The organism is Runella sp. SP2, assembly GCF_003711225.1.
Classification (GTDB): Bacteria; Bacteroidota; Bacteroidia; order Cytophagales; family Spirosomataceae; genus Runella.
Map to the genome: position 1 here is coordinate 749,728 of NZ_CP031030.1, position 230,686 is coordinate 980,413.

A 230,686-nucleotide genomic window follows, 5' to 3' on the forward strand; every position below is an offset into this window, starting at 1 on the left:
TTCTACGCCATGGAAAACCATATTATTCACCACCGTGGACAAGCAATTTGTTACTTACGTCTGAAAGGTATTACTCCTGAAGGATACGTAGGTTGGTAGGTGTAATCTTGGTATGTTAAACCTAGTAAATTGATTTTTAGTAGGTTTAATTATGAGTTTTTAGTATAGTATGTATATATGTATAGTATTTTTATTTAACAATTAATTACCCATGAACCAAAGTTTATTAAAGTTTCGCCAAAGAATAAAGCTAACCGTTGCGTTGGTTTTTTACGTTCAATTCGTGTTTTCCCAAAACCTAGTGGTTTGGGAATTATCAGGAGCGACGGGGAGTCAAACAAGTAATACCCCTTCAACCCTTACAACTGGGATAAATTCGGGTCTCTTAAACCGTGGAGCAGGTATCACAGCCGTTACAAATTCGGGGTCTATCAATGCCAATGGCTGGTTTAGTTCTACTGCGCCAACCACACTGACCGATGCAATAACCAACAACGATTATTACCAATTTAGCCTCACCATTGCAGACGGTTATAAAGCAAAACTGACGGGGGTTGGGCTTGTACTTCGCTCATCGAATACGGGACCAAACAAGGTAACTTTACGAAGTAGTATTGATAATTTTGCGACGGATTTGGGAAGTGCAATAGTGACCACCGACGCTCTTTGGGAAACAATCACATTTGCCAACGCGTTGACCAACGTTGAAGGTACGATTACCTTTCGACTATATGGTTATGGTTCGGCAGCTAATGCGGGCTCAAATCCTGGATTAACAGGAACGCTACGAATTGGTGCAGGGGCAATTGCGGCTGATAATGATTTGATAATCGTAGGAACGGTTGCCCCAACCGTAAGCCTGGCAGCCAGTAGCACTTCGGGAAGTGAAGCGGATAAAACTGAAATAACCTTGACGGCAACAACCACCTCTAATGTAGCAGGTGACCAAACGGTGGAAGTAGCTGTTTCGGGAACGGGAGTTACAACGGGCGACTACACTTTATCGGCGGCCAAAATAACGATTCTGAATGGTACAAACTCAGGAAGTATCACCTTCAAAGTTGTCGATGACTTTATTGCAGAAAATACCGAAATAGCCACCCTTACTGCCATCAATCCTTCTTCGGGGATTAGTTTGGGTGAAACTACTTCGCAAATGATTACGATTACTGACAATGATGTTTCAGGTATTAATTTGACAGAATCGGGAGGTTCTACGAAGGTAAAAGAGGGGGCAGAAATGGATAGCTATACAATTGTACTCAAAAGTGAACCTATGGCGAATGTTACGATTAACATCACTTCGGGAGGACAAACTACTACGAACCCAACCAATGTTGTTTTTACGCCTGCCAACTGGAATGTTGCTCAAACAGTGACAGTTACGGCGGTGGACGATGCCCTGATTGAAGGTAATCATACGGAAACAATTATACAGACAACGAGCAGTGAAGATGCAAATTATAACGGAGTTGTTATGCCATCAATGACGGTGACAATTGCAGACAACGATGAAGCGTTTGATTGTCCAACATTAATTGCTACAAGCAGTAAAAATGTAGAAATATGTTCAGGTGACAATTCGACGGATATTTCCTTGACTTCTACTCGAAATGATTTGGAGGTAAAACTTGTCTATTTTACCTCGGCTCAGACAGGTACAGCCATGTATTCGGGAGGTACTTCGCTCGGGAGTTCGTTGACGCCTACGGGGGCAAGTTCTCCCTATCTTCTCAGTTTTAATGACTTGACTTTTCCACTCAACACGACAGGAGAAGCGATTAACTATTACGTGTATGCCATTCTTGACGTAGCAGATGCCCAATTGACCGAAATGACATGCCGACCTTACCTTTCTTTTGAAGTAACAATCAAGCCTCTGGTGACAACTTCGGTGGTAATTTCATCAGATGATTCAGACAATAACATCATTGTGGGAACAACTGTAAACTTTACGGCAGTAGCAACCAATGGAGGCGATGCGCCGAGTTTTCAATGGAAGAAAAACAACCAAAACGTAGGTACCTCTAATTCTACTTATACGGATGCTCAACTGGTAGATGGTGATGTGATTAGCTGCGTTTTGACAAGCAATGCCACCTGCCCCGCTTCTACGACGGCGACCAGTAATGAAATAAGCATAAAAGTGACTCCCGCTGAGGTGGAATGTGGACTCCCAACGGTTTTTGAAGTAACAGGCGGTGGAAGTTTTTGCGCTGGTGGAGATGGTGTAGAAATAGGGTTAGCTAGTTCTGAAACGGGAGTAAAATACCAATTAAAAAAAGGAGATGACAATGTAAACGCCCCCATTGAAGGCACGGGAAGTGCAATTTCGTTTGGAAAAATAGCGATTGCAGGAACGTACACCGTTGTCGCAACGCGCACAATTGAAGCATCCTTGGGCAATTGTAACATTGGTATGGAAGGCAGTGCGGCTATCGCGTTCAATGAGCCCATCAATGCGAGTATTTCGGGAAACAGTGAAGTTTGTAAAAATTCACCGTCACCATCGGTAACGTTTTCGGCGACGGGTGGAACGAGCCCATATACTTTTGTTTACTCGCTCAATGGAGAACCAAACCAAACAACCACAACTTCAACGATATCAGTCCCAACAAGCACTACAGGGGTATTTACCTATACGTTGGTAAGTGTGACGGATGCCAATGGTTGCACTGGAACAGTGAGTAATACAACTGCCAAAATTTCGGTGGTGGGTGCCCCTCGCATAACTCTTTCTGTGCTACAAACGACTGTTAACGAAGGAACTTCTCAAGTTTTTTGTGATACCGATTCGAATCCTGTGAACCTTTTACAGTTTACGGTTTCGGGTTTGTGCGTTTCGGGTTCGCTTGTTGTTTGGCGTGTGCAAGTTGGCAATGGCGCTTGGAGCGATTGGTCAGGCACCTCACCAGTTTCCCAATTGTCTAATAACCAACCTTACCGTTACCAAGCCGCGTGTGATATTAATTGTCCTGCTACATTTACAAGTCCAATGGAGGTTACAATCAACCAGCGTGCTTCTGTTCCTCAAGCGGTTTCTCTAACGGCAGATGGGGTCAACGTTGCGGCTGGTGAAACCAAGGAAGTGTGTAGCTCGGCCAGCCAAGGGCTATTATTTCATGCCACTTGTGCGGTTGGAGAGGTGATTCTGTACTCAGTTGATGGGGGTGAGTATAGCGCCACAATCCCAATGGCTTTGATAGACAATCAGTTTCACAATTACCGTGTGCGTTGCCGAAAATCGGATGGAACGGCTTCGTGCGTTGAAAGTGAGTCGGGGGTGATGCGCTTAAAATTGGTAGCGATGCCTGCGGCACCAACAGCGGCATTATCATCCACTGTAAGCTGCCAAGCGGGAGCAAATTTTAGTGGACAAGCCTCTTGTGGAAACCTGAAAACGGTATGGTACAATGCCCTCACGGAGGCTGCACTGCCTAATCTTCCTGCCACAGTTCCAGCGGTAACTACTTCGTATTATGTGCGTTGTCAGACTGAAAATGGGTGCTTGAGTGGAAAAAGTAACGTCGTAACATTCACCGTAAACCCAGTTCATATTGCTCCAGTCGTAACGGTAAGTCAAGCCTCGGTTTGCATGGGGACTACCGTGACAGTCTCGGCCAACTGCCCCGCTGGCAGTAGTACTTTTTGGAATACAGGCGTGACATCGCCAAGTTTTGAGGTATCGTTTAATAACGTAACAAAGCAGTCTTATTGGGCCAAGTGCATTTTTGAAGGAGGCTGCCAAAGTTTGGAAAGTGCGCATCAGGACATACGCTGGAATGCTTTTGTGTTGACGCTGATTAACCTAGGTCAAAGTCAGTCGGCAGTTAAGCCAACAAACAACCGCGATGACTGGAAAAATAACTTCATTGGCCGCGATGGAGGTGCAGAATTGGAGCAAAGTACGCAGCAAAATCCGACGTTGTATTTTGTAGAAAATACCAATAAAACCGCTCCTCGTTACTGGACAATTAATGTGGATGCTTGTGGCTTAGGTACAGGAGGCTCATTGACTTTTGACTTGTTGGCAACGCCAGAGATGGGCGTCATTCGTTCTTACAACACCCATGAAAACAATGCGCCTTATTTCATGTATGCCAACCGCGAAGGTTGGACTGAGCTTTACGGGCCAAATCATCCCGCTTATGGTTTTTATGAAGACAATGGAAGTGGTGGGAACATTTATGACGCTGGGCTACCGAAAGGTTTGTATAAATTGGGTGTGCGTTATTGGGATATGAAAGGCTGGGGAAGCATTTATCCTGCTACGCGTAAGCCACAAGGGAACGTATTGGCGTATCAAGAATACTGGTTCAGAATTCAGTCTAAAGATGGAGTCGGTGTGGGAGGAGCGAGAGAAGAGGCAAATGGCAAGGAGCAAGGGTCGGACCGTCGCACGGCAATTATTCCCCCATTGGGACGGTACGCCGCGCGGGGCAGGGGGCTGACAGTTCTCCCCAATCCAGTCACAAACATCCTCCGTCTTCAGGTGCAAGACAGCAAGGGGCAGTTGGTGCAAACAACACTGACCGACGTTTCGGGTCGTGAAATTTTGAGTCGCCTATTTGTGCCCGAAACCAACAAGCACCATGAAGAAATAGCCACTGAGGGACTTGAATCTGGGGTTTATTTCTTAAAAGTTGCTGTCAATAATCAACAAACTACCCTAAAAGTGGTGAAGGTGCAGTAAAAGAGTTGGAGTTTACCAAAATGAATTAACAAGGCCCGCTACGGCGGGTCTTGTTGTTATAAAAGCTCGGTAGGGTCGATGAGCCTGTGTTTGATGGCAAAAAGAACCAATCCTGCTGAGTTGCGAGCACCCGTTTTTTCGAGTAGATTGTTTCGGTGACCATCGACAGTACGAACGCTAATAAAAAGTTGGTCGGCAATTTCTTGGGCAGTTCGTTGTTTACAGATGAGGCTAAGCACTTCAATCTCCCGCGAAGTGAGGGTAGAAGGGATGTTGTCGGTGAGCGTAATTTTTTGACGCTTGTTCGTCAGCCGATTTTTCATGGCGTTCAGAAACGCCTCATTGAAGTAAAAATCTTTGTCGATAACTGTCCGAATGGCGCGTTCTACTTCTTCGGGCTCAACGTTTTTGAAAAGATAGGCATTTACCCCTAGTTCCATCAAATGAGTCACGAAACGGTCTTCGCCATAGACCGAAAGAATAATTATTTTGATAGAAGGATAGTGTGCGTGAAGGAGCTTGGTGGTTTCAATTCCATTCAACTCAGGCATCGACAAATCAAGCAAAACTACGTCGGGAATAGGTTCAAAGTTTTGAAGCGAATCAAGCAAAATACGGCCGTTATCAGCCTCTAACACAATCGAAATATTCTCAAATGTATTGATAATTGACGCCATTCCGCGCCGAAAAAGTACTTGGTCGTCGGTAATGGCTACGCGGATGTTTGCCATAAAATTATGATGCTGAAAGAGGAACGTTAACGGTAACTTTGGTCCCTTGATTGGGTTGGGTAATAAACTGCAATGTACCATCAAACATACGGGCACGAGTTTCGATATTTTTAAGACCTAAGCTTTTTTTGCGATAAGCCTCGTCAAAATCAAAACCGCGCCCGTTGTCGATGTAAAGTAGGGTAAGTTGGGTGTTTTGCTTTTGAACTGTAATCTGAATTTGAGTCGCTTGGGCGTATTTAATGGTATTATTGAGCAATTCTTGCACAAGTCGGTACAGCATCAAGTTGAGCGAAACGCTGGCTTCGGGAATGTCCTCAATTTGCCAGTCGATGTCGGCTTCAGTCAGTTCAAGCGATTTTTCGCACAACCCTTCGATGGCATAACTCAATCCAAACTCTTCTAATCCGCTGGGGAGTAGGTCGTTAGAAATACGTCGAACGCTATCAATGGTTGCGTCAATCAGTTCTTTGTATTTTTTGGTTAAGGAAACGATTTCGGGCGAAATTTTTGACTCAGCAGGCATTTGGCCTACCAACAAGCGCATGGCCGAGAGTGCAGCCCCAATTTCGTCGTGCAAATCACGGGCAAGCCGTTTTCGCTCCGACTCAATCCCCTCCAACGTACTGTTGATGAGTTCTTGTTGGTATTTGAGTTCCATTTTTCTATAGTTTAGTTCTTGACGAAAAAGGCGGCGTTGATAAAGTACAATAAACCCTACCACGCAACCTACCAGTAAAATCATCACAAACGACCCACCGAAAATAGCAAGGTATAAATCTACTTCTGATGAGGACTGTTCCATAAACCTATTCCAATTAAGATGTACAAGAGGGCTATCAGGCACGAATGTAACCCCCATGACATATAATTGAAAGCTTTATTTTCTTTTAAAATGACATTGCTTAGGATGAACAACACAAGGTTGCCAGCAAAGTAGAGCAAGAAACCCGTGTTTATCCAGAAAATAGGTTGTTGAGTGGGGTTTTTAGTACTAAGTTCAATCAATAATTTGTAAAAACATAAAAGCGAAAAAATAACCACCAAAATGGCTTCTAAGCCCCGAGAATAGGTGTTGAACTCCGTGATTTTTTGAATAAACAAGGAGTTCAACACGGCAAATCCCGTAAAGAAAACCATCAAACTGGGTACTAAACGACGACTATAGAAATAGCCGAAAAAACTAAAATAAAATAACGCAATGAGGTTAAATTCTAACACTGTATATAAATGAAGTATGGGTAAATTGGTACCCATGAGCTTACTGAGCCACGTAGCTACTATTTCGGTGCCTAAGCAAAGCCCCAAAAATGCAACAATGTATCTATATTCTTTGCGAATAAAGCGAGCTCTGTATAATGTTATGCTCGCTGGAAATGCTAAAAAATAGGCACCGTGATAAAGCATCCATGTTAAAAAACCTTGTATCATTCGCGTTTTTAATCAGATTAATTACTAGCAACTAGACCCATCGGGTGCTGCAATGAAAAGTGGACTTTCTGGGTCACAAATGGGAGGGCATGGGCGAGTGACGTCAAATACTTGATAGTCGCCCTTAACCTCTTTCCCAGTGGCTATATCATAAACTGTTTGCTCTCCAATCAAATCAATGATGTCATCTTTGTCATCGCCATCATAGTCTTTAATGGTTGTCCCTTTTACCGCTGCACTTGCAATAACGAGGCAAGGTTCATAACCAAGTTTTGTATCAGGATTAGGTTTAAGACCAATGTAGAGGCGAGCAAATTCAGAATCAGGTTGTGCAAGCATCTCAACAAAATCAGCGCGGCGAACTACAAATGCGCGTATGTCTGAAGGTTTAAAATCAGGGTCATTGGCAGGGTTAGCATTAATCCAGTTTGATACCCACGACTGAGCGTCGGCTAGGGGTACTGCTACTGATTGCCACTCGTTTTCTTGGTCTTTGGTTACGTGCGTACTCATGAGTCTTTTTTTAAGTTGAGGGATGATTGATTGAAAAATCTAAATATAAAGAAAACGTACAAATCTAGGGGCTTTCTCTGCTAGAAAAATAGGTAAAAATGCCTGTTTTGGGCATATAGGTAAAATTACGGGGTTGGTATAGGTTAAAATGCCTGTTTTAAAAAAAGGGTATTTTAACGGATAGGGAGGCGGCAGATGTTCTTCAATTTTGTATCGGCTTAAACAACTAAGTCATGGTTAATTGCTCAACATAATTTTACCCAACGTTATGAAAAACTCTTCAAAATTTTAAACTATTAACTTTTCACGTTATGAACTACACATTTAACAAGACCACTTTTCGGTCGTTCTATCCTGATTGCGAAGAAACCAAGGATGGCACAGCAATTGAGTACAAAGTGGAGGACTCAAACTACCGGGTTTATTACCCAACCAATGTCGTTAAAACGTCAACGACGATGCAAATGACGGTTCAGCTTGACCATATCAGGGGAGGGGCAACCGATGACCACGTGATACTTGTTCTCAATTACGACGACAAAGCCCATTTGTCGAGCGTAAGTTATACGTGGGAAGCTGGAAATGACGGGTACCAAATTCCAGAAACACTCATCAAGGCCGTCGATATTGCCTTCGACGTAGCGGGTTTACTGGGTGCTTTTGAAACAGCAGGAATTTCGGAAGAAGTAGCCGAAGGAACAAAAGAAGTATTCGACGTATGTTGCAAAGCGTACAATGATATTTCCAAAATTGTGGTGAAATGGAGTGACAACGGAGGACGTATGTACTTCATCCCCGTGGTTTGTCACAGTATCATTCGCCTTACCAATTCGGTATCTGTTTAATTCACCCTTAACTTCCTATTTGTCATGAACTTCAACTATGATACTTTTAGCTCGACTTTAGATACCTACGATGACGTAGATGTAAAACATAGCAGCACAAACCATGGCTGGTTTTACAAAGATTCAAAAGATGATTCTGATTTTAACTTGGTGGTAGAATACTCGTACGATGATGATCACAACTACCGTACGTGGCGCCAAGAACTGACCAAGATGGAAGGCAATTCTGGCCTGTTGGTTTCTACTAAAATCGACCATATTCGCGGAGATAACCAAGACGACCATTTGATTTTGATGGCCTGCTACAACGCCGTCGGGGTGATTTGTTATGCCCAGGCGTTTGTGCAAATGAAAAACGAAGACCCCATACAAACCGATATTATCACAACAGGCGACATTCCTGATCAAATTCACGACCAAATACAGGCGCATATCAAAGACGATTATGGTATTAATGGAAGTACCGATGGTCGCAAAAAAATTCCACACATAGCCAAAGTGAATCTTTACAGCATGGCGGCGGCAGTTAGTGTTTAATTATCAATTGGTTTCATTTTTATCTTTACTCAACGTTATGGCAAGTTTACAAGACAGTACCCCGTTTCAAAACGTGGTGTTTAAAGCATCGCACAATTCGTACGATCGGAAGGAAAGCCTTTCAGAACAACTCACTTTGAAATCTCCCATCTACCAATGTGGATGCAGAGGGATAGAACTCGACATTTGGCGACATTCAAGCGATTCGATGAATGATGGTTATTTTACCGTGAATCATGCGACGAATGGAGGGCCAAAATTATCTGTGTATTTGGATCAATTATCAGATTGGCATACCAAAAACCCTGGCCACGATGTAATTTGGGTTATGTTGGACATCAAAAGTGACCAAGGTGATGAAGGGCTATTTCCAGATGAAATAGATAACTATCTGACAACCTATTTTGGTCGTGAATTGATAAAAACACCACATGATCTTTTTCCAGGTTTAACAGATTCCAACAAACTCTCAGATGTAGTTCAGGCACAAGGCTGGCCCACCCTTGGCTCGTTAAAAAATCATTTTATCTTTTGTTTGAGTGGCAACGAAGATTGGAAGAAAGTGTATTATCGAAACAACCGTTCGCAGCGTATCTGTTTTGCCGATTGTGACAATGCAGATCAGCTGACTGTTCCAAATTCAAGGGTTGTCTATAACGTAAAGTCAGGCAGTGGAAAACAAGCTGATTTTAATGATTTGATGCAGAAAAAAATCTTGATTCGCGTCTATGACGTGGACAGTGAGGGAGACTGGGACAAGGCAATGGGCATGGGAGCGAATATTTTAGCCACCGACAAAGTGTCAGATAACGCTTGGGCGGAAGTATCACCACGGGATTTATATGCGGCACAAACGCATTTGTAGAAATAGTTAACCGTTTGCAAAAAGCGACTTGGAGAGATTTCAAGTCGCTTTTTGCGTTTATTGACGTCCAGTACTTATTTCAAAGGGCGTAGGTAATAGTATTTTCGCAGATTGATTGTGATGTAAAATATAAAATAGTACAGTTTTTGAAAGAAATTCCAGTTAAAACAACGTCGATAAACAGTTGCCCAATGGTACTGCGCTACTTTCCATTTATTCCATGATTTGTTGTAGGGATGTAAACGATAGAAAGCCAAGGGGATGTCGATGCCATAAAAATGATACTTTGTTTGTTGCAAAGTTTTGGTCCATAGTACATAGTCTTCCTGAAAAAAAAGATCGGTTGGAAAAAATAAGTTACCTACTTTGTTTCTGTCGTACATGACTGTCAGACAGCCGATGGGGTTAGAGTAAAAAAAATCGCGGTACTTTACTATTGGTTTAACTTTCAGAATATAAGGATGAACTTTGCCTTCGTGGTTAAAAGTTTGGTAAGAAGTGAAGCTCAAGGCATGGTTATTTTTTTGCATGAACTCGTACTGGATTTTCAATTTTTGCGGCAACCAGCAGTCGTCAGCATCTAAAAAAGCAATATAGGTACCAGTGGCATGTTGGGTACCCAAGTTACGCGCTCCAGCTGAGTATAATTTCTGATGACTACAAATAAGCCTGATTCGGGGGTCACTTTGGGCGTATTTTTGGGCAATTTCAGTTGTACGGTCGGTCGATACGTCATCGACAATCAACATTTCCCAATCTTGGAATGTTTGAGCAATGACGGATTCAATGGCTTGTCCTAAGTATTTTTCGCAGTTGTAAGCTGCCGTAATGATAGAAATCATTGGTCAAGAGGTAGGGTAGGGTTGTTATGGATTACAGCTTCAAAATCATCAAAATATAAATAAGGTGTAACAACAAATACTAGAATGACGATGAAGTTGAAGTAGCTACACATATACGTACTAATCATTGTATAAATAAAGCAAAGGCATAATCCACGGTAGGTAGGATTATTAAATTCTTTTTGAAAATGGTTAATTTTATTGAAAGTAGAAACATAAAACCACATAAATAACAAAAATCCCCAAATCCCGAACTCGGAAGCAATCTTGGCGGGTAAAAATTTAACAGTAAAATGGGCATCTAACTGCATCCTTTCAGATAATAGTGGATTGGTGAGCATATTGGGGAAGTAGTCGGACATCAGTTGAGGGAAAATGTAATAGAAACTTTCTCCGCCAATTCCCAAAAAAGAAGAATCATAAAGTGATAGAAAACCCAGTAGCGGAGTGCCAAAACGTTCGAGAAAAGAATAATCTTCTTGTAGCCAATAAGTGAGCCTATCTGCACTAAAGCTGCTTAGCAAATCACCTACGATGCTGAGGTGATGAACCGTGTATTCGATGAGGAAATAATCCCTAAGTGAATAGGCTAACCCAATAAAAACAAGACCAACGCCTACGTTAGAAAATAACCTCCGAAAATTGACTTTTGTACAAAATAGCCAGTAAATAAATAAGCTACCAATAAACGCTACGTATCCAATGGAGGAACTTATCAATAAAAATAATACGAATAAAACGGTTAGATAGATACGTCGAAAGGCGGGGTTATCGTGATAAAACGAATAAACCCAAAAGAGTACAATTAGCACATAAGTGGCCGCGTGGGAGGCTTCGGTAGTGGTAAGTTGCGGACGGTCGAGTAAGGGGCGATAGCTGAATAAACTGGTAAAAAAATTGGCAATGGGCATGGGTAATAGCCCTTGAATTGCAAAAAACTGAACGTAACCAATGCCAATTGGAAGAACAGAAGATAAAATGAGGCTGTAGGTCAGGAGTCGAATGACTTCAGTGGTAGAAAAACGTTCGAGCAAACCTTTCAGAAAATGGCGGCAAGTAGCAATGGTAATCACCGATAATGTGCCCGTGATACAAAACTTGAAGAGTCCCCGAAAATCGTGGTAAACTAAGTAGGCTTTAGCAAAAGTGAATAGCAATAGTAGCAAGAACCCAAGCCATAAACGAATTTCAAAGACGGAAATGCTTCTGGATTTTAATTTTTGCAAAGTCCAGTAAACCAGTAAAATAACGGTAGATAAAGGTCTATTTTCGTTGTTGAGAGGTAAGAGAGGAAAGCCATCGACTGAAACGAAGAGAATTGCCCACACAAATAGTTTTTCTAATTGTGTCAGTTGCGTCCGTAAATAAGTTAGTTGGTAAAGCAGTTCTCTCATTAACAGCAGTTTAACTAGTCACAGCTTTCAACGTTCGGACCATAATGGCGGCCATAGTAGTCAAACGTAGATACCATGATTCTTTCCATGAAAAGTACCGTTCTATTACTTCCCAACGTTCAATGTTACTTTTCCGTATCCCCTTGGTGGTAAAACCCTCGAACATAAAGTTGGCTAAGTATTGTGGAGTACGGACAAACACGCTTGGGGTGATGGTCCATACTCTTAGGTAAAATTCATAGTCGGCCACGTAACGATAGGACGTATCGTAGCCCCCAAAAGTACTGTAAATCTTTCGGCCAATGAGCGTTCCTTGGTGACAAATACCATTTTTTCGGTTAAAATTAAATTCCGCTTGGCGGTATATCTTTTTGGTGGAATTTAAAAAAAATACGACCCAATCGCAGCAAATGATTTTGTTATGTACGTTTCCCTGAGCCCTTTGCACCATTTCTTCAATGGCATTGGGTTGAAGAAAATCCCCAGCATTTAATAGCAAGATGGCATCACCCGTACTCATTTGTATGCCTTTGTTCATCGCATCATAAATTCCCTTGTCTTTTTCGCTGACCCATTTTGTGATGTCTTTTTCGTACTTTTTGAGTATATCCAAGGTCCCATCGGTCGATTGTCCATCAATGATGATATACTCAATGTTTGAGTAGGTTTGATTAACGACACTCCGAATGGTGGTCGTTAAATGTGCCGCCGCGTTGAGGCAAACGGTGACAATACTTATGCGTGGATTAATGGCTTGGTTAGGAAAACTCATATTTTGCTTACTTTATGGCTGTAGCTCATATACCGTTAGTTGTTCTGTTTTGGGTTTTTTATTGGGAGTTCGGTATGTAGAAATGACAGATGTTGGATTTTGGTATATGATTTTGCCAGTGCGGTAGTTGCTATGTTGTATCGAAAGTGGAAATGACAATGGGCTATTTTTAAATTCTAGTGCATAAACTGATGGGCAATCGCAGACATCAAGGCTATCGCGAAAAATACGACGAGGGGCGTGGACAAGATTTATCCTTTCTTGGGTGTATAGACACGCATTTTTAGGAAGGATGTTATCAAGTGTCCGAAAGTCGTCATATAAGGGCAAAAAACGACGGTAAAAATGTGTACGCTGAGTTATGGTAAATGGAAAAGGTCGTAAATTGTACAAATACAAGTATGTTATACCAAGATAGGGAAGTACAGTGACAAGAATCAAACCCGCTTTGAGATAAAAATTTGTTGGTTTTGTAGCCCATTTCGGCAAAGAAAGTAAGGTGGCTATGAAAAAACTCAACGGTAAATTCCCCCAGAAACGCGGGCTGTAAAGTAAGTCAAATTTGTATAAAATCAATAAAAAGATAATAGCAATGAGGTACATTTTGATTTTATCACGCAAAGGGTAATCGCTCCAACCAAACACAACAAACGCGCCCAAAACAAGGTATGGAAAGTGCAGCAGCGCGGTTTGGGTATGTTCTAGAAAAGTAGGAGTATTGACAATCTCCGCTTGCAGGGTTGAAGCAAGTAAGTGTTTGTCTATGAGTGTAGTATCAAAGTGCTGAGATAAGATTAAACCAAACGGTGAATGGGTTTGTGCGTAAGTCCAGGCGACGATAGGCAGGTAAAATACCAGTGTTGGCCAAAGGAGTAACAAAAGATTCCGAACAGAAAATTGTTTTTGTTGATACAATTCAAAAATTGCGGCTAAACCAACCAATGCAGCATAAGGTGCAAGCGACATTTTGGCTCCCAAAATAGCGGGTAAAAGTAAACCAATTCCGCTCAGCAGACTTTTAACCGACCGCGTTTGGGAAAGCCGCGTAAAATTAAGGCTAAGATAAAAGGCAGTAAATGCGGCTAAATCTCCAAAATGGTGGCTTCCTGCGGAGGTAAAAACCAAGCGATACATGCCTAAGCATGACAAAGATAAACCTACGCTTATCCAAAATACAGGTGTTCCTGCTTGATGCATCCATTGGTATATTGACCAGAGAAATAATCCCAAGAAGCAAAAACTTACCACATTGGGGGCATCAGTAAACCCAAGACTGACAAGCGGAACTTGCGAAAAATTGTAAATAAGATGCGGCGGAATAGCGGCTTCCCAAGGTTGGCGATAAAAAATAAGCCCACCATCCATAAAAATTCGTTGCGCAACCAACTGATGATAAAACAGTTCATCAATTTTGGTAGAAGGCAACAAGGCATATATGAAAATGGGCGCTATACAAATGAAAACAACGCCAACAAAGATTAATTGCGGGGTTGAAAAGGTAATTTTTGGCGTTTTAAAATGAAAAAAGAAGCGGCTTACTGAATAGGCAAGACCTGCCGCGAGCATTCCATACAGCACGTTGATTGCCAGAGGAGTTAGCCAAAAACCAAAGGCGAGTAACTGAACAGTAAGACTTACGGCTAAAACCCCCAAAATAACCGCAATGATTTGTTTTAAGGGAGTGGGTAAGTGAAATCCAAACAAATCTAAAAAGGCTAAACCACAGCCATAAACCGCCCAGAAAAATGTCAGCCCAACCAAAAAGTTGCTCAAAAAAAAGTAATGCTCAAGGTACAGAAAGGAGGGCATAGAGGATTTATTCTTTTCGCGCGATGAAACTGTACAATTTACCTGACAAGTGCTCTTGTCGGAACATCAGTGCTTGCCAACCAATATCGACAAGCCATTGCTGACTAGCAAAAGTACGACCTATTTTGTTGCCAATGAGGTCAGAGAGGCGCTTTTTATTCCAGGGGTCATAGTTGATGACCGATTGGGAGGGACTCAAATCTTCCAAAATGTGCATGGATGCTTTGGTAAAAGCATCACGATATTCGGTCAGACGGAAAGCATTTTCTCCTCCGTAAAAACGGTGCAAAGGGTGTTTTTTTAAAAATTTTTGCTTGTCTTTTTCGCCTTTGATGACGTGGTCGCGTGTTGTAAAAAGTAGCCCTTTTGGTAGAAGTACCCGAGCGGCTTCTGCCAAAAATTTGGGTAAGTGATGGGCATGGTGCATGACTTGACGACCATAAACGATGTCAAATGTTTGATTCTCAAATGGTAATTCTTCGCCAAAAGCTTCGATAATTTGGACATTTGATAATTCATATATACCAACCAACGTTTTGATAGCCCCACTTCCTACCATTGGACTTGGGTCAGGCTCAAGGGCAACGACCCGAAACCCTTCGAGCGCAAAAGCAATACTCGCAATGCCATTACCCGCGCCGATGTCTAAAAGATACGGGTTAGGAAGGTGACAATAGTGCCGAATTAAACGCAAAGTTTCTTGGAATTCAGCACTTTGACGAAACCGTTCTACATTGACGCCCAAATCGGGAAGAATGTAGGTATTGGCTACAATCTCGGTAAACTGTGGGTCGCTTTGGATGTATTCGATGGTTTCGTGCCAAGTCATGCGTCGTTACAAAAATTTGATTTTATTGAGGGCAAAAAATGTCATTTTGAGCAACAGCCACCCGTGTTTGAAGCGAGAAATGTTGGTTTCGCCGTAAGTTCGGGCACGATAACGGATGGGGACTTCAATAAATTTAAGGTTGAGTTTTGCCGCCCCGAAAATAAGGTCAAAGTCGCCAAACGGGTCAAAGTCACCAAAATAAGAACGGTTGGCCGCAAGTTTGAGGTAATTTTCACGCGTCATTACCTTCGTTCCGCAGAGCGTATCTTTTAAACGTTGACCCAATAACCAAGAAAAAGCAATGCTAAAAAACTTGTTGCCCAGTAGGTTGAGGGTTCGCATGGCTTCTTTTTCCATCGGATACACAAGCCGCGTTCCGTTGATATATTCTCCTTTGCCCGTCGCAATGGCCTCAAAAAATTTGGGTAAATCTTCGGGGGGAACGGTCATATCGGCATCCAAAATCATCAGAACGTCGCCCGTAGCTATGCTGTATCCTTTCCGAACGGCATCCCCTTTTCCTTTGCCGTCTTGCTGAATCCACTTTAAAGGTACTTGCCCCTGGTATTTTTGGCAAATACGTTGAATTTCACCCCAAGTATCGTCGGTCGAATTGCCTTCCACAAAAATTATTTCGGTTTCTTTTCCCATTTTAGGAGTGCGTTGCACGAGCGCTTCGATGTTACCCTTTTCATTTCGGGCAGGAATCACCACGCTCACAGTCAGGTCTTCTGCTGCTTTAAATGGTTTTTTGACACTTCTTGCGACCAAAAATGTGACCAATCCAAAGAAGTTAAACAAGGGCAAATTGCCAACGTATTTGTTCAAAAACCACGATACCAAAGGAATATACCGAGGGAAAATAATTTTTTTTGTTTGCCGAACCACGTCAAAATCCGCTAATGTCAACAAGTTGGCTATGTCGCTAATATCAAGCCAATTCTGGCGTTTTTGGGGCATTTTGAGGCCAATAATTTCGGCAAAACGTAACAACGGCAACCAAAAAAAATTGGTATAACTAATGATAACTCGGGTTTGGGGAGAGCATACTTTTTGGACTTCTTGGAAGACTTTTTGAACATCGCCAAAATACCCAATCGTGTCGCTAATAATCACATAGTCAAAGGTTTCGTTCAGTTCGAGTGCTTCGGCATCCATGTGAAAATAGTCGTACTGTCCACGGTGTTGGCGGGCGTACTCAATCATATCTTTCGATGAGTCAATACCAACGCCACGGCTTGGTTGGAGCTTTTCGAGCAAATACCCCGTGCCACAGCCTATTTCTAAAATAGAGGCATTGGAAGGAATGACAAACCGAAGATATTGAATGAGGCAGGTATAATAGTAACGATTTTGTCGTATCCACTTCTCGCGTTCTTCGCCACTCATTTGTAGTGTTGATTGTACCATACAGCGTCTGCTAAAATCAAAAATTGAGGGTGCGGTACGGTTGTATAACCCTCCTTTTTGGGGAAAATATATTTTTTGTTCGTTTTAAGGTCTTTTTTCTCGTAAATATACAAATATGGCCGCGTCAAAATGCGCAAATCATAACTCCATTCGTTGGCATATACATTCTGAAAAATTCCTACGTACTCAGCGGGGCATACGATTTCACAGCCTTTGGGGAGTTTTTGTGCCAATTCGTACAGCACCTTTGCGGGGCTTTGCGCATAGGGTTTTGTACCGAGTCGATTGTTATGAATAAACAAGAAATTCTTTTTGATACTAAACATTTGACCGTGAATCGAGGAGGCGTTACTCACTGCCATGGGAGTGATAAAAAACTGAAAAAGCCCCGCCCAAAGCAGCCATTCGCGCTGATTGGAATGGGGTTGGAGCTTGGCTTCGACCAGCCGAATGGTCATAAAAACGTAACAACTCATCATAAATGCCCACCAGCTTCCGACGCGTGCAGGGTAGCGAATACTCATGTTGGGTTCGGGAAAATACAACATGCCTTCCACAAAAAAAACGGTAAGTAACACAAAGCAAAACCCTAAAAAAACGCCGATGATGACTTTCGGTTGGGGAATAACCCGCCACCAAGGAATAAAAAGCAAACAAGCCGCAGCCAAAGATACACTTGAAAAAAAAGCAACTAAACCAATGTAAACAACCGTCATGGAGATAGATGCTTTTTTCTGAATGAGCAAAACAGCTTGGCCCAATCGACTAGGGTGGGGGCCATTGAGGTACGACAACCACCACATTCCTGCAACAAAAACAACGATTGAAATTCCAACGATGAGGTAGTTGTTTCGGTTGAAAAAATAACGAGGCCATTTTTGGGTCGGATGTTGAAGGAGATTTGATAATACCGAAGCGAATAACGCAACCCCACAAAGCAAAACCACCGCAGTTTCTTTGATAGAAAGTGTCAATAATCCCCAAAAAGCGACTTCTAGCCATTTGCGTCGGGCCAAACTGAGTGAAAAAAGACCCAAAAGGGGCAAAAAATATTGTTCAGGATGCCAACCATAATTGTCCAAATAGACGTGATAAGCAAGTGGGCCTACGCCAAAAAGAATAACAATAAACCAGTCATTAAGCCAGTTTCTTGTGCGAATACTACGGTAAAATTTGAGAAAAAAAGTACCTAAAAGTCCCAAGTAGATAAGAAATAAGCCGTAAAGCCCCGTAAACTTGGTGACAAAGCCCGTCAACAGTATAAAATAATAATTGTGGTGAAGCCAGTGAGAACCGTAGTAGGTATCAAACAAAATGGGGCGTCCTTCCAACCAGCCACGGCTCAATTGGAGGGCTATCAGTCCATCAACGAAATTTTCATTTAGGTACTGAAATTGATACACCTTTAAATAAAACCAGCCCAAAAGTATCGCAAACGGAAAGCCAACAATGAGGTAGTTGAGAAGTTTACGAAAATTGGATAACGGCATTGATACAAGAGCTTAGGCGATAAAAAAGCGAATCTAAGGGTTAATCTTGAAAGATTTTTACAAAGGTATTCGCAAATGTTGAAATACGTTGCTCAAAATCATCAAAGGTAGGTTTTGGCGCAATGGTATTGTCCAAAAACCCTTCCATTAATGTGATTAATCCGTCAACATCATCGGGAGAAAAATAAAAGCCACGGTCTTGCATTTGTTCTTGGTGAACATCAATGTCCGACAAAATTAACTGAACTTGTAGCGTTTTGGCATCTTCCACAACGGTACTCCAACCTTCAAATTTACTTGGCTGAACGACTGCAATGGACTGACTCATTAAGTAAAGCTGATGCGTCCGAGGAATAACTCCAAGAAAACGAACGTAGTCTGATAGCCCTTTTTCGGTAACAAAATCTTTGAGCCCTTGTACAAAATTGGTGACTTTATAATCTTCTTCTTTGCCTGTAAAAACAACAATAAAATCATTTCGACGTTGCTTGAGCTGCTCAAGAGCTTTCAGTACAACCCAATGATTTTTATGGATATAAAACTGATTAGAAACAATAAAATAGCGTTTGGGAACTTGGTAAAGCTCCGTAATTTCGTCAAATGACAAATGCTGCGGACGCTCAACCTGCGAAACAAAACGCAATATATGAACGGGTAAGCTGGCGGGAACGTCGTAAAATCGTTTGAGGTGGTTGTAAGCGTCTTGGCTCGACAATACCAACGCATGAGTGCGTTGTAACAAGCGTTTTACGCGGAGTTCGCGAAAAAAAATATTGATTTTGGAAAAATACTCGGGATAAAATCGGTGTTGAAAGTCAGGGAACCATGAAACTACTTTACTCGAAATGGCGGGCTTCCCCAGTGGAAAATCCATGAGTGGATAGATACCTTTGAGCTTATATTTTTCAATAATATCTCCAATGAAAAAATTTTTACGCGAAAGCCATGATTTTAAGTAATTAAGATAATTGTTAGCGGGAGCTTTATGATAAACGTAGGTAACGTAAGGGTAGGAGATAAGTGCGAGAGAACTTTCGACTTTGTGATCATAAAAGACAAAAATGTGAGGGCGACGCGCGTCGGGGAGGCTGTTTAACGAATTGATGATGTTGATAAGGTAATAATGACCTCCAATCCAGTCGGCAGCAAAGTAAGTAAATAGTATTCCGATGCGTGTTCGATTCGCTAACTCCATTCTATCTTTATTTTGACGACTAGGTTTGGAAGTCGTACATTTTTGCCAAAATATCTTTCAGCGCATCTTCGATGGTGAAAAATAATTGGGTATTAAACTCCGTCAATACTTTTTGATTATTGCCAATTTGGCTAATTCGGTCGTATTTTCTAATCTTCTCTGGGTCAATCTCAATAGAAATAGGTTTGTTCATCAACACCCCAATTTTCTGAACAATTTCCTCGACAGAATATTCGACTGATGTACAAACGTTATAGGCTTTTAGCCCTTTTTTGGGGGGAGAGGTGGCCATCAGCATAAGTAAATTGGCCGTATCTTCTACGTGAATATAGTCCCGACGGCTTTTTATATTTCCAAGCTTGACAATCGCATGGCTTTCTTCGGGGTCAATTTGCCGTAAAATATCAGGAATCAGATGGGCATTAGGGTCATTGGCTCCGATGGTGTTAAACAAACGTGCAATACACACGTCGGCTTCTGTTCGCTGTTGATAAAAGCGAATCTGTTTCTCATTTGTAAATTTCGATAAAGAGTAATTATCAAACGGATCAACGGGCGTTTCATCCTCATTCAAGATTGGAAAATCGGGTGAATATACCGCACCTGTGGACGCAAAGATCAATTTAGAAACCTTATATTTTTCCATGCTAAGCAGGAGGTTCTCAGTGCCGATGACGTTGACCTCAAGCGCATAATTACGTTCAATTTCACAAGTGGGAACGTGGTGAATGGCTGCCAGATGCACAATACAGTAGGGTTTGTACGTCCCAATTATTTCATCTAATGCCGAGGCATCCCTGACGTCAAGGTTATAATTGGTAACATTCGGTAACTGGACAAATGGAAGATTACTGGTCAAGTTATCAATCACAACGACCTGAAAGCCATTTTCAGACAGCATTCTTACCAACCGACTCCCGATAAACCCTGCCCCTCCAGTAACCAGTATTGTGTGCTTCATTAGAAGATATTAAAGTATCGCATGTACTAACCTATGTTCATCAGGGTTGGCCAAAAGCTAAGAATTGGTGGATAACCGCTTTAAATTTTGAATAATGTCCTGAGTGTAGGTCAACTGATTTGCAAATTTAGCAGTTGAATTGGATAAAATCGTCTTTTGGAGGGTTTGATTGTTGAGGACGCTAGATTTTTTTAGAATAGAGTGTTATAAATATTATTTACAACATTATTTTTTCTTTGAATTGGAGAGAATCAAAAGAGTATTCTAAGTCTATGCCATTTCTGTACTTAATCAAAAAGTAAATTGAAGTAATTAACTTATATGGAAAAGCGATGGAAGTGATAATAACCCCACGAATATCACTTTTTTGATTGCTAAATGTTAATAATAAAATGATAATTAATGAGTAAAAGTTTGGATAAGTGGGTAAAGTGTATGTTAATAAAGAAATAAGAATTGATTTTATGTATTTTTTTTGAATGACTGAATAGTTTAGAAAGTACCCCTCTTTAATACTTTTAAAGAGGGAGAGTAAATAGCCCATTTTAACATAAGGCTGTAAATAAGATAATAATCGTTGGCCTGAAAGATTCCTATTTAAGTGCTTAAAGCCATGATATGGTACTTCATAAAAAGAAACGGTGCTGCGTATTTTTGCATAAAAGTCGCACTCTTCTTCTTCTCGTAGGAAAGGTGAGAAATTTGCAGATGGAGTTTGAGAATTATTGAAATATATAAAACCACCTATTTTGGGCGCCTTTTGAAAGTTCGTATAGTTATAAAAGTGGGGTATTTCTTTAATAATAGTATCGTTTTTAATTAAGATTTCGTAACGATCTCCAACTATCCCAAGGTGTGTATCTATGAGGGTATTTGTTTTAGAAAACCAGTCTTTTTCTAAAACCATATCACCATCAATAAAAAGTAGTTTATTGTATTTCGCATGCCTAATTCCTAAAAACCTTCCAAGAGATGCTGTCGTAAATGAAGATATAATATTGATAATTTTAACATTATTTGCTTGAGCAATTTTAATAGAATCATCTAAAGAGTTTGAATCTACATAGATAATTTCACTCAAATTAATATATGAATCGAAGCTTATTGCAGTTTTAATACTAGATATGCACTCATAAAGAGTTTTTGAAACATTCTTTCCGATTATTATGACTGAGACATTGTACATTTTTAGAGGCTCTCCCATATTATTTTATTTTTAGCAAATTGTGCATTTCAATCTACTGAATTTGTATTTTTTTAATTAGAAAAATTAGAAAAAACGAAGAAATAATAAAAAGTCTCCAGTTATCTAAAAACTCTCCAGTCCATAAAAATAAAAAAATAGGAATAGAAGTTCTAAATAATCTCATTAGTTTATAATAATTTCTAGTTTCGTGGTATAAAAAATAAGTATATATAACTAATATTGAAAATAAACCGATAAAACCATACCTTAATAAAATTATCATATAATAATTGTCGGTAATTGGAATTGGTGTATATCCTACACCAAAGAAAGGGTTTTTAAATATAGAAACTGTTGCATCTTTAATGATTGTAACCCTTTCAAAATACGATTCATCAGCTTTTTGTAAAGCACTTAGGTCATCAAAGCTAAGGAGTATCTCTGGATTAGATACTAGAAATCCAAATCTAGAATTTTCTAAAAAAAGTACGATAAAAGGCAAAGAGCTAAATAAAATTCCAAATGATTTAAGAGGGTGGTAACATATTACTGTTACTAAAAAGCAAATTAAAGCAGTTCTGGATCCTGTTGAATAAATCAAAAATGTGCATATAAAAGTAAATAAAATCGATTGATACCTTTTTTGGAAAACTCCAAGTTCAAATTGTATAATGAGTAATAATATTGAAAAATATCCTAAGTAATTAGGATTTTCGAATGTTCCTACAAGCCGAAGCCTGTCCGAGGTAAAGGGAATCCCAATTTCATTTTTCTTGAGATTAAACCAGAACTTTAGTATAGAAATTAATGGAGTATAATACAATATACAGAAAAACAATTGTGAAACTAAGCACACAATTAAAATTTCTTTTAAATTTATATCTTCAGATTCGAATGTTTGACTGTATTTGTAAATAGCTATAAATAGAACAAAGCAACTAAAATACCGTATTAACTCAGAAATAACATCGTAATACCCATTAAAAGGTATGTGAGGGATATTTAAAGAAATAGAGAGTAAAATAATGCTATAAAAAAAAGTAAATAATTTTGTTATAAATAAAGGAAACGTTTTTTGTTTTATCAAATAAACGAGTGACACACTTAGACTTACAATCCAAAAAGTTTTTTGTTGTATAAAATCATTTAATGGAGTTGGGAACGGGAATAATAGAAGAAATAAAAATATTCTTCTTAGTCCATTATTGTTAGTCTTTGATATGTCTAGTAAATTATCCAAATGTTACTTTTTTTTACTTGTGTATTTTAAGTATTGCCTAAATAAATTCAACGTATTTAAAATCCATTTGATAGAATATTTTTTATAAAAAGAGTTTATAATAGTCATCCTTTCATTCAGAACTACATTTAAGTTTGTATCTGAAAGTCCTCCTGATAAATAGTAACAAATTGGTATATCTGTTTTTTTGATTTTTTTCTTTGAATAATTTTTTTCAATTTTTAACAAGGTTTCTAAATCAGAACAATACTTTAAATTTTTACTATAAAAAAGTAGTTCTTTGTTGATTTTTGTACTGAAGAATACTGCTTGATGACAAACACCAACTATTATGCCTGCAAGATTTGTAATATGTCTCTGAGGAACATATGTAGTGCTATTATCTAAATTAGCTAAAATAATATCCCCAAATACAAGTATGAAATCATCATTCAGTTGAGAGGCAACTTTACTTAGAGTTGTTGAATCGAAAAAAATATCTCCAGAGTTTAGAAAAAATAACCAATCGCCAGTTGCGATTTTGATGCCTTTGTTCATAGCATCATAAATTCCGCTATCAGGCTCAGAAACTACTCTAGTTATCTTATCTTTATATTGTTCAATAATATTTTGAGTTCCATCAACGCTACTGCCATCAATAATAATATATTCAATATTTTTATAATCTTGATTTATGACTGATTTTATGGTTTTTTCGATTGTACTTGCACTATTATAGCAAACCGTTATTATACTTATTTGTACAGATGACGATAGATTAATCATAGTGATGGAGAACATTTAATCTTAGTGCTTATCCTATTCACGAATAAAAAAGCCTTCTACTTCGAACATTTGACCTGTATCATAATTGCGGAATCCGCTCATAATTGAATAAAGTGTAAACCCAAAAGTGCGTAACTCCGCAATAATTTCTTCTAAGTAAGGACTTTGTTCGTAAGACGGAATAACTGCAAGTTCGATTTGGACAATCCGCGCAATTTTTAACGTTTCACTAGCTCCGCGAATAACTTCACGCTCAAAACCTTGCACATCAATTTTTAGCCAAATGTCTTTTTCCCATTTTACTTGCTTTAACAAGTTATCTAAAGTGTTTATTGGAACCGTCTCAGTTTTTAAAATTGCGGTCCCTGATTCCGCTTCAATTGTATGAGATTTTACCTTACGTAGTGAGCTACTGACGGAGTTGAGCGAAATATTTATTGGTAAAGTTCCCTCTATGTCACCGACAGCACTATTGATAGCTATCCATTCTGGTTTTATTTTACTATTTTCTAATAATGATTGATAAGCACTTGAAACAGGCTCAAAAGATATAATCTTATTATTGTAATTGTTGTTATCGATAAGTTTGAGAGCAAATTGACCTTCATTTGCGCCAATATCAATAATTGTTTTTATATCGTATTTATTCAATAAATAACTAATAAGTGCTGTTTCTGAATTAGAAGGGTTATAATATTGAAGATATAAACCCATTTTTTGAAAAAAAGACTTAATAATATTTTTTGCAAAATTGCGTAAATTACTCAGTAGGCCAACCATAAAATTGTTTAATGTTTTATTTGATACGGAAATTGATAAATCGAAGGCGTATTTCGTTAATAAATGGAATATTTTTGATAATCCATATTAACCAAATAAAATATACAATCGTGTAGGCACACAGAGCAAGCCCCCAGTTTGTAGAATTTGTTGAAATGATATAATTAGAGACACAAGATATCAAGATTAAGATAATCAATGAGGAAAGATAACCAAAGTCTCCCTTAAATCTCAGAATTTGAAAATTTAATTGATTTTTTTGATGATAAAGGTAAATCAGAATACCAGAGCTAATTATTAAACTTAATGACCATGCACTTACGACCCCATAGCCTTGGAACATATATCCCCCTATAATTCCTAAAAGTACATTGAGTAGTGCGGTCGATAAATGTTGAATAATATTGTGTCTAAGTTGACCAATACCCATATTACTCAGATATGCAGGAACACTAAGAGTATTTAAATACCATCCAATGACTAAGGTATAAATACTCAAAACAAAAAAAGTTTCAATTTTTCCAATCCATACTAATGAGATAAATGGTGCGAAGAAAAAGAATAAGAATAGAAGTGGAGTACTAATAATTGTTAAAAGCCTGAACATCATTGTATATAAACGCTGAAAATTATTAGTTGCGGTGATTGACGTTTCAACTATCTTCGGTACCATTACTTGATTTGCAGTAACAATTACGCTTCTAATTTGAGTTACGAGTCTATTAGCCATTTCGTAAAATCCTACGGAGTCTAACGAACTGTACTTTGCTAAGAAAAATTTTGTTATTGGGTCATAAAGTAAAGTTGTAAATGATGCTATTTGAGATTTAATTGAATATTTAAAGAAATCTAAAAATAATTTTTTTTCAAAATTGAAACTAAATATTAGAGGGCTTTTGAAATAGTAAAATACCGTAAAAATACTCCCTAGAAACATAAATATTGTATAAACAATATGTGCTAATGCGATTCCCCATAACCCTTTAGGGAGCAAAAAGTATGCTGAGATAAATAGGGTTAAACTTGCCGCAATATTTAAGAAGGAGCGCAGGTAATTCGCCTGAAAACCATCCAATGTAAACATAAATACATTGGCAATGTTCAATAACCAAAATGCAGATAAAGCAAACGGGAATATTTCTTTGGCAGAAGCTACCTCAGAGGGTGAGGTGATTAGAAAATTAAATAACCAGGATGAATTACAATAAAGTAGAATACAAATAAATAGGTTCAATATTGCAGTAATTCCAACAGACATGGTAATAATAGAGCGTGCTTGTATCATGTCTTTTTTAACATGGGCCTCTGCAATAAACTTGACAATCCCAACAGGAACTCCACTATTTGCCATTGCTGCAAAATAGGTTGTTGTCCAAACAATCGACCAAACTCCTAATTGTTTTGCCCCTAATTCACGTATCCATATTCCATATAGAAAAAAATAGGTAAGACCAGTAACGACGACTTGCCCGACTGTAGAAATGGCATTGATTATGAGCCGGTTATGCATAAACGAATTTGTTTACCCCAATTTTTAAAGCATTTTTTTTAAAATACTAATGGCTACACCAATAATTAATCCGATGACGCCGAATCCAATTACAATTAGAGTACGTTTAGGTTCGCTTCTTTTCAGTGGTATTGTTGCAGGTTCTAAAGTTTTAAATACAGGTGTTTCTTCTTCTACTCGAATCTTTGCTTGTTCATATTGTTGCGATAAATTATTAAATAGATTTTGAGCAAGAATATAGTCGGCCTGAAGTCGTTGTTCTTCAATTTTAGCCGTTTGAAGTGCTAAAAAACGATTTTGATCTCTAAAATTTGCTAGGCGTGCTTCAGCATTTTGGTACCTTTTTTTTGCTTCGGATACTTGTGTACCTAAAAATTTGACCTGATTTCTCGCCTTATCCGTTCTATAACTCGTTACGTATTCCTTTAAATATTCAACTGACTTTTGTGCGACTGTTGCTGCAACGACGGGATCTGGCATTTTCGCATTGATTACGATTACACCTGTTTTACGATCAAATGTTATGATAACCCTTTTTTGTAGTTCACTGATTAAATCTTGCTGTTTCTTAGTAAGTTCAAAAGCATTGCTTGACTTTTTAGGGTCAAGAAGTAAAGTTTGTTGAGGTGGTTTATTAGGAACGATTGTTGACATCCATGATTGCCCTTTTTCATCAAGAAAACTTTCTAGGGTCATCGTTTTTTGGTTTTCTGCAACGTAAACAGGTTGTTTTAAAAGGTACAAACCAAAAGGCAAGCTTTGTAATATGTTAGGATATAAATCTGGACGAACTGCATCAGTTGTATTCATCTGATTAAGGTCAATACCAGCTAAGCCCGCTAAAGCACTAAGACCTCCCATTTTTCCCAATGCACTACTTGACTGGAGTTCAGGCATGAGCTGGGTGGAAGATTCAAACTCTTTTTGGGCAATAAGAGCATATATTACCCCTGCAATTGCTAAGGCTCCTCCCCAAATAGTTATCCTTTTTCTATTTGATTTTAGAAAAGATATAATATCTGAAACGCTGATTTCAATGTCAGCCGTTGATTGAATATTTTGACGTTCAGTGCTATTCATTAATATAAATGAAACGGTTTAACTTAGCCCTTTTAATTTCGCAGAATAGTTGCCAAAGCGATAATTAGCGTACTTGTAAATGACAAGATTACTGGAGCTGTAATGTCCGATTTTTTGTTGTCAACAGGCTGGAAAGGTACATAAATAGTAGATCCAGGTTCTACTTTAGGGTAAATTCTAAAAAATAGAAATCTACGTGTACGTTGGGTGAATCCGTTGGCATAAGTAATAAAACCGCGGCCTCTTTGGGCTAATTCTTGATACCCCCCAGCTTGTGAAAGATAATCTCTGAAGTCATACCCTTTTGTAAAGTTAATGGAAGAAGGGTTAAGAACCGCCCCTCCAATACTTACGATTTCAGAGCGTTTTGGAACAATCAGCGTATCTCCGTCTTCGAGTGTAATATTTCCTTCTACAGAGGGGTTATTCATAATTTGAGCGATATCAATCCCGATTCGAGCCCCTTTGCGTTGAAATAATGCTCCTGGAAGATAACCAGTGGCTTTTATTCCTCCCGTCCGTTCGAGAAGATTGGAAATTTTTTCATCCGTATTGACAATAGCATACGTACCAGGGTAATTAACTTCTCCCATCACGTGTACACTTCGTTGCTCTTCATAATTAGGAGCTTTTCGGATATACACAATATCGAACGGTTGCAATTTGAATTTGGAGTCTTCGGGAGATAAATTCAGCTTGGGGTCAATATCTAATCGTATAATTTCAACCTTATATACTCGGTCTGAGCTTAATTCTTTTACCCGCCGTGCGATTTCAATACGGGAACCAATAGCCCCCTCAGTAAATCCACCTCCAATTAGTACTAAATCTGCTACTGTCATTCCTTCTGCGTAAGGAGCATCTCCTTCACTATTGGCTTCTCCTAAAAGGGTTACAAAAGCTTCTTCACGTAGCTCTTTGATGGTTTTGATGACAATACTATCTTGGCGTTGTAACTCAATATCAGGAATTTCTCCTTTTAGTACCTTGTTAATATCAACAGAAACTACTTGTGGTTCTCCGTTCTCTTTTTCACGAAAAATAACAGCTCGGTTTTTAAAAGCATTTTCTTTGAGCCCATCCGCTTTTTTTAGGAGTTGCCCAAACGTTTTGGTTTCTGGAGTAAGGGCATAATCGCCAGGGCGAAATACGGCTCCTTGAATTTGAACGCGATTTTGATAACGATCGAGAAGAATTTTTCCCACTTCAATTCTATCGCCATTTTGAAGTTTAAAGTTTTTTAGGTCACTTTGAGGAATGTTTAAAACTTCGATTTCACGATCAGTCGGCCTACGACCTGTCACGTAGGCTCTGTAAGCCATACTTGTAAAGCCGCCAGAAAATTGAAGTAATTGTTCAAGAGATTCGTTTTCTTTAATTTCGTAGATTGCAGGGCGTTTAATTTCACCATCCAATTCAATTCGATTGGTAAAAAACGGGACTTGAATAATGTCTTGGTCTTGCAATAAAATATTGTCAGCCTGCTCGCCTGTTAACAAAAATTGATAAAGATCAATCGTTCGGACTACTTTGTTGTTTCTTAAAACTCGGATATTTCGATAAGTCCCCATGCTATCTGGTCCGCCACATAGATACAAGGCATTGAAAGCGGTTGCCAAAGAAGAAACGGTATAGGAGCCAGGCTTTACAACTTCACCGATAATACTCACTCGAATGCTTCGAATATTGCCCAAGTTTACAACGGCATAAGTGCCTCCCCCCGAATTTAAACCCGAATAAGCTTGACGTAGGCGAGAGACAAGACGTTCCTTCGCCTCTTCAATAGTCAGTCCACTAACATATACGGGTGCGAGATTTAAAACTTTTACTGTACCTTCTGGACTAACTTTTAAACGATAACTGTCAGAGGCATTGCCAAAAATATCTATAACAAGTTCGTCATCAGGGCCAAGTTGGTAGTTCTTGGGAGTGGCGATACGTAAGTTGGGTTCAAATGTAAGGTCAGTGCTTTGAAAAAGTTTACTACCAAAAATTTCAAGCTTTTTTGGCTTAACTTGCTTCAAAGTATCTTCATCTTCCTTTTTCTTTTTAAGGATTTCTCGTTTACTCAAATCACCTAATTGTTTTCTACCATTAACTTTGTTAGTTGAGTCTGAAAGGTCTCTTTTATCAGTTAGAGATTTTTTGTTCTGAACCTCTGAAATTCGCTGCCGCATTCGTGCAATATCGGAGAGGGTATAGCCACGTTCAAGGGCAGCTTGTTCAATTTGCATTTCAGACAGGCCGCTTGCTTGCGCTTTTTTGTAAAATTCTAAGACTTGGTCGTCTGAGAGTTGATTAACACTGGTCGAAGTCGATTTTTGACTTTGAGCAAGAAGGGAAAAACCAGTGAAGAGAAGGCAAATAGAGAGTAGCCAAATCCTCTCAGTCACTTTCATTAAATACATATTAACTTGTAGTTTGGACATTCATCTCAGGAAGAAGAATAGGGAAAACTTCCGAGGTTCAAAATTAGACAAGTCTTGGCGGATTGCCAAACATCTACACAAGATTTTGGATTTTGCCAAGTTGTAAAAACAATATCATACGCTATTTTTGGGGGAAAATAGGTTATTACCAAGCATTTTTACAGTCTAAAAATATGACAGAGCAAGTAGGGTAAAAATTTGCGAACTGTATTTTTTAATTGAAAAGCTTTCAAAAGTTGAAATAAAATATGAGAATTATACAAGTAATCACTCTTGGTAATGAGCTATATGGAGCACAAAGGCATGTACTCGATTTGAGTGAAAGCCTTAAAGCTCAAGGTCATGAAGTGATACTTCTTCTGGGTACTTCAGGGAAGACTGAAAATGCAGCGCGTTCTATTGGATTGCAAACCTACATACTTAACCATCTTAAAAGGCCAATTCAACCTATACATGATATATTGGGGATTATTGAACTAATAAAGCTTTTCAAAGAGCTTAAGCCAGATATTGTGGCTTCTCATTCTAGCAAAGCTGGTATCTTAGTGAGAATTGCAGCTTGGTGGTTAGGAATTCCAAACACATTTACAGTCCATGGTTGGTCTTTTGCTGAAGGAAGTGCCTTTTTGTCAAGAAAGTTTTTTCAAGTAATTGAAAAAATGATTGGTTGGATTTCGTGCAAAGTAATAGTAATTGCAGAGTCAGATCGCCAGTATGCACTTCAATTGGGAATACTTAAGTCGTCTCAAATGAAATTGATTTATCACGGGATACGCCTTCCAAAAGTTGATGATAACTTATTGTTGAAAAAAAATGACAAATTTACGATGGTGATGGCGGCGCGATTTCAGGCCCAAAAGGACCATGAAACACTTATTGCTGCTCTAGTACCGTTGAAAAAGAGCCCATGGCAGCTTTTTTTGTTAGGTGATGGGGAGTTAATGACAGATATAAAGAATAAAGTTAAAGAAGAGGGGCTCAATGATAAAATCTATTTTGAAGGGGCAGTCGATAACGTTTCAGATTATTTGACAAGGGCCGATGTTTTTTTGTTAATCACAAATTGGGAAGGGCTACCTATATCTATTTTAGAAGCGATGTCATACAGTCTCCCCGTTATTGCTTCTAACGTAGCGGGAGTTAAGGAAGAGATTGAACATTTTACTAATGGTATTTTAGTACCTAGGAAAGGTGTAAAAGAAGTTACGGATGCGATTAATTTATTATATAGTGATGAAGAGCTAAGAAGAGGTATGGGGAAAAAATCGAAAGAGATATTTGATCAAAAATTTCGGATCGATGTAATGACAAAAGAAACATTACAGTTGTATGAAGAACTAAAAAATGAAAATCTTTTTTAACTACTAATCAATTTTGAGTAAAAATTTTCATAATCTTTTAGTGTGATAGCTAAATTAAACTTTGAGTCAAAGAGTTGCTTTGAAGCTAAAGAAAGATGGGGGTGGTTTTGAAGCGTATTTTTTATGGCTTGAGCAATGTCAGCGAGTGAGTTGTGTACTAGCGAACCATTATTTGAAATTAATTCATTACAACCACCTACATCACTTAAGATTAATGGAAGCCCACAAGACATGGCTTCAATGGCAGACATAGGCATACCTTCGCTGTCGGAAATTAAGCAAAAAACCTTGTATTGATTAAAATCAGCAAAACCAGGTTTTTCCCCCACAAATCGAATATTTGTTGATTGATTTGAGGCAGCCAAGCTTTGCAATTCCAAGAATAGAGGGCCATCGCCAATAATGTCAAGGGTATATTCCGGCAAAAGAAACATCGCTTGAATGAGGAGATCTACCCTTTTAGGAGAACTTAGTCGGCAAACAGTTACCACATCAGCTTGATAATTTATATATTCAACTTTAGGAGGTAGGATAGAATTAGGAATTACTTTGAGCTTTGATGGGTGGATTTTGATTATTTCTATTGCTTTTAATCTGTCAGTGTCAGAAATACATAAAATTGAGCTTGAAATATAACTTAGTATGCGTTCAGAAAAATTAAAAAAAGATTTTAATTTTCCCCCGTTGTAAATAGAAGACCACCCATGCGATACGTAAATAACTTTCGTATGGGTTAGTAAACCTGCAATTCTTCCATAAACTCCAGCATTTGCAGAATTAGCAATTATCAAATCAGGATTCACCTTCAAAATGAATTTAACAAGCACTAAGAGGTAGTAAAAACTATAAAATTTTTCAAGTTTTTCATTAACAAGTAAGTCTGATTCATTAACAAACGGTTGAACGGTTTCTGTCAGCCACCCTTCTTTATTGGTGGCTAGTAAACACTGCCATTTACCAGTACTACTAAGTGCTTGAATTTGCTCAGAAACAAACTTTTGTGCACCTCCCGTTTCGCTCTTAGTTATAATAAATAACACTGTTTTCTTCATTGCTTTTCATCGGTTTGAGGTATCCTTCATAATAGATTAAGCAAAGTCCAATCACAAAAAACATTTCACCAGGTAGCTTATACCGTATTAAAGTACCAAAGTTAAAGGAACTAATGCTAATACCAATAAGAAAAAGTGTAGAGAAAATTAAACAAAAGAGAATATTGGGAGATTTGAATATTGTCCGTAGAAATTTTAAAATTCCAATTTTATATATTAAATATACGATTATGGTAAATAAAATGACACCTTCAATTGAACTAAGTAAATTAATCGGCTTTCTTATTTCCCATATAAATGGCCTAAAAAGAGCAGTAATTAAACCCTCTGGAATAATTTTAAGCATACCAAAGATAGTTGGCTCAAAATCACTGAGTTTGTAGCTAAATCCATTCATTGATTCACTTAATTCATAAACTTGATTCCCATATGTTAATGCCTCTTCAATAATTGTATTTACCGCAAATGAGCTCATAAAATTACCAACTCCTAATAAGCTTCCTGTAAAAAATAAAAATAAAATAGTTGATAATGTGTAGAGAATTGTTTTTTTTGGAACTACATTGTAATATTTATAAAAGCCTACAAGTAACTTCCAAGTTAATAATGATGGGAATATACAGAAAAAAATATAACTTTTAATTGAAAAAATAAGATAGGAACCGAATATAATAGCAAAAATGTATTTTATTGACTTTTTTCGCTCAATTATAAAATAGTAAAATCCCCAAAATAATAGCCCTAAGCCTGTTAAGTATAAGGATTCTTTAGAAATTCCATTTCCCCAAATAATCGTATTTGGTAGTAAGAGAACAGTAATATATAAAAATTGTTGAATGTCAGGATAAATACGCCTGTAAATACTGTATATTAGCCATAGTGAGCTATAAGCAAATGTGGTTAAAATTAATGAAAGTGACAAGTAACTTCCAAAAGTGAAAATAAGTCCTAATGAGACTATTTTTATTACAAAGTAGTTTGATGTATTTTCAAATAAAAGTAAATCTGGTAACATTGAATAAAAATAATAACTTTTCTGAGAAAGATAAGATATGTTTTTTGAAAAATATATCTCAAAAAAAGCATTTGGATGTGCTAAAAAGTATTTTTGTAGTTGTTTTCCGTAACTGAAATAATTAAAAGTATCTCCCCATCCGTAGTAAAAATAAAATAGGGAAAAAAACAATAAAGTCCCAATAAACCAACAGAATAATCCGTTTTCATAAAGTTTAAAATCACTACCTAAAAATTGCCTAATATGTTTTCTAAAAATTACATATAGTAAAATATAAATAGATAGTGAAAAAGAATCAGCAATCCCGATAATTGGGTAATTTGGCATGTGTTTTTAATCTATAATTATACAAAATTTGCATTACGTATATCTTGAACATATTCTAATAACTGCTGTGTTTTTTGTTCCCACAATAAACCCTGTTGCTTGTTTTTTAAAGATTCTTGCATAGAAATATACATTTCACTATTTGATAATAAAGTGGATATTGCTTTTTTTAATTCCTCTTTATTAGGGTTAATGAAATAACATTCACTAGAATTGAGCTGTTCAGATATGCCTCCTACATTAGTACAAATAATAGGTTTTTCGGCTAATATAGCGAGAAGTACAACCCCTGATTGAGATGCTTCAAGATAAGGTAGTACGATTATGTCAGCGCCATTTAAAAGGTCAGACATTTCCTCTTCTGCTAGATATTTTTCAATAAGTTTAATTTTAGGATTTTCTTCTGGTAAGATAACTTTGTAAATGGGCATACCAGCTATTGTGAGTGAATCATATGCATTATCTGGTAACTCGTTTACAGCCTCAATCAACAATTCGACTCCTTTGTACTTTGAAATTCGACCTAGAAATAAAATGTTTTTTCCCTTGATGCCTCTTGAAGTTTTTATGTTAGGAAGCGGCAATAGTCCCTGAGCTATGATTTTGTATGGGGCTTTTAAGTTGAATCTACTGTAAGCAGTTTGTCTAACATATTCAGTTAAAAACAACAAATGGCTAGTAAAAACCATCGAATATTTTAGACTCAATTGTAAGAGAAAATTTTCTTCTCCTGGGTGCAAAACTGCATCATGAATCGTCAAAATGGTTTTATTTCCTAAAGCTCTCCAAACTAAAATTATTAATGTGTTCCAAGGATGAACGGTCGGGAAATAAATTATATCATATGATTTTCTTAAAGTTGTTAACTTTAAAAGTAATAAAGGTAATACAAAAATTGTATTAATAATAAAAGTTAAAGACGATTGATAAGTCTTAGTTTTAAAAATAATGTTCGGAACTTTGTAGTCTGTTTCAGAATACTTTGAACATATTAAATCAAACTCATTACCACTTAAATGAGCAATCATGTTTTTTGTATGCTCCTCAAGTGCTTTTCTTCCTAATGAAACAACTAGTATTTTTCTTTTAGACATTATTAAAGGGCTCTACTTTAATTATTCTTAGTTTGTAGCGTGAATGTCACACCATAATACATTTATACCTCTATTGTGCATTTGCTGTCCAAAAGAAATAATAATCTGTTTAGCTTCATCAAAATCCACCCATTCTCCTGCAAGGGATTCCCCAAACGGCCCAGAGCAATCACTAAAGTAGCCCTTGTTGAGTGCTGGTTTGAAACTAAAACAAGTCCAAATTCTATTCAACCTGTTTTTAATTCTTGAGATGAGACTACCATTTTGGAAGAATACATTTCTCTGGAGCATTTGACGTGATAATACTCTTAAAGAAGCTTGCTCTACAATTTTGAATTTTGAGTAACCTAACGTTTTTAATTTTTCTAAAATTAAAAACCAAATTGGGTATAATTGATCAATATTAGTAATTTCTTCACTTACTTGACCGCCATCTATGGATACATTATTTAATTCTGCGGATATAAATTGAGGACGATTATCTGAACCGATAAGCGAATCCAGTGCAATATAATCATATCCCTCAATATCTATTTTACAATAGTAGGGAGTGCCAAATTCTTCAAATAAACTTGATAAAGTACGTGTTCTTATGTCTATCTTTGTTACTTCTCCTTTCCTCTCCGCCATAATCTTTTGCAATGAACTTCTTTCACTACCTGTTTGGCTTATGTAAAATGGGACAATACCACTATCGGTATTTGCAACTGCAACATTCAGTAATGTAAGTTTATTTTCTTTTATATACCTAGAAAACTGACCATTTATTAAGTTGGTCAAATTTGGGTTAGCTTCGATAGCAACTACTTTATAGCCTTTACTTAAATAAAGTTTGGTATCATACCCTAGATGTAAACCAACATCATACACGAGTTTATTATTAATCATGCTTAAATAAAATGTTTATTTTTTAAAATCGAAATGGAAAAAATTTTCAAGTTTTTCATCGATTAAAACAAAAACCTGATAAAAAATCGTTAGTGTCATGAAAATGTCAATCACAAGAAGCCCTAATGAAACAGATGTTAATTTTAGGTTTTCTATTGATAATATTATTATAGTATAGCCCAGAAAACTAGCTAATATAAAATGGTAAGCAAGTTTTATATGATTGTTACTTCCTACTAGAACCGCGCTACTTGCATGCCAAATTGACTGTAAAAGCAGAGCTACTAAACACACTATAAAAAAAGGTGTATCAATGATTAGGGAATTATTTTGTAGCAACATTTTAATAACAAAATCAGAAAAAAAGAAGATAAATAAAGTTGCAACAATTGCTAAAATAAAAGTAAGCCTCAGAGCAACTCGGTGCATTTGTCTAGCTAATTCTAAGTTTTTTGATTCAATTAAACGTGCATATTCAGGATAAAGAGGTAATGTAATTAAATAGGGAACTTGTTTTGCTGCTCTAATAATCGTAATTATGGCATAGTATTGCGGTACGTAGGAATTGCCTAGTAAATTACTTACAAGTATAACTGGCCCATTGTAGTATAATAAATATCCTAAATTCAGAAACATATTTGCAAAGGCAGGCTTAATAATAGCTCTTATTGTGCTAATTTGAATAGAATTAACATCTAATTTTATCCAATGAAACCTTTTTTTTACGTCATAAATTATAAAAATAAAAATAAAAATTCGAAATAAAATAAGTAACGCAGATGTTAATATAACTTTTCCTCCAAGATTTAACGAAATTAAAATTGCAATAAAATCAAATAACTTTGCAAAAGTATCAATGTTTTTTTGCCTTGTAAATTGAAGCGATGCAGAATAAATCCCACTTAATAAACTGCTTTGAATATAGATAAATAAGTAGTTTGACAATAGAGAAAGGAATATATATAATTCATTTTTACTAATGTGCTTAATGTTGCTTTTTTGAAAAAATAATATTATAAAAAAGATTATTAAGAAGAAAATAAGAGAAAAGAAAGTTGATATAATCCAGCCATTAATAAACCACTTGCTCGCTTCTTCGGTTTTTTTCGATTCAATAAATGAGGCAATTTTATTGCTAAGTGTGGCACTTACCCCAACATCTCCCATTGTTAAATATTGACAGTAGGAGTAAATTAAAATCCATTCTGCATAATACATCTCTCCCCAAAAAGATATAAAAATGCCAATGGAAAAAAATTGATTTGCTAGTGAAGTAAGTTGATTTATAAAAGTTGCACCTACGCCACTAAAAAATCGTTTTAAAAATGACGCATTTTTGAAGGAAGTAACTTGTAGCAAAATATCTCTTGATTTTATTCTTATTAAAATGCAAAGTTACGAATAATGTTTAATAATTTGAAATGAACAGATGTTCGTTGAAGCTTAAATAAAAATGCCCAATCAAACCATGGTTTGATTGGGCATTTTTATTTAAGCTTCTTTATTTATTGTCAATCTTTTGAATAAGTGCTTTATTCTCGGATTGTAGGGCCTTAACTTGTTTATTAAGCTCAATTACATACAGAGTCAATTCTTCAATTTTCTCCATTAATTTTGCTGAAGTTTTAGAAACATCTAGACCTTTGTTGGCCATTTCATCAGCAGATGGAACGTTTGGTAGGTGATTATTTGCCTTAATAAATGTTTCTACCTCTTCCAAAGGGGCAAGTTTATAATCAGGAGCAAAAACATAATCAGCCCAATCAGATGAATTACGAAGAGCTACTTTGAGCTTTTCTGTTAGAATTCCATCTTGTACATACAAACGATATGCACCGGCAGTGAAACTACTTGGTAAGCCTAGGCCACCAGCGCCCGCACCTGCAGGTGCTGTATCAAAGTCGCCAATTGCTAGATAACCAGTAGTTGTAGGAGTAGGTGAGCCAGGAGCGGCTTTCACGTTAAACTTAACCCATGGAGCTGTGGCATGAAAGCTACCTTTTATAAGCGGATTGCTTGTGCCAGTGTTAGAAATGTATAGTGTGTTGCTACCTGTTTCGCTTTGTCCAGCATTGAATCCTAGAAATAGGTTTCCAGAACCCGTGTTGGCCTGACCTGCATAAGAACCAATTGCAACGTTACTATTTCCATTCGTTGAAAAAAGAGCCCCTGCTCCAATCGCAACGTTGCCAATACCGCTATTATCATTACCAGATAGTGAAAAAAGGGTGTTTTCACCAATTGCCATGTTTTGATAACCGTTTGCGTTAGAAGTCATCGCTTGATTACCAATGGCTACGTTACCAAACCCAGCATTGTTTGATAGTAGGGTATTTGTACCGATAGCCAAGTTGTTATTACCGCTTTGATTATTTTTTAAGGCATTAGCGCCTAGAGCAACATTCCCAAATGAAGAATTTGTGGAATACTGTAGTGCACCATTGCCTAACGCGGTGTTATTAACTCCGTTGTTATTTGCGCCAGCTGAATTACCAAAAAATGTGTTTGAAGCACCAATTCGGCCACCTTGAATATTATTACGTTTGAAAACAACATCAAAATCATTCGTACTTCCAATGAAGTCTGTTCCGTCAATGACGTTTCCTTGTTTGTCCCACGCTCCTACTGAACTAGTCTCTCCTAGACGTGCGCTGGTAGGTAACCAAGTCGTACCATTGTATAGATAGGTGCCAATCGCTTTGTCGGTTTGAAATACAATCAAACCTGCTACTGGGTTTTTAATGGCGTCACGTTGAGACTGAGTCATACGAGGTAACAAAAGACCTTTAGTGGTTGAACTCAAGTCAAGGATAGCTGATGGGTCTGGACTTTTTGTACCAATACCAACATTTCCCGATTGCTGGGCCAAAGCTCCCAATGAGCCCATCGCCAATGCTAGAGTAAGCAGTCTTTTCATATAATGTTTGCAGTTAATTGGATAGATTTCTGTTTTTCGAGACGAAAGTTAGAACATTGTGAGCTAATTAAAAAGGTGTTTGCACAAAAATTATCTAACGGTACTTTTTGTGCCCTATATAATTGGTAATTTTGATTAAAATCTTAGGATAATTTTCTTTCTAGAAATGACCGTTAGATAATTTTTGGCAAACTCTGTAGGTAACCTCAAAAATCTAACTTATTTTTGGCTAATTGATGTATCAGTTAAACGCTTGAAACCGATTATGAAAAGATTTTCTATAGCAGTTGCAGGATGCTTGGTGACGTTGGCGGCACAGGCACAGATGGTTTCGTCAACAGATGTCACCGTCACATCTGGGGTGATAATGACAGTCAACGAGGAACTAACCAATACGGGTACGTTTCAACTTGAGGGTGATTTGCACCTTCGTAAAGGGGTGATGAACCAAGGGCAGATGGTTCTTAATGGCCAAGTCGTACTTAATGGAAACGGTACTCAGTCGCTTCAAAGTATGACCCCACTTCAGATGAACGCGCTTGTATTAGGTCAAACTGGCAAAGTTCTTTTGAAAAGTCCGCTGCAGGTGAACAATCAGTTGGTACTTGGAGATGGTATTTTAGAAAACTCTGAGTCGGCGCTATTGATGTTAGGCTCGACTGCAAAAGTGCTTGGCGGCTCAAACAATTCCCATATAAAAGGATATATGGTTAAACAAGGTGCTGAGGCGTTTCGTTTTCCTGTTGGTGACGGAAGTCGCCTGCAAGCTTTTTCAATTTCTAAACCAGCATCATACGAAGAAATTCAAGTAGGATATGTTCGCCAACGTCCAGAACGTTTATCAACAAAGCTCTCATCAGAAGTAGAGGAGTTGGGTAGTGATAGTTATTGGTCGGTTAAAAATGCAAATGAAACCAATGTTCAAGTAACTGTACCAGCCGATGATAGCCGTTTGCAGTTGTTGCAGATGAAGAACAATCAGTGGGCTTTGAATCCTAGCACACTTTCTACAAATGCAGTTTCTTCGGAAGCCGTTTTGAAAGGCACAAGCTATTTTACTGTAGGTACCCAGCGGACTGAGTTGGCTGGCAAACCAGAAGTTGGCGTTTTTCCAAACCCTAGCAATGGTGTGTTTGAGGTAAAATTGAAAGGTTTTGGTGCAGACGAGACAGTTGCCTTGGACATCGTTGATATTACTGGTAAAACCATTGTAAAACAAGAAGGCCAAGTGAAAAGCCTGAAAACCAACTATTCATTGGATAAAGATGCCGCAGGTACTGGTAATTATTTCTTGCGCGTTGTAAGACCTGAAAAAAATCAAGTATTTAACGAGAAAGTTTCCATCAATCGCTAAGTAGATACTTTTGTGAAATTTTGTTGAAAGGGCTTCATACGTAACAGGTATGAAGCCCTTTTTTATGATAATCTCCCACTAGCGTGGTATTTTTCGTTAGTTTTGGGGCAAAATTTTGTGATTACCCATGCCCCTGACACTTCCCATTTTTTTAATCATGGCCCTTTCCTCGGTAGTAGTAGGGGTCTATTTAGAACGTAAAATATCAGCATTTATCCAAGACCGCATGGGGCCTATGGAGGTAGGGAAGTGGGGCTTGTTGCAGCTTATCGCTGACTTGATGAAGCTCCTTCAAAAAGAAGATATTGTTCCTGCTGCTGCTGATCGTAAGCTGTTTTTGTTGGCTCCTTTAGTGATATTTACGGCTATTTTTGCAGGATATGCGGTGCTGCCTCTAACCCCTGACTTGCAAGGGTCACGGACTGCCATTGGCCTTTTCTTTCTTATGACTATCATTTCGGTGGATGTGATTGGTATCTTAATGGCAGGGTGGGGGTCAAATAATAAATTTGCTCTCTTTGGGGCGATGCGTTCTGTAGCGCAAATTGTCTCTTACGAAATCCCGCTTGGTTTGGTTATTTTATGTGTAGTCATGACTGCACAAACGCTCGATTTACAGGCGATTAGCTACCAGCAAGGTGTGTATTCCGACGAGTCTGTTTATTTGTTTGGGCTGAAATCTTTAGGAATTGATATTTCTCAAGTTGGGGGTTTTTTAAGTTGGAATATTTTTCGTAACCCGTTTCTATTTTTAGCGTATATCGTTTTTTTTATCACCACATTGGCTGAATGTAATCGAGCGCCTTTTGATATACCAGAAGGAGAGTCTGAGCTAGTTGGTGGTTTTCATACGGAGTATTCGGGGATGCGCTGGGCATTGCTGTTTTTGTCTGAATATGCCATGATGCTCTTGGTATCGCTTTTGGGGGCAATTTTGTTTTTAGGTAGTTGGAATACTCCTTTACCCAATATTGGACCAGTACGACTGGCAGACTGGACAAGCGGAGCACCTGGAACTATTTGGGGGAATTTAACAGCGGGGTTTTGGTTGATACTTAAAGCTGGTTTTGCGATTTTACTGCAAATGTGGGTACGCTGGACGTTTCCCCGATTACGTGTCGATCAGCTTATGTTTTTGTGTTGGAAGGTGTTAACTCCCGTCGCGCTTGTGCTCTTCTTTATTTGTGGCGTATGGCGCCTAATGATGGTGTAGTGGTGTTGGCTGCTCGCAACCAACACACACGTATGGTCAAACAAGGATTATTCTTCCCAATCAAAAGAACGTTCAACTGCTTTTTTCCAACCTTTATAGAGTTTAGACCTGCGGTCTTCGGTCATTTGAGGATTCCAAGTTTGGGCTATGCCCCAGTTTTGACGTAAATCATCAAAGTTTTGCCAGTATCCAACGGCTAAACCTGCCGCATAGGCAGCGCCCAACGCCGTTGTTTCGGTAACTGCTGGACAAACCACAGGAACACTCAGCATATCAGCTTGGAATTGCATTAAGGTCTGATTTGCTACCATTCCACCATCGACCCGAAGGGATTTTAGCTCAATACTTGCATCTCTTTCCATGGCTTCCATCACATCTAAAGTTTGGTAGGCAGTTGCTTCTAAGACAGCCCTTGCAATGTGATTTTTATTTACGTAGCGTGTCAAGCCTGCGATGACACCGCGCGCGTCAGCTTTCCAGTAGGGAGCATATAGCCCAGAAAAAGCAGGTACAATATAAGCCCCTCCGTTGTCTTCAACGGCTTTGGCAAGCTCTTCTACATCGCTACTTTTTTGAATCATACCTAGGTTATCGCGTAGCCACTGAACAAGTGCGCCTGCAATGGCCACACTGCCTTCAAGTGCATAACAAACAGGTTGATTTCCAAATTGATACGCCACGGTGGTCAGTAGCCCTTGGGTTGAAACTTTTAATTCGGTGCCTGTATTTAAAAGCATGAAACAGCCCGTTCCGTACGTATTTTTAGCCTGACCAGGTTCAAAACAGGTTTGACCTACCAATGCAGCATGTTGATCTCCGAGGTCACCTGCAATAGGAACATTGGGTAAAACATCCAAAACTACATTTCCATAGACCTCACTACTGCTTTTAATGGCAGGTAACATTGAGCGTGGTATCTCATAAACAGACAACAGTTCGTCATCCCATTGTAGTGTTTCGAGGTTCATCAACTGCGTTCGGCTGGCGTTGGTAACGTCCGTCACGTGGGTGCCTCCGTTGGCTCCCCCTGTAAGGTGCCAAATGAGGAACGTATCCATGTTTCCAAAAATGGCATCTCCGCGCTCTGCGTCTTCGCGTAGGCCAGCGACATTGTCTAGCAACCAACGAAGTTTTAAACCGCTAAAATAAGTTGCCAATGGAAGTCCAGTTTTGGTACGAAAACGGTCTTGGCCACCATTTTGGGCAAATTGGCTCACCAGTTCACCAGTACGGGTATCTTGCCAAACAAGCGCATTGTAGTAAGGTTTTCCTGTTCGGCGATTCCAAACGGCGGTAGTTTCGCGTTGGTTGGTAATGCCCACCGCAGCGATATCACTGGCTTGAATCGAAGCGCTTATGCGTGCCTGGGCAATAACTTCAAGCGTGTTTTTTCTGATTTCTTCTAGGTCGTGCTCTACCCAACCTGGTTGAGGATAAATCTGTTGATGTTCTTTTTGACCTACTGAAATGATATTTCCTTGGCGGTCAAAAATAATACAACGGGTACTGGTAGTACCCTGGTCAATTGCGGCTACGTATTTTGACATTTGGTTAAAGGTTTTACCCTATAAACTTATACAAACTTTCGATACCGAAATAGCAACAGTATAAAAAAGCTAGGCAAATGATTCCCAAACTACTCAGTTTGAAGAGAAGGGTGGAGCGGGATTGTAAATACGACAGCCCCGTATAGAGCATGGCTAAGAGGCTAAAAAATGACTGTAAAAATAACCGTCCATGAAAACAAGACCATGCGTCGTATTTGAAACCAGCAATCAGTACTAAAGCTACGCTTATCAATAATAAGGCCAACCAAGTGGTTTTTTCTAGGGCACTGATAGCCTCTTTGTCAGATAAGGATGGGAATGATTTTAAAAATTGAATTGATTGAACGATTAAACGCCATAAGCCAAGCAAAATAACTAGGGTAGGGACGAGTGCAACTAGGTAAATTAGACTCCCGATATATTTAAAATTTGTTTTTACTCCCAAGTCGTAGTCATTTTCAAGGTCGGCGTATTTGTACCAAAAAGTAGCATACATCACGATGGGGTACACGTGTATTAATTCAAAATCGCGGTTGTAAATCGTAGGGCTTTTCATCAATTTTGGTAAATTGAACGCATAAAAACTTTTTGGCCCTTGGTACGTTTTTTGGCTATTTAAGGGGAAAATATCCATATTGTGTACAACAGGGCGGCCTTCATAATACCAGTTTTCGGCAAATTTATACCCACCAATCGCGAGGGTGAGTATCCCAAAGATGATGAGACGAGCGACAATTTGCTTCCAATCTACCTTTAAAATATATAGAGTTAGGGCAATAACCCCAAAAACCACGGGAACAAATGCTAAAAATGTGCCTTTGGCTAAAAGCCCCAAACCAAGGGCAAACGCTAACCAATATTCTTTTTTCCTTGAAGGTGCTTGAAAGTATTTTGAGAGAAGCCAAAAGCACCATGTTCCAAGCAAAAACGAAAGGCTGTCGTTTGTGACATACAATGAAAAAGTAATGTAAGAATGAAGGAAAATGGCCAACAAAAAGCTGATGTTGAGGATTAGGGCATTTTTGAAATAGTGCTTACCTAGTAAATATAATAAGTAAAGATTGAGGCTTGAGAGACAAAGGGATAACAGCTGGGTTATTTTTTGGTTCGTTAGGCTATCAAATGCAAAGAAGGGTTGGGCCAATAGGTAATAGAGAGGAGGGTGCATGGCACAAAAAACCTCTCTGGTGATTGGAAGTCGATGATGGGTTGCAATGAAATTGATAATCTCTCCGTGGGCATCAGCACCATAGGGGGAAATCGTAAAATATAAAACGACTCTCAGGCCGATTCCAAACCAAAGCAGAGTTTTAAGTGTTTCAGCACGTTTAAAAAATGAAATTAGCATCCGAAATTTGGTAAAGTAATCATTAAGAGCTTACTTAGTTAGCATCTTTGAGTTTGTTGGGGTGCAAAAGTAAGGAATCATCTCAGGTATTTTGCACTTTTTTCTTGCAAAACCCGTTATTTTGGTAGAATTTCGCAGGCTTTTTGCACTTGTTTCACCAAACACCCTTTTTATGCTTCTAAGGCACGATGAAAAGCACTTACACAAACCTAATTGAGCAGACGTTTGAATTTCCTACGCTGGAGTTTAACGTCCAAAACGATGAGTTATCGTTTAATAATGTTCCCCTTATGGACATTATTCGCCAGTATGGTACTCCTCTAAAACTTACCTATCTGCCCAAAATTGGCGAACACATTGGTAACGCCAAACAGTTTTTTAAAAACGCTTTTAAACGTTTTAACTACAAAGGGTCATATACGTACTGTTATTGTACCAAGTCCTCCCATTTTAGTTTTGTGCTTGAAGAAGCCCTCCAGCATAACATTCATCTCGAAACTTCCTCGGCATTTGATATTCCGATTGTGCGCAATTTGTACAATACAGGAAAGATTGCCAAAAGTACGTACATTATTTGTAATGGGTACAAATTGCCAAATTATCAAAAGGCTATTACTGAGTTAATTAACGAGGGTTTTAACGTTATGCCTGTATTGGATAATTTGCGCGAAATTGACTACTACTCAAAACATGTAACAGCAGAGTCGGTGAATTTTGGGATTCGGATTGCGACGGATGAGGAGCCAAATTTTGCTTTTTATACTTCTCGATTGGGCGTTCGATATGCCGATATCAATGAGTTGTACAAGGAAAAAATTCAGCCGAATCCTAAATTTAAGCTGAAAATGTTACACTTCTTCATTAATACGGGTATGAAAGATACGGCCTATTATTGGAGCGAGTTGACGCGCTTTATGTTTAAATACTGTGAATTGAAGAAAATCTGTCCTGATTTAGATTCAATTGACATTGGTGGTGGTTTGCCAATCCAAACTTCATTGCAATTTAACTACGATTATCAGCAAATGATTGACGAAATCGTGGAAAATATTCAGTGGATTTGTAATAAAAACAATGTGCCTGTTCCGCACTTGTTTACGGAGTTTGGAAGCTACACGGTAGGCGAAAGTGGAGCCGTGATTTACCAAATCATTGACCAAAAACTTCAAAATGATAAGGAGATGTGGTATATGATTGACGGGTCGTTTATCACACATTTGCCCGATTCGTGGGGAATGAACCAAAAATATATCATGTTGGCGGTCAATAATTGGGATAATCCATACCAAAAAGTAAATATTGGAGGACTCACCTGCGATTCTCAGGATTTTTATAACACTGAAGCGCACAGCGCCGACTTGTATTTGCCCGTTTTTGACCTTGAAAAAGAAGAACAATTCGTAGGATTCTTTCATACGGGGGCTTATCAAGAATCATTGGGTGGATACGGTGGTATTCAACATTGCTTGATTCCTGCACCTAAACATGTGTTGGTTGATCGTGATGAGCAAGGTAATATCGTTACGCGCTTGTTTGCTGACCAGCAAGGAAGTGATAGCATGATGTCAACTTTGGGCTACGTTCGTAATGAGGAATCTGCGCCTCTTAATCCTGTTGAGATGGACATAGAAGCAGTGGAAGAGATGGCGCATAGTTGACAATAATTTCGGCACGATTTTCGTAATAAGCTACATAAAACACCAAGAGCAACTTATTAAATAAGTTGCTCTTGAATAATGAATTTAAAAATATCATGAAAAAATTACTTTCTTTCGCCTTAGTTATGCTTGTTTTGGGTGCATCAAGCTGCAATCGTAAGGGATATTGTCCTGCGTATGACAGTTCGGTAAAGGTTCAAAAAAAAGCTTAAGATTCTGAACGTAATACCAACTGAGTAGCGGCTAAGAAATTAGTGGCAAATTGGTCTCCTGCTGATTCTTGAGGATTCGTACCTAAATGAATGGTGCGAACTCCTGCGCGCTTGCCCGCTTGCATATCGCGCGGACGGTCCCCAACCATCCACGAATAGTTGGGGTCAATATCATATTTAGCCATTGCTTTTTCAAGCATCAATGAGCCAGGCTTTCGCATGAGCGAATGACTGTCAAAGTCGGGATGATGTGAGCAATAGTATAAGTCATCTAGTAAATGCCCACACTGTTGTTGAAAGTGGTTGTGGCATTGCCATACCGCTTCTTTAGTATATAGCCCTTTGGCTATACCAGCTTGGTTGGTAATGACAATCAACAGATAGCCAGCTTGTTTCATCTGTTGTAGTCCTTCGATTACTCCATCAGGAATAACCATCTCTTCTGGACGATATAAATAACCGTCTAAATCTTGGTTGAGCACTCCGTCTCTATCCAAAAAAATGCACTTCTGTTTCATAAATCTTACGGCGTATCAATGCTTAAAAATAATACTATTAGATGATTTATTTGTAAAATACGTAGTTATTTTTTTGTAAAAATTTATTAAACGGTTATTGATAATTTTATAAAAGTTGTTTTTTGTTTTGTTTTATAGAATAAAAATCCCTATTTTTTAGAAAATACTTCCGTAAAATCATTACATTTGCAGTATAATATTTGTTTGCCTGTTTTTAAAAATTAGCTTCACACATGAAATTAGACCAGATAGACCGCAAGGTTTTGGATATTTTGCAAGCGAATGCAAAAATTACCAATGCCCAACTTTCTAAGGAAATAGGTCTTTCCCCTGCGCCCACCCTTGAGCGTGTTAAAAAACTTGAACAACACGGGATTATCCAGAGCTATCACGCTCAATTGGATCGTGAAAAAGTTGGTCTTGGCGTAACTACGTTTATCCAAGTTACTTTGGTGGGCCATAAAAGAGATGTGACAGAGTCGTTTGTGAAGAGGGTAAATGAAATTCCAGAAATCATAGAATGTCACCACATTACGGGTTCGGGCGACTTTTTGTTGAAAGTAATTTCAAAGGACATTGCGTCGTACCAAAAACTGCTTCTTGAGTGTATCAATGAGATTGAAGAAGTAGCAAATACCCAAACAATGGTGATTTTATCGACATTCAAGGAAAGCAAAGTTTTGCCAATTCCGTACTAGTTTCTCTCTCTTTTAGAGGTATTTCAAGAAGCGTGGCTACCCGGTCACGCTTCTTGTGTTGGGTACTGTATGGTCTAAATAACTTATATGGCACTGAAAGATTTTAATGCGTTGCTTGTCAGGCTTTTTCTAGGGTATTTGTTTACTTCATCGGGTCTGTGTAAACTCACCGAAGGGCATTTTGGCCAATTGATTGGCCCACCATTGTTGATTCAGCAACTGACCCCGCACGGACTACGTACTTTTGGCTTTTTTATCGCAACTTCTCAGGTAATAGTGGGGGCGTTGGTCATGTCGCAGCGGTATTCGTTACTAGGGCTTATTATGCTTGTACCGATGAATTTGGGGATCTTGATGGTCACGATTTCACAAAATTGGCAAGGAACTCCCTACGTTGATGCAGTTTTTACATTGTTGAATCTAACGGCCTTGTTATATGAATGGCAAAGCCTGAAGTTTCTGTTGCTACCTGAGCAAACCTCGTTGTCGTTTCCTCCAAAAACAAATGTATTTTTCCCCGAATGGAAAATACCAACATTAGGCATTTTATTCTTCGTTGTTGCCTGTATTTCAAGTCGTTTTAATGTGGTAATGACAAGCATTGTGGCTACGGTTGCTTATGGCTTAATGTACGTAAATATGCTTGGAAATAAGGGAAATACAATGCTACAGCGTTGGACACTAGGAATGTCGTTTGTTGCGATAATGACATTTACATGGGTAGGGCTTTTTCATAAATCGCTGCCTTTTAATCCCATGATTGCCATTGGGTTTGCTGTGCTGGGGACGATGGTTTCGTACTTGATTTTGATTATTGGAACAATGGTAGGTAATTATAAAATGAGCCAAAAATAAATGCACGCGGAGTGCTTCAGCGTGCATTTAAGACTTATTTTCTTGAAGATGGAAGCAGTCTGACTATCGTCTGACTGCTGTTTGGCTATGCGTCAGACGGTAGTCAGACGCGTATTAATCTCGCTAATTCGGTCTGACTAGCGTCTGGCCTTTAACTGAGACGAGCCAATGCTTCTTGAATAGTGGCAATTTTAGCCTCGGCATCGGCTAGTTTTTGACGTTCTTTTTCAACGATGTCTGCTTTGGCATTTTGTACAAAGCGTTCGTTTGAAAGTTTCGCTTCAACCGATTTTTTGAAACCTAGCGTATATTCAAGCTCTTTTTGAAGATTTTCACGTTCGGCTTCTACGTCAAGTTCACCTTCCAAGTTGACAAAAAACTCGTCGGCTTTTACCAAGAACGACATACCTTCTGCTTTACCCGTGGTGTAACTAATGTCCGAAATGTTCGCTAACTTTACAAGCAGGCTTTCAAATGGTTGGTAAAGTGCTTGATTTTCAGTTTTGATGGTTAGCGGAAGTTCCGTTTTAGGGCTGATGTTTTTGGTGCTACGTAGGTTACGAACGTTGGTAACAACCTCAAAGAAAATCTCAAAATTAGCCAACATCGTTGCATCAAACGGCGCAACTTTGGGGAATTCGGCTACGCAAAGGCTCTCTTTTTCGCCGCGTGGGCGGATGTCTTGCCAAATTTCTTCCGTAATAAACGGCATGAACGGATGCGTCAATGCCATTAGTTTATCAAAAAAGCCGATGGTAGCATCAAACGTCGCTTGGTCGATAGGTTGTTCAAACCCAGGTTTAATCATTTCGAGGTACTGCGAGCAGAAGTCGTCCCAAATGAGTTTATAAATTACATTGAGGGCATCTGACAGACGGTATTTACTGAATAAATCATGTACTTCGGCGATAGTTTGGTTCAATTTTGCCTCAAACCATGCAATGGGGAGGGCGGCTACTTGACCTCCTTCATTGGAAGTAACTGTCCATCCTTTTACCAAACGGAAAGCGTTCCAAATTTTATTGCAGAAATTACGCCCTTGCTCACAAAGTTTTTCGTCAAAAAGAAGGTCGTTTCCTGCTGGCGAACTGAATAACATTCCCGTACGCACCCCATCCGCTCCGTATTTATCAATCAAATCCAACGGGTCAGGTGAGTTTCCCAATGACTTTGACATTTTACGTCCTTTGGCATCACGAACAATTCCTGTTAGATATACATTACGGAAAGGTAACTCTCCTTTAAACTCATACCCAGCGATAATCATACGTGCTACCCAGAAAAACAAAATCTCGGGCGCGGTCACGAGGTCATTGGTAGGGTAGTAGTAGTTAATGTCTTCGTTGTTAGGGTCTTTCAAGCCATCGAAAACGGTTATTGGCCACAACCATGAGCTAAACCACGTATCTACTACGTCGGGGTCTTGCGTCAAATCTTCTTCCGTGAGGGCAAACAACTGGTATTCGTGTTGTGCTTTGCGTAAAGCTTCGCGTTTGGTTTTAGCTACAATCACCGTTCCATCTTGGAGGTAATACGCAGGAATTTGTTGCCCCCACCACAACTGACGGCTGATGTTCCAGTCGCGAACGTTCTCCATCCACACGCGGTAGGTATTCTTAAACTTAGGCGGTACCAACTGAATATTGTCGTTCATTACGTTTTCGAGGGCTGGTTGGCAAAGCTCTTTCATCTTCACAAACCATTGCAACGACAAACGAGGCTCAATAACGGCGTTGGTACGTTCTGAATGGCCTACGTTACTTTTGTAGTCTTCGATTTTTTCAACAAAACCCGCTTCATCAAGAAGTTTAATGATTTTTTTACGTGCAATAAAACGGTCTTCACCTACTAAAATCTGCGCTTTTTCATTGAGTGTGCCGTCTTCGTTCAAAATATCAATGATGGGCAAGTTATGTTTAAGCCCCAATTCATAGTCATTTTGGTCGTGTGCAGGAGTCACTTTCAAACCACCCGTTCCGAAATCCATCGTAACGTACTCGTCGGTAATAATAGGAATTTCACGATTGATGAGCGGAATCAACGCTTTTTTGCCGTGCAGGTGCTTGTAGCGTTCATCGTCGGGGTGAACGCAAATGGCCGAGTCCGCCATGATGGTTTCTGGGCGAACTGTTGCGATGATGATATATTGCTCTTCTTCCGCTTCTACTAAGCCCCCATCGGGGGTTTGGGGGCTGATTTTATATTTCAAATAGCACAATTTGGTCATTACCTCCTTGGTCAATACCTCTTCGTCCGAAACGGTTGTTTTGGCTTGAGGGTCCCAGTTGACCATGCGGTGACCGCGGTAAATATATCCTTTATTATAAAGGTCGATAAACGTGTCAATAACGGCATCGTACAAAGAGGGTTCCATCGTAAAACGTGTACGATCCCAATCGCATGATGCCCCTAATTTACGCAACTGCTGAAGAATGATGCCACCGTACTTGTGTGTCCATTCCCAGGCATATTCGTAGAATTGGTCGCGAGTTAAGTCGCGTTTTTGAATCCCTTTTTCTTTGAGCATGGCAACTACTTTGGCTTCGGTCGCAATCGAAGCGTGGTCGGTGCCAGGAACCCAGCAAGCCTCTTTTCCTTCCATGCGCGCTTTGCGGACGAGAACATCCTGAATGGTGTTGTTGAGCATGTGCCCCATGTGTAAGACCCCCGTTACGTTGGGCGGAGGGATGACGATGGTATAAGGCTCTTTGTCAGGATTGGGCTTTGAATTGAAATAGCGGTTTTCAATCCAATAGCTGTACCATTTGTCTTCGATGTCGCGCGGATTGTAGGTTTTTGAAATCATGTTTGTTGGTTTATAAGTAACCCCACTTAAATCGTTTCTAAAAAAAGGGAGATTTTAGTAATGATAATAGTTAGTTTTAAAGCGTTTCTATTGTGGTAACAGGAAGCCCTGTTGCAATGGCAATTTGTTCGTTGGAAAGACCAAGGTTTTTAAGATTTCGAGCGGTTTGCAACACCAACTGTCTTTTCTCTTCTTCCGCCCTAGCTCGCTCTTCCGCAATTCCTTCGGCTCTGCCTTCAGCTCTGCCAATATCAATCCCATCCATGACTGCGGTGTCGATGACACTTCTTTCGATGCGTTTGTTTTCGATGTGTTTGAAATACGCATTCTGCTCGGCTTCGGGGAGGTTTTGTATTTTTAAATATTCTGCCACCTCTTTTAGTCCTTTTGCCTTAGAGTTATTGAGAACTTCGTCATTTTTAAGGTAATAAATCCATTCATCAAGGGTGTCTTTGGCCAAATCATTAAAATTGTTGATTTTAATGACGTAGAACTCTGGGAAAAGTTGATAAACCGCCTCTTTTTCAAATAATTCCTTTTGTTTGGCAGAAAGCTCCAGTAAGTCGCCTTGATGGATGCCCACAAAGTCAGTTTTTCCGTAATAGACGTAGTCCTTTCCTTGCCCTAAATCAAAATAGACGATATTGATTGAATATACTTTTTTGATTCGACTGTACCTTTCACCCAGTCCAAGGTACTCGGTGGTCACTTTAGAGACTCCGTAGAGCATTCGCTGGAAATAATCAACCTGCTTGTTGTTTTGGATTTCGAAAATGACTAACTCATTCTTACTGTTCAATGCCAAAATGTCCACCCGATTGAACTTGTCTTCGAAGCTCTCTTGATTTGACTCACTTTCGAGAATTTGTTCAATGATAATGTCCTCTTTGAGAAGTTCAGACAAAAATCCTTCCAAAATCACAAAATTGGATTTTTGACGAAGGAGGCGTTTCATGGCCCAGTCAAAACGAATCAGCGGCTTGGTTGTCATTCTATTTTTTTTGCAAAAGTACGGAAAAATCCCCTTATCCCTGCCAGCGCCTCAAACGCTGACAGGGTGCTTTTTAATCTTCTCGACCTTCTTTTCGGTTGGCATCGGCCATTCGGACGATTTTGGGACTGAATTTAGCCAAAACCTTCACCAAGTCTTGTTGGGCTGCAATCACCGTTTCGATGTTTTTATAAACCATCGGTGCTTCGTCTAAGTCCCCGCCAATCAATTGGATATTGGTCTCTTCTAAAATCTTATTGAGTTGATGACGAGTAATGTTCTCAAACGCTTTGGTTCGTGACATGACTCGCCCCGCTCCGTGAGAGGCCGAGTTGAGTGCCGTGTCGTGCCCTTTTCCTCGTACAACAAATCCTGGCTGCGTCATCGAACCTGGAATGATTCCGAGGTCGTTAGGACCTGCGGGCGTGGCTCCTTTTCGGTGAACCATCACCTCTTCGCCGTTGGAAAGGGTTTCTTTCCAAGCAAAATTATGGTGATTTTCGACCATTTTTAGGGGCTTTTCGCGCAATTCACGGGCGATTTTTGCGTGAATTTCGTGGTGATTGGCCGAAGCATATTCGCCCGCCAAATTCATCGCAATCCAGTACTCTTGTCCTTCTTCGGTGTTTAAGTCGAGCCATGCCAAATGCGCTGCTGATTTGGGCAAACGTGTTTTTTGCATGGCAAGTTTAGAATAGTAGCCTGCAACCGTTCCTCCGAAACCTCGCGAACCTGAGTGCGACAACAAAGCCAAATAGTTGCCAACGGGGAGGCCGAGGAGGTCGTCTTGTTCAAAGACTTCCACAACGCCCCACTCGACAAAGTGATTACCCGTACCCGACGTACCCAACTGACGGTAGGCTTTGTCTTTTAAGTCGCGGATAATTTTGGTCGCTCTCCATTCGGGCAAATCCATCACACTTTCGTCAAACTTTTTACCTGTCTCTCCACCGATTCCGAATTTGGTATTTTCGACCAATGTTCGTTTTAACAAATGAGGTTCTCGTTTAAAAAAATCGGCAGGTAAGTCGAAAATCGACATGCACATTCGGCAAGCAATGTCCACCCCAACCGCGTACGGAATGACCGTTTCTGGATGAGTAGCCAAAACACCGCCAATTGGCAAGCCGTAGCCTTGGTGGGCATCAGGCATGAGCGCCCCCGCGATAGAAATAGGCAGGCTTGCCGCCGTTTTCATTTGGTCTAATGCTCCTTGCTCGATATGCTCTCGTCCAAAAATGGCGTAAGGCAACGGTTCTTCACGCAAGTCGAACGCTGTAACTTCTTGTTTTTCAGAAGTATTTAATACAAACGCAGGCTCAGGTGGTGGAAAAAACGACTTCCCTGTTTCCGAAAGCGGAATAAACACTTTCTCTTTTTGTAAATCGTAAATAGCCTTGGCTAAATTGGTTACTTTGTTTTTGGAGTAGGCAAACTTTTTAGGGTTTTCCAACATCCGAGCAAAAAGTGCAAGTACCTTTTCTTTGGGATAGTCGGCGTGTTGGTGGAGCCCGTTGGCAACTCGCAAAAACGTAGTATGCAGTGAGGCTGGAATATCGGCCAGCACTAAGATTTCTTCGATGGTGAATAAACTGTTCATCTGAATCGTTTCGTCAAAATTTAAAATTTGTCTTGCCAGTTTCTCCAAACAGGAGAAGTAAAATTGTAGGGAAAAAATGGCACAAAAAAAGCCCGACTGGGAGGAGTCGGGCTGGGTATGTTAAAGGAGGAGTTTCACTCTAAAACACATACCTGCCGACTCGCATAGCATCGCTGACGCAGACATCTGCGACTTGGCTAATTGCTATATTTTGCGAATACCGTAGCATAGTTGTGTTGGTTTTAATTTCTGCTACAAAATTAGTGTAAACTAAATTGTATTTTCCAATGATTTGTTGGATTTATTTTTGAAATTACTTTTTTGTTTGTTGTAACTGTCAGAAAATCAGAGATTTTGTAGGTTGCTGAGATGGGATTCAGCTTGCTCCAAGATGGCCTGTTTTTCGGCGTTGGACATTTTATTGAGCAATTGGTATATCATTCCAATCCTCGGATTTTTCTCCAAAAGCGCCCGATTTCGCTCATAAAAATGCCAATAAAGGCTATTGAACGGACAGGCTTTTTCGCCAATTTTTGCTTTTTTATCGTAAAAACAGGTTCCGCAATAATTACTCATTTTATCGACGTAGTTAGCTGAAGAAACGTAGGGTTTGGAACCAACAATTCCCCCATCGGCATACTGGCTCATGCCTCGGGTGTTGGTGATTTCTACCCATTCGATGGCGTCGATGTAAATGCCCAAGTACCATTGATCTATTTCGTCGGGGTGGATACCTGCCAAAAGCGCAAAGTTGCCCGTAATCATCAGTCGCTGGATGTGGTGTGCGTAAGCATAATTGAGGCTTTGGCCGATGGCATGTTTGAGGCAATTCATCTTCGTTTCACCCGTCCAAAACCAATCGGGAAGCGGACGCTCGTGCCCAAAAAAATTGAGATGCTGGTAATCGGGCATTTTGGCCCAATAAATCCCGCGCATGTATTCGCGCCAACCCAAAATTTGGCGGACAAACCCCTCACATTGTTCAATGCTTACCCGCTCAGGGTGCTTTTCCCAGTACGCAACGGCGGCGTTGACTACTTCCGCAGGGCTAATCATTTTGGTGTTGAGCCCAAACGAAAGTTTTGAATGGAACAAAGACCAATGGCCCGTGTGCATGGCGTCTTGGTAATTTCCGAAATGGGCAAAAAGAAAGGCTAGAAAAAAATCGAGGACTTCGAGCGATTGTTTGCGGGTCGTAGGCCAAGGAAAGCGGTCGGCGAGGGGAGTGCCCAAATACCTAACTCCTGCGCGGTCAATTTCCTCCAAAATATCCCGATAATCATGCGAAAACTGATGGGTCGGAATCTGAACGGGGTTGCCCTTGAAAGGTTTACGGTTGTTGCTGTCGAAATTCCAACGCCCTCCAGCAGGCTCAGACCCCTCCATGAGCACTTTGTGTTTTTTGCGCATGGTTCGGTAAAAACTTTCCATAAGATACGTTTTCTTTGAACTAAAAAGCTGCGCTACTTCCTCGCGGGTGGTGTAAAAATGCTCGGTATCGTAGGCTTTACTCTGAATGTTAAGCTGCTGACAATAAGATGTTAACTGCTGGTCGAGGCGATATTCGTCGGGGAGTTGATATTCAAAACATTCAATGTTGTTTTGCTCAATAAGCCAATCAAGATTTTTGGTCAAATGCTGCGTATTGTCAGGGTCATTGATGCGCAGGTGAACAACACGGTGTCCTCGTTTTTGTAAGTAAGCCGCAAAATTGTACATAGCCGCAAAAAAGCCAATCACTTTTTGGACGTGATGTACGACATAATCAGTTTCTTGTCGTAGTTCCATCAACACATACAGGGTGTCAGGGGAAGTTTGGGTGTACCAACTGTGCTGATAATTGAGCTGGTCGCCTAAAATAAGTCTAAGGGTTTTCAATGGCTTTCTTGTTTCGTTGACTACGGCAGCGGTCGCTGCAATACTTGACCTCCTCCCATACTTTCTCCCATTTTTTGCGCCACGTAAAAGGCCGACCGCATACGAGGCAGGTTTTGGTGGGTAAGTGTTGTTTTTTCAAAGTGCAATTTGGTTTTTCAAAATTGAACTTTCAGTTGGAGAAAATGTTTGAAAGAACCCTAAAAAAGAACGGCAGGAGGAAAACCCCTGCCATTGCTCTGATCAATTAGACCGTAAGAACTTACTTTACCCACATTATACTTTCTCTCTTACGATAATAAGTCTATCGAATTTTTGCGTTAGGTTAGATGGTATTTTTACACACAAACACTTAAAAAAACCGACGCTCAACAAACGGACGTCGGTTTTATTTCTTTCAACTATTCTTACTGTATAAGAAAACCATTACACCACAAATGTACGGTGGCAATGCTTAAAAAGTCATTAAGAACTTACTAAATTGTCGTTAGTTTTTGAATAAGGAAGCACGATGGTAAAAATTGTCGTACGGGTAGCTTGGTCTGAGGACACGTGAAGCCAGCTTTCGTGCAATTTTATAATACGTTCTACCAATGATAGCCCTACGCCGTAGCCTTTGATGTGCGAGGCACCGTCTCGCCGATAAAAAGGTCGAAAAATAAGCTTCATTTCTTCTGAAGCGATTGTCTCACCAGTATTTTGAAATTCCAATTGAATACCTTCTTTGGTGAAAAATACGTGTACATTGACGTGGGAGTTGTCCGAAAACTTACAGCCATTTTCCATCAAATTCACAAAGGCAGTTTTGAGCAAATGCGGGTTGCCGTTGACCAATAACTGGTTTTCGCTATTGATATCTTCGTCAAATTGGACGGTAATTAGGTAGTTGGGTTCGGCAGACAACAAGAGACTGCGTGCGTCCCAAAGAACTTCATCTATGCGAACTTCTCCGTAGAATATACGCTGAGATTCGTCGTTTACTTTGGCTAGGTCGAGCAGGGTTTCGGCAAGGTGACTAAGTTCGCGGATGTCTTGTCGAACAGAGACGATAAGTGATTGATAATCAACGGTGCTCCTTTCCTTTAGCATAGCTACATCAAGCTGGGTTCCCATGCGCATGAGTGGGTTTTTTAACTCATGCGATACATTCGAAATGAAAAGATTTTGGAGCCTAAAGGCTTCGGACAAACGGCCTAATAAATCGTTGAAGGTGAGGGTCAGTTGCCCAATTTCATCTTGTGGATTTTCAACCGTCAGTGGGTGGTCAAGTTGGTTGGGAAATAGCTGTTTTACTTGGTTGATGATACGCGTAATGGGAGACATCGCCCTTCCCGAAAAGTACCATCCTGCAAAACCAAAAAGAATAACTTCGAGCAAATAAAGCCACACCAAGATTTGGCTAAGACTCTCTAAGTTTTCCCTACCCCACAAATCTTCTGCTCCAATGATGGTTGTTACGCCGCCGTACGAATCGGCAAAGAAAAGTCCTAATGCCAATTGATGATTTAGGGTAAGCCGAACCTTTTTTTCCTGACGAATGCGGTTTAATAATTCAGGGGTAATTTGGTAGGTAATCGTGTCGTTGTTGGTGTAAATTTCTTGGTTTTTGGCGTTGTAAACGACTAATTTTTCGTTAATAAATACGTCATAATTTGACTTGTCAATAATTCTGAGTAGGTCAGAGCTTACTTCGTTGACCTTCATTAAAAGTTCGGTCGTTGTTTGTGCTTTTTTTTCTAAGCGGTCAAAAAATTCTTCCTCTACGTATTCGACCCTTAAAAGATAAATAGTTAGGAAGGTAATGAGTAAAATACTTGATACCAGTACCGTGAACTGGACGGTAAGTCTTGTCCTTATGTTCATTATTGGTCAAGTTTTAAAACATACCCCACGCCGTAAACAGTGTGAATAAGTTTTTCCGAAAAATCTTTGTCAATTTTTTTTCGGAGCAATGTGATATATACCTCTATGACGTTGGTGCCTGTATCGAACCGAATGTCCCAAATTTTCTCAGCAATATCAACTTTCGTCAAGACCCGCCCCGTGTTTTTAAGCAAATATTCAAGTAAAGAGAATTCTTTGGCTGTGAGGTCGATGCGTTTTCCTTGTCTTTTGACAATTCGGGTATCAATATTCATTTCCAAATCATGGTATGACAGGGAGGTGGAAGATGTAATGGGAAACGAATCGGAAGTGCGGTTGAGCAAAGCACGAACGCGGGCCAATAATTCCGAAAAATCAAAGGGTTTTACCAAATAATCATCGGCACCTGCGTCAAACCCCATTAATTTTTCTTCAATTGCGCCCAAAGCAGTAAGCATCACAACTGGAGTACGAATCCCTTCTTGGCGAAGCAGCTTGCAAAATTCAACGCCGTTGAGTTCGGGTACGATGACATCCGTAATGATGAGGTCATAGCTTGACCGCTTGGCTAAAAGGTGGCCAATTTTGCCATCGTAGGCAATATCAACTTCATAGCCATTTTCTTCTAGTCCCTGACGGATAGATTGTACGGTTTTTACATCATCTTCAACAACTAATAGCTTCATACAGAGTTGAATGGGTGGTAAATTAGCCTGCAATTAAATAAAGAATGCTTAAAAAGTCATTAAATGATTACTTGACCTTCGGAGGGCTCTCCAATAATTTGGTGTTGATGATGGATAAAACGATAGCCAGAAAGCCACGCAAGCAGCGAGTCAAACTGGTGTTGGTGGCGTGGGTATTCGTTAAAATGCAGGTCGGGATACTTGGCAGTGAGCAAATTGCAAAGATTTGGGAAATCAATTTTAGACAATTTTTTGTGGTATTGATTTTTTAATTCAAGAAGAGCTATGGCTTTTGGATATACCTCATATACCGAAATGGCATGCTTTTGAGTAAGCGTTTGCCGTAGTTCCATGGCCCTTGCGGTAAGTCCACCCAAAAACATTGGAGACATGGCTTTGAGCGCTATATCGCACTGACGATAATGAAAATTGGTGCAGCCTTCTTGCTGAGAATAAACGCCTGGCAATGACAGAGGAGCGTCAATAAATACATGTTGGATGGAGGCTGATTGAACCTGTTCAATAAAGCGTATGATAAACGCATCGGCATCGCGGCGGTCGGCATCGTAAAACTGAAGTACCTGGCCATCGTGGTGACAAATGACAGTATTGCCCGAAGTTTTTGAGCCGTAATCAATTCCAATCCAATGAGTTAATGTCATCGTTTTGAAACTTTGTTAAGACTAATGCTACGCTGACGAGAACAATGGAAGCGGTCTATTTCGTCGGTGCGTAAGGATTGGTGTTTGGTGCTGCGGCCGTTCATTCGTTTTCGCCACATTTCAAAACTGCTGCGTTTCATGTGGGTACGCATGGTCGCAATTACTTCTTTTTCTTTCAGGCCAAATTGCGCTTCGATGGCTTCAAAGGGAGTACGGTCTTCCCAGGCCATCTGAATGATTCTATCAATATCTTGTTCGGTCAACATGCTTTTTTAGGAAAATAGCGAGCGAGGTTATACAAAGCAAAAACATAGTTTATGGATATTTTGTTTGAAAAAGCCGTTTCGGCGAGCCGCTATTAGTATAGCTCATTACTGGAATTTTGGCACGCTTGTTGAGGACACGCTAGGCACAGTTCGAAAAGTTGTAATCGAAAGCCAAAGCAGTCGAATGAAACATCATTTCTATAAAGCCATTGCGTTGATAGTTTGTTTGTTAGCTCTTTCAGTTAGAGGGGCTTATGCACAACTCGTCAATAGCTTCACGAGCGAAAGCCCCGCCATTACTTGCCAACCCAACGGTGCCGAAACCGTCGTCACCATTACCAATGGCAGTACAGCCCTGACCAACGCGACCATTACAATTCAGTTGGGTGTGGGCATTCAAATGATTCCAACTTCCACGCAGTCCTTGCAAGGCCCAGCGGTGGTCGGAACGGCAGTGAACCTAAACGCACCCAACTTTACGGTAGCTTCTTGGCCTGCCAATACGACCTTGAAATTTTCGTTTCGCAAAAAAGCGATATGTGCCGCCCGTGCCCAAAAAATCAGCGGCGGTGGTTTCCAAGACGTAATTTCCATTAAAAATAGCAGCGGAACAACCCTCTCCATTTTAGGGACAAAAACGGTTAATTATGACGTCATTTATGCGTCTTTGAGCATCACATCGGCCAGTACTTCGCCCGTTTCAATTAATCCTGGGCAAACCGCGACCCGCAGTATGACCATCAGCAACGGGTCATTTGGGCAGCTAGAGGAGTTCCTTTTTGCTGACATTACCAGCGCGGGCAAGTTTACTTACAGTGATTTTCGTATCAATCCTGCCAATACCAACATCAGTATTCCCGTGTCGGCCATCAGTACGTCGGGCGATTCGGTGAAAGTAGCTTTCAACAAGGCGTTGATTAAATTTATTGGCGACGGGGATGAAGCGTTTGAATTGAATGAAAATTTTGTTTTACAATATAAAATTACCGTAAACCCTTGCTGTCCAGCAAGTACAGTTACTTCCAAGCTCATTGCACAGTGGGGCTGCGACGGGCAAATTTGCCAAACGGCTACTGATAATACTCCCTCAGTTTCGGTAACAAGCGTACAGCCAACGTTGACATTTTCAACCCGAACGACCACGCCGCGCTGTTTTGATACCCCCGCCAAACAAACGATTGTGGTGGCTAATACGACAGCCTATGCCGCCACCAACGTAAAAGTGCAGTTTGGAACGGTAAACAGTACTCCTAATTTTGACAATACCCAGCAACTGTATTTAGCAGGGCCATATTCCTACCGAATCAAAAATTTTGGAACTCCCCAAACAACAACGCCTACCCAATTAGCCACGGCAACCAATGCCTGCGCACCCGCTAATTCCCCGTCACGAATGGAAATCACCATTCCGACAATAGCACCTGGCGATACGGCTTTCATTGATTTTTATACCATTTCTTGTTGTATTGCTACTTGTAACGCGGCTTACACGCCTCGCCGTTGGGGGTATTCGGGTACTTACAGTGGCGCTTGTGCGACCACAACTTACACCCGCACGATTCAGTCGGGGCAAAGTGAAACATATTCAGCCAATACTTTTACGTTAGATTCGCCTTTGCAAATCTATGACGGTCAAACGTTTACGATGGAGGTGCTTTCAAACAGCAGTAGTATTCCTTCAAACTACAACACCGCGCCTGCCTATTTGGAATACAAATACACGATTCCCGACGGTTTTCTGTTTTCGGGAAATGCCGCCGACTTTTCGTTCATTGATGCAGGAGGGGTGACCCGAACACCCAACTTTTTCAACTATACCGCGGGAGTGCTTACGGTGCGCTTCAATGCCCCCATTAGTTTTAGCCAAACCCGTTCCCGAACCCTCATTAAACTCACCGCTAAATGCGGAACAGCAGGAAATAAGACGATTAGTTTTCAATCTCAGTTTATCACCGACCCGAGTTGTACAACGGGCTGCGGGGCTTTGCCGCCGCAGTGTTCGAGCATTGTCACTGAATTGCTGTGTCCAGGCGGTGCTTGTACGCACGGAATGAATTGGGCATTGTATGATATTCGACGCATAACAACGGGTAGCCCCGATAACAATAACGACAGCAGTCCCGATGCCACAGGAAACCTTGATTTAGCAAAATTAGACCGTTTTGTGGTCGGCGACACCCTTCGTGCCATCTACGCGGGAAGGGTAAAAACGTCGGCAACCATCCCTAGTTTTACATACGGATACGCCACGGCTTCCATCACCAATGCCGACGAAATAGCCGACGCACGTTATACCGTCCAAATTATCCGAGGAGCCAATTCTTATACTTGTACGAACCTCGCGGCAACGGTAACAGGTACAACAACTAAAGTATTTACGTACGATTTTAGCACGACTACCTTGATTTCAAGGTCATGTTTGCCCGCAGGCTTTACATTTGCCAATGGTGATTCGGTGGTGGTAACGGCTAAATACATTGCCAATAACTTAACTGCCAATTCGTCGGTAGAAGAAGTGTTGGACATTACACCTGAGTTTTATGTAGCCAATGTTGTAGCTCCAACTGCTGCTCAAAAGTACCAATGCGGAACGCGAAAAGGGCGAATGAGACACTTTGATATTTTTAACAGCACGACGACTTCAAACACCAATTTGAACGGTTGTGGCAGTTTTACGTTGGTCAACAATTTCAATTTTAGCGTTGGAACTTCAACCAGCACCACTGCGGGAGCCAATATTTTTACCAACGAATACCGCATCTTCCAAGTACCTGCTAACTCCAAAACGCTGGCTTCGCCTGCCACTTATACCATTAATAAAGTCGATATATCGTTGACTCGCTCAGTAGGTTATAACACAACGACGACCAACATTACCATCCCAAGTTCGTATTATTTTTATTCGGGAGATACCCTGATTGTCAATCTTCAACAGCTTTTTGTAAATGGGTTGTTACCATATCCCGAAGAAGGTTATTCTTTCCGCGAAACCCTCACCCTTACGCCGATTGGGGCGGCGGGCTATGTAAACTCTTCTAGTTCGATTCGGACTTTTACGCAATACCGAAATCTGCCACCACTTTCGGCTTTGACTGGGGTAACAGTGAATAGTACGACACTCAACAGCACGGTGAGTTATAATGCCCCTCGTTTGCGGCTAAGTACTTCACAACCTACGGTCAACGCAACCTCAAGTACAGTTTCTTGGGATGTGGTGGTGAGCAATACCTCCACTTTGGCCGATGCGCCGTTTCCGTGGCTCACTGTCAAGAGCAATAATGGGACGTTTATACTGACACAAGTACAAGACATTACGGGGACAGCGGTTACTATTTCTCTCAATGCGGGCGGAATTTATCAAGGAAACTCAACTATATCGCGGAACGGAAGCAGAAGGTACCGTGTCACGGGAACTACCAATTTTTGCGGAAGAGATACCATACAAGTTTTTACAAGTTGGTCATGTTTAGGGCTTTCAAGTGGTACAACTTTAGGTACAGTCCCTTTTATTTCAGATTCCTTATCGCTTTTTTATGAAGTAAAACCTTCTCAAATTTCGGCCACCATTACCAAAGCCGCTGGGCCTTTCGACATGTGTCAGCCGTTTGAAGTAGAAGTGCGTATTGTGTCGGGTCAGCCTACTTCGGTCAATAGTATTTTAGCCAACTTGGAGTTGCCGACCAACAACGGAAAGATTGGGTTGGATTACATTGCGGGGTCAGGCACGATTGAGTACCCCAAAGGAACAACAAAACGTATTTTCAGTACGACAGGAGATAACTTGATTTTGGCGGCCCAAAGTGCCCAAAATTCAACACTACCGTTTGATTTGGGCGTCATTGACCCCACCAATTTTGGCACAGGAAAAAGCCTGTCGGGGGTTGGTTCTGCTCCCAACAACGAAGCCGTTATTCGCTTTAAACTTCAACCTAATTGTGACTTATTATCTGGACAACCGTTTGGATTGCGGGTTTATGGCAAAGACCCTTGTGGCAATGCTGCATTAGGTAATTCAGAATACGTTCAAGGATTTGCGGTCAATATTCGGGGGGCTAATACCCCTTACAAAACGCAGGTAAGCCTCTCATTACCTTCCATTAATGCCTGTGCCAATGTTAATTATCCGATTGGAGTAAGCGTTTTAAATTTGGGTTTGTCAGCCACCAACGACAGCGGTTTGGTAGAAGTGCAGCTTCCTGTGGGTTATTTGCCCGTAGCGGGATCGGTGGTATGTAGTTCTAGTTTTTGTCCACCCAATTTGAACAGTTACACGGTGGTAAATTTGCCCAACGGTGGTAAATCATTGACGTGGCGAGTGGCGGCTGGAATGCCCATTGGAGGTGCCATGAATTTTACGTTCCAAGTACAGGTAAACGCCTCAACCTCTTGCAACACCGAGCAAGTGGTTGCCCAAACTTCCTTGCCATTTGACGTATTTTGTGGAACTACGCTCTGCCCCGATTTTAGGGTACTAACGGGGCTTGTTTCGGATACGATTTCGGTCAAAAAGGCCAACTTTACCTACGTTTCTCACAGTATTGCCTTTACTTGTAGCAGCGCAACGGGGCAATTTAAGTTTAAAAATACGGGTGCTCCCGTAGCCGCTGGAAATGCCACGACTGTGGAGCTTTACCAAGACAAAGACAAGAGTGGCACTTATACGGCAGGCGACGTACTGCTGCAAACCTATTCGACGACGCAAGCCATTGCCACCAACGAGATCATTACTTTAAACGGCGCTATTCCTTATTCGGAACCCATTCCGTGCCCGTTGGTGGTGTTGGTAAAAGGTTGTGCCTGTACGACTTACCAAAAGAATTTAGGAGGCGATTTTAAATACGAAAATGCGGGTGCCGATGCCATTACTTGTAGCAATGCCCCCGCCCAACTTGGTTGTAGCGCAGGCTTGGTGGGCTATACGTACGAATGGACGCCCGTAGGTGCGGCATTGTTGAGTGAATTAAGCAGCACGACTGTGGCCAACCCAACGGTAACGGTGGTCAACAACGGTACGACGCCAATCGTTCGTAAATATTTACTAAGCACCACCCACGCGAGCGGTTGCGTTACGACCGATGAGGTGCAAATCACCATTAACCCCGCACCTGTTGCCTACGACGCGACGCTCGAAAAATGTGACGACGGCGACGGTCGAGTTGATTTTACTTTGACCAATGCCAACGCCATGGTAACGGGTGGCCAGGCCAACATGCAGGTAGCCTATTTTGCGACTCGCGCCAATGCCGTTGCCAACGTAAGTCCTTTGGGAAGTACGCGTTCGGCAGTGAATGGAGATTCGGTGTTTGTACGCGTTTCAAGACTTAACGAAAACTGTTTCAGCGTTGGAAAAGTAACGTTGGTGGTCAATCCTCTACCTGCTGCTTCGGCAGCGGCGACCAATGCTACTTGTTTTGGAACAGCTACGGGAAGTGTTAATTTAACCCCAACGGGTGGAACGCCCAATTATACCTTCCTGTGGTCAAACGGAGCTACTTCTGAGGATATTAGTAACGTCGCCGCAGGAAATTATTCGGTGGTCGTAACGGATGCCAAAGGATGTACTGCCTCGACGTCTGCCACCGTTGGGCAACCTTCTCAGTTGATAGCTTCAATCGCTCGAACACCCATTTCGTGTAATGGTTTAGCCAACGGTAGTCTCAATTTGACGGTAACGGGCGGAACGCCCAATTATACCTTTGCGTGGTCAAACGGCGCAACGACCGAGGACTTATCGGGTTTATCTACAGGTGTTTACAGTGTTACGGTGCGCGATGCCAACGGATGTACGGTGACCCAAAGCGATACCATTACGCAGCCAACCGTTCTGCAATTGTCAACGACGCAAGTAAACGTAAAATGCCACGGAGCTGCGACGGGACAAATTGATTTGACCGTCACGGGAGGAACTGCACCTTACACTTACCAATGGAGCAACAGTGCGACAACCCAAGACGTAACGGGTTTGTCAGTAGCTACTTACACCGTAACCGTAACCGATAAAAATGGTTGCCAGCAATCGACCCAAGTAAGTATCACCCAGCCTCCAGCTTTGGCAAGTAGTATGGCGGTGACCAACGTAAAATGTTACAACGAAAACACGGGTGCCATCGACCTGACCGTCACAGGAGGCACAGAACCTTATACCTATGTGTGGGATTCGGGGCAAACGTCGCAAGACATCATAAGCCTAAAAGCGGGTACGTACCGAGTGACCATTACGGACGCCAACGGATGCGTAAAACGTGATTCGGCCACTGTGACTCAAGCGCCCTCTTTCTTTATTTTTGGAAGCCAAACCAACGTAAAATGCTTCGGGGAAGCCACAGGAACCATTACGCTTGATGCTGTTGACGGCGCGACTCCGCCTTATACTTATTCGTGGAGCAATGGGGCTACAACGCGCAACTTGACCAATTTGGTAGCGGGAGAATACACTGTAACGGTGACCGATGCCAATGGTTGTACGGTCAAAGGAAGTAACCAAATAAGCCAACCAGCGGAGTTAGTGGTGGGGGTTACTTCCAACGATGTTACCTGTCCGAACGGTTCTTCAGGAACGCTTGTTTCGTCGGTATCGGGAGGGGTAAAGCCGTATCGATATGAATGGAAAGATGCCAGTAATGTGGTGATTGCAACCACACCAAACGTCTATGGTTTGCCCGTTGGAAGCTATACCCTTACGGTAATTGATTCAAATAATTGTGTAAAACAAACGGCCTCAACGACCATCAGTCAGCCACCATCTTTATCAGCCCAATACGAAACTACTCCTGTGTCGTGTTCCAATGGGAACAACGGTACCATTACTGTCAATGCCAGTGGCGGAACGGGCGCGCTTACTTACACGTGGTCAGACGGAGGAACAGGAGCAACCCGTATGGGCTTAGTGGCTGGAAAATACTCCGTAGAAATTTCGGATGCCAATGGCTGTAAAATAATGGTCACGGACATTGAGATTACCCAACCTTCGGTGCTTGCGGCGTCAGGCGTTGGCATTGCTACCAAATGTTACCAAGGTGCCGATGGACGCATTGACTTGACCGTCACGGGAGGAACGCAGCCTTATACTTTTGGGTGGTCAAATGGGAGTAGTATCGAAGACCCGCAAAACCTAGCTGCGGGAACTTACAATGTATTGGTACAAGACAACAAAGGTTGTACTGTAACGGCATCTGTGACGGTTTCGGAGCCTACACCTTTGGACGTCACGATTCTTCCCCAAAATGCTACTTGTGCGGGAAGCAGTACTGGACAAGCCAACCTAACCGTGACGGGCGGGACGGGGCCTTATACGTATTTGTGGTCAAACAATGCCACCACCGAAGACGTAACGGGCCTAGCAGCAGGCGTTTATACGGTAAATATAACCGATGCCAATGGCTGTAAAACCAACGGACAAACGACCATTGCACAATCTGATTCCCTCAAAGCGTTGGCCACGACCGAACGCGTAAGTTGTTACAATGGCAATGATGGCAAAGTGGATTTGACCGTTCAAGGTGGAACGTCGCCTTACACGTATCTTTGGTCGTCGGGTGCAACGTCGCAAGACTTGACGGGCGTAAAAGCAGGTTCGTATTTGGTGGTAGTGAAAGATGCCAACCAGTGCGAAACTACATTGTCGGTGTCGGTAACTCAGCCTGATTCGTTGCACATTTCGTTTACCAAAACGGATGCCCAGTGTCGCAGTAAAAACGACGGAAAAATTTCGGTGTCGGTGACAGGTGGCGTAGAGCCGTACCAATACGCGTGGTCAAACGGAGCGACAACTGCCCAAGTTCAAAACTTGGAAGCAGGTTCTTATACCGTTACTGTCACGGATTCTAATCTTTGCCAAAAACAACTGACTATTACCATCATTGAACCTGATTCGTTAAAAATTGAAACGCTGTTGACGGCGGTAAAATGTTACGGAGGAGCCGACGGCAAAATCGACGTGAGTGTCTTTGGAGGAACGCAACCTTACACTTATGCGTGGTCAAACGGAGCTACTTCTCAGGATATTTTGGCTACCAAAGCAGGAAATTATACCGTGACCGTCACCGATGCGCAAGGCTGTGAAAAAGGAGTAAATGTGACCCTGACGCAGCCCGATTCGTTACAAATTTCGGCAGTGGTGCAGAATGTTAATTGTAAAAATGGTACTGACGGTAAAATCAATTTGACCATTACGGGAGGCACGACGCCTTATCAATACATTTGGTCAAATGGAAAAACGACCAAAGACATCGAATCGCTGGCTGTGGGTACTTATTCGGTAACGGTGCAAGATGCCAACGGTTGCAGTGCCGTTTTCCAAACGACTTTAACCGAACCTGATTCCTTGATAGTGACTTACCAAGCCGCCCCAATTTTATGTAAAGGAGCGACCACCGACGTCAACGTAAGTGTGCGCGGAGGAAAAGCACCTTATACGTACCAATGGGCGCACGGAATGACGGTAGAAGACTTACTTGCGGCCAAAGCAGGAACGTATTCGCTGACGGTGACTGACTCCAATTTGTGCGTAAAAACGTTGGAGTTTGTTCTTATTGAACCCGATTCGCTCAAGTTATCGGCCACCGCCCAAAACGTAAATTGCAAAAGCGGCGCAACGGGAAGTATTGATTTGTCGGTGACGGGTGGCACGATGCCTTACAGTTATGAGTGGTCAAATGGGGCTGTAGTTCAAGACCTTGCTAACCTCAGCGCGGGCTCTTATAAAGTCAAAGTGAAAGATGCCAACGGTTGTTCGGACAGCCTGACAGTGGTTGTTTCGGAGCCTGACCCGTTAAAAGCAACCTATGCTTCCAGCGATGTCAAATGCAAAAGCGATAACACGGGGCGCATCGACGTTACGGTGACGGGCGGGACAGAACCGTACAGTTATGATTGGTCAAACGGAGCGGTGAGTCAGGACATTACGAGCCTTTCGGGGGGAGTTTATACCCTGACGGTTACTGATAAAAATGGTTGTAGTACCGACCTGCGCGTGGTGATTGGTGAGCCAGATTCGTTGAAGCTGTCGCTCTCTCCCGAAAATGTAACCTGCAAAGGGTTGAGTTCAGGGACAATTTTATCGACCGTTTCGGGCGGGACAAAACCCTATCAATATTCATGGTCAAATGGTTCTACCTTGCCCAACGTCTATGGACTGCCCGCAGGAACTTATACCTTGACCGTCGTGGATAGCAACAACTGCGTAGTTTCAGCGTCCGCAACTCTGGCCGAACCTGCCGAATTAGCTCCTAACGCCGAAATTAAGCAAGTTTCGTGTTTGGGCGGAAGCGATGGTAGCATTGATTTTAACGTTCAAGGAGGAACGGGAACTTATACCTATTCTTGGTCAAATGGGGCAACGACCCAAGACATTGCGAACTTGAAAGCGGGTGTTTATCGCCTAACGGTGAAAGACGAAAACAATTGCTCGATTGATATTGATTTCACCATCACCCAGCCTAATAATCCACTTTCGTTGACCTTAACACCTACTGCGCCTACCTGCCACGATGGCGAAAACGGTAAAGTAACGTTGACAATTGCGGGGGGAACCACTCCTTACAAGGTACGCTGGTCAAACGGTGCTGAAATGTGGGACATTGCGGATTTAAAGAGTGGTTGGTATAAAGTAGTGGTTTCGGACGCCAACGGATGTACGACCACCGACAGTGTTCAACTGGCAAATCCTGCTTTATTGTCGTTGGTGGCCAAAGGCGATACCGTTTGCGAAGGTGATACGGTGAAACTTTCGGCTACTTATGACCCAACGGCACAAATTAGCTGGACGGGCCCCGTGGGATATGCGTCGGGCAATCCTAACCCGATGATTATTAATTCGCAATTGTACCAAGCAGGAATTTATGTAGCAACCGTTACTAAAGGGGAATGTTTCCGTACTGATACGGTTCAAGTGGTAATTCACCAGCGCCCGTCGGTGATGGTGATTTATGCGGGCTGCATTCCCAATTCGTACGAAATACGGGTACAGGTTTCACCCAATACGCAATTCTCCTCCGACGAAGGAACGGTCACTTACGAGGGCGACAATAAATATTACATTCGTAACATTCCAAACAATAAAATAGCCACGTTTACGGCCACTAATCAGGCAGGATGTTCGATGTCTCAGAAAGTGGATCGTACCATTTGTGATGCTAATCAACCAAGTCCATGCACCAACAATCCTGCGGGACCTAACGCGGTTATTTGCGAACCCACCGAAACACATCCATTGCCAAAACCAACCAATAGCCGTTATTGGATTGCATCGGCGTCGAATCCAAGTTCGGCCTTTGCAGATACTACGGGCTTAGTGACGGGCATGACTGCCAATGGACTATATCGCTTTATTTTGGTTTCACCGCTAGATAACTGTACCGACACCGTAAGCATCACACGCAACGCATTACCTACGTACCAGTTGGTGGCCTCTTCGCCGCAATGTGCGGATGACAGTGTGGCAGCGAAAGGATTTATTCAGTTGAAAAACTTCGCAGCTACTTCGCAGTACGGGTTGACAGTTGGCAATGTATATGATGTCAACCAAACGCCTGCGCCAATCCCTGCCGATGGTTTGATATTGAAAAATGCGGGCAGCGCTACGACTGATATGACCTACACGCTGAGGGTTTATTCAGAAACGGGCTGTTTTGTAGAAGAAAAGATTGTATTGAAAAAAGCCCCCGAACCGTTGGTGTTGGTATTAACCCCGCAGACAGTAAACTGTACGACGCCTCAATCGGGAGCTATCAACTTAGAAGTGTCGGGTGGAACTTCACCGTATAGTTATGTATGGTCAAATGGCGCGATTACGCAAGATTTGGTTTCTATTGCCAAAGGAAAATACAGCGTAACAGTGACTGATGCCAACGGCTGTGTCGGAAAAGATAGCGTCGAGGTAACAGGCCCCTCGCTGCCGACGGTGGTTGCCGTAGGTGACAGTGTATGTGTGGGTGAAACCATTCAATTGCTGGCCACGGTGAGCGACGGTGCGGTTATCAGCTGGACAGGCCCTGCAAATTTTACGGCATCCATAGCAAACCCAACGCGCCTCAATGCGCAGCTAACGCAGGCAGGGAAATACATTGTCAAAGTAACGGATGGCTATTGTGAACAAAGCGATACGGTGGAGGTTGTGGTAAATGAATTGCCATCTTTGACGGTAGAATCGACGCAGTGTTCGTTGACGAGTTATTCGGTTCGGGTGAAAATAACTCCGCAAAGTACCTTACAATCGAGTTTGGGAACGGTGACTTCAGAAGGAAATAATACCTATTTGGTTTCTAACATTCCGATTGCTCAAACGGCGAGTTTGACGGTGAAATCGGCAAGCGGTTGTACGTTTGTCAAGCAAGTGGATCGTACTTTGTGCGATGCTAATCCACCGCAGCAATGCGTTGATAACCCAGCAGGCCCGAACGTGACGATGTGTGAGCCTACGTTGACCTACAATTTACCCAAAGCTACCAACGGCCGCGTGTGGAGTGTGGTGGGTGGTAATCCGTCGTTTACCACAATTGACAGCACTGGTTTGGTGAAAGGGTTGAACAAAACAGGTACGTACCGATTTGTCTTAACCTCAACGCTTGAAAATTGTGTGGATACGGTAAGCATCACGCGGTTGGCTGCGCCGACATTTGGTGTCTTGTTGTCTCCTCCGACTTGTGCGGGCGATAGCGCGAAAAAGGATGGCTATTTACAAATTACAGGCTTTGACCCAACGACTACGTTCGGACTTACAGTGGGTACAACCTACGACGAAACCGTTGTTCAGCAGCCGATTCCTGCGAACGGAAGGTTGATGGAAGCCATTGCCAATCCAACAGCGGCAGTGACTTACGTGATTCGAGTAATGACGACAAACGGCTGTTTCACTGAAAAGAAAGTAGTTTTGCAGCCAGTAAACTGTGAATGTCCTGAAATACCTTGCGTGCCGTTACAAATGCAACGGAAGCGGAGGAAATAAGCTACCTTCCCGAAAGTTTCTAAAATTTAACATCCCGAAAGTTTTAGAACTTTCGGGATGTTTTTTCGGGAGGTTGGTTGATTTACTTCTCAATTACAATATCATACTTCTCCAACAACCCCGCCACACCCAACAGCGAGAATTTCGCTTTTTTGATTTTGTTGGTTTCGGGGTTAATCACGTAGTTGTACGACGACCGAAAATCGGCTTTTTCAAGCAAAGTACGGTCAAAACTGGCAAGCTCAAGGTTGCAATTGTTGAAAACCGCCTGAGTCAAATCACATTCTACAAAATCAACCCCTTGGAGTTGGGTATCTTTAAAGTGCGTTTTTTTGATTTTTGTCCGAAAAAACGAGGAGTGATTGAGTTGGCAGCCTTCAAAAGAGAACGAAAGACCAAAGCCATTGCAATTGTCGAATCGTAGTCCCAAAAGTTTACAATCTTTAAAAATCACCCCATTCAAGGTCGTATTTTTCAGATTTACCATGCTCAAGTTGCAACCTCTAAATTCGCAGTCGATGAATTTTATACTTGATAAATCGCTGTCCGAAAAAAGGCAATTTTGAAACACACAGCTTTCGTATTCACCTTTGGGAAGGGGTGTTTCGGTGAAGTTTTGTTTATCAAACAATTGGTCTTGAACGTAACTTTCTTGCATAATGAGGCAGACTTTTCAAGTTTTTGCCCCAAAAATAGACTAAAATCGTGTGCCAAAACAATATTCTTATCTGTGACAGACATCCCTGTCAATCTGTGGGCAAAAGAAGTTGGAACTCAAATGGGAACTTTACTGCTTGTATCCAACTTAATTTAACATACGGTTCAACGTGTCAAAGCAGTGATGCAAAGAACCATCAAGAAACGTCCTTGCTAAACGTGAAAAATAATCTTTCTCCTTCTTCCTCAGGCTTACTTAGTATGTTGTTTGCGGCATTTTGCTTCTCGGTTTCGGGGGCTTGTACGCGGGTGTTAGGCAAACACATTAGCTCCGTCGAACTGGTTTTTTTTCGGAATATTATCGGCGTTCTTTTTGTGTTGTTTAGCGTTTTGCAACGGCCGTTGGTACAGACTGGAGGAAGGTTAGGATTGCTTGTTTTTAGAGGAATTATCGGAACCTTGGCACTCTATTTATTCTTCTTTGCCGTGACCAAAATCGGCTTGGCCGAAGCCATTACCTACCAGCAATCGTACCCCGTCTTTTTGGCGCTAATTGGCGTGTTGTTCTTAAAAGAAAAACTTTCAATACCCGTTTGGTGGGCTATTTTTATCGGATTTTCGGGTATTTGCTTCATTTTTTTGCCGCAGTTTCACACCGATTTTTTGAGCCTCAAACACCACGCCCTTGGCCTCACCAATGCCATCATGACGGCCTTGGCATACATGAGTATTGCGCAGTTGGCAGGGTATTACGACTCCCGCAGCATTGTGCTGTCGTTTATGCTTTCAGGGATTTTGATGCCGATGCTTTCACTCGGATTGGGTGAAATGGTGGATGCTCCCGAATGGTCGTTCCTCATTGCAAAATACGTGCAACCTGCGGGTACCGATTGGCTGTGGATTGCGTTGTTGGCGATTTCGGCTTTGTTGGGACAAATCTTTTTGACCAAAGCCTTTACGTATGGTAAATCGGCGGAAGTGGCAGCTATTGGTTATTCCAACATCGTTTTCTCGGTTATCTTCGGCATTTTTCTTGGCGACGCGCTACCTGCCACTCTGAGCTGGTTTGGGATTGTATTAATTATCGTTTCGGGGATATTGATTGCCTTTCAGAAAGGGAAAAAAGAGGCACGCTAAAATTTACCTCAGTAATGGTTTTGCTTGTAACGCCTGTACCAACGAAGCCACCGCAAGTAGCCCATACAACGCTGCGATAACGACTGTAGCTTTGGTGTTTTTGAGCAAATAAAAAGAAAGGATGGGAAGTACTTGCAAGGCGTGCATCCCAATAAAATGAGCAACGCGCAGGTCGCCGACGGTTTTACTCCACCCCAATACAAACAAATTGGAATTGTCGTTGTAAGCACCCACACTGTGGTTGAGGCGCGAACCCATTGCAAAGCCCTCAAACGCAAAAATCACAAACAAAAGAATCCCCAACCGAATGGCCCATAGATAGTGAAGTGGGAGGGTAGGAAACTCCTGCTGCAAGAATAACCACCCAATGTAAGCCGTGTAAACGGTGGTGGCACTGGCAGCGATGGCCATCAATCCGTACAGAAATGAATAAAACGGGCTGCTTACATTGTAATGCGACAACTGACCCTTGCTGGCCTGAAAGGCAATATAGAAGAGTTCAAAACCAAGCAATAAAACAGTAGTCCAGTTGAAAAGCGATAAGTTAAACTTCGGTAAATAGTAACAATACCAAGCCATCGTCCATGCGTACGCTCCAATGGATAATGCGAACTTCAAAGGTTTGTTCCAAGCGTTTACCTTAAAAACTTGCACCGTTGTCACTTGACTAAGGACCAAAAAAGCCAACGCCAGTAGGTTGCAGATTAAGCCAAAGTAAAAGAGCGTTTCGTTGCGAGATTTGAGTTCAGTAAGGAAGTTCATTGGATTGAAGATTGTGTTTCCAATGTCAAAAATACCGCATTTGCCAACTTTAGGGACGTCAATACGGGTTCAACCAGCAGATGCAGTCGGGGAAATGTATTTTTAGGCCGTTGAAACGTGGTTGCTTACGGGTGATTCGTCTCTTTTTTAATAGAAACGACGGGCAGATGAATACGGTATTTTTGGGCAATGATTCGGACAAAAATTACTACAACTGCGGCGATGAGTTGGGTAAAACTGGTAGAAAAACCCACTTGAAGTCCCGCATAATAGACCAATCCACCCGCAACGCAGGCCAAGGCGTAAATGTCTTTGCGCAGCAAAAGGGGCACTTCGTTGAGCAACACATCGCGAATAACGCCACCAATCGACCCCGTGACGGTTCCCATGACGATGCATACCCAAAATGGCAAGTCCATGGCAAGGCTTTTACTAATCCCCACCGTAGTAAACAGCCCCAAGCCAATGGCATCGAACAAAAACAATGCCCGTTGCCACTTGAAAATGCGGTCTTTGAACAAAAGTGCCGCCACCAACGCCACGCCTGTCATAATAAAATAGTGACTCTGCTGCATCCAAAATGGCCGAATGTCAAGCAACACATCCCTGACTGTACCACCCCCAATGGCTGTAACTAGCCCAATCAGGTACGCCCCAAACCAATCCACTTTTTTGTTGGAAGCAAGTTCGATGCCACTGAGGGCAAAAACAAACGTGCCAATAAGGTCGATGGAGGTGAGGAGAAGCGTGTTGGGGGGGAGCATTTTTTTAGTGTCGAGTGGTAGAGTGCAGAATGGCGTGTTGTGCTGAGGGTTGCTAAACTGTGTTGAGGGTTGCTCACAACCCGATTCGAGTTGTGCTGAGGGTTGCTCACAACCCGATTCTAACGCACTAAAGTATTCCTTTTTCTAACTCTCTCAAATAAATAAAATCGGGGGATTTTACGCCTGCTTCTTTTCGGATTTGTACCAATTTAGGCGATTCAAAAAAGGCTTTGGCGTTTTCTAGGCTATTCCAAACCGAGAAGTGGACGATTTTATTGGCGTCGTTTTCGTACTTTAAGACTTGGTACGATTGCTCGCCTGCTTCTTTTCGGATACCTGCGGCTTGGTCAAAAATGGCCTTCCAAGCATCGTAGTCGGCTACTTCGTGAATGATTAGAACGTATTCCATGAGGTTGCATTGGGTTGAGTCGATGTTCAAAAGTACGGCTGTTTTTTAGATAGATTGATTTTTTTGACAAAAAATCTACCGATTACTATCAAATCGAGACGGCTTGCGTCGATGCTACAAATGCTGGCTTCCAATAGGCCCATGTGTCGGCTTATTTTGCCTTCTTCCACCAAAAAATCGTTCTTGTTGAAATGCCGCAATTCAAAAGCTTTGAGAATTTTTTCAAGGTCTTCCCCCGAAAAACCAAGTGACTCGAAATAGAATTGTACTTTTCGCATAACTTAAATTTAATGGGGGAAGTGGTGAATCAGTATCCGTAATTTTCTTTTAATTTTCTCATCAAAAGCCGCACGCCTTGTTGGGTATCGGGGCTGAAAGAGTTGGTGAAAATAAGGTAAGCTTTGTTTTTTAGTCGGTCGATGTGGGCAATGGTATAGTACGTGCCGACCGTGCCCGAGTGGGTCGAAAGTTCGTGGCCGTTTTCGTAAATGTTGTACCAGCCGAGGGAGTAGTTTTTAATACCCTTGTGAATAAACTGATAGGTGGCAGGAGCGAGGTAGTTTTTTTGCTCACTTAGTCCTTGTAAATTGAGTTGGATAAACTTGACGTAATCGGTCAGACGCATATTGATGTCTCCCGCAGGTTCCGTATAGTCCAAATGGTAATCGAAAGTGGAGGGAATGGGCTGCAATTTGCCGTTTTCAAAACTATGTCCCCACGTATCTTTATGCTTCTGATTTTCGGGCCAAGACAATTGGACGTTTAGTTTGAGTTTTTTGTTCAACTCTTCCTCCACCAACTGCTCCCAACTTTTGGCGGTTACTTTCTCCAGCATCAGGGTCGCTAGGGTATAACCTGCATTGGAATAAATAAAGGGCGTTTTTTCGTCTATTTTGACGGGGTCGATGGTGAGTACAAACGCCCCAAACTGTTTCCTCTTCTGTGGATTTGTCCCCTTAAAAGCAGGGATTTCGGGGTCATTTTCCCCCTGAAAAGGCGCAACCCCTGCTTTGTGCGAAAGTAAATCCTGTAAAGTAATAGTGGCGTAGGCAGTTTTGCTTTTCTTTTTCCACTCGGGAAATACCTCAAAAAACTTCGTTGTCCATTTTAGCTTGCCTTTTTCTACATACTTGGCAATGATAAAAGCCGTCATGGCCTTGGTGTTGGAGCCAATATGGAAGCGGTCGTTGAGGGTGGCCGTGTCGGGTAGTGCGATGGAGTGCCTTCCCAAAGCCGCGATTTCTAAGGTAGAATTAGCATCGACGACCGCATAGTTAATTTCAGGAATGTGGTATGTTTTGCGGATTGAATCGGCAAAGGAAACCGTTTTTTGAGCCAAGCCACAAGTGGCATTTAGCAAAAAGAAGGCAGCGATTGCAATTTTCATTTTGGTTCTGTCGGCTATTTTCTGTTCCACATTGCAAGTTACGGACGAATGATTAAAAATTATACCCAAAATGAAACCCTGGTTCTCCCCAAACAAATTTCGACCATTTATCATCCAACTGTTTGAATCCATCAGGTAACGTTGTGTGATAAGCACGGTGGGTAATGGCAATGGAGGGTTGAATAAAAAACTTATCCTTGAAAAGTTTGATGTGATAACCAACGCGGTAGGTGTTGAAAATCTGAAAGCCATTGTCAATTTTTTTGCCGTCATTATTCACAAATTTTTGCAATGTTGGCATGACATTCAGTTCGGCGTATAACCCTTTCCAAAAAAAACGTTGGTAAGCCACCGAAACGCCATATTCACGGACATACCCTGGGAATTTTTCTTCTGGTTTTCCGTAGGCTTTGTTTAAAAAGGGGTGAATGCCATTCGGCCAAGCATATTTCCATGTTTTTGGTTCTAAGGTAATTACATCTTTTCCCGTAATACGATAACCAATGTTGAGTTGGGCAAAATTGGGAGGATTGGTCGTGGCTAAATTGCCCAATAAAAATACCGTACTACCAACAAACCACTTTTTATAGGTGTTTTCTTGGTTGGCATATTGTGCCTTTACCTGTGAACAAATTACCAGCACCAAAGCAAGCCCAATCCATAAATTTTTCTTTTGCATGTCTGTTTTCATTAATGTTAAACGATGCTGCAAAAGTAGATAGAGGGGTTGCCTAACCTCGTTCACTTAAGTTAAGAAACGTACCTTAGCTTTTGTCTTTTTCCGTAATTCTGGCTCGTAGTCTGCTCAACGATTGGGGTTTGATGCCCAAATAGCTGGCTAATTGGTGTTGGGGTACCCGCTGAATCAAATCGGGTCTTTTATGGAGTAAGTTCAGGTAGCGTTGTTCGGGGGAAGAAGTTTTGAACTCGTCAAAGTCTATACGTTGTTTCGCCAACAATTCTTCCGATAGCATCCGACACATGATTTCAAACTTGGGAAACTTGCTGTTGACTTCTACTTCCATGTCCGAATTTGAAACGGTAATTATACTGTCTTCTACGCAACTGACGTAATAGTCGGACGGCATTTTGTTTATCACACAAGGGGGCGTCAAGGCTTCCATTTCGGTGTAGAAAGCAGTGGTTTTTTCTTCCCCGTCCAAAATATAATAGCTTCTAATACAGCCTTTGAGTACGAAGTAGCTCTCTTTCGATTTTTGTCCTTCTTTGAGTAAAATCGTCCCTTTCTTAACGGTGCGAAATAGGTCTAATGAAAGCAGGATGTTCTTCTCATCTTCGGTCAGGGTGATGTATTTTGAAATGAAGTCAAAAAGGGTGTTTTTCATGGTTTTGCTGTTGCTATTGTTGGTTATGCTTGGTGCAAAGGCGTTGCATTTATCCATTCAGTGACAATCTCTATCAATTCTGATTTTCCATTTTCGATGTCCTCCAGGGTTTTGAAAGTGATAATTGCGCGGTCATTTCCTTTCCAAACCAACCTCTTACTTTTATTCGCAATTAGTTTGTCTTCGGGTTGCGCTTGTTTGCTTACACCTCTATGAAAAATCAATTGTACTTGTTTCGTGGGAGGTTGAATTTTCATTGTAATTCTATCCGCATTGCCAACGCAGTAGTTGGGGCCGTTCCATTTGATATTTTCTGTTAAATCTGGATTTGCAGATAAAAGGTAATTTCTTAATTCCTCTATTTCTTTTCTAAACGGATGATTTTGCTCGTCCAAGAACTTTGTTACCTCTGTATTTTTCATTTTTTAAAAGCCTTATCTCTTACAGAATACGCTAAGGTAGTTTAATTTCATTACTTTCCGATAGCGCGAGTGTTCCACTGGTGCTGACTATTCCAAGGCTTCGAGCCTAGGCTGACAATCGAAAGGTTTATAAAGGCCATGTGTGGGATGCACGCGGTATCGGAGGTTGGGGTCACTCACTGCCAAGCTGGCCGCTTCTTGCTCCAGAGGAGCTAAATCTTCGTAGAAATAAATAATTGTCCTTCCCTAAAGCCCCGTTGGGGCGGCCGACGTTCGGTGACCTCTTTCACCAAGCGTCGGCCACTTGGATAGGGCTTTAGGGGAGGGGTTTATTATTTTTCTACTACAAAGGTTTTGCCTCTCCGAGGCGTTTAACCTATTAAAATAGAAAACTTGCCATAAGTATCAAAAAAGCTTTGTAATGTATTTATAGTGAGATGTTTGTCGATTGAGAAGTAGCGACGAATAAACTCAAAATGCGTAGCCCTTCTCCCGCTCGCCCCAACCAGCAAGCTCTCCCTTTTAAGGTGTGCCCGCCCCGATAATCTGTCGGGGCGGACAAAGAAGAGTTATTGTTTTTTTCGTAGTGTATTCACTTGGATGTGTGGCCAGCGCGTAGTACCGCCGTCGGTTCCAAAATGAAATTCAAAAAACTGGATTTGCTCGTATTGTAATTGCAACACCTCCTCGCCGTTTTCAATAATCTTTTCAATCCACATACGAAAGTTCATTTCGGTGGTAGGAGTAAATCTGTTGATAAAAGGAGTATTGAGAATTCCGCCTTCAGGCCCACCCTGTTCTCTGGAAGTCAGTTCAATTAAACTGTATTCTTTGAATTTTTGTCCTTTGATGGCGTCGCGTAACCGTAAATCAGGCCGAACAGAATAGGGGTAAAATTCACTTGCCAATATACGTTGCGTGTAGGTTCGGTTTCCGCTAGGGTCTTGGTCTGGCATACTTGTGTCATGCACCCATGCAGGAGCAGGTTCATCAAGGTTAATGGGAGTGTCAGGCGTAGTTCCTGCACCACCCATACTTTGAGAAATGGCAAGGTGATTGAAGTCCCATGTTGCAGTACCTTCAGGAAAAACAGGAGATGTACCATCATAATTTTCGGAGTGGGTTCCTAATAATAAAATGGTACTTCCGTGCGGAATCGTTCCACTGCGAGAGATACTGTAGGCTGAGACGTAGTTGGGGCCTTCGGCTCCTGCCCCTGCGGCAAGTTCAGGAAAGCCAATGTCGGTCATAATAGATTCATTATCAGCTGGATGATTGTAAATGTCATTCAGACGAAGGTACATACCGTTTTCTTCGTGAAGCCCTTTTCCTGTCAAATCTTTGATGCTTTGTTCGTACTTGACTGCTGCGCAAAATTGTTCATTGGCTCCTCCTCGATTCCGAACCATGCCAGGCACCAACGTGAATGTAAGTTCTTCGGTGTACTCTTGGATTAGAAAATGAAACTTACCAGGAATCATTTCGGAGCTTGTACCAGGTGAGGGCATACATATTGTGAATAATCCCCATCCAGTGGTGTTGTTATCTGGATTGTGGTTGACCCATGTTCCTTCGAGTGCTTTAAGTACTCCATAATCGGCGTCTTCATCCACCACTTTTGGTGAAAATTTTTTGATGTCTGACATTTTTTTAGGGTTTAAGAAATATAAAATTGATTGAGTAAATTCCAGTGTGAGTTCCCTACCAATGCTACAGTTCGGGGCTAATAAACGGATATTGGGTATCGTCCACGATGGGATGAACATCAAAAAAGTCGTTCAGAACTGACTCCGCCGTGCAGTAGGCTCCCTCCACCCACGCTTGGTCGTTGGAGTAGGCTTCGCCAACGATGTAGATGTTCAAATCTTTGTTTACAAGTTGGGAGGGCTTACGGATTTTTCGTTGTACGTCATTGATGTCATAATGAGCCGCCCAGGCATGATAACCTGCGTTGAAAGGAGGAAGCGACCAGTCCATATAGCGTGCTTCCAAGGGCTCAGGGACAAGCGTGTAGTCTGAACCTGGGCCAAAATGTATCTCGGCGAGTTGCTTTCGAAGCATTGTAATCATGTTATTTGGGCATTTTTTAGGACCTTGAAGAGGCTGAATATTATCGATACTCGGGATAGTACGGTCTTCGTCGGTATTCAGTTCTAGTTCTTTCCAAAAATCAGTAAACATTTCGTCGTCATAGCTTGCCAAAATCCCATAGATTGGTTTTTGCGTTTTATCGAGGGCATTATTGCCAAAATAAACCACCATTCGTATCGGCGTATCTGTCACACTTGGGCCAATCGAATTAGGCTTGCCTTGTTGCTCTAGTCGTGGTTTGTATTTGGCATTCATCCACCATTCGCAGTCAAAAAATAACCCCACTTTGTAGGAAGGTTGTACAATGGCTGCTTCCAAGTAGTTTTGAACCGATGCTTGATTGAGCACGTCATAGGTACCTTTGGGGGCATGGTGGTAACGCGTAGCCTGAGCGACCAATTCGATGGAGTGGCGAGGCATGGCTAACCAAGCGGCATCTGTCTCTTCTACGGCATTTGAAAGCCAAGGCGATTCTCTTGACGCAATTTTAAATCGCACTTTGTTGGTGGTTTCGTCAGCCAAAATGGAATGGAGGCGCGTATTTGGTGTGTACCTAAAATCAATTCCTTTGTCGCGTGCCAGTTGGACAATCGAATTGAACAACGCATTGAACATCATCGAAAAACCGTGGGTTAACGTTTTGTATTCGGTGCCTGGCATAAATTCATCGTTGGCCTCAAAGGCGACGGAAGAATTCCAGTTAATGACGTTGGACGAATACCCGTTTCCATCTGCGGCATAATCATAGCCTTCGTTGGTTAGTTGGTCATACATGATATTCCAATAGCCGATGTTTCTGACTAAATCGCCATTCTTAAAAACCGAATTTGTATCGGTGTCGTACTTCAATCGTCCGTATTTGTTGAACTCAAGCCAATCGAGGCGAGTCTTTGGGTAATCTTGGGTAATGGCCAATTTCCCAACCTCGTTCATTCCGTAGAAAGGAGTTTGGGCAGCTCCACCATTAGGGATATTGTAAGGAGCAGGATTGCTTGCGCTAATCTCACTGCTGTACATGTTTTTGTGCCTGAGGTAATAAAGTGGGTCAGCAGATTCGTCGAACTCCACCGAATACTGGTCGAGGTTTAGCAGTTCAATTACCTTTGACACCACTTTATGGCCCGATTGTGTTGTTTCGTTCCACTGAGAATAGCGCATTCCTCCCAATTCTAAATAAGAGGCTTCGGGGTCGTTGTTGAAATGCCAAGTACAGATGCGAGCCCCTGCGGCTCTAGTGCCCCTGTGCTCATCATTGAAGTCATATTGCCCCCAATCATAAAGCTCCACCACATCTCCCTCGTGCAGTTGTTTTAATTTTCCTTTTTCTGTCGTTGTTTCACCGTTTAGCAAGCGCCAAATGGTGTAAAGGCCAGAGGCGCCCGCGCCAAAGATGGAGTACTTTTTCATGTGTGTTGGGTTTAGATGTTTTTGAGGTGTTTATCGGTTAATTTAAAGTGACTGATGTCGTATTCCGTTGTTTGGTTCAGCGTCAAATCGCTTAGTATTTTTCCCATCAGTGGAATAAATTTTCCTGCCCAACCCGTGGCATAAAGCACTATGTTTTGGTGGTTTGGAACGAAGCTGGGCGCAAAATCGACAATCAATTCTTTGGAGGCATTGTTGCTCAAGGCCATAAAACAAGTGGAGGTATGATACGGACGTGGGTCAATGCCTGTCATGTGGTTTTTAACCCACTCCGACGTTAAGGCCAACTCTTCTTTATTGGGAATAGAGGTTCGCTGAGAGGGGTCGGTGAGCGGATTAATGACAAAATCGGGGGCGACTCGGATGTAACCAGGGTAATCCCAATCTACCGCAGGAAATCCGTAAAACTCGTTTCCATCTTTTCCTTTGGGTGGTTGGAACACAAACCACGTAGGATAGTTGATAGAGGGATCCGTCAGTTTAAAATAAGCAGATGACATGTTCCAATAGGTCACATTCAAGTAAATGCGCAGGAGGCTCGTTACCTCATCGACGTATGGCCCAGGTACTAAAACCAGTTTCTTTGAAGTGTAGGTGGTGTTTCCTACGGTAACTTGAATGTCTTGGTTCGCTGATGAAGTGATTTTATCTACTTTTGAATGCTCTTTCAATGAGATAAATGGAGACGTAGCACACAAACTGTGAAGGGTTTCAACCGTATTTTTTAAATTAATACTAGCTCCATCTTTTTGAAATAATCCCTCGTACGTAGAAGGTAAATTCTTAAAGTGGTATTTGTTTTGAATGTCAGTAGCATTCAATTTAGTGTAAGGAATCTGTTGATTGGTTAAGGCTTGTTCTGCTAGTTTTATATTCCCTTCGGTGGTTTGTACATCGGGGTCTCCAAACCATAACGTCCCTACTTTTTTCATCAACTCCAATTTGGTTTGGCTCTGGAGGTCTTCCCAATAGGGTTCACTTTGAACCACCAATTTTACCATGTACTCTTCTGGGTAGGGTATTCTGAATTGCCGAGTAAACCCCGCAGAACTTCCCAGTTGGTTCTGAAAAGTAAACCGTTCAAGCACAAGTGTTTTTACCTTTTCTTTGCTTAATTGATAAGCCGTGGATAGCCCCATCGAACCTCCACCTACTATGATTACATCGTAGTTATTCATTGGAATAAATTGAAAAAAGATGATTGAAGAAACACTATTCAGGGCAACAAACTGTACCTCTGATTTCTCCGAAAACGCAGCTACCCTTTCCCCATGTTTTGCCTAATGACAAAGGAGTTGTTGTCGGGGTCGCAGAAGAAAAAGAAGAGGTCAATGAAGCCTTCGTCGGAAGTGTTGGAAATGATGTATTTGTCATCGCCTTCGCCACCGCCCATTGGCATCACTACCACGCCTTGCTGGAGTAAATCCTGTAAAGTCGCCTTTATATCGTCCACGATAAAACTGGGCACCGTGCCGTTGGCGGGCATGGATGGGTAGGGCGCGTCGATGTCTTTGTACAGCCCAATGGTGAACGTCCCACCCTGTGCGCAGGGAGCATTCATTTCGACATAGGAGTTGGTGCTGTAGGTGCCTCCGTCGCTGATGGTATAGCGTTCATCCACGGTAAATCCCAAAACATTCTCGTAAAATGCCCGTGAGCGCAGCACGTCGCTGACCGATAGCTTGGTGACTAATTGTTGTAATTGAAAGTTCATAGTTGGGTAGTGGGTTGAACAAATTCATACGACGGCCCAATGGTGTAGCCATCCTGCCCTGGGAAAGGCATTTCGGCGAGTTTTTGGCAAGCAAGCCTCAAATCAAACATCAGCCCGATGGTATTGTTCAGGTTATCAGGATGGCCGTTGAAGGTTTGGTGTAGCCCAAAAAGTAGGTTACTGTACGTCTGATTAAAGGAGTCCAACAACCGACGTTCTTCGGAGCCTTCGGGCAACATCTCCGCTTTGGTATTGGGGTACAGCGGAAGCACGTTAGAGGGATCAAACGGGATGACGGGACCCGTAAACGAATAGCCATTGGGGGCATTGGGATCTCTAACGAGTTCTCTGCCTTTGTACAATTCTTCAAACTTATAATAGTGGGCAAGTTCGTCGTCGGTACCCAACGGCGATACTTCGCTTCCTTCTCCTTGTTCTACAATGACGTTGATAGCATTGATGGCGTCCGTTTTGGTCAGGATGGGGTAGAGGAGGTCGGAAGAGAAAAAGCTGGAAGTTACCTGTTTGGCGGGATTGCCAGGCAATTCGTCGGGGGCGAGCTCGGCTATTTTGGCCTGCAATGCCCGATAAAAATCGCCGATGGTTTTGTAGGTAGCCTCGGTTGCTGCCAGTGCCATGGTTTTAAACTCGATGGGGTTTTCGGGTTCTTCAATTTCCATAAAAACGTTTTGTACCACATCGAGGGAGTATTTTTCGATGCCCACAATGAGCGAACCACCAATGCCCATGGGTAAATGCGTGGGGTAATTGGGGACAAAATCGGGGCGTGAAATGGCGGGGCATCCTCCCACGGCATTGAGGATGTTGGCGGCAATGGTCATGTGCAACATTTCTTCAATCACAATCGAGTGAATCACTTTTCGGGTGTCAGACTCGGTATTGGCTTTGAACGAAAACAACGCGGTTAGGTACGGAGGAATGGTGGAATGTTCCAACTCAATGGCATTTTGCAGCATCGGAAAAAGCTCCGCTAAGCTTTTTGCATTTTGTACCGCACTTACAAATTTTGGACTTATCTTGAGCATGATGGTTATTCAGGTTTAGAATTCAAACAGATTGGTTAATGCTGGGAAATTAATCAAAGAGCCATTTTTGGCTTTGGTGGCCTCGACCAACTTTTGTTGCTGCTCAGAAGGCGCTGCCGTGTCGAGCTCGGCGTTTGCGTCAACGCTTTTCAGTTTTATTCCTCTGGCGGCAGCGGTGGCTGGGTCATCGACGATGGGGTTGTCCAACCACTTCAAAATCGTGAGCCGCTTGGTTTCGGATAAGTCCCGCGTGGCGGGCATGTAAATGGGGTCGTGGATGTCGCGGGTAAAAGCAAATTTCAAGATGTCCTTTTTGGCAATCATTGCCTGTGGATCGGCAAAATTGATGAAGTACTTGCTCATAATGGGGTACAGGTTGGCAAACTGCGTCATCATGTCCGAAATATCGCTCCAAGTGGGGGTTTCGGGGATGGGGAAATCGTCCCGTAAATGGATAGAAATGGACATGGGCGCGGCTCCTGGAATGGCGCTGTCTGGTTGCTGATTGGCCAAAGTGTAATCCAACAGGTAGATTTGCCCGTCGATATAGACCCGTGGCGAATGGATGCTGTTGCCCGTGATTTCGATTTGGGCCATGCCTTGGGCGTTGGTTTGGCACGAAGGCGCAAAACTCAACCCGTCCTGAGGCTTGTTGTTGCCGTAGGTAATAGAAATCGGGGGCGAATTTTTGTCTTTGGGCGTATCTGGCGTGGGCGGCTCCATCGTAATCGTGATTTCGGTTTGCGGCAACGGCTGCCCGTACTGATACGCGTAGAGGTTGACCGTCACTTTTTGATTGGTGTCGATGCGCTGCACAAAATTGTCGGCGCGGCACACGATGCCGTCAATGGCCTCGCGGGCAATCAGCAAGTATTGGGTAGAACTGCTACCCGCTGCTACGAGAACCAACTGGCTGTTTTTCAAGTCATTCACCACGTCTGCCGACAGCATGTTAAAATCGACAATGCCGCAGGTGCTATTGAGCCAAGTGGAGCCTTGTTGGTACGGTACTTTGCCAATGATTTCGAGCTCGCTGCTGTCGATGAGTACGTTTCGGATGGCGGGTGGGTTGGTAAGCGGCTGTTTGCTGACCGCCAAGTAGAAATCATTGGTGGTATTGATGGTTCCGATGGAATCGGCAATGGGAAACGAACCGCCCAAGTCAATCGACAAGCGGGCGTTGTCAGCATCGAATATAAAATTGGAGCCGCCAAATACTTGGCCTCGTTGATAGACCCCGTACAATCTCCGTGCGGGGGCAAAAAGCTCAGGTTCGTTTTCAAACCACGGGCCGATGCAGCCCAGTATTTTTCCGAGCGAAAAGCGTCCGTCGGCGTGGGCGTAGTAGTAGCCAAAGCCGTTGAGGTTGATACTGATTTTGTTTTGTTGGGTTTTGGCCTTCAACGCCATTAAAATGGGCGATTTTTCGGCCAATTTTCCGTATTTAACATCCTCTAGTACCGACGTCCACGAGGCACCCATGGGTTGGCCGTTGGGTTGACCGCCGTTGGTTTGTCGGCGTTGCAAATCCCGAAAGCCCGTGGGCTTGATTCTTCCTTCGAGCAACAACTCATTGTGGGCCGAAAGGATGCGAAAGGTGACGCCCCAAAGCTCCGACACCATTTGTTGGTCGGGGTCTAAGTCCACCATTTTGCCCGAGTTTCGTCCTTCTGCACCCGTCACCAGCTGCCCAATGATGCCATCCAAGGCAGGGTCGGTAATGGTCGTGCCGTTTTCGTTGGTAGCTTGCTGAATCGTGCAGTTTTGAAAGCCAAAGGTAGCGCCGCCTTCGGGGTTCCACCAGCCGTTGGTTGCCCCTTGCCCAGGAAGCTGAAAGCTCGACTCAAACGTAGCGTTGTTGTAGTGCTGCGTGTCGTTGTTGACGGTGGAGACATCCGAGGAAAAGTCTCCAGAGAATACAATTCTGGGGAAATGTAAATAAGACATGTTGTTTTTGGTTACTGGTTACGGGAATTTGGAAGTATGAGAAGAGTCCATAGACCATGGTCGATAGTCCACGGTTTTAGTCCATAGTCGATAGACCATAGTCCACGGTTTTTGGTTGATAGCCCATAAGTTTTAGTCCACAGTTGATAGACCATAGTCCACGGACTATCGACCATGGACTATCGACTATCGACCATGGACTATTAAGGACTGGCAAAAAAGTTTGTTTGGGTTCTTTTTCATAAAACGTTGTTTAAATAAATTAAGGGAAAATGCCCGTGAGGGCGGGGAATGTGCACAGGCGTATGTAAGCCTAAGCGAGAGTAGTACGAGTTTTTTCTAACGTTGTTGTGTTGAGTTTTTTACAGTGCTAATGTAGAAAAACTTTTTGAATAAAAAAACATATAACTACAAAGAATTTGGTGCCAAGGTGGGAACGGGGATGGCTATTTCTTTCTACGAAGATACAGATGTTTTTTCGTCCGATATTTTCGGTATTCTTATGTTTTTTGGACTTATAATAATGTAATTTGTTTTCTTTCCGCTGTCTTCTGCTTTCAACATTTCTTTTGCGACCAAATCTTGCAAATCACGTAAAGCGGTGTCTGAGGAGCATTTGGTAAGTTTGGCGTAAGTGGATGTTCGTAAAAATCCCACTTCTTTGCCGTAATTGTCATACAGATAATTGATTACAAGTCGTTGTCTGTCGTTAATATTTGTTGACTTGTGTTTGTCCCAAAAGTGTGCTTTGTCCAAAATGATTTCCAAATTTTGCTCACTTGCCATTAACGCCCTTTCAAAACAACCGAGAAACCATTCTAAATATAGTGTGATGTCTGATGTTCCTTTTTGTGCTTTTTCAATAATGTTGTTATAGTGTTTATGTTCTTTGAAAATTTGGTTTGATAAGCTGTAAAAACGAATTTTACTATTATCGCTTTTTGCTAACCACATATCTAAAATGGCCCTCGCTATCCGTCCGTTGCCGTCATCAAAAGGGTGAATGGTGACAAACCAAAAGTGAGCAATGATAGATTTTAGAACCAAATCCAACCTTTTTTCACTATTCAACCAATTTAAAAATTGTTCCATTTCGTGTGGCACTCTGTCGGCTGATGGTGCTTCAAAATGTATTTTTTCTTTGCCAAAAATGCCCGAAACTACCTTCATACCCCCTGAACGATATTTGGCAACATCAATTTGCTGGTAACCGCTAAAACCTGTTTGAAAAAGTGAGTGATGCCAACCTAAAAGGCGTATTTGTGTGAGCGGTTTGTCGAAATTTTGGGTAGCATCCAAAATGACATCAACAATCCCTTCGATGTTTCGGGGTGTCTGTACAAAATCAGCATTTTCAATACCTAATTTTCGGGCAATTGACGAGCGAACAAGTTCAGGATTTATAAATTCACCTTCAATTCTTGATGTATCTACAACCTCTAAAATAAGCGATTCTAAAGTGGCACGTTCTATAAAATCGAATCCTAAACTTTCCATACGACCCAATAAACGTCCTTGTAAATGCCTTACAGAGGCCAAGACAGGCGATAACTTGTCGTTATCCCAAACAAAGTTTGTCCAATTTTCTCTTTCGTGTATGTACATAATTACCGCCGCAAAATATGCGGTGAAAATAAGGCTTTTACACCGCAAAACAATTTTTTGCTTCTAAAATGTTGAATTTAGCACTTCACTTTCATAGTAAAATTGAGCATGACAAAAAAGAATACTGATATGCTACAAGAAAATACGCTCATCCATCGCGCCATTGGATAAGTGCTTGATTTTAAAGGGATAGTGTTTTGTGCGTAGTGTTTCGATACTTGGCCGCAGCTCAAGTACGTTCAAAGGAAATTCCATACAACCGCTAGGCTGGCCGCCCGCCCGAGTTTCGTTCAAGACTGGGCGGTTTCGGGATTTCACGGCGTGGCTGAAAGCCACCACGAATGCTTAGTTATTGGGTACAGTGCCTTCTTACTTGTTCAGTAATTTTTCAACACCATGAATAATTCTATTTCTAACGTCCACCAACTTTCGTGAATTTGTTATAGTAATGGTTTCATCTCTTTTCAGAATCCAATTCATTGCTTCGCCAATAATTTCAACATTTCCATAATGGCATTCTAAATGTCGTAAAGCCACGCTTTTATGTCATTGTCCATAAATGAGTTGTCTTTGTTGGTTTACAGACTTCTTGAAATAGGGGTTTTTTATGGCTTTCTCTTCCAACAAATCTATAGGTCGATTTAAAAGGTCTTGAAGTGAAAATTTGAAGTCAAAATAATTGTCAGCATAGTCTTCGACCTCGATAGTTGAAAAATCCACAATTAAATCAATATCGCTTTCGCTGTTAAATCGGTCTGTTAAAACCGACCCAAACGCATAAAGACTTTTTACTTTATGATTTTCACAAAGTCTTTTTATCTCTGAAGTGTATCTTTCAAGCGTATTCATTTGTCCAAATTGATTAAGCCCAATTTACAATTTATTTCTTGATGTTCTACAAGTAGGTCGAATTTTGTACGTTCACTGGTTGCCTTATACACAACGTTTTGGGTATTGCCGAAGGCGGGGATTTTTAGCACAAAAGTTCAATAGAATTACTGCTGTTGAACTTTGCACAAAAGTTTCATAGAAGCACTTTAGCCCCGCTTTTGGCAATACCTTGTTATGCACAGTTTTTTAATTTTTAATGGCAGAATTACAATATGGATGTGTCAGTTGTGCATTGTCTGCATCTCCAAGTCCGCCATCTTCTTTTCTTTGTTTATGGTCAAACGAAATTGAATTAGTATGTATTCGTGCATTACAAATTTTACATCTTAATGCTTTTTCCAATGCTTCTGTAATAAATACTGAAGATTTAGTTTCGTCTGAAAAGTTGTTATTTGTTACTTCAAAATCTTCAGTATCATTCACTTTTATAAACTTAAAAACATCTTTTTGAAGTACATTTTTCACAGCCAATTCTTTGTCATTTGAATTCTTTAAAAGTTCTTCCATTAAATTTAGGTAGAATGATTTTATATGAGGTAATGCTTTTATAGAACCTCTGTAGTGTCTTAGTATCTGTTGAATAGCAAAGTCATATTCTATTAAAATATCTTCAAATGCTTCTCGGATTTTTATAAAGTCTTTAAATTTATTTTTCTCATCTAATTCCATTATAAAATCTGTAATTGCAAAAAACGAAGCTGTTTTGTGCCTTCCAGTTTTTGAGTAAAAATATACTGCTGGATGTAAACCTAAAGACGAAACGTGATTAGCATTAATTATATACGCAATTTTTCTACTTCTTTTTAATGCTTCAACAGTGAAAGTCCCGTCTTCGTCAATCTTATTAATGTTTTGATTTTTTTTGTTTACCAAGTCAACGTATTCAAATATCAGCAATGGACTTTGGCTTGAATACCCTTTCCCTCCAATTGGTAAGTCGAGTGTTTTGATTGGATTTTTAAGCTTTGGAAGAAAAAAAACCTTATTTACTTCTTCTGATAGCTTTACAATTTCCTTTTGGTTTTCATTTGTAAATTTTGACCAATATTGATGCCCTTTTCCACCTTTAATAATTGCCCTTGAAGCAATACCATTCGCCTTTTTTCGTGATTGAATTAGTTTTAATTCTGTAGGGTCAATTTTTGCGGCTTGTTGATTGATTTTGAAAAATGATGCTTCTGCTACATCTGCATCTCCTTCTACCCATTGCAATTGAACTGCAATTGCACCTAAGTTTTTAGCACTAGTGATTATATCTGGTCTGACTTTATCAGGATATTTCAATGCAAGCTGAAAATCAGAATAGCTGCCAATTTCTTTTTCAATTATCTTTCTTGTCTTATTTGCGATTTCAATTTGTTCTTCTGGAATAAGTCCATCAAATGCCAATTTAGAAATTGGTCCATCACCATAATCATTATTTATCCAAGCAATTAAAGAACTAACTCTATGGGAACCATCAATAACAAAGTTATAACCTGCCTTACTTCTCCATAAAATAACTGCTGGAATTAACTCTCCATTGATAAAACTCTTTATCAATTCAGAAACTTTTTCAGGTGTCCATTCATTCGTTTCTCTTTGAAAATCTGGCTTTCTTAACGTTAAATAGAAAAAGTCATCTTCTCGTAAATCGGAAATAGAAAAAGACTCTTTTTTCTTGGCTGAGTTTTGAGTTTCGTCTATATCAAAGTCTTCTCGTGGAAGTAATGCGTCTAAATATACTTTTGCCATATTTGTCTTGTCTGCGTGTTGTTGGTTTAAAATTGTGCATAACGGTTTTGGTATTGCCGAAGGCGGGGATTTTTAGCACAAAAGTTCAATCGAAGAACGAATGTTGAGCCTTGCACAAATGTCCAATCGAAGCACTTCAGACCCGCTTTTGGCAATACCCTGTTAGCGGTAGTATTAATGTCCTGCATCCTTATAATAAGTTTTTAAATTATGTCTGTCTTTTATCTCAATACCATATTTGTCAGAAAAATGTACCAACGAATGCAAAACTGTCTTATAGGAGTAAGATATAATTTCAGCAAATTCAGTATAAGTGTTGTCTTTAGTTGGGTCTAATTGTTGCTCTTCTTCATATGAAAAGTTTGAATAGTGAACGAAATCTGATAATTTTCTCCAAATAAAGTATGCTCGAATAAGCGAATGTGTATAATCACTATTATCTAAACTTCGTATGAGATTTCCTGTAGATTTAAAAGTCCTAAATTTTAAATCCTCTTGATTTATTATATACTGCTGTCTATTCGGTGCCTTTTTTATTTTTTCCTTTATTTCTTCAATTAACTGTCGAGTTGGATAGTATGGATAACTGCCATTTAGTTTCTCTTCGTTAAAAATGGCTAATTCACTTAGTTTGTTCAAATTTTTACTAATCGCATCCCCATTCAAATTTAAAATCTGTTCATTTTTGTCTGCTTGATTAAAAATAAATGTCAGGTGAATAAAGTCGTCAACCAAACATCTAAACAAAACAAGCTCTGATGTCAGCGTGTTACTCTTCTTGTTGCTAAAAAGTAGTTTCAAGTCGGTAGTAATTGTATGTTGCCTAACAATCATACCAACATAAGTGCTATCAAATTCATCATTGACATCAATTCCCACCTTACTAAGTATTTCTAAATTGTCAGAAGCGAATTCAGAAACTCTTTTTAATAACCCTATAATATGTTCTCTTTTGAAGTGCATTGTCTTTAAAATATTACCGCTAACTCTCAAATATGCGAAACTTTTGTAGTACTTTTTGTGTTTATTTGTACTATTTCAGTATTTTATTTAACTTTATATGTCGTACTTTTTGTATTGTCCACTACCTTTTTCCGCTCAAAAATACCCGTACTGATAAAACAAAACAATGCCTTTCGTTTTGTTTCACCAAAAACTTATCAAACGGTCATGCGAGGGTAAAATAGGGTGAGGTACTGGTAGGTAAAAGGTTTCATAAAACGTCGATAATTATTTAAACCACTCTTGCACCTCTCTTTGGTGGATGTTTATGTTGGTTTGTAAATAAGTACTAAAGGATAGCAGCTCTAAAAACTAATCGTCTAATTCCTAAAAAATTTTTCAAACAGGGTGAGTGGAGTTGCAGGGGGTGGGTTAACTCCCCCCTACCAAACCGTCATTTCCCCCACAAGCGGTTGGGCGAGGAGGGTTTTGATGCGGTCGGGGTCGGTTTCTTGGCCAAAAACCCACATCATTTTGGTGATGGCGGCTTCGGTGGTGATGTCGGCACCGCTAATTACCCCAATCTTGTCAAACCACGTACTGGTTTGGTAGCGGCCTTGCATCACGCGCCCGCCGTCGCACTGCGATACGTTCATAATCACCACACCTCGGTCGGTGGCGTCTTTGAGTTCTTGCAAAAACCACGGCAGCGTAGGGGCGTTTCCTGCGCCAAAAGTCTCTAAAACAACGCCTTTTAGGTGGTTAATCTCCAAAATCGAGCGTACTACGTTGGGCGTGATGCCAGGAAACAGCTTGAGAATCGCCACGTTTTCGTCGAGCGTGGGGCGTAGTTCAAAAATACTGCCAAGGGCGGGCGTGGTAATGTAGGGGAGGTGGTACTCAATCGTCACGCCCACTTCGGCCAACGGCGGGTAGTTGTCGGAACGAAAGGCGTTGAATTGCGAGGTTTCTTTCTTTTTGGCGCGGTTGCCACGGAGCAGCACATTCTGAAAATAAATGCACACTTCGGGTACAATCGGTTTGCCATCGTGCTGCGCCGCCGCAATCTCCAAGGCCGTAATGATGTTTTCGCGGGCGTCGGTGCGGGCCACCCCGATGGGCAGTTGCGCCCCCGTCAAAATCACGGGTTTTTGGAGGTGTTGGAGCATAAAACTCAGCGCCGAGGCGGTGTAGGCCATGGTGTCGGTGCCGTGCAAAATCACAAAACTGTCGTAAAAATCGTAGTTGCGCCGAATCAACTGCCCCAGCTCCACCCACACGTCGGGGCGCATGTTGGAGGAGTCCATGATTTGCTCCAAGCTGGTAAAGGTAATCTCAAAATCGAGGCGTTTGATTTCGGGGAGTCGGTCCAAAATCTGTTCAAAATCGAACGGAACAAGCTGCCCTTTTTCATAGACCATTCCGAGGGTTCCCCCCGTATAAATAACCAAGACCGAAGCCCGTGGGCGGTTGGGCAGTACTGGATTGATGGTGACGGTTTTGTAAGAAAACATGATAACGAATGACGAGTTGATGAATGACGAATGAAAACTTGCTTACATTTTTAACGCATTTTCGGTGGTTTTTTGGGCGATGGTCTCTACACTTACCTGCATCAAATCCGCTACGCGCTGCGCAATGAGCGGGATGTAGGCGACTTCGTTGCGCTTGCCACGGTAGGGGACGGGTGCAAGGTACGGGCAGTCGGTTTCTAAGACAATGTGCTCTAAGTCGATGTAAGGGAGGACTTTGTCGAGGCCGCCATTTTTGAAAGTCGCTACGCCGCCAACGCCCAGTTTAAAGCCGAGTTCGATGGCTTTTTGGGCTTCTTCCAACGTGCCCGTAAAGCAGTGAAAAATGCCTTTGAGCTGCGGATTTGCCACTTTTTCTATCAATTCTACCACTTCCCAAAAGGCGTTGCGGCTGTGAATGTCAATCCAGAGGTTGTGTTTGAGGGCGAGGTCGCACTGTACCAAAAAGGCTTCTTTTTGCTGTTCGACAAAGGTTTTGTCCCAATACAAATCCATGCCTATTTCGCCAATGGCGACGAATTTCTGGGCCGATGGGCTGTCCTGCGCTTTGTTAAGCCATTCTTCTACAATGTATAATTCTTGCTGAAAATCCTCTTTGACGTAGGTAGGGTGCAGGCCCATCATGGGTAAACATACGTTGGGGTATTGTTCGGCCAAGGCCATCATGCCGTCGATGGTTGTGTGGTCGCAGTTGGGCATCCAAATCTGCTGAATACCTGCTTGAAACGCCCGTTCGAGCATGGCTTCGCGGTCGTCGTTGAATACTTCGTCGTAAATATGTGCGTGGGTTTCTATCATTTTATAAGTGGTAATTATTTTAGTGTCGAGGGTAGAGTGCAGAGTGTCTAATTTTGTGGGGAGGGTTGCTCACAACCCGACATGAATTTCAAACACTCGACATTCTGCATTCGACATTTAAAAATAGTTTCTTCCTTTCCACTGTGTGTTTTTGGTTGTATAAAAGTTAATCAGCATGGTAAAGTTCATTCCGAGGTGATAAAACCAGAAAAAGGGCGCGCCTAACAGCAGCGTGTTGAGCTGCAACCAACTGAGGCTACCCACAAGCCAAGCGGTGGTAAAAACATAGCTGGCAAAGGTTAAAAAGAGGGCCGTTTTTGGAAAAAAGAGGGCTAAAACGAGCAAAATTGGAATCAGTAAGCCGTTGAGATAGACCCCAATCCGCTGTCCCCACGGCAGCGACATGGCTCCGTACATCCAGCGCTTGCGTTGTATTAATAATTCTCGAAAGGTCGGAACAGGTTTTGAAATCGTCAACACGCGGCGGTCGAACAGTTGTTCAAACCGAAAACCCTTTTCCAAAATAGCCCTGAAAAGGGCGTAATCTTCGGTGATTGAAAACGGGATGCCTTCGTAGCCACCCACGGCGTCGTAGGCTTGGCGGGTGGTGGCCATGTTGTTGCCCATGGCCGTAACGGGGATGCCAAACAGGCCAAAAAGTCGCATGAGCGAAAGGTAAAAAAGCCATTCCATGCCTTGAAAGAGGGCAAGTCCCCCATGAAGAAAAGTAGGTGTTTTCATGGTGGTGATGCCCGTTACTACCCCCACGTTGGGTTTAAAATGCCGCAGCATTTCTTGAATCCAGTCGGTAGGTACTTCGATGTCGGCATCGGTAAAAAACAGGTAGTCGCCCGTGGCTTGGTGCGCGAGTTGGGCCAAAACGTTGGTTTTTCCTTTTAAATTTGGGAGGGTATGGGTGATTGTAACTAATTTAAAATGAGGCTTATTGTGAATAAAGTTGCGAACAATATCTGCCGTTTCGTCGGTAGAAGCATCATCGCCCACGAGCACTTGGAGGTGCGTTTTGGGGTAGGTCAGCGCTTCAACCGACTGCAAGCATTCGAGGATATTGGTTGCTTCGTTACGTGCTGCAATAAGAATGGAGACTTTCTTCACAAGTTCGTTTTTTCGGCAAAGGTAAACGACTGTCGTGGAACAAAAGTGAAGGATTTCGGATTTATGTATTCAATCCTCTCTAAACCATCCTTAATTAAGTGCTAAAGCACAAGTTGAAATCAGCAAATTACATTAAAATAAACATCCTAAAACTTTTGAACTGTTACTTAATACGTTGTTTATTAAGTTTCTTTATAATTTACCCGCAGATTTACGCTGATTCTAAAACCGCAGATAACCGCAGATTTTGGGTGATTAATTCGGCTAATGAGCTTATCTGCGCCAATCCGCGTTGAATTTTAATCTGCGTTTATCTGCGGGATAAAAAATATCATACTACTTTTCAAACAAGGTACTTAATGAATCAACAATGAAAACAAATAGACTTATCAATTCAATTAAAAAAAGTGCGCTTTTGGAGCGCGAAGAACAGCGGGTAGAACTTGGTTTTGGAACGCAGTTGACTGGTTTACAGGGAAGACTGGTGAATCCCGATGGTAGTTTTAATGCCAAACGAGTCAATGTATCTTTCTGGGCGTGGGCTGATATTTTTCACCGCCTGACGCTGTTGTCTTGGCCGCGATTTTTTGTGGTTGTTTTTCTCATCTACTTTGTGGTTAACTGCCTATTCTCGCTGCTTTATATGCTTATTGGGGTCGAAAATTTGCAAGGGATTCACGGCACTGGCGTGTCGGATAAATTTTGGGGGGCATTTTTTTTCAGCGCCCAAACGCTCACAACGGTAGGCTATGGCCACGTATCGCCTGCGGGATTGATGGCAAGCGCTTTGTCGTCGGTCGAGTCTCTGGTGGGAGTGTTGGGTTTTGCCATTGCGACGGGTTTGGTCTATAGCCGTTTTTCTCGCCCTGTTCCTAAAATATTGTTTAGCCAAAATTCTATTTTTGCACCTTATCTCGACATCAACGCGTGGATGTTTCGGATGATTAATGAGAGTCCTAATGAATTGGTGGACGTGAACGTGTCGGTGTCGTTATCGCGTTTAGAAACCCTACCGTCAGGACAGCGAACGCGCAAGTATTATCCGTTGAAACTGGAGCGAAACCAAGTGAATTTTTTCCCCATGCACTGGACACTCGTTCATCCTTTAACGGAAGAAAGTCCTTTGTATGGCGTAACCGAAGAAGGGTTGAGAGATTCGGATACGGAGATACTGGTGTATATTCGCGCTACGGAGGAAACATTTTTGCAGCCAGTTCATGCCCGCTACTCGTACCGATACGAAGAGATTACGTGGGGGGCTAAATTTAGACCCATGTTTGATGGTGCCAAAGTGGACGGAATTGTCAGGGTGGATGTTCAAAAAATTCATGAATTTGACAAGGTTTCTCTCAACTAACGCTTTTAACAAACAAACGAATGGACGCCCCTAACGACCCTAAGGAAACAAAACGATTTACCTCTAACTATGCCAAATATTCGGGCATTGCGTTCCAAATGTTGGGAACAATAGGGCTTGGTGTATATGCAGGATTAAAGCTTGATGAATGGTTGGCTTACAAGTTTCCACTTTTCACGCTGGTGCTTTCGTTGGGGTCAGTAGGTGCATCTTTATACCTTATGATTGTGCAAGTAAAAAGCGAATAAGAAATTATGCTTCGGACAATATTATTTTCTGCAATTATTGGAATTGTATTTTTTACAGCCGAATACTTTGGCTTTGGTGCCATTTTGCCAAAAGAAAAATGGTTTATTTTAGCCTTCTTTTTTACGCTATCAGTTCTTCAGCACAGGATATTATCCTTTGGTTTTCAGGACGATAACGATAAATTTGTACAGTTTTACTTGGCATCAGCAGTGATAAAGCTGGTTTTGTGTATCGTATTCGTCGCTGTATTCGTCTATTTACAAGTAAATGAGGTAGTTTCGTTCATCATTACCTTTTTTGCATTATATTTATTTTATACTTGCTTTGAAGTTGTCGGAATGTATCGTAACTTGCGCCGCGATTTGAAACCGTAGAGCAATAATGAAACATATTTCAATCCGTCTATTTGTACTTTTCTTATTTTTAGCGGCCATCGTATCGCCGCAAGTAATGGCCGAAGAACCTCACAAACACGGTGAGAAAGAGAAATTTAACGCAGGTGAAATGATTATGCACCACGTTGCAGATGGCCACGAGTGGCATTTTGCAACCATCGGTCACACGCACATTTCAATTCCGCTTCCAATCATCATTTATGATGAAAACAAAGGATTCAAAGTTTTCTCTTCAAGCCACTTCTACCACAGCGAAGACGGAACTTACGAAGGATATAAACTAGAGCACGAACACATTACAGCTTTAGACGGCTCACACGTGAAAGATTTCTCAATCACAAAGAACGTAGCGTCGTTGATTCTCAGCTTTGTTTTGTTGTTGACTATTTTCTTGACAGTTGCCAAGTCGTACAAGGAGCGCACTGGAAAATCGCCAAAAGGTTTGCAATCACTTCTTGAGCCGATTATCATTTTTATCCGTGACGAAGTAGCTAAAAGCAACATTGGTGAAAAACACTACCGTCGTTTTACACCTTATTTGTTGACATTGTTTTTCTTTATTTGGATTAACAACCTGTTGGGTTTACTTCCAGGTGGCGCCAACTTAACAGGTAACATTGCCGTGACAATGACCCTTGCGGTGATTACGTTCATCGTTGTCAACTTCAATGGTAAAAGCACGTATTGGACGCACATTTTTGCCATGCCAGGCGTTCCAAAATGGATGTTGATTATCCTTACTCCCGTAGAAATTGTTGGTTTGTTTATGAAACCATTCTCATTGATGGTTCGTCTTTTTGCCAACATCACGGCGGGTCACATTATCTTATTAAGCTTTTTGAGCATGATTTTCATTTTTGAAAGTCTTGCGGTAAGCCCAGCGGTTGCCATCTTCTCTACTTTTATCAACCTTATTGAGTTGTTGGTAGCGGCTTTGCAAGCGTACATTTTTACGGTACTTACTGCTTCGTACATCGGTGCGGCGGTAGAAGAGCACCACCACTAATTTTTGTAAACTTTATTTTTTCATATATAATCAATTACAATCATGTTGCTTAACATTTTGCTTCAAGAAGCCGCTCAGAGCAGCGCATCACTTGGTTACATGGGTGCCGCTATCGGTGCTGGTCTTGCTGCTATCGGTGCAGGTTTGGGTATCGGTCGTATCGGTAGCTCAGCTATGGAAGGTATCGCTCGTCAGCCAGAAGCTTCTGGAAAGATTCAAGGTGCTATGTTGATCGTTGCGGCCTTCGTTGAAGCCGTTGCCCTCTTCGGTGCCGTTATCGCCTTGTTGGTAGTTTTGTTGAAGTAATTCATCGTCCTACCAAAAAGTGGTTATCGACCGTTGTGTACATTAGGTACCAGCATCCGTTAGTAACTACTTAAAGATAGACCATTCTCCAGTTGCAAGCAGTAGGCAAGCTTCTGGAGAATGATTAGTAAATAGAAACTCATAAGCTATTTCAATATCATGGAATTAGTAACCCCCCAACTCGGCCTCATATTTTGGCAATTAGTATTCTTCGGAATTTTGTTGTTCTTGTTGGCTAAACTTGCTTGGAAGCCAATTTTGTCAAGTTTGAGCGAGCGCGAACACCAAATCCAAAGCGCTTTGGACTTGGCTGAAAAGACGCGTGCCGATATGGCAAAATTGCAAGCTGATAACCAACAGTTGTTGGCAGAAGCCCGCGCAGAACGCGATAGCATCTTGAAAGCAGCAAAAGAATCGGCGGATCGTATCATTGCAGAATCGAAAGACAAAGCAACAGCAGAAGGTAAGCGTATCATCGAAGATGCCCGCGAAACCATCAGCAACGAACGTGCTGCCCTTGTTGCCCAAATGAAAAAAGAAGTAGTAACCATTTCGCTTGAAATTGCGGAAAAGGTACTTCGCAAAGAATTGAGCGATAAGTCGGCACAAGAACAACTTGTGGCTGATTTGGCAAAAGAAGCTAGACTTAACTAAGCGCCGAAACAAATGTCTGAATCTACCGTAGCTTTACGATACGCTAAGTCGCTGATTGACTTAGCAGAAGAAAAAAATGTAGTGGAAACTGTTTACAAAGACATGGTTCTTTTTAAGACAGTTTCCGACGATAATCGTGGGCTGATGTTGGCTTTGAAAAGCCCCGTCGTTCGCCATGATAAAAAACTCGCTATACTTAAAGGAGTGTTTCAAGATAAAGTAGATCCTGTTTCTTTTGGTATCTTCAATATCATCACTCACAAAAACCGTGAAGGTATCATGCACAGCATTGCCGACGCATTCATCAAATTGTACGATGAGCGTAAAGGCATTGTGAAAGCCTACATCACTTCTTCTACTGCATTGACGGATGCGTTGCGTAAGCAGTTCATTACCATTGTGGCAGAAGCTACTGGTAAAACAGTAGAGCTGGAGGAGAAAGTGGATGATAAGTTAATCGGAGGGTATATCCTTCGTGTGGGCGATCGCCAGGTAGATGCCTCGATTCGTAAACAACTGAATGACTTGAAATTAAAGTTACTCAATTAAGGTATTTTTTTATCTGCTTAGAGTGACAGAAGCCCTCTCTGCTTTGCGGAGAGGGCTTTTTTTGTGCTACATCTCGTCAAAAATAGCTTCAATGGCTTCGGCGAGTGCTTCATCTTTTTCAGTAACTACATTACCTGCGTCGTGGGTAGTGAGCTCAATTGTTACTTTGTTCCAAACATTGGACCACCATGGGTGATGGTTCATGGCTTCGGCTACTTCGGCTACCTTGGTCATAAAAGCAAAGGCTTCTTTGAAGTCTTCAAATTCGTATTCACGAACTAGCTTGTTGTTTTGTTCTATCCACATATCATTTATTTTGTTAAGAAACTGTATCATTAACGGGGTTATGAGCATTTGAGTGCCTCTGGTTTCTCAAAACCAGAGGATGTTGCGCGCTTCACGGGGTTGTGAGCAACCCTTTTTGAGGTTTTGAGAAACCTCAAGCACTCGTGAAGCACTATTGTGTGCCTCCCTGTGTGCCTCTGGTTTCTCAAAACCAGAGGATGTTGCGCGTTTCACTGGGTTGTGAGCAACCCTTTTTTGAGGTTTTGAGAAACCTCAAGCACTTTTGTGAGCCTCCCTGTGTGCCTCTGGTTTCTCAAAACCAGAGGATGTTGCGTGATTCACTGGGTTGTGAGCAACCCTTTTTTGAGGTTTTGAGAAACCTCAAGCACTTTTGTGAGCCTCCCTGTGTGCCTCTGGTTTCTCAAAACCAGAGGATGTTGCGTGATTCACAGGGTTGTGAGCAACCCTTTTTGAGGTTTTTAGAAACCTCAAGCACTTGTGAGAAACCTCAAGCATGTCAGCACTATAGTGTACTTCTAAATAATTTGATGGAAATGGCGATGAGAATTAACCCAAATATCTTGCGCAATACGTCAGTGCCCGCTACACCTAGTTGGCGCTCAATCCATGCCGATGAACGAAGTACGAGGTAAATAAAAACAAGGTTAATGAGGATGCCAACAATGATATTTATCTCTTGGTAAGCGGCTTTGAGGGAAAGAATGGTGGTCATGGTACCTGCCCCTGCAATCATGGGAAAAGCAATAGGAACGATAGAGGTGGCATTGGTATGAACGGCGTCGTGTTTGAAGATGTTTCGCCCAAGAATCATTTCAAGACCAATCAAGAATAAAATCAGGGCACCTGCAACGGCAAAGGAGGCAACATCGACCCCAAAAAGCTTCAAAATTTCTTTCCCAACGTACAGAAAAGCAATCATCAAGCCGCCCGAAACCAAGGTAGCTCGGCGGGCATTGATGCTGCCTGCCTTTTTTCGGAGGTCGATGATAATGGGAATTGCCCCCAAAATGTCAATGACAGAGAACAGAATCAGCGTGACTGAAACGACCTCTTTGATGTTGAAGGAATACATGGAAATGGTTTTTGTGATGATGAGAAACAAAGATAGTACATTATTTTGCCGTTTATCCTTGAATTTTACCGTTTCAGTGAGTTTTGAAAATATTTTAGCCAAGTACCTTGCATCACAAAGTACCTTATATTAGCTTTGTACCATGGATTACCAATTAACAGCCAATTGAAAACAAAAAAGGAAGTGCTGAGTGATAAGTGATAAACGATGAGTGATAAGCTGAGGCAAACTACTCATCACTTATCACTCTTAACTTATCATTCTAAAAAATTCAGCCATGACGTTTAATCAAAAAATTCCAAAACATGACAGTAGCATGAATATTGAGAACGCTCAAGTGCAAATGCGAAAAGGGATTCTAGAATTTTGCATTATGCACATCATTTCTCGCGGTGAGGTGTATGCCTCAGATATGCTTGATGAACTCACCTCCGCCAAAATTATGGTCGTTGAGGGAACGCTTTACCCGTTATTGACTCGCCTCAAAAATTCGGGTTTGCTCGACTACAAATGGGTAGAGTCGCAGTCGGGGCCGCCACGTAAATACTACGTACTGACCGAAATGGGGAAAAAGTTTTTGGACGAAATGCAGCAAACGTGGAGCGAGCTTTCAGACTCGGTCAATACGATTGTGCAGAAAACGCAGCATTTGGAGAACGAAAACAAAGAGTCATCTACTAACTAGATTTGCCATGAAAAAGACTATCAGCATCAACATCGCCGGTCTGATTTTTTATATTGAAGAGGACGGATACGATAAATTAAAAAATTACCTAAACTCCATTCAGAAGTATTTTTCGTCGTATGAAGACAGTAAAGAAATCATTTCTGACATCGAAGGCCGCATCGCCGAAAAGTTTTTAACCAAACAAAAATCAGCCGAACAGCAGGTAATTGCCCTCGACGACGTGGAGCAGCTTATCAAAAGCATGGGTACAGTTGCCGATTTTGAGGCCATCGAAGAGGAGGAAGATTTGGCAGAGCCAAAAGAAACGATGGACGCCTCGAACGAGCCTAAGCGTGAAAAAGTAACTGTTGAAACACCAGCAACTCCGTTTGCTCCTAGAAAACTTGTAAGAGATACCAAACGTAAATTGATTGGTGGAGTTTGTGCAGGTATTGCCCATTATTTCAACACCGATCCACTTTTGATTCGTTTAATCTTTTTGTTCTTCTTCTTAGGGCTTCCCGCTGGAGGTGGCATGATTGGAGACGGAGCAGAAGAGATATTTGGCCCTATCAGCGGATTTATTTTTGTTCTTTATATCGCGTGTTGGGTGGCTTTCCCAGGATCAACAACGCTGGAGGAAGACGTAAATTTGAAGAAATTTTACCGCGATCCCGATAAAAAAGTAGTAGGAGGGGTAGCCTCTGGGGTAGCTGCCTACTTCGGGGTGGACTTAGGTGTGGTTCGGTTTGCGTGGGTGTTGAGTATTTTATTGTTTGGCTCGGGGTTATTGTTGTACATCGTTTTGTGGCTCATTACCCCGAGGGCCAATACTTTGACCGAAAAAATGGAAATGACGGGTCAGCCTATTACCCTCGAAAACATTGAAACAAACGTCAAAAAAGCCCTTCAGCCTGAACAACAAAAAGAAGAAAGCATTTTGACAAAACTGTTGCTTTTGCCTTTCCGTGCCATTGCGGCCATTTTTAGTGGATTGACGCCTTTGATGCGATTTTTGGTAGTGGTAATGCGCATTTTTGCAGGTTTAATTTTAGTAATGGTAGGGGCAACTGCGCTGATTGGTCTCATCACTGCGTTGTTTGCAGTACTGGGCTTAGGAACGTGGGATTTTGGGTCGATTGATAGCGATTTTATGCCGCTCAACTTCTTTTTTGGTGAAGTGACACCCGTTGCCTACGTGTTCTTGTTCATGGCGATTGGCGCACCTTTTGCAATTATTGCGTGGCTGGGGGTATCGTTGTTGACGAAAGAAAACAAATTTACAGCCTCTATTTGGCAAACATTGCTTGGCCTGTTTTTGGTTGGAATCATCGGAAGCACCGTCTATGGTGTACGGTACGGTTCAAACTTCCGTCGGAATGGTAGCGTAGAAAAAGTACAAACCTACAAACTGCCTGCAAACCCTATTTTGCTGGAGTTGAATGACAACGGCGACAGCGATAATTACAACAATACCCACCTAGATTTGGATGGCTACGATGGAACAGATGCGAAGTTAGAGCTTGAATTTCGTTCGCAAGGACGTTCGCGTCAAGATGCGGAGTTTAATGCCTCCAATATCCTTTACAACGTAAAACAAAGCGACTCTTCGATTGTATTCGATGAAGACTTTATGTTGTCAGACAAAGCCCCGCGCTTTAGAGGACAGAATGTGAGAATGCAATTCTATTTGCCTTACAATAAGGCGTTTAAGATGACCCGCGATTTCTATAATCACTTTTGGGGAGTTCGTCAGCGCAGCCAATACGAATACGATTTGGAGGTAAATAATGAAATATTCAAAACGTTGAAGTGGACTATTAAATCAGACTCTGGCTTGGTTTGTCTTGATCGCCCCATTTTAAAGGAAGAACACGATGGAAGTTACGGCGACAATGATAGCCACATTGATGAAATCAGTGGAGGAATCGAATCAGGTTTGAACGATGCGTTTGATAAATCGTTTGAGGCTAGGGGGGAAATGGTAAAACAATTTGACCTCAGTGGTTTTGACAAAGTGAGAGTAGGTGGGGCATTTGTGGTTAAGATAGAACAAGGAACCGAGTTTAAAGTAACCGCCGATGGCCGTGAGGAAGATTTGGATGAGGTTGAAGCCAAAGTAAATGACGGGGTTTTGAAAATCGAAAATCGTAAAAAAGCCAAACTGTTTGGAAATAATAAGCGGGTGGGTATTACCATCACGATGCCTAAACTTGAATCGGTCGATTTGTCTGGGGCAACGTTGACCAAAATAACAGGATTTACCAATAGTAATGATTTGAAAGTAGAGATTTCGGGAGCGTCAAAAACCTTGATTAATGTCAATGTAAAAGAACTGAAGCTAGATGTTTCGGGGGCATCCAAGGTAGAACTCCACGGCAGGGCCAATACCCTTGAAGCTGATTTATCGGGTGCTTGTATGCTTGATACTGAACAAATGCAGATTCAAAATGCCAACGTGGAAGCTTCGGGCGTTAGTAAAGCAAACTTAGGTTCGATTCCCAACCTTCAGTCGTCGGCGTCGGGAGCAAGTCGGATTCGTCGCCAAGGAGAATAAAATATCATTTGTGTAGTGTGGGAGGGATGGCCGTTGGTCATCCCTCTTTTCGTTTGTTCAAAGGGGCAGACCATTTTGCTAAAATAAATCTAGGAAATATTATTTTAGGCATTTTTTTTGTGGAGCGAGGTGAACTTCATTAGAAACATCCTGCTTGATTGGTTTTTGAGGGTATTTTACCTAAAAAGCCCCAATACGTAATAAAGGTAAGACTTGGCATTTTTTTTGATGGAGATTTAAGATAGTTTTGACTTGGTCATAACCAACCTATAGATATGTTAGATAAATCAAGATATTACTGGGCGGTTCTAGTGATTTTGCTAGGAGGCGTCGCACTGATTGACGCGTGCCGTCCAAGAGGGGGAGAAGATGTAGAACCCATTGACTCTACGGCCTTGTCTTCGTGTATTTTACTCAACGAAAAAGTGAATGGAATTTTACTGCGTACGTACGAATTTGACTCAACCCGTCGCTTAGAGCGAATGGTTGAATATGCGGGTATCGAACCAAACAACAGAATTATCAAAAGATATACTTTTGAATACACTTCTAAAACCCGACTCATTCGTATTCGTGAGACAAATTTGGCTGTCAAAGACAATAGCTTTATTTATGAATTGGACTACGACCGCGATTCAAAATTGAAAACGATTCGACCGTTTAGGGTCTATAACTCAGGGCCTAAGCTGGAAGATTCGTTGAAAATTACCTACGGAACAAACAACCGAATTTCGGAAATAAAATCAAGAACAGGTCTTACGTCAAAGTGGGAATACGATACGGCGGCAAACGTCAAAAAGTGGTTTATTCGTAAGCCATTGAGCCAAACAGATAGCTTGGTGGCCGAGTACGGTTCTTACGACGACAAAGTAAATATTTATGCGTTTGCGGAAGGGATGCAGGTGGTGAATCTTCTAAATGGGCGTCCACATAGCCGAAGAAACCCGCTGACGTACGTGACGGGGGGACAGAGTGTGGAAGTTTCGTATCAGTACAATACCAAACGGGTGCCGACGCAAGTCGTAATGAAGTTTAAATCAAGCGATAATACACTCCGAGAAACGGTGTTTTCGTACGAGTTGAATTGTAAATAATGGTTGGAGTTCGGAATGAGCGAATGGATAGATTGTTATTCACTCATTCCGAACTCGACAGCATTTTACTTCATATTGGTATAGACGTTCTGAACGTCGTCGTCTTCCTCAATTTTCATAATAAGCTTTTCAACTTCAGCTGCTTGTTCTTCGGTGAGCTCTTTCATCTCCGTCGGAATGCGCGTAAATTCTGCCCCTTTCAGTTCGTAGCCTTTTTCTTCCAAGTATTTTTGAAGGGCACCAAAGGCAGTAAATTCGCCATAGATGTTGATTTCATTGGTTTCTTCGTCGATGAAAAGTTCTTCGGCGCCAAAATCAATCAATTCAAATTCTAATTCTTCCAAGTCAATGCCAGTATTGGCGATTTTGAACACACATTTACGGTCAAACAAGAAATCAAGCATTCCCGAAATCCCCAAAGAGCCGCCAAGTTTGTTGAAATAACTACGTACGTTGGCTACAGTTCGGTTGTTGTTGTCGGTGGTGGCTTCAATCAAAATCGCAATTCCGTGTGGGCCTTTTCCTTCCAAAACTACCTCTTTATAGTCTTCTTGGTCTTTAGAAGTAGCCCGTTTGATTGCTCTTTCTACGTTATCTTTAGGCATATTTGCCGCCTTGGCGTTTTGGATGATTGCCCGCAAACGTGAGTTGTTTTGAGGGTCAGATCCACCTGCTTTTACGGCCATTACAATATCTTTTCCGATGCGGGTAAACGTCTTAGACATCATCCCCCAACGCTTTAGCTTACTAGCTTTACGGTATTCAAACGCGCGTCCCATTGGGTAACTTTATTTTATTGATTAGAATTTAGATTAGCATTATTGGGCAATCTTTTAAAACGCAAGCAACACTTGGTTTCTTAGAATGTCGTCCATCGTTTCGCGTTCACGAATTACATGAGCTTGGCCGTTATAGACGAGTACTTCCGCAGGGCGAAAACGGCTATTGTACTGGCTACTCATGGTAAACCCATACGCACCTGCATTGAGCAGTGCCAGAATATCCCCTTCGCGGACTTCGTTTAGTTCTCGGTCTTTGGCAAAGGTATCTGTTTCACAAATGTATCCTACGACGTCGTACGTGCCTTTGCTTTCCGTTTCAGGGTTTGATACGTTGACAATGTGGTGATAAGCATCGTACATCATTGGACGAATAAGGTGATTTAATCCCGAATTTACCCCTACGAAAGTACGTCCAGGGGCTTGTTTTACCATGTTGGCATGTACCAAAAGCACCCCAGCTTCACTTACCAAAAACTTTCCAGGTTCAAACCAAAGTTGGAGCTCTCTACCCAGTGTTTCGCTCAGTTTTAAGAAGGCTTCGCTCAGTTTTGCGCCTAATTCGGGCATATTAGTCGTGTAATCGCCTTCTTTGTAGGCTACTTTAAAACCACCGCCTAAATCTATGATTTGAAGATTTGGGAAAGAATGAGCAAAGTCAAAAATCACATCGGCAGCTTTCACAAAGGCTTCGGCTTCTTTGATGTCCGAGCCTGTGTGTTGATGAAGACCAATGACGTTGATATTGTATTTTTCGACGATTGCTAAAATTTCATCGCGTTGACGAATATCAATCCCAAACTTAGAGCCTTCGTGGGCGGTCATTATTTTGGCGTTTCCTCCTGCGGCAACGTTGGGTTTGATACGAATCATGCAAGGCACACGATTGCCGTAGCGTTGGCCAAATTTTTCGAGCACATTTAAGTTGTCGAGGTTGATAATAGCGCCTGTTTCGACGGCTGCCTCGATTTCGTCAAACGAAACACCACTGGGTGTAAACGTGACTTGTGTCCCTTCAAAACCTGCATGGAGGGCGAGTTGAAGCTCTTGGGGAGAAACGACGTCGATTTCAACCCCGTTTTGGCGCATAAGTTTCAGAATCGAAACGTTGGTGAGCGCTTTACACGCAAACTTAATTTTAAGCTTGACGTTCGGGAAAGCGCTTTTAAGCTCGTCGATTTTTTCAACGATTTTGTTGGCGTCGTACACATATAGCGGTGTGCCAAATTGCTGTGCAATGTCAAGAACAGCTACGTTTTGAATCTGGTATTGGTGGTTGATAATCTGCATGGACTGAAATTTCGAGCCGCAAAGATAGTGGATGCCAGTTGCTTTGGCAAAAAACAAATCTTTCATAAAATGTTAAACTCCGCAAGCGGCGACCAAGAGGTGTTTGTATTAACTTGCACCAAAAATCTACCTAATCATGATAAAAAAATCTTCATCACTTCTAATCTGTCTTTTTATTGCGCTCCGCTCCTTTGCGCAAGTTCAATCGGGACCCATGGTGGGTTATTCCGAAATGCGTGAAGTTTTGCTTTGGGTTCAGACCAAACAAGCGGCCAAAGTAAAATTTATGTACTGGGAACAAGGAAATTCCACTCAAAAAATGAGTACAGAGGAGGTATTGACCCAAAAAGACAAAGCGTTTGTGGCAAAACTAATCGCCGACCAAGTGCAGCCCAGTAAAAAATACGATTACGAACTGTGGGTTGATGGTAAAAAAATGAGTTTTAGCTATCCACTTTCGTTTCAAAGTCAAACGTTGTGGCAATGGCGTACCGACCCACCAGCTTTTAAATTTGCCTTTGGAAGCTGTGCCTTTGTTAATGACGCACCCTACGACCGCCCTTCTGCTTACGGGGGTGATTATGACATTTATACTGCTATATACCAACAAAAACCTGACTTTATGGTATGGGGTGGCGACAATACTTACCTACGCGAACCCGATTGGAACACCCGTACGGGCGTGTTGTATCGCAATACCCACACGCGTTCGTTGCCTCAGTTGCAGCCTTTGTTAGCCTCTACCCACAACTACGCCATTTGGGATGACCACGATTTTGGGCCAAACGACTCAGACCGTAGTTTTGCTTTAAAAAATATGACTTCAGAGGCGTTTCGTTTGTTTTGGGGTAATCCTAATTACGTATTTGAAGGGGCTTGTACGAGTACTTTTGAGTGGGGGGATGCCCAGTTTTTTATGTTGGATGACCGCTGGTTTCGTTCTCCCAATAACCGAAAAGATGACCGAACGTATTTTGGGGAAGAACAGCTTCGTTGGTTGATGGATGCCTTGGTTGGAAGTAAGGCGACGTTCAAGTTTATTGTTACAGGTGGGCAAATCCTCAACACGGCCGCTTTGTTTGAAAATTATGCAACGTATGGCGAAGAGCGGGCGTTGTTGCTTCAAAAAATAGCTGAGGCGAACATTCCTGGGGTACTATTTCTAACGGGTGACCGCCATCACACGGTGTTGCATCGTCTGAATCGCTTTGGTACATATCCATTGTACGATTTTACAGTATCGCCGCTGACGTCGGGGGCGGGAAAACCAGCTGATGCAGAAAAAACAACCGAAACGTATGTGGCAGGAACGAATGTAGAAAACAAGCGCAATTTTGGTATGTTTGAAATCTCAGGGCCAGAAAAGGACCGTGTACTAAAAGTAACAATTTACGATGCTAAAGGAAGCCAACAGTGGCAGCGCGAAATCAAAGCGAGTGAATTGAAATAACCCAAAAAAGACCTTCCAAGGTTTTAAAAATTGGAAGGTCTAAAAAATACAATAAGATGGATTTAAAAGTAGCGCTGATTCAAACCGATTTATATTGGGAAAACGCAACAGCTAACTTAGCTTCATTGGAAGAAAAAATAGCCAACATCACCGAACAAGTGGATGTCATCGTTTTACCCGAAATGTTTACAACGGGTTTTACGATGAATCCTGCGTCGGTAGCCGAGCTCATGAACCTGACTACCACGAAATGGATGCAGCAAATGGCAGCGCAAACTGGCGCAGTAGTGACGGGAAGTTTTGCTGCTAAGGAAGGAACGAACTTTTTAAATCGCCTGCTTTGGGTGGAACCAAATGGTACATACGACTATTATGACAAACGACATTTGTTCCGAATGGCGCAGGAGCATGAGTCGTACGAGGCTGGTAGCAAGCGTATTATCAAAGAATGGAAGGGCTGGAGAATTTGCCCGCTGATTTGTTATGATTTACGTTTTCCCGTTTGGTCACGTAACGTTTCATTGGAATACGACTTGCTGATGTACGTTGCCAACTGGCCCGCCGTTCGTAGCCACGTTTGGAATACCCTACTTCAAGCCAGAGCCATTGAAAACTTGAGTTATGTTGTTGGGGTCAACCGCGTAGGGAATGACGGGAATGGTATTCCACACACAGGCGACTCCGCAGTGGTTGATTTTAAAGGGGAAGTCTTGGAGCGGACATCGGGGCAGGAAAGCATTATTATTTATTCATTACAGAAAGAATTATTGACTGCTTTTCGAACGCGTTTCCCCGCGCATTTGGATGCCGATGGGTTTATCATTCGTATGTAAACATATACCATACCGCTAAATAAGTTTACATTTTTTAGCATAAGTAAAAGAGAGGCATTGTGTATCTTTGGTATCTAAAGTACACAATGTCTCTCTTTTGTGCTTTTGTAGTGCCACTTACACATTCTATAAATCAATTTATTCAATCTCTTCTCATTACTTTTAACAAGAAAAAGTATGGACAATTTTTCTACTTTCCGAGACGCCTACCGGGGCGCCCTTTTAACAATGACTCCCAAAAAGGAGATGGTTTTGTGCTTGTTGTTTTGTCTTCTCTGTAGTATTGCTTTTGGGCAAACACGAACATGGGACGGGTCGGATAGCGATGATTGGAATACTGCTGCAAACTGGAGTGGGAATACTGTTCCTACTTCTTCAAATAATGTGGTAATTCCTGCTGCTCCGTCAAATCAACCTAAAATTAGTGCTACTGCTAATGCGAGAACTGTCGAGGTACAAAGTGGAGCGACTTTAACGATTGCATCTACTGGAACGCTTACGACGAGTAATTATAGGGTGATTGGGCTTATTTCAGCCTCGGTTCATAATTTGGGGACAATTGATAACTCGGGTGTAATAACAATATCACCTGGTTTGGGAGTTGGACTAGGCTTTAGAAATGTTGGAACTTTTAACAATAAGCCAACAACTGGAGAATTAAAAATTGATAACTCGACGGTGAGTGGATTTACAACCGAGAGTGGGAGTACAGTCAATAATGAAGGGAAAATAGCAATAGGAAGCACTGGAAATATTGGTGCTACGGGGATTTTGATTGGTGGAAGTAATACTTTCAATAACAAATCAATGGGAACGATTACCATCGACCGAGCGCTGACAAATAGTATTAGCAATGGCTCTACGCTGACTAATGAAGGTACTATTAAGATAGGTTCAATTAGTCTTGGCGGATTGGTGTCCATCCTTAACACTGCTACATTTAATAATAAGGGAGTCTTAGAAATAGACCGGGCCACGACCAATAGCATCAGTAATACAACAAATACCTTCACAAACGAAGGCACCATAAAACTAGGTGCAAATAACGGTAGTGGTATAACGGCTTTGTCAAACACCGCTACGTTTAATAATAAACCCAACGCTTCTATTTTGATTGACCGCGCGTCCCTTACAAGTATTTCTAACCTTCCTGGTGGTACTTTTACCAATGAAGGAAGCATTACAATCGGTGGAACAAACAGCGGTTCACCAACAGGTATTGTAAATTCATCTACTTTTAATAATACGGCGGGCGAAATAAAAGTGGATAAAACGACCCTTGTTGGCCTTTCAAACTTATTGGGGACGTTTACAAACGCAGCTAAAATTACGATTGGTAGTGCTGATAATGTCGGTGCTACAGGGTTGGCCAATACTGCTACATTTAACAATAACACAGGTGGTGAAATCAGTATCGATCGTGCAACAGGGAATGCCTTAAACAACCTTGCAGGAACCTTTACGAATAATGCTAAAGTTGTCATTGAGGCGTTGGCTAGTGTAGCAGGAACGGGCGTTAACAATGCTTCTGGAGCTACTTTTGACAACAATGGTTGCGGTGCTTTGTTAAAATTAGTATCTAATAGTGTGATTGCCAACGCAGGAACGTTCTCTAATTCAGGGCAAATAATTGAAAATGCGAGTGGAAATAGTGGCATTAGTTCCAATGCTGGAATTGTTCAAAACTTAAACGGTGGAACTTTCACAATTGGGTCAGGAAATCCTGTTTTTGCTACAGCTGCGACCAATCTCACAACCTGTGTGCCTACCAATGGAATCATCGATATTACGGGCTTGCACGCCTCTACAAGTTATACGGTAACTTCAACTAGCGGCCCAACGGTCAATGTAACAGCATCCAGCGATGCTACGGGCAAGCTGTCCTTGACAGGGTTGGGAGCAGGAACCTATGCCCTTACTTTGAGTGGTAGTTGTGTTCCAGAAAATATAACTTTTTCGGCCACATTGACGGCCCCAGCCAATCCAAGTTTATTTACGGTAGCAGGTAGTGGTAGTTTTTGCCCCAACGGACTAGGTTTAGAAGTGACTTTAAGTGGTTCTGAAACAGGGGTAAATTACAAACTCATGGAAGGTGCAAATTTAATTTCTACGGTGGCAGGGACAGGGAATCCGCTTTCATTTGGAAACATCCTTCAAGCGGGCACTTACACCGTAGAGGCAGTAAACGCAACGACGAACTGTTCTTCGACGATGACTGGCTCGGCCGTTTTAGTGGCGTACCCAATCCCAACGGCGACGATTTCGGGAACAACAACCCTCTGTAAAGATGCAACAGCACCTGTTATTACTTTTACAGGTGCCAATGGTTCAGGGAATTATACGTTTAAATACACAATTAATGGTGGTTTGACCCAAGAAGTAACTACGAGTGGAGGAAATACGGCTACGGTGACTGTGCCAACTACCACGGCAGGCGTTTATACCTATACTTTAGTCAGCGTGAGTGACGCAAACTGCGGACAAAATCAGACAGGAGATGCCATAGTGACCATTAATGGCAAGCCTACCATTAGCCTACTGTTGAATACCCAAACATTTATCGAAGGGTCAACAACTGTTCTTTGTGATGCTGACGCAAATCCAGTCAATAATTTGTTATTCTCGGTGGCTACCTCTTGCGTAACGGGCACACTGATGTGGCGTACTCAAGTAGGAAATGGAGTATGGGGTAATTGGAGTGAAACGCCACCAACTACTCAGCCGTCGGATGCCGTTGCTTATCGTTATCAAGCCTCATGCGACGTAGCTTGTTCATCAACTTTTTCAGGAATAATCAATGTCGCAGTACAGTATCGTGCTGCTGTTCCTCAAAATGTGTCGATGGTGGCGGACGGAACAACCATTGCAGCGGGTGAATCAAAAAATGTTTGCGATATTGAAGGAAATACCCTCACTTTTAACGCAACTTGTGGGGCGGGAGAAATTGTTTTATATTCTGTTGATGGAGGTGATTATTCGTCGGTTGTACCTACGCAAATGGCAGATGGCGCAGTACATAATTACCGCGTTCGTTGTCGTAAATCGGACGGGACAATTTCTTGTATTGAGTCAGAATCAGCGGTGATGAGTTTACGTCTGACGCCAGCTTTGGCGGCTCCTACGGTGAGTATTAGCCCAATGAATGGTTGTGGAACATCAACAGCAATGACGGGAGTTACTTCTTGCGGAGCGCTTCAAACAATATGGTATGATGCTACTACCCAGCAGGCCATTAGCTCATTACCTGCACAGACCCCAACGGCTACTACTTCCTACTTTGCGCGTTGTCTATCAGCAACAGGTTGCCTAAGTATGGCAAGTAATACGGTCACTTTTACTTATTTCTCTACAACCAGCGCTCCAGTAGTAACTGTGAGTTCAGATATAGTATGTGCTGGAACGGAAGTGACGGTTTCTTCTAACTGCCCTGCCCCTTCGGTAGCATTTTGGAATACGGGTGTTCAGGAAAGTAGCTTTAAAGTGGCCTTTAATAACGTGGTTAGTCAGTCATATTGGGTAAAATGTATTTTTCCTAATGGTTGTGAAACGACTGCAAGTGCGCCTAAAGAAGTGCTTTGGAAAGCATTTGATATTACTATTATTAACGTTGGACAAAGTCAGTCAGCAACCAAGGAAGATAACAAATTAGCATGGGCGGGCCAGTTTCTTACACCTGATGCGGGACCATCGCTAGACAAAAGTTTGCAAACGAACCCTACGGTTTACTTTACTGAGCGGGTTAATAAAATGGCTCCCCGTTTTTGGACAATTAATGCGGAAGTATGTGCATTGGGGACAAGTGGGTCGTTGACATTTGATATGTCGGTAACACCAGAAACTGGGTTGCTGCGTTCTTTCAATACCCACGAAAACAATGCGCCTTATTTTATGTATGCCAATCGCGGAGGTTGGACAGAATTATATGCTCAAAATCACCCTGCGTATGGTTTTTATGAAGATAATGGAAGCGGAGGCAACAAATATGATGAAGGGCTTCCAAAAGGTTTGTACAAGCTAAGTGTGCGCTATTGGGATGCAAAAGGGGAGGGGAGTATTTATCCTTCAAGACGCCTAGCTGTAGGAAAAGTATTGGCTTACCAAGAATACTGGTTCAGAGTGGTTTCGGAAGAAGGTCCTGGCAAAGGAGCAGCGCGAGAAGGGGTAATAACATCAGATAATGGTACATTGGCCGAAGTGATGCCTAACCCAGTGAAGAATGTCCTACGTGTACAAATCAATGAAAGCAAAGGCCAAACATTTGATCTTCAGTTTACGGATATTTCGGGTCGTTTAGTACAATCAAAAACGATTGTTGCTGAAACAAACCAACACAAAGAAACCTTGGATGTAACAACACAGGGGGCTGGTATGTATTTCTTAAAAGTAGTAGGAGCTACGAAAAGTCAGACATTGAAAGTCTTGAAGATTGATTAAAAATGAAGAACAATAAAAAAAGGAGCTGCCTAGCAGCTCCTTTTTTTATGCCAATTCCTGTAATCGTTCGACGGAATAGGCCGTGGGCTTGTCCGCAAAAAGGACCTTGGTTTTGGCCCAAGTTGTTTTGAATAATTCAGAATCTCGGTACGCATTTAGGGCAGCTTCGTCGTCCCAATAGCTGTATGTAAGGTAAACATTGGGGTGATTTAAGTCGCGTAAAAGTTCTAGCCGATGGCAGCCTTGACGGGCTCTGATTTTTTCTTTCGATTGCTCAAAAACATCTAAAAAATCAGCCACTTTTTCAGGCTGAAACGTCATTCGTACGATTCGGATAAGCATAATGGTTCTATGTTGAGGAAGTTATTTTCCACGATAGGCAGCCTTGCGTTTTTGCAAAAAAGCCATGATTCCTTCCGCTGCGTCGTGCGTACGGCCAAGTTGGTCTTGGTGGGTCGCTTCAAGCTCAAGCATTTGGTCGAGGGTAGAATACATGGCCTGGTTCATCACTTGTTTCATTGCTCCAATGGCTTTTGTGGGAGCGTTTTGGTAATAGGAAACAATGTCGGCAAGTTCTACATCTAGCTCGCTAGCAGGTACAGCTTTGTGAATCAGCCCAATCTGAGCGGCTTCTATGGCAGATACTTTTCGACCAGTACTGGCTATTTCAAAAGCCTTTTGCATTCCGACCAATCGAGGTAAAAAGAAGGTAGAGCCAGCGTCAGGCATGAGGCCGATGTTGACAAAAATTTGACTTAAATAAGCTTCTTCGGTGGCTATGACAAGGTCGCAGGCCAGAGCAAGCGAACAACCAGCCCCCGCCGCTATGCCATTGAGCCGACAAATGACGGGTTTGGGCAATGACCGTATGGCTAAAATAAGCGGATTGTAGTTTTGTCGTAACGAATCACCCAGGCTATTGGCGCCTCCCATTCCTTCTTTCAGGTCAGCACCCGAACAAAATGCTTTATCGCCAGCGCCTGTTATGACCACCACACGTACTGTTTCGTCAGTGGCTGTAGTTTCAATGGCACGCGTTATTTCTTTTAACAAACCTGCACTTAAAGCATTATATACTTGAGGGCGATTGAGCGTAATGCGGGCAACGCCATCGTTTACTTCGTAGGTTAAATACTCAAACATGGTTTTTAGGTTTAGGATGAAGCAGAAAATACGTAAATGTAATAATCTCAGACAAACCACCAAACAGTTGCTAAACTTACCACCAAACCTAGCAAAACGCCCGCGCTAATTTGAGCAGGTGTGTGGGCATTGAGGTGAAGGCGTGCACTCATTAAAAGTCCTCCCAGTACAATTAACCCTAAAAGAGGATAGAGGAGAATGTGTTCTCCAAATTTGATAACTATACCAAAAGTAGCACCCAACAACCCACCAAAGCCAGTGCCGTGCGCGCTAATTTTCCAGTTTAAACTTATAATGGCTACCAGAGCGATGGAAACTGTTACACTGGCAAGAACGATGCTAATTTGGGGGGCTAACTCTGACAATTGGGCGAGTTGGTACCGAAAAAAATACGTCGCAAAGCCGTAAAGCAACACTGTAATAAAATACGGAAGGCGTCGGTCGGCAAGGTTATCTAAGTGGAGACTTTGAATATAACCTGCTCGGTATAAATAGTAAATTCCCAAGGCAGGAATCACAAAAGTAGTCATACCCACAAACCCCAAAAGAGTTAGGCGAACGGGCGGGGGAAACATATCGACGCCAACAACGGCTGGTGTGGTAAAAAACAACATGCCCAACAATAACGTGGGCATCAGAAGTGGATGAAGCAGAACTGAAAGAGACTTAGCAAGTGGCGTATTCAAAGCGAATGTATCTGTTTATTGCCGACCTTTATTTTGATTATCACAAAGGTAACGAATAACAGACGATGTCACTATAATTGTTTGCGTAATCGTGCAACAGGTATGTTGAGCTGTTCGCGGTATTTGGCCACCGTCCGACGGGCAATGTTATAGCCTTTATCGTTAAGTAGTTTCTCTAGCTTGTCGTCCGAAAGCGGATTGCCTTTTGGTTCGTGGTCAATCAAATCTTTCAGAATAGACTTCACTTCGCGGCTACTTGCGTCTTCGCCGTATTCGGTCGAAATTCCTTCTGAGAAGAAATACTTCAACGGATATACCCCAAATTCCGTTTGAACGGCTTTGCTGTTGGCCACGCGCGAAACCGTCGAAACATCCATTTCGATACGCAGCGCAATGTCCTTCAAAATCATGGGTTTTAAGCGGGTTTCGTCGCCATCTAAAAAGAACTCATATTGGTACTGTAAAATGGCATTCATGGTGCGTTGAAGCGTATTTTGGCGCTGTTTGATGGCATCAATAAACCACTTTGCGGCATCGAGTTTTTGCTTCACAAAAGTGACCGTCTCTTTGATATGCCGATTGGATTTGTCGCTTTTGTCGTAGGTATCCAGCATTTCGGCAAACGACCGACTTATGCGTAGTTCTGGTGCATTTTTTGAGTTGAGGTGTACTTCAAGTTTGCCGTTGTTGTTATGAATCCAAAAATCGGGCAAAAGATATTGTGCTAATCCATCCTCACCTTCTACAGAGCCAGGTTTTGGGTTCAGTTTTGTGATGAGCGAAATGACGCATTTCATTTGGTCGTCATTGATGCCGAGGCGTTTTTGAATTTTTTCAAAATGCTTTTTTGAAAATTCATCAAAATAATCCTCAATGATTTTGATGGCATAGTTGACATAGTTATCCGAAGCGTTTTTACGATCAAGCTGGAGCAACAAACATTCTTGCAAATTGCGGGAACCAATGCCTGGAGGGTCAAATGTTTGGATTTTTTTCAACACAACCTCCACTTCCTCCACCGAGGTATAAAATCCTTGCGACAGGGCCAAATCATTGACAACAGCTTGCATAGAACGGCGGATATAGCCATCGTTTTCGATGCTTCCCAACAATTGTAAGCCGATGACCGACTGGCGTTCGTTGAGTTTCAAATAACCAAACTGTTGCTGTAGTGCATCTTGTAAAGTATTGATAGTAGCAATTGGCATTTCTCTGTCCTCTTCAGGGAAATTTCCGTCACTGTACATTTTATACCCGCCATATTCTTCATGGTTGAGATAGTCGTCAAGACTAATGTCATCACGGGTCGAATATTCGTCATCATATTCACTGTCAGATGAATCATCATAGATGTCATCTTTATCGTTCATCTCCTGTTCTAACCCCTCTTCCAATGCTGGATTAATCTCCAACTCCTCCTCAATTCGGCTCTCTAGTTCTGCCGTCGGAATTTGAAGCAGCTTGATAAATTGTATCTGCTGCGGCGAGAGCTTTTGTTGTAATGTTTGGTTTAGGCTTAACTTCTGCATGATAGAGTGGGGTTATAAAGCTTGTTCCATGCGATGTTTTTTGGATTATCGTCTGTTTACAGAAATAGCCTCTATCAACAGTCGTGCCAAAACTACATTTAACTTCTTTTTTTTGGTTAATTTTTAAAATATATTTTCTGATTTATCTTTTTTGGGGAAGAAAATTATGTCTTTTGGTAGAAGAGGGCAATGGTGTAAGTTGCTAGTAATGAGCATATTGTGTTTTGGTATATATTTTACTGAATATTTGGTAGTTTATTGGACGTAAAGAATGCCAAAAAGTGACAAAGCCAAGCATCTTTTTGGATGTTTGGCTTTGTAGGGGGGTAAAAAATGGTAATAAAAAGGCGCTTATTCGACCACGATTAAATGATTTTTTTTGCCTTTAGAAACCAACAAAAATTTATTTTGTAGCAACTCAAATGCAGGCTGCGCATTGGGGTCAGCGACTTTGGTTTTGTTGATGCTTACGGCGTTTCCTTGGATCGCCCGTCGTGCCTCACCCTTCGATGCGTAGATTTCGTTGTTGGTCACTACCGATAATAGATCAGTGACGTTGGTACACTCAGCCAATGCGGTTGCGCTGATGACACTTTGCGGCACTCCATCAAATACCGCTTCAAATGTCAGCATATCCATGTTTTGAAGCGTTTCAAGGGTTCCTTTTCCAAAAAGAACTTCAGAGGCAGCTACTGCCATCTCATATTCTGATAATGAGTGAACTCGAATGGTCACGTCCTTTGCCAAAGCTTTCTGCATAACGCGTAGGTGGGGAGCTTGGGCGTGTTCGGCTTCAAAAGCCTCAATTTCATCTTTTGTATAAAGCGTGAATACGCGCAGCAGACGTGAGCAGTCGGCATCGGCGCAGTTAAGCCAAAACTGATAAAACTGAAAAGGAGAAGTTTTGGAAGAATCCAGCCAAACGTTTCCACTTTCACTTTTTCCAAATTTTGTTCCGTCCGATTTAGTCACCAAAGGAGTTGTCAGTGCAAAAGCACGGTACTCGGCGGTTTCATCGTTGTTATTTTCTTTTCGACGAATCAATTCTGTCCCCGTTGTGATATTTCCCCATTGATCCGAACCACCCATTTGTAAACGAACATCGTGGTGCTTAAAGAGCCAATAGAAATCAAATCCTTGGAGTAGTTGGTAGCTAAATTCGGTGAAAGAAATGCCTGTTTCGAGGCGTTTTTTCACGGAGTCTTTCGCCGACATATAATTGACTGTGATGTATTTCCCTGCTTCACGCAAAAACTCAAGGAAACCAATGTTCTTGAACCAGTCGTAGTTGTTTACGATTTGGGCTGAGTTATCCCCGCAGTCAAAATCCAAAAATTTTTCAAGTTGTTTTCTGATACAAGACTCATTGTAGCGAAGCGTTTCTTCTGACAGGAAAGCGCGTTCGGCAGCTTTTCCTGAAGGATCGCCTACCATTCCAGTAGCACCTCCCACGAGGGCAAATGGCTTATGTCCACACAACTGGAAGTGTTTCAGGAGCATAATGGTTGCCAAATTTCCGATGTGCAAAGAGGACGCTGTGGGGTCAAAACCAATATAGGCAGAGGTAATTTCTTTTTGGAGTTGTTCTTCTGTGCCAGGCATCATGTCGTGGAGCATCCCACGCCAACGCAATTCTTCGATGAAATTCTTAGTCATTTTCTTGCAATCTTGACGGCTTATTCTGTATTTTAGAGCCGCAAAAGTACGGGGATTTTTGCTTTGGTTGGCAAAAATGTTAAAACCCGAAACTCCTGTAAGAGAAAAAGAGACTTTTTTATAACGTTATGTCCTGATTTTCAGATGAAGAATAAGGTGTTTTGCCAAGCCGAAATCCGAAAGTGTAATTAAAAATGAAAAAAAACGAAGGCTTTCTTCGTGGTTTCTATTAACTTAGCCAGTACAATCGCATTTTGAGGGGCACAGATACTCTATTTACAATTATGAAACAGCTTTTTACATTTTCAGAAAAATTAATTCGACCAACTTTTGGTAAACTTTTTCTTCTGTTTTGGATGGTGAGCGCTAGTGCATACGCACAAATAGCAGTTCCAGATACCAATTTCGCAAATGCAATACGTAGTGCTTGTCCAACGTGTATTGGCAGCGATAATAAATTGTTGCCACCCGCAGCAGACATGAAAGGGCTGGATGTATCCAGCAAAGGCATCAAAAACTTAGAAGGAATTCAGGGCTTTACTTCGTTAGAAACCTTGATTTGTATTACGAATAGCTTAACTACCTTGCCGCCCCTTCCTTCTACATTAGTTTCACTCTATTGTGATTTGAATAACCTGACGAGCTTACCGACTTTACCTTCGGGGCTTGTTACGCTGAGTTGTAAGTTTAATAAATTAACAGCACTTCCAGCGATTCCTGGCGCAATGACTCAATTAGCCTTTAATAACAATGAGGTTGCAGTTTTGCCTGCCCTGCCATCTTCCATGATTTATTTGGATGCGACTCGTAACAAATTAACATCTCTTCCAACGCTTCCTACAAGTTTGCGTTACTTGAGTTGCACTGGAAACGAACTTACATCACTGCCAAGTTTACCATCGACAATTGAATATTTGAGTTGCTCAAATAACAAACTGACCGCTATTCCAACGTTGCCATCGGTTATGACTACATTTTATTGTGCTGATAACCTATTGACATCATTACCCCAATTGCCTGCTAGTTTGACGCAGGTTCTGAACTGTGCAAAAAATCAACTTACGGCTTTGCCAGCATTGCCTTCGGGATTAAAAGAGATTGATTGTGGATTTAACGCACTTACGACGCTTCCGACATTGCCGACAAGTCTCAATACTTTGGTGGCTGAAAATAATCAAATATCTAATTTGCCGCCTTTTCCTGCGTCATTGTCAGTCGTTTATATTAAAAATAATCGTTTGTTAAGTTTGCCAGCTTTGCCCGAAAGTTTGTACTTTTTGAATATTCAAAACAACCTGCTCACCTGTCTGCCAGAGTTGAAAAATGGCTCAATGTATTTATACATAGACGCGGATAAGATTACTTGTTTACCAAATATACCTGCCAGTATTATTGTGTTTAATGCTTTGAGTATTCCTATTCCAACTCCGCCAGTTTGCCCAACCAACATTAATCATCCAATTGGATCAGTAGCGGCAAACTCGTATGTAGCAAAAGAAAAAATAGAAAGTACAGCGACGCTTTCGTCGGGTAAAACAAATTATTTTGCTACCCAATCCATCACTTTAAATCCAGGCTTTGTTGCTTCCAATGCGACTACATTCTTGGTAGAGGTACGTACGTGTAAGTAGAGAAGTCTAAACTTTGGGGAATGGTGTAACAAATTGAACGTTATGAGATTACATTTTGTATTCCTCCTTTTTCTGGGACTATTTATGCCTGTTTCAAAAAGCGAAGCACAAATAGTCCCAGACTCCAATTTCGCCCAAGCAATACGTACTACTTGCCCAGATTGTATTGATAGCACAAATAAACTTTTGCCAGCTGCGGCAAATTTGAAAATTTTAAATGTTTCAGAGAAAAATATTCGCAGTTTGGCTGGGCTAGAGGGATTTGCTGGATTGGAACAATTAATTTGCAACGCAAATCAATTAACTAGCCTACCTGAATTGCCAACTACATTAGAATGGCTATTTTGTAGCAGCAATAAAATTACGCAACTCCCAAAGCTTCCTGAATCGCTGCAAATACTTTGGTGTTCAGCAAATGAACTAGAAACCATACCACCTTTGCCTACTTCATTAATACGTTTAATATGTGGTAATAACAAGTTAAAGGCATTGCCTGAAAATCTTCCTGCTACACTAGATTTGATTGACTGTAGTAGAAATCAAATTACACACTTGCCTCAAATGGATTATATTCCCTATTTAAGATTTTTAACCTGCAATAATAACCAACTGAAACAGTTACCTAAACTATCTCAATTGTTTACGCTGAAATGCGCTAATAATCAATTAAAATCATTGTCTCGGTTGCCCGATACCATAAGAGAATTGGACTGTAGTAATAACCAAATCTCTTTTTTAACCAATTTGCCTAGGGTAGGAATATTGTTGAATCTTTCTTCTAATCAATTGACTTGTTTGCCGACTATCCACGTCGAATATTTGTTTAGCCTTACCATAGATACAGATAAAATAAAGTGCCTTCCTAATGATTTAGGCACTATTGTAGTGAAAAATCGTGAGGGAGTGCAAGTCCCTACTCCGCCTGTATGCCAAGAAAATTTGACCCATGCCACGGGAAATTTGGCAGCAGATACGTACGTCGCAACCAAGAAAATTGAAAGCGCTGCCCTGCTTCTTGAAGGGACTACGAAGTACCACACAACACAATCGATTACCCTAAATCCAGGTTTTTCAACGGCTGCTACCACGACTTTTGTGGCGGAATTACGTACTTGTAATTGAAATAAATATCGCTCGCTGAGGCGTGATAAACATTTGGCAGCCGAATTAATTTTCTGTTAATTCTGGTATAGATTTTCAATTCACCGATATTTATACTAATTTTACGCGGCAAATAAGGAATCGTTTATTTGCTATGCTCTCAGACACATCCAAATTCCTCTACGAGGCCCTCACGTACGACGACGTTCTGCTCGTCCCTGCTTACTCCGAAGTGCTCCCGCGTGACACAACCACGCAAACACAACTCACTCGAAATATTCGATTGAATGTTCCTCTGTTATCTGCTGCTATGGATACCGTTACTGAATACCAATTGGCCATTGCCATGGCGCAAGAGGGAGGAATCGGGATTATCCATAAAAACATGACTGTTGAAGCCCAAGCTGCGCAAGTACGTAAAGTAAAACGCTCCGAAAGTGGGATGATTGTTGACCCTATTACGTTAGACGAAGACGCTACGCTGCGTGACGCACATCGCATTATGTCTGAGTTCAAAATCGGAGGGATTCCTGTGGTTGATAAAAGCAGTAAATTGATTGGTATTATCACCAACCGCGATTTACGTTTCCAAAAAGATTTAACCAAAGGCGTGGTTGGCGTTATGACCAAAGATAACCTGATCACTGCTAACGAAGGTATCACGCTCGAAGAAGCCGAAAGTATTTTGCAGGAGTTTAAGATTGAAAAATTGCCTATCGTTGACAAACACCATAAATTGGTAGGTTTGGTTACGTATCGTGACATTATTAAACGTAAAGACCGCCCCAATGCCTGCAAAGACAGTCTTGGACGCCTTCGGGTTGGAGCGGCAGTAGGTGTGACGCCCGATTTGATTCGTCGCGTTGAAGCACTCCTTAAAGCGGGTGTGGACGTGGTAAGTATCGACACTGCTCACGGACATTCATTAGGGGTAATTGAAGCATTGAAAGGGGTGAAAAGCCAATTCCCTAATTTGGATGTATTGGTTGGAAATATTGCGACTGGCGAAGCTGCTCAGGCATTGGCCGCAGCGGGTGCTGATGGGGTAAAAGTAGGCGTTGGCCCTGGAAGTATCTGTACGACGCGTATCATTGCGGGAATCGGGATGCCACAGTTGACGGCGGTTTACGAAGCCGCCAAAGCCATTGAAGGCACAGGAGTTCCAGTGATTGCCGACGGTGGTATTCGCTATTCGGGTGATATTGTAAAAGCAATTGCTGCGGGTGCAAACACCGTAATGATTGGTTCGTTGTTAGCAGGGACGGAAGAAGCACCAGGCGAAGAAATTCTTTACGAAGGACGTCGCTTTAAATCATACCGTGGTATGGGCTCGGTTGAAGCGATGGAAGATGGTTCGAAAGACCGTTATTTCCAAGATGCAGAAGACGACATCAAGAAACTTGTGCCCGAAGGAATCGTAGGCCGCGTTCCGTACAAAGGAAAAGTAGCCGAAATCATTTACCAATTGGTAGGTGGTTTGAAAGCTGGAATGGGCTACTGCGGTGCGGCTGATATTCAAACCCTGCAAAAAGCGAAATTTGTTCGTATCAGCGCGGCGGGGATGAAAGAAAGCCATCCGCACGATATTCACATTGCGAAGGAAGCACCAAACTATACTACAAAATAGTTGGAGGCTAGTGGATACAAAAACGGCCACTTGGACTTGTTCCTTGTGGCCGTTTTTGATTTTAAAGTCAATGAATTACATCATAATAAAGACCAGTGCTCCCGCAACGTAGCCAAGAAGTGCTAAAAGACTGATGCGTTTGAGATACCAGAAGAAACTGATATTTTCCATACCCATTACTGCTACCCCAGCTGCTGAACCAATAATTAGCATACTACCACCTGTACCAGCACAGTAAGCCAAAAACTCCCAAATGCGGTGGTCTTGAGGGTACGTAGCCAAATCGTACATACCCATAGAAGCAGCTACTAATGGTACATTGTCGATGACGGCGGAGGCAATCCCAATAATAAATACAATGGCATCCGAATTTCCGATGGTATCGTTCATCCAGGCAGCTAAACCAGAAAGCGTGTGCGTCACTTCAAGCACGCCGATGGCCAATAATATTCCCATAAAAAACAAAATACTACTGGTATCAATTTTGCTCAATGCGTGTGCTGCGGTAAAAGGTTTGCGGTCTTCTTCGTCTTTTTTGGAGTGAAGAACTTCGGAAACAACCCATACCGTTCCGAGCGCAAGTAAAACGCCCATATAAGGCGGCAAATGAGTGACTGTTTTAAAAATAGGTACAAAAAGCAACATACCTATACCTGTAAAAAACATGGTATTTCGTTCAAAAGTAGTAATGGTTTCATCTGTATCTTTTTTTCTTGGTTTGGGTGGTTCCAATGAGCCTTTTAGACGGAATGAAAGATAAACTAGTGGAACAATCAAAGAAACTAAGCTCGGGATAATCAACATTTTCATGATATTGACGGCTGATACTTGTCCGCCAATCCAAAGCATGGTTGTTGTTACGTCGCCCAACGGTGACCATGCTCCGCCTGCGTTGGCAGCAATGATGACAATTCCTGCAAAAAAGCGACGCATATCGGTATCACGAATGATTTTTCGCAACAATGATACCATTACAATAGCCGTAGTGAGGTTGTCGAGTACGGCCGAAAGAAAAAAAGTAAGAATGCTGATAATCCAAAGGAGTGTGCGGGTGTCTTTGGTATGAATGCGTTCTGTGATGACTCCAAAGCCTTGATGGGCATCAATGAGTTCGACAATGGTCATGGCGCCAAGTAGGAAAAACGCAATCTCCGCAATGTTTGCCAAATGGTGTGATAACTCTTCCCCAACCTGATGTGAATCCACCGAGCCAAACGCATACAAAGCCCAACAGAACACACCAGTGAGGAGGGCGGTTGCCGTTTTGTTGATGTGAATACTATGCTCAATGGTGATAAAAATGTAGCCGATGACAAATACGGCAATAATGAGAGTAATCATACGAATTTTGAAATTTTATGAACCTTCAAAATAAGCAAAAAAACCTTAAAAAGTTGTTAATAATTGGTTATTTCACGCCATTAAGCTGTTCTTTTTGGCAAAAATTTTGATGCTTTTAGATAGAAATTGCAAAAAGTAGATAACAAAAAAATCCCCTCTGTAAGAAGGGGATTTAAGAGTGTAAGTAAGACCTATTCTTACGCCGTTTGCTCCTTAAAATAGCGTTTGAGCCACGTATGGTCGGCGCGGGTTTTCCAGCGGCTCATCCATTGGGCTTTGGTCGCTACGGTATTGTCAAACACAGTTGTATTGGGTTCGATTTCTTCGTTTAAAACGGCATTTTTGATGTCGGAGACAGGAACGGTTTGAATATTTCCTTGTGCATCAAGGTAAGCCAAAGAGCGATCAAAAAAATCGACATTTAAACGAGGTCCAATTTCTTGCAGCCAGCGCGTTGACTTGTCGATAGAGCAACCACTCGGCAATGTTTCACTTTCATCCACCGCAATCACCACAAACCGATGGTGGAATATTTTTCCTGAAGCCGTAAGGGCTTCGCCGTGGGCTTCCCAGCCTTCCAAAGCGGCTTTGAGGGTTTCGGTAAGTGTCCCTACTTCATCGTCAGTCAGGTTTCGATTGGCCTGATAAATCCAGACGCGGGCTTCAAAAGCAATATCGTGAAATGGTATGTACATGACAATTGGCGTTTATGTGTAAGTTTTGCTTGTAGAGTGTAAAATGTAGATTGTCGAATTATTGGTTTCATTCGACAATCTGCACTCTCCCTTCGACAATCAAAATAACGTTTTTTGTGGTTTTTTGAGTTCCTCTTTGACGAGCATTACATCGACTGTGCCACCAATTCCGCCAAATCGAAAACCTTTACCGACTCTTCTTTTTCTTTGTTTTTGACGCCGTCGGTCATCATTACCATGCAGAAGGGGCAACCCACCGCGATGGTTTCGGCACCCGTGGCAAGGGCTTCTTCGATGCGCTCAATGTTGATGTCTTTTTTGCCTTTTTCGGGTTCTTTAAACATTTGGGCACCGCCTGCTCCGCAACAAAGTCCTTTTACTTTCGCACGTTTCATTTCCACTAAATCGGCATCAAGGGCTTCAATAACTGCGCGTGGAGCTTCGTAGATGTCGTTGGCGCGACCCAAATAACAAGAATCGTGGAACGTGATTTTTTTACCTTTGAACGTACCTCCACCTTCAAGTTTTATTTTGCCCGCGTTGATAAGTTGCTGCAAAAACTCCGAATGGTGAATGACTTCGTAGTTTCCACCGATGGCAGGATATTCGTTTTTGAGGGTATTAAAACAGTGCGGACAAGCCGTCACAATTTTTTTTACGCCATACATATCAAGTACTTGAATATTGGCCATGGCTTGCATCTGAAACGTAAATTCATTGCCAGCTCGCCTTGCGGGGTCGCCTGTGCAGCCTTCTTCGGTACCCAAGACGGCAAATTTTACCCCAACGGCATTTAAAATTTTGACAAATGCGACCGTCACTTTTTTGTAGCGGTCATCAAATGACCCCGCACAGCCTACCCAGAAAAGTACTTCGGGGGTTTCTCCGCTAGCGGCCATTTCGGCCATGGTTGGTACTTTGATTTCAGACATTGGATTGGTTCGTAGGTTTGATGAAAAGTGGTTTTTCGGTGATTCTATGTTGCAAAATCTACATTTTTATTAAAAACTCAAAACCATTGCTAAGGGTTGATTACATTTGCCATTGATAATGAGTGAATCGTCACTAACCAAAAATAATAATAAACTTGAAAAGCGTTTATAAGTCTCACCCTTGGCATGGTATTCCCATCGGTGAAAATGCCCCAGAAACTTTAACGGCCTTTATTGAAATTGTACCTACGGATACGGTTAAGTACGAAATCGACAAAACAACGGGTTATCTGAAAATTGACCGCCCGCAAAAATATTCTAACATTGTTCCTGCCCTCTATGGTTTTGTTCCAAAAACCTACTGCGGCGATACCATTGCTGAATATGCACGCCAGCAGTCGGGACGTAATGACATCAAAGAAGGCGACGGAGACCCGTTGGATATTTGTGTGTTGAGCGAAAGCAACATCCCTCACGGAGATATTATTTGTCAAGCGATTCCTATTGGTGGCTTGCGTTTGATTGATAAAGGTGAAGCCGACGATAAAATCATTGCGGTGTTGAAAGATGATTTGCTCTACAGCAAATACCGTGACATTAGCGAGCTTCCTCGTAGCGTAGTTAACCGCCTTCAACACTACTTCCTGACCTACAAAAACTTGCCAGGCGAACCAATGACCTGCGAAATTGCCAATGTATATGGTCGGGAAGAAGCGCATCAAGTGATTCGCAATTCGGTAACGGATTACTTGAATAATTTCGGAATGCTTTAATTCATACCCCTTCCAAGTTTCGATTTCTGCGAATAAAAACTTGGAAGGGGTTTTTTACGCGGGTTGTGAGCAACCCTTTTCACGGTATCCCTTCCAAGTTTCGATTTCTGCGAATAAAAACTTGGAAGGGTTGTTTTACGCGGGTTGTGAGCAACCCTTTTCACGGTATCCCTTCCAAGTTTCGATTTCAACGAATACGTAAACTTGGAAGGGATTTTTTATTTTCGTTTGTGTTTCCAGCGATTGTGCGACCAGAGCCAATCCGACGGATGTTGGCGAATACTTTCTTCTAATTTACTCTTATACATTTCCGTAATTCTCCCATCCGAAAGCGACTGATAGGGCGGCAGGCCAATAAGTTGAAAAGAAACCGCATAATAGCCGCGCCGTTTTCGATAAATATCCGCAAAAACGATTGGCATTTCGGTCGCTCGTGCTATTTTTTCTGTTCCAGGGAAAAAAGCGGTATCTTGATGCAAAAAAGAAAACCAATGCGCGTGTTCAGGAGAGTGGGGCGATTGGTCCGCTACAAGCCCAATGAGCCTTGGTAGGTGTTTTCTGGTAACAATTTCGCGCATCAACCGTGGCATCGGAATCAGGTGAACTCCAAACGAGGCGCGTAAAGACTGCATAAATTTATCAGATTTTTCATTGGTCAACGTTTTATAAACGGCATCTACAGGAATTCCGCGCGTTGTCAAACTTGCGGGAACCCATTCCCAGTTGGCCGTGTGCGCTCCAAACGATAAAAAAGGCTGATTTTTAGCAATAAAACCTTGTAATAGCTCAATGTTTTGAACTTCTACCCGCTGTTGAATTTCGGCAACGGAAAGGTGAGGAAGTTTGAGCGTTTCTACGAAAATATCGGCTAAATGTTGGTAAAATTTTCGGGCAATTTGCTTGGTTTCCTTTGGTGATTTTTCAGGAAATGCGTGTTGAAGATGCTTGAAAACAAGTTTTTTGCGGTAACCGACAACGTAATAAAGCAGAAAATACACAAAATCTGACAATAGATACAGCACCGACAGAGGCAAATACCCTATCCAACTCAAAAATCTCATGGCCAATAATATAAGGTGGAAACTTGTTTAATGATTGCAAATGTAAAAAGCTTTACTGCGTAATCAAATACAGAAAATTTGTACTTTCCTTACTTACTATGCTCATTCAGGGGCTTTTTGTAAATTTTTTTGTGATTTTTTTGATAATATGACTCAAATTGCTTTACTTACGAAATCACACTTATTTAAGTAAAAAGCATTGTCAGTACGAATAGAGTTACAATATTTACCGAGTCTCGATTATTTTGCCTGTTTATTGAAATACGGTGAGGTGTCACTTGAAGCTCAGGAGCATTTTGTGAAGCAAACTTACCGAAATCGGTGCCATATTTTGGCCGCTAACGGCGTTGATACACTCATTGTTCCCGTAATTCATTCAGCGCCCAAAATGCCGATTCGTGAAGTGAAAATTGATTATTCACAAGGTTGGGTACGGAGGCATTGGGGGGCCATTGTGGCGGCTTATGGGAAAGCACCCTATTTTGAGTATTTTGGAAGTGATTTTGAACGGGTGTATCTCAAAAAGCCAACATTTTTGTTTGACCTCAATTGGGAGTTGCTGACAATCTGTCTGAAATTACTGCGGCAAAAACCGACAATACGGCTGACGGAGGTGTTTGAAACGAGCCTTCCCGAGGGGCATTTTGACGCACTGTCACAGATTTCCCCCAAAAATCTATCGGGGCACAACATTTTCAGTAAACCCGTTGTTTATCAACAAAATTTCGGAACTGAGTTTGTTCCTAATTTGAGTATTCTTGACTTGCTGATGTGCCAAGGAGCAGATGCAACGCGTTTGCTGAAACAGTCGGTAAAAGTGGAATGAAAAACACACTATTTTTGTATATAATTTGAACACCTATTTTCTGTTAAAAAAAGGAGGAAACAAAAGAAAAAAAGGGGAATTTAATGAATTACGTCGTCGATTACGTTTTTTTTTCTAAAAAAACTAACCTACCTTACGTTTCACAACAGCTTAACTCCAACGAATGGAAGCAAAATTTTCAAATCGCGTAAAAGAAGTCATCGGATTCAGCCGTGAGGAAGCCCTCCGTTTGGGACATGATTATATCGGTACAGAGCATCTCGTTTTGGGGATGATCAGAGAGGGTGAGGGCGTGGCATTGGCCCTGTTAAAAAAACTGGGCGTTTCGTTGGACGAATTGCGCGTGACAATTGAGCAAGTTACCAAAGGAACCGCGACCAACAATATCAAAAACTTGGCCAACATTCCTTTGACCCGCCAGTCGGAGAAGGTGTTGAAAATAACCTACTTAGAAGCAAAAATTTTTAAAAGCCCACTCATTGGCACGGAGCACCTACTCCTGTCCATTCTGCGTGACCCAGATAATTTGGCCTCGCAGATTTTAGCCAAGTTTAATGTTAACTACGAAATCGTTAAGGAAATGTTAGAGTATCAATCATCAGGCACCAAACCCCACGCGGGTCCCGATACTGAGGACGACGATGAACGGAGCATGTTCAGCGGCGGTTCGCAGCAAGGAAAAGACCCCAAAAGTGCCGAAAAGTCGCGTACACCAGTATTAGACAATTTCGGCCGTGACCTTACGAAGATGGCCGAATTGGGTAAGTTAGACCCGATTGTAGGTCGTGAAAAAGAAATCGAACGTGTAGCCCAAGTACTTAGCCGCCGTAAGAAAAATAACCCAGTCCTCATTGGAGAACCTGGTGTTGGTAAAACGGCGATTGCCGAAGGTTTGGCACTTAGAATTGTACAAAAGAAAGTATCGCGTGTGCTGTTTGGCAAACGCGTTGTGACGCTTGACCTTGCTTCGCTTGTGGCAGGTACCAAATACCGTGGCCAATTTGAAGAGCGTATGAAAGCTGTGATGAACGAATTGGAAAAATCACCCGAAGTGATTTTGTTCATCGACGAGCTACATACCATTGTAGGGGCAGGGGGAGCATCAGGTTCGTTGGATGCCTCCAATATGTTCAAACCAGCGTTAGCACGGGGCGACATCCAATGTATTGGTGCCACCACGCTCGACGAATACCGTCAGTACATTGAGAAAGATGGAGCCTTGGCCCGTCGTTTTCAAATTGTAATGGTGGACGCGCCAAGCGTAGAGGAAACGATTGAAATCCTCAATAATATCAAAGATAAGTACGAAGACCACCACCACGTAAACTATACCGACGAGGCCATAGCACAAGCGGTGAAATTGTCGGAACGTTATATTACCGACCGTTTCTTGCCCGATAAAGCCATCGACGTATTGGACGAGGTAGGTGCACGCGTACACATCAGCAATATCACCGTGCCAGAAGACATTGTGGTGTTGGAACAACAAATCGAGGAGGTGAAGAAACAAAAAAAACTCGTCGTGAAAAGTCAGAAATACGAAGAAGCTGCGCAACTCCGCGACCGCGAGAAGAAGCTTCTTGACCAACTCGACCGCGCTAAAATTGCCTGGGAAGAGGAAACCAAAAAGCGTCGTTATACCGTGACAGACGATAACGTAGCGGAAGTAGTAGCGATGATGACGGGTATTCCCGTAAACCGCGTTGCTCAAAACGAAGGCCAAAAGTTGTTGGGAATGGCCGACGAACTCAAAGCGAAAGTCATTGGCCAAAATAACCCAATTGAAAAATTGACGAAGGCCATTCAGCGGACTCGTGTAGGTTTGAAAGACCCGAAAAAGCCAATTGGTTCGTTTATTTTCCTTGGTCCAACAGGGGTAGGAAAAACAGAATTAGCCAAAGTACTTTCGACCTATCTTTTTGACAAAGACGATTCGTTGGTGCGCATTGATATGAGCGAATACATGGAGAAATTCAGCGTGTCTCGCCTCATCGGAGCGCCTCCAGGCTACGTTGGGTACGAAGAAGGTGGACAGTTGACGGAGAAAATTCGCCGTAAGCCTTACAGTGTAGTGTTGTTGGACGAAATCGAAAAAGCGCACCCCGATGTATTTAACCTTTTGCTTCAAGTACTTGACGATGGTATTTTGACAGACGGTTTGGGTCGTCGTGTGGATTTCCGCAATACGATTATTATTATGACATCAAACATTGGGGTACGTGATTTGAAAGACTTCGGCTCAGGTATCGGATTTGCTACCAAAGCAAAAACTGAAAACCAAGACGATATGATGAAAACCACGATTCAGAATGCCTTGAGAAAAGCATTTTCTCCAGAGTTTTTGAACCGTTTGGACGATGTGATTGTGTTTAATACGCTTCAGCGCGAAGACATTCACCGCATCATCGACATCTCGTTGGGTAAACTTTTCAATCGCATCACTACTTTGGGATATAAAGTTGAGTTGACTGAAAAAGCAAAAGACTTTTTGTCAGAAAAAGGATATGACCAACAGTACGGTGCGCGTCCGCTCAATCGTGCCATCCAAAAATACCTTGAAGATCCCGTGGCGGAAGAAATTCTCAAGGGCGATCTTCGCGAAGGAGATACGTTATTGGCCGACCACGAAGACGGAAGCGAGAATCTCGTGATTACGGTGAAGAAAAAAGAGGAAGAAGTGATTAACTAATCGCTTGAATCTTAGCGGAAACGCAATTTTCTTAAAAAATATATAGTGAAAAAACCAAAAAGGGTACGGTCTTTGATTGTATCCTTTTTGGTTTTATTGTGTTTTGGGCTATTGTGTGAAGGTTTGCTCACAACCTGATTGATTCACTGATAAATGTATGATTGAACGTTTTCTTGATTCGTTTTCTAAGATTTCGCTCAACGATATGGAATCAACGCGTTTGATGAACCGTATCGACTTTAAATACATGTTTCGTAAAGATGATTTGGGCGATATACTGACACAATTGCAACCCTATTACCACGTTTTGCGGATGAGTTCCAAAACGGTTTTTCGTTACGATACCCTTTATTTTGACACACCCGAACGCTTGTTTTACCACCAGCATTTGCATGGCAAGCTCAATCGATACAAAGTGCGAGCTAGGCGATATGTGGACACGGACGCACAGTTTTTGGAAGTGAAATTAAAGGACAATAAGCGACGAACCATAAAAAAACGGATAGCCATCGAAGAGTTGTCGTTGGATTTGTGCCCAACCAGCACAGATTTTTTGGATAATATAGCGGGCGATTTTTCAGCAATGACCCTAGAACCAACGGTTTGGGTGTATTATCACCGATTTACGCTGGTGAATAAAACTTGCCCTGAACGCGTGACATTTGACCTCAATATGTGGTTTCGTTGGCAAGACCAATCTGGAATTTACCCGCATATTGTGGTGGCAGAAGCGAAGCAGCGTACGTATTTTCAAAGTCCTTTTACCCTGTTGATGAGGGATTTGGGCATTAGGGAAGGGGGATTGAGCAAATATTGCTTGGGTTTGATGAGCGTTGAACCAGGCATAAAGGCAAATCTTTTTAAACCCATGTACTCAAAAATCCATCGATTAAACGAATATTGAAACACCACGGATACCTAACTCATTATGTCGAACGATTTACCATACGAACTGTTTTTTCAACTTGGCCTTGATTTGATGAGCATGGCCATTTTGCTACGTTTGATTTATTTTCCAATCTATCGCAACACTGAGTTTGTCTTTACTTTTCTCATTTTCAACCTTATTATCTTTTCGGTTACGTATTTGCTGAACAAGGTGGAGGTATCGATGGGGGCGGCTTTTGGGTTGTTTGCGGTGTTTTCGATGCTAAGGTATCGAACGGAGGGTATTTCGACTCGGAATATGACGTACCTGTTTTTGGTAATTGCTTTAGGGCTAATTCACGGTATTTCGACCAATTCAGCAGGTATTACGGCCATCATAACGACGCTATTGTTGTTGTTAACGTTTATTCTGGAAAGCAATTTCTTGTACCGTCGCCAATCGACGAAAGAGATTATGTACGATAAAATCTCGTTGACGGCCAAGTGTCACCGTCAAGCGCTGATTGAAGATTTGCAAGAGCGAACGGGCCTACGAATCATTCGAGTAGAGGTAGAAAAACTCGATTTCTTGCGAGACATGGCCTATCTTCGGGTATATTATTACGAATAACTTTTATTCAAAGTCCAATACCACTACTTTTTCGCAATAAATTTCCTTCAAATTACTCCTATTGACGCGCATCACCATCACAAATGCTGTATCTCCAATTGGTAAGTCGCGCTCAGTATCGTGTTTTTGTGAGAGGTTTTTCCAACTTCGGCACAGATACATCGTCATGGCAAGGGTTGCTTTATTTTCGAGTCCACAGAAGAAATAACAAGGAACGGTACTCATTCCAAACTGTATGGGGAGTTTGCAAATAAAACCCACATCAAAATTGTCACTTCCTTGGTAAAAATCACTCCAAACGGTCTGTTCTAAAGTGGGATGAAAATATTTCACCCGAAATCGAATGTTTTTATCGTCAAATTCGAGGTAATGATAGGCGTAGTTTGCCAATACCCAGCGAAAAAAATAATTAGAATAGAAGCCAATTGAGAAGATACAATTTGTTTTATTTAGGTTTAAAACTGTTTCGTTAAAGCCGTAACTATCGCTTTTGTGGGTAATTAATTCTTGGTCATAAACGCGCTGTGGAAGAATTTGATGGTAGCTGTGAAACAATTGAATTAGCTCCAGCAAACATTCCGTGTCTCGCGAATCGACGGTTTGCTCGTTGGCACGCGGAAATTTTCCTTGCATATCGGGCGGTGGTACGTCTTTATTAGCGTCAAAAATGGGTTGAACGACCACAATTTTTCCCTCGTTTTTGATGCCAAAATAGTTGTGCAACGTCAGTGAAAACTCGCTTATGTATGATTGTGGGTTGGGATACCCCAGGAATTTGGTAAACAATTCTAAGTAATCTTCCTGAAAATTAACTACTTCGCGACTTTGTACCTCGTTTCTTTTTCGCCACAGATACATGGTATTGAAAGTGGTAGAAAACGATAACTGCGTATGTTCCTCCAAAATTGTTTGAAAATAGGTTTTGTCGGTGCTTGGGTTGATTAATTTCCAAATGGAAGTTTCAGAGCCACGATAGGTCATACCTCGCTTTACAAACTCGTTCTGAAGCTTGGCTTTTACTTCCAAATACAGTTTTTCGCAGAGGTTTTTATTGATGTTCATTTTAGAAAAATTGTGCTAAATTGTTCCAAATATATTTCAATTATTTGTTATAAATTTAATAAAATCAAACTGGCAAGAATAAAATTGTGCTGTAAAGTGCCCTTACCTTTGTTGCACAATAAACCTATGATGAACGATAAACGATGGGCTGTTTGAAGGTGTGAGCAAACAGCCCGTTCGTTTTACTTCTAACTCACTAGCACTCATGAATCTCAATTTAAGCCGTATTCAACACCTTGGAATACCCGTAGCAGACTTGGTACGCTCAGAAGCTTTTTATAACCGTTTAGGTTTTACCAATGTGATGTCTTCTACTTTTCAGCACGAAGGAGGGGAGGGGAAAGTGGCCATGATGAAACAAGGAGACATCATCATTGAGATTTATCAGATGCCCGACGTTGCCTTAGATGAGATTCGTGCCCGCCGAGACGGTCACATCGACCACGTAGCGTTTGATGTCGAGGACATTGATGCGACATTTGAGCTTTTGAAAAAAGAAGGCTTTAACATCATCGAAGAATCCCCCGTTTTTCTTGCTTTTTGGCACAAAGGCTGTAAATACTTCAATATCACGGGCCCTGACGGTGAGCGCTTGGAATTTAACCAGATTTTGTAAATAACACCTTCCAAGTTTTTTTTATCGCCGAAGTCAAAACTTGGAAGGGCTAATTAACCCACTAAAACTGATAGGTAAGCATGAAATACAATAGTAGCGAACTTTTGTAGGGCGCTACTATTTTTAGTTGGTACGATTAAAATGTGGGAGACTTTACCGTTTAATCAATTAAGGTACAGAGGGTTTGTGGGTTTAGCTTTCAAATAATACTTTTGAATGTAAAAATCCCGAAACTCTACCCTTTTAAGTGCTTCAAAGAATCCAAAATTGGCTTTCTCAGCCTTACATGGCTTATACTATTGGCTGGCACAATTGGCCTTTGGTGGCAGGGTCATGCGTATTCCCGTTTTTGTTTTTATACATATTTGAGCCCTTTACTTTATACACAATTACCGATCCGTTCTACAAATTAAGCCTCATTTCGGGTTTTGCGGCTGGGCCTCCTTTTTGTGTTATCTTCATGATTGAAATATTGGGTCGTATTTTTCCAAAAGTTTATCACGAAAAAGGTTGGACAGTAGGGAGCGAAATTCTGTTTGTGATGGGGCTTATATTATTGATTGCAATCTGCAATTTTGCCAATGTCGTCCTTCAAAACTCCGATAAAATTCCCGCCACTGCGGAGGGGTTCGGAATGATGCTTCTATTTACAGCTATTATCAGTTTTTTTCCAGCAGTAGCCTTTGTGTGGTTTCGATATTACAGGCTTAATCGTCAATACAGCCGCCCAGCTAAAGTGATGGAAACCGCGCTCACTGAAGAGCCCCATGAAGAAAAGGAGGAAACAAGAATTTCGCCTTCTTTTCTGACTTTAATGGCTGAAAATGGAAAGGACAAAGTGATTTTAACTCCTCAAAACTTATGTTACATCGAAGCCGATGATAACTACGTCACGGTCGTTTACCAAGAGCCAAATGGGAAATTGAAAAAGGAACTTTTGAGAAGCAGCCTTAGTAAAGTAGAATCTCAAATTCAGGTTTCCTACATTCGGCGTTGTCATCGCTCGTATTTGGTCAATCTTCAGAAAGTATATAAAGTGTCGGGAAACGCGCAGGGGTATAAACTGCACCTTTGGCAAGTAGCCGAACCCTTGCCAGTTTCCAGAGGATACGCTAAACAAGTGGTACTGGCGTCCTAAATCGACACGTATTTTTACTTACAGGGCTTTGCTATTCACCCCAAAGCATGTGCACTTACCCCATTTTTTGGCACAAAAAGACATTTTCGCCTACGTTTGCCCCATCTATTCGCCAGCGAGGTTTGAATATGAAAAACTGAGCTTACGGGTGGAGTTAAACCAAGAATAATATACTTTGAAAATCATGAGAACAACTACTGCCTATCTATCTAACCTCACACCACTGCGTGGAATTGCGGCTTTGCTTACGGTTATTTTTCACGTTGATTTGATGCTCGGCATGGGAGGTGATATGTTGCTTAAATTCAAAGACTCTTTGCTCTTTACCCGCTTGTACCTGATGGTGGACTTTTTCTTTGTATTAAGTGGATTTATCATGATGCACGTATATGGCAAATGGTTTTCCGATTCGGTGTTGGGTAATGATTTTAAACGCTTTACCATTGCGCGTTTTGCGCGGGTGTATCCGTTACATTTTGTTACGTTGCTCTATTGTATTGGCCTCAAAATCATCATGTTGGTCAACAATGCCCCCGCCAATCCGATGGATACCGTCAGCAACGATTTTTCGACCATTCCGAGTCATTTATTACTGCTCCACAGCATGAATGTAAACGAGTGGTTTACGTGGAACAACGCCTCATGGTCAATCAGTACTGAATGGTGGATGTATATGCTGTTTCCATTTTTAGTAAAACCATTTTCAAAATTAGGGGCGTTAGGCAGAATAATGGTCGTGTTTGCCTGTTTTGCGGGCTATTTGGCCATTACGTTCTGGATTGTTCCGTTGGTTACAGAGCCTGCTTCAATTCCATTTGTACGGGTTGACCCCGCGTTGTTGAGTATCAATGTATCCTACCAATTTGGCTTTTTGCGATGTTTGTTTGGCTTTGTGTTGGGTATGATGATGTATGCTGGTTATCAGGAAAACTGGGGAAAAAGCTGGCTTGTCAACGGCTACTCATTTCTATTGCTCACTGTAGGTTTGGTGCTCTGTATGCACTTTGCAGTACCAGATGTCTTTACGGTTTCGTTTTTTCCGCTGATGATTTTGTCGGCTGCGTATGGAAGCCCAAATTTGAATACTTTTTTGGGTACCAATATTTTACAACGTTTAGGTGATTGGTCGTTTTCGATTTATTTGGTGCATCAACCACTTATGTACACCATTCAAGCTATCATGACACTGACCGCTCCTTCTGAAGCTGTTGGCCCGCCATCCAAACCAGATATGCTCACGGGCTGGTTGATATGTTTGGTATTTATCGGCATTACGCTGGTAGTATCGTATCTCACATATCGGTTTGTAGAAGTGCCCGCGCGGCAGTGGATAAACAAATCGGGTCAAGTAATTAGCACATGAAATTTGAGGTGTTTATTCAAACAATCGTTTAGTTTTTTTTAAACCAATACTGTATCATGAAAAAACAAATTTCAATCCTCGCTCTTGCAGTTTTCGGTACTGCAGTTTTAATGTCTATCAGTCCTCTCGCTGTATCGACGGCTCGTCTCGGTGGTGGGACGGGGGAGTTGTACACCCAAGCCCAAATCGAAAAGGGCAAGTACTTGGTCGGAATTATGGGATGTGCAGATTGCCACGCACCCAAAAAAATGACCGCCCAAGGGCCAATTCCTGACCCTGATTTGGGATTGAGCGGACATCCCGCCAAAATACCGATGGGTAAAGTAGTGAAAACCCAAGATTGGGTATTGTTTCACCCCATGAACACCATTGCTGTTGGGCCTTGGGGAGCCACCTTTTCGGCAAATCTTACCCCCCATGCTACGGGTATTGGCAGTTGGTCGGAAGAGCAGTTTATCATTGCCATGACCGAAGGTAAAAGCAAGGGCATTCGTTCGGCTCGCCCTCTGTTACCACCGATGCCTTGGCAAAACTATGTTCATGCGAAAAAAGAAGATTTGATAGCGATTTTTGCCTATTTAAAAAGCTGTAAGCCCGTTGAAAACGTTGTTCCACAGCCGATTAGTCCTGATAAGTTGTAAAAATTGCTTAACTAAATAACCTCTTTGCCTATGGCTTTCTGTATTAAACTTAAATTACCATGAAAGAAACATTTCTCATTCTCTTCACTTCTCTCTTATCATTCATCACTTCATTTGCTCAAACCGACCCACGCGAAGTCGAAATACGCCGTCTTGAAAACCTCGAACGTGAGGCTACAATGCGTGGAGATTCAGCAACGTTGTTTGGCAAAATTTGGTCGAACGAAATGGTGGTAAACACGCCTGCAAATCGCGTCGGAACAGTAGAAGGCTCCAAAATGCAACTACGCACAGGAAATTTAGCATACAGCTCGTTTGTGCGAAATATCGAAAAAATGACTTTCAATGATAACATTGCGATGGTGATGGGGGAGGAAATCACCAAACCGCAAGGAATCCAACAACATGCAGGCAAGACCGTTACCCGTCGTTTTACTAATATTTGGAAATACGCAAATAATCAATGGTGTATGATTGGACGACAGGCTACAATTATAAAAGTGGAGTAAACAGTACACGGTCTGCCGTGCAGCGGGTTGCTCACAACTCACACAAACCCTTCCAAGTTTTTGTTATCGCCGAAGCGAAAACTTAGAGAGTCTGCCGTGTAGCGGGTTGCTCACAACCCGCACAAGTCCATCCAAATAAGTCGAAACTAGAAAGGTATTTTAACCCACAGTAGCGAACTTTTGTAGGGCGCTACTATTTTTTATTTTAGACAATCGGTTTCTTTGTTCGTAAGGGTACTGTCCACTTTCCCAGCTTTGCCACTATCTCCCGCTTGGCTGGGATAAAAGCATCCCTTTTTGGCTTTCAATTCCTTCGTGCCAGGCTCGCAAAGTACACTACAGGCTTCTCCTTCTAATAAACGCAATTTAAAATCTTTACTTATCACCCGCATCCCGTATTTGAAACGGCCTCGGTAAAGCGTTCCATCTCTTCGCAGACCGTTCCAAGCAAATTCATTCAAACGGTCGTAAAGTACCGTGGGGCGTGAAAAAATCACCGTATCGCCACTGGCACTCAAAATGGTAAAACCTTGTACCTCTAGGATTTCGTCGCTAATGAAAGGATAAAACAAATCGTTGATGCCATCTCCATTTGGCGTAAATACATTGGGCATGTAAATAGACCCGTTGCTGTGCTTAAAATCAACAGGTTGAAGCCCGCAGCAGGCTTCGTATTCTTTGGGCAAGCCAACATCCACTCGATGATCAGCAAAACAGGCTTGTAAAACTAGCCCTAGTAACAATAGTTGAGAAAACGTTTTCATGATTCTAATGAAGAAATGGGGGATTTTAGTTGGTTTGGCAATTTACATTTTTCCCAAAATCAATTGCTGTTTCAGTGAGTAAAAAATGCCCTATGCCAGATTTATACCTGAAACGTATATTACCAAACATGAACTCAACTCACCTTAAAATAAGCCTTTTGGGCTTAATGATGGGCTTTGCGCACCTTGCATCGTCTCAGAGCACGACTAGCTGGGAAACGGCGCAGACCGCCAATAGCTGCACCGCACGGCACGAAAATGCGTTTACCAAAGTCGGGGATAAATTATACCTGATTGGTGGACGAGGCACACGCCCCGTCGATGAATTTGACCCCAAGACCAATGCGTGGAAACAACTCGCGGCTCCTCCCGTGGAAATGAACCATTTTCAGGCGATTGAATACAACAACGAAGCCTACGTCATGGGCGCATTTATGGGACAATACCCGCACGAAAAACCGTTGACGTCCATCTATATTTTTAATCCTGCCAAAAACGAGTGGCGTGAAGGCACTGCTATTCCTGCGGATAGGCTTCGAGGGGCGACGGGGGCCGTAAATTACAACAACAAGCTCTATTTGGTGTGCGGCATTCAGGATGGACATTACGATGGGCACGTGGGCTGGCTCGACGAATTTGACCCCAAAACCAATACGTGGCGTAAACTTCCCGACGCGCCACACGTGCGTGACCACGTTTCGGTGGCCGTCATTAACGATAAACTCTACGTGGCGGGTGGTCGCCGCTCGACGGCGCGCATCAATCAGGTGCTCAACCTCACTGAACCCGCCGTGGATGTCTTTGATTTTAAAACAAATACGTGGACAACTTTACCCGCTGACTTAAACTTGCCAACGCAGCGGGCGGGAAACATGGCCGTGCCTTTTGGGTATAAATTGTTGATTATGGGGGGAGAAAGCCCCGCTCAAGTGGAAGCCCACGCGGAAGTTGAGGCACTGAATACCAAAACGATGAAGTGGGAAAAATTACCCAACCTCAACAAAGGCCGTCACGGAACAGGCGCGACGATTTATAAGAAAAAGGTATATGTAGCGGCAGGTTCGGGCAACCGAGGTGGCGGGCCTGAACTGACATCAATGGAAATTTTGAAATAAAAAGAAAAATTGCATTTTCGCATCGGAGATGCATCTTGAATTTAAGTAACATTTGTAAAACTTGACTGATAATGATTATTGATTCGCACCAACATTTTTGGATATACGATGCCGAACGCGACGCGTGGATTAACGATGAAATGACGCGTATTCGCCAGAATTTTCTTCCTGAAGACCTGAAACCAGTGTATGAGGCGAATGGTGTCTCGGGCTGCGTAGCCGTTCAGGCCGACCAATCGGATGCCGAAACCTTGTTTTTGTTGGCCTTGGCCGAAAAGTATTCCTCTTTCGTAAAAGGAGTAGTAGGGTGGGTCGATTTACGGGCCAATGATCTCTACGACCGCCTTGATTATTATTCTCAATACGAGTTATTAAAAGGATTTCGGCACGTGGCACAGGGCGAGCCCGACGATTTTTTGGCGCGTCCCGAAGTCATCAAAGGAATACGGCAGTTGAGCGCATTTGACTATACCTATGACATCCTCATTTATCCGACCCAATTAAAAGCGGCGTTGCAGTTGGTGCGCGAGGTGCCTGAAGTGCAGTTTGTGGTGGATCATATTGCCAAACCCTACATCAAAGACAAAAAAATCAATACTTGGTCGAACTACATGCGGCAGTTGGCGGCGTTTCCCCACGTACAGTGCAAAGTATCAGGAATGGTGACGGAAACTGATTGGAAAAACTGGAAAACCGAAGACTTTTTTCCCTACTTAGACGTGGTTTTTGAAGCTTTTGGTGTGGAAAGGTTGATGTTTGGCTCCGATTGGCCCGTTTGCTTGGTGGCTGCGGAGTACGAACAGGTGCTTGGTATTGTCCAAGAATACATGAAACGGGTAGGTTTCTCAGAAAATGACCAAGCCAAAGTTTTGGGTCAGAATGCCGCTCGTTTTTACCGTTTGGAGGATGTTTAGGCTTGTTTTTAAAAAAAATTATTATTTGTGCTATATATTTTAAAAAAATAGTATCAAATTTGAGTTAAAATTTGGACGTGAGGTTTTCGATAAAATCGTATTTTTGTTAAAATATCGAGCGTTCAGTCAGTTAGCTCATTCATTTCTAAATCCTTTCAATTCTCATGAACACCACTCGCCGTGAAGTGCTAAAATTGGCAGGTGCTGCTTTGGCAGGAACTGCATTTCCATCCATCATTATTCCGAACAAAGCGTTTGCTGGTATGAATTCGGAAACACTTAAAGTAGGTCTTATTGGTTGTGGTGGACGTGGCTCGGGAGCTGCCATGCAAGCTTTGAAAGCCGATCCAAACGTTGTTCTTTATGCCCTTGGCGAAATTTTCCCAGAGCGTTTTAATACCTGCCTTGAAGGTCTTCGCAAAGTACACGGCGACAAAGTTCAGGTGGACGAAGGTCGTAAATTTGTAGGTTTTGATGCGTATCAAAAAGTAATCGACTCGGGTGTGGATGTCGTTCTTTTGGCGACACCACCGCATTTCCGCCCGCTTCACTTGGAAGCTGCTATCAAGGCGGGAAAACATATTTTCTGCGAAAAACCAGTAGCGGTTGATGCCCCTGGTATTCGTAAAGTATTGGAATTGGCAAAATTAGCCAAAGAGAAAAATGTCTCTTTGGTTTCGGGTTTCTGCTGGCGTTTCCACGAGCCAAAACGGGCTGTATTTGGTAAAATCAACGAAGGTGCAATTGGCGAAGTAATGTCGATTTATAACACCTACAACACGGGTGGTGCGTGGTCATTTCCACGTCAAGAAGGCTGGAACGATTTGCAGTTTCAATTGCGTAACTGGATGTATTACACGTGGTTAGCGGGGGATCATATCGTAGAGCAAGCTGTACACAGCATCGACATGATGTCGTGGGCGATGGGCGATGTTTTGCCCGTGAGTGCCGTAGGTACAGGTGGTCGTCAAGTGCGCGTTGACCCGTTGTATGGACACATTTTTGATCACTTTGCCATTACATACGATTATCCAAATGGGGCAAAAGGTTTCCACTTCTCGCGTCAGCAAGAAAACTGCGAGCGTAGCTATTTGGTAGAAACTTTTGGGACGAAAGGCCGTGCGATGGCTAACTGCTCACGCCCAACGCATAAAATTGAAGGTGCAAATCCTTGGGAATATTCTGGTGCTCAAAACGATATGTACCAAACAGAACACAACGAACTGTTTGCGTCGATTCGTAACAGCAAACCCATCAACAACGGTGAGTGGATGGCCAACAGTACCATGCTTGCAATTATGGGACGTATGGCGGCTTACACAGGGAAGAAAATCACGTGGGACGAAGCTATTAAGTCGAACGAAGTATTGGCACCAGACATTACAAGCTGGGATATGCCTGCACCAAAGGTAGAAGTAGCTCGCCCAGGTTTTACGCCTTTCTTCTAGTCACCTCATGCAAAGAAGAGAATTTTTAAAAAACTCCACCATCGCAACTACGGCTGCGGTGGTGGGGATAGACCGTGCTGCCCTTGCGGCAAAGCCTGTAGCGCGCCCGTTGATAAAAAAGAGCCTTAAATACGGCATGGTAACTGAAAAAATTTCGGTGCTTGACAAGTTTAAGTTGCTCAAAGACCTTGGATTCGACGGCGTGGAACTAGATTCCCCCAACGACCTTGATCCCAAAGAGATTTTAGAAGCCCGTGACAAAACAGGGCTGCTGATTCCTGGGGTAGTCAACTCGGTTCACTGGAAATCGCCACTTTCGGACGCAGACCCTAAAGTGAGAGAAACCTGTTCTAAATCAATGATTAAATCGTTGAACGACTGTAAACTCTACGGCGGAACGACGGTATTGTTGGTGCCAGGGGTGGTCAATGCGGGTACAAGCTACCAAGATGCGTACCAACGTGCTCAAAAGGAAATTATTAAGTTAATTCCTGAAGCAGAAAAAACGGGAATAAAAATTGCGCTCGAAAACGTTTGGAACAACTTCCTCATTAGTCCCGTAGAAGCAGCTCGTTTTGTCGATGAAATCAATCACCCACTGGTGGGCTGGTATTTTGACGTGGGCAATATTCTTCGCTACGGTTGGCCTGAGCATTGGATTGAAACGCTCGGAAAGCGCATTATGAAAATCGACATCAAAGAATTTAGCCGCAAAAAACAACAAGACGAGGGCCTTTGGAAAGGTTTTGACGTGGAGTTGATGGACGGTGACTGCAACTGGCCTGTTGTTAACAATGCCTTGGCAAAAGTAGGTTACTCGGGTTGGGGCTCTGCCGAAGTTCCTGGCGGTGACCGTAAGCGTTTGCAAGTCATCAGCGAACGCATGGATGCGGTTTTTAATGCCCAATAAACGTCTATTTTATCAACCTCCCGAAAGTTTTGAACTAACCTCCCGAAAGTTAAAAACTTTCGGGAGGTTGATTGGAGGATAAGTACTACAAATACACTTCTGCCTTGTTTTTTCGCTTCAAAATAAGCGCACTCACCAGCGCCACAATCAACCCCACGGGCAATACTTCAGTATAAGTGATTAGGGTGACGTACAACGGACTTTTGTACATTTCTTTAAATTCCTCCATTTCTTTGGTTTTAGCCGCCAACGCCGCCGCGTCAGTTTGGGCAACTTCTTTGAGCACGTGCTTGATATAGATGTCGAGGTAATCAGGCACAAACAAATAGTAGTAAAAAAGCCAAACAAAGACATACATCGTTGAGCCAATGAGGGCGATAAAAGCCCCCGTTTTAAAAGCTTGCCCAAACGAGATATGTCCACCTAGCTCTTTATTACGGTAGTTACGAACGCCAAAAAAGATAAGTGAAAAAATAAGCACCATGGCCGCATAACCCATGAGCTCGTTGCCACTGAAATCGGGGTTGGTATAACACAAGTTGACCATGTAAACCATGTTGGCACAAAGAATCGTACCAAGAACAAGTCCGAAAATGAAGATGTTGCGTTTCATTGTTTTTGAGGGTTTTATTTTCGGCAAAACTAGGTTGAGTACGTGGTTCTGGACTCATACTAAAGTACCAAAATACGTTTTTAGCCCCAATTCAGACTAAAGTAGGAGAGGGCGCTAGGTGATGATATTCAGTCGTTTGGCTTTTTCTATGGCCTGGGTTCGGCTTTTGACGTCCATTTTTACAAATAAATTGGAAACGTGCGTTTTGATGGTACTCAGCGACAAAAACAACCGTTCGGCGATTTCGGCGTTGCTGTAACCTTGCGCCAATAGCTGTAAAACTTCGTATTCGCGTGTGCTCAAATTAAGCTTTTGCAGTTCATTTTCATTGATGAGTGATTGCCCCGCGACTACCACTTCTTTTTCGATAACGACGGTTTCAACGCTGGGTTTGATAAGTTGTTTGGCTACCCACACACCAAGTAACAAGAAAAAGACCGCGATGAGGCCCACGTAAATCTCAATGGAATTGTCCATGATTAAAAACTTCCATTGCAGCCATTTCAGAGTAAATACCAAAATAGCCATGAGGAAACCGTACAAAGCGAAATAACGTGTTTTAAAAAATAGGTCTTTAAAAAAGCTCATGGCGAAGCTCAGCGGTGTTGTTTATTTTTGACGAATGTAGGTTTCGATATTGAGGTGATTGACACCCAGTTTTTCTACTTTTTCGATGCCCGTAATCGTCAGCGTATCTCCCGAAATGTGGTATTCAAAGTCAAATTTTCCCCCTTCCCACTCCCGTACGTTGAAATAATCCAAGTATTCGGTGTAATTTTTTTCACCAATGGTCACACGACCACCTCCAGCGCTGTAGTCGGCAGTAGAGTCTTTGCCGTGTTGAAGGTCGTGGCGCAAAAAAGCAAAGTGGGTTGGACTAATGATTTTAATCATTTCTTGTCCTTTGGTATAATCGGTTCGGGTAGTGTCATTGCCTTTAATGGTGGTACCAGACAAAAGTTTCCACGTCCCAACGAGCGCTTGAGTGGAAGTTTCTTTCGGAGTACAAGCACCGACGGTCCCAATAAGTAAGATAGCGATTGCGGTTTGGTTCATAAGAAAAGGGTTTAAAGTCGCTAAGATATGTAAAAACCACGGGAGATAATTCGATAAGGAAATTCAAAAATCTAAGGTTGTTTTAATATCGTCTTAAGGTTGCTCTAATAGCGAGGTACTACCTTTGTAGTGTCCTCAAAGGAGGCAATATTCCAAAAATCAAATTAATTAAAACAATGAAATCAATCATCACACTTATAGCATCAGTCGTAACGCTGAGTGCAACAACCGCCTTTGCACAACTTAATTCGTCACATAATTACAAGCGTCCAGTATCCCAGCAGAAGGTAGCTACCGATGCACAAATAGTCGTAAATGAGCGAATTGCGCCATTGAAGCTAAACAACAACGTAGCTTCTGTACACAATTACAAGCGCCAAGGCAGTGTAGGTTTTGAGCAGGAAGCTATTGTTGCATTAAGCGCGCCAGTGATTGGTAATACCCCACAAAACCCCATGCTATTACCTAATTATTACAAGGGTCACGCAAAACCCGTAGGAGTTGAAAATCGAAATGCTATGAAAAGCATAAAGACAGTAGAGCCATCGAAAGATGTGGCGAAACGGTAGTGAGTTCTGCTTTTAAACGGGAAAGCCACGGAGTCAATTCCGTGGCTTTTGTTTTATAGACATTTGTGGCTAGCAGAAAAAAATGTGGCATTTAGGCTATTTTTGCAAAAAAATAATTTTATGGCTCCTTTCTGGACAAAAACACTGGTTCGAGACGCGCTTATTACAGTGGGTACGAGTTTGCTTGTCACGGTATTTTGTTTTATTGGCCCGACGATTCACACACCTTTTCTGGTGGGAATGCTTTCAGCGTTGGGGCTAGGCTGGCTTCAGCCCAAGAAAGGCTGGCTTTTGGCCATTGAACAAACGGTTTTGATTGCGGTGTTTTACTTTGTATTCAATACGTTCAAAATCATGACCCCGCATGATGCTGAGGCGACTCAATTTACCGCTTTATTGCAGTTTTTCCCTGCGTTCACAGGAAGCTTTTTAGGAAGTTTTATTCGGAAAATATTCAAATAAACAAAGGCAAACGTTAGGGAGGAGCTTGTTCTACTATCCTGATTATAATCAGTTTATCGGGAAAAGAATCGTAGAAAATGCAACATTTTTTCTAACTTAGGCGTTAGCTTTTTTGTGAAATAGAACTGTGAATCTCGAAAATGGAGTTTATGAAGTCATTACATGCCCGCCTATTTGTTTTTTTATTCGTACTTTCTTCCCTTACAGTCACCGCCAAACCTCGCTTAAACACCTACAGTTCGTTGGTAACCATTTACCAAGAACTCAGCTTGGACGAAGCAGGACTTAGCCACAGCGTTTTTGACTATGCCATTCGCGGAGTTCAGAAAGTAAACCCTGCTAAAGCCATCCTTGCAATTGTGGATTTGAGCCAACCTTCGGTGAATAAGCGTTTGTACGTCATTGATTTGCTCAAACGGAAGCTTCTTTTCCGTACCTACGTGGCACATGGGCGCAATTCGGGGGATTTGTATGCCCAAAAATTTTCTAACGAAGTCTCTTCGTTGCAATCAAGTTTGGGATTTTACCAAACCTTGGGGACGTACCAAGGCAAACATGGCCTGTCGCTGAAACTCAAGGGGCTTGAAAATGGCTTTAATACCAACGCCCTCGACCGTGCGGTGGTAATGCACGGTGCCGACTACGTAAGTGAAGATTTTATTCGTAAAATTGGCCGTTTGGGGCGTAGTTTTGGCTGCCCAGCCGTGCCGTATGGCGTTCATAAAGACATCATCGAAACGCTCAAAAACGGGGCTTGCCTGTTTGTTTTTTCTCCCAATCAGAACTATTTGAAAAAGTCCACTTTTTTGCTGTGATACCAGCGCATAGTTGCTAGACGTAAAAAACGGTTTAGATTTTACCTTTTTCAATGGCTTTTGAGGCCGAATTGGTCAAGGCATGAACGCCCATCAATAAGGCCCCAAAGCGTTCGTCTTTGCTAAACCCTTTTTTCCAGCGTCCATAAATCTGCTGAATGACAACCGTATTTTTGAACAAACCAAACACGTAGTAATATAAAATATTCGACAAATCGCGGCCACTTTTTTCGGCGTATCGGTCGGCAAATTCTTGACGCGTTAGGTTTCCAGGTAGCCACGTTAGGTTAAAACTTTTCTCAAAGGGGCCATCGGTGGCTTGTGCCCAGTAAGAAAGCGATGTCCCTACGTCCATGAGTGGGTCGCCGACGGTGGTCATTTCCCAGTCTAACACCGCCAAAATTTCGTTTAAATTGGGGGAATTCAGCACAACGTTGTCGTATTTATAGTCGTTGTGAATCAGGCTAGGTGCATTCTCGACGGGAAGGTTTTCTACCAACCACTGATACACTTGCTCAAAAGCAGGCACATCGTCGGTTTGGGCGTTTTGATACCGACGATACCAGCCTTCTACTTGGCGCTGTACGTATCCTTCAGGTTTTCCGAGTTGAATCAAGCCTGTTTGCTGAATATCCAAGCTGTGCAAAACCACCAAATTGTCCACCAATGCCTCCGAAAGTTGCCGCATGGTTGTTTCGCTCAACCCTAGTTTGGGTGCAGAATGTGCCCTAAGAATCACCCCTTGAACGCGCTCCATGACGTAAAATGGGCAATCGAGCACACTTTCATCATCACAAAAAACAATCGGCTTAGGAATTTTGGTGTACCCAGCTGCCTGCAACATCGACAACACCCTAAACTCCCGTCCCATGTCATGTCCTCCTTTGATATTTTTAGCCCCAAACGGCGGGCGTCGCAGCACGAATTCTTTCCCTGTATCGGTTTTTAGAAAATAGGTCAAGTTGGAATAGCCTCCAGGGAACTGACTTACTTCCGTAACCGTCCCGATGACAGGTGCTTGAGCCCCCAAATAGGCATTGAGTTTGGACAGGTCAAGCTGTTCGCCTTCACGTACTGAGGTTGGAGTATCATTTTTGATGCTGGACATTACGTAGCTGATTTTGGGAATAAATGCTAATTGTTAGGATGATCTTTCGAAGCAAACTTGATTTTTGCGTATTTGCCTTTTGCTTATTCGCCCCTCGCTTTTTTTCTTTTTTAAACTTTCGCTCCAAACGACAAATCGCCTGCGTCTCCCAAACCTGGTACAATGTAATAATGAGGATCAAGTTTTTCGTCGATGGCACCGACCCAAAGGCGGCATTCGGGCATTCGGCTTTGGAGGTATTTTACCCCTTCGGGGCTGGCAATAACGGCGGCAATGTGCGTTTGGGCGGGAATCCCAAACCGAAGGAGTGCATGATATACTTTTTCAATCGACCGACCTGTGGCCAGCATCGGGTCCATCAGAATAAGCGTACGGTCTTGTAAATCAGGGGCGGTAATGTAGTCCATTTCTACCTTAAAATCTTCTTCGCCGATGTGATGACCACGGTAGGCCCCAATGAAAGCATTGTCGGCTTGGTCAAAAATGTTGAGAAACCCTTGGTGAAAAGGCAAACTTGCCCGCAAAATAGTGGCCAAAACGGGCGCTTGTCGCAACAGCCTAGTTTGAGCGATACCGAGGGGCGTAGTCACTTGCGCTTGACGGTAGGGCAACGATTTAGAGATTTCATACGCCAATAATTCCCCCATCCGTTCTAGGTTTCGACGGAACTTCATGCGATCTTGTTGCACGTCAACGTCACGAAGTTCGGCTAAAAAATGGTTGGCTACGGAGGGTTGTTGGGTCAAAACAAACATGAGTAAGTAGGTGGTTTGGTTTTAGGGCACTACATTTGCCGCGACGATAATACAAAGACATTCATAGAAAACCAAGTACCCGTTGTAACAAAAAACAATGGAGTTTTGAGGACAATAAAAGTTGAAAATTTTGGGGATGAAAAAACTTGTTTTTTTGCTTCTGGCAGGGTTGTCTGCATTGTTACTGGGCTGTAATCAGGCACCAAAACAGCCACATGCCGCAGGATTTGCGTTGACATTCGATGACCGTTACGTAGAAGAATGGACGCGTCTTCGGCCGTTGCTAAAAAAATACGGTGCTAAGGCGACGTTCTACGTAACTCAGTTTGACAGCCTGAGTCCCAACGACATTCGTTTGTTGCATGAATTAGAGAGTGACGGGCACGAAATTGGAGCGCACGGCGCGGCCCACATTCGCGTATTAGATTGGCTCCGAGGCGGAGGTTCGTTGGACGATTTTTACAAATTTGAGATAGAAGGCGAATTAAATGTAATGCGCAAAGCAGGTTTTCGGCCCGTAACGTTTGCGCACGTGGGGGGGCAACAAACGTGGTGGACCGACCGACGACTACTTCGTGATTATTTTAAACTCTTACGTGATGTTTCGATGACCGAGCGACATCTGCCTTTTATCACGATTCGTCAGCCAATTTTTGCCATCGACGATATTTATTATCAGTTTGATGGCTCACAAAAGGTTCACGCGTTGCTGATTGATCAATACACCCACCTGACCCGTGCACAACTGAAAGATGGCCTGATTCGGGCTAAAAACACCCATTCTGTGCTCATGTTGTTGGGGCATCGTCCACTGTTTACGCCTTCGGAAGAGCCCTACGCTTTTTCAGTACAATTGTTAGAAGAGTTTTTGCAAGACGCCCAACGCATGAGGCTTAAATCCTACACGATGGTTGAATTAGTGTCGGCGAAATAGCAAGGATGTTGGGGAAGGATTAAAAACAAAAACGCCCCAAGACTTGCGTTTTGAGGCGTTACGTTTCGCGCTGCGATTGTGACCCGTAGGGGAATCGAACCCCTGTTTCAACCGTGAAAGGGTCGTGTCCTAACCGCTAGACGAACGGGCCGACTGGTCTCATTGTTCGCTGCGTTTGTGAAACGTGGTGCAAAGGTACGATTATATTTCACACAAAAAACATTTACACCAAAAATATTTTTTCTTTTCATGAAAGCACTTAAAACAAAAACGCCCCAAAGCTTGCGTTTTGAGGCGTTACGTTTCGCGCTGCGATTGTGACCCGTAGGGGAATCGAACCCCTGTTTCAACCGTGAAAGGGTCGTGTCCTAACCGCTAGACGAACGGGCCGACTGGTCTCATTGTTCGCTGCGTTTGTGAAACGTGGTGCAAAGGTACGCCGATTTTTGACACTGTCAACAGTTAGATTATTATTTTTTTGGAAATAATTTTTTAATCGTTGACAATCAGTAGATTTGGGTCAAGAAAAAAAGTAGAACGTGAAGCATCTTTTAAAAGAAATCCCATTTAGGGTATCAGGAAGTCTTTGGATAGAAAGTGACGAGCAGCGATTTTTAGGGCCAGGTAGGGTAGAGTTGTTGGAGCGCATTGCTGAGACGGGTTCTATCAACCAAGCTGCCAAGCAAATGGGTATGTCGTATAAAAAAGCGTGGGAGATGGTCAATTCTTTGAATGCGCAAGCCAAAAAGCCATTGGTATTGACCCAAACGGGCGGGGAGAAGGGCGGCGGAACCACTGTGACGGAGGAGGCGTGGGTGTTAATCGCAGCTTATCGTCAAATTCGGGAGCGGTTTCAGCGCTTTTTAGAGGAAGAAAGTCAATTTTTAAGGGAATAATTTCAGTAAGAGTTGACACTTATCAAAAAATAAAATACTTTTGCTGCCACTTTTAGCGAAAGCTAGTGGTAAAGTTTCGGGATATGGCGCAGTCCGGTAGCGTACTTGTCTGGGGGGCAAGGGGTCGTGGGTTCAAATCCCGCTATCCCGACAATAAAAAAGCAGTTACGGTAAACGTAGCTGCTTTTTTATTGTCCCGCAAACCTAGCCTAGAATGATTTTTAGGTATATTATCCAACTCTTCTATCTAGTCGTCCTATGTGTAGTAGTTGATATTTCTTAGGAGTAATTCCAAAATGCTTTTGAAACATTTTGTTGAACTTTATGCAGGAACTGTCGCTATAACCAATACATTTTGAAACTTCTACTGCTTTGTAGCCATTCCTAAGGAGTTTGGCGGCATGTTCCATCCGCTTGTCCATGTAAAGTTGGTAAAAGGGCTTTCCATATATTGCTTTGAAATTGTTTTTAAACAAATTCAAAGGGATATTATAGTCAATGGCTATTTGTTGTTCGGTAGGTGGAGCTTGCTCGAAGCCCTCCAATAAGTATTTCCGATAAATTTTTTTTATTACAGCATCCCATGTGTTAATATTTTTCATCCGTAAAGGTTCAACACTTTCTTGGGCTGCTTCAGTATTTTCATGTTCTGATTCGGCATGAAAATGCTTTATCCTTAATTCTTTATCTAGTTGGCTGATTTCTAGGTTGTTTGAAGGGGTGAGGATAAAGGAAATTTTATGAGAAAGTAATAATGCTACTACCGCCTGAACACATTCGGTAGAGACTACAAAGTCAACAGTCGAAGAGTGATGTTTCGCTATCATTGTTTTTCGGTGTAAGTAGTGTTGGGGGAATAGTTGAATTTTTGCTTGAATACACGCGTAAAGCCTGAAGGATGGTGATATCCAACCTGATAAGCTACTTGCGTAATAGAATATTTTCCAGTTTGAAGTAAGCCATGGGCATACATCATCTTTTTATCTAAAATGTGCTGATGAGGGCTAGAGTTAAATAATTCAGAGAATAAAATCTTGAATTTACTGACGCTCATTCCCGCCATTTTTGCCATTTCGCTGATGGAGGGAGTAGATCTTTTAAAATCGGATGTTATTTGAGCTTCGACTTCCTTGATTCTTCGCGAGTCGATTTCCCTGAAATTTTTCTCAGTTTTACTCAAAATTTGTGTTTGTATGTCATCAATAAGAAGGAGTAGGAACTGAAGAAAGTAGCTTTTCGCCAACAAATCAGGATTAACAGCCCGCTGATATTCTTTTTGAAATGCAGAATATTTCAACGTGAACAGGCTGTATTGATTACTCCAATTGATTAAAACTCTTGGAATAATATCTTCCAAGTCCGAGTAAGGACTCCCCACTTGATTGATTAACCAATCAATGCGAACCCCCACCAGAAATGGTCGTGCATGCTCATAAGTAGTACTTATCAAACAATAATCACCCTCAAGGATATTCCGAAATGAATCAGTAAGGGTGCGTAAATCTTTATTGTGCTCAGGTAGAATAGTAAAAAAGTAAGTGTTGCTCGAACCAAAATCGAAAATTTTAAAGTTGGCTTTAGCCCTAGCTCCACTTGATTCCTCAGAAGCTTGTCTTTTGAAGCACATTAACCAAAAATCTAACTTTATGTTCGCCATGAGATATTGCAATGGTATGTAAATAATACCAAAAATGGTATATGTTAGTATCCCATTGCAAACATGGTGGCTTAAAGTAAGGTAAGTGGTTTTTTTTAGGTGGTAACTGACAATTTTTGGATTAGATATGCCTTTTTAAAAGGTGATTTAGCTCCTTTCTAAAGCTTCTTCCAACGGGAAGTGTCACCAATCCAGTCAGTTTAATTGTATTGGCTTCTAATTGCTGAACATGCAGCTTATTGACTGCAAACTTGTGATGGATGCGAATAAATTGTGCATCCAAAAACTCTTCAAGGAGCTTGGTTAATGATTTTTTCAGTACATACCTTTTAGAGGGTGTATGTATGTAACAATGGCTATCATCGGCTTCGATATAAACAATTTCAGTGAACCTAACTTGCTCTTGTTGACCTGTTTTACTACTCAAGTACATGTACTTTCTGTCTATAAAATCATACTCTTTGCTTTTCGTTTGTGCTTCTAAGGTTTTTTCGATGGCAGATTGTAGTGTAATAGCATGAAAAGGTTTAATTAAATACTGAACGCTGAGGTTCTTTTGCGCCTCCAAAAATAGATTTTGGTCTTGAGAAGAGGTCATCAGTACGATGGGAATGAGGGCCTCTCTAAGAGTTTTAAGAAGCTCTATACCAATGGGTTTGTTTTCAATCATAATATCTGATAGTATCAAGTCAACTTCATGATTATCAAGATATTTGGTTAAATCTGTCAATTTTGTAAAAATGCCCCCTAACCGAAATGTATAATTGGAAGAAATGCGCTGAGTAAGCATAATCTCTAATTTAATTTGGTCAATAGGGTCATCTTCTAGTATCACAATCACAATGTCTTTCATAGCCATACTTTATATGCTTAAACATATAATTTGTCGTAAGTGTTATATCAGGTAATATAAAACTTGCTCCTTCGTGTCAGCGCGGCAAAAATATAATTGGAGTGAAATGAAACAACTGCGCTTTTTGAAAAAAACATAAATGGTAAGTATAAAAACGTTTTGGCTAACCCGTTTCCCCTCTTTTTACAGGGTAAACCTTTAATTTTGATGATATAAAAAATCAGATAGTATGTTTTTGTGGTATAGTATGTAGTATAAGTGTGGATTTTCGCATCATTCTTACTTATATGGATTTATTTTTTATTGGTAAAGTTTGGGCAAAATTTCACGAAAGCCACTTCTATTGTATGTAATATGTTTGTGATTTATGAAATACTCACTTCTTCTTTTCTTATTTCTGTATATTTCTGAAGCTGGATATACACAAAATAAATCTTATAACTCTTTTCGAGATTACCTCATTTTATCGCACAATTTTGATAACTATAAGACACAATTAAAGTCAAATTATAAAAGTGAATTATTACATTTATTAATTGCAAATCAACTAAAAAAACAAAACGATTATGATACGGTAAATTTAAAAAAAATGAGCCTGATTATACAACAGGCTTCAAAACAAAAATCACAACTTGGCTTAGCTATGGCATATTACATACTTGGAAGAGAGTACACCATTGACCAAGATGATTCGCTCTCATACAGTTATTTAACAAAAGCTGAGAAAATTTTTACCGCAAGCAATGATACTACAGGAATAATTCACTGTTCCAAACTTCTACGCGCTCATACAAGAAGAGCAGACCAAAATTTGTCCAAATTTTACTTTGATAGAGTCATGGCATTAGGTCAACATTCAAAGTATCCCATTGATAATTACATGTATTATTTACTCGTTATGGCTTGTGACCCTTACTTAGAGTCTCAACCAACTGAAGCTGAAATGGAACAAGCTTTAAGTAAAACGATAAAAATCATAAATAAATATCCACATTTTGAATACATTCGAGCCAATGTCTATAAAAATATTCAAGAAGGGTACCGAAGAAAGAAAAATCACGAGAAAGTACTTGAATATGCCTTGAAGGTGATGACCGAAACAAATAAAAAAATTGATTTTATGGATTATCAATACTTGGGCCTTGCTTATCTATCAATGAAAAAATATGATATGGCGATAGCAGCTTTGGAAGAGGCCGCAAAGCGCATAAAGATAGAAAGACCCAAGTCGGTTATACGGCTAAAAAACATATATATATTCTTAAAAAAGGCATATTATGAAGCTGGGAATTTAAAAGCAAGCATACAGATAGACGAAAAGTATGACAGTTTGGTTTATGTAATCAGTACTAATGACCGTAGCGTAGCACTGTTTCACCTGCGAGAAAAATATTCATTTGCCGATAAGGAAGCGACACTCAAAAGACTTACGTTAGAAAAGGAAATAGCCGATTCGCAAAAAAGGCTTTTGTTTGGCGGCTTACTTGTGACCCTTGCGATGGTTGGAATCGTGCTTTTTTTTTCAATAAAACTTCAGAAAACCAACAAACAGTTATTGTCTCTTCAGCAGGCAAGAGATAAGTTTTACACCATCATTGCCCACGATTTACGCTTACCTATGAAAAGCCTTAATGACATGGGTATTTTGTTACAATATCTTATTAAAGAAGGGAAAATTGAGGAGTTAGATAGGGTTATTAAGCAAATTGAAAAAATGAGGTATCAATCGAGTTTGCTACTAAATAATCTATTTGAATGGGGTAAAAGCGACTATTTTGTTAATCAATCAGCCACAAAGCCCCTTGTTTTTGAAGCGCTTATCTCTTTACAAACAATATATAATTATTACCTCCCCTTTGCCGAATCAAAAGGAGTATCTTTGGAATTATCATTACCGTCGTCTTTGCTAATTTTAGCTGACCAAAAAGGATTTGAAATAGCTATTAGTAACCTACTGGATAATGCCTTAAAACATACATCACCTGGTGGAAAAATTCTGATTAAGGCATATAGAAGTGACTATAAATCTCGCCATTATTCGATTGTGATTTCTGACACAGGAGACGGAATTATACCTACACAACTAAGCTACTTGCAACAAATATTTTTGTGGAAAATAAAACCAGAAGTAGGTGTTCAAGGGCTAGGATTAGGCATGATTTTGATTTACAATTTTGCCCGAAAAAATAACATCAACATTTATATAATGAGTGAAATTGGGAAAGGAACCTCATTTAAAATGGTTTGTAAATCTTAACCATTTAAGCACTTGAAATTTCAAATCCATGTCATAAATTAAACCCCTTACCATTGCATTTTTATAAAATATAAATTCTTTGGACGATTCAAATCGGCAAATTATGAAATTCGTTATTTCTTTATCCTTTTATTTGCTTTCAACGGGGCTTTTATATACCCAAAATATGTCCTTTAAATCGTTTCGTGATTATCTTGTGCCTGCTTCTCGTTTGGATAGTTTGAGAAAGGTAGAACGAACTATGTCACAAAATTCACAATCAATCGAATACCTTCATTTATTGATTGCCATTGAGCTGAGTAAGTCATTTCGGGGCGATTCGATTACTACGCAGCAGTACAATAAAATTGTACACTTAGCCACAAAGCATAAATCAACTTTAGGGCTTGCCATGGCAAATTATATCATGGGGATGTATCACTCATCGTGGCAAGAAGAGGTTGCTTATAATCAGATTATGAAAGCCAAAAGCCAGTTTGCTCTGCAGAAAGATACGTCTGGCATCATTCAGTGCCTAAGCTGGTCATTGAGACAGTTTACGCAAGATAATCCAAGCTATGGCCAATTTAATGAAGAGCTTCGTCTAAAAATGAATCGGGAAAGTTTTACTCAGCTGGTCGCTCTTTCCGAAAAATCCGTGCACGCCATTGACAGGTTTACCTACTATCGAACTATTTTGAATAGCCAGCCTCCTTTTTCCCGAGAAATATCTGAAAAACAACGAATTGAAGCCCTCGAAGCTGCGAATGAAATATTGGACAAAAATCCAAACTTATCTTTCCTAAGAAAGGCAATTTATCGTGCTGCTCAACAAAGTTTCTTATATTTAAAAAAGACAGATAAACTCTTGGAATATGGCTTGAAAACACTGAATCATCCCGATATTAACGCCACTTTTACTGACTACAGAAATGTAGCAAATACTTACATAAAGTTGAATAAATATGATAGTGCTATTGTGTATTTGGAAGAAGCTTTGAGGCGAGTCAAGGTAGAAAAGCCCAATGATATAAATGCTTTACGGGGAATAAATAAACGTTTAAAGGAGGCATATTTTGGGATAAGTAATTGGCAAGCGGGTATAAAGGCTTATGACGAATACGATAAGTACAATAACCTGATTCGTGACAATGACCGTAGATTGGCTGTGTATGAAATCAAGGAGAAATATTCATTTACGGAAAAAGAAGCCGAGCTCAAACGAATTTCTTTGGAAAAGCAGGTAGCCGAGAGCCGTAATCAGCTCCTCCAAGCGCAAAATGAAGCCCAAAAACGGGAGGCCGCCATGAAAAACTTGTCTTTAGAAAATCAGGCAGCGGAAAGCAGGACCAAACTCCTCCAAAGTCAGGTAGAAATTCAAAGAAAAGAACGAGTTCTTCAACTAGCTGAATCTCAAAAAGAATTGTTGTTTGGTGGTTTGTTAGTCGCCTTGGGGTTGATTGGCACGACGCTAATTTTTTCAATAAAACTTCGGGCAACCAATAAGAAACTGCTGGAGCTGCAACAAGGTCGCGATAAATTCTATACCATTATAGCACATGATTTACGTACGCCCATCAACAGTCTCAATGACATGGGAGGGTTGCTGCCAAACCTGATTCAAGAAGGGAAAAAACAAGAGTTGGATAGGGTAATCCAACAAATTGAATACATGCGCGAAAAGACGCAACTACTGCTTAACAACCTGTTTGAGTGGGGCAAAAGTCAGTATTTTACGCCAGATGTGACGGAAGCTCGGCAACAGGTGGACGTGGTGCCTTTGGTTGAGGAACTGTACCAAACTTATCTACCGATTGCGCAATCCCAAAAGATTGATTTGTTGGCGGAGTTACCAGCAAGTTTTGTGACGGAAATCGCGCCGAAAGGGTTGTTGATGACGGTGCGTAACTTATTAGACAACGCCATTAAAAATACAGCCGAAGGGGGTACGATTTCGGTTCGAGTTAGTCCCGCTGCCGTTGGTAAGACCTCGAATGGTTTGACAATTACGGTTGCAGACACGGGAAGAGGCATTGCCCCTGACCAACTTCATTATCTACAGCAAGTGTTTGCGGGGAAAGTAAAGCCCGAAGTAGGGATTCATGGGCTGGGGTTAGGCATGATATTGATTTATAATTTTGCCCGAAAAAACAATGTTAACGTTCATATAATGAGTGAATTAGGGGTAGGGTCTTCGTTTGAGATAATTTGTAAGTCTTAACTATTTAAGCACTTGAAATTTCAAATCCATGTCATAAATCAAATCCCTTACCATTGCATTTTTATAATATATAAAGTCTTTGGACGATTCAAATCGGAAAATTATGAAATTCGTTGTTTTTCTATCCTTTTGTTTGTTTTCAACGGGGCTTGTATATACCCAAAATATCGCCTTTAACTCGTTTCGTGATTATCTTGTGCCTGCTTCTCGTTTGGATAGTTTGAGAAAGGTAGAACAAAGCATGACACAAAACTCACAATCAAGTCAATACCTTCATTTATTGATTGCCATTGAGTTGGGCAAGTCGTGGAGAAGAGATTCGATTACTGCGCAACAGTACAATAAAATAGTGCAATTGGCCACCAAGCATAAATCAACCTTGGGGCTTGCCATGGCCAATTATATCATGGGTATTTATCATTCATCATGGCAAGAAGATGTTGCTTATGCGTACATTACAAAAGCACAGCGCCAGTTTGCCCAACAGAAAGATACGTCAGGCGTCATTCAATGTCTTAGCTGGTCATTGAGACGTTTTATACAAGATGAGACAAACTACGGCCCATTGAGTCAGGAGGATTTGTTGAAAATGAATCGGGAGAACTATGCTAAGTTGATGGCTCTTTCCGAAAAATCCAAGCACGCCATTGATAGGTTTACCTACTATCGAATTATTCTGAACAGTCCCCCTTCTTTTTCCCATGAAATAAGCGAAAAACAACGAATGGAAGCCTTCAAAGGTGCTAATCAAATATTGGACAAAAACCCACATTTAGAATTTCTAAGAAAAGCGATTTATACGGCTATGCAACAAGGCTACTTTTCTTTGAAAAAAATAGACAAATACTTGGAATATGCCTTAAAAACGCTGAACTATCCTGGCAGTAAAGCCACTAGTCAGGACTATAGAAATGTGGCAGAGGCTTATATAAAATTAAAAAAGTACGACAGTGTCATTGTATATCTGGAGGAATCAATTAGGCTGCTGAAGATAGATAACCCAAAGAATATAAGGTTATTACGGTGGATGAATAGGCGCTTAAAAAACGCTTACTTTGAGATGGGCAGCTGGCAAGCGGGTATAAAGGCTTATGACGAATATGATAAGTACAATAACCTGATTCGTGACAATGACCGTAGATTGGCTGTGTATGAAATCAAGGAGAAATATTCATTTACGGAAAAAGAAGCCGAGCTCAAACGAATTTCTTTGGAAAAGCAGGTAGCGGAAAGCCGCAATCAGCTCCTCCAAGCGCAAAATGAAGCCCAAAAACGGGAGGCCGCCATGAAAAACTTGTCTTTAGAAAATCAGGCAGCGGAAAGTAAGGCCAAACTCCTCCAAAGTCAGGTAGAAATTCAAAGAAAAGAACGAGTTCTCCAACTGGCTGAATCTCAAAAAGAATTGTTGTTTGGTGGTTTGTTGGTCGCCTTGGGGTTGATTGGCACGACGCTGATTTTTTCAATAAAACTTCGTAAAACCAATAAGAAACTGTTGGAACTGCAACAAGGTCGCGATAAATTCTATACCATTATAGCACATGATTTACGTACGCCCATCAACAGTCTCAATGACATGGGAGGGTTGCTGCCAAACCTAATTCAAGAAGGGAAAAAACAAGAGTTGGATAGGGTAATCCAACAAATTGAATACATGCGCGAAAAGACGCAACTACTGCTTAACAACCTGTTTGAGTGGGGCAAAAGCCAGTATTTTACGCCAGATGTGACGGAAGCTCGGCAACAGGTGGACGTGGTGCCTTTGGTTGAGGAACTGTACCAAACTTATCTACCGATTGCGCAATCCCAAAAGATTGATTTGTTGGCGGAGTTACCAGCAAGTTTTGTGACGGAAATCGCGCCGAAAGGGTTGTTGATGACGGTGCGTAACTTACTAGACAACGCCATTAAAAATACAGCAGAAGGGGGGATGATTTCGGTTCGAGTTAGTCCCGCTGCCGTTGGTAATACCTCCAATGGTTTGACAATTACGGTTGCAGACACGGGAAGAGGCATTGCCCCTGACCAACTACATTATCTACAGCAAGTGTTTTCGGGGAAAGTAAAGCCCGAAGTAGGGATTCATGGGCTGGGGCTAGGCATGATATTGATTTATAATTTTGTGCAGAAAAATAAAATATCCTTATCCGTCGAAAGTGAACTCGGTAAAGGTACTTCTTTTGAACTTGCCAGCGGTTTGTTATGAAAAAACAATAATGGTAAATAATATGACGTATTGGCTAAATTAATGGTGCGATTATTGATAAAAAACGACATTAATAGTCAATATATGAAAAGCTTATTATTGGTATTTTTTGGATTTTTTATTTCTGTATCCGTTTATGCTCAAAAATTACACGTACTATTCGTGATTGATAATGAGGATACGAGTTTTGGTTTTTTGCAATTACGTAATGAATCAGATATGATTCATATCCTAGAAATTGTAGAACGGGAATTGGATTATAAAATGGAAATAATCCACCTTTCAAAACAAAAATTTACTGCCAATGACCTTCATCAAACCATTATTAACCTTCCTACTGGTGAAAATGACATCGTTGTTATTTATTATGCGGGCTTTGGTCTTCCTTGTCCCAATAAGAGTAACCTTTTTGCCCACTGGAAACTGCGAGACAATCCAACCATTGGGTTATCAGTAGATGAGGTGGCTAGTTGGTTGGAGGTCAAGCAAAAAGCCAACCAACTGCATTTGGGATTGATTTTATCAGAGTATAGTGCGCAAAGCATTCATTCGCCGAACCGAGTACCCGACACCCTGGGAACTTCGATGGCATATCGTAAGCAGGTAGTTCAAAAATTGTTTTTAGGTCAGTGCGGCATCGTCAAAATGGGGAGTTCGTTGCCCTATGAGCCCTCATGGGTCAATGAAAATCACAGCGCGCCATTGTTTACTGAATCGCTCGTTCGTGCGTTTGATAAAATGCTTATGCCGCTGGATTCCAGTGGTTTAAATTGTGTTTCTTTTCGGCAATTCCATGCCCATTCCTCTTCTTATTTAACGCGGTACTTCAACGATATACCCATAAGTCAAACCCCAACTTTGGAAATTAAATCTTGCGAAGGAAGCACTTTTAGGAGTGGGGGGGGAGCAACTTCCGATTCGTCCACAGTTGCTGTTAAAGTGCTGGGAGGGCTTCTTAATTCGTTGGCTCATAATAAAGACCCACTTCAACGTCAGCAAATCAAACAACAACTGGCTTATTATTTCACCCCCGATGCTACAGTCAGGGTTGTTAGAATGTACGGCATGAACCGAATCCCAAAACCAAAAGAATATACCTTGGGGGCGTATTTGGATACCATACATCTGTCTGGTATGAATCCAGGTACCCAAGAAACACTACCCAACATGATGTACTTATATATAGGTAAAACAGAAACCGATACCACACTGCTCAAATCTTCGCACGTTAAACGCCTTTCGGTATCCGAAATATGGGGCAATGTTGCCCATTGATGTCTTGCTGCTACTGTAGTTGATTTATTTGCCCATTTCTTTAAATATGGCATGAAAATTGTGTAAGGATATGCTCCTTTAAAGTGATATAAATCTTCCTGTTTTTGTCATCAGAAGATTATTTGTTCTTGCTTTTTCTATTTATATAAGTTGAAAAATAAGGCTATATATCCAAAAAATAGGCGCATTTATGGCTCTATTTTTTTCTCTCAATTAGATTAACTACTTCATATACCCAAAATAACCAAAACGATAACCGATATGCCGATTTGGCTAAATCGTCGGATTAGTTCTTGTTACAAAAAAGCTAGGTAGTTCATAGTTTTTTCGAACATAATTATTCTGAAATTGTATGGTTGTTTTTTTACACCTCCGTTGCTCCAAACACCTCTTGACAACACTTCTATTTCAGTTGTGTATGCTGACTGGAATATTGAGGTCTTATGCACAGACCGAAACCTTTCCTTCGGGCTCGTACATCATCAACATGGGGATTACTCCTCAAACCCAATCCAATGCCCTGAGGCCCTACGGGTTGATATACGATTTGTTGAAAAACGACAAAATTCCTGTCAAATGGATCATCAGCCAAACCAAAGGCATTGATGGCATAGACTTTAGTCACCAAGGGGTAGATTTTCGAGGCGGGACATTCATCATCCCAGCCGCTTTTCGAAACGCATCAGTAAATGGTAAAATCAGCAGCTATGGCGTTTCGGGGATAAACACGACGAGTCCTGTGACGGTAAACGTAACTTATACGCTTAGATCAGCACCCCGCTGGACGTTGGACGACCAGAATGGAAAAATTGCCGAAGGCTTCTTTAGTCAAGCGGGCATTCCATCCTCAGCTTACAATTTTAAAGACCCCCAATCATTGGCAGGTTGCGACGATATTTTTGTGATGCCTCACGCCGACCCTAAATGGAGTACCCACAGCAACCTCTACAACTGGAACCGTACGCAGTTTGGGGCGATTTGGGCGGGTTGCAAAGCTGTATCGGAATTGGAAAACATGAACAATGGTAGTTTGCAAACCAACTTCCTGGCTACCAACGTAGGTGGTGTTGGCAATGCCTTGGTGTTTTCTGGCTCACACAGCGATGGAAGTCCCCCTTACACGCGTCTTAACCCGAGCAGTCCTGCTGCGCAATACATGGGTTCAACCGACGCTGCCCACCCTGGAGGTGCCGAACAAATCTATCTGCCCAAGGCGGGTGGGGGTTGGCGCGCTACCACCCAAGTGATTGCTTTCGACCCTTCGCAATCCAATGTACCGGGTCTATCGCCTGGGCCAGCAGCTGTGATTGTCTTTGGACGTGGTTTTGGCCTGAATACTTCTGGATACGTGATGTACGAAGCGGGCCATGACATCAAGAAAGCAGGTGGTACGGCCAGCATCGCTGCCATTCGTGCCTTTTTTAATTTCAGCCTTTTGTCTTCTGTCGATAAAGTACCTTTTATCAGTGTGGCAAATGTGCCTACGACCATGTCAATAGGGGTTGGCTATGCCGTCAGCGTCACGGCTAACTCTCCAGTATCTTCCCCGCTTACTTACCAATGGACGAGTAGCTGCGGAGGTACTTTTGCCAATGCCTCTGCTGCCAGTACTACATTTACCCCTCCCAATGTGGGTAGTGTTACTTCCTGTATGATTACCGTCACAGTATCCGATGCTTGCGGCCGACAAACTTCCACTGCCACGCCTATTACCATTCAGCCCTGTACCCAATCGGTTACTTCGTCGGTAACACCGTTGTGTCCTGGTGCGACCAATACAGGAGTTATCAATGTGAATGTTACGGGTGGCACTGCACCATATACTTATTCGTGGACTCGCTCGGGTGGTGGCACTGGGTCGGGTAACGGCACTACCATCTCTGGTCTTGCAGCTGGTACTTATACCGTTACGATTACCTCTTCTACGGGATGTGCCAATACTTTTACCGCTACGGTGGGTACGTATCCTGCCATTGTCATTACACCGACAGTCACTCCAGTGGCTTGTAATGGGGGTGCTACGGGTTCTATCAGTTTGGCGGTTTCGGGTGGTACGCCAGGCTACACTTACAATTGGGGCAGCGGCATCACAACCCAAAACCGCAGCGGTCTAACGGCTGGTAACTACAGCGTGACTGTCACCGACGCGCAAGGGTGTACCGCTAACGCAAATAGCATCAGCGTAACCCAACCCGCAGTAATCAGTGCAACACCAACCGTGACACCTGTACCTTGTTTTGGTCAATCTACGGGAGGTATTACACTTGCAGTGGCTGGTGGAACTGGCCCTTATACCTACCAGTGGAACGACGGGGCCTCTACCAAAGACCGCACCAATATTCCCGCAGGTACATACAGTGTAACCATCACTGACTCAAGAAGCTGTATCGGTACAGTAACCAATATTTCTGTTACGCAACCTTCAGCCGCCCTAACGGCTTCTTTGTCGAAAACAGAGCCAACCTGCGGAGCTACCAACGGAAGCGTGACGGCGACGGTATCGGGTGGCACGGGTCCTTATACTTACGACTGGAACGGTACGCCAACGGGCGACGGAACGGCTACCATTACTGGTTTGGCTTCAGGGAATTATCAGGTCACTGTAACCGATGCCAATAACTGTACTTTTATTGCTACCATCACTTTAACAAACGTCGCCACAATGGTATTGACTACCAATGTGACAAACCCGACTTGCCCGCCTGGCTCCAATGCACCTTTGGGCGAAAATGGAGTAATTGATTTGGTAGTAAACGGTGGCACCGCGCCATTTACCTACAATTGGACAACCCCCAATGGAACAGGTCTTATCCCAACAGCTCAGGATCAATCGGGCCTAACTGCTGGAACTTATAACGTAACCGTGACGGATGCCGTTGGCTGTACAGCCAGTACTTCAGTGACACTTACTGCCATAAACCCTTCACCTGTCAAGCCAGTGACAATAAACAATAATTGATTTTTAAACGGCTCAAATGAGGTAGTAACACCCCAAAAGTGGCGTATAAAAGCACATCAATTGATTGGCTAAACTAGGTGTAGTGTAGAATAAAAAATGGAAATGTTAAAAAAATGTTTCAAATGGAAAGAAAACTAAATATCAAATCTAGTACTTCTGTTCAAGTTGATGTGCTACCTCAAAGTCAAAGAAAACTATTACTAATAATTTCCTTTGTGGAAGGGGCTGCAGTTATGATTATAGAGCTACTGGGTGCAAAGATAGTTGCCCCGTTCTATGGGACATCGATGTATGTTTGGGCTTCTGTATTGGGAATAACACTCATTGCTCTTTCTGGTGGATATTTTGTTGGTGGTAGGGTTTCTAATAAATACAAAGACAAAAGTCCACTGTTTGCAATACTGGCTTTAGGAGCAATATTAGCAATCATTGCCCCAAGAATTGCACCAACTATCATGATGGCTACGGCCGATCTTGGGGTGCGTATTGGCTCATTAATTTCGGTTTCAATTTACCTATTGCCTCCCATTTTTTGCATGGGGATGGTGTCTCCTATCATCATCCAGCTCATTAATCAATCGCAGGAAAATGCAGGGCAAACGGCTGGTACTATCTATGCCATTTCTACCGTCGGGGGCATACTCGCTACGTTTCTTGCGGGTTTTGTACTCATCCCCGAACTCGGTATTCAAACAACTGCCACTTTTACTGGTCTTGTGTTAATGGGTTTTTCGGCAATCGGTATGTTCAGCCGAAAACAAAAAATGCAAGCTGTTCTCACCTTTGGCCTTTTTGTTTTTCTCGTTCCGTTTGTCTATAGCCAACCTACTGCTGATCCAGCGATTACAGTACAGTACCAGTCCAGCGGTATCTTGGGTGAGTGGACGGTGGTAGATCACAAAGGTTTTGCCAAAGACGGTCGGCCAGTGAACACAAGGCAGCTGTTACTCAATGGGATAGACCAGACTTTTACCAGTGTAGGGATTGAGCCGTTTTCGATGTGGAGGTATCCCCATAAAGTGACGGCTTTGGCGGGGATAAAGCCAGCCAAGAGCAAGGCCCTGCTATTGGGAATGGGGGGCGGAAGTATTGCCCATAATTTGATTCGACTCGGATTTGAACTTGATATTGTGGAGTTGGACGAACGGATTCCGTTTATCGCTGAAAAATGGTTTGGATATGATCCTACCTCTGCCAATCTGGTCATCGACGACGCACGTCATTACATTCGAAATACCACAAAAAAATACGATGTAGTCATATTGGATATTGTCAATGGAGAGGTACAGCCCTCCCACATGTTTACCATAGAAGGGCTAAAGGAGTTAAAAGCTGCATTGAATAAAGACGCATTGGTGATTGTGAATTTTCAGGGCCAACTGGATACAGATGATTTAGAACTTTCACGCGCGCCACGTTCGGTCATCAAAACTTTTGAATCTATCGGATACAAAATGTTTGCGGTTAAGAATGAAAAAAAATCAATATCTGCTGATTTACTAATCTATGGTACTCCAGGTTCATTGAATATCAAAGAGGCGCTTAGCCAAAACTTAAGATATAACGATATTCTACCTAATGACCACTTTTCGGCGGCAGATTATATCCCAATAACAGGGTATGAATTAGGGGAAGTAGAGGTGATGACTGATGACAAACCAAACTTAGAATTATTGAATACTCCGACTGTTTTGAATTGGAGGAAAAATAAAATTGAATATACGGTAAATGGACTTATCAAAAAGGGGGTGCCCATTTACTAATTAGCAATAAGGAATTTTCTGTCTCAATCGAATTAAAATCAATATTATGGAAACAATTTATACAACTAAGCAAATAATGATAAGGTCTGCGAAGATTTATTATTATTTGTCACGAATCACGGTTGTTTTATGCCTGTTTTTGGGGTTTGTAGGGGTTATCCATGCCCAGACGGTGACCATTACCTCAACCAAATCAAGTATGGTTTATAGAGGGCAAACTTCCCGAAACTTTGGCTCATGCCAGGGCATCGGCCCAGATAATGCGACCAATTACCAGCAAAATCCTCTTATCCAATTTGATTTATCGGCTATTCCTGCTGGCGCAACCATCACCTCAGCCTCCCTCCGAATGGTACACGCTCCAAACGGTACAGGATGGGATAACGAGTCGGGTTCATCCTTCACCTCAATCATCAGAAGAGTTACGACTGATTGGGTAGAAGGGAGTGTATGTAACACAACTCAATCAGGGTCTTCCACTTGGAACAGCCCTGGAAGTGGTAGCTGGACAGGAGGGAGTTTTGCAGGTACTAACTATGGCACACTAACGGCTGGTGCGTCTGATGCTACAGGTACAGTTTATAATATCACCATTACTACCTTAGTGCAAGAGTGGTACAGTAACACCTCTCCGAATTATGGTTTGGGTATAGTACCCCAATCCCTTGTAGGTGACAAAGAAGAATCATGGTATTACATGTACAGCGATGATGCTGCTGATGCGAATAACCGTCCGCAGCTTATTGTCAACTATTCGTTGCCACCAGTAGGTGGTACGGCCAGTAAAACGGATGCCTGTATCGGTGTGGCCAATGGCACAATAACAGTATCCAGCCCAACTGGAGGAAGCGGCACGTACCAGTACCGAGTTAATTCAGGCACTTGGCAGAATAGCAATGTATTTAGTAGCCTTGTAGCTGGGACTTATACAGTGCAGATACGAGACGCGAATAATATAACGAACCAGACAACGCTCTCCTCCCAAACAATCGGCAATTTACCCGACTCCGACGGGGATAATATTTCGGATGCGTGCGATTTGGACGATGACAATGACGGTATATTGGATACAGTGGAGGGGGCCAGTGACACAGACGGGGATGGTCTGATTAATTCATTGGATAACGATTCTGACGGAGACGGCTGCGCCGATGCGATCGAAGGCGGGGCTGCTTTTACAACAGCAAGTGTAGATGCCAATGGCCGATTGACTGGAGGAGTTGGCACAAACGGTGTTCCAACATCTGCGGGTGGGGGTCAAACCCTTGGAGGCAGTCAAGTGGCTACGCGGGTTGTGATTGTGACCAACCCGAGTAATCAATCGGTGGCAGCGGCTGCACCAGCTTCTTTCAGCATTTCTGCTCGCGGTGATAACGCCACCTCCTACAGTGGCGGTACACCAAGCTACGGTACAGCAGGCAACGCCAACGCGGGTCTATTGTACCAGTGGTATTTGGGTGATCCTGACGCTGGTGGTACAGCCCTGACCAATACGGGGGTGTACAGCGGCGTAACAACGGCTACACTCAATATATCGAACAGTACGGGTCTGTACGGAAATAATTATTTTGTGGTGGTTACGCATAGTTCCAATGATTGCGCTCGATTCAAACGCTCAGCGGCGCTTACTTTATTCTGTGGTAGTATTACTGCCTCCGTAACATCACAAACCAATATCAATTGTTTTGGTGCCTCTACGGGTGCGGTCACCGTGGCAGGTGCAAACGGACTTGCACCATACACCTACAAACTAGGAAGTGGTTTTTTTGTGAGCTCGGGTACATTTACTAACTTAATTGCGGGCGCTTACACCGTCACTGTAAAGGATAATGGTGGATGTGAGGAAACCGTTAATTTTACCATTACGCAACCTTCGGCAGCTTTGGCAGTGAGCCAATCAACCGTACAGCCCCAATGTTTTGCCCAAGGAAGCATCACACCTACAGTCATTGGAGGAACAGCTCCCTATACCTACGACTGGGCGGACATCCCTGGCACCAACAATACCAGTAGCCGAATGGGTTTAGCCGCTGGTACGTATAATCTGACCGTTACCGATTCCAAAGGCTGTACGGTTGCGAGTGGCAACATTGTTTTGAATACTCCTAGCAATTGTGACCCCATTGATATTTGTCGGAGCAGTATCGCTGAGGTATTCTCAGTTACCCCCGATCCTGCCAATATATCCTATACTTGGACCGTTCCCTCTGGGGCAATTATCACAGCGGGGCAAGGTACGCCACAAATCACGGTGAATTGGACGGGTGTCACGCCTGGCAGGTATCAAGTGTGCGTTGTGGCGGTAAATAATTGTAACGAAAGTGCCCAGACGTGCATTGATGTAGATGTAATTCAGCCAATGGCACAAGCTTCCGTAGTCTTGCCAATTTGTAAAGATAGAACAATCAGTTTGTTGGCTACAGGAGGCGTTTCTTATGCTTGGACGGGACCAAACAACTTTACCTCATCCAGTGCTAACCCCACCATACTCAACGCGAATGCAGCCCTCCACAACGGTACTTATACAGTTGTCGTTACGGACGCAGCGGGCTGTCAGGCTACGGCCACTGTGAATGTGACGGTAGAAGATAACCCCGTGCTGACCACTGCGTCGGTCACGAATGCTACCTGTAACCAATCAAACGGTGCTATTAACATTACAGTAACTGGCGGAACACCTGCTTATGATTACGATTGGAATAACGGAGCCTCAACCGAGGACTTAACTAATTTGAGCAGTGGTAGTTATACCCTGACGGTCACGGATTCAAAAGGCTGTTTTCAGACGACTACCGTTGCTGTCATCAGTACAGATGGGCCGACTGTTACAAACACAAAGACAGATGTAACCTGCAACGGTGCAAGCACAGGCTCTATAAACGTGACTGTGACGGGCGGCACAGCTCCTTACACCTATTTGTGGTCTGATGGAGCCACTACCGAAGACAGAACGGGCTTAGTTGCTGGAACTTACAGCGTGACCGTGACAGATGCCACGGGATGTAAAAGTACGACAACTGCTACCTTGACACAGCCAGCGGGGATTGTGCTTGACAATGTTAAAACGGATGTTAATTGCTTCGGTGGCTTAACAGGAAGTATAAATTTAAGCGTATCGGGCGGTACTTCACCGTACAGCTACGCATGGACTCGTAACTCAATTACTTTTTCAGGGAATATCCAAGACCTGTCCGCAATAGGAGCAGGTACTTACCAAGTAACAGTTACCGATGCCAACAGCTGTACTGCCACGCAGACGATTGTCATCACACAGCCAAGTGCCGCTTTAAGTGCCACTCGGGTTATTTCCAACGTAAGTTGCCGCAATGGCACAAATGGCCAAATTGTATTGAATGTGACGGGCGGAACTGCTCCTTACACATACGCTTGGACAGGAACAGGTGGCTTTACCGCAACGACCAAAGATATTATTAATCGTCCAGCTGGTACCTATAACGTAACCATCACGGATGCGAAGGGATGTACCTTCCCGCTGGTGAACATGCAGATTACACAACCTTCCTCTTTGATTTCAGTAGTGCCTGTTTCCCAAACCGACGTGTTGTGTTTTGGAGATGGCAATGGAAGTATCGATATCAGCGCTTCTGGCGGTACACCACCTTATACGTATGGATGGAATACTGGTGCCACTACGCAAGATATTAGTGGGCTTAATCCTGGAAATTACAATGTCGTAGTGACGGATGCCAATGGCTGTTCGGTTACTTCAAACATATTTACAATTGCTGGCCCAACAGCCCCAATATCTGCCACGATAACGCCTACTGATGCGGACTGTTTTGGTGCTTCTACTGGTGAAATTTCGATGACAAACGGCGGCGGTACACCTCCTTATACCTATTTGTGGAGCAATGGTTCAACCAGCCAAAACCTATTTAATTTGCCAGCAGGAGATTATTCGGTAACCGTTACCGACGCAAACGGATGTAAGGAAGTGTTCCAAACTTCAGTTGGACAACCCACCCAAATCATCATAACGGGGGCAATCACCAACGCCCTTTGTTCTGGTAGTGCAACGGGCGCTATCACAGTATCAGTAACGGGTGGCTCAGCTCCTTACACTTATAAGTGGATAGATGGGCCGACTTCACAAAATCGCACCAACTTAATAGCGGGTAATTATACCTTAGAAGTGACCGATAATACAGGTTGTAAAGTTTCTAAAATCTTTACAGTCAACAATACTTCCAGTCTTTCTATTTCGTCTATTACTACGCCAATCAGCTGTTTTGGCAACAACAATGGTCGGGTCAACCTCATCGTTACTGGTGGCGTGGCACCCGTTACGTTTAGCTGGTCAAATGGTGCTACCACCGAAGACATTTCGGGCTTGTCAGCAGGGACTTATTCGGTTACTGTTTCGGATGCGATTGGTTGTGTGAAAACATTAACGGCAAGCGCCGTTACTCAACCTACGCTTTTAACTGCTTCTGCTGCACAAACAAAAAGCGTAAGCTGTAAAGGTGGAAGCGACGGTGAAGCGACCGTTACGGGTAGTGGCGGAACGGCTCCTTATACCTACAATTGGTCTAATGGGGCGATGACAGCGACCGCAACGGGATTACAGGCAGGCACATACAATGTATTCGTGACAGATGCCAATGGTTGTACGGCTACTGCTTCTGTCGTTATCACTGAACCGACTACGGAACTAGAACTGTTTGTCAACGTTACAAACAACTCTTCTTGCAGTGTCAACAAAGGTGCAATTGATTTGGTTATTCAAAATGGCGTTGCGCCATTCACCTACGTATGGACTGGCCCAACCGCTATCGCGAACGTCCAAGATCCATCAAATTTACTATCAGGTGCTTATACTGTCACCGTAACTGATGCCTTGGGTTGTAGCCGTAGCATATCTGCGACTGTAGGTAGTGCCCCTGCGCTCTCTGTTAGTGTATCAGTTGAAAATCAAAGTTGCCAAGGAATTGATGGTAAAGCATTTTCAGTGGTGACAGGTGGAGTGGGGCCTTTCACTTACTCATGGTCTCCTGGTGGCATTACCACGAAAGATTTAACGGGTTTACCAGCTGGTACTTACACGGTGACGGTAACCGATGCGAATGGATGTACAGCTACTGCCTCTGGTACGTTGATTGCACCGAATTGTCAGCCGCCAGTAGCTGTCGATGACCCGTACACGACTCCTTTCAATACGCCTTTCAATGGAACAGTCGCTACCAATGATTCTGATCCTGACAATACACTGGCCGAGTTATTATTTGATCCATTGGATTCTCCGTTATTAAGCCAAGGAACCCTCGTATGGGACACAACGGGAAATGGTTCGTTTATCTTTACCCCAGCCTTAAACTTTGTGGGAGTTATTACCATTCCTTACAAAGTTTGTGATCCTACGGGTTTGTGTGATGATGCAAATTTAATCATCACCGTGAGCGCGCGTCCTCCAGTTGCCACCGACGATTTCAACAATACGCCAATCAATACGCCAGTATCGGGTAATGTGTTAACCAATGACGATGATCCACAAGGATTACCATTGACAGTCAATACAACAATACCGACCATCTGTCCGCCGAAAAACGGTACAGTGGTGATGCAGGCCAACGGCAATTATACTTATACGCCAAACAACAACTTCGTAGGCACAGACAACTTCTGCTACATAGTGTGCAGCAGCATTGGTTTGTGCGATACAGCAACGGTGACGATTGACATTATTCCGTTGGTGACCAAAAATAGTGTGGTCGCCAATGACGATGCCTCTCAAACGCAAGTGGGTGTACCTGTGAAAGTGCGAGTATTGGGCAATGACCTTGACCCGCAAGGCGACAAGTTTGCTTCGGTGACCAGAATCACTAACCCAACCAACGGAACGGTGGTTTATAACCCAGCCGACAGCAGTTTTACTTACACGCCAACGGGCTTGTTTGTGGGTAAAGATCGCTTCAAGTATGTGCTCTGTGACGTGAAAGGGGCTTGTGACACGGCAACGGTGACAATTGATGTGTTGCCATTGATTCCTGGCAATGACCCACCAGTAGCGGTTGACGATGCCAACGTTACAAGGGTCAATGTACCAGTGAGCGGCACCGTAGCGACGAACGACAGCGACCCTAACAATGATCCGCTGGTGTTCACCAAACTGACCAATCCAGTGAATGGTACGGTGGTATTCAACCCTAACGGTACTTATACCTACACACCAAATACCAACTACGCAGGCCCCGACCGATTCATTTATAAGGTTTGCGACAACGGAACGCCGAATCTGTGCGATACTGCCACGGTTTATATTACGGTATTGGTATCACCACCAATAGCGACTGATGATATTAACAACACGCCAATCAATACCCCAGTATCGGGTAATGTGTTGACCAATGACGACGATCCGCAAGGATTGCCATTGACAGTCAACACGTCGATACCAACTATCTGCCCGCCGAAACATGGTACAGTGGTGATGCAAGCCAACGGTAACTATACCTACACGCCAACCAACAACTTCGTAGGCACAGACAACTTCTGCTACGTGGTTTGCAACAGCGCAGGTTTGTGTGATACAGCAACGGTGACCATTGACATTATTCCGTTGGTGACCAAAAACAGTGTGGTCGCCAATGACGATGCTTCTCAAACGCAAGTGGGCGTACCTGTGAAAGTACGGGTGTTGGGCAATGACTTTGACCCACAAGGCGACAAGTTTGCTTCGGTGACCAGAATCACAAACCCGACCAACGGAACGGTGGTTTATAACCCAGCCGACAGCAGTTTTACTTACACGCCAACGGGCTTGTTTGTGGGTAAAGACCGCTTTAAGTATGTACTTTGTGACGTGAAAGGTGCTTGCGACACGGCCACCGTAACGATAGATGTGTTGCCATTGATTCCTGGCAATGACCCACCAGTAGCCGTGGATGATGCCAACGTTACAAGGGTCAACGTACCAGTAAGTGGCACTGTTGCGACGAATGACAGCGATCCTAACAATGACCCGCTGGTGTTTACCAAACTGACTAATCCAGCGAATGGTACGGTGGTGTTCAATCCTAACGGTACTTATACCTATACACCAAATACTAATTACGCTGGTCCCGACCGATTCATTTATAAGGTTTGCGACAACGGAACGCCGAATCTGTGCGATACTGCCACGGTTTATATTACGGTATTGGTATCACCACCAATAGCGACTGATGATATTAACAATACACCAATCAATACGCCAGTATCGGGTAATGTGTTAACCAACGACGACGATCCGCAAGGGTTGCCATTGACAGTCAACACGTCGATACCAACTATCTGCCCGCCGAAACACGGTACAGTGGTGATGCAGGCCAACGGTAATTATACTTACACACCAACCAACAACTTCGTAGGCACAGACAACTTCTGCTACGTGGTTTGCAACAGTGCAGGTTTGTGCGATACGGCAACGGTGACCATTGACATCTTACCAATCATCACTATCAACAGCGTAGTGGCTAACGACGATGCTACTCAAACGCAAGTGGGTGTACCTGTGAAAGTACGGGTATTGGGCAATGACTTTGACCCGCAAGGCGATAAGTTTGCTTCGGTGACCAGAATCACAAACCCGACCAACGGTACGGTGGTTTATAACCCAGCCGACAGCAGTTTTACTTACACGCCAACGGGCTTGTTTGTGGGTAAAGACCGCTTTAAGTATGTGCTTTGTGACGTGAAAGGGGCTTGCGACACGGCCACCGTAACGATAGATGTGTTGCCATTGATTCCTGGCAATGACCCACCAGTAGCCGTGGATGATGCCAACGTTACTCAAGTCAATGTACCAGTAAGTGGCACCGTAGCGACGAACGACAGCGATCCTAACAATGACCCGCTGGTGTTTACCAAACTGACCAATCCAGCGAATGGTACGGTGGTGTTCAACCCTAATGGTACCTATACCTACACACCGAATCCTAACTACGTAGGTCCCGACCGATTCATTTATAAGGTTTGCGATAACGGAACGCCGAATCTGTGCGATACTGCCACGGTTTACATCACGATTTTGCAAGTCACAAAGGTGGCACTGTTGCCAAAAGTGTATTTACAAGGTTCGTTGTTTGGGGTGTTCTCGGGTAATTTGATGCGCGATGATTTGCGGGCGAAAAACTTGATTCCAAGAAAATCCCCTTACCTAGCTTGGAATCCGATTACGCCTGCCGATACCATTACCTCAAACACGGTGTTGACAGTTACTGGACAAAATGCCATTGTAGATTGGGTATTTGTAGAACTCCGAAGCGCAACAGATTCTACTAAGGTTATCGACAGCCGCTCGGCCCTTGTACAACGAGATGGAGATATTGTAGATGTAGATGGTACTTCCGCTATTGTTTTCACCAGTGCCATTCCAGCAAACTACTTTGTGGTTGTCAAACACCGTAATCACTTGGGAGTCATGACCCAGAATGAAGTGCCATTAACACATGTTGCTACAGTTATTGATTTCAGATTAGCCGCAACCCCAACTTATGTTTTAGCTAATTCCCCCATTCATCAGTCGCAGGTGAATGTCGTACAAGGGAAAGCACTTTGGGCTGGTAATGCGCTTTATGACGGTCAAGTGATTTACCAAGGTACCGCCAACGACGTCAACGTTGTCTATCAGCAAGTCATTGGGGCAGCAGCCAATGTGATTGGGTTACCATTCTTCATTTTGGCAGGTTACCATACTGGTGACATCAACATGGACGGAGAGGTGATTTTCCAAGGAACAGCCAATGATATAGAGTACATCTACCAGAACGTCATAAATAACCACGGTGGTAACTCGCTCAAACAGAGTTTCTTCATTATTCAGGAACAGTTGCCTAAGTAAATACAAAACCAATTATGTGGGGGGATATTTCCCCTCACATAAAACCAAAAAAGTAACTACTTAATAGTCTTACCCCATGAAAAAACAATTACACAATCTCTTTTGGTTTGGGTTTGCGTGGATTTTAGGAATTATTCCTGCAATAGCGCAAGGCCTCTCAACAAACCAAGTCAATTACCAATTGACTTACAATCCCTCCACTCAGGTTTATACGGTTTGGGTCGTACCACAGTATAATACGCCCAACTCAAACAACCCCGAAACCAACGAGCTTGGGGCGACAGCGCAGGTATCTTTGAAAGTTCCCAAAGATTTTGTCATTCAAAATATAACTGACATAAGGGGGACTTGGGAAAAAAGTCCAACAAAATTAGGGAGCCAGCCAGAGTTTATACCAGCTAGTTTAGACCCGAATTATCGCTATTATATGATTGGAAAAAACTCAACGGAAACTAACTATGGAGCTTTTGTTAGTGGTACCCCCATTTCACTTTTCACTTTTCAAGGCAATGCTTGTTATGGAGCAGTCGGAATTTTAGCCAAAACTGACCCTTTTGTGGCAGCGGCCAGAAGCGTGTTATCGCTCAATACCGCCTGTAGTTTTTATTCACGTTCGGGACAAGCTACAAGCGGGAACGTGATACCTTTAGAGCAGTTTGTGGATAAGTTAGGCCCTGACCCTGATTGTAGTGCGCCTTCAATTAAGTTAATCAAAAGCATTGCCTCCATTACTGATAACGCTCCCACAGGTCGCGGCGTAGGTGATGTCATCAACTATACTTTCACCGTCACCAACACGGGTAACGTGTCACTCTCGGCGGTTACTTTGACCGATACAAAACTCAGTTTGAGCAACGTAGCGGTGAGCCCCAGTACACTTGCTCCAGGTGGAACAGGAACAGCCACTGCCACTTATACCATCACGCAAGCAGATGTTAACGCAGGAGGAATTGAGAATACGGCGACGGTCACAGGAACACCCTCAAGTGGGCCTTTAGCAACTGTCACTGACATATCAGATGCAGGAACCGACAACAATGCGGTGGCCATCGGCAATCCTGACGTGACGGAATCGCCCAAGTTAAACGGCACGACCGATACCGACCCGACCAATGACCCGACTGTGTTGTTGATTGCCCCAGCGCCTTCGATAAAATTAATCAAAAGCATTGCCTCTATTACGGATAATGCACCAACAGGTCGTGGCGTAGGTGATGTCATCAACTATACTTTCACCGTTACCAACATGGGTAATGTGACGCTCACAGGGGTGTCATTGACCGATGCGAAACTTAGTTTGACTAATGCAGCGGTGAGCCCTGCGACGTTATTGCCAGGCGGAACAGGCACAGCGACTGCGACTTACACCATTACGCAAGCGGATGTCAACGCGGGAGGAATTGAGAATACGGCGACGGTTACGGGTACACCACCGAATTTACCCAACGGCAATGCCGCCACGCCTGTCACTGACGTATCAGATGCAGGAACTGACAACAATGCGGTAGCCATCAGCAATCCTGATGTGACCGAATCACCAAAGTTAAACGGCACGACTGATACCGACCCGACCAATGACCCGACTGTGTTGTTGATTGCCCCAGTGCCTTCGATAAAATTAATCAAAAGCATTGCCTCTATTACGGATAATGCACCAACAGGTCGCGGCGTAGGTGATGTCATCAACTATACTTTCACTGTTACCAACACGGGTAATGTGACGCTCACAGGGGTGTCATTGACCGATGCGAAACTGAGTTTGACTAACGCAGCGGTGAGTCCTGCGACGTTATTGCCAGGTGGAACAGGGACTGCTACTGCGACTTACACCATCACGCAAGCGGATGTTAACGCGGGAGGAATTGAGAATACGGCGACGGTTACGGGTACACCACCGAATTTACCCAACGGTAATGCGGCCACGCCAGTCACTGACGTATCAGATGCAGGAACGAACAACAATGGGGTGGCCATCAGCAATCCCGACGTGACGGAATCACCAAAGTTGAACGGCACGACTGATACCGACCCGACCAATGACCCAACGGTGTTGTTGATTGCCCCAGCGCCTTCGATAAAATTAATCAAAAGCATTGCCTCTATTACGGATAATGCACCAACAGGTCGTGGCGTAGGTGATGTCATCAACTATACTTTCACCGTTACCAACACGGGTAACGTGACGCTCTCGGGAGTTGCTTTGACAGATACTAAGCTTAGTTTGACTAACGCAGCGGTGAGTCCTGCCACGTTATTGCCAGGTGGAACAGGCACAGCTACTGCGACTTACACCATCACGTTAGCGGATGTCAACGCGGGAGGAATTGAGAATACGGCGACGGTTACGGGTACACCACCGAATTTACCCAACGGTAATGCGGCCACGCCTGTCACTGACGTATCAGATGCAGGAACCGACAACAATGCGGTGGCCATCGGCAATCCTGACGTGACGGAGTCACCAAAGTTAAACGGCACGACCGATACCGACCCGACCAATGACCCGACTGTGTTGTTGATTGCCCCAGCGCCTTCGATAAAATTAATCAAAAGCATTGCCTCTGTTACGGATAATGCTCCCACAGGCCGTGGCGTAGGTGATGTCATTAACTATACTTTCACCGTTACCAACACGGGTAATGTGACGCTCACAGGGGTGTCATTGACCGATGCGAAACTGAGTTTGACTAACGCAGCGGTGAGTCCTGCGACGTTATTGCCAGGTGGCACAGGCACAGCTACTGCGACTTACACCATCACGTTAGCGGATGTCAACGCGGGAGGAATTGAGAATACGGCGACGGTTACGGGTACACCACCGAATTTACCCAACGGCAATGCCGCCACGCCTGTCACTGACGTATCAGATGCAGGAACGAACAATAATGGGGTAGCCATCGGCAATCCTGACGTGACGGAATCACCAAAGTTGAACGGCACGACTGATACCGACCCGACCAATGACCCAACGGTGTTGTTGATTGCCCCAGCGCCTTCGATAAAATTAATCAAAAGCATTGCCTCTGTTACGGATAATGCACCCACAGGCCGTGGCGTAGGTGATGTCATTAACTATACTTTCACTGTTACCAACACGGGTAATGTGACGCTCACAGGGGTGGCATTGACCGATGCCAAACTGAGTTTGACTAACGCAGCGGTGAGCCCTGCGACGTTATTGCCAGGTGGCACAGGCACAGCTACTGCAACTTATACTATCACGTTGGCGGATGTTAATGCGGGAGGAATTGAGAATACGGCGACGGTTACGGGTACACCACCGAATTTACCCAACGGCAATGCCGCCACGCCTGTCACTGACGTATCAGATGCAGGAACCGACAACAATGCGGTGGCCATCGGCAATCCTGACGTGACGGAATCACCAAAGTTGAACGGCACGACTGATACCGACCCGACCAATGACCCGACGGTGTTGGTAGTTACCCCAGCACCGAGATTAAGGTTAGTGAAATTGGCTGCTTTGGGAGGGACAGGTGCTGTAGGTGATGTCATAACTTATACTTTTACTGTCACCAACACAGGGAATGTCACCCTTACAAATCTTTCCATTGATGATGCAAAATTAAGCCTGAACAACCTGCCCGTTTCGCCAAGTACTCTTGCTCCAAACGCAACAGGCACCGCTACTGCCACTTATACGATTACCCAGGCCGACCTCAACGCAGGCGAAGTTAAAAACACTGCTATCGTGACTGGAACACCACCAAGTGGGCCAGAAGTGACAGATGTTTCTGACAGTGGAGATGAGCTGGTAGATACCCCTGCCGACCCTGATTCAGACCCAACCAATGACCCAACTGTTGTACCGCTAACCCAGAAGCCTAAAATCGGTATTGCCAAAGAGGTTGTTTCGTTTGTTAATAACCTCAACTATACTTTCGACGTGACTTTCAATATCAAAGTTAAAAACTTTGGGAATGTCCCGCTCAGTAATGTTCAGGTTTTTGACACGCTTTCTAAAACCTTCCCAAGTCCTGCCTCAACCAATGTGCTAGGAGTGAGCAGCACCAAATTTACTGTCAACCCCGCTTATACTGGTACTGCAAGTAACACGCAGCTGTTGCTACCTGGCAATGGTTTGGCCATCAGTGACAGCGGAAGCATTACTCTTACCGTGCGCGTCACTCCTAATGTATTGGTAGGATTGACTTATCTCAACATTGCCTACGCTACTGGTCAGAGTCCTTTGGGTCAAACCGTTGAAGACCAATCTCAACTTGGGAATAATCCTGATCCTGATTCAGACAAAGATCCAGAAAACAACTCTGATCCGACGCCTATTACCATTGTTCCGCCTGGAAAGCTTACGCTTTTGCCTAAAGTCTATTTGCAGGGCTCTTTGTTCGGGGTGTTTTCTGGCAGCCTAATGCGCGATGACCTGCGGGCGAAAAACCTAATTCCTAGAAAATCGCCTTACGTAGCTTGGAACCCAGTAACAGCCGCCGATACCATTACTTCAAACACGGTTCTGGGCGTCACAGGAGCTAATGCCATTGTGGATTGGGTTTTTGTTGAGTTGCGAGATGCTGATGATTCAACCGTGGTGGTTGATAGTCGTTCGGCTTTACTGCAACGTGATGGAGACATTGTAGAAGTGGACGGAACGTCGCCAATTACCTTTAACACAATTGCCCCAGCCGATTATTTTGTATCCGTTCGTCACCGAAACCACTTGGGGGTTATGTCACAAACTGCCCTGCCATTGACGCAGGTTGTTTCGACGATTGATTTTCGTTCGGCAGCCACTCCTACCTACGTGTTGGCTAACTCTCCGATTCATCAATCACAAGTGGATGTAGTTCAGGGAAAAGCCCTTTGGGCTGGCAATTCCCTATATGATGGACAAATAATCTATCAGGGTACAGACAACGACGTCAATGTCATTTATCAGCAGGTGATTGCCGCAACGGGGAATCCGTTATTGCTGCCTTTCTACATTTTGGCAGGATACTACACGGGTGATATCAACATGGACGGTGAAGTGATTTTCCAAGGGACAACCAATGACGTTGAATACATCTACCAAAACGTCATCAACAACCATAATGGGAACATCCTCAAACAAAATTTCTTCATCATTCAGGAACAGTTACCTAAATAAGCATAGATACGTTCAGGGGCGTAATGCCCCTAGAACGTCTAAAAAATTCAACGCAATAAACACAGACTACAATGAAAAACGGATTATTTACACTCGCTTGGGTTGGGCTTATTTGGGTTCATTGCTTTGTTCCCGTAGTAGCGCAACAACTCTCGACAAATCAGGTCAATTACCAATTGACCTATGATGCTCCTAGTCAGACTTATACGGCCTGGGTAGTGCCTAGATATGCCACCCCAAATTCTAATAACAGTGATGCAAATGAATTTGGCGCTACAGCGCAAGTCTCGTTGAAAGTTCCTAAAGATTTTGTGATTCAAAACATTACTGATATTCGGGGGACTTGGGAAAAAAGCCCTTTAAAGCTTGGAAATCAACCTGTGTTTGCTTCTTCCAATTTAGACCCGAACTTCCTTTATTATGTGATCGGCAAAACCCCCACTGAAGTAAATTATGGCACATTTGCCAATGGTACACCCGTTGCACTTTTTACCTTCAGGGGAAATTCTTGTCAGGGACCAGTAGGAATTTTAGCCAAAACAGACCCATTTGTAACCGTCGCAAAAACACTTGCATCACTTAATACGGCTTGTAGTTTTTACTCACGCTCTGGGCAGGCTATCAGCGGAAACGTCATTCCTTTAGAGCAGTTTGTAGATAAATTGGGGCCTGATGCTGCTTGTACTACTCCCTGTGTGAAACCTAACGCAGGCCCTGATCAGACCTTAATATGCGCCACCACCCCTCCCACAACAGCCAATTTGGTTGATGCAGCCGTGGGGCAAAAATGGAAAGTATTGAGTGTTCAGCCCAACACGACTGTAAGCATAACCACACCAGAAGGATTGGTGAGCGGCATGACAGCCTCGGGTGAATATCGGTTTGTGTTGCAAGTTCAGTCAGACTCTTTGACCTGCCGTGACACGGTTTCGGTAATAATTCCTAACTGTGTTTGTCCCCAAGTAAATATCCTAACTCCCAATGCCACAGCATGTAGAGGTAGAGCATTTTCAACGTTGAACGTAGCGATTAGTGGAAATAATACCCAAGGTGTAGGTGCGGAATGGTTTGCCAATGCTACGGGCGGTTCTGCTTTAGCCACTGGTTTAAGCTATACACCTACTGGCATAGCCACCGTGACAGATACGTTTTATGTAGCCTTAACGGGGGTTAGTGGTAACTGCCTTGCGGTGCCTCGCACTCCTGTGATTGTAACTGTACAAGACTGTAACATAGACTTATCTCTTACAGTAGCGACCAGCAACCAACAACCAGGCTTGAATGGAAATATTACTTTGACCGTAACTGTCACAAACGAAGGCCAAAATCCTGCTTCAGGGGTAGAAGTAAAGAATATTTTACCAGCGGGTATGAGTTTCCAGACATTTGCAACAGCTACGGGTACATATAATTCAGGTACGGGTACATGGACCATTGGGAATATCGCAGTAGGTCAAACAGTCACTCTATCTATCGGGGTGCAAGTAACGCAGACGGGAGTGCAGTATTTCACCGCAGAAATTTCTAAAGCAGACCAAGGTGATGTCGATTCTACTCCCAACAATGGTGTCGAAACCGAAGACGACTTTGATCGAACTTGCGTGACAGTACCCGCTCCAATTTGTGCTGGACAAATATTTGAACTTTCAATCCCGAATGGCTATACCAACATTCAATGGTACAAAGACAACCAACTTATCCCGAATGCCACTACCTCCGTTCTTCAAGTGACCCAATCAGGTACTTATCGCTTCACAGCGACCAATGTTGCTTGTCCAACGGCAGGGTGTTGTTCATTCATTTTCTTTGAAGGCGACTGCTGTCCTACCAAAGCAATATGTGTGCCTTTCACGATAACAAAAGTAAGGAAATAAGGTCGTTGACAACATTTAATAGATAAGGGTAAGTAATATATCATAACAGGGGATCATCAGATGCCCTGTTATATAGCACAAAAGTCCCCATGAGCGATGCTGATGGGGACTTTAATTTGATTTAACTACAAAAAATTATTTCTTGAGCGTCAGTGTAATGACGCTATAGGCAGGAATCGTAAGTTTTAACACTCCTTTATCGAGCTTTGCACCTGCAAATTCTTTTACTGTGATTTTGTTGGGTTGTTCAAAACTATTGAAATCATTGATTTTAGCAGAAGCGAGTATCTGACCTGACACTTTTGAGAACTCATCGCCTCGTAAATTAATGGTAACTTCGTGCGGCTTGCTGTAATCAATATTGGTTAGGGAGATTGTCATGGCACCAGCGGCATTTTTTGAAGCAGAAGCAGAAACTGCCGTCAGTTTTTTCCCTTGAAACTCATAAGACGGCGATTCGATGCTGATAGGTACCAACAGCGCATCTTGGTGAACGTTATACATTTTCATCACGTGGTACGTTGGGGTGAGCAACATTTTCTCTTCATTGGTTAAAATAACCGATTGAAGCACGTTGACGATTTGGGCGAGGTTAGCTCCCCGAACACGATCAGCGTGATTGTTGAAGATGTTGAGCGTTAGACCTGCAATCATCGCGTCGCGCATGGTATTTTGTTGGTACAAAAACCCAGGATTGGTACCAGGTTCTACGCTGTACCAGCCGCCCCATTCATCGACAATCAAGGCCACTTTTTTCTCGGGGTCGTATTTGTCCATGATGGTGCTATGTCGTGTCACAAACTCTTCCATTTTCCAGGCCTCATCCATGATTTTAAAATACTCCTGCTCGTTGAAATTAACAGAAGGGCCTTTGTCAGTCCAACTAATGACAGAATAATGGTGCAACGCAACCCCCGAAAGCATGTTATGAGGAATGTTTTTCATCAATGTTTCCGTCCATTGGTAATCGCCGTCACTTGCTCCTGAGGCGATTCGATAGAGTTTCCCTGTGTTGTTCCAGTCGGCCATAAACGTGGCGTATTGGCGGTAAATATTCGCGTAATATTCTGCTGTCATGTTTCCACCGCAGCCCCAGGCTTCATTTCCGACTCCCCAGAGTTGAACATTCCAAGGTTTTTCACGGCCGTTTTGTTTACGAAGTTCGGCCATTGGGCTACCCCCTGGATGATTAACGTAGGAAACCCAATCGACCAAATCTTTGACTGTTCCGCTCCCTACATTCCCAGCCAAATATGGCTCCGCCCCGATACGCTCACAGAGGTCGAGGAAATCGTGCGTACCAAAGCTATTGTCTTCAGTGACGCCGCCCCACCAAACGTTTACCATTTTAGGCCGTTTTTCTTTTGGGCCAATTCCATCTTTCCATTGGTATGTATCTGCAAAACATCCACCAGGCCAGCGAAGGTTGGGGATTTTGAGGTCTTTTAAGGCTTGAATGACGTCGTTACGAACCCCTGCTGTGTTAGGGATTTTTGTGTTACCTTCGCCTACATAAATGCCGCCATAAATACAACGCCCAAGGTGTTCGGCAAAATGCCCGTAAATGTGCTTGTTGATTTGGGTTTTGGCTAAGTCACTATTGAGCGTAATTTTTGTCTGGGCAGTTACGTCAAGTATCAGCCAACAGGCGACCAACGATAGTAGTACTTTCTTCATTGATTTACTGGGTAGTTAGAATATGGTTATTTTTACTATTACTAGGTAAAAATGATATTTTCTTGATTCTATACCCTGAATTCAAGAAGATTTATTTTTTTTACTACTTCTCATAGGAGAGCATAATTTGCTTAACAAAACAAAAAATAAAATGAAGAAGATAATTTGTTGGGCGCTACTTATGGGTTTAGGTGCGTGCCAAACCCAGGAAGGTCAAAGTAGCAAAAATGATACAACCAAAGTAGGGGAGGTGCCGATTGTTGGCGGTGATCTCGACAAACATGGTTGCAAAGGCTCGGCAGGCTATACTTGGTCGTCGGTAAAAAATAATTGTGTGCGATTATTTGAGCAGGGTGTTCGCCTCAACCCTCAAGATACGACCTTAAATCAGACGGTTTCGGCTTTTGTGATTTTTGCCGATGATGCCAAAGAAAATGAGGGAGAGGTAGAATTGTTTTTGCCAACCCTGGCAGATAGTTCCATTATTTTGTCGCCACTCAAAGATAACGGTGCAGGAACTTGGGGTAATGGAAATTATCTTCTAACGCAATGGAAAGGTGTATATACTTTGGAAGAAAAAAAGAAGGTACTGTACCAAGGCGGGCGCTGAAATAGTTCAACAAAAAAGCCTCAAAACAGCGCGTTTTGAGGCTTTTTTGTTGTTTTGTGATCCCGCCGACACATAGAATGTTACTTATAAGTACTGAAAATGAATGTATTGTGTTGAGTGTTTAATTTTTTGCCTAAAACAACACTGAAACATTGCATATCTTTTTAACTTGTACCTGAAAAAAAAGTAAGTAATCTTAAAATTTATCAAAGCGAGGAAGTATTACAATTTTAGCCCCGAAAGGCTAGGGAGGGGGTTGTCCACTGTCCACTTACTCTCCAAGCTCATCAATGCTGCACTCAGTCCTTGTAAGATTTCTTGCCAAGTATTTGTTTGACTCTTAGCAACCTTCCAATATAGAATCGTGCACCTGTCATACAGCACAAGCCTCTAATTTGTATTCAACTTTTTACGGACTGTATTAAAGCCATTGTACCAATACAGCTATAACCTTTGCTAAAGGTATAAGTAAAAACTGGCCTAAAAAAGTACCAAATACTCGGGCAATGATTACAAACGTAAGATATCGCCTAAAATAAGACTCTGATACTGAACCATCGACGACTTTATCAGTTAGTGTTGCATTATAAGGTTCAATAAAAAGTAACATTCCAATTGTCGCTAACCCAGAACTAAAGCCATTCATTGACAAGGAGGTAGTTCGTAAGTTCGGGTTCAAATAACCCGCATACAAGCAAGATAAAACGCTTACTGTAATAAAACCATATACGAGGCAATTGAGTAAAATCATTTTCTTAGGAATATCATCGTAGTATTTTAAACGATATACATTTTCTATCTTAGGTAAAGTTAAACTTTTTTTAAGAACAATAAATGTAGATTTTCTAATTGACTTGGTAAGTAACACAAAAATCGAACGGTGAACATACAATGCTTCAACTCCCTTTTTCATAAAACGATGAACCGTAGGAACTGCAAATGCTCCAATACACGTCCCTAAAGTTGCGCAGAATATAATTTCTCTAAAAATAAAATCATTATGTTGCGCCAAAGTAATGCCCTTCTCAACATACTTTGTCAATAAGGGGGCTTGAATAGTATTTGAGAATTGAGCAATTAAGCTAATAATATTAAAAATAGAAGTAGAAGAAGATATTTTCTTTGTTCTAACGCCTACAATTCTTGCTGATAAACTTATAATAGCAACAAAATGAATTATTACTGTCAGAATACAAACTAATATAATATCTAATGGTATAGGCATTAAGTTTAATTTATAATAAAGTCTTTAATTTTCTTTTTATTTGTACTATATTCAAATACACTTTTGCAATCCTAGGATTTGTGATTTTAAAGTTTATATTAAAAAATAAAACTTTTTTATTGACATAAATTAGTGCTCCATAGTAGTTATAAATTGAAATAGTACGATTTACAAGAAGTGTTTTTTCTTTTCCAAAGTATTCAAAACATCGACTCCAAAAATAGCAATCTCGTTTATACAAATTCGACCAATCCCACTGAACTTCTTTTAAAACAGAATGGTAGCATATTACCATTCCAGTGTCTAAATCAGTGGTTTCTGGGTTTAAAGTTGGAAAAATTGCCCTTCTTTTATTATCACTGTATGCGTAGTGCCACTGATTACCTATAATCATTCCAATAAAACCTTTTGATTCCTGTTCTTTATAAAGACTATATACTTCTTCCAAAAAAATAGTATCATCATCTAATAAGTAAAAAAAACCTTCTTTGATTGACTTGAAAACTGTGTTTCGTTTAGTTATTATATCGGAATCTAAACAGTCTATTTCGTATAATTTAACCCTTTTGTCAGTGAAAATAAAGTCGTGGTTTAGCTTTTCTCGATAAACACTCTTAGAAATATGCCAAACAATATCATCTTTCTTCGGTATAGTTCGATAGATTTTTTCCAACAATTCAAATCTATATAAGGGGGTAATAATATGAAGCATATTATCTGAAAAAGGAAAATTTTGACAAATCAGGATATACCTCAACAAGGTCAGGATTATGTTTAGGTAAATTTTGCATAAGCATTAAACCTTGCGCTGCTTCTACAGGGGTCATGTACATATTCCATCCTAGAAGGTTAATATCATCCATTTCATAACTCACTTCTTTTCTGCCTTCATATCGAACCTTTTTTAGCCATTCAACAGCGTCTTTATTATCACTCAAAATCATTCCGCCTTTACCAATTTTAAGATGTTTTTTGATGTGAAATGATAGACACATATATGAGTTAGGAATGTACATTTGGCTTGTAAGCCTTTTTGCAGAATCAAAAATAGGATAGGGTTTTAATTGATAAATACCATTCCAATCTAAGTCCTCAAATAAAACACGTCCTCCAGCATGAATAATTGATTGAGCGACTGAAATATATGTTCTTTTAGGAATTGTAACTTCTTTTATACTTAAATATTTACAACATAAAAATAAAGCGTTTGTACAAGAGTCAACTGAAACTGCATAGGGAGCGCCTGTATATTCTGCTACCTCTTCTTCAAACATTTGAACAATTTTGTAAGGATTATGCTTCATTCTCTCTTATTATTTTACATGGATTACCATATGCAATCACACCATCGGGAACGTCTTTAGTAACTAATGAGCCAGCACCAATAATTGTATTTTTACCAATGCTAACTCCGTCAATAACGTTTACTCCCATACCTATCAAAGTCTTTTCTCCGATTTTTACAAAGCCAGCAATATTTGCTCCAGGATTAATGGTTACAAAATCGTTGATTTCAGTATGATGCCCGATTGAGGCATTTCGATTAATAGATACCCAATTACCTATTCTTGTAAATGCCGCAATTGATACTAAACTATTTATGTGAACGCCAACGCCTAGATGAACTGTTGATGAGATAGAAGTGGCTTGATTTATGATATTAATATAATTTGGTGCATATTTTTCAAACTCTTGCCAAACAGTAAATTTAGATTTGGGCTTATTAACTCCTAAAAAAGTAACTTTTTCATCAGAGAAATTTTCTAGGCTCTCAAGTATTTTGATTTTAAACTTTGGATTTGTGTAAGGCTTTAAGTCGTTAATAGACAGGTTATTGACTATGCTTATCTCGGGGAATAAACGGCATGATTCTAAATTATCAAATATCATGGTTAAAGTCGGTTCACTTAACCCTAAAATTAGTAGTTTTTCTGTTTCCATATCCTAATGATCTAAATTCACTTGAGCTCATACACGAATACCCAAAATTTTTCATAATTCTACTTATACGAGAGAGTAACAAGGTGTTTGTCGTTTTCTCTTTGCCTTCGTAATAAAGATTATCTTCTAGTCCAATTCTTACGCCGTCTGCTTCTAACAATCCAAAGACATTCGCTTTCATTTGTGCTTGCCCAATTCCTCCAAAACATACTTTTGCTCCTTTTGGAAGATTGTTTATAATTGACGCTACCGTCGAAATGTCAGTTCCTGCATTAAACAAATTACCCAAAATCACATTGATGTAAAGGGGGGCTGCTAATACATTTTTTCTTAATAAATAATTAACAAAATTAAGCATCCCAGAATCAAAACACTCAATTTCAGGATTGACTCCGTATTTATTCATTTCATCAATCAACCAAAGGATTGTATCAGGATCATTGATAGAGGCGCTTTTCGGAAAATTCAAGGATGACATCGTAAGTGATGCCAAATCGGGCTGGAGGCTTAAAACTTCTGCTCTTAAAACCTTATCACTGTAAAAACGGCCACTTAGTGAGACCCCAACCACCAAATCAGGTGCATTTTCCTTGATACCATCAATAATTTTCTGATAGACTTCTCGCTTGTATGTATTGTTACCTTTAATATCTCGTGCGTGCAAATGTACTAATGTAATTCCGACTTCATAACAGGATAGCACATCATCAATTATTTCATTAAAATAAATTGGAGCTAATGAATTCTCTTTAGTGGTTTGGGTTCCTGTAGGGCATAAATTGATAATTTTCTTCATTCTTTGTAAATCCTTTTTTATCTAATAATGTTCTACAAAGGTAGCTCTAAGATTGAGGGGGTTCAAAAAATGGTACACATTTTTGTATAAAAATGCGGTGAATTGAAGTACAAAAAGTCAAGAAAACAGATACTCACTACGATTCGCCCATAAAAAAGGAGAGGGTGGGCTATTAAGTTGTTTAACTACATTTCCTTAAAGGGCGGCCTCGTTGATTATTGGCGAAGTATAGATGGTTACTTGCCAAATGAAGCCATTTTAAATCACCTTCAATGCGTAAACCTGTTTCATCAACGTGGCAGACGGGGGCTGCTTTGAACTGTTCGCCCTTTATGCAATTTGATTATTTATAATAGAAACTGTTATTACTGTAAGTTTTCTTTTTGCTACCGCTTCGGCCGTGCGTGATTTGAGAGCCGCCAAGGTAAAACAAAAGTCAGTATTTGCTTCCGAAGTATCGGTGGGGCAACTACCTACCTATGCCCTTACCGCTGGCCTCATTTCTACAATCCGAAAAATGCACCATAATATCATTCTCAATATCGAAAGTGCTCTACGAGGTACTTTTCAATGGGCTACCTTAAACAGTTACAAATCTTTATAATTTACCATATATGGAGGAATCGACTTTTAAAGCCCTTACAAGTATCTATTCAAACATAACATTGGTATAAAAGAATTGTCTCAAAAGAAGACTCAAATCTGTGCTCACATTCACTAATTTTTATTATTTACGTATATAACAATTAGCTGTTAGCTTAGTGTCAATGCAAACTAAAACTTAATACACACTACTACCTCCGCCATTACATATATATATTATTGTATGTTTGTGTTTTATTATTTTTTTTCCTAGTTTTCTAGATAAATCTTTTGCTCCTAAACAATTTAAATGGCTTAAGTCTTTAAAAATATTTTTATCTTCCTCTAATTTAATTGTATCTATTGCATAGTCTTTGAATAAACTACCTATTTGATGTTTGAAATTATCCGTTTTCCCTTTGATAGGTGACTTATTTTCAATGTTTACTAATTCTTTATGGTATGGAAATTCTATGAAAGTTATTTTGCATTTCTTTTTTATTAAATTTCGAATACCAATCAGATAAAGGTTTTGCTTATCATAAAAAAATGAAGGAATTTTTTTGTAATGATTCTTGAAATGATATAATGATAAACCTATTTGAGTCGAATCTGAATAATTATATAAACTTGTTGATTCTGAAATGTTATTTTTAGGTTTAATATTTAATTTTAAAATAGATGTAATTTCTTTTAGTGAATAATTATTTTCATATAATTGTTTTAATGCCCATAAAGATAAACCAGAACTGTTGTAGTCGTTTTCTTTTTTCTAACTTGAACAAGCTTTGATACTGAGATAATAACTTCAGAACTTTTAGGTACTTGCTCAGTGAATAATAAAAAGTCATACACACCTGCACCATGATGTGCTGAAGTGAATACTTTTTTCCTATTGTATTTGATAGTTCTTTTAAATCTATACCCTGATAAGCTTGAGAGTCCCCCCAGATAAAAATTCCTTTCTTTTTAAAAGAGTTGTTTAAATAGGCGTTGTAACTTAAAAAAAGAATTGTATAAATTAATGCTAGGCCAATATTGAACAATAGTATTTTCCTGAAAAATATTCTCATAAGTTTCTAGAATTGAAAATAGATAAATTGTTGTTCTTTTCCTCCAAACCAAAAAAATGCAATAATAATTGCATACCTTATAGGTCTTTTCCATTTTAAGCCTAAATTAGAAATTGCATATTCCCCATCTCTTCCTTTCCATTCTATAAAGATAAAAATAAAAATAAAAATTAAAGTTGACAGGCCTTTTGACATTCCCGAAAATTTCGGTATTGAAAAAAGTGACGGAGAAAAAATTTTAGAAACGTAGCTTATTGCGTGTCCGATATTTTCTGCTCTAAAGAATATCCAAGCAAACACAGTTAATCCAAAGGTTAGTAACATTAATGTAATTTCTTTTAGACTTGGAATTAATTTTCCTTGAGCCACAGTCTCTAAATTATTACGATTGTTGTTAGTTAATAAAAGTGGTAAAAAGTAAATGGCATTTAATACACCCCAAACAATAAATGTCCAATTAGCACCGTGCCAAAAACCACTTACAATGAAAATTAGAAATATGTTTCTTACTTTCAACCAAGTACTACTGCGACTACCACCTAACGGGAAATAAAGATAATCTCTAAACCAAGTTGAAAGTGAAATATGCCAACGTCTCCAAAATTCCGCAATATCTCTTGAAAAATATGGGAAATTGAAGTTTTGCATTAAGTTAAATCCCAGAAGCCTGGATGTTCCAATTGCAATATCCGAATAACCAGAAAAGTCTCCATAGATTTGAAAGGTAAAAAACAAGGCTCCTACAACAAGCGTACTACCATTCATATCAGCTGAATTGTTAAAAATTTGATTTGCAAAATCAGCACAATTATCAGCAATTACAATTTTCTTGAACAAACCCCAAAGTATTTGTCGCATTCCGTCAATTGCTTTTGTATACTCAAACTTACGTTTTTTATAAAATTGAGGAAGCAAATGTGCTCCTCTTTCAATTGGTCCTGCTACTAACTGTGGAAAAAAACTAACAAATGCAGAAAAAGAAATAAAGTCTTCTGTTGGTTCAAGTTTTCGTTTGTAAACATCAATGCTGTAACTCATAGTTTGAAACGTATAAAAGCTAATACCAACGGGCAAGATGATATTTAAAGAGTTAGCTTGAATTTTTGCCCCAAAAAGTGAAAATACACTATTGATGTTATGAAGAAAAAAGTTGTAGTATTTAAAAAAAATAAGAGATCCTAGGTTTAATAAGATACTTGTACAAAGTAGTATTTTTCTTTTTGTTAAATTTTCTTGTTTTAACAATCTTATACCAACAAAATAATCAACAAGTGAACTGAATAAGATTAAAAAAAGAAATCTCCAATTCCACCAACCATAAAAAAAATAACTTGCTGCAACTATCAGAAAATTTTGCAGTCTCAAGTTTTTGTTTGTTACAAACCAATAGAGTATAAAAAATATTGGGAAAAATATTGCAAAATCTATTGAGTTAAAAAGCATTTCTTTTGTCTATATTTTAATGTCAATTTTTAGCACTTTCGTTTCGATTAGTATAACGCACAACGACTTTGTTGTATGGCAGTATTAAAGCATCACAACCTGTTCAAAAAAGCACTGGAATGGCGAACTTTGAGATTGCCAAACCTCCAAAGTCACCGCCCTATGGGCTCCAGTACTATGCCAAAATTACACTTTTTTACTTATGTCGACAACCAAATTCCTAAAAAACTAAAAAAAGTTAAGAAGTCACAACCTGCCAAAGAAACGAACCGACTAAGCAACTGGTCTGAGTATAATAAAGCATTGATTACCAAGGGATTTGTTGCGCTTTAGCTTAGTGAAGATACGTTGATGAATTGGTATTATCAAGATCCACGCGGTGCTGGCGGCCGGCTTCGCTATTCCGACGAGTGTATTCAGGCCGATTTGGCTGTTAAAGCAGTCTTTTGACTTGCGTTTCGGTAGATTAAAGGGTTGATAAAGAGAATATTAGGTGATATTTAGATAAATCTGCAAGTACCAAGATACACTCAATTATGTCGCCGACAGGCCAAAGTAGTAGCTTTTTCAGCCCCAGTTCCTGATAAGGATAGTATTTCGAAGCCCTTCATCTTTTCATCGACAGTACAGGGTTAAAAGTATATGGAGAGGGTGACGAGGCCGCTTTTTCTACAATAATTTGTCTTACGATTTGTTATTTGTTGATGGGTAAAAGAGGCTACAACCGCTGAGGCGGCCCTGTTTTTAGGAGTTCACATCCCTCCTTGAGTATGTCATATTCAAGGCTTTTATCGGCTAACAGTTTCTCTAACCTTGCATTTTCTAATTCTCACATTAGCCTAAGCTCGTCTGTTCCCATACCCCATACCTACTTTTCCAATTATAAAATCCCCTGGTGAGATGTCGTGTTCTAGACATACATCTTTTTCGCTCTTATCTTTACATACACTACTTAAGATTGTACGATTTGTAATTTACTAGATTTGCTTGTTTTACCATTTTGATTGTGAAAATTATGAAATTCCTCCAATTTTAAATGGTTACGTCTTCTGGGAGCAGGACACAATGATAAATAATACCTTTACTAACGTCTAACTCTTTGGCTACTTTAGGAAAACTTTGTTCGTTTTTAAACTTATTTATGACTTGAACCTTAAAGTCAGTGTTATATATAAAAAATATTTAGTAGTATTAAATTATATAACTTTGTAAAGTTACGTATTTGGGATATTTGTCTCATTATGGTCGCTAGATTAGTAATATTTATGACTTTAATTGAGAGGTATAACCTAGATTTTTAGGAATAATATTTAAAATTGAATTAATTGTTAAAATATATAATTTGCCATGAGAAAACACGTTTTAATGTGGTTATCGCTTCTAACAGCAATAGTTACACAAGCCCAAGTCTCACGAGAGACAACCGAACAAAAAATTGACAGCCTTCTGCCTGTTAATACAGCGCGTTTAATTACACCGATACGCCTACAAACTGCGTTTCGGAAAGTGCTTGATTATGTACAGCCCAACATTGCGAATGGCGGTCTATCGCCGCTAAAACTTTCTTCTGGTGGAGCCACCTCAGGGCAAATCCTGAAATGGAACGGCTCTGCGTGGGTACCGTCTGCGGATGCCGTTGGGAGTGCGCCTACTTGGGGGGCAATTACGGGGACACTAAGCACACAATCTGATTTACAAACCGCCCTAAATGGCAAAGCAAACACAAGTCACACGCACCTTGTAGGCGACCTGACACAATCGGGAGCAACCACAGGGCAGGTAATAAAGTGGAATGGTACGGCGTGGACGCCTTCTGCGGATGCAGTAGGAAGCTCTCCAACTTGGGGAAGTCTCACAGGCACACTAAGTACCCAATCCGACTTAAATTCGGCGCTTGCGGGAAAAGAACCACTCATTTCAGTTGGAGGATTGGCCTTAAATAAAATCTCACTCTCAGGAGCTACCGAAGGGAATGTTCTTAAAATTAGTGGTGGGGTTCTTACTTATGCCACCGATGCCACAGGTGGTGGGGCAAGTGGAAATGTGATTTCTACTGTTACAAATATCGCAGCTTTGAAAACGCGGGTTGGGGCTTACGCTAGCGAAGGCGTAAGAACAATGGGGTATTATACGGCAAATGATGGCGGCGGATGGCTTTATATTTGGAATGCAACGAGCACGGCTACTGCCAATGATGGTTCTGTTATACAGGTAACAGGGCAAGCAACAGGACGTTGGGAAATTGCATATTATGGTTATACTTATGCACGGTGGTTTGGTGTAAAAGCCGATGGCACAACCGACGATAAAGTTACGATTAAAAAAGCAATTGATTTCGCTGTATCTAAAGGGGGCGACCTTTATCTTGGTCAAGGGGTTATTATTACTACCGATGAATTGTTTCTAGGGACGGTAAGTCCTGCTAGTTTGCCAAGCGCGGAAAAGATAAGAATCATTGGCGAAGGGCCTACATTTGATTGGAACACTTCTAGTCCTCAGTTTACCACAGGTACAATGATTATGTTGCGTGGCAGTGGCAAAAACGCTGTGTTGAACATAACCGCAGGGCTGGGGAGATACTTAAAATTAGAGAACTTCACGGTTTCATGCGAAACAAATGGTGGTGCAGAATATGGAGTTTTATGGTCAACGACGGCAACGAGTGCACATTCGCTAGAACGTATTCATTCTTACAAGGCAAACAAAGCATTTGGAATCCTTGCTGGCGGCTATGCGAATGGGGAGTTTACACATTTTGAGGATTGTGTAGGCAGTGGCATTACAAATTTCTTTTACATGGCACCTAACACAGGTCAGGCATTCAATCATCTGTTTGTCAACTGTCATGGAGGAGTTACTGGCGATGGTGGTGTAATATTTCAAATTGGTGGTGGTGGACTAGGATTTGGTCTTACCCTGGTAAATTTCAATAGTAGCAATGCTATTTTATCAAACTTTATGACTGGCTTAGGTACTACTTTGCTGAAAAGTGAGGGAGTTTCAGGGATAATTTCAATGAGAGGGGGACGTATTGAGCAGGTATCCACTTTACTAAATCTCACACAAGGTTCAAATTTAGTGAATGGGAAATTTGTCTTTGAGGATGTCCATTTCGATGGTATGCAATGCAATTCTTCTCGAAAGTTCATCAAGACAACCTCAAATAACTCCTCTCAGAGTCTTCAGTTTAAAAATTGCATTTTTAGCCCGTTAGTGGCGCAAGAATCAAATTCTGAAGTTAATATTGAACTAGGTCAGTATTCCGAATCGGAATATAGATTTGATAGATGCAATTTTAGCCGATTTCCCAAGTATGACATTTCGCATACTCAGACCACGAAAGGGAAAGTCATTTTTGATAACTGTCAGCGTACGAATTTTAACTCAAATGGGTCTATTATTTTTTCAAAGGCTTATTGCTATAACGAACCTACGCCAAGCCTTTCAGTACACAAGCCTCAAAACTTTTTGCTTCAATCTGGTTTTTCTGCCAGTACAGGCGGGGATATTGTTGCAACAAGCCCGTGGACGCACACAACTCAGTCATCATTCTATGAACTCTACAATAAGGACAATGCTTTAGGTTCACCACAATCTAGTGATACTCGATACCGACAATTTGCGCTAAAAGCTAATGCTTCGGTATCACAAGTAGTGAGCGCACTTTCATTTGGCTCGGGGGATAACGTGTATCGGTATCGTATATATCTTAGCTTTTATCAAGCTGCAAACTCGCCGTTTCGAGTAAGGTTGAAAAACTCAAGTACGGGAAAAGTATATGATTCGGTAACACTTTTAGGCCCAGGAACTGATAATGAGTTGATGCAGGTGGACTTACTTGCTCACGATAGTAATGTGGGAGGGAATTTGGTTGTTGAACTGACCAACCTAAATACCGACTGGCCCGCAAGAATCAATATGTATGGTCAATATGTCTATACAAATACAGCGGCCTCCTTTATCGAAACAACTACTTCTACCTTAAATCAACCATTGATAGTAAGATAAACATGAAAAATCCATTAATCCTTATGCTAGGAATAGTGCTCGCTTGTGCCATTCCTAGCTATGCACAAAGTACGCAGTCCGAAGCGCAAGCAGCGGTTGACTCACTTTTGCCGTCCAATACCTCTAAAACCATAACAGCAGCCCGATTGCGGCAAGCGTTCACCAAAACGCTTAACTATGCCAAAACCATCCAAAATACCTTGGGTGGCAAGGCAAATTTAACGCATGGCCATGCACCAAGTGAGCTTACCCAATCGGGAGCAACCACAGGGCAGGTCATCAAGTGGAACGGTAGCACCTGGGCACCATCTGCGGATGTCAGTGCTGGAACTCCTACATGGGGAGGGATTTCGGGGACACTAAGCAATCAGGCAGACTTGAGCAATCGCTTTGCCTCCAAGCTCGACACTGGAGCATTTGTGACGCCAGAGATGTTTGGAGCGGTCGGCAATGGCGTCACAAATGACAGGGTAGCGCTTCAAAATATGTTTAATGCCTACAAAAAAGGCAAAATAGCATTTTTGAGAGGCAAAAACTACTTTATCGGCGCGGGTACTCTTACGGTAAAAGGCTCGGGAAATGAGCAAAACGCCCTAGTGATTGAAGGTTATGGTGCAAAAATCACTTCTACCAACAGTGCAACAACCGCGACTATTTTATTTGACGACTGCATGAGAACCTCCGTTAAGGGTCTTGAAATAGATGGCACTTGCGATTTCGACGGTTGGTACTTTGGCAACATGGAAGAGTGTTACTTGAAGCGCCTTAGATTTGGCAACCAAAACTTGGATACTATTGACGAAACTTATTGGAGCGTATGGCGCCGCTGCAAAATTGCGAATGGGATTTATATCCATACGGGAACGGCAGGCGACAGGACGGAGTTCAACGCCAATAGTTTCTACGACTGCAACATCTGGTATGACACCTACGCAATCCATTTGTATGGCAATCAAAACGCCCAAAATTGCAATTTCTATAATTGTGACCTAAGCTACCAAACGGTTGGTCGTATGGAAATAGAGCAAGATGTACTCGATTCTCAATTCAATTTTTATTCTTGCTATTGGGACGATGATTTTTCGATTCCAGTCAATACAAACAATGTGGTAGTGAATACCTACGGCTTTGGAAACAACCCCAATTCGGGGAATATTGGTAGTCACGCCACGCTGAATACAGGCTCACAAAATGATGTAAGTAGTTCTTACGGAGGTAGAACAGGGTCGCGCGTACCAATGTCTTCCTACAATTTGATTATCAATGGCGATTTGAAATCGGGGAAATCGAACGTAAACGCCGATTGGACGAGTGTGGCACCGATTATGGGAGGGGGCTTATTCAGGAATTACTTACGATTTAGCGACAATACAGCCACAATCAAAAGCGCAGAATGGAAGGCAATTAAGGCCCCATTTACGGGTTATTATGCGGTAACGGTAATAGGCCGTAACGTGGGCGGCACCAACGTAGTATTCTCTAATGTGGTGAACAACGTAGATGTGTATTATAACCCCGTGTCGGTCAACGATGCCACAGATTTTGTGGTATCAACGGGCAAGGTTTTTCTGCAAGCAGGGGACGAGTACAAGTTTAGACTTTATACCCAAGCCAGCGCCAATAACGTGGTGGATATTGCATACGTTGGCCTGACCTTTGGCCGAACAGGTGGACTTACGGCTGTTTCGCATCCAGAAGCAGGGTCAATTAAAACAACTGAAAGCTATTACGAAGGCGCTACGGCGGGGACGCTTTTCACGCTACCAATCGCAGTCAATGAGCGTATTTCGGCCAAATGCACCTGTTATGGGGCTGACCCTACTTACCCTGACGGGGCGACCTTCAATGAATCGGTGATTGTAGCAAGTAGAAGTGACACCCAATACACGTACTCAATCACGCCTCAAACTACTTTGAAGACAGGAGCAATCTCAGCCGCTCCCTCTTTTAGCTTGACCGAAAGCGGCGGCGTAATCTCCGTAATAGCTACTCCTGCCGATGGTAATATCCGCCTGACGTGCGAGCTAAAGGGCACTTTTAGATAGTAGTATTGAATCAATCAAGTTTCCATTAATAGCCAATTTTATGAAATTCACTGACCGCGTTTTACGCAACCCTCTTACCTCTTTGATTGGCGTGGCCTTCGCAATTGCGGGGGTCATGCTCCTAAAATGGTCTGACGACCTTTCGGAAGCATCGCGCGTGTTTTTGGCCATTCTTTGCTTTGTCATTGCGATGACGGGGCTAGGGTGGCGCGATAATTCTCTAATGAGAGTGCTTGAGTTTTTTAAGAACAAAACCCCTGTGATTGTCGTGTCGAGTATCGCCTTTTTAGGCGTGTCCAGTTGCGTGTCAAATCGGCATATCCTTGAAGAACTTCGTGCTTTTAGGGCACAACAAGAAGCTATTACTAACAATTATAACATCCAAATTGATGAAATCAACAAGAAATTCATTGACGAAAAAGTTCAGTCTATGGCTGACGGCGATTTGCTTAATTACGTTGAGCAGCTTGCCAACCCTAAGCCAGTCCAAAGCCCAACAAAGCGCAAAAATTAGTATTGAGCGCACTACTCTGGAAGCGTTGGCGGCCAAAGTACAAAAGGCGGACATCTACGAACGCCAAAACACCAACTTGCTCAAGCAGAGCGCAGAACTGAAAGAGGAAATCGTGAGCCTAAAGGTAGAGAACAAAAGGCAAAGCGATGAGCTGCTGAAGCACCAAAAAAAATGGCGGTACGCAATCATGGCCATTGTCGTTCTGGTCTTTTTGGTGATTGTCTTGCTCAGAAGGTAACACACAAAAAAAACGCCCCATCACACAAGCTAAACAAAGAAATACAAGTGCTAGTGTTTTTTGGGGCTATTTTGTGTTTGTAACAAAAATAACTTACCCAAAAAGGTTGTCAACCAAATCGTCATTCTCACTTTGAGTACCTTCGTTAAAATAAGTCTGCGTAATGCTTATCGAACTGTGGTCAAGTGCAGCTGAGATAACAGTTACGTTGCCGCCAGTTTTTATTCTAGCATACTCAGCAAAGCTATGCCTTGCGGTATGCGTTGTTAGCTTGGCGGCATTGATCAAAGGCGCTATTTCTTTCAACTCATTATTAATTACAGAAGTAGCTGCTTCGATTTTTTTACGCCAAACATCTTTATCGAGCTTTTTCTGCTGGTACTTTTTTAAGAATGGAAAAATATATTCGCTATTACTCAAAAATGGCTTTCTATATTTTTCGACAATGGCCAGGGCTTGAGTTGACATCTTCTTTGATCTTGATTTTTGTGTTTTGGATGCAGTGTATTCAAGTCGCCCATTGACAATATTAGACCAACAAAGTTGCAGTACATCCGTCACTCTCATGCCTTGCATAAAAAATGAAAAAAGGAAGAAATTACGAGCATGATCTTTGTTCGTCCCCTCTTGTAAGTCCAGTTTTTCAAGTTGATGAATTTGATTTAGGGTAAGCCTTGTCCGAATGGTTTTAGATTTCTTGGCAGAATGTTTTGACCAAGGTGATAGCTTCTCTGGCTCATAAACCTCTGATTTTATTGCATCATTGTAGGTTGCTTTGAGGATTTTGAGGTTATTGTGTATTGTATTGACAGCGTTTCCAAGACTCTTTAAATAGCGTTCGTACTCCTTTATCCAGTCATAGGTTATTTCTTCAAAAAGTAAATCATTTCCCTTCAAAAAGACCTCAAGTTTGTTAATGATGGCAATCGCAGTTCGTTTAGTGCTTGGGTTGTCTATTTTATTCGACCGTAGTTTTGCGTATTCTAGGAAACTATCACCAATAATCTCCTTCTTTAGCTGTTTTTTTAGGGTGGAAGCACTCACTTTTTTTCCACCTACCTGACTCTTCAAGTAGGTCTTTTCAACTTCAAGGATTTTGGCTTTGGTTGCAGCATTAATTAAGAGGTGTTGTGGATGGGTCTTTCTTACCTCTTTCTTCTCTTCGTTCCAGTGTCGTTTTTCGATAGAGTGTCCAATGGAAACTCTATACATTTTTCGAGCTTGCGTGATTCGTAGTTGAATATTCTGGGTGCCGTCTTTTTTGACACGGTTATCAAGCTCAACATGAAAAGATATTTTGCTCATTTACTGAAACATTTACTGAAACAAAGTACAAATATGAGCAAATGTAGCAAAACAAAAAACCGCTCATACGTACGTACAAGCGGCTTTTTGTTTGGTTTGACTTGGTTAGTCTTGTCTTTTGTGATCCCGCTGGGATTCACACCTAAGAACACAAAGCCCTCTATTTGACTGCGTTAAGCGCTTAACTTAACTGTGTGCCACCGACGTATCGCCCGCAAAGGCGAAAAAATTAGGCTAGTTGGCCTAAAGTTTCCAAAAACACCCCTACAATAGCAGGATGCTTAACTACGCCAGTCCCGGTAGCACACTCAAGCTTTCCCAATTGACTCTTCAGAAGCTCCAGCATGAATCTCTGCTCATTGATGACATTGTTCTTCTGTTCTATCAATTGCTCGTATTTATTTGAGAAAAACTGCTCAACTTTTTCAATAATATCAACTTGCCCAGATGACTTTTCAGTTGATATTCTGATTGACCCTTGGCCGCGCATTAACCATGCAGGATTAATTTCTGGATAGGTTGAAAAAATGGCATCAAGAACATCAAAGCTGGGCTTACTTTTTCCATCTACGATATAGTTGATAGTGCTTGAATTCTTTCCAATAGAAATTGCAAAAGAGTTGTTGGTCATTTTAAGTTCTTTTATAAGAATCTTAAATCGGTCTGCGATTGTTGTTTCCATTTTTAGTAGATTTACTTTACTTTTAATTTATTCTCAAAATAGGGTATTCAAATAGTTAACTATGCCTGCGGTCTTAAACCTCAATAACAAAAGTGCTTGGGCCTTTTTTTATTATAATTCTGGTATCACCTTGCACCTCTTTCCCCACCAATGGGGCTTTCGATGTCGTTATACTACCCAAGTAGGGGTTGCTAACCGTCGCAAGTTTTCCTATCGACAATTTTTACTGCAACTTTGGGTACTTAAAGTAGAACTCTTCTGGGATTGGCAATACAACAACGAGGTATTGCCCCGCCCAAATCATAACCCTAATCTTGGGTTTTCGAGGGAGCAGGTCTCCCAAAGTTCCTCCAGTGAACAATAGACTCATCGCCAGCATAATGCTCTTCCTCGTCAGAAAAGTAATACTGTAAGCCTGTTTTGGGCTCAAAGTGTGTTTTGGTAACAGTTACTTTTTCAATAAAATCAAAATAAAATTTATAATACACATCATTGAATGGGATATAGCCCCATACAAAACCATATTGCAAAAAATCGCGTCCCTCCAAATAAGGCTCCATCTCTATATCAAAGTCGTAGCCTTTTTTTCTGATTTTTAAAATAAGGCGTTTATTGATGGCCTTGATTACGTTATCTTCAATCTGTTCAAAGTCCATGTTTACAGTATTTTAAATGTGTTTAAATTGATTGTCAAATAGTTAAGAAATTACAAGGAGACCTTACCAGTCCTTTTTCTCCGTTTTTTTCATACCAGTTTTCAGTGAGTCAATGATGAGCTTTATTTGCTCATCAAGCTTTATCAAAAACCTTTTTTCTACATTTTTTTGGCTACCGTTTACCCATTTCTCAAGTGGTACGCTGACGTCTCTAGGAGGGGTATTTTGTGTTATAACTACCTGATAATTGAGTTGTATATTAGAAATCTTGTATCTATACCTTCCATCTTTAAACTGAACACTTATTGTGTGCTGAACATCTACAGGGTATGAATTCATGAATCCTCCTTGCATAATTGTTTTAAAAAATCCTTTACCAATAATTTCGTCATCTTCATCTAAACTTATGACGTCCTTTGAGGATTTATACGAGTCTATAAACCATATTTTTGCCTTCTTACGTAAATTTACTTGTGATGAACTATCTACTAAGACTACTTCTTCGTAAACCACCTTTTCTTCTGAAACAGGCATAATTCCATAGTACTTATCTTGAGCGAGTGAATGAACAATTCCCCCCAAATTAACCACTAACCAGCAGGTGAATAATTTGATTTTATTCGTAATTAAGATGGTGTTTTTCATTTTTTAAAATATTGATATTCAGTTATTTGTAAAAATAAATTCTGAAATAAATCAAAATAATTGCCAAAATATTAGGAATTATTGCGATAACTATCATATATTTGAATCTCAAACCAAGATTACTTTGGTAACAAATTAACAACATTTTGGCAGTAGAGGCAAAAAATACTATAAAAAATTAGTAAACGGTCAAACCTATGAGTATCGAAGAAATTAGAGGTAAGTACAATTGCAATGTAATTACCAAGCTGTCTAAGGGAGAGCTAAAGAAGTTGTTTAACATCGAATTTGGCTATAAAAGTGACACCCGTTTTACCCTAATAATGGCAGGAGACGTCATTCCATCGCCTATCGAGACCCAGTGGTTGTCACAGAACGTGGAATATTATTACCAACATCACGCCCCCTATCAAACACAATCATGATAACGCTACTGGACTGCATTATCACTGTCGGCTTTTCAGCGATGCTGATTTTCGCCTGCTGGATAGTATGGGATGTAACCCGTGACCTCAAAACACTAAAGAAATCATGACAGCTTGGTTCAAACAATCTGACACAAACTATGCTTTTGTGGGCTTGTCGGAGGAAGCGCGGCTCGATGGCGTCCCCAAGTTGCTGGAAGTTCCTATTGGCCACGTCGAACTAAACCCCAACACCAATCAGTGGGATGCTTATCTCAATAACATATTTTTGGTGAGCTTTCCCCAGCTCCTCAATTCATTTTTGGCCGTTGAAGAATGTTTCCAAAACCAGCCGCTATGACCTCTTTACCTTTAAGTGTAGCTCACTCAAGACACCTTCAAAAAGCAAATGAGCTTTTGGAGGGTATTCTCAGCAATCCAAACGAGCATCAAAACCGTGTGGACATGAGACGTATAATGGACGCGTTATCGCATACAGGTATAAGCTTAGGGCATTTCCTTGGTGCTTTTCAGCAACGAGAGTCGTTAGCTCAAGGCACGGTAAGTGCCGAAACATCGCTAGCCACTCCCGTTCAAACGACCAAGCACCAGTGCCCAATTTGTGAAAAAAGTTTTCAAACCTCAAGTGCATTGAGTGGGCATGGCCCCGCTCGATGTGCCATAAAACATGGAAAGGAGCTGCCGTCATGACAAGCCTGTTTGATTTCATCCTTTGGCTTATTTTCTGCGCAGTGAGTATGCCGTTTTTATTAAGAGTCGAATCTAAAAGAAACCTTGACTAGCCATGCCAAATTGGAGCCTTGTCAAAATTAAATATACCCAGGAACAAGAAAATGGGTCATTTAAAGTAATAACCGAAACTTACCTGATTGACTGTGTCAGCTTCACGGATGCCGAAGCTAGGGCATTTAAGGTGCTGAGTGAGGTTTTGAAAGAGTTCACGGTGGTAAGCATCACCAAGATGAAGCTCTCAGACGTGTTTCACTTCGAGGATGAAAGTGGGGAGAAGTGGTACAAAGTGAAGACATTCTACGTGTCGATTGACGACAGCAGGGGAGCGGTCAAAGAAAAGAAAATTATCAGCTACATGCTTGTCAACGCCGACAGTATCAAACAGGCCATCGAGCGGATTGAAAAAAGCCTAGCCACAATGCTGATTCCCTACGAAATTACAGATGTTATTCTCACTCCAATTTTAGAGGTATATCCCTACGTGAGTGAGGAACAAGAAGAATAGAGTTTTTCATAACGTTGAGTAGATTCGGATTTCTTGGGGGCATTGCCCCCAAGCCAATTTCTCAACACTGAAGACGCACAAAGCGAGAGTGAGGGGCAAGTGGTGTAGGGAAGATGGTCATCCCGCAGGCTCATTACCTGAGAGCACTGGTTCGAGTCCAGTCACCACTACGAAAAATCCAACCGTACCCAGTCTTTGCGGCAATGGTGAGTGTAGGGAGAGCTTGAATCCCATCAAGATGCGCTTAGTAGTCAACCTGACTCATAAACTGGGAGGAACTTAGCTTACAGGTAGAGTAACTACGTAATGAATTGGCATTGCGAAAGTGCTCGGGGTTCGATACCCCAGCTAAGACAACGAGGACGCCAGTCAAGTTCGTGGCCTCAGGGGGAGTAATGCCCCCCTGTAGGTCGCATGGATCAACTTTGCTTAAAAAATGAAGCTAACACAACAAATCAACTACCACGAAGCCATAAGACGATGGTGTGCGAGAGTTGAAGATTACAACGAAAACTGTGAAACGTTTGTCTCCAAGCGAACGTCGCACACGCCTGACGGTGAAGTAATTACGAAGGAGTTCGTAATGAAAAAAGGCACACTCAAAGGCTCTGTCAAGGCCACAGGAATGCACCTAATCGCGCTTTATTCGCAAGCTTGGGGGAAGGCTAATGCCGCAGTGCATGGCATGGCACGGCCTGACGACGTGTACGTAGCGACCAATCGGGTAGAGCTGGGAGAGCGCCTGAGCCGTTCAGGTCGTAGCTGCTACGACCATATCCGAAAGCTGATTACAGTCGGTCTGATTGAAAAATACTCCTTCTGTGGCCGACAGCACTCATTCAAAATATGGATTTCTCCAAAAATTTTGTTTGGCGAAGCGGAAACCATGCCTGAGGTAGCAGCCCCCAAAACGGCCTCTTTAGCGCCAGTACGGCAAAAAATGCCGCCTATTTATAACCCACAGATACAATATACAACTACAATAAGTGCGGACAAATGTGGACAAACACTGAAACATGACCACGGAAACAACAAGGATCCGCACAGTCTTGTGCAAAATGGCCAAGAACCAGCCTCCTACAAGCCTGTAGCCACGGAAACAAGACAGGGGGGGCGCGCGGCCGCCGAATATTCGGAGCTGGAAAAGATGTGGATAAGCTTGCCGAACTACCTGCGAAACCTAACCACGGGCTTTTGGAAAGTAGCCAAAACGCAGTTGTATCCACGATGCCAATTCACGGAAGAAGACCAACGGCAGGCCATTTTGGAAATCTACGAAGGTGTGTTTGGAAAGTTCGCTCTGAGCCAGAGCGACGTAGCATGGGCGGATTACTACAACGAACTTATGGACAGAATGCAGCTCGCAAAACGGTGGTTCGACAAACACCCCGACCGCTCGCCTGACATGCCCTATAAATGCAAGAAAAAGCTAGGCTATTTTGACCCGAAGAACAACTTTGGCTTTGCGCGAACAGCAGAATGGTTCGCCAAAGATTCGTTAAGAAAGCGTGAAAATAGAGTCGAATTCCTACTCAACAGCGCACGAATAGATTTTGAACGATGGGCAGCGGGTAAACCACGTGCCTCGCACATTGGCAAGGATGAACTACAGCTTTTTGTCTATTACCAAAATTGGGCGCGTACCTACGGCAAAGAGGTAGAAGCCAAGTTCAGCGAGCAATATTTAGAGCAAAAGGCACGGAGTTTTGAGCCGAAAAAGATACACCGCCTCTCTATTCGAGCCCAGAAAAAGCAACAAAAAGACCAAAATCCAACACAGATTGTCTATGTAGAATCATGGATGACGGAGTTTGGCGAAGGATTTTACTCATATTAACTACTCACAATTATGGCACAATTATCAGAAGAAAAACGTCATTCGCAGCATTACTACGCTTCCAGAGCCGTAGTAGTAAGATTCATCAACATGAAACCTTGGGAGAAACCCAAGAAAATGTACGATAATCAGTACTTATACAAACTTCGTGGTAAGCAAGGCTACCCACCTTCTTATTGGGAAAGCCACTGGATGCAAAAGATTAAGGAATGGGGCCCGCTTGTACTCGAAGCATCAATTCACGATGTAACCCACAATACCGATTTGACGAGCCAAAATCGGATAGCGCAATTGGTAACGAATGGCCACTTTCTTTATTAAGATTTAATTATGAATAGCTTAAAACCATGCCTCCCTCAAAAAGAACAAACTTTGGAATGACGCTCTCCTTAGAACTGAATAAGTCGGCAACGATAACAATTTTTGGACTCATCGACAGCGCCCTTAGGACTGTAACAATGAAGGAGTTACAAAGCCAGCCTCACGACTACGTGATTGCCGCAAACCTAATGGAGGTACGACGAAAGCTCGCAAAACATGTTGACGACTACCATATTTTTGGCGGCGACCGAGAATGGAAACTAAAGCTCACGCGAGCTGAAGCACTGGCGTTCGATGTGTGGTTTCATCCTGACGACCACACCAGCATAAGCCTTGATAACAAATTGATTAAGCCAGATACCTACGAATATGGGCTTATTCTAAAAATCTGTGGAATGGTAAACCAGCAGTATTATACTAGCTAATGTTGCCAACAAGCTTCATTTATAATTAATGTCCCTTTCGGGGAATGGGAGAAAATCCCTCGCCTTTAGGCGAAGACTTTAGTTTATCAAACTTAAATATCTAAGTGTCATGGAATTAACTTACAAATCAATTGAGTACAGCAAAGTTTTCAACCTTGGAAACTACGAAAACGAAAAAATCGGCATCATCGCTGAAGTTGCTCCTGGGGCAGATATGCTTCAAGCCATCAATAAAATCAAGGACGATGTCGAGGCCGTGCACAACTATAAACGAGACTTATCCGAGTTTAACCGAATGAAATTAATTCTTGACCGCCCACTCGAATATCTCGGACGTGATGTCGAAAAAGCTAAACAGAAAATTCAAGAATTCTTTGAAAAGTATCCATTTCATTACGATGGAGCTTCGTTTAAAGATGCTCTCAAGCTAGAGCAAGCCCCATCAGTCGAAGTGACCGACCATAAAGACAAATGGGATGAAGACAGGTATTAAATGATAGCATAATCGTCGGTATCATTTTCAGGATCACCAGGTGCAGCATTAACTTTTGATAGCAAACCTTCGCCGCAGCGAGCAGCTCAGGCAAAGCCAGGCGCACAAGTTTGCTATCAAAAAAATATCATCTACCTCATTTGTCACACCGACGAAGGAGGTGCCTAACCAACCCAATTTTTATGAAAATAAAACACTTAGCAAACCTAATGAAGAGCGCTGATGGTGGCTTTATCGTAATCACTTTAAAGCAGGCTGACACCAACAACATCGGTTCCATCTTTGGTTCTTCAAACCTAGACTTCGACACGGTCACCAGCATTCTCGAAGAAATAGTCCAAGAACGCAAAGCAAGAATTCGCTCTCAACAAGCCCTAAAACTGCTTGAAAGTTACGACACTATCCAACCGATTGCTGGTTATTTGGAGCCGCGTATGCTCAACAAGCCCTAAAACTGCTTGAACGTTACGGCACCTTAAAAGAAGCTGAACCGTAAAGCAAGAACTCGCACCCAACAACTTCTAAAACCTTATTTCCCTAAACTAGACATCAAAAAACCTAATTGATAGCAAATTCGCGTTCCTGGCTTAGTGGCCACAGCTGTCGGCCGACAAAATTTGCTATCAAAAAAACTTCTTACGCACTCCATCAGCGCCAGCTCTGGCGCACCATCGCTAAACTACAATGTAAAAATGATAGCAAACGAAAAAGAGTTTCGTACAATAACCTTACGTGGGTTAGACGAAAAGCCCGAAATCGTGGCCATTATGAACAAGGTCATGAAAACGCATGGACTCAAGACCGGTCAGTCGGTCATTGAGCGTATTATCATCGACTACGAAGAACTGCAAAATGGCCTTGCCGCTGCCAAGCGAGAACTCCAAAACCAAAAAACGCATTTTGAGCGCAATTCAAAATCGTTAGCTGAAGAACTTGAAGGCTATCGAAAAATAGTCAAGGATGCCCAAAATGCTTTTAATCAAATCATGACCCTTTCCATCAAATAATAAACCAACCTCCATTATGAACACACAACACGCGTTGATCCTGAGCCTGATTCTATTGGTAGCCATCGGCGTCATCTTATTTTTTATTCGTTTATACCTCAAGCGGAGAAAAAAGCCAATATCCAAGCCTCATTATAAAGACTACCCCGAGTACCCCGACAGCACCCCTGCGGCCACTCACATTTCTAATGTATATCAGCGCAGCCGTTCACATTTCCCCTCAGTAACTGATTACAGTCAGTTTCAGCATAGTAGTTTAGACAACCCAACACCTAAGGCCGATGACATGTTTGATGCCTTCAAGTACAGCAGTAGCACTTTTGACAGTCCATTATTTGGTGGTGGCGATTTTGGTGGCGGTGGTGCTGGCGACAGCTACTCCTCTGACTCAGGCTCATCCGACAGTAGTTCATGGTCTGATTCCAGCTCATCAGATAGCTCCTCTGATAGTAGCAGCTCTTCATGGTCTGATTAATAATATAAGCCAACATCACAATGATTACCACTACTACTTATTCCTGGGCAGACCTTGAAGATGGTACATGCCGCAGCTGCGGTGAAGAGACAGACGTTGTCATCGATGATGGCCGCTGCCCTGACTGTATCGAAGAGCAAAAGTTCTACGACATGACAATGAAATCTAGCCACAAAACGTCATATCTTAGCGACGAAGATGACCTTTAACCACTATGCATCATTTCGACATAATCCGTGAGCGGCTTCGAACCGCCTTCCCCAAACCTGCCATCCGAGACGTTCACAGCCACATCTTGGAAGTAAACTTTCAGATGGCCACGGGCAATTACCTTGTGCACTATTTTGGCTCCGACAATACCTACAGTCTCGAATACGGCGGTGCAATGGTTCTCAATACCCCCGACCCCGACGAAATCGCCGACTTTATGCTAATCAAATAAATGTATGAAACTTACTTGGACGTTCTATCCACGAAACCAATGCGCCGTATCGCTTGAGGTACGTTACCTTGCTGAGTTAGATGATTTTAAGTTACCAAGTGGTGGTTTTCTACTTCAGGAAGAAAATATTGCCGTTGTGGATTTAAAGACCTACTGGCACTTCAACTCGGCCTCGGTCGAAGAGCGCCGCCATGCTTTCCAAAAACTCACAAGACTTGTTAAGCATTCTGCGGTCAGAATAGAGGGGCAAATTATACGACTATTGCAGTAACCACACTGCTAAATTTCTATCACACAACTTAACTCCCAACCTTTACAAGATGCAAATCCACGAACTAAAAGTCCATAAAAATTATGTAAACCCACTGCTATCAGGAGCCAAGACATTCGAGGTAAGGCGAAACGATAGAGACTTTCAAGTGGGAGATATTCTTATCATGCGCCCCTACGATGAGAAGAAACAGAAATACGTATCTGAAGAATCTGAATTCTACTACAATGTCACTTATGTACTTACAGGTGGGAAGTATGGGATAGAAGAAGGCTACTGTATTCTTGGTATTCAGCCCAATCCTGCCATAAACCGATTTGGATTATTGCAATGGAGGTACGTACCGACTCCTTTAACAAAGCCAACAAAGCATCCTCTCGAAATTTTGGACGATACAAAATGATTGGTAGCTTTGTACAAACTTTACTTCTCCAAAAACACCTTCTAAGTTTGGCGACCGACGGGGGTGTTTTTCTTTTAGTAGTTACTTGCTCACCTCATAATTCCACGTTAAGCACTCAATCTTCTTTTTGGTCTTTTCGCGTCGGCCATCCACGGCAAGGGTCTTTTCGTGTTGTTCGGCATTCCAGCCATGTTGGGCTATGTAGTCAGCAAGAATAGACTCAGGGTAGCTACTAAGCAAAAACTTACCTTTCATCGAAGCACACGCATCCAGCAGCTTTCGGAAGTCATCGTCCGAATACCCCGCGTAGTGGCCTTGGTTGGCGCTCACGTAGGGAGGGTCCAGATAAAAGAAAGTATCGGGCGTATCGTACGCCTTTATCACCTTCAGTACATCATACGACTCAATCGTCACCCGCTTCATTCGGTCTTTGTAGGCGTCCGTAAACCCATTCTTTTTATTGAAAAGCTTCAGGGCGCACTTACCTGCTCGGTCGTAGCCAAAACCCGCCCCAATCATCGATCCAAAACTCATGTTGGTCTGAACCCACACGCTCCATGCCAGAGCTAAGGCATCTTGAATGTCCTCTTTGCTTGCGTCGTATTGCTCCCACGCTTCAGCGTGCTGGGCACGTGAGTGAAACGTCTCATCAATTTTGTGCTGTAAGTCCTCAAAGTCGTATTTGAGGGCGCGGTAAAAAGTGGTAAGGCGGTGATTGATGTCGTTGACTACTTCGGCCTCGCTCGGCTCCTTGGCAAAAAAAACGGCCCCGCCACCAAAAAACGGCTCAACATACAGCGTGTGTGCAGGGATTTTTGGCAAGATGGCTGGGAGCATCATTTGTTTTCCACCGTAATAGGTGATGGGAGTTTTTAAGAGTTTTTTCATAACGTTGATAATTTGATATGTTTGTTAAGCGTCCAAAAAGTTTCAATCCTTTTTGGAATCTGGGCGCAAAAAACCCCCGTCCGTGGCCAGAAACGTAGGACAGGGGAAATACCTAGGCGCTATGTGCATTTTTGATGTAGTCGATAAACTCTTGCTGTTCCTCCAGCTTGGCGTAGTTCCAGGGCTTTTGGGCAAATTTCTGCATTGCACTGCGCGTAGCCCGTTGCTCCTCGATGAGTACTGCCATCATGGCCGCCATGTCGTTTGCGCCGTTGGCCGTTTGATTGTTGGATGACTTCATATCGGCCCGCCTAGTAAAATCATACCCGCTTTGGCGTAAAGCCTCCGTCATGGCCACAAAGTTGGCAGTGATTGGATTCTGAAGCATGGGGTTGCTAAACACATACTCGGTACCACCCCGCCCGTTGGGGCCTCGCTCTCCCGCTATGTAGCTTCGGTTGCCCAAGTTAAACAGCGTTGGTCGCCTCACATAGCCTTCGGGCTTGCCGCCATTGTCCAGCGTCAGCGAGAGCAAGTCCGTAAATCCCCCCGTCGCCCGCGTAGGCATTCGTTGGATTTTGGGTTGCTCCAGCTTTTCAGCTTGCCCCAGTACCGCCTTTGCTTTTGCAATATTGGCAAGTACGGTGGCCACGCCCGTCGCAATTTTGATGGCCGCATCGATAGGAGTCAAACTAGCATACGCTCCTTTCGCAGTCATTGCACTAATGGCGCTAGCAGTATTAGTGGCGATTTGGATGAGCGTAGCCATGCGCTGAAATTCAGCGTACTCGGTTTCGTTGGAAGCCGCAATTTCAAAGAAGCTCGCAAAAATATCGCCCACCGTATTGGTGAGCTTCATGGTTTGCTCTATTTCCTTTTCGCGCTTTTCATCAACCTTCTTCTGAGATTTAGCGTAGAACTTGGCTTCGATGGCCTCGCGTTGCGCCCAGTAGGCTTCCCAGAGTGGAAGAGTTTGTTGGGCGGTCAGTTGAGCTTCTTCCGCTTGTGAAAGCAGTGCTTGAAATCTCCTATCGGCAGATGTAAGCTCCGAAGCAAGCTCATTCTCGGCACTCTGGTTCACAAAGTTGTCGATTTCGGTCAGGGCATCGCGTTGCTTCTGAGCCAGCTCGTCGGCTTGCTTTTGCTTTTCCTCAAGCTGCTTTGCATAAGCTTCGTTGGCTTTTTGGCGCTTCTTATCGGCTTCTTCAGCGGCTTTGGTGGTTTGCTCTTCTTGAAGTCGGTTCAGCTCGTTGGTTTCGAGGGTAGCAAGTTGGCTCAGGTAGTCTTTGTTGCCTTTGGCCAGCTCCCGTAGGCGCTCGTATTTAAACTTCACTACCTGTACTTCGCGCTTGTTTTTGTCGAGCAAGTCGAGCTGCGCATCCTCCCGTAGCTTTTTGAGTTCATCCTTCAGCTGCCGAAACTCATCTACTTCCGTTTTACCAGGGCCAGCGCCAGTCTTACCCCCTCCCGATGTTGTTGGAGTAGTTGAAGTGGGTTTTGTGTCTTCAGTGATTGATTTGTTTTTAAGCTGATTCAGTTGATTTCTCAGCGTTTTTTCTTGGTCAATCAACTTGAGCAAATGCTCACGGCGAGCTTTGGTTTCTTCGTTGGTTGCTTGGCGGTATTCCTTATCAATCCCAAGCCATTCGCCAACCCTGCTTTGCAACGAAAACATGTTTCGGGTTTTACCCGAGTTGAGCTGTTTGTCGGCCAGCTCCCTTACTTTTTGAATACGCTTGATTTCGGTTTCTAACGCCTGTACGCTTTGAGTTTTGGAGTCTTCTACTACCTTTCGTTGTAGCCCAAGAAATTCACGCACTTTTCCTGAAGCAATCGCAACCGCATTGCCGTAGGAGTCCCAACTTGTCACAGCCGAAGGAGCTATTTTTGAGATTTGTTGAGTGACTTCATTGAGCTCTTTTTGTACATCTTTACCAGCCTTGGCTTGTTTTATCAAGGCTTCGTACTTCTCAACGAGTGGCTGTAGCTGATTGGCCACCTTTTGCGATTTGGCCCCTGTTTCACTAAGCTCATTGATTTTGCTTTGAAAAGCATCCACTACTCCAAATACCCTTCCCAACCAATACACAAATGGGTCGCCGTTTTCCTTGACCGACATCCAAAATTGCTCCAGCTTATTGGAGATTTTGTCCAGCACGGCAGCGCTGTTATTGTTGGCCCGGTTGTATTCCTCCAGTACCGATGTGCCTGCCGTAAATTCAGTATTGGCTTGGCGTTGAGACTCACGTACCAAGTCAATTTTACCAGCAAGTGCTCCAATCACCTGAGCGCCCTCACTGCCATCAATACCGAGCGTTTTGAAGGTTGTGGCTAGTCCCTCCAGTCCTTTACCTGAGTTAGAAGCCCCCGCAATCACTCGTAGGAATGCTTCGTTGGCGTCGCGGTTTAGGAGGGTAGAAAACTCTTTGACGCTCATGCCCGCTACCTTCGAGAAATAAGGCACGTCTTTGCCCAGGGCGATAAGCATTTTTCCGATGTTGGTAGCAGCCAGCTCAGGCGACTGCCCCATCTGATCCATGGCAGCGGCCAAGCCAAGCACGTCAGCAACTGCAATGTTGGCCGTAGGGGCAATGCCCGCCATGCGGGTAGTGAAGTTGACAATGTATTCTTCGTTAGCAGAGCTGCTCGCTCCCAGACTATTGATAGCCGAGCCTACCTTCAGAAAGCTTTCTTGAATCCCAAATTGCTTCTTGAGGTTAAAGATTTCGATAATCTTGGCAATCTTCGTTATGGCCTCTTCAGCTGACCCACCCAAATCTTTCGCCAAGGCTACTTTGATGACGTCGGCTCCCTTCACAAACTCCTCAGCTCCCTCAAGGGTGCTTTCTCCAAGCTTTCCAGCAATCTCCCCTAGCTCAGCCAGTTCTTTGCGTGTGCTTCGCGTATCGAGTTCTTCAAAACTGTCAAAAAGCAGCTGTACTTCATCGTTGGCAAGGCCAGTCATTTTGCCGACCCCCGTCATTTCATCGGCTATCTCGGCAATTTTTTTGGGGGCACGTGCAAAGATGTCAAGCACTTTGGAGATAGCTTGCGTGGCCAAATTTCCCCCCATCACCTGAGACATGATGGAGTTGGCGCCTTTCGCAAATTTTCCAAAGTCACTTTGGGTAGCTTGAAGTTGCGAAGATTGATTCTTCAGGCTTTGCGTCGTGCCATGAATCTCCCCATTCATGGAAGCGAGTGCCTGCTTCAGAAGTTGGGCTTCTTTGACAAGTTTGGCGTATTCCTCTGGATTCGCCGCCTTCGACATATTTCGGAGCATCTTCTCCGTGTCGAAACTCGCTTTTTGAATTGCCTTAAAAGTCGATTCTGCCGAGCGTCCCTGTATTACGAGGTCGATAACGGCTTGGTCGCGATTTTTTGCCATAGCTGTTTTTAGCTCGAAAAAACAGCTCTAAATGGCTCGCTAATAGGACTCTTAGAGGCTGATAGTAGTGCGGGTGGTGAGAATCTCGGAGACCATTTTTACGAGTTCGTCACCGTAGCGTTTGAGGAGAAGTTCGCCCAGCCTGCGTTGTGAAAACGTTTTGGTTTTGCCAATCCATTTTTGGGGTTTTCTTGAGTCGCCGTCGCCTAGTCGTCGCCCGTAGCGCGAGCTTGCGTATTTTTGGTCGGCATACCCAAATCCGCGCCCTACCCCCATATCCACAAAGCGGCCATAGAGCGGGAAATTAAACTGGAGACTTGCTATTTCGGCATTGCTCACCACCCCGCGTGTCCAGGTCTTGCGCAAATAGCCAGACGGTTTGGGTTTAAAAGGGCTACGTCGCCTGTAGATGGCCCTGTCTTGTGCTTTCTGCCAGTCGGCCACGGCCAACCGCGAGAATGTCTCAAGCATCCCCCTGAGGTTGATTCGTTCGTGAAGTGTACGTCTATCCATTGGCGATTCTATATCCCGCACCTGGTATGATGCGCAGGCTGTTACGGTATGCTCTATACTCGTCAGGTTGCAAATACCAAAAGCTACTATCGTCGTTTGCCCACGTTACCCAGAATACTTCCGCCCACAGCTCTACCGCAGGTTCTGTGATACGCACGGCCTTTCTAATGGTGTTGACAACAATACTCTTGGTTTCACTGTCGTAGCCTCCAGTTTGATATTGGTAGTGAAACGTAAGGTCGTTTTGGAGCAACATGGGCATTGTTCCTGCGGCATCAAAGAAAAAACGCAGCATAACAGTATATGCCCGGGCTGTTGAGTCCTCAAACGGCAGCGCAAACGGAATAAGCTCAGTTCGCACCCATACCCCTGCTGGAATCAGCGGCGTATAATCAGGCGGCATAACAATAGGATGCAGCGTAGCCTGTGCCGTGAGTAGCCCATCTTGCGAAGGCCACCTCGTTATTATTTTTTGAATCAAGCAGGGGAGCTTTACGTGGTCGTCAGACTCAGTAAGCACAGGTTCAAAAAGGCGCATAGAGAATGACTGTCCAATTTTGAGCCTGTATCGCTGAGTAAATGGTTTGGCAAACGAGCGAAACTCCCAAAATGGCCGCGTCCATCTGTGAAAGATACTGTCTGGTTCATCAGGGTGAACCGACAACCCCGCAACTTTCTGCTGTAAATAATTTCGACTGATACTACTTCCCATTGGGTATAAGTTCCCAAGGTGGTCGGGTTGCATACCTAGGTACATCAATAAGCGAGGTGATGTATCAGGCAAGTCTAGTGAAAACTGCTTGATTTCATTGTAACGAAAATCAAGCGATTGGCCACGCTCTTTTGCTTCAGGAATGAGAAAATTAACTCCCAAAAAAGCGGCGTAGCGTCGCTTCTGTATGGTCATAGGCAATGTACTTACCTGAAGGTTGATGGTCTTATCCCCTCTACCAATAAGGTACGGGGCTGGCGTTGAAAAATCATCTTTTGTGTCACCAACAGTAGGAAATTGAATAGTGTGGCCACCCTGAACAATTGGGTCGATTGTAACGCCTTTCAACCGTTGTTGGCTAAGGTCTAAAGTGGGATTTTGGGTTGATATTTCTACAAAAGACCGAAAAACGACTTGTTTGTTGAGCTTAGAAAAAAACACCCCTATGCCGCAATCGGTACGTAATAGCTTAAAAAAATCCCCCAAGGTCATTTTCCACACGTGGTACTGAGGCTGCACTGAGGTTGCAATGCCAAGTGGTGCGACGTTGATTGATACATTGTTGTACATCACGAGGCGTTTTACTCCAGGATCTTGCAGCCAGCTCCCTACTGGGTCATAGCCCAAAAACGCACACACGCGTTCGATAATCCAACAAAGATAAAAATACGGAACGACCCCATTCCCGTACGTATTTACTTTTTGGTAGCCAGCTACCATCACGTGCGAGAAATCCCCGATAAATCCAGCTCCAGTATATTCGTTCACAATGGGGTTGTGTCGAAAACCGTCCGTATTTAATTCGTCTGTTTTTTCGGCTTTGGCATCCGTAAATTCTGAATTATAAACGGGAAAAAATACAAAAGGCCACGGTGATGTTTCGGGGTTGGTGGTTTTCAGCATTGCTGTAGGTAGAAGTTCAGGGCTTGGGCACAGCACAAACGAAAGCCCTGAAAACACATCGCTTAGGTTTTTTGTAGAAAGCAGAGAGGCTATTTCGCCCGAATCAAACACCAAAAACGCATCAGCATAAGAATCTGTAATTCGGAAGTTCAGCACGGCAGGGCCCCACGGAATCCCATCGATGCTGACCGTAACGTCGATGCCCGTAAAGCTTGATGCTTCCAGCCGATGTTTGTGCCCCATAAAGGCCATGTTGATGGGCGTAAGCCTAAAACGAAAAGAGTACGACCAACTCCCAGGGAGGTTGTCGTCGGCTAAGAGCCAGCTATTAAGCTCTTGCTCAAGGGTAGTGTCGGGTGGTAGCTCAAGGAATCGCCCCTTTTCGTCTTTAATCTCAATCATTTCAAAAGCAGAGTAAGCAAGCCTAACAGACTCAGCGTACCCACCGAACCCGCTATTGCTCCTTTTTTAGTGGCATTTTTCTTAATTTCAGGGATGCCCTCACGCGTTTTTTGAAGGGCTAAGGTACTATCTGCAAGTTGTTTTTCGCAGTTGGTTAGCATGTCGTAGCATGCCACCGCCGCTTCAGCGTCGCTGATTTTTTGCGCGTTGTACACTATCGTTGTATCTCGCCGTTGCGATCCTGATTTTAAGCTCCTGAAGCTTGCGCAATTTTGCAGTATCAGGCTGCACAGCAGAGCCAACAGCCACACTGTCAGCTTTGATTTTAATTTGCTCATGGATAGGGATAGTTGGAAGTTTGGGAGTTAAAAGAAGCGACTGAATGGCCAAGCTGACCATAATCATAGACAGGGTAGTAACAACGATGCCCAACAAGATTTTTTGAGAATTTTTCATGCGATTGCATCTGCTAAGTTTTTCACTAGTTCAGCATAGTTCTTTCTGTAAGAATCTACATCGTTTTTGTTGCTCAGAAAGCACACTTCAATAAGAACGTTGATAGCGACCGATGGCCCCGAAATGATGGCCAAGCTGCTATGTTGGCTCTCCGATTCACGCTTCACGCCTAACACGCCCCTTCTACGAATGCCAAGGGTACGGGAAATGGTAGCCGCGAGCTTCTCCGCAAACTGGCGCTCTACTTCAGTGGGTGTATCGTCGATGAGAACTTCCACGCCGGTCGCCGCTGGCCCCGCTGCATTGAAGTGTATGTCGATAACTTTGTCCTCTTTTTTTACGAGGCTTCGCAGCCACGCCACCACCTGAGCAAGGGGAGAAGTATTGACTTCATTCGCAACCTTTACGCCACGTGCGCGAAGTGCTGCCGTGATGTCGTTGCGAAGTTTCACAGCTTCCACGGCCTCATCAAAGCCATCGATGCCAAACGCACCAGTGCCGCGTCCGTTCTGTACTGTATGTCCAGCCAGTAGATAAATCATTGTTCGTAGTGGTTATCGTCGTTGTTTATACGACGTTTGCTTGAAAAAAATCTGTCCCGTATTGCATTCCAGCCATCTCTGTAAGCCCCTTTCATAATTGCCCACCCCACGTTTAGCGCCCATTGGCCAAAGGCCCCGCTTAGGTAATGTATCCCACTAATCAGCCCCACCTTTCCAATGCTGAAATAATCCACAATGGCAGGTGCCATATAGACTCCGAACGTGTACCCAGTGAGCGCGGCAAAGACGGCATCCTTGTTGCTCAGGTTATCATCTTTCATGGCGCGAAAAACATACGTGGCCGCCCCCGCAAACACTGCCAGCTTCAAATAGACAGATGCGACGTCGAGTTGTTGTAAGTTGATTTGAAGGAACGTTGCTGTCAGTGCAATCCCCAAATCGAAGCTGTGTTCAAGGGTTTTATTCACTTGGAGTGTCATGGTTTTGAGTGTCTAACGAGTGTAGGGTAACTACGAAATTTCAAGCAGATGAATGGTGACATCAATCCGGTTTGCAGTAGCAGCTTTGATTTTAAGAATGTCTCCTGCATTTAGTACAATCGGCCCGTCGAACCTGAATGTCGTTGCAAATGGAACAGTAGGCCCCTTTACAAAAAAAACGTCAGCAGCATCTCCAGACTTTCTAACACAAAATTCAACAGAGTCACTGTTAGAAGCATCAACGTTTGCAAAAGTGGCAAGCTGAAGAATCGCAGTGGTTGCGCTAGGTACAGTGTACACAGAAAATGTAGTGTTAACGTCTAGCTTTTTAATGATTGATTTGTATGATTCTGGCATTTTTAGGCGACGTTAATTCCATAGTAAGCACCCATATTGCGCTCTATGGTTTGAATTTCGGAAAGTGAAAGCTGGCGCTTAAAGACAATAATCTCGCTGAATAGCTGATTGAGTGGTGCGCCACCACCACCGGCCACTTGATTCATTATCCCAAGTGCGTAGGAGTTATGGTTCGTAACAAAAGCATCTGTCCTTTGTAAGCCTCCGTTCACTCTCACCGTTGCTCCACTTGAGTTGGTATAAACTGTAAAAACCGTACTCCCAGATACATTTCCACTTGTTCCGTTCGGGTAGCAATAATTGTTGGTTCCCCCCGTAAACGCGATTGTATTGTTGGTCGCAGCTTGAGTAACACTACAGCCACCCGTTCCGTAATCATTGCTTCCGCCGCTACTTTGGCTTGAAAAGAAACGTGCATAGTTATTATGCGCGCCGACGCTCGCGACCAAAATACAAGTGAAATCAGTGCCAGTAATTAGACTGGAAATATTGCTTGTGGCCATACCCGTGTCATTGCCAGGAACACCCATCATCGCGGTTTTGCCACCTATTAAATAATTCGTGCCAGACAATCGCACAATTGGTTGCTTATTGTTCGTGCCTTGAACAAAATCGTAGGCGTTTCCTAAACCAGTCTGGCTGTACAAAATTCGTGTATAACCTGTTACTGCACCAATCCAAGAACTCATTGTGGCCGAGTCAAAATTCTCCCCATTTGCTCCAATATCTAGTACGGCACTATCTGTACTTCTTCTTATTTGTGCAATGGGGCCAGCGTAACTGCCTATCATTCGTCGATAGGATGACGCAGCCACGAGACCCGTCTTAGATATGTTATCAAGAACATATTTTGCTCCGGCATAGAAGTGCTTAGAAACAGAAAGGATACCTGGACTATCCACCGAAAGGTAATTAGCTCCTTTACCTCCCACAAAGCCATTATTTATGGTATCAATTCGTCTCATAAAAACCAGCTTCTAATTCTTGCCTTTTCAATATCAGTTTGTGTTACAGCAGGATTTTGCCAACTCATTGCATAATCCCCCGACCCCGTTTTTGTTAGAACATTTCCAGCAGCGCCACCAGCAGGAACTGACCGAACCTTAATGGTATTGGCGATTGAGGTTGCAAGCGAATTGATGCGTTCGATAAGTGTCATGATTATGCAAGGGCAGCGTTGTAAATTGCGACAAAGTCGGTGTCAGGTTCACCCACGCCAATGTTGGCACACACTTGCGTTTTTTGGGCGGCGGTAAGCGCCTGTGCAGTATCAAATCGCACTCGGTTAGCTACAGCAGTAAGTAAGTTGGTAAGCGAATTGTCTTGTCCTTGCAATAGGTTCTGTATTTCAAGCAAGGTATCGTAAGCGGCGCTCGCCCCACCTAAAATACTGTTGACCGCTGCTGCTACATCAGCATCAATCAATGCCTCGATTTTCTGCGACGAGTAAGTCTTCGTGCTGCTAATAATCGTGTCATTGATTTGGGTTGCACTACCAATCGCTGTAAGCACCTCATTGATAGCTGCTACAAGCGAAGTTTTGGTTGTGGTGTTAAGGGTAGCAAGATTGCCAATCCTCTCAAAAGATAACTTGTCATTTCCTGCAAGCACGAGTGCCAGCGCGGATAATCTTTCTTGTAATGTCATAGAATTAAAGCTGTTTGGTATAACAATACAAGGTCAATCGGGAATTCGCTGTTACTCTCGTCGTTTTCGATGCTCACACTTTCGATGGTCTTAATATTTGTTACGACCTCCTGAGTTTTGATGAACATATTTGACTCGTGATTAACGACTTTCACTTCTTGCTCGTATTGCTTTACATTGACCATTTTACGTTACTTGGTTATGTCGTTTCGGAACTCTAAAGTACCCTCAATCCAAGTGTTTCGTTCGGACGAAGATGTTATCTGTACGTCGAAGTCAAAAACACCCAAAAGAGCCTCTGTTTGAGTATAAGGCACCACCCATTTGAGCCTTGTTTCGTTGTTGGCGTATAGGTTTGTAAGCGTCCCCACGGTGTCGCTGTCAAGTATGACAGGGCCACCGTTTTTTTTGCGAACCTGAATTCTAACTTGGGTGTCACTTAGGTTTACACCCTCAAATCCAAACTCGAATTTGAGGGTGTCACCACGTTTTGCTTTTTTGTTTACGACGGCTGGAATCATACGTTGTTGATTAATTATACGCTGTATGAAAAGCTCTATTTCCCTTGGCAATATGAGTGTATTGAGACCCGTTTATTGTCAAGCGAAACTCAACGTCCTCATAGGGCTTCGAGAATAAATCTTGAAAGTATATTACGCGTGCATTATTTGTAGTGTTGTGCCAGATTGTGAGGTACGGTTGGTCGTACTTCCACGCTTGTAAGTGCTCGTCTCCTACACTTGCGGGTACGGTAATCCAACTCCCAACTTTTCCCCTTCGATACTGGAATGAATTGTTTAGGTCAAGTTGATTATTAGCACCATCGCAAATGTGTTTATACTTTTGAGCATATATCTCACCAGAACTAATTAATGCCTCGAAAATCTGCGCCTCCATTCCAATATATGTAGATGGGTTTGCAGGGCAGGCATAATTTTCGCTACCTTCATAGTTGTACACGAATGGGCCCTCAGGCGAGCATTTTGGCTGAAAATTACGCGAAGCATAATACAGGGCTGAGTATGGAAATATATTGTCATTGGTATTCCATATATGTTGTAAGTGTACATTTCCGCTCAAGAACATAAACAACGTGAAATCTTCGTAGAGATTCTGAGAATATACATATCTCATATCACGTCCACGCACATACCCAAGTTCAGGACTTGGACGAAAGCGATGTGTTGTAATGCTTCTACGGTCACGTTGGTCTTCACAAGGCCACTGGATACTTAATAATTTTGCATTTGGAAGCTTTCGACTATAAAAGTTGCACACCATTTGCGCAAACAATATGTGTGGCATTGAATGGTAACGTCTCTTTGGTGGTTTGCTATAACTTTCTTCTGCATACGCAGTTACATTATTGTACCCCAACCCTACACGCCCACTGTCCACGTTCGGCAAAGTCACACTACTCAAGTTAGCCCAAAGTGTCTCCCAATCGGCAGCGGTATGAAAGTACTGTTGACCATTATTTGGTCTATGTGAAATATAGCTGAAGGTACCATCATTTGATACCAAGCTATAACGCTTGTTGTCAAAGTCAAATCCAGTATTCTGGAACCAATCGTAGTATTGTTTGCCACGAGCCGCTAAATAGTCCTGAATCCACTTTATATTGGCTGCTCCATTGGCTGCGTTGCTCCACTTCCAAGAGTGCGTTGGTGTTTCAGTTTCGTTACCTTCCCAGTCAGTTATAATCACATTTCTATTGCCTAAAGCAGCCAACATCGCCTCGGAAAATTGAGTAAGGCGAACACTCCCCGCCGCCCACGTATGCACACCACCTTCGCTTTGTGTAACACCCATTCCATCTATAATATCAATTATTTGAGGTGCGTATAGCCATAGTGGCATATCGCTACTACTATTAGCCCACGACACTCGTTGTAATTCTGAATCGCTAACGCCTTCCAGTTTTCCAGAAAATGCCCTGTTATATTTTTTTGTGGGTGGTAATTCAAACGTAGTAGCATCAGATAGCATACGTGGCTTTCCAATTGCTTCAGAATCAAACCACAATCCTTTCTGTGCATTAGCAGGCATATTACCCCAAGGACGAATTTGGATCCAAAAAATATTAACAGCAATAGTATAATTGCCTCCTATAAGCCACCGAGCAGATACTGTAGGTACTAATACTTTTAGTATCTCTATTCTTTTTTCAACGGGATAGCCTACGTCAGGTAATATGTCGCAGTCGCCACCATTGCCACCATCGATAAAATATTCAGGATTAAGACCCCTTGTTTCGCCATAGTCTTCGATGTGGTATTCTCCAAGAAAACTCTTTCGTAATCGCAACATCAGCAATCTGTCATCGGCATTGTTTTCGTAGTCTGGAGTATATTCTCGAAATACCAATTTGGGTACGAAGTATTCTACATTAATTGTATTATTCCCCTGCGTTAATACAATTGTAAGCGTGTTTCCTCTCAGGTCGATATTGCCAAAGAAGGAGGGAAATGTAATCTCCAGATAACTGCTTCCATATTGTACTTGCTCATTATATACAGTAATCCCTCTATTCTTCACTGTTGCGTCGTAACTTCCTACACCGTTATTAATCTTAATTTTTAGATTAATATTATTGTGGTCAGTATTAGCTTCTATGTTTGCATCATTGTCGATGGATGTCACCTCTTCTTCATTGCCTGTATTCGATGAGTTATGGACAACATCAAACTGGAATGGATTACAATATCCCTCACAAGTGGGGCAAGAAGCCTTCAAATATGCTTTCCCATCCGACACCCCATTTACGTTTATCTCGAAGGTATTTGTTTGTGGGTCTTCTTGCCCACTCGCAAGGTCTTTGCAGCCTTGCTCCACATCCCAGAGAATGCGCGTAACATTAGCCCCGTGAAAGCCAACAGTGTAGATACTACCCTCTTTGTGCTTCACAAAGCTGATAGTCCATTGCGGGCCGCAGGGCCCGCACGGAGGTAGTTGAGATGGCATTACTTTTCTGCGTCGATTAAGTATTCATAGATGTTAACGACCTCAGTTACGTAGTCGCCATGCAATTGTTTCTGCCCATCGGTAGAAGTTTCGTTCCAACGCTGGCTCAAAACGCCTTTTTCGTCTGGCAAGAGTGATTTTGGTATTTTTGGTGAATCAATGCTGATTTTAGCCTTTTCAGCTAGTTGATACTGCTGGGTAAGTATCTGTTCAGCTTCTGCCATCTGATTCTCGTTTCCTGCGATTTCTTTCTTTTTCATCGCCTCGCGTACAGGTGAGAAAACTTGAAAGACTTTGCCATCGACTTCATCTCGAAGTGTTTTTAAGCGCAACTTGAAGTCGAGACCTGCCCCTGGCATGTTATACAGCCGCCGCAAGGCAGGCTGAATAATGTTTACTACTACTGCGAAATCAATTGCGTTTTCTGTGTTTTTTGTTGACATGATATTGTTGATTTTTAAGATTTTAATAAGATATATTTAGTGACGCCGCCAATATTTATTGGAAGAACTTCGCTGGAGATAGTTGGTGTAGCCCCTAATGTTTGTGTTGGGAATAAGCTGAAATGCTGAGAATTCATGTATATCCCCCCGTTAAATTGGGCAGTGGTATTGAAGACAGTTGGGTACTCAAACACATTGTAGGAATATATTGTATTCCCTACTCCAGCTGTCTTGTCAAGGTAGTTGCCCCCGCCGCTACTAGGCAGATTGACATTAGCATAGTATTGGCCACCATCTCTTAGTTGAATACCAACCGTAAGTGTAGAGCCAGCAATACTTAGCCAGTGTGCAGCATAGCCTTTTGGGTCGCTTTCGCTGGTAATAAATGGAGGCTTATTAGAGACATTATCCCAATGTACCGCACCGCCAGCTCCACTGGTGTTGAGTTGGTATCTGGTATAGACATCTCCCCAAGTGGGGCGGTTACCAAGCTCACTTGCAAGGTTGATAATGTCTCCAATGGGGTGTCCGTGGCCTGTGTAGGCAAAATCAGGTCTGTTGGTTACATTATCCCAGTGTACTGCACCGCCAGCTCCACTGGTGTTAAGTTGGTATCTGGTATATACATCTCCCCAAGTGGGGCGGTTGCCAAGCTCACTTGCAAGGTTGATAATGTCTCCAATGGGGTGTCCGTGGCCTGCATAGGCAAAATCAGGTTTGTTGGTAACGTTATTCCAATGTACCGCACCGCCAGCTCCACTGGTGTTGAGTTGGTATCTGGTATATACATCTCCCCAAGTAGGGCGGTTGCCAAGCTCGCTTGCAAGGTTGATAATGTCTCCAATGGGATGTGAGTGTAATACAGGCGCATACAATGATGTGCTTATTGTTAGTACGTTACCTCCATTGTCTGTGCCCAATAGTGCTACTGGCGTTCCTGACCACGATGAAGCTGAGTAATAAGTGTTAAAGCGTACCTTACCATTAGAGTTTAGCTCCATTATATAGGTAGCGCCGCCGCCGCTTCTGAAATAAATAGGTGATGCTGTACCTGCGTCGATGTTAAGAGTTCCTGTTGCCCTTATTGCCCGCCCAGAGGGAATATAGATTGATACCGCCGCTAAATCTCCGTCTGCATAGAGCGCCCCATCTATTAACCGAAGACGATACCCAGCAGCATCATTTCCCCCGACCGCAAGGTTGCCAAAAATGTTCGTGTTGCCACCAACATTAAAAAGGCCAGTTGTGTTTGCACTTGCAATGTTGACGACAGTTCCGTTATCAAATATTCTGCTATTGCCGATTATGCCAGGAGCTGTGAATTTTCCAAGATAGTTGACATCTCCAGTGCCTGATAATTTTGCGTTCCAGCTACTAATATTTTCAGTAGTTATTGCCTTGACATGGCTCGGCACGGTGGGGTCGGTCTCGGTATAGCTTGTCAAATACCCTGCGAGCGCGTGGTTTCCCCATCCGTAAGCTGAATTCCAGTTCGCAATGTTAGTGCTACTAATGGTCTTCACCCAACTCGGTACAGTTGGGTCAGTTTCGGCAGGGAAGGCTATTTCTGTATTAGAAAGACTAATTACCCTTCCATAGGTGTCCACGTTGATAACTGGTACTTGCGTAGTAGAACCTGCCGAGAGTGTTGTGGCATTGACGGCAATGAGGTCAACGACCCACGAACGGTCGGCGGCGAGCGTCTGAGAGCCACCGCTTACGGCGACTCGCCCAGCAGTTCCAGAAACCTGCAATGCACGTGCAAGTGGTGCGTAGAGACCCGCGTGGTTTCCCCAGCTGTAGGCAGCATTCCAGTTGCTTATCTGAGTACTGGTGATGGCCTTCACCCAAGATGGCACAGTTGGGTCGGTTTCCGTATAGCTTGTCAAATACCCAGCGAGTGCGTGGTTTCCCCAGCTGTAGGCGGCATTCCAGTTGCTTACTTGAGTACTGGTGATGGCCTTCACCCAAGATGGTACAGTTGGGTCAGTTTCGGCAGGGAAAGCAATGGCGGCATTGGAGAGACTAGTTACCCTTCCATAGGTGTCCACGTTGATAACGGGTACTTGCGTAGTAGAACCTGCCGAGAGTGTTGTGGCATTGACGGCAATGAGGTCAACGACCCACGAACGGTCGGCGGCGAGCGTCTGAGAGCCACCGCTTACGGCGACTCGCCCAGCAGTTCCAGAAACCTGCAATGCACGTGCAAGTGGTGCGTAGAGACCCGCGTGGTTTCCCCAGCTGTAAGCGGCATTCCAGTTGCTTACTTGAGTACTGGTGATGGCCTTCACCCAAGATGGTACAGTTGGGTCAGTTTCGGCAGGGAAAGCAATGGAGGCATTGGAGAGACTAGTTACCCTTCCATAGGTGTCCACGTTGATAACGGGTACTTGCGTAGTAGAACCTGCTGAGAGTGTTGTGGCATTGACGGCAATGAGGTCAACGACCCACGAACGGTCGGCGGCGAGCGTCTGAGAGCCACCGCTTACGGCTACTCGCCCAGCAGTTCCAGAAACCTGCAATGCCCGCGAAAGTGGTGCGTAGAGACCTGCGTGGTTTCCCCAGCTGTAGGCAGCATTCCAGTTGCTTATCTGAGTACTGGTGATGGCTTTGACCCACGATGGTACGGTGGGGTCGGTCTCGGTAAAGCCAGTTAAGTAGCCAGCAAGCGCGTGGTTTCCCCATCCATAAGCTGAGTTCCAGTTAGAAATTAGAGTACTATTAAGTCCTAAATTTCCAGAAACTGCATCATATTCTAATGGGTATTGTGGCGCAAAAGGAACTTCATTGCCAGTCCAAGAAACTATTTTTCCTGAGGGCGAATCCGTAATTTGGATGCCAAACCCTTCGATAAGATTAAATTTCTCTTCAGCTTTCCACGCCTGATATACCTCCACAAACTGATACCCACTTCCAATTCCACGTTTTACATGGGTTGGTACTTTTACCTTGCCATCAGCAAGCATATTCCCAGCGCTTGCCGTGTACCAGCTTGTCCAAATCTTTGACTCATTGCGTTCGCGGGTATATAGGGCTTCTGAATTGTCGGGATAGAAATACTGGAAAATTACACAACCCGCTATTTCATTTTTCAACACCCCCTTGTTTTCGTTCGTCGGTGGTGCGAAAAGACTACTTCCAGAAAACTCTATATGTATATCACCGTTGGTAATCGTAGTGTTAAAATTGATGTCACCGACCCGTTTCCCTCGGTTCAATTTCGCGTATTGACGTACGTAATCAGCGGCAAGCGTACGAAGTTTGGTGTCTTTAGCAAGCCCTTTGTTAAAGGCACTTGGTAGGGCAATTTCACCAAACTGAAAAGTCTCATCATTGCTGACGTAATAGTTCCAACTTTCTGCAACACCATTGATAACAATTAACTCACCACAACGAGATTTGATACAGTTTTCATCGCGCATTTCGTCAGCGACGAAGCGAATTTCCTTGGTAGTACCAGCTGATACTTTAACAAATAAATATCCCTTCGATGGGAGATTAGGTGCGTTTTCTACGTTTGCCCAGTCTTCTCCATCGTGCCGATAAGAACCTATCTTCAGTTCTGTAACATCGAATGGAGCTGCAATCGTCCCATGGTCAACGTACGCAAAATCCCCAACGTCTGAACGAAGGTCTCGTTCCGAGGTTTGGTCTGACTGGGGGTTGATTGCTATGTATTTCAAGTCCGACATTAGCTTCTAATTACGTGTTCATCAATATCAACTAGGAGTTCTGTCGCCGAAATAGCACGCCCGACTGGTTGCCACACCAACCCCGAACCTGAGGCGGGTCCAAATTCCGAAATGCCTCCGGGTGTAGTCGAAGACAGGAAGTAACGTTTTCCAATTTCTAGCCCTTCCATCAGGGAATTCGTACCCCAAAATTTGGGCACGACAGTTTGCCCAGGTGCGGCGTTTTGCGTTATAAAGCCGTGTGCAATTCTATCAGCTGAAGTAGCAATGGCAGGCCGTACTTTAGGTGTACCCCCATCGTCCCAAATGTTAATTAGCATACCAGCCGTAAGTGATGCCGATGCCAAAACTTGGTCACCAACAGGCACAATCGTGCTTTTTGTGACGTTGATTTTGAGCGATACTGCTTTCCCGAGTTTGGCATTATTGCCTAGCCAAAAACCAATGTAGTGTTCCCCTCGTAGGAGTGGAGTCCAAGTAATTTGAACGTTGTCATTGTCGATGGTAACAGACGCTCCCGCAGGTGCATTTATCAGCGAAACAGTGGCATTCTGATTATTCTCCAGCTTGAATGTGCTTCTTGGAATGGTCACAGCGAAAGGCACATACAAAGCAGCCGTTTGTTGATTTAGGGTTGGTTCAACTATGCCCGCGCCAAGTTGGGTCAGGGTCACATAGTTGTTTTCTTGGTTTTGTTCCCCACCTCCGTTGTCAATATTGAGCCCTTCAATAAGTTGATTGACCCAACTTGGCAGGTGCCGCCATGTTTTGTTGCCAGTCAGTACGTATTCATTTTGGCTGTTTTCGGGAGCTTCAGGCAGCTTTGACTGCACATTTTGAAACGCTTGATATACAGCATTCGATTTGATAGGGTTATTGCTACCTTCGGTGGGAACTTCATCCAACGTCCAATTTGGATTCTCTGTGCTTCCACCGCCTCCAGGGTTGCCACCTCCAGAGTTACCTCCGCCGTCAGGGTTAATAATTACATTCCCGCCTGGTACAAAGCCCGGTGGAAACGAATAATCTGGGTCATTGTTTTCCATCGAATTTGTTGTTTTTGTAAGCGTGCTGATATTGGAATGTGTGCGAATACAAATTTTGTCCGTCAGTGCCAGTCGGAAGCGGGTCCATTGTCAGCACGATTGGCCTAATCGTCGTAGGGTTTTCATACAGATATTTATACCTGCTGAGCTGAAAATCCTCAAGCATTGAGATTTGGTAAGCAGTTTGATAGCCCGTGGCCACTGTTGCGCCATGTTGCGAAGTAGTGTTGCTATCTGCTAGCGTTCCCTGCGAAGAATCATATTGGGTAGGCAGAGGTACCTCGATTCGCTCACTCGTAAAACGAACCTCGCCACTTGCTTCACCATAAGCACAGAAAGAGTCCCACGCGCCAAGCGAGTTTAAGTAGAGAAAGTATCGTTTTGAAGTCCTTGGCGCGTAGTCAAGTATGTATCTGTACTCTCTACTTACTTGTGCGCCGTTTCCCCACACAGAAACGTAGTAGCTAAGCACACCTTTTGTGGTATTGATGGCAGGGATATTTAGGCCGAAAAAAGACACATCCCACATAATACGCTCATACATAGCAACTCCCCCAATCTCAGTATAATCAGGAAAAACGGCTTGAATCGTATTGTCGGCATACTCAACCCTCACGCGTAGTTGTACACTTGCGTAAGGCTGACGAATAGCCACCCAAGTAAGGAACTGCGGCTCATCAACCTGTAACCATCGATTGGTGCTGCCGAAACGAAGGGCTTTGTCCTCATTACTATTTGTGCCAATTACCCATTCAAAGGGCGTGGTATCAATACCTGTTTCGTGGCCAGTACCGCCACCCATTACGATATAGTCGCTCGTAATCGTTGGGGCTCCAGCTTCTGCGCCAGCTTCAGCAAATTTTAGGCGATACTTCTTCCAGCTTTTTTGGTGTCTAATTGGAGAAAAACTACGCCATGAGCTTGGCATATCTGGCGTTAGTTCCGCATGAAGTAGCTTGGAAATGTCAATTTGGGCGAAAGCACCACCGACAAATGGGATACGCTCAGCGTAAATGGTCTCGTAAGTAGTACCGCTTTTGATTTGGCATTCCAGTACAACACCGTGATTTTGGATTTTAGTTGGAGCAATCCCAAAAGTGCTATTGGTGACAGTTCCACTCGCAAATGTGTACGAAGTAAAATTGTATTGTATGCCCTTCACTTTCGCAGTCAAGGTAATAGTGTTGCCGTTAAGTGCTAAGGTGAAGTCGTTGGCTAAGTAGTAGTTGGCTTGCAAAATTGCCATCACACTAGCCCAATTGCTGCCTGTTGGTAGGTCATTTCCGCCAATTACCGCAGCCTTGGCCGTAAATCTTTGTAGATTCTGGCCCCACCGAAGTTCGATGATGGTACCAGCAGTAAGTCCCAAATCAAATGTGATAGTGTTTACCGAAAATGCGCCTGGCAAGGTGAAAAATAAATCACCCTGAAAATGTACCACGTTGCGATTTTCGCTCCACGTGGCCGCAGCTGGAGGAGATACTAATGAAACACCCATGACCGAAATTAGCCAGCCATATTGGCCGAACATCGGACACCACTATTCGCAGTGAAAAGGGTCTCTCCAAAATCTAATTTCAATTGTATAGCGATACCCCCAAGCTCCGTTGAGAACCGGGCCAATCCATTCACCCGAAACCCTACTCATTACTTGAAGGGGGGTGCATCCATCTTTGATGATTTTTTTCTTTGCCTCTTTTTTTAACCTGCCGATAATTCGTTCAACGGCGGGTTTGGATACGTCATAAATCACATATTTAGCGTCATTCTTCCCAGCGTTTTTCGCATCGGCAAAATGCAAAACGGCAATACTTGTTCTCAAGGTATCATAAGCCGCCGACTCGTCACTTACTTCATTGTCAGGAAACTCAAGCACAAGACAAGGCCATCCAAGTGAATTACGAAGGGCGTTAAGGGCTGTTTCAGCATTTTGGGGGTCAGGCACAACGCAAAAATTCACCTTAGAATCACCACGTGCTATCGCTCGATCCTCATTTGCGTACTTCTGTAGTGTCTTCTCTAAAAAAGGTAAACTCATACTTTGCTATCATTTAGAAGTGGAAGTTCAGTGATGGTGCGCCAGAGCTGACGCTGATGGAGTGAGCAAAAAGATTTTTTGATAGCAAAAGTTAGCGCAGCGAGCTGCGGTACCGAAAGCCAGGAAACAACTTTTGCTATCAAACTACTTATTATTCTGTGGTAGCTGAGATTTAGCCCATTCAAAATCTTTCATTCGGAGATTGATGTTACTCATCACCTCATAAAACGAGGTATTTTTGATGGTAGTAAGCTCACTTTGTCGGTGTTCTGCTAACCTTGTGGCTTGCTCAAGCCAGTTTGATTTTTGTGCTTTCTCACCTTGCTTTGCTTCTTGAAAAGCGTATTTGTATAGCTTTTTAAGGTGCTTTTTCCAGCCTTGATAATTAAGCAAAATAGCCGTTTTGGTGGCTTTATCCAGCTTTGTAAGCTGCTTTGCCCGCTCATCAACCAGCTTATTGTTGAAATCATGTCGCTTTCCAAACCAGCTTTTAGGTCGATATAAAATTGAAATAAATCGGTCAAGCTCCCATTCGTCATGCTTGCTGTAATAACGCTCAAGCATACTTTCAGCAAACATAAATTCTGCAAAAATTAAGTCAGTGAGGCGTTTATTGGGGCCGTGCCATTTTTGCCAACCGACTTGGATAGAAGGCAACATCCAATCTTTTGGCAAATCGTTGAATTCGCTTAGGTGATGAAAGTACCCAATCAGTACGTGCCTTTGTGCCATCGACATTCCAAAATACTCGCGCAGTGGTATTCCCAAAAGAATGACAGGTAATGCCCATGTTTTTTCGGGTTCTTGCTCGATGATATTGATGGCGCGAATCGTCGCGATGTATTGTTGGGCTGACATTTGCTCCCATGTGTCGGGGCCAGTTCTTACAACTCTTTTGCCTTTGTAGGTGTACGAAATTTCCATTATGCAATCACGATTCCACTGGTTGATGAACGCACCGGGGTAGCTTTTTCGGCTGGCAAAGGAGTGTAGCCAGTTGGCTGTAGCTTTTCTAAAAGCTCTCTTAATGCTTCCAAAGCTGCCTGACCGTCAGTTTCATATTCATAGACGACATCATTTGCGTTTTTAACCTGTGCAGCTACGAAGGTAAGCCCCATTTCAGTTCGTGCATAAGTGCCAACACGTAGTGCTTTGGCGGTTGTAAGCAGTGCTAGTGCTTTGCTCGAAGCGGCTTTCAAGCTCTTAAAAGCTGCTTTTACTGGCTCGCTATCGCTTTCGTTAGTCCCCGTGAGCAATGTGTCCATGTAGCCATTCGCAATGGGTAAGATGCGCTCATTCTGAACAGTTTTTAACAAATCAAAAAGCGAAGCAAAGGTAGAGCCGCTTCTAAAAAGGGAAACATGTTGCTCAAAATCAGAGGCGGTTTGGATAAGCAATTGATTGAAGCGCTCAACTTGTGGCGATGTAGCCCAAGCCTCAAAATAAGGATCGTTTTCCTTACTATCACATAAAAGGAGAATCAAATCTTCAAGGCTATTCATGCCCGCTTCGTAGTAAGAACGCTGAAGCTCAGCTTTGTCTTTGTCTGAAGGTCGCCACATCGAATCCGTCTTTGCGAAATAGACACCACTGTTATCAATCATAGCGCCGCCAGTGACAACGTACAACGAAACACCAAGGTTGGCAAGTGCTGCCCTGGCATAATCAATCAAGTCTTCATATGCCTCCTCTTCAGCATTAGTAATTATGTGTTTCCACATACTTCTTCCAACGGTTGAGTGGATAAATTTGCTTTCCGCTTGACGAAAAAATGGGGTAAGTGTCTGAAGGCTCAAATCAGAGCCGACCGCCACGTACTCTTGCAAATGCTGTGTGCTGAGAAATAAGTCCATTAGGTAGTCACTTGTTTTGACGCCGCTCCAGTGTCAAGGGTTGTAAGCAGCGTGGTTTGGTGTATAAAATCCAGCATGGGGTACTTTTTCGTCCAACTATTGAACTTGGCTACGAATCGAAGTGGCTCAAGTTCAATTTCACGCAGTGGCTTCATCTTCTCAAGGTAGATAAGCAATGCTTCGCGTTTGTCAGAGCCACCAGACCGGCTACCCATTTCTTTGCTCGCAAAACCTGCCAAGGTTAGGTCTATTCCGAGTGCATAGAAAAGGTTCGCAGTTGCTTCGATGCTATCGTTTACAAATTTTCCGTCGTGATTAGGGTCTTTTATGGGGTCAATCTCCCATTTTTCACTAGCCTTGCCATCCAGCGACATACCATATTCAGACACAAATGCCTTCCCCGCATTTGCATCTCCAGCCAAAATTTTGTCCAACTCCTCGAAGTAGTCCATTTTAATTTGGCGACGTTGAGAAGGGTCAGCATCTTTCCACTTTTTGCCATACGTCTTCTCCCAAAATACAGCAGGTACTTGAATATGATAGGCAACGCGCATCTGCGTTGAAAGTAGGTGCGACTTGAGTTGGGGAATCTTGGTAAGGATGTCAAGCCAACCACTTTGTCGAATTCCATCCCAAAAAGCCAGCTGGTAAAAGTTACGACCGGGTGATGGATAGCTCGCAGGGTAAATAAATTTGTAGTCATTGACTCGGTCACGTGTCCCTTCTACGATGTCGTAGGCATAAGGGTCAATCGCAGTAATTTCAGTTGTGTACTTGCTTTGTATGTTAGTGTTTGGCCAGTTGGCCGATACAAAAACAGCCTCACAAGTCCCTCGCGTGTTTTGTTTCCCCCAGCGGCAATGCATAGCCTCATTAGGGCTTATATAGGCGATTTTTTTTCGATTTTTGGTTAAAATCAGCTCTGGGAAAACATTCTGAAACCAAAACAAGTCCACTGCGGCCTC

Annotated in this window: 194 protein-coding genes and 4 tRNA genes (2 of these 198 running past the window's edge); 79 read left to right on the forward strand and 119 right to left on the reverse strand. The window is 42.5% G+C overall.

Features of this window, described 5'->3' with window-relative positions; all coding sequences use genetic code 11:
- Together DTQ70_RS02985 and DTQ70_RS02990 are read left to right on the forward strand one after the other, a co-directional pair.
- Positions 1 to 99: the 3' portion of a DinB family protein gene (locus DTQ70_RS02985; protein ID WP_122929432.1), read on the forward strand. It extends 456 nt beyond the left edge of the window; 99 of the gene's 555 nt are visible here — the last part of the coding sequence; its start codon lies off the left edge, out of view; its stop codon occupies positions 97 to 99.
- A gap of 112 nt (positions 100 to 211) precedes the next feature.
- Complete coding sequence (locus tag DTQ70_RS02990) at positions 212 to 4,693, forward strand: T9SS type A sorting domain-containing protein (protein WP_122929433.1); 4,482 nt, start codon at positions 212 to 214, stop codon at positions 4,691 to 4,693.
- A 56-nt stretch (positions 4,694 to 4,749) separates the two neighbouring features.
- On the opposite strand, the gene DTQ70_RS02995 is transcribed toward DTQ70_RS02990, so the two are convergent.
- The 4 genes from DTQ70_RS02995 to DTQ70_RS03010 are packed head-to-tail and all read right to left on the reverse strand — an operon-like array spanning position 4,750 to position 7,368.
- A complete protein-coding gene (locus DTQ70_RS02995; protein ID WP_122929434.1) occupies positions 4,750 to 5,424 on the reverse strand; it encodes a response regulator transcription factor in 675 nt (224 codons plus the stop codon).
- 4 nt (positions 5,425 to 5,428) lie between these two features.
- The gene (locus DTQ70_RS03000) at positions 5,429 to 6,229 is read right to left on the reverse strand and encodes a sensor histidine kinase (protein WP_122929435.1); all 801 of its coding nucleotides are present in this window, start codon (positions 6,227 to 6,229) and stop codon (positions 5,429 to 5,431) included.
- Entirely contained in the window at positions 6,205 to 6,855 is a 651-nt protein-coding gene (locus DTQ70_RS03005; RefSeq protein ID WP_164489831.1) for a hypothetical protein, read from the reverse strand. The genes DTQ70_RS03000 and DTQ70_RS03005 overlap by 25 nt, the downstream gene beginning before the upstream one ends.
- 24 nt (positions 6,856 to 6,879) lie before the next feature.
- Positions 6,880 to 7,368, reverse strand: a complete 489-nt coding sequence (locus DTQ70_RS03010; protein WP_122929437.1) for a hypothetical protein — start codon at positions 7,366 to 7,368, stop codon at positions 6,880 to 6,882.
- Positions 7,369 to 7,679: 311 nt separating this feature from the next.
- Here DTQ70_RS03010 and DTQ70_RS03015 point away from each other — a divergent pair, with 311 nt between their 5' ends.
- From DTQ70_RS03015 to DTQ70_RS03025, 3 genes are read left to right on the forward strand one after another with little or no spacing between them, the layout of a single operon-like run.
- Positions 7,680 to 8,213: a hypothetical protein gene (locus tag DTQ70_RS03015; RefSeq protein WP_028526424.1), complete on the forward strand. Its 534-nt coding sequence runs from the start codon at positions 7,680 to 7,682 to the stop codon at positions 8,211 to 8,213.
- Between the two features lie 24 nt (positions 8,214 to 8,237).
- Positions 8,238 to 8,750, forward strand: a complete 513-nt coding sequence (locus tag DTQ70_RS03020) for a hypothetical protein (RefSeq protein ID WP_122929438.1) — start codon at positions 8,238 to 8,240, stop codon at positions 8,748 to 8,750.
- Between the two features lie 37 nt (positions 8,751 to 8,787).
- On the forward strand, positions 8,788 to 9,615 hold the full coding sequence (locus DTQ70_RS03025) for a Ca2+-dependent phosphoinositide-specific phospholipase C (RefSeq protein ID WP_122929439.1): 828 nt from the start codon (positions 8,788 to 8,790) through the stop codon (positions 9,613 to 9,615).
- Positions 9,616 to 9,689: 74 nt separating this feature from the next.
- Here DTQ70_RS03025 and DTQ70_RS03030 read toward each other — a convergent pair whose 3' ends face one another.
- From DTQ70_RS03030 to DTQ70_RS03105, 16 genes are all read right to left on the reverse strand, one after another.
- Positions 9,690 to 10,457, reverse strand: coding sequence for a glycosyltransferase family 2 protein (locus DTQ70_RS03030; protein ID WP_122929440.1), 768 nt, complete (start codon positions 10,455 to 10,457; stop codon positions 9,690 to 9,692).
- Entirely contained in the window at positions 10,454 to 11,851 is a 1,398-nt protein-coding gene (locus DTQ70_RS03035) for a hypothetical protein (RefSeq protein ID WP_122929441.1), read from the reverse strand. Before DTQ70_RS03035 ends, DTQ70_RS03030 begins: the two co-directional genes overlap by 4 nt.
- Before the next feature lie 10 nt (positions 11,852 to 11,861).
- Positions 11,862 to 12,623, reverse strand: a complete 762-nt coding sequence (locus DTQ70_RS03040) for a glycosyltransferase family 2 protein (protein WP_122929442.1) — start codon at positions 12,621 to 12,623, stop codon at positions 11,862 to 11,864.
- A gap of 12 nt (positions 12,624 to 12,635) precedes the next feature.
- On the reverse strand, positions 12,636 to 14,432 hold the full coding sequence (locus DTQ70_RS03045) for a hypothetical protein (protein WP_122929443.1): 1,797 nt from the start codon (positions 14,430 to 14,432) through the stop codon (positions 12,636 to 12,638).
- 7 nt (positions 14,433 to 14,439) lie between these two features.
- Complete coding sequence (locus tag DTQ70_RS03050; RefSeq protein WP_122929444.1) at positions 14,440 to 15,261, reverse strand: class I SAM-dependent methyltransferase; 822 nt, start codon at positions 15,259 to 15,261, stop codon at positions 14,440 to 14,442.
- 6 nt (positions 15,262 to 15,267) lie between these two features.
- A complete protein-coding gene (locus DTQ70_RS03055) occupies positions 15,268 to 16,671 on the reverse strand; it encodes a glycosyltransferase (RefSeq protein ID WP_229600061.1) in 1,404 nt (467 codons plus the stop codon).
- Complete coding sequence (locus DTQ70_RS03060) at positions 16,647 to 18,161, reverse strand: hypothetical protein (RefSeq protein WP_122929446.1); 1,515 nt, start codon at positions 18,159 to 18,161, stop codon at positions 16,647 to 16,649. Before DTQ70_RS03060 ends, DTQ70_RS03055 begins: the two co-directional genes overlap by 25 nt.
- Before the next feature lie 40 nt (positions 18,162 to 18,201).
- Positions 18,202 to 19,356, reverse strand: a complete 1,155-nt coding sequence (locus DTQ70_RS03065) for a glycosyltransferase family 1 protein (protein ID WP_122929447.1) — start codon at positions 19,354 to 19,356, stop codon at positions 18,202 to 18,204.
- Between the two features lie 19 nt (positions 19,357 to 19,375).
- Positions 19,376 to 20,317 (reverse strand): NAD(P)-dependent oxidoreductase, encoded by a 942-nt coding sequence (locus tag DTQ70_RS03070; RefSeq protein WP_122929448.1) that lies wholly within the window; start codon positions 20,315 to 20,317, stop codon positions 19,376 to 19,378.
- A 217-nt stretch (positions 20,318 to 20,534) separates the two neighbouring features.
- Complete coding sequence (locus DTQ70_RS03075; RefSeq protein ID WP_122929449.1) at positions 20,535 to 21,521, reverse strand: glycosyltransferase family A protein; 987 nt, start codon at positions 21,519 to 21,521, stop codon at positions 20,535 to 20,537.
- A gap of 34 nt (positions 21,522 to 21,555) precedes the next feature.
- A complete protein-coding gene (locus DTQ70_RS03080; protein WP_164489832.1) occupies positions 21,556 to 22,743 on the reverse strand; it encodes an O-antigen ligase in 1,188 nt (395 codons plus the stop codon).
- 3 nt (positions 22,744 to 22,746) lie between these two features.
- On the reverse strand, positions 22,747 to 23,508 hold the full coding sequence (locus DTQ70_RS03085) for a glycosyltransferase family 2 protein (RefSeq protein WP_122934251.1): 762 nt from the start codon (positions 23,506 to 23,508) through the stop codon (positions 22,747 to 22,749).
- A gap of 33 nt (positions 23,509 to 23,541) precedes the next feature.
- Entirely contained in the window at positions 23,542 to 24,288 is a 747-nt protein-coding gene (locus DTQ70_RS03090) for an FkbM family methyltransferase (protein ID WP_122929451.1), read from the reverse strand.
- 16 nt (positions 24,289 to 24,304) lie between these two features.
- A complete protein-coding gene (locus tag DTQ70_RS03095; protein ID WP_122929452.1) occupies positions 24,305 to 25,798 on the reverse strand; it encodes an oligosaccharide flippase family protein in 1,494 nt (497 codons plus the stop codon).
- A 24-nt stretch (positions 25,799 to 25,822) separates the two neighbouring features.
- Complete coding sequence (locus DTQ70_RS03100; RefSeq protein WP_122929453.1) at positions 25,823 to 26,878, reverse strand: GNVR domain-containing protein; 1,056 nt, start codon at positions 26,876 to 26,878, stop codon at positions 25,823 to 25,825.
- A gap of 32 nt (positions 26,879 to 26,910) precedes the next feature.
- Positions 26,911 to 29,286, reverse strand: coding sequence for an SLBB domain-containing protein (locus DTQ70_RS03105; RefSeq protein WP_164489833.1), 2,376 nt, complete (start codon positions 29,284 to 29,286; stop codon positions 26,911 to 26,913).
- Positions 29,287 to 29,555: 269 nt separating this feature from the next.
- On the opposite strand from DTQ70_RS03105, the gene DTQ70_RS03110 reads away from it, so the two are divergent.
- On the forward strand, positions 29,556 to 30,668 hold the full coding sequence (locus tag DTQ70_RS03110; protein WP_122929455.1) for a glycosyltransferase family 4 protein: 1,113 nt from the start codon (positions 29,556 to 29,558) through the stop codon (positions 30,666 to 30,668).
- Here the strand turns inward: DTQ70_RS03110 and DTQ70_RS03115 are convergent.
- The 6 genes from DTQ70_RS03115 to DTQ70_RS03140 form a co-directional block, all read right to left on the reverse strand.
- Positions 30,665 to 31,720: a glycosyltransferase gene (locus DTQ70_RS03115; protein WP_122929456.1), complete on the reverse strand. Its 1,056-nt coding sequence runs from the start codon at positions 31,718 to 31,720 to the stop codon at positions 30,665 to 30,667. The two genes, DTQ70_RS03110 and DTQ70_RS03115, sit on opposite strands and share 4 nt — an antisense overlap.
- A complete protein-coding gene (locus tag DTQ70_RS03120) occupies positions 31,689 to 33,062 on the reverse strand; it encodes a hypothetical protein (protein WP_164489834.1) in 1,374 nt (457 codons plus the stop codon). The genes DTQ70_RS03115 and DTQ70_RS03120 overlap by 32 nt, the downstream gene beginning before the upstream one ends.
- A gap of 17 nt (positions 33,063 to 33,079) precedes the next feature.
- Complete coding sequence (locus DTQ70_RS03125) at positions 33,080 to 34,156, reverse strand: glycosyltransferase family 4 protein (protein ID WP_122929458.1); 1,077 nt, start codon at positions 34,154 to 34,156, stop codon at positions 33,080 to 33,082.
- Between the two features lie 27 nt (positions 34,157 to 34,183).
- Positions 34,184 to 35,044 (reverse strand): FkbM family methyltransferase, encoded by an 861-nt coding sequence (locus DTQ70_RS03130; RefSeq protein WP_122929459.1) that lies wholly within the window; start codon positions 35,042 to 35,044, stop codon positions 34,184 to 34,186.
- Positions 35,045 to 35,059: 15 nt separating this feature from the next.
- A complete protein-coding gene (locus DTQ70_RS03135; RefSeq protein WP_122929460.1) occupies positions 35,060 to 36,403 on the reverse strand; it encodes a lipopolysaccharide biosynthesis protein in 1,344 nt (447 codons plus the stop codon).
- A gap of 142 nt (positions 36,404 to 36,545) precedes the next feature.
- Complete coding sequence (locus DTQ70_RS03140; RefSeq protein WP_164489835.1) at positions 36,546 to 37,961, reverse strand: hypothetical protein; 1,416 nt, start codon at positions 37,959 to 37,961, stop codon at positions 36,546 to 36,548.
- A gap of 265 nt (positions 37,962 to 38,226) precedes the next feature.
- Between DTQ70_RS03140 and DTQ70_RS03145 the strand changes: the two genes are divergently transcribed.
- A complete protein-coding gene (locus DTQ70_RS03145) occupies positions 38,227 to 39,315 on the forward strand; it encodes a T9SS type A sorting domain-containing protein (protein WP_164489836.1) in 1,089 nt (362 codons plus the stop codon).
- Between the two features lie 127 nt (positions 39,316 to 39,442).
- Positions 39,443 to 40,528, forward strand: a complete 1,086-nt coding sequence (locus DTQ70_RS03150) for a complex I subunit 1 family protein (RefSeq protein WP_122929463.1) — start codon at positions 39,443 to 39,445, stop codon at positions 40,526 to 40,528.
- A gap of 47 nt (positions 40,529 to 40,575) precedes the next feature.
- Here the strand turns inward: DTQ70_RS03150 and glpK are convergent, their stop codons facing one another.
- Both glpK and DTQ70_RS03160 read right to left on the reverse strand, forming a co-directional pair.
- Entirely contained in the window at positions 40,576 to 42,075 is a 1,500-nt protein-coding gene (gene glpK, locus DTQ70_RS03155) for a glycerol kinase GlpK (RefSeq protein ID WP_122929464.1), read from the reverse strand.
- A gap of 13 nt (positions 42,076 to 42,088) precedes the next feature.
- Positions 42,089 to 43,423, reverse strand: coding sequence for a phospholipid carrier-dependent glycosyltransferase (locus DTQ70_RS03160; protein WP_122929465.1), 1,335 nt, complete (start codon positions 43,421 to 43,423; stop codon positions 42,089 to 42,091).
- 188 nt (positions 43,424 to 43,611) lie between these two features.
- On the opposite strand from DTQ70_RS03160, the gene DTQ70_RS03165 reads away from it, so the two are divergent.
- Complete coding sequence (locus tag DTQ70_RS03165) at positions 43,612 to 45,081, forward strand: arginine decarboxylase (RefSeq protein WP_229600062.1); 1,470 nt, start codon at positions 43,612 to 43,614, stop codon at positions 45,079 to 45,081.
- A 208-nt stretch (positions 45,082 to 45,289) separates the two neighbouring features.
- Here the strand turns inward: DTQ70_RS03165 and DTQ70_RS03170 are convergent, their stop codons facing one another.
- Positions 45,290 to 45,811, reverse strand: a complete 522-nt coding sequence (locus tag DTQ70_RS03170; protein ID WP_122929466.1) for an HAD-IIIA family hydrolase — start codon at positions 45,809 to 45,811, stop codon at positions 45,290 to 45,292.
- 233 nt (positions 45,812 to 46,044) lie between these two features.
- Here DTQ70_RS03170 and DTQ70_RS03175 point away from each other — a divergent pair, with 233 nt between their 5' ends.
- Together DTQ70_RS03175 and DTQ70_RS03180 are read left to right on the forward strand one after the other, a co-directional pair.
- Positions 46,045 to 46,509: an Lrp/AsnC family transcriptional regulator gene (locus DTQ70_RS03175; RefSeq protein ID WP_028526450.1), complete on the forward strand. Its 465-nt coding sequence runs from the start codon at positions 46,045 to 46,047 to the stop codon at positions 46,507 to 46,509.
- A gap of 87 nt (positions 46,510 to 46,596) precedes the next feature.
- The gene (locus tag DTQ70_RS03180) at positions 46,597 to 47,364 is read left to right on the forward strand and encodes a hypothetical protein (protein ID WP_122929467.1); all 768 of its coding nucleotides are present in this window, start codon (positions 46,597 to 46,599) and stop codon (positions 47,362 to 47,364) included.
- A 151-nt stretch (positions 47,365 to 47,515) separates the two neighbouring features.
- Here DTQ70_RS03180 and DTQ70_RS03185 read toward each other — a convergent pair whose 3' ends face one another.
- From DTQ70_RS03185 to DTQ70_RS03225, 9 genes are all read right to left on the reverse strand, one after another.
- Positions 47,516 to 50,170, reverse strand: a complete 2,655-nt coding sequence (locus tag DTQ70_RS03185; protein WP_122929468.1) for a valine--tRNA ligase — start codon at positions 50,168 to 50,170, stop codon at positions 47,516 to 47,518.
- 76 nt (positions 50,171 to 50,246) lie between these two features.
- Positions 50,247 to 51,161: an Rpn family recombination-promoting nuclease/putative transposase gene (locus tag DTQ70_RS03190; protein ID WP_122929469.1), complete on the reverse strand. Its 915-nt coding sequence runs from the start codon at positions 51,159 to 51,161 to the stop codon at positions 50,247 to 50,249.
- 73 nt (positions 51,162 to 51,234) lie between these two features.
- On the reverse strand, positions 51,235 to 52,761 hold the full coding sequence (locus DTQ70_RS03195) for an RtcB family protein (RefSeq protein WP_122934252.1): 1,527 nt from the start codon (positions 52,759 to 52,761) through the stop codon (positions 51,235 to 51,237).
- A 345-nt stretch (positions 52,762 to 53,106) separates the two neighbouring features.
- Complete coding sequence (locus tag DTQ70_RS03200; protein ID WP_122929470.1) at positions 53,107 to 54,639, reverse strand: cryptochrome/photolyase family protein; 1,533 nt, start codon at positions 54,637 to 54,639, stop codon at positions 53,107 to 53,109.
- Complete coding sequence (locus DTQ70_RS03205) at positions 54,626 to 54,778, reverse strand: DUF2256 domain-containing protein (RefSeq protein WP_122929471.1); 153 nt, start codon at positions 54,776 to 54,778, stop codon at positions 54,626 to 54,628. The genes DTQ70_RS03200 and DTQ70_RS03205 overlap by 14 nt, the downstream gene beginning before the upstream one ends.
- Before the next feature lie 323 nt (positions 54,779 to 55,101).
- The gene (locus tag DTQ70_RS03210) at positions 55,102 to 56,499 is read right to left on the reverse strand and encodes a HAMP domain-containing sensor histidine kinase (RefSeq protein ID WP_122929472.1); all 1,398 of its coding nucleotides are present in this window, start codon (positions 56,497 to 56,499) and stop codon (positions 55,102 to 55,104) included.
- Positions 56,499 to 57,185, reverse strand: coding sequence for a response regulator transcription factor (locus DTQ70_RS03215; protein ID WP_122929473.1), 687 nt, complete (start codon positions 57,183 to 57,185; stop codon positions 56,499 to 56,501). The genes DTQ70_RS03210 and DTQ70_RS03215 overlap by 1 nt, the downstream gene beginning before the upstream one ends.
- Positions 57,186 to 57,244: 59 nt before the next feature.
- Positions 57,245 to 57,847: a hypothetical protein gene (locus DTQ70_RS03220; protein ID WP_122929474.1), complete on the reverse strand. Its 603-nt coding sequence runs from the start codon at positions 57,845 to 57,847 to the stop codon at positions 57,245 to 57,247.
- On the reverse strand, positions 57,844 to 58,113 hold the full coding sequence (locus tag DTQ70_RS03225; protein ID WP_122929475.1) for a TIGR03643 family protein: 270 nt from the start codon (positions 58,111 to 58,113) through the stop codon (positions 57,844 to 57,846). The genes DTQ70_RS03220 and DTQ70_RS03225 overlap by 4 nt, the downstream gene beginning before the upstream one ends.
- A gap of 184 nt (positions 58,114 to 58,297) precedes the next feature.
- On the opposite strand from DTQ70_RS03225, the gene DTQ70_RS03230 reads away from it, so the two are divergent.
- The gene (locus tag DTQ70_RS03230; protein ID WP_164489837.1) at positions 58,298 to 70,057 is read left to right on the forward strand and encodes a SprB repeat-containing protein; all 11,760 of its coding nucleotides are present in this window, start codon (positions 58,298 to 58,300) and stop codon (positions 70,055 to 70,057) included.
- Between the two features lie 82 nt (positions 70,058 to 70,139).
- On the opposite strand, the gene DTQ70_RS03235 is transcribed toward DTQ70_RS03230, so the two are convergent.
- Complete coding sequence (locus DTQ70_RS03235) at positions 70,140 to 70,715, reverse strand: pentapeptide repeat-containing protein (RefSeq protein ID WP_122929477.1); 576 nt, start codon at positions 70,713 to 70,715, stop codon at positions 70,140 to 70,142.
- Positions 70,716 to 70,933: 218 nt separating this feature from the next.
- Here DTQ70_RS03235 and DTQ70_RS03240 point away from each other — a divergent pair, with 218 nt between their 5' ends.
- A complete protein-coding gene (locus DTQ70_RS03240; protein ID WP_229600063.1) occupies positions 70,934 to 71,851 on the forward strand; it encodes a DMT family transporter in 918 nt (305 codons plus the stop codon).
- A 3-nt stretch (positions 71,852 to 71,854) separates the two neighbouring features.
- Here the strand turns inward: DTQ70_RS03240 and DTQ70_RS03245 are convergent, their stop codons facing one another.
- The 22 genes from DTQ70_RS03245 to DTQ70_RS03350 form a co-directional block, all read right to left on the reverse strand.
- Complete coding sequence (locus DTQ70_RS03245) at positions 71,855 to 72,613, reverse strand: hypothetical protein (protein ID WP_122929479.1); 759 nt, start codon at positions 72,611 to 72,613, stop codon at positions 71,855 to 71,857.
- Positions 72,614 to 72,738: 125 nt separating this feature from the next.
- Positions 72,739 to 73,377 (reverse strand): trimeric intracellular cation channel family protein, encoded by a 639-nt coding sequence (locus DTQ70_RS03250; RefSeq protein ID WP_122929480.1) that lies wholly within the window; start codon positions 73,375 to 73,377, stop codon positions 72,739 to 72,741.
- A 127-nt stretch (positions 73,378 to 73,504) separates the two neighbouring features.
- Positions 73,505 to 73,786 carry an antibiotic biosynthesis monooxygenase gene (locus DTQ70_RS03255; RefSeq protein ID WP_122929481.1) on the reverse strand — a complete coding sequence of 94 codons (282 nt, stop codon included), beginning with the start codon at positions 73,784 to 73,786 and terminating at the stop codon, positions 73,505 to 73,507.
- 26 nt (positions 73,787 to 73,812) lie between these two features.
- On the reverse strand, positions 73,813 to 74,064 hold the full coding sequence (locus DTQ70_RS03260) for a hypothetical protein (RefSeq protein WP_122929482.1): 252 nt from the start codon (positions 74,062 to 74,064) through the stop codon (positions 73,813 to 73,815).
- A gap of 29 nt (positions 74,065 to 74,093) precedes the next feature.
- Positions 74,094 to 75,173, reverse strand: coding sequence for a serine hydrolase (locus DTQ70_RS03265; RefSeq protein WP_164489838.1), 1,080 nt, complete (start codon positions 75,171 to 75,173; stop codon positions 74,094 to 74,096).
- Positions 75,174 to 75,225: 52 nt separating this feature from the next.
- Complete coding sequence (locus tag DTQ70_RS03270; protein WP_122934253.1) at positions 75,226 to 75,852, reverse strand: hypothetical protein; 627 nt, start codon at positions 75,850 to 75,852, stop codon at positions 75,226 to 75,228.
- 85 nt (positions 75,853 to 75,937) lie between these two features.
- Positions 75,938 to 76,519, reverse strand: a complete 582-nt coding sequence (locus tag DTQ70_RS03275; protein WP_122929484.1) for a Crp/Fnr family transcriptional regulator — start codon at positions 76,517 to 76,519, stop codon at positions 75,938 to 75,940.
- 23 nt (positions 76,520 to 76,542) lie between these two features.
- A complete protein-coding gene (locus tag DTQ70_RS03280; RefSeq protein ID WP_122929485.1) occupies positions 76,543 to 76,941 on the reverse strand; it encodes a DUF1801 domain-containing protein in 399 nt (132 codons plus the stop codon).
- A 569-nt stretch (positions 76,942 to 77,510) separates the two neighbouring features.
- Positions 77,511 to 78,587: a peroxidase, FMP-type gene (locus DTQ70_RS03285; protein ID WP_122929486.1), complete on the reverse strand. Its 1,077-nt coding sequence runs from the start codon at positions 78,585 to 78,587 to the stop codon at positions 77,511 to 77,513.
- 64 nt (positions 78,588 to 78,651) lie between these two features.
- The gene (locus tag DTQ70_RS03290; protein WP_122929487.1) at positions 78,652 to 80,439 is read right to left on the reverse strand and encodes a hypothetical protein; all 1,788 of its coding nucleotides are present in this window, start codon (positions 80,437 to 80,439) and stop codon (positions 78,652 to 78,654) included.
- A gap of 11 nt (positions 80,440 to 80,450) precedes the next feature.
- A complete protein-coding gene (locus DTQ70_RS03295) occupies positions 80,451 to 81,635 on the reverse strand; it encodes an FAD-dependent oxidoreductase (protein ID WP_122929488.1) in 1,185 nt (394 codons plus the stop codon).
- A gap of 80 nt (positions 81,636 to 81,715) precedes the next feature.
- Entirely contained in the window at positions 81,716 to 82,171 is a 456-nt protein-coding gene (locus DTQ70_RS03300) for a VOC family protein (RefSeq protein WP_122929489.1), read from the reverse strand.
- Positions 82,168 to 83,217: a ferritin-like protein gene (locus DTQ70_RS03305; protein ID WP_122929490.1), complete on the reverse strand. Its 1,050-nt coding sequence runs from the start codon at positions 83,215 to 83,217 to the stop codon at positions 82,168 to 82,170. Before DTQ70_RS03305 ends, DTQ70_RS03300 begins: the two co-directional genes overlap by 4 nt.
- Before the next feature lie 15 nt (positions 83,218 to 83,232).
- Positions 83,233 to 85,164: a hypothetical protein gene (locus DTQ70_RS03310; protein ID WP_122929491.1), complete on the reverse strand. Its 1,932-nt coding sequence runs from the start codon at positions 85,162 to 85,164 to the stop codon at positions 83,233 to 83,235.
- A gap of 456 nt (positions 85,165 to 85,620) precedes the next feature.
- Positions 85,621 to 86,769, reverse strand: a complete 1,149-nt coding sequence (locus tag DTQ70_RS03315; protein WP_122929492.1) for a Fic family protein — start codon at positions 86,767 to 86,769, stop codon at positions 85,621 to 85,623.
- A gap of 132 nt (positions 86,770 to 86,901) precedes the next feature.
- A complete protein-coding gene (locus DTQ70_RS31185) occupies positions 86,902 to 87,024 on the reverse strand; it encodes a hypothetical protein (RefSeq protein ID WP_255417949.1) in 123 nt (40 codons plus the stop codon).
- A gap of 291 nt (positions 87,025 to 87,315) precedes the next feature.
- Positions 87,316 to 87,618: a nucleotidyltransferase family protein gene (locus tag DTQ70_RS03325; RefSeq protein ID WP_122929493.1), complete on the reverse strand. Its 303-nt coding sequence runs from the start codon at positions 87,616 to 87,618 to the stop codon at positions 87,316 to 87,318.
- Positions 87,619 to 87,846: 228 nt separating this feature from the next.
- Complete coding sequence (locus DTQ70_RS03330; protein WP_122929494.1) at positions 87,847 to 89,394, reverse strand: DUF262 domain-containing protein; 1,548 nt, start codon at positions 89,392 to 89,394, stop codon at positions 87,847 to 87,849.
- 174 nt (positions 89,395 to 89,568) lie between these two features.
- Complete coding sequence (locus DTQ70_RS03335) at positions 89,569 to 90,357, reverse strand: hypothetical protein (protein ID WP_122929495.1); 789 nt, start codon at positions 90,355 to 90,357, stop codon at positions 89,569 to 89,571.
- A 422-nt stretch (positions 90,358 to 90,779) separates the two neighbouring features.
- Positions 90,780 to 91,850 (reverse strand): asparaginase, encoded by a 1,071-nt coding sequence (locus tag DTQ70_RS03340; protein ID WP_122929496.1) that lies wholly within the window; start codon positions 91,848 to 91,850, stop codon positions 90,780 to 90,782.
- Between the two features lie 42 nt (positions 91,851 to 91,892).
- On the reverse strand, positions 91,893 to 92,666 hold the full coding sequence (locus tag DTQ70_RS03345) for a TatD family hydrolase (RefSeq protein ID WP_122929497.1): 774 nt from the start codon (positions 92,664 to 92,666) through the stop codon (positions 91,893 to 91,895).
- 117 nt (positions 92,667 to 92,783) lie between these two features.
- Positions 92,784 to 93,782: a glycosyltransferase gene (locus DTQ70_RS03350; protein WP_164489839.1), complete on the reverse strand. Its 999-nt coding sequence runs from the start codon at positions 93,780 to 93,782 to the stop codon at positions 92,784 to 92,786.
- Positions 93,783 to 94,152: 370 nt separating this feature from the next.
- Here DTQ70_RS03350 and DTQ70_RS03355 point away from each other — a divergent pair, with 370 nt between their 5' ends.
- From DTQ70_RS03355 to atpH, 7 genes are all read left to right on the forward strand, one after another.
- A complete protein-coding gene (locus tag DTQ70_RS03355) occupies positions 94,153 to 95,139 on the forward strand; it encodes an ion channel (protein ID WP_122929499.1) in 987 nt (328 codons plus the stop codon).
- Between the two features lie 20 nt (positions 95,140 to 95,159).
- The gene (locus tag DTQ70_RS03360; protein ID WP_122929500.1) at positions 95,160 to 95,387 is read left to right on the forward strand and encodes an AtpZ/AtpI family protein; all 228 of its coding nucleotides are present in this window, start codon (positions 95,160 to 95,162) and stop codon (positions 95,385 to 95,387) included.
- Positions 95,388 to 95,393: 6 nt separating this feature from the next.
- Complete coding sequence (locus tag DTQ70_RS03365; RefSeq protein WP_122929501.1) at positions 95,394 to 95,762, forward strand: hypothetical protein; 369 nt, start codon at positions 95,394 to 95,396, stop codon at positions 95,760 to 95,762.
- Positions 95,763 to 95,769: 7 nt separating this feature from the next.
- The gene (gene atpB, locus DTQ70_RS03370) at positions 95,770 to 96,789 is read left to right on the forward strand and encodes a F0F1 ATP synthase subunit A (RefSeq protein WP_122929502.1); all 1,020 of its coding nucleotides are present in this window, start codon (positions 95,770 to 95,772) and stop codon (positions 96,787 to 96,789) included.
- 42 nt (positions 96,790 to 96,831) lie between these two features.
- On the forward strand, positions 96,832 to 97,095 hold the full coding sequence (atpE, locus tag DTQ70_RS03375; RefSeq protein WP_028527130.1) for an ATP synthase F0 subunit C: 264 nt from the start codon (positions 96,832 to 96,834) through the stop codon (positions 97,093 to 97,095).
- Positions 97,096 to 97,254: 159 nt separating this feature from the next.
- Positions 97,255 to 97,749, forward strand: a complete 495-nt coding sequence (gene atpF / locus DTQ70_RS03380) for a F0F1 ATP synthase subunit B (protein WP_122929503.1) — start codon at positions 97,255 to 97,257, stop codon at positions 97,747 to 97,749.
- Between the two features lie 12 nt (positions 97,750 to 97,761).
- Entirely contained in the window at positions 97,762 to 98,298 is a 537-nt protein-coding gene (gene atpH / locus DTQ70_RS03385) for an ATP synthase F1 subunit delta (protein ID WP_122929504.1), read from the forward strand.
- A gap of 66 nt (positions 98,299 to 98,364) precedes the next feature.
- On the opposite strand, the gene DTQ70_RS03390 is transcribed toward atpH, so the two are convergent.
- A complete protein-coding gene (locus DTQ70_RS03390) occupies positions 98,365 to 98,604 on the reverse strand; it encodes a 4a-hydroxytetrahydrobiopterin dehydratase (RefSeq protein ID WP_122929505.1) in 240 nt (79 codons plus the stop codon).
- A 502-nt stretch (positions 98,605 to 99,106) separates the two neighbouring features.
- Positions 99,107 to 99,676: a MarC family protein gene (locus tag DTQ70_RS03395; RefSeq protein ID WP_122929506.1), complete on the reverse strand. Its 570-nt coding sequence runs from the start codon at positions 99,674 to 99,676 to the stop codon at positions 99,107 to 99,109.
- 316 nt (positions 99,677 to 99,992) lie between these two features.
- On the opposite strand from DTQ70_RS03395, the gene DTQ70_RS03400 reads away from it, so the two are divergent.
- The 3 genes from DTQ70_RS03400 to DTQ70_RS03410 all read left to right on the forward strand — a co-directional run bounded on the left by DTQ70_RS03400 (position 99,993) and on the right by DTQ70_RS03410 (position 103,994).
- A complete protein-coding gene (locus tag DTQ70_RS03400) occupies positions 99,993 to 100,361 on the forward strand; it encodes a PadR family transcriptional regulator (protein ID WP_122934254.1) in 369 nt (122 codons plus the stop codon).
- A gap of 7 nt (positions 100,362 to 100,368) precedes the next feature.
- Complete coding sequence (locus DTQ70_RS03405; protein WP_122929507.1) at positions 100,369 to 102,900, forward strand: GIN domain-containing protein; 2,532 nt, start codon at positions 100,369 to 100,371, stop codon at positions 102,898 to 102,900.
- 275 nt (positions 102,901 to 103,175) lie between these two features.
- Positions 103,176 to 103,994 carry a hypothetical protein gene (locus tag DTQ70_RS03410; RefSeq protein WP_122929508.1) on the forward strand — a complete coding sequence of 273 codons (819 nt, stop codon included), beginning with the start codon at positions 103,176 to 103,178 and terminating at the stop codon, positions 103,992 to 103,994.
- A 65-nt stretch (positions 103,995 to 104,059) separates the two neighbouring features.
- Here the strand turns inward: DTQ70_RS03410 and DTQ70_RS03415 are convergent, their stop codons facing one another.
- Complete coding sequence (locus DTQ70_RS03415) at positions 104,060 to 104,773, reverse strand: YebC/PmpR family DNA-binding transcriptional regulator (protein ID WP_122929509.1); 714 nt, start codon at positions 104,771 to 104,773, stop codon at positions 104,060 to 104,062.
- Positions 104,774 to 104,827: 54 nt separating this feature from the next.
- Entirely contained in the window at positions 104,828 to 106,063 is a 1,236-nt protein-coding gene (lysA, locus tag DTQ70_RS03420) for a diaminopimelate decarboxylase (RefSeq protein WP_122934255.1), read from the reverse strand.
- Between the two features lie 136 nt (positions 106,064 to 106,199).
- Here lysA and DTQ70_RS03425 point away from each other — a divergent pair, with 136 nt between their 5' ends.
- The 3 genes from DTQ70_RS03425 to DTQ70_RS03435 all read left to right on the forward strand — a co-directional run bounded on the left by DTQ70_RS03425 (position 106,200) and on the right by DTQ70_RS03435 (position 112,780).
- Positions 106,200 to 107,513, forward strand: coding sequence for an alkaline phosphatase (locus tag DTQ70_RS03425; protein WP_122929510.1), 1,314 nt, complete (start codon positions 106,200 to 106,202; stop codon positions 107,511 to 107,513).
- 56 nt (positions 107,514 to 107,569) lie between these two features.
- The gene (locus tag DTQ70_RS03430) at positions 107,570 to 108,346 is read left to right on the forward strand and encodes an amidohydrolase (RefSeq protein ID WP_122929511.1); all 777 of its coding nucleotides are present in this window, start codon (positions 107,570 to 107,572) and stop codon (positions 108,344 to 108,346) included.
- A gap of 228 nt (positions 108,347 to 108,574) precedes the next feature.
- A complete protein-coding gene (locus DTQ70_RS03435) occupies positions 108,575 to 112,780 on the forward strand; it encodes a T9SS type A sorting domain-containing protein (protein WP_164489840.1) in 4,206 nt (1,401 codons plus the stop codon).
- A 45-nt stretch (positions 112,781 to 112,825) separates the two neighbouring features.
- Here the strand turns inward: DTQ70_RS03435 and DTQ70_RS03440 are convergent, their stop codons facing one another.
- The 5 genes from DTQ70_RS03440 to tyrS form a co-directional block, all read right to left on the reverse strand.
- Positions 112,826 to 113,122 (reverse strand): putative quinol monooxygenase, encoded by a 297-nt coding sequence (locus DTQ70_RS03440; RefSeq protein WP_122929513.1) that lies wholly within the window; start codon positions 113,120 to 113,122, stop codon positions 112,826 to 112,828.
- Positions 113,123 to 113,143: 21 nt separating this feature from the next.
- Positions 113,144 to 113,923, reverse strand: coding sequence for an enoyl-CoA hydratase/isomerase family protein (locus DTQ70_RS03445; protein WP_122929514.1), 780 nt, complete (start codon positions 113,921 to 113,923; stop codon positions 113,144 to 113,146).
- 47 nt (positions 113,924 to 113,970) lie between these two features.
- Positions 113,971 to 114,609, reverse strand: coding sequence for a hypothetical protein (locus DTQ70_RS03450; RefSeq protein ID WP_229600064.1), 639 nt, complete (start codon positions 114,607 to 114,609; stop codon positions 113,971 to 113,973).
- A gap of 71 nt (positions 114,610 to 114,680) precedes the next feature.
- Positions 114,681 to 116,138 carry an RNA polymerase factor sigma-54 gene (rpoN, locus tag DTQ70_RS03455; protein ID WP_122929516.1) on the reverse strand — a complete coding sequence of 486 codons (1,458 nt, stop codon included), beginning with the start codon at positions 116,136 to 116,138 and terminating at the stop codon, positions 114,681 to 114,683.
- A 351-nt stretch (positions 116,139 to 116,489) separates the two neighbouring features.
- The gene (gene tyrS / locus DTQ70_RS03460; RefSeq protein WP_122929517.1) at positions 116,490 to 117,794 is read right to left on the reverse strand and encodes a tyrosine--tRNA ligase; all 1,305 of its coding nucleotides are present in this window, start codon (positions 117,792 to 117,794) and stop codon (positions 116,490 to 116,492) included.
- A 284-nt stretch (positions 117,795 to 118,078) separates the two neighbouring features.
- Between tyrS and DTQ70_RS03465 the strand changes: the two genes are divergently transcribed.
- The 3 genes from DTQ70_RS03465 to guaB all read left to right on the forward strand — a co-directional run bounded on the left by DTQ70_RS03465 (position 118,079) and on the right by guaB (position 122,153).
- Positions 118,079 to 119,425 (forward strand): 3-coathanger stack domain-containing protein, encoded by a 1,347-nt coding sequence (locus DTQ70_RS03465; RefSeq protein WP_122929518.1) that lies wholly within the window; start codon positions 118,079 to 118,081, stop codon positions 119,423 to 119,425.
- 42 nt (positions 119,426 to 119,467) lie between these two features.
- The gene (locus DTQ70_RS03470) at positions 119,468 to 120,547 is read left to right on the forward strand and encodes a 3-coathanger stack domain-containing protein (protein WP_164489841.1); all 1,080 of its coding nucleotides are present in this window, start codon (positions 119,468 to 119,470) and stop codon (positions 120,545 to 120,547) included.
- A 133-nt stretch (positions 120,548 to 120,680) separates the two neighbouring features.
- Positions 120,681 to 122,153 (forward strand): IMP dehydrogenase, encoded by a 1,473-nt coding sequence (gene guaB, locus DTQ70_RS03475; protein ID WP_122929520.1) that lies wholly within the window; start codon positions 120,681 to 120,683, stop codon positions 122,151 to 122,153.
- A 75-nt stretch (positions 122,154 to 122,228) separates the two neighbouring features.
- On the opposite strand, the gene nhaD is transcribed toward guaB, so the two are convergent.
- From nhaD to DTQ70_RS03490, 3 genes are all read right to left on the reverse strand, one after another.
- The gene (gene nhaD / locus DTQ70_RS03480; protein ID WP_122929521.1) at positions 122,229 to 123,494 is read right to left on the reverse strand and encodes a sodium:proton antiporter NhaD; all 1,266 of its coding nucleotides are present in this window, start codon (positions 123,492 to 123,494) and stop codon (positions 122,229 to 122,231) included.
- A gap of 197 nt (positions 123,495 to 123,691) precedes the next feature.
- A complete protein-coding gene (locus tag DTQ70_RS03485; RefSeq protein ID WP_122929522.1) occupies positions 123,692 to 124,189 on the reverse strand; it encodes a hypothetical protein in 498 nt (165 codons plus the stop codon).
- A gap of 146 nt (positions 124,190 to 124,335) precedes the next feature.
- Positions 124,336 to 125,121 carry a (Fe-S)-binding protein gene (locus DTQ70_RS03490; RefSeq protein ID WP_122929523.1) on the reverse strand — a complete coding sequence of 262 codons (786 nt, stop codon included), beginning with the start codon at positions 125,119 to 125,121 and terminating at the stop codon, positions 124,336 to 124,338.
- 155 nt (positions 125,122 to 125,276) lie between these two features.
- Between DTQ70_RS03490 and DTQ70_RS03495 the strand changes: the two genes are divergently transcribed.
- Complete coding sequence (locus tag DTQ70_RS03495) at positions 125,277 to 125,894, forward strand: inorganic pyrophosphatase (protein ID WP_028527154.1); 618 nt, start codon at positions 125,277 to 125,279, stop codon at positions 125,892 to 125,894.
- 218 nt (positions 125,895 to 126,112) lie between these two features.
- Here DTQ70_RS03495 and DTQ70_RS03500 read toward each other — a convergent pair whose 3' ends face one another.
- On the reverse strand, positions 126,113 to 126,955 hold the full coding sequence (locus DTQ70_RS03500) for a lysophospholipid acyltransferase family protein (RefSeq protein ID WP_122934256.1): 843 nt from the start codon (positions 126,953 to 126,955) through the stop codon (positions 126,113 to 126,115).
- Positions 126,956 to 127,154: 199 nt separating this feature from the next.
- Here DTQ70_RS03500 and DTQ70_RS03505 point away from each other — a divergent pair, with 199 nt between their 5' ends.
- The 4 genes from DTQ70_RS03505 to DTQ70_RS03520 all read left to right on the forward strand — a co-directional run bounded on the left by DTQ70_RS03505 (position 127,155) and on the right by DTQ70_RS03520 (position 131,968).
- Positions 127,155 to 127,781 (forward strand): WbqC family protein, encoded by a 627-nt coding sequence (locus DTQ70_RS03505; protein ID WP_122929524.1) that lies wholly within the window; start codon positions 127,155 to 127,157, stop codon positions 127,779 to 127,781.
- Between the two features lie 163 nt (positions 127,782 to 127,944).
- Positions 127,945 to 130,470: an ATP-dependent Clp protease ATP-binding subunit gene (locus DTQ70_RS03510; protein ID WP_122929525.1), complete on the forward strand. Its 2,526-nt coding sequence runs from the start codon at positions 127,945 to 127,947 to the stop codon at positions 130,468 to 130,470.
- Between the two features lie 157 nt (positions 130,471 to 130,627).
- Positions 130,628 to 131,374: a polyphosphate polymerase domain-containing protein gene (locus tag DTQ70_RS03515; RefSeq protein WP_122929526.1), complete on the forward strand. Its 747-nt coding sequence runs from the start codon at positions 130,628 to 130,630 to the stop codon at positions 131,372 to 131,374.
- A gap of 24 nt (positions 131,375 to 131,398) precedes the next feature.
- The gene (locus tag DTQ70_RS03520; RefSeq protein WP_037302407.1) at positions 131,399 to 131,968 is read left to right on the forward strand and encodes a DUF4956 domain-containing protein; all 570 of its coding nucleotides are present in this window, start codon (positions 131,399 to 131,401) and stop codon (positions 131,966 to 131,968) included.
- A 3-nt stretch (positions 131,969 to 131,971) separates the two neighbouring features.
- On the opposite strand, the gene DTQ70_RS03525 is transcribed toward DTQ70_RS03520, so the two are convergent.
- On the reverse strand, positions 131,972 to 133,030 hold the full coding sequence (locus DTQ70_RS03525; RefSeq protein WP_122929527.1) for a hypothetical protein: 1,059 nt from the start codon (positions 133,028 to 133,030) through the stop codon (positions 131,972 to 131,974).
- 205 nt (positions 133,031 to 133,235) lie between these two features.
- Here DTQ70_RS03525 and DTQ70_RS03530 point away from each other — a divergent pair, with 205 nt between their 5' ends.
- The 5 genes from DTQ70_RS03530 to DTQ70_RS03550 all read left to right on the forward strand — a co-directional run bounded on the left by DTQ70_RS03530 (position 133,236) and on the right by DTQ70_RS03550 (position 137,297).
- On the forward strand, positions 133,236 to 133,646 hold the full coding sequence (locus tag DTQ70_RS03530; RefSeq protein ID WP_122929528.1) for a VOC family protein: 411 nt from the start codon (positions 133,236 to 133,238) through the stop codon (positions 133,644 to 133,646).
- Between the two features lie 247 nt (positions 133,647 to 133,893).
- Positions 133,894 to 134,784 carry a LytTR family DNA-binding domain-containing protein gene (locus DTQ70_RS03535; RefSeq protein ID WP_122929529.1) on the forward strand — a complete coding sequence of 297 codons (891 nt, stop codon included), beginning with the start codon at positions 133,894 to 133,896 and terminating at the stop codon, positions 134,782 to 134,784.
- A gap of 184 nt (positions 134,785 to 134,968) precedes the next feature.
- Positions 134,969 to 136,147, forward strand: coding sequence for an acyltransferase (locus DTQ70_RS03540; RefSeq protein ID WP_122929530.1), 1,179 nt, complete (start codon positions 134,969 to 134,971; stop codon positions 136,145 to 136,147).
- A gap of 56 nt (positions 136,148 to 136,203) precedes the next feature.
- Positions 136,204 to 136,788, forward strand: a complete 585-nt coding sequence (locus tag DTQ70_RS03545) for a c-type cytochrome (protein ID WP_122929531.1) — start codon at positions 136,204 to 136,206, stop codon at positions 136,786 to 136,788.
- Positions 136,789 to 136,847: 59 nt separating this feature from the next.
- Positions 136,848 to 137,297: a nuclear transport factor 2 family protein gene (locus DTQ70_RS03550; RefSeq protein ID WP_122929532.1), complete on the forward strand. Its 450-nt coding sequence runs from the start codon at positions 136,848 to 136,850 to the stop codon at positions 137,295 to 137,297.
- 200 nt (positions 137,298 to 137,497) lie between these two features.
- Here the strand turns inward: DTQ70_RS03550 and DTQ70_RS03555 are convergent, their stop codons facing one another.
- Positions 137,498 to 138,061 carry a hypothetical protein gene (locus DTQ70_RS03555; RefSeq protein ID WP_122929533.1) on the reverse strand — a complete coding sequence of 188 codons (564 nt, stop codon included), beginning with the start codon at positions 138,059 to 138,061 and terminating at the stop codon, positions 137,498 to 137,500.
- 128 nt (positions 138,062 to 138,189) lie between these two features.
- Here DTQ70_RS03555 and DTQ70_RS03560 point away from each other — a divergent pair, with 128 nt between their 5' ends.
- The 4 genes from DTQ70_RS03560 to DTQ70_RS03575 all read left to right on the forward strand — a co-directional run bounded on the left by DTQ70_RS03560 (position 138,190) and on the right by DTQ70_RS03575 (position 142,448).
- Positions 138,190 to 139,176: a kelch repeat-containing protein gene (locus tag DTQ70_RS03560; RefSeq protein ID WP_122929534.1), complete on the forward strand. Its 987-nt coding sequence runs from the start codon at positions 138,190 to 138,192 to the stop codon at positions 139,174 to 139,176.
- A gap of 71 nt (positions 139,177 to 139,247) precedes the next feature.
- Positions 139,248 to 140,090 (forward strand): amidohydrolase, encoded by an 843-nt coding sequence (locus DTQ70_RS03565; protein WP_122929535.1) that lies wholly within the window; start codon positions 139,248 to 139,250, stop codon positions 140,088 to 140,090.
- Positions 140,091 to 140,254: 164 nt separating this feature from the next.
- A complete protein-coding gene (locus DTQ70_RS03570) occupies positions 140,255 to 141,538 on the forward strand; it encodes a Gfo/Idh/MocA family protein (RefSeq protein ID WP_206019626.1) in 1,284 nt (427 codons plus the stop codon).
- Positions 141,539 to 141,545: 7 nt separating this feature from the next.
- Positions 141,546 to 142,448, forward strand: a complete 903-nt coding sequence (locus tag DTQ70_RS03575; RefSeq protein ID WP_122929536.1) for a sugar phosphate isomerase/epimerase — start codon at positions 141,546 to 141,548, stop codon at positions 142,446 to 142,448.
- An 85-nt stretch (positions 142,449 to 142,533) separates the two neighbouring features.
- On the opposite strand, the gene DTQ70_RS03580 is transcribed toward DTQ70_RS03575, so the two are convergent.
- From DTQ70_RS03580 to DTQ70_RS03590, 3 genes are all read right to left on the reverse strand, one after another.
- Positions 142,534 to 143,061 carry a DUF4199 domain-containing protein gene (locus DTQ70_RS03580; protein ID WP_122929537.1) on the reverse strand — a complete coding sequence of 176 codons (528 nt, stop codon included), beginning with the start codon at positions 143,059 to 143,061 and terminating at the stop codon, positions 142,534 to 142,536.
- Between the two features lie 114 nt (positions 143,062 to 143,175).
- Positions 143,176 to 143,649 (reverse strand): response regulator transcription factor, encoded by a 474-nt coding sequence (locus DTQ70_RS03585; protein ID WP_122929538.1) that lies wholly within the window; start codon positions 143,647 to 143,649, stop codon positions 143,176 to 143,178.
- Between the two features lie 21 nt (positions 143,650 to 143,670).
- On the reverse strand, positions 143,671 to 144,117 hold the full coding sequence (locus tag DTQ70_RS03590) for a hypothetical protein (protein ID WP_122929539.1): 447 nt from the start codon (positions 144,115 to 144,117) through the stop codon (positions 143,671 to 143,673).
- Between the two features lie 176 nt (positions 144,118 to 144,293).
- Between DTQ70_RS03590 and DTQ70_RS03595 the strand changes: the two genes are divergently transcribed.
- The 3 genes from DTQ70_RS03595 (at position 144,294) to DTQ70_RS03605 (ending at position 145,963) form a co-directional block, all read left to right on the forward strand.
- Complete coding sequence (locus DTQ70_RS03595) at positions 144,294 to 144,686, forward strand: hypothetical protein (RefSeq protein ID WP_122929540.1); 393 nt, start codon at positions 144,294 to 144,296, stop codon at positions 144,684 to 144,686.
- Between the two features lie 120 nt (positions 144,687 to 144,806).
- Positions 144,807 to 145,148 (forward strand): hypothetical protein, encoded by a 342-nt coding sequence (locus DTQ70_RS03600; protein WP_164489842.1) that lies wholly within the window; start codon positions 144,807 to 144,809, stop codon positions 145,146 to 145,148.
- Positions 145,149 to 145,297: 149 nt separating this feature from the next.
- Positions 145,298 to 145,963, forward strand: coding sequence for a murein L,D-transpeptidase catalytic domain family protein (locus tag DTQ70_RS03605; RefSeq protein WP_229600065.1), 666 nt, complete (start codon positions 145,298 to 145,300; stop codon positions 145,961 to 145,963).
- Positions 145,964 to 145,997: 34 nt separating this feature from the next.
- Here the strand turns inward: DTQ70_RS03605 and DTQ70_RS03610 are convergent, their stop codons facing one another.
- The gene (locus DTQ70_RS03610; protein ID WP_122929543.1) at positions 145,998 to 147,071 is read right to left on the reverse strand and encodes a phosphotransferase family protein; all 1,074 of its coding nucleotides are present in this window, start codon (positions 147,069 to 147,071) and stop codon (positions 145,998 to 146,000) included.
- Between the two features lie 110 nt (positions 147,072 to 147,181).
- A complete protein-coding gene (gene upp / locus DTQ70_RS03615; RefSeq protein WP_122929544.1) occupies positions 147,182 to 147,826 on the reverse strand; it encodes a uracil phosphoribosyltransferase in 645 nt (214 codons plus the stop codon).
- A gap of 136 nt (positions 147,827 to 147,962) precedes the next feature.
- On the opposite strand from upp, the gene DTQ70_RS03620 reads away from it, so the two are divergent.
- On the forward strand, positions 147,963 to 148,760 hold the full coding sequence (locus tag DTQ70_RS03620; protein ID WP_122929545.1) for a polysaccharide deacetylase family protein: 798 nt from the start codon (positions 147,963 to 147,965) through the stop codon (positions 148,758 to 148,760).
- A gap of 79 nt (positions 148,761 to 148,839) precedes the next feature.
- Here DTQ70_RS03620 and DTQ70_RS03625 read toward each other — a convergent pair.
- Positions 148,840 to 148,911, reverse strand: a tRNA-Glu gene (locus DTQ70_RS03625).
- 167 nt (positions 148,912 to 149,078) lie between these two features.
- Positions 149,079 to 149,150, reverse strand: a tRNA-Glu gene (locus DTQ70_RS03630).
- 149 nt (positions 149,151 to 149,299) lie between these two features.
- Between DTQ70_RS03630 and DTQ70_RS03635 the strand changes: the two genes are divergently transcribed.
- Entirely contained in the window at positions 149,300 to 149,656 is a 357-nt protein-coding gene (locus DTQ70_RS03635) for a winged helix-turn-helix domain-containing protein (RefSeq protein ID WP_229600066.1), read from the forward strand.
- A 77-nt stretch (positions 149,657 to 149,733) separates the two neighbouring features.
- Positions 149,734 to 149,807 (forward strand) — tRNA-Pro (locus DTQ70_RS03640).
- 79 nt (positions 149,808 to 149,886) lie between these two features.
- Here DTQ70_RS03640 and DTQ70_RS03645 read toward each other — a convergent pair.
- The 3 genes from DTQ70_RS03645 to DTQ70_RS03655 all read right to left on the reverse strand — a co-directional run bounded on the left by DTQ70_RS03645 (position 149,887) and on the right by DTQ70_RS03655 (position 152,172).
- Positions 149,887 to 150,483 carry a helix-turn-helix transcriptional regulator gene (locus tag DTQ70_RS03645; RefSeq protein WP_122929546.1) on the reverse strand — a complete coding sequence of 199 codons (597 nt, stop codon included), beginning with the start codon at positions 150,481 to 150,483 and terminating at the stop codon, positions 149,887 to 149,889.
- Positions 150,480 to 151,313 (reverse strand): helix-turn-helix transcriptional regulator, encoded by an 834-nt coding sequence (locus tag DTQ70_RS03650; protein ID WP_122929547.1) that lies wholly within the window; start codon positions 151,311 to 151,313, stop codon positions 150,480 to 150,482. Before DTQ70_RS03650 ends, DTQ70_RS03645 begins: the two co-directional genes overlap by 4 nt.
- 121 nt (positions 151,314 to 151,434) lie before the next feature.
- Complete coding sequence (locus tag DTQ70_RS03655) at positions 151,435 to 152,172, reverse strand: LytTR family DNA-binding domain-containing protein (protein WP_122929548.1); 738 nt, start codon at positions 152,170 to 152,172, stop codon at positions 151,435 to 151,437.
- A 361-nt stretch (positions 152,173 to 152,533) separates the two neighbouring features.
- On the opposite strand from DTQ70_RS03655, the gene DTQ70_RS03660 reads away from it, so the two are divergent.
- The 9 genes from DTQ70_RS03660 to DTQ70_RS03700 all read left to right on the forward strand — a co-directional run bounded on the left by DTQ70_RS03660 (position 152,534) and on the right by DTQ70_RS03700 (position 180,661).
- Entirely contained in the window at positions 152,534 to 154,423 is a 1,890-nt protein-coding gene (locus DTQ70_RS03660) for a HAMP domain-containing sensor histidine kinase (protein WP_122929549.1), read from the forward strand.
- A gap of 103 nt (positions 154,424 to 154,526) precedes the next feature.
- The gene (locus tag DTQ70_RS03665) at positions 154,527 to 156,623 is read left to right on the forward strand and encodes a HAMP domain-containing sensor histidine kinase (RefSeq protein WP_122929550.1); all 2,097 of its coding nucleotides are present in this window, start codon (positions 154,527 to 154,529) and stop codon (positions 156,621 to 156,623) included.
- Between the two features lie 103 nt (positions 156,624 to 156,726).
- Positions 156,727 to 158,826, forward strand: coding sequence for a HAMP domain-containing sensor histidine kinase (locus DTQ70_RS03670; protein WP_122929551.1), 2,100 nt, complete (start codon positions 156,727 to 156,729; stop codon positions 158,824 to 158,826).
- Positions 158,827 to 158,910: 84 nt separating this feature from the next.
- Positions 158,911 to 160,101: a hypothetical protein gene (locus DTQ70_RS03675; RefSeq protein ID WP_122929552.1), complete on the forward strand. Its 1,191-nt coding sequence runs from the start codon at positions 158,911 to 158,913 to the stop codon at positions 160,099 to 160,101.
- Positions 160,102 to 160,519: 418 nt separating this feature from the next.
- Positions 160,520 to 163,060 (forward strand): SprB repeat-containing protein, encoded by a 2,541-nt coding sequence (locus DTQ70_RS03680; RefSeq protein ID WP_164489844.1) that lies wholly within the window; start codon positions 160,520 to 160,522, stop codon positions 163,058 to 163,060.
- A gap of 122 nt (positions 163,061 to 163,182) precedes the next feature.
- Positions 163,183 to 164,823: a spermidine synthase gene (locus tag DTQ70_RS03685; protein ID WP_164489845.1), complete on the forward strand. Its 1,641-nt coding sequence runs from the start codon at positions 163,183 to 163,185 to the stop codon at positions 164,821 to 164,823.
- A gap of 76 nt (positions 164,824 to 164,899) precedes the next feature.
- Positions 164,900 to 173,662 carry an Ig-like domain-containing protein gene (locus tag DTQ70_RS03690; RefSeq protein WP_164489846.1) on the forward strand — a complete coding sequence of 2,921 codons (8,763 nt, stop codon included), beginning with the start codon at positions 164,900 to 164,902 and terminating at the stop codon, positions 173,660 to 173,662.
- Between the two features lie 76 nt (positions 173,663 to 173,738).
- Positions 173,739 to 178,787 (forward strand): hypothetical protein, encoded by a 5,049-nt coding sequence (locus DTQ70_RS03695; RefSeq protein ID WP_122929556.1) that lies wholly within the window; start codon positions 173,739 to 173,741, stop codon positions 178,785 to 178,787.
- Positions 178,788 to 178,858: 71 nt separating this feature from the next.
- A complete protein-coding gene (locus DTQ70_RS03700; RefSeq protein ID WP_122929557.1) occupies positions 178,859 to 180,661 on the forward strand; it encodes a DUF11 domain-containing protein in 1,803 nt (600 codons plus the stop codon).
- Between the two features lie 135 nt (positions 180,662 to 180,796).
- Here the strand turns inward: DTQ70_RS03700 and DTQ70_RS03705 are convergent, their stop codons facing one another.
- Positions 180,797 to 182,338 carry an alpha-N-arabinofuranosidase gene (locus tag DTQ70_RS03705; protein ID WP_122929558.1) on the reverse strand — a complete coding sequence of 514 codons (1,542 nt, stop codon included), beginning with the start codon at positions 182,336 to 182,338 and terminating at the stop codon, positions 180,797 to 180,799.
- A 151-nt stretch (positions 182,339 to 182,489) separates the two neighbouring features.
- Between DTQ70_RS03705 and DTQ70_RS03710 the strand changes: the two genes are divergently transcribed.
- Positions 182,490 to 182,948: a hypothetical protein gene (locus tag DTQ70_RS03710; protein ID WP_122934259.1), complete on the forward strand. Its 459-nt coding sequence runs from the start codon at positions 182,490 to 182,492 to the stop codon at positions 182,946 to 182,948.
- Positions 182,949 to 183,369: 421 nt separating this feature from the next.
- Here DTQ70_RS03710 and DTQ70_RS03715 read toward each other — a convergent pair whose 3' ends face one another.
- The 5 genes from DTQ70_RS03715 to DTQ70_RS03735 are packed head-to-tail and all read right to left on the reverse strand — an operon-like array spanning position 183,370 to position 186,910.
- Positions 183,370 to 184,173, reverse strand: a complete 804-nt coding sequence (locus tag DTQ70_RS03715; protein ID WP_122929559.1) for a lipid II flippase family protein — start codon at positions 184,171 to 184,173, stop codon at positions 183,370 to 183,372.
- 10 nt (positions 184,174 to 184,183) lie between these two features.
- The gene (locus tag DTQ70_RS03720; protein WP_122929560.1) at positions 184,184 to 184,885 is read right to left on the reverse strand and encodes a hypothetical protein; all 702 of its coding nucleotides are present in this window, start codon (positions 184,883 to 184,885) and stop codon (positions 184,184 to 184,186) included.
- A gap of 1 nt (position 184,886) precedes the next feature.
- Positions 184,887 to 185,477 carry a DegT/DnrJ/EryC1/StrS family aminotransferase gene (locus DTQ70_RS03725; RefSeq protein ID WP_122929561.1) on the reverse strand — a complete coding sequence of 197 codons (591 nt, stop codon included), beginning with the start codon at positions 185,475 to 185,477 and terminating at the stop codon, positions 184,887 to 184,889.
- Positions 185,467 to 186,114, reverse strand: a complete 648-nt coding sequence (locus DTQ70_RS03730) for a hypothetical protein (RefSeq protein ID WP_122929562.1) — start codon at positions 186,112 to 186,114, stop codon at positions 185,467 to 185,469. The genes DTQ70_RS03725 and DTQ70_RS03730 overlap by 11 nt, the downstream gene beginning before the upstream one ends.
- On the reverse strand, positions 186,077 to 186,910 hold the full coding sequence (locus tag DTQ70_RS03735) for a 3-keto-5-aminohexanoate cleavage protein (protein WP_122929563.1): 834 nt from the start codon (positions 186,908 to 186,910) through the stop codon (positions 186,077 to 186,079). Before DTQ70_RS03735 ends, DTQ70_RS03730 begins: the two co-directional genes overlap by 38 nt.
- Positions 186,911 to 187,310: 400 nt before the next feature.
- Here DTQ70_RS03735 and DTQ70_RS03740 point away from each other — a divergent pair, with 400 nt between their 5' ends.
- On the forward strand, positions 187,311 to 187,514 hold the full coding sequence (locus DTQ70_RS03740; protein ID WP_122929564.1) for a hypothetical protein: 204 nt from the start codon (positions 187,311 to 187,313) through the stop codon (positions 187,512 to 187,514).
- A gap of 1,057 nt (positions 187,515 to 188,571) precedes the next feature.
- Here the strand turns inward: DTQ70_RS03740 and DTQ70_RS03750 are convergent.
- Positions 188,572 to 190,008 (reverse strand): MBOAT family protein, encoded by a 1,437-nt coding sequence (locus DTQ70_RS03750; RefSeq protein ID WP_122929566.1) that lies wholly within the window; start codon positions 190,006 to 190,008, stop codon positions 188,572 to 188,574.
- Positions 190,009 to 190,083: 75 nt separating this feature from the next.
- Here DTQ70_RS03750 and DTQ70_RS03755 point away from each other — a divergent pair, with 75 nt between their 5' ends.
- The 5 genes from DTQ70_RS03755 to DTQ70_RS30570 all read left to right on the forward strand — a co-directional run bounded on the left by DTQ70_RS03755 (position 190,084) and on the right by DTQ70_RS30570 (position 196,813).
- Positions 190,084 to 190,341 (forward strand): hypothetical protein, encoded by a 258-nt coding sequence (locus DTQ70_RS03755; RefSeq protein WP_122929567.1) that lies wholly within the window; start codon positions 190,084 to 190,086, stop codon positions 190,339 to 190,341.
- 1,014 nt (positions 190,342 to 191,355) lie between these two features.
- Positions 191,356 to 194,016 (forward strand): hypothetical protein, encoded by a 2,661-nt coding sequence (locus DTQ70_RS03760; protein ID WP_164489847.1) that lies wholly within the window; start codon positions 191,356 to 191,358, stop codon positions 194,014 to 194,016.
- Positions 194,017 to 194,018: 2 nt separating this feature from the next.
- The gene (locus tag DTQ70_RS03765; protein WP_122929569.1) at positions 194,019 to 196,061 is read left to right on the forward strand and encodes a hypothetical protein; all 2,043 of its coding nucleotides are present in this window, start codon (positions 194,019 to 194,021) and stop codon (positions 196,059 to 196,061) included.
- Positions 196,062 to 196,101: 40 nt separating this feature from the next.
- Entirely contained in the window at positions 196,102 to 196,575 is a 474-nt protein-coding gene (locus DTQ70_RS03770) for a hypothetical protein (RefSeq protein ID WP_122929570.1), read from the forward strand.
- Complete coding sequence (locus DTQ70_RS30570) at positions 196,529 to 196,813, forward strand: hypothetical protein (protein ID WP_164489848.1); 285 nt, start codon at positions 196,529 to 196,531, stop codon at positions 196,811 to 196,813. Before DTQ70_RS03770 ends, DTQ70_RS30570 begins: the two co-directional genes overlap by 47 nt.
- A gap of 93 nt (positions 196,814 to 196,906) precedes the next feature.
- Here the strand turns inward: DTQ70_RS30570 and DTQ70_RS03775 are convergent, their stop codons facing one another.
- The 4 genes from DTQ70_RS03775 to DTQ70_RS03790 form a co-directional block, all read right to left on the reverse strand.
- Positions 196,907 to 198,118, reverse strand: a complete 1,212-nt coding sequence (locus DTQ70_RS03775) for a site-specific integrase (protein ID WP_122929571.1) — start codon at positions 198,116 to 198,118, stop codon at positions 196,907 to 196,909.
- Positions 198,119 to 198,347: 229 nt separating this feature from the next.
- A complete protein-coding gene (locus tag DTQ70_RS03780; protein ID WP_122929572.1) occupies positions 198,348 to 198,800 on the reverse strand; it encodes a helix-turn-helix domain-containing protein in 453 nt (150 codons plus the stop codon).
- Positions 198,801 to 199,108: 308 nt separating this feature from the next.
- Entirely contained in the window at positions 199,109 to 199,456 is a 348-nt protein-coding gene (locus DTQ70_RS03785; protein ID WP_122929573.1) for a hypothetical protein, read from the reverse strand.
- A gap of 63 nt (positions 199,457 to 199,519) precedes the next feature.
- Positions 199,520 to 200,101, reverse strand: a complete 582-nt coding sequence (locus DTQ70_RS03790) for a DUF4468 domain-containing protein (RefSeq protein ID WP_122929574.1) — start codon at positions 200,099 to 200,101, stop codon at positions 199,520 to 199,522.
- 531 nt (positions 200,102 to 200,632) lie between these two features.
- Between DTQ70_RS03790 and DTQ70_RS03800 the strand changes: the two genes are divergently transcribed.
- From DTQ70_RS03800 to DTQ70_RS03865, 14 genes are all read left to right on the forward strand, one after another.
- Positions 200,633 to 200,866, forward strand: a complete 234-nt coding sequence (locus tag DTQ70_RS03800; RefSeq protein ID WP_122929576.1) for a hypothetical protein — start codon at positions 200,633 to 200,635, stop codon at positions 200,864 to 200,866.
- 104 nt (positions 200,867 to 200,970) lie between these two features.
- Entirely contained in the window at positions 200,971 to 201,216 is a 246-nt protein-coding gene (locus DTQ70_RS03805; protein ID WP_164489849.1) for a hypothetical protein, read from the forward strand.
- 94 nt (positions 201,217 to 201,310) lie between these two features.
- On the forward strand, positions 201,311 to 201,763 hold the full coding sequence (locus tag DTQ70_RS03810; RefSeq protein ID WP_122929578.1) for a DUF4494 domain-containing protein: 453 nt from the start codon (positions 201,311 to 201,313) through the stop codon (positions 201,761 to 201,763).
- Between the two features lie 98 nt (positions 201,764 to 201,861).
- Positions 201,862 to 201,933 (forward strand) — tRNA-Met (locus DTQ70_RS03815).
- Positions 201,934 to 202,199: 266 nt separating this feature from the next.
- Positions 202,200 to 203,600: a hypothetical protein gene (locus DTQ70_RS03820; protein WP_122929579.1), complete on the forward strand. Its 1,401-nt coding sequence runs from the start codon at positions 202,200 to 202,202 to the stop codon at positions 203,598 to 203,600.
- A 12-nt stretch (positions 203,601 to 203,612) separates the two neighbouring features.
- Positions 203,613 to 203,921, forward strand: a complete 309-nt coding sequence (locus DTQ70_RS03825) for a hypothetical protein (RefSeq protein WP_122929580.1) — start codon at positions 203,613 to 203,615, stop codon at positions 203,919 to 203,921.
- Positions 203,922 to 203,977: 56 nt separating this feature from the next.
- A complete protein-coding gene (locus DTQ70_RS03830) occupies positions 203,978 to 204,346 on the forward strand; it encodes a hypothetical protein (protein ID WP_164489850.1) in 369 nt (122 codons plus the stop codon).
- Between the two features lie 109 nt (positions 204,347 to 204,455).
- A complete protein-coding gene (locus DTQ70_RS03835) occupies positions 204,456 to 204,839 on the forward strand; it encodes a hypothetical protein (RefSeq protein ID WP_122929582.1) in 384 nt (127 codons plus the stop codon).
- A 182-nt stretch (positions 204,840 to 205,021) separates the two neighbouring features.
- Positions 205,022 to 205,291: a hypothetical protein gene (locus DTQ70_RS03840; protein ID WP_122929583.1), complete on the forward strand. Its 270-nt coding sequence runs from the start codon at positions 205,022 to 205,024 to the stop codon at positions 205,289 to 205,291.
- A gap of 240 nt (positions 205,292 to 205,531) precedes the next feature.
- Entirely contained in the window at positions 205,532 to 205,846 is a 315-nt protein-coding gene (locus DTQ70_RS03845; RefSeq protein WP_164489851.1) for a hypothetical protein, read from the forward strand.
- Between the two features lie 16 nt (positions 205,847 to 205,862).
- The gene (locus DTQ70_RS03850; protein ID WP_122929585.1) at positions 205,863 to 206,321 is read left to right on the forward strand and encodes a hypothetical protein; all 459 of its coding nucleotides are present in this window, start codon (positions 205,863 to 205,865) and stop codon (positions 206,319 to 206,321) included.
- Positions 206,322 to 206,535: 214 nt separating this feature from the next.
- Positions 206,536 to 206,763, forward strand: coding sequence for a hypothetical protein (locus DTQ70_RS03855; protein WP_122929586.1), 228 nt, complete (start codon positions 206,536 to 206,538; stop codon positions 206,761 to 206,763).
- Between the two features lie 4 nt (positions 206,764 to 206,767).
- A complete protein-coding gene (locus DTQ70_RS03860) occupies positions 206,768 to 207,034 on the forward strand; it encodes a hypothetical protein (protein ID WP_122929587.1) in 267 nt (88 codons plus the stop codon).
- 49 nt (positions 207,035 to 207,083) lie between these two features.
- Entirely contained in the window at positions 207,084 to 207,437 is a 354-nt protein-coding gene (locus tag DTQ70_RS03865) for a DUF3850 domain-containing protein (protein WP_122929588.1), read from the forward strand.
- A gap of 81 nt (positions 207,438 to 207,518) precedes the next feature.
- On the opposite strand, the gene DTQ70_RS03870 is transcribed toward DTQ70_RS03865, so the two are convergent.
- The 22 genes from DTQ70_RS03870 to DTQ70_RS03980 form a co-directional block, all read right to left on the reverse strand.
- Positions 207,519 to 208,325, reverse strand: a complete 807-nt coding sequence (locus DTQ70_RS03870; protein WP_122929589.1) for a DNA adenine methylase — start codon at positions 208,323 to 208,325, stop codon at positions 207,519 to 207,521.
- 112 nt (positions 208,326 to 208,437) lie between these two features.
- Positions 208,438 to 211,713: a phage tail tape measure protein gene (locus DTQ70_RS03875; protein ID WP_122929590.1), complete on the reverse strand. Its 3,276-nt coding sequence runs from the start codon at positions 211,711 to 211,713 to the stop codon at positions 208,438 to 208,440.
- A 51-nt stretch (positions 211,714 to 211,764) separates the two neighbouring features.
- Positions 211,765 to 212,226: a hypothetical protein gene (locus tag DTQ70_RS03880; protein ID WP_164489852.1), complete on the reverse strand. Its 462-nt coding sequence runs from the start codon at positions 212,224 to 212,226 to the stop codon at positions 211,765 to 211,767.
- Positions 212,219 to 214,243, reverse strand: coding sequence for a hypothetical protein (locus tag DTQ70_RS03885; RefSeq protein WP_122929592.1), 2,025 nt, complete (start codon positions 214,241 to 214,243; stop codon positions 212,219 to 212,221). The genes DTQ70_RS03880 and DTQ70_RS03885 overlap by 8 nt, the downstream gene beginning before the upstream one ends.
- Positions 214,240 to 214,581: a hypothetical protein gene (locus DTQ70_RS30575; RefSeq protein WP_164489853.1), complete on the reverse strand. Its 342-nt coding sequence runs from the start codon at positions 214,579 to 214,581 to the stop codon at positions 214,240 to 214,242. The genes DTQ70_RS03885 and DTQ70_RS30575 overlap by 4 nt, the downstream gene beginning before the upstream one ends.
- Before the next feature lie 114 nt (positions 214,582 to 214,695).
- Positions 214,696 to 215,241 (reverse strand): N-acetylmuramoyl-L-alanine amidase, encoded by a 546-nt coding sequence (locus DTQ70_RS03900; protein ID WP_122929595.1) that lies wholly within the window; start codon positions 215,239 to 215,241, stop codon positions 214,696 to 214,698.
- Positions 215,238 to 215,681, reverse strand: a complete 444-nt coding sequence (locus DTQ70_RS03905) for a hypothetical protein (protein ID WP_122929596.1) — start codon at positions 215,679 to 215,681, stop codon at positions 215,238 to 215,240. The genes DTQ70_RS03900 and DTQ70_RS03905 overlap by 4 nt, the downstream gene beginning before the upstream one ends.
- A 30-nt stretch (positions 215,682 to 215,711) precedes the next feature.
- Positions 215,712 to 216,038, reverse strand: coding sequence for a hypothetical protein (locus DTQ70_RS03910; protein WP_122929597.1), 327 nt, complete (start codon positions 216,036 to 216,038; stop codon positions 215,712 to 215,714).
- A gap of 2 nt (positions 216,039 to 216,040) precedes the next feature.
- Positions 216,041 to 216,829, reverse strand: a complete 789-nt coding sequence (locus DTQ70_RS03915) for a hypothetical protein (protein ID WP_164489854.1) — start codon at positions 216,827 to 216,829, stop codon at positions 216,041 to 216,043.
- A 170-nt stretch (positions 216,830 to 216,999) separates the two neighbouring features.
- On the reverse strand, positions 217,000 to 217,197 hold the full coding sequence (locus DTQ70_RS03920) for a hypothetical protein (RefSeq protein WP_122929599.1): 198 nt from the start codon (positions 217,195 to 217,197) through the stop codon (positions 217,000 to 217,002).
- A 2-nt stretch (positions 217,198 to 217,199) separates the two neighbouring features.
- Complete coding sequence (locus DTQ70_RS03925; protein ID WP_122929600.1) at positions 217,200 to 217,685, reverse strand: hypothetical protein; 486 nt, start codon at positions 217,683 to 217,685, stop codon at positions 217,200 to 217,202.
- Complete coding sequence (locus DTQ70_RS03930) at positions 217,682 to 217,870, reverse strand: hypothetical protein (RefSeq protein ID WP_122929601.1); 189 nt, start codon at positions 217,868 to 217,870, stop codon at positions 217,682 to 217,684. The genes DTQ70_RS03925 and DTQ70_RS03930 overlap by 4 nt, the downstream gene beginning before the upstream one ends.
- Positions 217,871 to 217,876: 6 nt before the next feature.
- Entirely contained in the window at positions 217,877 to 218,206 is a 330-nt protein-coding gene (locus tag DTQ70_RS03935) for a hypothetical protein (protein ID WP_122929602.1), read from the reverse strand.
- A 10-nt stretch (positions 218,207 to 218,216) separates the two neighbouring features.
- Complete coding sequence (locus DTQ70_RS03940) at positions 218,217 to 220,649, reverse strand: hypothetical protein (RefSeq protein ID WP_122929603.1); 2,433 nt, start codon at positions 220,647 to 220,649, stop codon at positions 218,217 to 218,219.
- The gene (locus tag DTQ70_RS03945; RefSeq protein ID WP_122929604.1) at positions 220,649 to 221,092 is read right to left on the reverse strand and encodes a hypothetical protein; all 444 of its coding nucleotides are present in this window, start codon (positions 221,090 to 221,092) and stop codon (positions 220,649 to 220,651) included. The genes DTQ70_RS03940 and DTQ70_RS03945 overlap by 1 nt, the downstream gene beginning before the upstream one ends.
- Before the next feature lie 14 nt (positions 221,093 to 221,106).
- Positions 221,107 to 224,775, reverse strand: coding sequence for a hypothetical protein (locus DTQ70_RS03950; RefSeq protein WP_164489780.1), 3,669 nt, complete (start codon positions 224,773 to 224,775; stop codon positions 221,107 to 221,109).
- A gap of 8 nt (positions 224,776 to 224,783) precedes the next feature.
- A complete protein-coding gene (locus DTQ70_RS03955; protein WP_122929606.1) occupies positions 224,784 to 225,830 on the reverse strand; it encodes a hypothetical protein in 1,047 nt (348 codons plus the stop codon).
- Positions 225,817 to 227,361 (reverse strand): hypothetical protein, encoded by a 1,545-nt coding sequence (locus tag DTQ70_RS03960; RefSeq protein ID WP_122929607.1) that lies wholly within the window; start codon positions 227,359 to 227,361, stop codon positions 225,817 to 225,819. The genes DTQ70_RS03955 and DTQ70_RS03960 overlap by 14 nt, the downstream gene beginning before the upstream one ends.
- A 9-nt stretch (positions 227,362 to 227,370) precedes the next feature.
- A complete protein-coding gene (locus DTQ70_RS03965) occupies positions 227,371 to 227,868 on the reverse strand; it encodes a hypothetical protein (protein WP_122929608.1) in 498 nt (165 codons plus the stop codon).
- A gap of 144 nt (positions 227,869 to 228,012) precedes the next feature.
- On the reverse strand, positions 228,013 to 228,792 hold the full coding sequence (locus DTQ70_RS03970; RefSeq protein ID WP_122929609.1) for a hypothetical protein: 780 nt from the start codon (positions 228,790 to 228,792) through the stop codon (positions 228,013 to 228,015).
- The gene (locus tag DTQ70_RS03975; protein ID WP_122929610.1) at positions 228,792 to 229,721 is read right to left on the reverse strand and encodes a DUF6712 family protein; all 930 of its coding nucleotides are present in this window, start codon (positions 229,719 to 229,721) and stop codon (positions 228,792 to 228,794) included. Before DTQ70_RS03975 ends, DTQ70_RS03970 begins: the two co-directional genes overlap by 1 nt.
- A protein-coding gene (locus tag DTQ70_RS03980) for a hypothetical protein (protein WP_122929611.1) crosses the window boundary here: on the reverse strand, positions 229,721 to 230,686 show its 3' portion. Its footprint extends 369 nt past the window's final position; only the last 966 of its 1,335 coding nucleotides appear in the window; the start codon falls outside the window, past its right edge; its stop codon occupies positions 229,721 to 229,723. Before DTQ70_RS03980 ends, DTQ70_RS03975 begins: the two co-directional genes overlap by 1 nt.

Bases quoted from the DNA above. Each gene is read 5' to 3' on its own strand.
- DTQ70_RS03520 (WP_037302407.1), top strand. From the start codon at position 131,399: ATGTCGAACGATTTACCATACGAACTGTTTTTTCAACTTGGCCTTGAT.
- DTQ70_RS03540 (WP_122929530.1), top strand. From the start codon at position 134,969: ATGAGAACAACTACTGCCTATCTATCTAACCTCACACCACTGCGTGGA.
- DTQ70_RS03805 (WP_164489849.1), top strand. From the start codon at position 200,971: ATGAGACGTATAATGGACGCGTTATCGCATACAGGTATAAGCTTAGGG.
- DTQ70_RS02995 (WP_122929434.1), bottom strand. From the start codon at position 5,424: ATGGCAAACATCCGCGTAGCCATTACCGACGACCAAGTACTTTTTCGG.
- DTQ70_RS03230 (WP_164489837.1), top strand. From the start codon at position 58,298: ATGAAACATCATTTCTATAAAGCCATTGCGTTGATAGTTTGTTTGTTA.
- DTQ70_RS03305 (WP_122929490.1), bottom strand. From the start codon at position 83,217: ATGCTCAAGATAAGTCCAAAATTTGTAAGTGCGGTACAAAATGCAAAA.
- DTQ70_RS03330 (WP_122929494.1), bottom strand. From the start codon at position 89,394: ATGGCAAAAGTATATTTAGACGCATTACTTCCACGAGAAGACTTTGAT.
- DTQ70_RS03115 (WP_122929456.1), bottom strand. From the start codon at position 31,720: ATGAAGAAAACAGTGTTATTTATTATAACTAAGAGCGAAACGGGAGGT.
- DTQ70_RS03955 (WP_122929606.1), bottom strand. From the start codon at position 225,830: ATGGAAAACAATGACCCAGATTATTCGTTTCCACCGGGCTTTGTACCA.
- DTQ70_RS03130 (WP_122929459.1), bottom strand. From the start codon at position 35,044: ATGATTAATAATAAACTCGTGTATGATGTTGGTTTACATCTAGGGTAT.
- DTQ70_RS03255 (WP_122929481.1), bottom strand. From the start codon at position 73,786: ATGGAATACGTTCTAATCATTCACGAAGTAGCCGACTACGATGCTTGG.
- DTQ70_RS03065 (WP_122929447.1), bottom strand. From the start codon at position 19,356: ATGGAGTTAGCGAATCGAACACGCATCGGAATACTATTTACTTACTTT.
- DTQ70_RS03250 (WP_122929480.1), bottom strand. From the start codon at position 73,377: ATGCTCCCCCCCAACACGCTTCTCCTCACCTCCATCGACCTTATTGGC.
- DTQ70_RS03965 (WP_122929608.1), bottom strand. From the start codon at position 227,868: ATGAGTTTACCTTTTTTAGAGAAGACACTACAGAAGTACGCAAATGAG.
- DTQ70_RS03050 (WP_122929444.1), bottom strand. From the start codon at position 15,261: ATGACTTGGCACGAAACCATCGAATACATCCAAAGCGACCCACAGTTT.
- DTQ70_RS03565 (WP_122929535.1), top strand. From the start codon at position 139,248: ATGATTATTGATTCGCACCAACATTTTTGGATATACGATGCCGAACGC.
- DTQ70_RS03650 (WP_122929547.1), bottom strand. From the start codon at position 151,313: ATGGCGAACATAAAGTTAGATTTTTGGTTAATGTGCTTCAAAAGACAA.
- DTQ70_RS03770 (WP_122929570.1), top strand. From the start codon at position 196,102: ATGAAATTCACTGACCGCGTTTTACGCAACCCTCTTACCTCTTTGATT.
- DTQ70_RS03690 (WP_164489846.1), top strand. From the start codon at position 164,900: ATGATAAGGTCTGCGAAGATTTATTATTATTTGTCACGAATCACGGTT.
- DTQ70_RS03040 (WP_122929442.1), bottom strand. From the start codon at position 12,623: ATGAGTTTTCCTAACCAAGCCATTAATCCACGCATAAGTATTGTCACC.
- DTQ70_RS03780 (WP_122929572.1), bottom strand. From the start codon at position 198,800: ATGGAAACAACAATCGCAGACCGATTTAAGATTCTTATAAAAGAACTT.
- DTQ70_RS03855 (WP_122929586.1), top strand. From the start codon at position 206,536: ATGCATCATTTCGACATAATCCGTGAGCGGCTTCGAACCGCCTTCCCC.
- DTQ70_RS03150 (WP_122929463.1), top strand. From the start codon at position 39,443: ATGCCCCTGACACTTCCCATTTTTTTAATCATGGCCCTTTCCTCGGTA.
- DTQ70_RS03290 (WP_122929487.1), bottom strand. From the start codon at position 80,439: ATGAAAAAGTACTCCATCTTTGGCGCGGGCGCCTCTGGCCTTTACACC.
- DTQ70_RS03715 (WP_122929559.1), bottom strand. From the start codon at position 184,173: ATGCCTATACCATTAGATATTATATTAGTTTGTATTCTGACAGTAATA.
- DTQ70_RS03235 (WP_122929477.1), bottom strand. From the start codon at position 70,715: ATGCAAGAAAGTTACGTTCAAGACCAATTGTTTGATAAACAAAACTTC.
- DTQ70_RS03260 (WP_122929482.1), bottom strand. From the start codon at position 74,064: ATGCGAAAAGTACAATTCTATTTCGAGTCACTTGGTTTTTCGGGGGAA.
- DTQ70_RS03415 (WP_122929509.1), bottom strand. From the start codon at position 104,773: ATGGGACGCGCGTTTGAATACCGTAAAGCTAGTAAGCTAAAGCGTTGG.
- DTQ70_RS03310 (WP_122929491.1), bottom strand. From the start codon at position 85,164: ATGTCTTATTTACATTTCCCCAGAATTGTATTCTCTGGAGACTTTTCC.
- DTQ70_RS03500 (WP_122934256.1), bottom strand. From the start codon at position 126,955: ATGAGATTTTTGAGTTGGATAGGGTATTTGCCTCTGTCGGTGCTGTAT.
- DTQ70_RS03010 (WP_122929437.1), bottom strand. From the start codon at position 7,368: ATGAGTACGCACGTAACCAAAGACCAAGAAAACGAGTGGCAATCAGTA.
- DTQ70_RS03940 (WP_122929603.1), bottom strand. From the start codon at position 220,649: ATGCCATCTCAACTACCTCCGTGCGGGCCCTGCGGCCCGCAATGGACT.
- DTQ70_RS03680 (WP_164489844.1), top strand. From the start codon at position 160,520: ATGCTGACTGGAATATTGAGGTCTTATGCACAGACCGAAACCTTTCCT.
- DTQ70_RS03070 (WP_122929448.1), bottom strand. From the start codon at position 20,317: ATGAAGCACACAATACTGGTTACTGGAGGGGCAGGGTTTATCGGGAGT.
- DTQ70_RS03085 (WP_122934251.1), bottom strand. From the start codon at position 23,508: ATGATTAATCTATCGTCATCTGTACAAATAAGTATAATAACGGTTTGC.
- DTQ70_RS03295 (WP_122929488.1), bottom strand. From the start codon at position 81,635: ATGAATAACTACGATGTAATCATAGTAGGTGGAGGTTCGATGGGGCTA.
- DTQ70_RS03175 (WP_028526450.1), top strand. From the start codon at position 46,045: ATGAAATTAGACCAGATAGACCGCAAGGTTTTGGATATTTTGCAAGCG.
- DTQ70_RS03755 (WP_122929567.1), top strand. From the start codon at position 190,084: ATGGCAGTATTAAAGCATCACAACCTGTTCAAAAAAGCACTGGAATGG.
- nhaD (WP_122929521.1), bottom strand. From the start codon at position 123,494: ATGATTACTCTCATTATTGCCGTATTTGTCATCGGCTACATTTTTATC.
- DTQ70_RS03225 (WP_122929475.1), bottom strand. From the start codon at position 58,113: ATGTTGACCGAACAAGATATTGATAGAATCATTCAGATGGCCTGGGAA.
- DTQ70_RS03275 (WP_122929484.1), bottom strand. From the start codon at position 76,519: ATGAAAAACACCCTTTTTGACTTCATTTCAAAATACATCACCCTGACC.
- DTQ70_RS03395 (WP_122929506.1), bottom strand. From the start codon at position 99,676: ATGTATTCCTTCAACATCAAAGAGGTCGTTTCAGTCACGCTGATTCTG.
- DTQ70_RS03300 (WP_122929489.1), bottom strand. From the start codon at position 82,171: ATGAACTTTCAATTACAACAATTAGTCACCAAGCTATCGGTCAGCGAC.
- DTQ70_RS03440 (WP_122929513.1), bottom strand. From the start codon at position 113,122: ATGCTTATCCGAATCGTACGAATGACGTTTCAGCCTGAAAAAGTGGCT.
- DTQ70_RS03030 (WP_122929440.1), bottom strand. From the start codon at position 10,457: ATGATTTCTATCATTACGGCAGCTTACAACTGCGAAAAATACTTAGGA.
- DTQ70_RS03935 (WP_122929602.1), bottom strand. From the start codon at position 218,206: ATGATTCCAGCCGTCGTAAACAAAAAAGCAAAACGTGGTGACACCCTC.
- DTQ70_RS03390 (WP_122929505.1), bottom strand. From the start codon at position 98,604: ATGTGGATAGAACAAAACAACAAGCTAGTTCGTGAATACGAATTTGAA.
- DTQ70_RS03910 (WP_122929597.1), bottom strand. From the start codon at position 216,038: ATGCCAGAATCATACAAATCAATCATTAAAAAGCTAGACGTTAACACT.
- DTQ70_RS03585 (WP_122929538.1), bottom strand. From the start codon at position 143,649: ATGAGCTTTTTTAAAGACCTATTTTTTAAAACACGTTATTTCGCTTTG.
- DTQ70_RS03000 (WP_122929435.1), bottom strand. From the start codon at position 6,229: ATGGAACAGTCCTCATCAGAAGTAGATTTATACCTTGCTATTTTCGGT.
- DTQ70_RS03160 (WP_122929465.1), bottom strand. From the start codon at position 43,423: ATGCTAATTTCATTTTTTAAACGTGCTGAAACACTTAAAACTCTGCTT.
- DTQ70_RS03165 (WP_229600062.1), top strand. From the start codon at position 43,612: ATGAAAAGCACTTACACAAACCTAATTGAGCAGACGTTTGAATTTCCT.
- DTQ70_RS03425 (WP_122929510.1), top strand. From the start codon at position 106,200: ATGATAAAAAAATCTTCATCACTTCTAATCTGTCTTTTTATTGCGCTC.
- DTQ70_RS31185 (WP_255417949.1), bottom strand. From the start codon at position 87,024: ATGGAATTTCCTTTGAACGTACTTGAGCTGCGGCCAAGTATCGAAACA.
- DTQ70_RS03570 (WP_206019626.1), top strand. From the start codon at position 140,255: ATGAACACCACTCGCCGTGAAGTGCTAAAATTGGCAGGTGCTGCTTTG.
- DTQ70_RS03090 (WP_122929451.1), bottom strand. From the start codon at position 24,288: ATGGTTGGCCTACTGAGTAATTTACGCAATTTTGCAAAAAATATTATT.
- DTQ70_RS03915 (WP_164489854.1), bottom strand. From the start codon at position 216,829: ATGATAGGCAGTTACGCTGGCCCCATTGCACAAATAAGAAGAAGTACA.
- DTQ70_RS03340 (WP_122929496.1), bottom strand. From the start codon at position 91,850: ATGTTTTCTTACAAAACCGTCACCATCAATCCAGTACTGCCCAACCGC.
- lysA (WP_122934255.1), bottom strand. From the start codon at position 106,063: ATGCAGATTATCAACCACCAATACCAGATTCAAAACGTAGCTGTTCTT.
- tyrS (WP_122929517.1), bottom strand. From the start codon at position 117,794: ATGACTAAGAATTTCATCGAAGAATTGCGTTGGCGTGGGATGCTCCAC.
- DTQ70_RS03880 (WP_164489852.1), bottom strand. From the start codon at position 212,226: ATGGATAGACGTACACTTCACGAACGAATCAACCTCAGGGGGATGCTT.
- DTQ70_RS03590 (WP_122929539.1), bottom strand. From the start codon at position 144,117: ATGAACCAAACCGCAATCGCTATCTTACTTATTGGGACCGTCGGTGCT.
- DTQ70_RS03840 (WP_122929583.1), top strand. From the start codon at position 205,022: ATGAAAATAAAACACTTAGCAAACCTAATGAAGAGCGCTGATGGTGGC.
- DTQ70_RS03945 (WP_122929604.1), bottom strand. From the start codon at position 221,092: ATGTCAACAAAAAACACAGAAAACGCAATTGATTTCGCAGTAGTAGTA.
- DTQ70_RS03215 (WP_122929473.1), bottom strand. From the start codon at position 57,185: ATGAAGCTATTAGTTGTTGAAGATGATGTAAAAACCGTACAATCTATC.
- DTQ70_RS03750 (WP_122929566.1), bottom strand. From the start codon at position 190,008: ATGCTTTTTAACTCAATAGATTTTGCAATATTTTTCCCAATATTTTTT.
- DTQ70_RS03665 (WP_122929550.1), top strand. From the start codon at position 154,527: ATGAAATTCGTTATTTCTTTATCCTTTTATTTGCTTTCAACGGGGCTT.
- atpE (WP_028527130.1), top strand. From the start codon at position 96,832: ATGTTGCTTAACATTTTGCTTCAAGAAGCCGCTCAGAGCAGCGCATCA.
- DTQ70_RS03800 (WP_122929576.1), top strand. From the start codon at position 200,633: ATGACAGCTTGGTTCAAACAATCTGACACAAACTATGCTTTTGTGGGC.
- DTQ70_RS03195 (WP_122934252.1), bottom strand. From the start codon at position 52,761: ATGAACAGTTTATTCACCATCGAAGAAATCTTAGTGCTGGCCGATATT.
- DTQ70_RS02990 (WP_122929433.1), top strand. From the start codon at position 212: ATGAACCAAAGTTTATTAAAGTTTCGCCAAAGAATAAAGCTAACCGTT.
- DTQ70_RS03185 (WP_122929468.1), bottom strand. From the start codon at position 50,170: ATGATTTCAAAAACCTACAATCCGCGCGACATCGAAGACAAATGGTAC.
- DTQ70_RS03560 (WP_122929534.1), top strand. From the start codon at position 138,190: ATGAACTCAACTCACCTTAAAATAAGCCTTTTGGGCTTAATGATGGGC.
- DTQ70_RS03620 (WP_122929545.1), top strand. From the start codon at position 147,963: ATGAAAAAACTTGTTTTTTTGCTTCTGGCAGGGTTGTCTGCATTGTTA.
- upp (WP_122929544.1), bottom strand. From the start codon at position 147,826: ATGTTTGTTTTGACCCAACAACCCTCCGTAGCCAACCATTTTTTAGCC.
- DTQ70_RS03970 (WP_122929609.1), bottom strand. From the start codon at position 228,792: ATGGAAATTTCGTACACCTACAAAGGCAAAAGAGTTGTAAGAACTGGC.
- DTQ70_RS03675 (WP_122929552.1), top strand. From the start codon at position 158,911: ATGAAAAGCTTATTATTGGTATTTTTTGGATTTTTTATTTCTGTATCC.
- DTQ70_RS03190 (WP_122929469.1), bottom strand. From the start codon at position 51,161: ATGACAACCAAGCCGCTGATTCGTTTTGACTGGGCCATGAAACGCCTC.
- DTQ70_RS03765 (WP_122929569.1), top strand. From the start codon at position 194,019: ATGAAAAATCCATTAATCCTTATGCTAGGAATAGTGCTCGCTTGTGCC.
- DTQ70_RS03820 (WP_122929579.1), top strand. From the start codon at position 202,200: ATGAAGCTAACACAACAAATCAACTACCACGAAGCCATAAGACGATGG.
- DTQ70_RS03075 (WP_122929449.1), bottom strand. From the start codon at position 21,521: ATGGGAGAGCCTCTAAAAATGTACAATGTCTCAGTCATAATAATCGGA.
- DTQ70_RS03885 (WP_122929592.1), bottom strand. From the start codon at position 214,243: ATGATTGAGATTAAAGACGAAAAGGGGCGATTCCTTGAGCTACCACCC.
- DTQ70_RS03730 (WP_122929562.1), bottom strand. From the start codon at position 186,114: ATGGAAACAGAAAAACTACTAATTTTAGGGTTAAGTGAACCGACTTTA.
- DTQ70_RS03180 (WP_122929467.1), top strand. From the start codon at position 46,597: ATGGCACTGAAAGATTTTAATGCGTTGCTTGTCAGGCTTTTTCTAGGG.
- DTQ70_RS03315 (WP_122929492.1), bottom strand. From the start codon at position 86,769: ATGTACATACACGAAAGAGAAAATTGGACAAACTTTGTTTGGGATAAC.
- DTQ70_RS03125 (WP_122929458.1), bottom strand. From the start codon at position 34,156: ATGTCTAAAAGAAAAATACTAGTTGTTTCATTAGGAAGAAAAGCACTT.
- DTQ70_RS03530 (WP_122929528.1), top strand. From the start codon at position 133,236: ATGAATCTCAATTTAAGCCGTATTCAACACCTTGGAATACCCGTAGCA.
- DTQ70_RS03830 (WP_164489850.1), top strand. From the start codon at position 203,978: ATGACGCTCTCCTTAGAACTGAATAAGTCGGCAACGATAACAATTTTT.
- DTQ70_RS03835 (WP_122929582.1), top strand. From the start codon at position 204,456: ATGGAATTAACTTACAAATCAATTGAGTACAGCAAAGTTTTCAACCTT.
- DTQ70_RS03280 (WP_122929485.1), bottom strand. From the start codon at position 76,941: ATGAAAAATACAGAGGTAACAAAGTTCTTGGACGAGCAAAATCATCCG.
- DTQ70_RS03430 (WP_122929511.1), top strand. From the start codon at position 107,570: ATGGATTTAAAAGTAGCGCTGATTCAAACCGATTTATATTGGGAAAAC.
- DTQ70_RS03705 (WP_122929558.1), bottom strand. From the start codon at position 182,338: ATGAAGAAAGTACTACTATCGTTGGTCGCCTGTTGGCTGATACTTGAC.
- DTQ70_RS03110 (WP_122929455.1), top strand. From the start codon at position 29,556: ATGAGAATTATACAAGTAATCACTCTTGGTAATGAGCTATATGGAGCA.
- DTQ70_RS03845 (WP_164489851.1), top strand. From the start codon at position 205,532: ATGATAGCAAACGAAAAAGAGTTTCGTACAATAACCTTACGTGGGTTA.
- DTQ70_RS03045 (WP_122929443.1), bottom strand. From the start codon at position 14,432: ATGCCCTCCTTTCTGTACCTTGAGCATTACTTTTTTTTGAGCAACTTT.
- DTQ70_RS03975 (WP_122929610.1), bottom strand. From the start codon at position 229,721: ATGGACTTATTTCTCAGCACACAGCATTTGCAAGAGTACGTGGCGGTC.
- DTQ70_RS03930 (WP_122929601.1), bottom strand. From the start codon at position 217,870: ATGGTCAATGTAAAGCAATACGAGCAAGAAGTGAAAGTCGTTAATCAC.
- DTQ70_RS03510 (WP_122929525.1), top strand. From the start codon at position 127,945: ATGGAAGCAAAATTTTCAAATCGCGTAAAAGAAGTCATCGGATTCAGC.
- DTQ70_RS03785 (WP_122929573.1), bottom strand. From the start codon at position 199,456: ATGGACTTTGAACAGATTGAAGATAACGTAATCAAGGCCATCAATAAA.
- DTQ70_RS03465 (WP_122929518.1), top strand. From the start codon at position 118,079: ATGAAACAGCTTTTTACATTTTCAGAAAAATTAATTCGACCAACTTTT.
- DTQ70_RS03220 (WP_122929474.1), bottom strand. From the start codon at position 57,847: ATGACATTAACTCATTGGATTGGAATTGATTACGGCTCAAAAACTTCG.
- DTQ70_RS03525 (WP_122929527.1), bottom strand. From the start codon at position 133,030: ATGAACATCAATAAAAACCTCTGCGAAAAACTGTATTTGGAAGTAAAA.
- rpoN (WP_122929516.1), bottom strand. From the start codon at position 116,138: ATGCAGAAGTTAAGCCTAAACCAAACATTACAACAAAAGCTCTCGCCG.
- DTQ70_RS03410 (WP_122929508.1), top strand. From the start codon at position 103,176: ATGTTAGATAAATCAAGATATTACTGGGCGGTTCTAGTGATTTTGCTA.
- DTQ70_RS03405 (WP_122929507.1), top strand. From the start codon at position 100,369: ATGAAAAAGACTATCAGCATCAACATCGCCGGTCTGATTTTTTATATT.
- DTQ70_RS03710 (WP_122934259.1), top strand. From the start codon at position 182,490: ATGAAGAAGATAATTTGTTGGGCGCTACTTATGGGTTTAGGTGCGTGC.
- DTQ70_RS03265 (WP_164489838.1), bottom strand. From the start codon at position 75,173: ATGAAAATTGCAATCGCTGCCTTCTTTTTGCTAAATGCCACTTGTGGC.
- DTQ70_RS03120 (WP_164489834.1), bottom strand. From the start codon at position 33,062: ATGCCAAATTACCCAATTATCGGGATTGCTGATTCTTTTTCACTATCT.
- DTQ70_RS03700 (WP_122929557.1), top strand. From the start codon at position 178,859: ATGAAAAACGGATTATTTACACTCGCTTGGGTTGGGCTTATTTGGGTT.
- DTQ70_RS03605 (WP_229600065.1), top strand. From the start codon at position 145,298: ATGAAGTCATTACATGCCCGCCTATTTGTTTTTTTATTCGTACTTTCT.
- DTQ70_RS03735 (WP_122929563.1), bottom strand. From the start codon at position 186,910: ATGAAGAAAATTATCAATTTATGCCCTACAGGAACCCAAACCACTAAA.
- DTQ70_RS03170 (WP_122929466.1), bottom strand. From the start codon at position 45,811: ATGAAACAGAAGTGCATTTTTTTGGATAGAGACGGAGTGCTCAACCAA.
- DTQ70_RS03695 (WP_122929556.1), top strand. From the start codon at position 173,739: ATGAAAAAACAATTACACAATCTCTTTTGGTTTGGGTTTGCGTGGATT.
- DTQ70_RS03365 (WP_122929501.1), top strand. From the start codon at position 95,394: ATGCTTCGGACAATATTATTTTCTGCAATTATTGGAATTGTATTTTTT.
- DTQ70_RS03285 (WP_122929486.1), bottom strand. From the start codon at position 78,587: ATGTCAGACATCAAAAAATTTTCACCAAAAGTGGTGGATGAAGACGCC.
- DTQ70_RS03545 (WP_122929531.1), top strand. From the start codon at position 136,204: ATGAAAAAACAAATTTCAATCCTCGCTCTTGCAGTTTTCGGTACTGCA.
- DTQ70_RS03600 (WP_164489842.1), top strand. From the start codon at position 144,807: ATGGCTCCTTTCTGGACAAAAACACTGGTTCGAGACGCGCTTATTACA.
- DTQ70_RS03490 (WP_122929523.1), bottom strand. From the start codon at position 125,121: ATGTCTGAAATCAAAGTACCAACCATGGCCGAAATGGCCGCTAGCGGA.
- DTQ70_RS03100 (WP_122929453.1), bottom strand. From the start codon at position 26,878: ATGAATAGCACTGAACGTCAAAATATTCAATCAACGGCTGACATTGAA.
- DTQ70_RS03055 (WP_229600061.1), bottom strand. From the start codon at position 16,671: ATGGTACAATCAACACTACAAATGAGTGGCGAAGAACGCGAGAAGTGG.
- DTQ70_RS03035 (WP_122929441.1), bottom strand. From the start codon at position 11,851: ATGAGAGAACTGCTTTACCAACTAACTTATTTACGGACGCAACTGACA.
- DTQ70_RS03015 (WP_028526424.1), top strand. From the start codon at position 7,680: ATGAACTACACATTTAACAAGACCACTTTTCGGTCGTTCTATCCTGAT.
- DTQ70_RS03325 (WP_122929493.1), bottom strand. From the start codon at position 87,618: ATGAATACGCTTGAAAGATACACTTCAGAGATAAAAAGACTTTGTGAA.
- atpH (WP_122929504.1), top strand. From the start codon at position 97,762: ATGTCTGAATCTACCGTAGCTTTACGATACGCTAAGTCGCTGATTGAC.
- DTQ70_RS03595 (WP_122929540.1), top strand. From the start codon at position 144,294: ATGAAATCAATCATCACACTTATAGCATCAGTCGTAACGCTGAGTGCA.
- DTQ70_RS03550 (WP_122929532.1), top strand. From the start codon at position 136,848: ATGAAAGAAACATTTCTCATTCTCTTCACTTCTCTCTTATCATTCATC.
- DTQ70_RS03020 (WP_122929438.1), top strand. From the start codon at position 8,238: ATGAACTTCAACTATGATACTTTTAGCTCGACTTTAGATACCTACGAT.
- DTQ70_RS03960 (WP_122929607.1), bottom strand. From the start codon at position 227,361: ATGTTCGGCCAATATGGCTGGCTAATTTCGGTCATGGGTGTTTCATTA.
- atpF (WP_122929503.1), top strand. From the start codon at position 97,255: ATGGAATTAGTAACCCCCCAACTCGGCCTCATATTTTGGCAATTAGTA.
- DTQ70_RS03860 (WP_122929587.1), top strand. From the start codon at position 206,768: ATGAAACTTACTTGGACGTTCTATCCACGAAACCAATGCGCCGTATCG.
- DTQ70_RS03355 (WP_122929499.1), top strand. From the start codon at position 94,153: ATGAAAACAAATAGACTTATCAATTCAATTAAAAAAAGTGCGCTTTTG.
- DTQ70_RS03725 (WP_122929561.1), bottom strand. From the start codon at position 185,477: ATGAAGCATAATCCTTACAAAATTGTTCAAATGTTTGAAGAAGAGGTA.
- DTQ70_RS03580 (WP_122929537.1), bottom strand. From the start codon at position 143,061: ATGAAACGCAACATCTTCATTTTCGGACTTGTTCTTGGTACGATTCTT.
- DTQ70_RS03610 (WP_122929543.1), bottom strand. From the start codon at position 147,071: ATGTCCAGCATCAAAAATGATACTCCAACCTCAGTACGTGAAGGCGAA.
- DTQ70_RS03865 (WP_122929588.1), top strand. From the start codon at position 207,084: ATGCAAATCCACGAACTAAAAGTCCATAAAAATTATGTAAACCCACTG.
- DTQ70_RS03905 (WP_122929596.1), bottom strand. From the start codon at position 215,681: ATGACACTCCAAGTGAATAAAACCCTTGAACACAGCTTCGATTTGGGG.
- DTQ70_RS03270 (WP_122934253.1), bottom strand. From the start codon at position 75,852: ATGCAAAAGAAAAATTTATGGATTGGGCTTGCTTTGGTGCTGGTAATT.
- DTQ70_RS03140 (WP_164489835.1), bottom strand. From the start codon at position 37,961: ATGAAAAGACTGCTTACTCTAGCATTGGCGATGGGCTCATTGGGAGCT.
- DTQ70_RS03210 (WP_122929472.1), bottom strand. From the start codon at position 56,499: ATGAACATAAGGACAAGACTTACCGTCCAGTTCACGGTACTGGTATCA.
- DTQ70_RS03485 (WP_122929522.1), bottom strand. From the start codon at position 124,189: ATGTACATACCATTTCACGATATTGCTTTTGAAGCCCGCGTCTGGATT.
- DTQ70_RS03685 (WP_164489845.1), top strand. From the start codon at position 163,183: ATGGAAAGAAAACTAAATATCAAATCTAGTACTTCTGTTCAAGTTGAT.
- DTQ70_RS03760 (WP_164489847.1), top strand. From the start codon at position 191,356: ATGAGAAAACACGTTTTAATGTGGTTATCGCTTCTAACAGCAATAGTT.
- DTQ70_RS03575 (WP_122929536.1), top strand. From the start codon at position 141,546: ATGCAAAGAAGAGAATTTTTAAAAAACTCCACCATCGCAACTACGGCT.
- DTQ70_RS03515 (WP_122929526.1), top strand. From the start codon at position 130,628: ATGATTGAACGTTTTCTTGATTCGTTTTCTAAGATTTCGCTCAACGAT.
- DTQ70_RS03335 (WP_122929495.1), bottom strand. From the start codon at position 90,357: ATGCACTTCAAAAGAGAACATATTATAGGGTTATTAAAAAGAGTTTCT.
- DTQ70_RS03470 (WP_164489841.1), top strand. From the start codon at position 119,468: ATGAGATTACATTTTGTATTCCTCCTTTTTCTGGGACTATTTATGCCT.
- atpB (WP_122929502.1), top strand. From the start codon at position 95,770: ATGAAACATATTTCAATCCGTCTATTTGTACTTTTCTTATTTTTAGCG.
- guaB (WP_122929520.1), top strand. From the start codon at position 120,681: ATGCTCTCAGACACATCCAAATTCCTCTACGAGGCCCTCACGTACGAC.
- DTQ70_RS03920 (WP_122929599.1), bottom strand. From the start codon at position 217,197: ATGACACTTATCGAACGCATCAATTCGCTTGCAACCTCAATCGCCAAT.
- DTQ70_RS03435 (WP_164489840.1), top strand. From the start codon at position 108,575: ATGACTCCCAAAAAGGAGATGGTTTTGTGCTTGTTGTTTTGTCTTCTC.
- DTQ70_RS03555 (WP_122929533.1), bottom strand. From the start codon at position 138,061: ATGAAAACGTTTTCTCAACTATTGTTACTAGGGCTAGTTTTACAAGCC.
- DTQ70_RS03105 (WP_164489833.1), bottom strand. From the start codon at position 29,286: ATGTATTTAATGAAAGTGACTGAGAGGATTTGGCTACTCTCTATTTGC.
- DTQ70_RS03095 (WP_122929452.1), bottom strand. From the start codon at position 25,798: ATGCATAACCGGCTCATAATCAATGCCATTTCTACAGTCGGGCAAGTC.
- DTQ70_RS03345 (WP_122929497.1), bottom strand. From the start codon at position 92,666: ATGATAGAAACCCACGCACATATTTACGACGAAGTATTCAACGACGAC.
- DTQ70_RS03900 (WP_122929595.1), bottom strand. From the start codon at position 215,241: ATGATTTATCTACTGGCTGGACATACAGTACAGAACGGACGCGGCACT.
- glpK (WP_122929464.1), bottom strand. From the start codon at position 42,075: ATGTCAAAATACGTAGCCGCAATTGACCAGGGTACTACCAGTACCCGT.
- DTQ70_RS03025 (WP_122929439.1), top strand. From the start codon at position 8,788: ATGGCAAGTTTACAAGACAGTACCCCGTTTCAAAACGTGGTGTTTAAA.
- DTQ70_RS03775 (WP_122929571.1), bottom strand. From the start codon at position 198,118: ATGAGCAAAATATCTTTTCATGTTGAGCTTGATAACCGTGTCAAAAAA.
- DTQ70_RS03645 (WP_122929546.1), bottom strand. From the start codon at position 150,483: ATGATAGCGAAACATCACTCTTCGACTGTTGACTTTGTAGTCTCTACC.
- DTQ70_RS03360 (WP_122929500.1), top strand. From the start codon at position 95,160: ATGGACGCCCCTAACGACCCTAAGGAAACAAAACGATTTACCTCTAAC.
- DTQ70_RS03825 (WP_122929580.1), top strand. From the start codon at position 203,613: ATGGCACAATTATCAGAAGAAAAACGTCATTCGCAGCATTACTACGCT.
- DTQ70_RS03655 (WP_122929548.1), bottom strand. From the start codon at position 152,172: ATGGCTATGAAAGACATTGTGATTGTGATACTAGAAGATGACCCTATT.
- DTQ70_RS03790 (WP_122929574.1), bottom strand. From the start codon at position 200,101: ATGAAAAACACCATCTTAATTACGAATAAAATCAAATTATTCACCTGC.
- DTQ70_RS03400 (WP_122934254.1), top strand. From the start codon at position 99,993: ATGAATATTGAGAACGCTCAAGTGCAAATGCGAAAAGGGATTCTAGAA.
- DTQ70_RS03925 (WP_122929600.1), bottom strand. From the start codon at position 217,685: ATGACATTACAAGAAAGATTATCCGCGCTGGCACTCGTGCTTGCAGGA.
- DTQ70_RS03870 (WP_122929589.1), bottom strand. From the start codon at position 208,325: ATGAAAAAACTCTTAAAAACTCCCATCACCTATTACGGTGGAAAACAA.
- DTQ70_RS03660 (WP_122929549.1), top strand. From the start codon at position 152,534: ATGAAATACTCACTTCTTCTTTTCTTATTTCTGTATATTTCTGAAGCT.
- DTQ70_RS03445 (WP_122929514.1), bottom strand. From the start codon at position 113,923: ATGTTTGAGTATTTAACCTACGAAGTAAACGATGGCGTTGCCCGCATT.
- DTQ70_RS03720 (WP_122929560.1), bottom strand. From the start codon at position 184,885: ATGCTTCATATTATTACCCCCTTATATAGATTTGAATTGTTGGAAAAA.
- DTQ70_RS03145 (WP_164489836.1), top strand. From the start codon at position 38,227: ATGAAAAGATTTTCTATAGCAGTTGCAGGATGCTTGGTGACGTTGGCG.
- DTQ70_RS03060 (WP_122929446.1), bottom strand. From the start codon at position 18,161: ATGCCGTTATCCAATTTTCGTAAACTTCTCAACTACCTCATTGTTGGC.
- DTQ70_RS03245 (WP_122929479.1), bottom strand. From the start codon at position 72,613: ATGAACTTCCTTACTGAACTCAAATCTCGCAACGAAACGCTCTTTTAC.
- DTQ70_RS03810 (WP_122929578.1), top strand. From the start codon at position 201,311: ATGCCAAATTGGAGCCTTGTCAAAATTAAATATACCCAGGAACAAGAA.
- DTQ70_RS03670 (WP_122929551.1), top strand. From the start codon at position 156,727: ATGAAATTCGTTGTTTTTCTATCCTTTTGTTTGTTTTCAACGGGGCTT.
- DTQ70_RS03850 (WP_122929585.1), top strand. From the start codon at position 205,863: ATGAACACACAACACGCGTTGATCCTGAGCCTGATTCTATTGGTAGCC.
- DTQ70_RS03875 (WP_122929590.1), bottom strand. From the start codon at position 211,713: ATGGCAAAAAATCGCGACCAAGCCGTTATCGACCTCGTAATACAGGGA.
- DTQ70_RS30575 (WP_164489853.1), bottom strand. From the start codon at position 214,581: ATGAGCAAATTAAAATCAAAGCTGACAGTGTGGCTGTTGGCTCTGCTG.
- DTQ70_RS03005 (WP_164489831.1), bottom strand. From the start codon at position 6,855: ATGATACAAGGTTTTTTAACATGGATGCTTTATCACGGTGCCTATTTT.